Here is a 213,792-nt window from a genome sequence, read left to right as displayed (position 1 = left end):
GTCTGATCATTCATAAGACCTTCTATTTTACTCCCTTTTGCGGATCGATCTCCAGATCTTGTTCGCAGGATCTTCACAATCATTGCAGATCATGTGACTAGTTTTGTGGATAATGACGGGATAACATGGGGTTATGTTCACTATTTATCCACAACATTACTCACCGATGATCGACTGATCTCATCAAATAACACATGCCGCCACTGCCGGACCGCCAGTACCAGTGTCGTACCGTGTTTTTCATCCATCGGCAGGCTGCGATCCCCCCGTGTCAGCTCACTGAACTCCCGCGCCCAGCGGGTCATTAGCTGTTGTAACTCGCGGTTACTGCTGCTGCATAACAGCCCGTTCAGCACCAGCAGTTTCTCGGTCTCTTTATCAAAGCGGGACTGGAAAAAGTCCTGTTGTACCCGATGCAGAAAAAAACGCTGGATCGGACCATCCGGTAGCCAGCTGAAATGGGTCGCCAGCAGTAACCGGATCCGGTTACCCGGCAACAGGTCAATGATCTTCAATCGATCCAGTGCCGCCAGCTTGCGCACACACTCCGTTTCGGTCAGGGCATAGTGCGATAACAGATCCTGAAAGGTAAAACCATTGATGACACTGACCGCCACCAGCAATAACAACTGATCAGCCGCAATTTCCTGTTCCTGTTGTAACGTCAGCTGGGTCAGTTGCGGTTGTTGCTGTGCCTGCTGCATCAGTTCGGCAAATTCTATCTGTAGCCAGTCACAAAGTTGTTCCAGCCGTTGCAGACTGAAACTCTGGCTGGCAAACAGGCGTTTTACTGATGCTTCACTCAAGCCGAGCAACTGCGCGACATCCGCGTACGTTTTTCCCTGTCCCCGCAGCTGCTTTTTTAATACCTGTAACAGGTTACTGGTCTGACTCATTAAGCACCCTCACTGATAAAAGTATCGCCAAACAATACCATGAGGTGTAACAGACGCAACAAGGTGAATTCCATTTGTAAAAAACGATACTATTACTCACGATATGACTATCTGTTGTATGCAAATCAGGATCTTCCTTATGTTCAAACTATTGGGTCAGCGGGGCGCCCTCGCCTTTCTGCTGGCCGGCTTTATGAATGCCTTCGTCGATCTCGGGCATAAAATCATTATTCAGAATACGGTTTTCAAGATTTATGACGGTTCACAACAGGTGATCCTGACTGCCATCGTCAATGCCCTGATCCTGCTGCCATTTATCATGTTTTTTGCGCCAGCCGGTTTCAGCTCGGATAAATACCCGAAAGATAAGGTCATGCGTATCTCTGCCTGGATTGCAGTGGGGTTAACCCTGGCGATCACGCTTTGTTATTACATGGGCTGGTTCTGGCCCGCGTTTGCCATGACATTCCTGCTGGCGATACAGGCCACCTTCTATTCCCCGGCCAAATATGGCTACATTCAGGCACTGTTTGGCAAGAACCATCTGGCGGAAGCCAACGGCGCGGTACAGGCCGTTTCGATCATTGCCATTCTGGCGGGCACGATTGCTTTCACCGTGGTATTTGAGCTGTGGTTCCCGACTGGCGTAAAAGACAGTGGTCCGATCCTCGAGTCGCTGGCACCCGCCGGCTGGATGCTGGTGGGATGCACGGTCTTTGAACTGATACTGTTATACCGTTTACCCACACTGGAACATTCGCAGCCGATGCCAGCCTTTGACTGGCGTAACAGCTTGCGGGCAGAACAATTTCAGCAGGAGCTGGCCCCCGTCCTGGAGCGTGATGTGATCCGCTTGTCCGTACTGGGCTTGTCGTTGTTCTGGGCCGTGGGTCAGGTGTTACTGGCCGCCTTTCCGGCGTTTGCCAAAGAGGCCGCCGGAATCGAAAACACGCTGGTTCTGCAGGGCGTACTGGCCTGTACCGGTCTTGGTATTGCGCTGGGTTCTGCACTGGCCGCGCGCTTATCACGTAACTATATTGCCACCAGCCTGATCCCGGTCGGTATCGTCGGTGTCGCGGCGGGTCTGGTGATGCTGCCGCAATTCAATGACATTACGTTCTATGCGCTTGATTTTCTGCTGATCGGGACCGCCGGCGGCATGTTTATCGTTCCGCTGAATGCCCTGATCCAATTCCACAGCCGGGAAGATGAGCTGGGAAAAGTGATTGCCGGGAATAACCTGTTCCAGAATATCGCCATGCTCTCGTTTCTGGTGCTGACGGTCGTTGTGGCACATTTAGGTTACGACGGTAAACATCTGCTCTATCTGATGGCCGGTGTTACTGTGCTGGGCTGTATCTATACCATCCGCAAGATGCCGCAAACCTTGCTGTTGTTTATTGCGCAGAGTTTGCTGAAACAACGCTATAAAGTAGATATTCAGGGTATTCAGAATATTCCGGCTACTGGTGGTGTTCTGCTGCTGGGCAACCATATCAGCTGGATAGACTGGGCGATTGTGCAAATTGCCTGTCCGCGGCCGGTGCGCTTCGTGATCATTAAAAGCATCTACGAGCATAAATACCTGAAATGGCTGTTCCGCTTGTATGGCTGTATCCCGATAGCGAATGCCGCCAGCCGCCGCTCGCTGGAAACCATCAGTGAACTGCTGACGCAGGGTGAGGTGGTTTGCCTGTTTCCGGAAGGCGGCATCAGCCGTAACGGCCACCTCGGCGAGTTCCGTCGTGGTTTTGAACTGGCCTGCAGACATGTCAGCGATGATGTGGTGATTGTGCCTTTTTATCTGCGTGGTCTGTGGGGCAGCCAGTTTTCCCGTTCATCCAATAAACTGAAAACACTGCGCCGCAGCGGTTATTACCGTGAAATCATCGTTGCCTTTGGCCAGCCGCAGCCTAAAAACAGTAATGCGGTAGCCATCAAACAACGCGTATTTGATCTCTCGGTACAATCCTGGCAGCGGCATGTGGATAATCTGCCAACGCTGACCAATGCCTGGATCAGCAGTGTGAAAAAAGCGGAACGCCGCAAGTTATCCCTGGCGGATGGCATCTCGAAACCACTGACCGCCGATAAAGCGCTGGCTGCCGCCTGGGCATTGTCGCACCGTATCCGTCAGATAAGCCCGGAACAGAATATCGGCTTACTGCTGCCCACCAGCACCGGTGGCGTGCTGTGCAACATGGCGACGCTGCTGGCAGGAAAAACGATTGTTAACCTGAACTACACCGCCAGTGAGCAGGCACTGAAAACGGCGATTGAACAAGCCCGGATCCAGACTATCTACACCTCCCGGCGCTTCATTGAACGGCTGGTAAAACGGAATCCGGACGCCGTTTCCGTACTGGAAGGCCGGTATATTATTTATCTGGAAGATTTACGCAGTCAGATCCATTTCAATGAGACATTCTGGCGCTGGTTCGCGATACAGATACTCCCTGCCCGCCTGCTGAAGCGGATCTGTAATCATACCCATGACAGTCAGCAGACAGCGGCCATCCTGTTTTCCAGCGGCAGCGAAGGTCAGCCGAAAGGCGTCATGCTCAGTCATCAGAACATTATGGCCAACCTGAAGCAGATCTCCGATGTGGTCAACACCCAGGAACAGGATGTACTGATGTCCTGCCTGCCACTGTTCCACGCTTTCGGTCTGACCGTGAATCAGTTTATGCCGCTGATTGAAGGCATTCCGGTGGTCTGTCATGCCGACCCGACCGATGCGGTCGGTGTGGCGAAAAGCGTCGCGCAATACCGGGCAACAATTCTGTGCGGTACGTCTACCTTCTTCCGCCTGTATGCCAAACACCCGAAAGTACACCCGCTGATGATGGAAAGCCTGCGCATTGTGGTGGCCGGAGCCGAAAAACTGAATCCGGCGGTACGCGAAGCCTTTCTGACCCGCTTCAATAAGCACATTCTGGAAGGTTATGGAGCGACCGAAACCACACCGGTGGCCAGTGTCAATCTGCCGGACAGTCTCGATACCCAGTACTGGGATCTGCAGATTGGCAGTAAGCATGGCAGTGTCGGTATGCCGTTACCCGGCTCCAGTGTACGGATTGTTGATCCGGTAACGTTTGCTGAACTACCGACCGGCAGTGACGGCATGATCCTGATTGGCGGCCCGCAGGTGATGCAGGGCTATCTGAATAATCCGGAAAAAACCGCCAGCGTCATCAAGGAAATCGACGGCAGCCGCTGGTATGTCACCGGTGATAAAGGGCATCTGGATGAAGATGGTTTCCTGTTTATCGTCGATCGTTACTCCCGCTTTGCCAAAATCGGTGGTGAAATGGTCAGCCTGAGTGCTGTCGAACTGGCAGTACAACAGGTATTGGCAGAAGAAACGGAAGTGATTGCCATGAATCTGCCGGATGAAAAAAAAGGTGAACAGATCATTTTGCTGACGACAGCAGCACTGGAAAAAGATGCGTTGCGAAAAGCCATGCTGGCGCAAGGCTGTAATCCATTGTTACTGCCAGCGCAGATCCTGCAGCTGGATCATTTACCCAAACTGGGCTCAGGCAAGACTGATTTTGGCCTGGCCCGGCAGGTCGCATTACAGGCCCGGATACAAGATCCTGAAGAGTGATCTTGCTACATGGGCATAAACCGATATAATCGCCCGCCGCGATCTTTAATTGATCGTGGTGGTTTTCACGAGGATCCGGGTAAAACGACAACCTTACATGTCTGCTTCTGCTGGTTATTGATGAGCTGGCCGATTGACGTGTAGCTGTTATCTGTTTAAAATCCCGCCTCTTTGAATTGATGTTTTCGCCATTACATCGGCGCGTCGATAGGCGACAGCATCAAATCTGTACAGTTAATTCACGGATTATAGCTATGAAACGTACTTTCCAACCTTCAGTACTGAAACGTGCTCGTAACCACGGTTTCCGTTCTCGTATGGCAACAGTCGGTGGCCGCAAAGTTCTGGCTGCTCGCCGCGCTAAAGGTCGCGCTCGTCTGACCACTGTTTAATGGTCAAGCAAGTAACCTTTCCTCGGGAGTTACGTCTGTTAACTCCCGACACTTTTCAAAAAGTTTTCGCGCAACCAGTGCGAGCTTCCTCCCCGCATCTCACTCTGCTGGCAATTCGTAACGACCTGACACATCCCCGTCTGGGTTTAGCTATACCCAAAAAAGCACTGAAACGTGCGGTATGGCGTAACCGGGTAAAACGTCAGATCAGAGAAAGTTTTCGTTTGCATCAACATGAACTGCCGCCGATTGATATTGTGGTGATCGCCAAAGCCCCTGTGCGTGGATTAGAAAACCCCGATTTATCACAACTGCTGGATAAGCTATGGCGCACCCTCGCACGCCGCAGCAACGACTAGCAGTTGCACTCATAAGAGTCTACCAGTGGGTCATTAGTCCTCTTCTTGGCCCACGTTGCCGCTTTACACCGACCTGTTCTCAATACATGATTAATGCAATTTGCCTACACGGTCTCATAAAAGGCATTTGGTTAGGTGGCAAACGTCTATTAAAATGTCACCCTTTACATTCAGGCGGCCATGATCCGGTTCCGCAACCTCAGCAATCGAAGCGAAGAAAATAACTATGCAACCTCAACGTAATCTCCTCTTGATCGGCTTATTGCTGGTCTCCTTCATGCTCTGGCAGAGCTGGATGGTTGATAAGGCTCCAAAAACCGCAACCCCGGCGACCGCGGAAAGTTCTGTTCCCGCTTCATCAGGTGGTGATGTTCCGAATCAAAACGACGCCAGCAATGCGAAACATGCCCTGCTGACCCTGCGTTCTGATGTGCTGGAACTAACTGTTGATACCCTGGGGGGTGACATTGTTGAAGCTAAACTGCTGAAACAAACAGAAGCTCAGGGTTCTGACAAACCATTTGTATTGCTGGAAAAAAAACCTCAGCGTCAATACATCGCTCAGAGTGGTCTGATCGGTCGTGATGGCGTGGACAACCAGGCTGAACGCCCGGTCTATACTGCAAACGGTACCGAATTTGCGCTGGTTGAAGGCAAAGATGAACTGGTTGTGCCGATGACCTTCACCGATGCCAAAGGTAACGTATTCACGAAACGTTTCGTTCTGAAGCGTGAAAGTTATGCGGTTGGCGTTGATTATCAGGTTAAAAACGTTTCTGCCCAGCCACTGGAGATTCAGTTCTACGGTCAGCTGAAACAGACCATCGCTGCACCTGAAGGCAGCAGCACCCCGGGAATGATGGCCAGTGCCTTCCACGGTGCCGCTTATTCATCAGCTGAACAGCGTTATGAAAAAGTAAACTTTTCCGATATCGGTGAAACGAAACTGGATGTTGCTACCCAGGCTGGCTGGGCCGGCATGCTGCAGCACTACTTCGTGACGGCCTGGACCGGTAAAGCCGATGCACAGAACCACATTTACGGCAAAGCGGTGAGTGTGAATGCCGATGTGAAAGACAGCGGTGAAGCGATTATCGGCATCAAACTGCCACTGACCACCATTGCGGCAAACAGTGAAGCGGTTGTTGGTACCAGTCTGTGGATTGGTCCGAAACTGCAGGATCAGATGGCCGCTGTTGCACAGCATCTGGACCTGACTGTTGACTACGGTTACCTGTGGTTCATCGCTCAGCCACTGTTCCAGCTGCTGCAGTTCCTGCATGGTCTGGTGGGTAACTGGGGTGTGGCAATCATCCTGATCACCATGATTGTCCGTGGCGTGATGTACCCGCTGTCAAAAGCACAGTACACCTCGATGGCGAAAATGCGTCTGCTGCAGCCAAAACTGACTGCACTGCGTGAGCGTTTAGGTGATGACCGCCAGAAAATGTCTCAGGCGATGATGGAGCTGTACAAAGAAGAGAAAGTTAACCCGCTGGGTGGCTGCTTCCCGCTGCTGATCCAGATGCCTATCTTCATCGCACTGTACTGGACACTGATGGAGTCTGTGGAACTGCGTCATGCGCCATTTGCTTTGTGGCTGACTGACCTGTCGGTTAAAGACCCTTATTACGTGTTGCCGCTGCTGATGGGTGCCACCATGTGGTACATCCAGAAGATGAGCCCGACCACGGTCACTGACCCGATGCAGCAGAAAGTGATGCAGTTCATGCCGATCGTGTTCACTTTCATGTTCCTGTGGTTCCCGTCTGGTCTGACACTGTACTGGGTGGTAAGTAACATCGTAACTATCATTCAGCAGACACTGATCTTCCGTCAGCTGGAGAAAAAAGGTCTGCACAGCCGTAAGAAGTAAGTTTCTTCCGGCAGACTTCAGAGCCCCGCTACCTGCGGGGCTTTTTATATTCGGCATTCACCGTAATATTCATTACAATTTCAAAAAGCATCCTATTCCGAGAATCTTCATGCACATTGACACTATCGTCGCACTCGCCACCCCGCCCGGTCGTGGTGGTATCGGTATTCTGCGTATTTCCGGTCCGCTGTGTAAGCTCGTAGCAGAACAGGTATTGGGCAAGATCCCGAAAGTACGCCATGCAGAGCTGCTGCCGTTTTGTGACGTTGATGGTAAAGCGCTGGATCAGGGTATTGCATTGCTGTTTAAAGCGCCTTACAGCTTCACAGGGGAAGATGTGCTGGAACTGCAGGGGCATGGCGGCCCGGTAGTGCTGGATATGCTGTTACGTCGTATATTGACGATTAACGGCGTACGTCTTGCCCGCCCCGGTGAATTTTCTGAACGTGCCTTTATGAACGACAAACTGGATCTGGCGCAGGCAGAAGCGATTGCCGATCTGATTGAAGCCACCAGCGAACAGGCCGCCCGCTCGGCGATGCAGTCACTGCAGGGTGAATTCTCCACACGTATTCATCAGCTGGTCGATTCCCTGACCAATCTGCGCATCTATGTGGAAGCCGCAATTGATTTTCCGGAAGAAGAGATCGACTTTCTTTCTGATGGCAGAATCGCGAATGCCTTGTACGGTGTGATGGATGATCTGGCCCAGGTTAAACGCGAAGCACAGCAAGGTGCCCTGTTACGTGATGGTATGAAAGTGGTGATTGCCGGACGCCCGAATGCCGGTAAATCCAGCCTGCTGAACGCACTGGCCGGCCGGGAATCAGCGATTGTGACTGAAATTGCCGGTACCACCCGCGATGTGTTGCGTGAACATATTCATCTGGATGGCATGCCACTGCATATCATTGATACCGCCGGTCTGCGTGATACTGACGATACCGTGGAAAAAATCGGTATTGAACGCGCCTGGGCGGAAATTGAACAAGCCGATCGGGTGTTATTTATGGTCGATGGCACCACCACCGATGCGCGTAATCCGCATGATCTCTGGCCGGATTTTGTGGATCGGTTACCGGAAAACCTCGGTATCACCGTGGTACGCAATAAAGCCGATCTGACCGGTGAAGCGCTGACCGTCAGCGAAGAAAATGGCTATGCGGTGTATCCGATCTCCGCCAAGACCGGCCTCGGACTGGATGCGTTGCGCGAACACCTGAAAGCCTGCATGGGTTTCCAGAGCACGCTGGAAGGTGGTTTTATTGCCCGCCGACGCCATCTGGATGCTATTGAACGGGCCTCAGAGCGACTGGATGAAGCGAAAGTACAGCTTGAAATCTATCTTGCCGGTGAGCTGGTGGCCGAAGAGCTGCGTCTCGCTCAGGAGGCGTTAAGTGAAATTACCGGTGCGTTCAGTGCCGATGATCTGCTGGGACGGATTTTCTCGTCATTCTGTATCGGTAAATAAATCCGCATCATAAAAAAGGAGCCGCTGTGGCTCCTTTTTGCTTTTGCTCCGGAGTGAGACAAATGATGTTTAGGCTGGCTGCTCTTCTTTACTGCGGATCAGCGCCAGCAAATCATTTTCTGCCTTTTTACGGGCTGCGGTCTCAATTTCCAGTTTGGACGCCAGCGCCTTGGCGCTGTGCTCGGCATTCAGCTTTGCCACCCGTTCCTGTTCCAGGGTCTTATACATCTGATCCAGATCAGCCTCCAGACGAGAAACAGACTCCAGCTTCAGCTGTACTTTGACTAATTCCATTCTGGACTGCGTCGCAGATTCCTTTTCGATCTCAATCTCTGTCTGGGCACGTTTCAGTTCCGCATTCAGCTGGTCAAAACGGCCAGTGACTTCATCTTTGATTGCCCGTGCGGAATTCAGCTCGGCAGTTTGCTGTGTTGACTGCTGAGTCCGTTGATCAATTTCAGCCATCAGCTCGTCATTGGTCTGACGTAACGTTTCAATCTCGCTTTCAAGTGTCTTTTTTACATTATCAATCTGCCGGGTTATCAGCTCTTCCAGCGCTTGCTGTAGTTCTGAAGGCACAGAGACGACTGACTCCGCAGATGCCTGTTGCGCAGATTGCCATACCTGAAAGAAGCGCCAGATCTCTGACATAGAACCCGCTTGCAGACGCTTACGAACATCCAGTACCGTCGGTTTATTTCCTTCGGCACAGATGGCGTCTGCTGCTGCATTCACCAGCTCTTGCGTTATAATCATATTATTCATTGTGTTACCCGATTATTGATTTAATTTAGTTATAAATCCGCCGCAGAGCTGACGGAGTATCAAATGGCTTCAAGTATAGCCATATCATCTGCCAAAACGCATGGTTAATCCGATAACAATGTCAGAATCATTGCGTACATCACATCACCATCTTGCCCCGTAAATGCAAAAAATTTATGAACATAAAAAAACCGGGGCAGTTGAAATCTGCAACCCGGTTTTTCTGCATTAAAAAGTCAGATCTGACTGGCTAAGTCATAAGCATCACGAACCGCCTGGATAACATTGTTGATCTGTCTGGCATCACCCAGCAAATAGATGTCACTCCGTTCGGATTTCAAATTCTCATACAGCGAATTATTGGATTGATATCCTATTGCCGTCACCACCGAATCCGCTGGCTGGACGATGATCTGCTCAGCGGATTGCATCACCACTCCCGCCGCCGAAGCATGTGAAATGACGGTGTTGGTTTTCACCGTAATGCCCTTTTCCGGCAGTAACTGCTTCAGTGTTTCCGTGCTGCTGTAGCTGAGGGTGTGACTGACAGGCAATATTTCATTTTCTTTTTCTATCAGCATGACCTGCTTACCCTGATTCCGCAGCCATAACGCGGTTTCACAACCGACCAGTCCGCCACCAGCGACGATCACCGACTTTCCGGGATTTTTAGCCCCGGTCAGGACACTTTCAGCACTGAATATTTTATTAAACCCGGAAATCGCCTGTTTTACCGGCGTTGAACCGGTCGCAATCAGCACGATATCCGCATCACTTTGCCGGATAGCCTCTTCATCAATCCAGGAGTGCAGGTGTATGGGTACATTCAGCTCATGCAGTTCACTGCCATACCAATGGATCAGGGCATGACACTCTCTTTTAAAATCCGGCACCCCGGCCGCGACCAGATTACCGCCCAGATGATCTTTCTGCTCATACAGCTCGACCTTATGTCCTCGCCGGGCGGCAACGCGAGCCGCTTCCATCCCGGCGATACCGCCACCAATGATCATGATTTGTCTGGGTACTGCACTGTTTTTTTTCAGCATGGTTCAACCTGCCTGTGACTGATGACACAAAAATAAGTGATAACGAAAAACATCACTTACTGAATCAATTCAGCGGATGGAGCCAGCATAGAAAGTGGACAATAAACGGTCAATGCGGAAGGGGAAATACACCGAAGAATAATTGCGGGAATTTGAATCGGATCAACAAACAAAAATCTGCCAGAGACAGACAGACGAAAAAACTAAAAATTCAGCGCTGAATAATGAATTTAACTTAAAGAGAAAGGTATCCGCAGATACCTTTCTGTCAGGGAACACTATGTCTGCTGATGCAGATTAAGCACCGTGCGGGCATTAGATGCACTGGTAGCAATGATGTCTATGACCCCTGAACGCAAAGCCCCCAGTATCGCCATGGCTTTAGTGTTTTCAGAGGCAATCGCAATAACGCAAGGGATGTGTCTCAATTCTTCAAGATTTAATCCGATAACACGATCATTCATCACCGTATCTACCGGCTGGCCGTGTATATCGAAGAAGCTATATCCCGCAATATCACCAACCACACCCTGATTAAGACGGGCACTAATGATTTCCTGAGATGTAAACCATCCCAACTGAACCATATAGCTATTTTCATTCATATCACCCAGACCAATAAGAGCAATATCCGCTTTACTCGCACGCTCCAAGGTATCTTTAATCAATCTGTTCTGAATAAACGCCTTCTTTAATTCACTATTTTCAATATAGGCTGGCGCATAAAGTGTTTCACTGACAGCGTTAAACTTGCGCGCAAAATGACGGCTTATATGGTCGGCATCAATCAGTTCTCCTGCCCGCTGAGTGCCGCCGATACCACAGATAAACTTACATTGTCTTTCAGGAAAAACACCCACGTGGCTGGCAACAGCGGCAACATTCCGGCCCTGTCCAACAGCGACAGACATGCCATTTTTTAATACGCTGGACAAGTAGTTAGAGACCAGAGCGGCAACTTGCTGACGCTGTTCATCCTGATCCCGGTGATCAACCGCAATTAACGCTCTTTTAACACCAAAGTGTTCTATGAACTGCTGTTCGATGTTGGAGCTGAATACAGGATGGTATTTTACAGTGATCTCAACAATGCCTTCTGTCCGGGCTTTCTTCAGCAGGCGGCCAACTTTGATGCGAGAAATACCAAACCTCTGAGATATCTCCTCTTGAGTCTGCTCGTTTTCATAGTAGGCCACAGCAATCTCTGTTAATAACTCGTTATCAGAGTCATTTTCTAACATGCCGCTATACCTCCACCTTCAAAATTAAAAACAGAAATAACCGGGTGCATTCTAATCACGGATGATTCTGGATATTGTTGACAGGATTTCACAATAGCCTTCAGGGCTCCAGGCTGAGCGCCCAATAAACAAACCATCAATGTTTGGTTGAGTTATTAATTCTACCGAATTCTGAAGGTTAACACTTCCGCCATAGAGAATTGATATTTTATTTGCAACTTGTTCGCCGTAACAAGTTATCAGGGCTTGTCGTAATGCAGCATGAATCACTTCTGCTTCTTCGGTTGTTGCTGGTATTCCGTGTTCGCCAATTGCCCATACAGGCTCATAAGCAATAATAACGTTCTCAACCTGAGCAGCGCTGAGACCCGCGATAGCTGCTTTCATTTGTTTGACAACAGTTTCGACAGAAACACCCCATTCTTTTTCCTGTGCTTCGTCACCAACACAAACCAGGGGCTTGAGTCCATGGTTAATTGCCGCATGAACTTTTTTATTCACCATCAGATCGGTTTCGGCGAAATAGTGCCTTCTTTCCGAATGACCGAGTTCAACCAACACAGCACCGGTGTCCTTGACCATTAACGGAGATATCTCTCCGGTGTACGCGCCCTGATCAGCGAAATGCATATTTTGTACACCAGTCAGACAATTGATCTGGTTTTCATTGATGAATAAGGATACATCTCTGACCGTAGTGAATGGTGGTATCACAAATGGTTGAATACTTTCACATATTTCTTTTGACAAGCCTGACTTCAATACATGACAAAACGCCAGAGCTTCTGACAGTGTTTTATTCATTTTCCAGCTAGTGCCAACTAATTTCTTCTTCATTTCTGCCTCCGGAACAAAACCTTACGCTCACCTTAATCAGCTTTTACCTTAAGTAGTGTGATGTATGTCACCCATAGCGCATATGTTCAGCACACAAACTTATTAACACATAAAAAATATGGGTTTGTTCACATTTCGATGACAGTAGTCAGTCACTTGCGGAATATTTGTGAGTTATCTCTAATTTTTTTTCACAAGACACGTACAAACTCACCATAACAAAAGTTCACAACATGAACATTTAATCAAACCGATAGATGAGTCAGTTACCGCCAGAAGGGGAAACGTATGTCAGAACCGAAAATTCCAGTTGTTGCCATCACAATTGGAGATCCAGCCGGGGTCGGGCCAGAAATATCTGTAGCGACGGTGCAGGAAAAAGAAGTTTACGATGAGTGCAAGCCTTTTTTAATCGGCTCCATACCAATCATTGAACGGGCAATGAAGATAAGAAATTGCGACTTCAATATTAATAAAATCACAAAACCATCAGAAGCTAAATATGAATTTGGCACTATTGATGTTTTAGAACCAGCAAATTATGACTGCGATAGCATTGAGTGGGGAAAGGTTCAGAAACTTGCTGGACAAATGTCCTATGACTATGTCATCAAATCGATTGAACTCGGCATGAATAACGAGGTTGATGTGGTGTCAACCGCACCCATCCACAAAGAAGCCATCAAACTGGTCGGCTGCAAACATGCTGGTCACACCGAAATATTTCAGCACGAAACCAAATCTGACTATGGGTTAACCATGTTCCATGTGCGCAATCTGCGTGTCTTCTTTGTAAGTCGTCACATGGCACTGAAAGACGCCTGTGATTATGCCAATAAAGAGCGGGTTTTGGATTGTGTTCAGCAAATTCATAATGAATTCACCGCCCTGAATATCGACAAACCAAAAATTGCTGTCGCCGCATTAAATCCACATGGTTCGGATAATGGCTTGTTTGGTCACGAAGAAGAAATCAGTCTGATTCCGGCAGTAAAAGCAGCTCAAAAATTAGGTATTAATGCTGTTGGCCCGATCCCCGCCGATTCCGTTTTCCATCTTGGCCTGAAAGGTAATTACGACGCCATTTTGTCTCTTTATCACGACCAGGGACATATCGCCTGTAAAACACTCGATTTTGAACGTTCGATCACCATCACTTTTGGTCTGCCTTTCATGCGCAGTTCAGTCGATCACGGCACTGCTTTTGACATCGCGGGCACCGGAAAAGTCGGCACGATCAGTATGTTCGAGTCCACTATCCGAGCTGCGCAGTACTGGAAAATGAAAAATAACTAATCGCTTAACCAGACCAATTACTCCACAGGGAGATAAGCATGGAAAAGTATTTAATTATTAATAAAGGCAATGATGGCTGGGGCGGCCCGTTAAAAATCCGCATCGAAAAAAATAAAAAGATTGCCTATATCACTGGCGGATTTCGTTCTTCCGTCGTCGACCGGCTGGTTAATTTAACTGGCTGGGAAGCGGTGGATGTTTTCAAAAATGGTGAACCGGCAACTGAAGATATCGGGATTGCCGTGATCGATTGTGGTGGCACTCTGCGTTGCGGGTTATATCCGAAACGCGGTATCCCAACGATCAACCTGCATTCAACCGGCAAATCGGGTCTGCTGGCCGATTACATCACCGAAGACATCTACGTTTCTGCAGTAAAACCGGATGATATTGAATTAGTTAATGCCTGTGGTGTCAGCGATAAAATCGGAATTGTCTCTGACGACCTGACTGGTGCTACTACTGTCGGTGTATTGCTGGCGCGCTCCGGTGTTGAAACAGCGGCTTTCTTTGATGCTGATTCATTGAAAGACGTCGATAAAAACTATCAGGCCATGGTGTTAAGCAGTGATAGCCGCCCTCTTTCCAAAGAACAGGCGCAATCACGCGTCAAAGCAGCGACACAAATACTGAAAGACAAAGGGGCAATCTATTTTTCAAAACGTATCGATACCACCATGCGCGGCGGTATTGGTTATGAAATCGATGCCATGCTGCGTGAATTGTCTAAGGACACCATGGCGGTAGTAGTTCCTTCGATGCCTCAGTCACGACGCATACTGGTTGGTGGATATTCCGTCATTGATTGTGTTGCATTATCTAATACCGATGTCGCCAAAGATGTCAGAACACCGGTTACTGAAACATATGTGCCGCAATTAATTTCCAATCAGACAGAGCATAAAGTCGAACATGTATCGTTATCCCAGGTATTAGGCGGAGTAAACAGCGTTTCAAAAGCACTGGCCGAGAAAAAAGCAAACGGTGCCAGAGTAATTGTCGTTGATGCCATTACCATGGAAGACGTTGAAGTTATTGCACAGGCAGTGACTAAACTGGATTGGGATGTACTTTGTGTTGATCCGGGCCCATTTACCGAGCGATTAGCCTATGTCAGAGAAATAGCAAAAGCGGATGGCCGCAAAGTAAAACCCGACATCAGCAGAGACAATCAATGCGGTTCCATTGTCATTGTTGCCGGTAGTGCCACACCGGTTACGAAAAAACAATTAGCCCGTCTGATTGATACAGATAAACGTGTTTGCCATATTCCGGTAGATGCTGAGCTTTTAATTGATAAATCAAATTCAGCTGATATTGAAATTAATCGAATTGTCGATCAGGCAAAATCATGTATTGCCAGCCGGAAAGATACAATATTCCTTTTTGAGTCAGCATTAACAGGCAAATTACTTAACCTCAAGGAAGAGGAAGAAAAATTCTTCTTACCATCCGGTCAGGCTGCCAACAATATTAATGCCGGCTTAGGTAAAATTGTTAAAAAAATTCTTGAGCATGATCGCGGTGATGTTAAAGGCATATACATGACTGGTGGCGACACCATGGTAAATGTATTGAGACATCTCGGAGCAAAAGGCATTGAGATGATTGACTACGTTATTCCTCAAACCGATCTGGTCCGGGTTATCGGCGGAGATTATGAGGGAATGGTTTGTATCGGGAAAGGAGGATTAACCGGACACGAGGACATTATTGAGTCTATTGTAAATAACATTTACAAAGAATCAGCTTGAATAAGTTTAAAAATAAACAAGGTTAGCCGTTTTACCTTTTTATAATTGAATAATTTTACACTCACACAATACAACACCACACAACAAACATGATTGGTTTGTAGATATAAAACCTATAAACCATCTATGTGAGGAAATTATGGCTAATATGAATATTTTTGAAAAAATGAACAAGGTCCCTGGTGGGTTAATCATTATACCTTTGCTTGCGGCAATTTTAATCAACACCTTCGCCCCCAGCATATTAACTATTGGCGGCCCAACAACAGCATTATTTAAAACTGGTTCCAGCGCAATGATGGGAATATTTCTTCTCATTTGCGGATCATCAATAAATATAAAACAGGCTGGTCTTCCTCTTTATAAGGGAGGTGTTTTATTGCTGATGAAGGTAGTGGCCGGAGCCATCGTGGTTTATGGTGTGGGTTCGCTGTTAGGCCCGGCTGGTTTTATCGGTATCTCTATGCTGGCATTAGTTGCCTGTATCACCAGCTCAAACAGTTCTCTCTATATCGCACTTTGCAGTAACTATGGCGACTCCAGCGATGCCGGGGCAATTTCTGTCTTTTGTATAAAAGATGGTCCTTTTGTCACCATGGTTGTGCTTGGCGTAAGCGGACTGGCTAACATTCCTTTTGCAGCGCTGTTATCAATGATTATTCCTCTTCTGATTGGCATCATTTGGGGGAATGTGGATGAAAAATTCAAGCAGTTGTGCGCCTCTGCGCAGCCGCTGGTCATCATCATCATGTCATTTGCAATTGGCGCCAACTCAAGTATCAATACCGTCTTTACTGCAGGATTATCCGGCATCGTGCTCGGCCTTATCTCTGCATCAACCGGACTGGTCTTCTACTTTATCTACAATTTCTTCCTCAAACAAAAAACAGCGTTGGGCGCCGCTTTAGGGACAACAGCAGCCAGTTCTGCATTAACACCCGCAATGGTGGCACAAGCAGACCCGTCTCTGGCGATGTATGTTCAGTCAGCAACCGCACAATTAGCGACAGCCAGTATTATCACCATGCTCACAGCACCAATACTGGTCGCCTATTTTGATAAGAAGATTAAAAGTAGAAACGAGAAACTTGCGTTAAGCACTAACTAAAGATCTCATCGTCACTTTTAACAACCAATTTTAAAAGTGACGATGAATAAAACAAAATATAGATAAGGATATACTCATGAATACAATTGCTATTGGTGCAGATGATGCTGCCTTCGACTTCAGAAATAAAATCATTGAATATTTAAAAGAAAAAAACATTCCATTTATTGATTACAGCAGTGATAAAGCACCAGAAAACAAATTATACCCTGATGTTGCCCATAATGTTGCTTCTGCTATAAAAGACGGAAAACATGAACGTGGGATCTTGATTTGCGGAACAGGTATTGGCATGAGCATTGTTGCTAATAAGGTACCAGGCATCAGAGCGGCACAGTGTCATGATCCCTTTTCTGCAGAAAGAGCCAGAAAAAGCAATAACGCACAAATCATTTCATTTGGCGCCCGGGTTATTGGCACTGAGCTCGCAAAAAATATATTAAAAACCTGGTTTGAATCTGAATATGAAGGTGGAAATTCAGCACCTAAAGTAGATCGCATCAATTACTACCAAGAGTTCTATTCTCATAAATAATTTTTATAAGAATCAGTTTCAACAAGGAGATTATATGAGCCAACTTAATGAGTTAAAAAAACATACTGTTGTGGTTGCCGATACCGGTGATATTGATTCAATTCGACAGTTTTCGCCTGAAGATGCAACCACAAATCCATCATTAGTGCTAAAAGCAGCTCAGTTACCACACTATAAGAAATTAATCGACGATGCTGTTAAATCAGCAAAAGAAACCAGTACGTCAAAGGAAGAACAACTGGTTAATGCCTGTGATCTGGTTGCCGTTAACATTGGTGCGGAAGTGTTAAAACATGTGCCAGGCAGAATTTCTACCGAAGTGGATGCCCGCTTATCTTTTAACCGGGATGAATGTATTAAAAAAGCAAGAAAACTGATCAGCCTCTATCAGAAAAAAGGTATTGATAAATCACGTATTCTTATCAAACTCGCCGCAACCTGGGAAGGCATCCGGGCAGCGGAAGAACTTGAGAAAGAAGGTATTAATTGCAACCTGACCTTACTTTTTTCCTTCGCTCAGGCCCGTGCCTGTGCTGAAGCGGATGTTTTTCTTATTTCGCCGTTTGTTGGCCGGATTTACGACTGGTATCAGAAAAACCAGCCTACTTCAGCCTACAGTGCCGACACCGATCCGGGCGTAAAATCGGTTAAAAACATTTTCGATTACTACAAACAATACAGCTATAACACCGTGGTGATGGGTGCAAGTTTCCGGAAAAAAGAACAAGTGATCGCACTGTCAGGCTGTGATCGTCTGACCATTTCACCCGCTATTCTAGATGAACTCTCCGGCAGCAATACTCCGGTGGAAAGAAAACTGACCGTCCCAGTAAAAACAGCTCTCCGTCGCCCGGCGCCAATGACAGAAGATGAATTCCGCTGGCAGCATAATTCGGATGCCATGGCAGTAGAAAAATTAGCGGAAGGGATTCGGGCATTTGCTGTGGATCAGAAAAAGCTCGAAGACATGGTCGCCGCACTTATTTAATCAGGTATTAGCTGGAGTTTTCAATGAATGCAACGTCACTAACGCACCGTAAACTCGCTGATGCGGTACGTGTATTAAGTATGGATAGCGTGCAAAAAGCCAAATCCGGGCATCCGGGTGCACCGATGGGTATGGCTGATATGGCCGAAGTATTATGGCGTGGTTTTTTAAAACATAATCCGGCCAACCCGAACTGGTTTGATCGTGACAGATTTATCCTGTCCAACGGTCACGGGTCGATGCTGATTTACAGTCTCTTACACCTGACCGGTTACGATGTTTCGATTGATGATCTGAAACAATTCCGTCAGTTGCATTCCCGGACTCCGGGGCATCCGGAATATGGTTACACACCGGGTGTTGAAACGACTACTGGGCCACTGGGTCAAGGGATCACAAATGCAGTCGGTATGGCGCTGGCTGAAAAAACATTGGCGGCGCAATTTAATCGTCCTCAACATCCGATTGTCGATCATTACACTTATGTCTTCTTGGGTGATGGCTGCATGATGGAAGGCGTGTCTCATGAAGCATGTTCGCTTGCCGGTACCCTTAAATTAGGCAAACTAATCGCACTCTATGATGACAATGGCATTTCTATTGATGGTCATATTGATGGCTGGTTTACCGATGACACTGCCAAGCGATTTGAGTCTTACGGCTGGCATGTGATCCGTAATATTGATGGCCATAATGCCGAAGCAATTCAGTCTGCTCTGGAAATAGCACGTACGGTAACAGACAAGCCTTCATTACTGATGTGTAAAACCGTTATTGGTTTTGGTTCCCCGAATAAATCAGGCTCACACGACTGTCATGGCGCGCCATTAGGAGAAAAGGAAGTCGATGAAACACGCCAGAAATTAGACTGGTCACAGGCACCATTTGTCATTCCACAAGATATTTATGACGCCTGGAATGCGAAAGCATCAGGGATGGCTCGTGAGAACGAATGGAATGCGTGTTTCGCCTCTTATCAAAAAGTATACCCTGAATTAGCCGGAGAATTTATTCGCCGGACAACCGGAAAACTACCTGAGGACTGGAACAGCAAAATGGATGATTATATCCATCAGCTGCAAGCCAACCCGGCGAATATTGCCAGCCGGAAAGCCTCACAAAATGCCATAGAACAGGTCGCGTCCTTGTTACCGGAGATGCTGGGTGGATCCGCTGATTTAAGCCCGAGTAATTTAACAACCTGGTCCGGTTCGGTTGACTTAGATAAAGATCCTGCCGGTAACTATGTTCACTACGGCGTCCGCGAATTTGGCATGTCCGCCATTATGAACGGTATTACATTGCATGGCGGGTTTATCCCGTATGGCGCTACCTTCTTGATGTTTATGGAATATGCCCGTAATGCCGTCCGCATGGCAGCGCTGATGAAAATCCGCAATATCTTTGTCTACACACATGATTCCATCGGGCTGGGCGAAGACGGTCCGACCCACCAGCCTGTAGAGCAGATGGCCAGCTTGCGTGTGACCCCGAATATGAGCACATGGCGCCCCTGTGATCAGGTTGAAACAGCCGTAGCCTGGCGTTATGCGGTGGAACACAAAACCGGACCTTCGGCTCTGGTCTTTTCCCGGCAAAACCTGCCTCAGCAAAGCCGTGATGCGAAACAACTCGCGAACATAGTCCGGGGTGGTTACATCCTGAAAGACTGTGCCAAACAACCGGATCTCATTGTGATCGCGACCGGCTCAGAAATGGATTTAGCGATGAAAGCAACTGAAGAGCTGGCTGCTCAAGGTTATCAAATCCGCGTTGTTTCTATGCCGAGTACAGAAGTTTTCGATCGTCAGAGTGATGAATACCGGGAGTCTGTGTTGCCTAAAGCCGTTAGTACCCGACTGGCAATCGAAGCTGGTATCACCGATATCTGGTACAAATACGTTGGCTTAAATGGTGATGTGGTCGGAATGAAAACCTTTGGTGAATCAGCACCGGCTGAAGAATTATTCCGTCAGTTCGGATTCACCACTGAAAACGTAGTAGCAAAAGCACTGGCTTTGTTAAAGCGCTAAACAGTAACTAACCCGTTGGAATAGAAAGAGAAAGACAGCATATTGTCTTTCTCTTTTTTATTTCACTTACAGAAAAGGATAATCGGTATAGCCTTCCGCACCGGCGGCGTACATTTTGTCGGTACGCAGTTCATTGAATGGCGCCTTCAGCTTCAGACGGTTCACCAAATCCGGATTGGCGATAAATTGCTTTCCGAAAGCGATAGCATCGGCATGACCATCATTCAAAACCTGATGTGCAGAATCAGCTGTAAACTGCTCATTGGCAATAAAAGTACCGCCAAAGGCCTGTTTCAGCATCGGCGTCAGTGTCGGCTCATTAAAATGCTCACGGGTAAAAATAAACGCAATCTGACGTTTACCCAGTTCTTTGGCGACATAACCAAAAGTTGCCGCCGGATCGCTGTCACCCATGGTATGTGAATCGCCGCGCGGAGCCAGATGCATGCCAACCCGGCCGGCACCCCAGACAGAAATCACGGCATCGGTCACTTCCAGCATCAGGCGCGCACGGTTTTCAATACTGCCACCATAGATATCATGACGCAGGTTAGTTGAACTCTGCAGAAACTGATCGAGCAGATAACCGTTGGCGCCGTGCACTTCCACACCATCAAAGCCGGCTTTTTTCGCGTTTTCTGCACCCTTGCGGTACGCTTCAACGATTACCGGAATTTCATCCAACTCCAGTGCCCGCGGTACTTCATAACCTTTCATCGGGCGCACCAGACTGACATGACCTTCTGCCGCAATCGCACTCGGTGCCACCGGTAATTCACCATTCAGATACACCGGATCAGAGATACGGCCGACATGCCATAACTGCAGCACAATCCGGCCACCGGCTTTATGTACTGCATCGGTGACCAGTTTCCAGCCTTCGACCTGTTCATCCGACCAGATACCCGGCGTATCAGGATACCCAACGCCCATCGGTGTTACCGACGTCGCTTCGCTGATAATCAGACCGGCACTGGCACGCTGCACATAATATTCAGCCATCAGCGCATTCGGCACGCGACCTTCACTGGCTCGGCAACGGGTCAGCGGTGCCATGATAATGCGGTTCGGCAGCGACAGTTCGCCCATCTGGATCGGATCAAATAAGGTCGTCATGTAAGACTCCTGAATAAAATTACAAAGCCTGTTTGATATGGGCTGTAAATTCATCAATCACCGCTTCATTGCGCTGGTAATACACCCACTGCCCCAGTCGTTTCGAGGTCAGTAATCCGGCACGTTGTAACGTGGCCAGATGCGCAGAAACAGTCGATTGCGATAAACCAGCCCGGAGATAGATCTGTCCAACACAGACACCATCAGCATACGAACTTGTCTGCTCCGGAAATTCCACTTCCGGATTTTTCAGCCAGGATAAAATATCCCGCCGGGCCGGATTAGCCAGTGCCTTGATGATGGTATCGACTTCCTGATTGTTCATAACATTTACCTGAACAGATTATCATTACTGTATATCGAAATATTTCGATATACAAATATAAAATAGATGTCCGGGCTGTTTTCTGCTGGTAATGAACAAAGAACAGTTCAGACACTGATAACGGGGATCTTATCAGGGATTACCGGATTCACTAACATGATGTCAGCGTTATAAGAAAGATTACCGCGGATTTTTCAGCGGCTTGATCAGGCTATCCAGCCCTTCAATTTTCAGTTCCAGACACAATGCCATCAGCTCACCGAGCGGGCCTTGCGGGAATCCTTTTTTGGCAAACCAGAGCAGATATTCCTCCGGCAGATCGATCAGCATCCGCCCCTGATATTTACCAAAAGGCATCGCTGTTCTTGCCAGCTGAAGCAGGTGTTGTTGTGTGAACATTTGGCAGATCCGGCAATGATGTCAGAGTGAAAGCATAACATCATCCCAGCGGCCGGCAACAAGACCCGCCGCTGGCACCCGGATTAATGAGCAGTCGGAGTGATGAACTGAATTGAGGCCTGATAAGGCGAAGTGGTGGTGAAAGTCGCATCCACGGTCTGGCCGGCAGAAATGCCAGTCAGGGTATTGTCACCATCCACCTTGTAAGTCATGGTGCGGACTGGCCAGCCCAGTTCAGTCACCGCATCCTGAGCCAGGGTAACTTTGCCATTAGCAGCATCCACTTGTTGCACAGTACCGTGTACCCGGTAAGTTTCAACTCCTGCTTGTGCTGCAGAAACAGCAAACAGAGAGAACAGCGCAACGGCAGCAATACGGGATAATGAATGTTTCATTTTAGGAACTCCAGAAAATCAATATTGGTTATTCATTGTGATATCCATCACTACATGATTTTCTTTATCATGTGACCATCTTCCGTTGGTATGTATTCACTCTATTGATTTACCAGGCGTAGATAAATAGCTTTTATGAAGATTAACTGTTTCAGAAATCGGAACAATCAATGGATCGCCTGCGTAATCTGACCGCCCTGATCGCCGTAGTGGAAAGCGGCAGTTTTGTTGCCGCCGCTCAGCGTCTGCACAGCTCAAAAGCCGCCGTTTCACGCTATATTCAGGAACTGGAAACTTATCTGGGTGTCCGCCTGTTACAGCGTTCCACCCGCCGCATCGCCCTGACTGAAGCAGGACGGGACTATTATCAGCGCACCAAACAAATTCTGGCCGATCTGGATGATGCCGACAGTGCCGCCGGCGCAAATAACAGCCGTCTGATTGGTAATATCCGCGTCAATGCTCCGCTTTCCTTCGGTACCCGCTATCTGGCGCCGTTATGGGCTGAATTTATGGAACGCAATCCGGCGGTGACGCTGGATATAGAACTAACCGACCGGCGGATTGATTTGTTGGACGAAGGCTTTGATCTGGCAATCCGCATCGGCAATCTGGCCGATTCAACCCTGGTTTCGCGCCGCCTCGCCGATAGCCACGCCGTGTTATGTGCGGCGCCGGCCTATGTGGAAAAACATGGTTTACCAGCCACCCCGGAAGCACTGACTCAGCATCAGGTGATCTCCTTTTCATACCTGCCCAGCGGCGATGTCTGGCATTTCCAGTCGGCCAGCGGTGAAGAGCGGGCCATCAGTCTGAAACCGCGAATGCACACCAATAACGGCGATACCATCCGGGCCGTTGTGTTAGCGGGTCAGGGCATCGCGCTGCAACCCATCTTCGAAATCAGCCCCGAGCTGCAGGAAGGTAAACTGCAGACCATCCTGCCCGGCTGGTTCGGGCCAACGTTTGGTATCCATGCAGTCTATCCTTCGCGTAAAAACCTGTCTCTGAAAGTGAAAACATTAATCGATTATCTGGCGGAAAAACTGGCCGGCACCGACTGGCATACCCCGGTAAAATAATCGCTACCGTGTTTGATCCGCCGCTTCGTCCGCATTCACCCAGTTTTTCAGCAAGGCATAAACCAGAGCCAGCAAAATCGGCCCTAAAAATACCCCCAGTAAGCCAAAACTAATGGCGCCACCGGCCACACCGAACAGGATCAGCACAATTGGTAACGGGCTGCTGCGGCCAATGACCAGTGACTTCACCACATTATCAATCGAACCCACGGCAAACAGGATCCAGACCGCAACAAAAATAGCCCAGCCTACCGAGCCCTGCTGATACAGCCAGCCTATCGCCGGGATCGACAGCAGCATCGGCCCGCCGGGGATCACCGAAATCAGGCTGGTGGCCAATCCCAGACTCAACGCATGCGGGATCCCGGCCAGTGCATAACCAAACCAGGCAAAGGCGCCCTGCGCAATCGCAGCACCAATGAAGCCGTTAACCACACCACGAATCGTCGTGTGGGCGACATGTAACAGGCGGATCCCTTCTTTCGGAGCGACTTTGTGGCTAAAGGCCAGCACCCAGCGATGAATGGTTTCGCCATGGGCATACAACACCCCGGCAATCAGCAGACTAATCAGCAACATCAGCATCCCGGCACCAAAAGAACCGGCCATACTCAGCATGATTTTTGCCAGCGGCGTCACCAGTCCTTTCAGCTGGTTCAGCACCTGCATATCCAGTTGCTGTAATCCCAGCCATTCGGCTTGTAACCACTCACCCGCATACGGCACATCCAGCAGCCATTGCGGTAGTGCCGGCCAGACACCGGACTCTATCTGGTGCTGCAGATCCCGCGCCAGCACTGTCAACTGCTGTGCAAATTCAACAGAAGCAAACACCAGCGGCACCATGATAAACAGCATCAGGATAGTCACCACCAGCATGGCAGCGACCCCATCCCGCCCCCCGAAACGGGCAGACAACCAGGCAAACTGATCCCAGGTCGCCGACACCAGAATGATGGCCCACAGGGTCGCCACCAGAAACGGTGCAATGACAATAAACGCCGCCCCGACAATCGAAACCAGCAGCAATAACGCAATTAATGTCTGGGTATATTCATTCAGACGGGAAGACATGGTTCCGGCTCCTTTTATTTTATGCCTGTCAGTTTGTGACTCTGTTCAGTCTGGGTAACGGGATCTGCGATAACAGCATGCCCGTCATCATCAATGCACAACCAATCCAGCCGCGCATGGGCAAGGATTCATTCAAAAACATGACACCACCCATCGCCGCAAACACCGCCTCCATACTCATGATGATAGCAGCGTGGGTCGGTTTGGCTTTTTTCTGCGCGATGACCTGCAGCGTGTAAGCAACACCGACACTGATAAAACTGGCAAACAACACCGACTCCCAGGCCAGAAAAACAGATGATAATGACGGTGTTTCCAGCCGGAATGCAACCAGCATACTTAAGACGCCACAGGATAAAAACTGTACGGCCGAGAGTTGCAGGGCATTAACCCGGCGACCGATAAAATCGATCCACAGAATATGACAGGCCCAGAATATCGCGCCGATAAACATCAGAAAATCACCCTTCGACATGGTGAAATCGGCATTGATGCTGAGCAGATACAGACCAATCAATGCGATCCCCGCCCCCAGCCAGGCATTCAGCCCGGTCACATGCCGTAAAAACAAACCCAGAAACGGCACCAGAATCATATACAAACCGGTAATGAAACCGGCTTTGGCCGCCGTGGTATAAAGCAACCCGACCTGTTGCAATGCCGCGGCAATAAACAGAATCGTTCCGGCCACCCCACCGGCTAACCAGACGGATGTTTTCGCCGCAGTCGTCGTGGCAACCGCTTTTTTGCGCGAAAAAAACCAGATCAGCGGTAACAATGACGCCGCACCCAGCAGAAAACGCACCCCGTTAAAGGAAAAAGGTCCCATGTGATCCATCGCCACCCGCTGGGCAACAAAAGCAAAACCCCAAATGGCCGCAGTGACCAGCAACATCAGATTAGCGTGCATATTTCTCTCTTCATTAATGCGAAATGCGTCCGTCCGGCTATTCTGCCTGATTTTCTGCTACGATCCCGCCACTATCTTGCCGGATGATAAACCTTATGCCTCAGACTGCCGCTTCTTACTGGGATATTTTCTGTACCGTGGTCGATAACTACGGTGACATCGGTGTGACCTGGCGTCTGGCTCGTCAGTTAGCGAACGAGTATCAGCAACCGGTCCGCCTCTGGGTGGACGATCTGCACAGTTTTCAGCGCTTGTGCCCGGCTCTCGATCCCGCCTTGTCTGAACAACAAATTGATAATGTGCTGATCGGTCACTGGAATGATCCTTTTCCGGCCAACTGGCAACTGGGAAAAGTGGTAATCGAAGCCTTTGCCTGCGAATTACCACGTAGCGTGCAGCAAACGATGCAACAGATGGAAAAACCGCCGGTCTGGCTGAATCTGGAATACCTGACCGCAGAAAGCTGGATCGATGACTGCCATGGCCTGCCTTCCCGGCAGCATCATCTGACCAAATATTTTTTCTTCCCCGGTTTCAGTGCCCGAAGTGGCGGTTTACTGTGCGAAAACAACCTGTTTGCCGAGCGGGATCGCTGGCAGCAGCAAAACAATCTCCGGCAGCAATTCTGCTGTGAGCGGGATCTGCTGCCACCGCAGGAAAATGAACTGTTTGTCAGCCTGTTCAGCTATGAAAACAGCACTCTGCCCGCCCTGCTTGACTGCTGGCAACAGAGCCCGACGCCGGTACGTTGTCTGATCCCGGCTGGCCGCAGCCTGAACAGTTTGCGCACACTGCTGCCGGCCGATGTCTGTCAGGCCGGAGGACGCTGGCAGCAAGGCGCACTGACGCTGGAAGTATTACCGATGACCGATCAGGCCGGGTATGACCGACTGCTGTGGAGCTGTGATTTTAACATTGTACGCGGCGAAGATTCCTTCCTGCGGGCACAATGGGCCGCCCGTCCGTTCCTCTGGCATATCTACCCTCAGGAAGCAGACGCACATCTGGAAAAGCTGCAGGCATTTCTTCAGCGCTATACACAAAATATGCACGCCGGACTGGCTGCCGCGGTACAACGGTTGTTCATCCACTTTAATCAGGAACAATCACCAGAACTTAAGCAGACCTGGTCAGAGCTGCAAATATTCTGGCCAGAATGGCAAAAACAGGCCCGGCACTGGCCGCAGACTGCATTTGCTGGTGGAAATTTAGCCAGTCAACTCGTGCAATTTGTGGAAAAACAGCTAGAATGTTGCGCGTAAATATATAGCTAAGCTCAATTCAGGAATTGAACACATGAAAATCGCTCAGGAAATCCGTGTCGGTAACGTAATCATGATCGGTAAAGACCCTATGGTCGTACTGAAAACCGAATTCAACAAATCCGGCCGTAACTCTGCCGTCGTTAAAATGAAAATGAAAAACCTGCTGTCTGGCGCAGGTGCTGAAACTGTGTTCAAAGCAGATGATAAACTGGACACCGTACAGCTGGAACGTAAAGAATGTACTTATTCTTACTTCGCTGATCCAATGTATGTGTTCATGGATACTGAATACAACCAGTACGACATTGAAAAAGAAAACCTGGGCGACGTACTGAACTACCTGATCGACGGTATGGAAGACATCTGTGAAGTTACCTTCTACGATGGCAAAGCGATCTCCATGGAACTGCCAATCACTATCGTACGTGAAGTGGAATACACTGAACCATCAGTACGTGGCGATACTTCCGGTAAAGTAATGAAACCAGCTAAGCTGAAAGGTACTGATGCGACTATCTCTGTTGCAGATTTCGTTAAAATCGGCGACAAGATCGAAATCGACACCCGTACCGGTGAATTCAAACGCCGCGTGTAGTCTTATCTGCACAAATGCGTATCTAAAGGAGCCTCAGGGCTCCTTTTTTTTAAGGAGCAAATATGGCGCATATCGATATCATTATTGGTTCCACCCTCGGTGCCGCTGAATATGTGGCGGAACACCTGGCTGAACAGCTGCAGGCACAGCAGCACAGCACAGAGCTGCATTATCAGCCTGATCTGAATAACCTGCTGGCCAGCAAAGGGTCGGATACCCTCTGGCTGATTGTGACCTCCACGCACGGTGCCGGACAAGTTCCTGATAACCTGCAACCGTTTACGCAGGATCTGGCACAACGGCAGCCTCAACTGGCGGATCTCCGCTACGCCGTCGTCGCGCTGGGCGACAGTAATTACGATACATTCTGTGCAGGTGGCCGTCTGCTGGATCAGTTAATGGAACAGACCGGTGCTCAGAAAGTCGGCGAACGACTGGAAATTGATGTCACCCAACATGACATTCCGGAAGATGCCGCCGACATCTGGTTCTCCGAATGGAACATGCTGCTGAACTGATCATCCTCCGCTTCAGGGGATCACCACCATCACGTGACCAGATCCCTTTTTCCGCTTATGATCTTATCCACTTCCGTAAACGATCGTGCCGCAGAAAGCCTTGCACAGATTTATCCACAGTTCACTGACAACTCGATCATCATAAAAAACCAGATACCCACAGATTAGGATCATGAAAAAAAGTTTTGTGCATAACCACCCTTAAACCCTCTGAATAAGCTCTTTTTATCCTATTAACAACTAGATACCTCAGATAGGTCTGTGTATAACATGCCTGGTTATGCTCATGTTCAACCGCTCTGGATCCCGGAAAAACCACAGGATTGGATCCACCCCAACACCTTGATCAATCTGATCATTTTTAAGTTATTCACAGATACCCTCGATCTATATAATAAAGATCAATAAGAAGATCATTAAAAGATCCTAGATCTAATTAGCAAACGCATTCTCCCCTAAGATCGTTCTTTGATTTTATTGATCCGGTAAACCCGCTAGAATATGCGCCCCACTGAACAACGATCCTTGATGGCAGAAATTGGAGTTTGCATATGCAGTATCATGATCAATTCGATGTGATTGTGGTTGGCGGAGGTCACGCTGGCACAGAAGCCGCAACCGCAGCAGCACGTATGGGCATGAAAACCCTGTTGCTGACTCACAACATTGAGACATTAGGACATATGTCTTGTAATCCGGCCATCGGAGGGATCGGTAAGGGCCATCTGGTCAAAGAAGTGGATGCCATGGGCGGCATCATGGCACAAGCCATTGATCACGCCGGGATCCAGTTCCGCATTCTGAATTCATCCAAAGGCCCGGCCGTACGGGCAACCCGGGCACAAGCGGATCGCCTGCTGTACAAACAAACCATCCGCCATACCCTGGAAAACTACCCGAATCTGCAGCTGTTTCAGCAAGCCTGCGATGATCTGATCCTGGAAGGCGATCGTGTCTGTGGTGTCGTGACACAGGCGGGGATCCGTATTCTGTCCAAAACCGTGGTACTGACCGCGGGCACCTTCTTAAACGGCCTGATCCACATCGGTATGGAACATTACCGCGGTGGTCGCTCCGGTGATCCGGCCTCGGTAACGCTGGCAGAGCGCATGCGTGAAATGCCACTGCGTGTTGGCCGGTTAAAAACCGGTACCCCGCCCCGCATTGATGCGCGTTCGGTGGATTTTTCACAGTTGCAGATGCAACTGGGTGACGATCCGGTGCCGGTATTCTCCTATCTGGGTAAACCGGAACAGCATCCGCGCCAGGTACCCTGTTTCATCACCCATACCAATGTGCAGACACATGATGTGATCCGCGCCAATCTGGATCGCAGTCCGATGTATGCCGGGGTGATCGAAGGGATCGGCCCGCGTTACTGCCCGTCGATCGAAGACAAGATCATGCGTTTTGCCGACAAGGACGCGCATCAGATCTTTATCGAACCGGAAGGTTTGACCACGCATGAACTCTATCCGAACGGCATCTCCACCAGCCTGCCGTTTGATGTGCAGGTACAGATCGTGCGTTCGATGAAAGGCTTTGCCAATGCGCATATTGCCCGCCCCGGTTATGCGATCGAATATGATTTCTTCGATCCGCGGGATCTGAAACCGAACATGGAAAACAAATGCCTGCAAAACCTGTTTTTTGCCGGCCAGATCAACGGCACCACCGGTTACGAAGAAGCGGCTGCACAAGGCATGTTGGCCGGGATCAACGCGGCACTGCGGGCTCAGGATAAGGATCCGTGGGCACCGCGTCGGGATCAGGCCTATATCGGGGTGCTGATGGACGATCTCTCCACACTGGGTACCAAAGAACCGTACCGCATGTTTACCAGCCGGGCGGAATACCGTCTGCTGCTGCGTGAAGACAATGCTGATTTGCGTCTGACACCGGTTGGCCGTGAGCTGGGTCTGGTCAATGACGAACGCTGGGCGTTCTTCAACCACAAACTGGAGATGATGGCACAGGAACAGCAGCGTCTGCAGGACACCTGGATCCAGCCGCAACATCCGGCCACCGAAGGTTTGAACAAGATCCTGAAAACACCGCTGAGCCGTCCGGCCAGTCTGGAGGATCTGCTGCGCCGTCCGGAAGTCAATTATCAGGATCTGATGGCGATCGAAGGCGTTGGTCCGGGGATCGAACATCCGCAAGCATCGGAACAGATTGAAATTCAGGTCAAATATGCCGGTTACATCGATCGCCAGCAGGATGAGATCGACAAACAGCTACGCCATGAAGAGACGCTGTTGCCACTGGATCTGGATTACAGCGAAGTACCGGGATTGTCGAAAGAGGTGTGTATCAAACTGAACGATACCAAACCGCAGACCATTGGTCAGGCGTCCCGTATCTCCGGTGTCACCCCGGCGGCAATTTCCATTTTGTTAGTTCATCTGAAAAAACGCGGCCTGCTGCGTAAATCGGCCTGATAATATGCAAACATTACTTCCGCAGCTGGAATCACTGCTGCAACAAGCCAATATATCGCTGTCCGATCAGCAGAAACAGCAACTGCTGGCGCTGGTCGGGTTGCTGCACAAGTGGAACAAGGCATACAATCTGACTTCGGTTCGTGAACCGGAAGCCATGCTGGTCCGCCATATCCTCGACAGCATCGTGGTGGCACCGTATCTGAACGGCAGCCGCTTTATCGATGTCGGCACCGGACCGGGCTTGCCCGGTCTGCCGCTGGCGATTGTGCAGCCGGACAAGCAGTTTGTGTTACTGGACAGTCTGGGTAAGCGGATCCGGTTTATCCGCCAGGTTATTCTGGAACTGGGTCTGAAAAATGTCGTTGCCGTGCAGTCGCGGGTGGAAGAATTCCATGATGAAACCGGCTTCGATGGTGTACTGAGCCGGGCTTTCGCCTCACTGAATGATATGCTGAGCTGGTGTCGGCACCTGCCGGCCCCCCAGGGCGTTTTTCTGGCGCTGAAAGGTCTTTATCCGCAGGATGAACTGGAAAGCCTGCTGAGTGGTTTTGAGCTGGTTTCCGCGCATCGTCTGGATGTGCCGCAGCTTGATGCCGAACGTCATCTGATTATTGTGAAAAAACAACTTTAGGATCCGCAACTGTGGGAAAAGTCATTGCCATAGCAAACCAGAAAGGTGGGGTTGGTAAAACTACCACCAGCGTGAATTTGGCTGCTTCAATGGCGGCGACGCGTCGCAAGGTGCTGCTGATCGATCTCGATCCGCAGGGCAATGCCACTATGGCCAGCGGCGTTAATAAATACGAAACCGACCGGACGATCTACGAATTACTGGTGGAAGAAATGCCGGTCCGCGATGTGATCATCACCGAAACCACAGGCGGTTATGATCTGATTGCGGCCAACGGAGATGCGACTGCCGCCGAAATCCGGCTGATGGAAGTGTTTGCCCGGGAAATCCGTCTGCGCAACGCGCTGGCTCCGATCCGCGATGACTACGATTATATTTTTATCGACTGTCCGCCGGCGCTGAACCTGCTGACCGTCAACGCCATGTCGGCGGCCGACTCGGTGCTGGTGCCGATGCAGTGCGAATATTTTGCGCTGGAAGGACTGACCGCTCTGGTGGATACCATCAGTAAACTGGCTGCCGTGGTGAATCCGAATCTGAAAATTGAAGGTGTACTGCGAACGATGTTCGATCACCGTAACCGGCTCTCGAACGAAGTATCGGAACAGCTGAAGCAATATTTCGGCGACAAGGTATACCGGACCATTATTCCGCGTAATGTCCGTCTGGCCGAAGCACCCAGCCACGGCACCCCGGTGATGTATTACGACAAGAGTTCCCTTGGCTCCAAAGCCTATCTGGGACTGGCCGGCGAATTGCTGCGCCGGGAAGAGCAGCAACAAAAGGCCGAAGCCTCAGCGTGAGATAATCTGTTATGACATCCAAAAAACGCGGTTTAGGCAAAGGCCTGGAAGCATTACTGGGTACCAGTCAGGTCGCCCGGCAGAAACAAATTTTAAGTGATATTCAGGCTGATGCCGCGCAAGACAAAGTGGATAACCAGAAAGGTGAACTGCAGATCCTGCCGGTAAGCTGGCTGCGTCCCGGCAAATATCAGCCGCGCCGCGATATGTCGCAGGATGCGCTGGAAGATCTGGCGAATTCAATCCGTGCCCAAGGCGTTATTCAGCCGATCGTGGTGCGTCAGCTGGCGGAACAGCAGTACGAGATCATTGCCGGTGAACGGCGCTGGCGTGCCTGCCAGTTAGTCCGGCTGGAAACAGTACCCTGCCTGATCAAAAACGTCGAAGACAATGCGGCGGTGGCGATAGCGCTGATTGAAAACATTCAGCGGGAAGATCTGAATGCCATCGAAGAAGCGGTTGCCTTACAGCGGTTGATGACCGAATTTGAACTGTCCCACCAGCAGGTGGCGGAAGCGGTGGGCAAATCCCGTTCTGCGGTCAGTAACCTGTTGCGTTTGAATAATCTTAATGAAGATGTCAAACAACTGGTGGAGCACGGTGATCTGGACATGGGGCATGCCCGTGCCTTGCTCAGTCTGGAAGGTGAACAGCAGAGTGAAGTTGCCCGTACTGTAGCGCAGAAAAGTCTGACTGTTCGTGATACCGAGCGGATGGTGCAGAAGCTGTTGAATCCGGCGGCAGCCAAGCCGGAACCGGAAGTGGATCAGCAAAGTGTTGTCTGGTCTGAATCCTTGTCCGGTCAATTGGGGCTTTCCGTACAATTTGTCCGTTCCGGTGATAATAACGGCAAGATTATTCTGAGTTATCAGAATGCTGCGGAATTTGAGAAAATCCGCCACCTTTTCAATTTGAGCTAGTTCACAAAAACGGCTGGTTTTTTCAGTTTTATTGGGCTAATGTTTTGCTTTAATCAGTAAAAAAAATCCTTTCGCACCAGATAGTTACATTTAAGATATATGTTAAATGCTCGTTGCGGTGCTTTTTAACAAAAGGATGCTTTTTTGTTGGTTTTATGTTAATTAATTGCGCCGTAATAAGGCGTTACAAGATCGGAGAAGCTGAATGCTGCAGGGACCGTCGATGAGTGTCAAAACTATGGCGTGGTCTGTGCTTTGGGTTCAGCTTGCACTGATAGTGGTAGCTGCGTTGATTACCTGGCTGGTAAAAGATGCCGCTACTGCGGGTTCTGTCTTATGCGGAGGCGGAACTTACTGGGTACCACAGTTACTGTTCAGCGTTATCAGTACTTCACGACCAGAGCGTGAGCTGGATGTTGGACTGGTACTGTGGGATGTCTATCTGGCTGCCGGCTCAAAATTGATCTCCACACTGGTTTGTTTTGTCGTGGTGTTCAAATGGCTGGATGTGAATCATGCCGTTGTGCTGATCACGTTTAGTTTGTTGCTTGCCAGTCAGTGGATAATATCGTTAACCCTCAACAATCGTTACTAGGAACTAGCATGGCTTCCACAGGAGAAACGCTTACTTCTCAGGAATATATTGCTCACCATTTGCATCATTTGCAGGTTGGCAGTGGTTTCTGGACGGTAAATATCGACTCCATGGTTTTTTCCGTGGTCTTGGGGACGCTGTTTATCTGGTTATTCCGCAGAGTAGCTGTCAAAGCGACCAGTGGTGTACCGGGTAAACTGCAGTGTTTTGTTGAGATAGTGTTCGGATTTGTGGACGATACTGTGAAAGGTATTTTCCATGGCAAAAATAAACTGATCGCACCTTTGGCGCTGACCATTTTTGTCTGGATTTTCCTGATGAACGCGATGGACTTACTGCCCATCGATTATCTGCCGCATCTGGCACAAATCAGCAATATTCCCTACCTGCGCGTGGTTCCATCTGCAGATGTTAATATCACATTGTCCATGGCTCTGGGTGTTTTTTTCCTGATCCTGTTCTACAGCATCAAGATAAAAGGTATTGGCGGCTTTGTTAAAGAGCTGACTATGACCCCCTTCAACCATTGGGCATTCGTGCCAATTAACCTGCTGCTGGAAACCGTTACCTTGATTTCCAAACCTATCTCTCTGGGTTTGCGACTGTTCGGCAACATGTATGCGGGCGAGATGATTTTCATCCTGATCGCTGCGATGCTGCCTTGGTGGTCTCAGTGGTTCCTGAATGTGCCGTGGGCTATCTTCCACATTCTGATTATCACGTTGCAGGCGTTTATTTTCATGGTGTTGACAATCGTTTATTTGTCAATGGCTTGTGAAGAACATTAATTTTTTGATCAACGTTTTGTTCATATTTTTGACGGAGAAAAATCATGGAGATGTTATTCATCGCTGCGGGTCTGATGATGGGTCTGGCTGCTATCGGTGCTGCTATCGGTATCGGCGTATTGGGTGGTAAATTCCTGGAAGGTGCTGCACGTCAGCCTGACCTGCTGCCTCTGCTGCGTACCCAATTCTTTATCGTAATGGGTCTGGTAGATGCTATCCCGATGATCGCAGTTGGTCTGGGTATGTATGTTATGTTCGCGGTTGCGAAGTAAGAGTAAACCAGGCATTTCATTTTTTAAGGGAGATGGGCAGTGAATATCAATGCAACCATCCTCGGCCAGACGATTGCTTTCATTATTTTTGTCTGGTTCTGCATGAAGTTCGTGTGGCCGCCTTTGATGGCTGCCATCGAAAAACGTCAGAAAGAAATTGCTGACGGTATGGCTTCAGCAGACCGTGCGAAAAAAGACCTGGACCTGGCACAAAACAAAGCCATGGAACAGATCAAGGAAGCAAAACAGCAAGCCGCTGAGATTATCGAGCAGGCGAACAAACGCCGTGCCCAAGTTATTGATGAAGCCAATCAGGACGCGATGGCGGAACGGGAAAAAATCCTGAACCAGGCCAGAGCGGAAATTGAGGCTGAACGCAACCGTGCGAAAGAAGAACTCCGTAAACATGTTGCTGCTCTGGCAGTGGCGGGTGCGGAAAAAATTCTGGAGCGTCAGCTGGACAGTGCCGCGAACAGCGCCATTGTTGACAAGCTGGTTGCTGAACTCTAAGGGGAGCCGGGGCTATGTCTGAAGTGACAACCATTGCGCGCCCCTACGCCAAAGCCGCGTTCGATTTTGCCGTTGAACAGAAAGCGGTGGATAGCTGGTTATCGATGTTGCTCTTTGCGGCCGAAGTGTCGAAAGACGATACCGTACAACAGGTGATCCACAGCTCTATGGCGCCAGAACAACTGGCGCAGTTGTTTAACCAGATTTGTGGTGAACAACTGAACGAGCAAGGCCAGAACCTGATCCGGGTCATGGCTGAAAACGGACGTTTGAGTGTACTGCCTGCGGTCGTTGCTGAGTTTTCGGCACTGAAAGCAGAACTGGACAAAGAACTGGAAGCGCAGATCACCTCTGCGGCAGCGTTATCTGAAGCGGAAAAAGTGAAAATCCAGAAATCTCTGGAAGCACGTTATCAGCGCACAGTACGTCTGAATTGTCAGCTGGATCCATCGTTGATGGCCGGTCTGGTGATCAAGATCGGTGATGACATCATCGATGCCAGCGTTCGCAGTAAACTCAACCGCTTGGCGGAAGCATTGCAATCTTGATTGGGGATTAAAGCATGCAACTCAACTCCACTGAAATTGCCGAGCTGATTAAAAAGCGTATCGCGCAATTCAACGTCGTGACCGAGGCCCGCAATGAAGGGACTATCGTATCGGTCAGCGACGGTATTATTCGTATTCATGGCCTTGCTGATGTCATGCAAGGTGAAATGATCGAACTGCCTGGCAACAGCTATGGTCTGGCTCTGAACCTGGAGCGTGACTCTGTTGGTGCTATCGTCATGGGCCCGTACACTGATCTGGCTGAAGGCCAGAAAGTAACGGGTACCGGTCGTATTCTGGAAGTGCCGGTTGGTCGTGGTCTGCTGGGCCGTGTGGTTAACACACTGGGTCAGCCTATTGATGGTAAAGGCCCTATCGAAAACGATGGCTTTGCTCCGGTAGAAGTGATTGCACCAGGCGTAATCGAACGTCAATCTGTTTCTCAGCCAGTACAAACTGGTTATAAAGCAGTTGATGCAATGATCCCAATCGGCCGTGGCCAGCGTGAGCTGATCATCGGTGACCGTCAGACCGGTAAAACCGCGCTGGCGATCGACGCGATCATCAACCAGAAAGATTCCGGCATCAAATGTGTGTACGTGGCTATCGGCCAGAAAGCGTCAACCATCGCTAACGTGGTGCGCAAACTGGAAGAGCACGGTGCACTGGCTAACACCATCGTGGTGGTGGCATCTGCTTCTGAATCAGCTTCTCTGCAATATCTGGCGCCTTACTCTGGTTGTACCATGGGTGAGTATTTCCGTGACCGCGGTGAAGATGCACTGATTATTTATGACGATCTGTCCAAGCACGCTGTGGCTTACCGTCAGATCTCTCTGCTGCTGCGTCGTCCGCCAGGACGTGAAGCTTACCCAGGCGACGTGTTCTATTTACACTCCCGTCTGCTGGAACGTGCTTCCCGCGTTAACACAGATTATGTGGAAGCGTTCACCAAAGGCGCGGTAAAAGGCCAGACTGGTTCTCTGACGGCACTGCCAATCATTGAAACTCAGGCCGGTGACGTGTCTGCATTCGTTCCGACCAACGTAATTTCGATTACTGACGGTCAGATCTTCCTGACCACTCAACTGTTCAACGCCGGTATTCGTCCTGCGGTTGACCCGGGTATTTCGGTATCCCGTGTGGGTGGTGCTGCTCAGACCAAGATCATCAAGAAACTGTCCGGTGGTATCCGTACCGCACTGGCACAGTATCGTGAACTGGCGGCGTTCGCACAGTTCTCTTCTGATCTGGACGATGCAACCCGTAAACAGCTGAACCATGGTCAGAAAGTGACTGAGCTGATGAAGCAGAAACAGTACGCACCGATGAGTGTGGCCCAGCAAGCGCTGGTACTGTTCGCTGCTGAGCGTGGCTATCTGGAAGATGTCGAACTGAACAAGATCGGCGACTTTGAAGCAGCGCTGCTCTCTTATGCCAACAATGAGCATGCTGATCTGATGGCTGAAATTAATGCAAAAGCAGATTACAACGATGACATCGTTGCGCGTCTGTCTGCATTGATCGATAGCTTCAAAGCGACTCATACCTGGTAATAACGCGGCTGCCGTAAGGCAGCCTCTGATGTGGAGAGTCAGCAATGGCCGGCGCAAAAGAGATACGCAATAAAATCGCCAGTGTGAAGAACACGCAAAAGATCACCGGTGCCATGGAGATGGTGGCAGCCAGCAAAATGCGCAAAGCGCAGGAACGCATGGCCTATAGCCGTCCCTATGCCGTGACCATGCGCAAGGTGATCGGTCATATCGCGTTGGGTAACCTGGAGTATAAACACTCCTACCTGATTGAACGTGAAGTGAAGCGGGTGGGTTACATCATCGTATCGACTGATCGTGGTCTGTGTGGTGGTCTGAACATTAACCTGTTCAAATCAGCGCTGGTATCGATGAAAGAATGGAAGGAGCAGGGCGTAGAAGTTTCTACTGCGCTGATTGGCTCAAAAGCGGCCAACTTCTTCGAACGCTTTGGTGGCAAAGCACTGGCACAGGTTTCCGGGATGGGTGATGCGCCAAGCATCGGCGATCTGATCGGTTCTGTAAAAGTGATGCTGCAAGCTTACGACAACGGCGAGATCGATCGTCTGTATCTGGTGTACAACAAGTTTGTAAACACCATGGTGCAGACACCTACAGTCGATCAGATGCTGCCTTTGCCGAAGGCTGATGACCAGGCGCTGGCAAAACGCCACTGGGATTATCTGTATGAACCGGATCCCAAACATCTGTTGAATGAACTGCTGATCCGTTATGTCGAATCACAGGTTTATCAGGGTGTGGTGGAGAATTTAGCCAGTGAGCAGGCAGCCCGTATGGTGGCAATGAAAGCGGCTACCGATAACGCCGGCGATCTGATTGGTGATTTGCAACTGGTGTATAACAAGGCGCGTCAGGCGTCGATTACCCAGGAACTCACCGAGATCGTTAGCGGTGCATCGGCAGTTTAAGGCAAAGGTTTCCAGGCTTTAGAGGATTTGACATGAGTAACGGTATCATTGTTCAAGTCATCGGTGCGGTTGTAGACGTACAGTTTCCGCAAGATGCGGTTCCAAAGGTTTATGACGCGCTGAAGATTGTGAGCGAAGGCCAGTCCAAAGGGCTGGTTATGGAAGTGCAACAACAAATCGGTGGTGGTGTTGTTCGTTGTATCGCGATGGGGACTTCTGATGGTCTGCGTCGTGGTGCCGAAGTATCTAACACCGGTGAAGCGATCAAAGTACCGGTTGGTATGAAGACGCTGGGTCGTATCATGAACGTTCTGGGCGAGCCTGTGGACGAACAAGGCCCAATCGGTGCAGAAGACAACTGGGTTATTCATCGTGAAGCGCCAAGCTACGAAGATCAGTCCAGTGCCACTGAACTGCTGGAAACAGGCATCAAGGTTATCGACCTGATCTGCCCGTTTGCCAAAGGCGGTAAAGTCGGTCTGTTCGGTGGTGCCGGTGTAGGCAAAACCGTAAACATGATGGAATTGATCAACAACATCGCGAAAGCGCACTCCGGTCTGTCTGTATTCGCCGGTGTGGGTGAACGTACCCGTGAGGGTAATGACTTCTATTATGAAATGAAGGAGTCTAACGTTCTCGACAAAGTAGCGATGGTGTATGGCCAGATGAACGAGCCACCAGGAAACCGTCTGCGTGTAGCTCTGACTGGTCTGACCATGGCGGAAAAATTCCGTGATGAAGGCCGTGACGTTCTGTTGTTCATCGACAACATCTATCGTTACACCCTGGCCGGTACTGAAGTATCAGCTCTGCTGGGTCGTATGCCATCTGCGGTAGGTTATCAGCCAACACTGGCGGAAGAGATGGGTGTTCTGCAAGAACGTATCACCTCTACCAAGACGGGTTCTATCACGTCAATCCAGGCGGTATACGTACCTGCGGATGACTTGACTGACCCGTCACCAGCGACCACGTTTGCGCATCTGGACTCAACCGTAACATTGAGCCGTCAGATCGCAGCGTTGGGTATTTACCCGGCGGTTGACCCACTGGATTCTACTTCTCGTCAGCTGGATCCGCTGGTGGTTGGTCAGGAACACTACGAAACCGCGCGTGGCGTACAGACAGTTCTGCAGCGTTATAAAGAACTGAAAGACATCATCGCCATCCTGGGTATGGATGAATTGTCAGAAGATGACAAGCTGGTGGTAGCGCGTGCACGTAAGATCGAACGTTTCCTGTCACAGCCATTTAACGTTGCGGAAGTATTCACCGGTTCACCAGGTAAATACGTGACTCTGAAAGAGACGATCCGTGGCTTTAAAGGCATTCTGGACGGCGAATACGACGATCTGCCAGAACAGGCGTTCTACATGGTTGGCTCCATCGACGAAGTGGTCGAGAAAGCTAAGAAACTGTAATTCAGGCAGGAGGCTCTATGGCTGAGATTACCTTCCACCTGGATGTGGTCAGTGCTGAAGGCATGTTGTTTTCCGGTCGTGTGGAATCCGTTCAGGTTTCCGGCGCGGAAGGGGAACTGGGGATCCGTCACGGTCATGCACCGTTACTGACTTCCATCAAGCCTGGTCTGGTGCGTCTGGTTAAACTGCATGGTGCCGAAGAGGTGATGTACATCTCCGGCGGTATGCTGGAAGTGCAACCAGAAGCTGCGACCGTGCTGGCGGACACCGTGATCCGTGCGACTGATTTGGATGAAGCGAAGGCACAGGCTGCCAAACGGGCTGCCGAGGAGAAAATCCACGGCAATCCGGGCGATGTGGACTATGCGACTGCAATCACCGAACTGGCGAAAGCAGTGGCGCAATTACGCGTCATCGAGATCACCCGCAAACGCTTCTGATTTGGCTTTACTGCCTTAATGAAAAAACGGCCTGTCTATACCAGACAGGCCGTTTTTTTATGTCCGATCAGCTGTTATCGCACGGATAAAAAAAAGCCGTAATCGTCAGGATCACGGCTTTTTAATCAGAGGAAATTTAAGACTTCAGATCGTCCATGACTGCGCTGATTTTATGGATTGCGAGGTCAGCCCCTTCATGTTCATCTTCCTGTGACAGGCGCAGGCCTACGAATTTCTTCATGGTGCCATAAACCAGCAGGGCACCGGCTACCGCAATCACAATGCCCAGCAGTGTACCGAGTAGCTGTGAAAGGATGGATACACCGCCGATACCGCCCAGTGCGGTACTGCCAAAGATACCGGCAGCGATGCCGCCCCAGGCACCACACAGACCGTGCAGCGGCCAGACCCCGAGTACGTCATCAATCTGCGGACGACGTTGCAGCATCGTGAACACAATAATGAAGATGGCACCGGCAACGCCACCGACCACTAATGCACCAATCGGGTGCATTACATCGGAACCGGCACAGACAGCAACCAGACCTGCCAGCGGGCCGTTATGGATAAAGCCGGGGTCATTTTTGCCCAGAAACATGGCGACCAGCGTACCGCCCACCATGGCCATCAATGAGTTCACGGCGACTAATCCGCTGATGCCGCTCAGTTTTTGTGCCGACATCACGTTAAAACCAAACCAGCCGACAATCAGGATCCAGGCACCCAGAGCCAGCATCGGAATATTGGATGGGGCAAAGCTGAAAATTTGTTTGCCGCGGATACGGCCGCGACGCATGCCCAGCAACGTCAGCGCGACCAGACCAATCCAGCCACCGACGGCGTGCACCACCACCGAACCGGCAAAGTCATGAAAGGGGGCACCGAACTGCGAGGTGAACCATTCCTGCACACCAAAACGGCCGTTCCAGGCAATCCCTTCAAACAGCGGATAAACCAGACCCACAATCAGGAAGGAACAGCACAGCATCGGGTAGAAGCGGGCGCGTTCAGCGATACCGCCACTCACGATCGCCGGAATTGCGGCTGCAAAAGTCAGCAGAAAGAAGAACTTAGTTAATTCCAGCCCATTCTGGCTCATCAGCGTGCCGGCACTGCTGAGGAAACTCTTGTCGTAAGCCAGAAAATAACCGATGAAAAAATAGGCCAGCGTTGAGACGCCGAAATCGGTAATGATTTTAACCAGTGCGTTGACCTGGTTTTTGTTACGTACAGTACCAAGCTCCAGAAAGGCGAAGCCGGCATGCATGGCCAGTACCATGACAGCACCCAGTAATAAAAACAGGGTATCAGCACCACTGGTCAGGGTTGCAATTGCATTTGTGGTTTCCACCAACATCTCCTCTGTAGATTCAAATACCGCCCCATTTCTGTGCTTTGGTGGTGGTAATGTACTGAATTGAGTCTGTTTTTGACTCAAATTTGTGCTATTCCCCGTATTGGGGCGCTAAGAAGATTCACGAATTATGCCAATATGATTAATCATAATAATTCGTGTTATAAAACAATAACTTCTGTGTGGATACTACGAATATAGTAGGTATATGGCTGAAAGAGTTAACCATTTTGGTGCTATTGCGCACAAAAATAAGGCAATTAAAGAATAAAACAGCATGAAAGAAAGGATTCATAGAGTACCCTGCTGTATGACAGCAGGGTATGACTATCAGGATAAACTCAGACGGTAATATTCTGCGGCTTTTTCAAACAGACGCTGGTGTTCCATGATAGAAGCCAGTGCCCGCTGATCTCTGGTCGTTGGCTGCAGCGCCACACTGCGTTCCAGGTAACCCTGAGCAGGTACATACTGTTCCTGATGGTAATAGATATGGCCCAGAGCCGACAGCAACGCCGGTGACTGCGGATGCTGTTTCAGCTGACGCAGCAGCAGTTGCAGCAACTGGGAGTAATCACTGAGTTTCAGTTCGGCGCAACGTTGCCATAAAGCCTCATCTGCCTGTTTGCGCAGCAAGGGTGCCAGTTGCTCAAATGCAGCCTGATAGTGCTGTTGCTGAATAAGGGTATCAATCAGGGCCAGTTTTAATTGCGGTGTATGGCGTACGACGCGGGGTTGCTGCTGCCAGAAGGCCAGCAGTACATCTTCGTTCTGCTCCTGCAGAATTTTGCTGAACCAGGCCTGATAACATTGTTGCTGTGCGGCCGCGAAATCATCGTCGCTCAGCAACTGTTGTTTCCGCAGTAATGGCAGTAGTTCCAGTTCTTCCTGCCATGCCTGCTGAGCCTGATAGATGCTGCGTAAGCGTTGCAGGATCTGCGGATGCTGAGGCCAGCGCTGACGCAGCTGTTCCAGTAATTCACGGCTTTGCTGCCATTCGCCCTGATCCTGCAGCAGACGAACCTGGGTCAGCTGGATGGCCAGCTGGGCCTGCGGATCCAGTTCACCGGCTTTCAGCAGATATTCATCGCGTTTCTGATAAGCGCCCTGTGCATGCGCCGCTTCGGCAGCAGAGAGATAATTCAGCAACGGCAGATCACTTTGTCCGGCACTGCGCAGCATCAGATGTTCTGCGCGCTGATATTCACCTTCCGCCAGTGCGGTCATGCCTTTCTGGGTCTGGCGCTGTGCTTTCAGATAGCGGCGGTTTTGCCACCAGCCACGAATACCACGACGAACACTGAACAGGCGGCTCAGTAATCCTTCGGTCAGCAGTAACAGAAAGTAAAAGACAAACGCAATAATCGCGGCGGTGATAACACTCATTTCAATGGTGTAGTCAGCAACCGCAATCATCACATAACCCTGATGATCAGCCAGCTGCGGGCCCACTAACAGGGCGGCAGCCAGAATCACCAGTAAGACTATCAGACGGATCATCCTGTTTCTCCTCAGCGGGCTGCCGGTGCGGTTTGCCAGCGCTCAGCGAGCGTTTTTTCCAGCAGTGGCTGCACAGCAAAGGTTTTCGGATAGTGGCCGGTGATATCGGCTTCCTGCAGCGTGGTCAGCTCTTTTTGCATGAACTGGGTGGCGCTGTCATCCGCTTCGTAGTAATCACTGAGCCAGCTTTGTGCTTTCTGCAGATGATTACGGAAATTAGCCTGTTCCTGGCGCAATAAACTCAGTTGTGCCAGTTGCAGCTGTAAGCGCAGATTTTCCTGCAGATAGGCAGACTGCTCCGGTGACAGCAATGCTTCCACCTGACTGCTCCGGCGGCGGATAGTCACAAAGTGTTCGGCAAACTGTTTGGCACTCTTTTCCAGATTGGTTTGCCAGTCGCTTAACTGATCGCTGACTTCATCGCTGATCGGGTCTTGTTCCAGTTTTGGCTCTAATCCTTTGATTTTCAGTTGATCGATATTATCCAGCAGGGTGCCTACCCGCAGAGACAGGCCTTCACGATCGACTTCCGGTGCGGATTTTACGGCGGCAATATCTTCGGCCAGCGCTTTACGCAGCGGGATCAGTGACGGGTCTGCGATAGCCTGTATGCGGCTATCGGCATCGGTCAGTAAAATACCGGCAGTAACGAGATCCTGCTCCAGCCAGAGTTTGCGTCCGGCCATGCGCACCAGATAACCGGCTTCGGCCAGCATCCAGTCGTTCGGTCGCTGATGTTCTTTTTCCAGCCATTTCTGTTCCAGTTCCCGCTGACGGCCATCCAGTTTCAGCTGTTGTTCACCTAAGCTGGCCAGTGATTCTTTCACCACTGGTTGTGTTTCCAGCAAATCCTGCAGGGCGGATTGTTCGCTGCGGGACTGTTGCAGTTCATCGTGCAGCGTTGCCAGTTCCTGTGCCGTTTGTCGTTGTTGCTGATAAACATAGATGCTGAAGCCGCCGATACCGGCCATCAGGATCAGCAACAAACCGATTGCTGTTTTTGAGGAGCTGTTACGCTTTACGGTGTGTGGTTTCGGCTCTTGTCCGGCTGGCGGCAGAGCGGATTCCTGGGCTTCACTCATCTGTTTCATCCTCTGAATTATTCTGATAATGCAGCCGCCACAGCCTGATGCTGTGCGCCGGACATAATCGTTATTTGTTTAAATCCTGAATGCCTGATCTCTTCCGCGATGCGTTCGCTGGCAACAAACCAGCGTAGTGCTGATAACCAATTTCCGGCGGTATCGGGTAACAGGATCAGTAATTGCCGAAATAATTCACTACTAGTGATGATAACACTGTCCACCGCGGCTGCCTGCCATTCCTGTAATAAACGGGCGCCGTCTGTTTGCAGATAGTGACGACGGTAACATTCAACACAGGAAACCTGCGCACCGCGGTGGCGTAAGGTTTCCGTCAGCAGTTCGCGGCCACCGTTACCGCGCAGGATCACGATTTTCTTTCCGTTAACCGATTGCAGTGCGGGCTGCGCCAGCAAACCTTCGCTGCGGGCATCGGCAGGCGAGATGACGCGGAGCCCTTGTTGCTGCCATTCGGCTGCCGTCGCCGGGCCGACCGCCAGATAAGTCAGCGCTGGTGGCCACAGAATTTTTTGTTGCTGTAAGTGGCGGCTGGCAAATTGTACGGCAGCGGCACTCACCGCGAGGGTGATCTCCGCCTGCTTCAGCAGGGCTGGTAATAAGGCTAACTCATCGCCTGGCTGGTAAGTCAGTAACGGGCAGACTACCGGTGTGTGGCCGTCACGCCGCAAATATGCCGCCAGTTCACCGGCGGCAGGCTGCGGACGCAGGATTAACGGTGTCATGCGCCATAAACCGCACGCAGAATATCATCAGCACCCTGAACCAGCAGTTGTTCTGCCAGTAGCTTACCCAGTTCTTCGGCCTGTTCTTTCGGACCGGAAATATCGCCATGAATGATCTGTTTGCCATCCACAGATCCAACCAGACCACGCAGCCACAAATGATCGTTGTCCTGCATTTCCGCAAATGCGCCGATAGGGACCTGACAACCACCCTGCAGCGTGCGGTTCATGGCCCGTTCCGCCATCACACAGTAACGGGTGGTGGCATGTTCCAGTGATGCCAGTAATGCTAACGTTTGGGTATCACCGAGACGACATTCAATGCCGACCGCACCCTGGCCATTCGCAGGCAGGCTGAGCTCCGGGGGTAACCGTGAGCGGATCCGTTCTGCCTTGTCCAGACGACGTAAACCGGCGGCAGCGAGGATGATGGCATCATAGTCACCGGCATCCAGTTTGGCTAAACGGGTATTCACATTGCCGCGCAGATCGCGGATCACCAGATCCGGACGCTGCGCCCGCAGCTGACACTGCCGGCGCAGGCTGGAGGTACCGACCACCGCACCTTCCGGTAGTTCATATACGCTGGCAAAGCGGGAACTGACAAACGCATCGTACGGATCATCACGCTCACAGATCACCGCCAGACCGAGCCCGTCAGGAAAATCAACCGGTACATCTTTCATGGAATGCACGGCAATATCTGCCCGGTTTTCCAGCATGGCTTGTTCTAACTCTTTGACAAACAAACCTTTACCACCAATCTTGGCCAGCGGGGTATCGAGAATTTTGTCACCCTGCGTGCTCATCGGCACCAGCGTGACTTGTAATCCGGGATGATGAAGCTCAAGCTGTTGCTTAACGAAGTTGGCCTGCCACAGGGCCAGCGGGCTTTTTCGGGTAGCGATACGCAGTTCGGTCATAAGTGTCTGTACCAGCGGTTTTTACCGGATACTAACATGGTAGCAGATGGCGGTTGAACCCTGAGCGTTACATTGCACTATTCCGGGGAGGTTTACCGCGCTGTCAGCTGTGCTAACATGGGGAAATTACACCAGCCATTGCTGGCGAAGTGTCCGAATTTGATCAACTAAGGCCAAACGGTTGTTTAAACAGTTTGAGTTGCTGGTTGCCCGCTGTGATGCCATCAATCAGATCAAGATGGAACGGGCGCTGGAGGCAATGAACGAGGCGGGGCGGCGTATGCTCTCCATGCTGCCGGTTCTGCTGCATTATCATCATCCACACCTTCCGGGCTATGTCTCCGGTGAGGTGCCCTGTGGTATTGCCAATTTTCAGCCGGATGCGGCGCAACGCAAGTTTCTGTTTACCCAATGCGGTCATACGGCCGAGCCTGAAGTGAAAGAGTGCTGCCTGTCTGCGGTGTATACCATGGGCAGCACCTCGTCTATTGGCCAGAGTACGGTCTCCGATCTGGATATCTGGATTTGTCATGATCCGGCATTGTCTGCTGAGCGGCGGGCACTGCTGGAGCAAAAGTGTCAGTTCCTCTCCCGGCTGGCAGAACAGCACAGTGTGGAAATGAACTTTTTCCTGATCCCGGAAAATAAATTCCGCGTCGGTAACCAGGCTCAGGTTGGCCTGGATAACTGCGGCAGTGCGCAGCATCTGCTGTTGCTGGAAGAGTTTTACCGCAGTGCTACGCGGGTTGCCGGTAAGCGTCTGCTGTGGCCGTTGATCCCGGTCGAGCGGGAAGATGAATATGATGCACTGGCCGCAGCGCTGTTCAGCACCGGGATGATTTCCGAAGATGACTGGCTCGATCTGGGCGGCGTTGGTCATATTCCGGCGGAAGAGTATTTTGGTTCGGCACTGTGGCTGCTGTACAAAGGGCTGGATTCGCCTTACAAGGCGGTATTGAAAATTCTGGTCATGGAAGCCTATTCCGCAGAGTTCCCGCACACCGATCTGTTAGCCGTACAGGCGAAACGCTGGTTCCAGCAGCATGATGAATTCGGTTTATCGCTGGATGCCTATTATCTGATGCTGGATAAGGTCACGGATTATCTGACCAAGCTGGGGGATACCAAACGGCTGGATCTGGCGCGGCGTTGTTTCTATTTAAAAATCTGTGACCCGTTAAGCCGCAATGTGCCACCGCAACATGGTCGCTGGCGACGTGATTTGCTGGTTAAACTGGTGCGGGACTGGGGTTGGGATCATGCAACGCTGCAGCATCTCGACAGCCATGATCAGTGGAAAGTCGAGCAGGTTAAAACGGCCTATGAAGAGCTGCTGAGCTCGCTGATGCAAAGTTACAGCAAGCTGATCCAGTTTGCGCGCCGCAACAACATCAGTGAATCCATCAACCCGGAAGATATCGGGATTCTGTCGCGTAAACTCTATACCGCGTTTGAGGCGCTGCCGGGTAAGGTGCAGCGTATTAACCTGAAGATTGCGCCTGATTTGCATGAGTCGGATTTAAGCCTGATCCAGGTGCCGCCGGGACATCTGAACCGTCAGGGCTGGTATCTGTATAAATACTCGCTCAAACCGCACGATATTATCGGGCGGGCACCGCTGGAATATAACGGCTATCTTTCCAAGCTGGTGGCCTGGGCCTATTTTAATGGTCTGATGGTCGCGAATACGCGGATCGATATCCGGCAGGCGGGCTCCGATATCACCCGAACCTGTCTGCATCAGTTCTGTCAGGATCTGGCCGATACCTTCCCGGTGGAATTGCCGCCGGCAAGTAATCTGGCGCTGAGCCGGCCGTGTGAAATCCGTCATCTGGGGATTTTCCTCAATCTGGAGCGTGATCCGACGGCCGACTGGCCGGAAGAGATGCCGCCGGTGCTGGAACATGGCGAGGATATGCTCTGTTTCGGCGCGCGTCAGGAGTGCCTGATTGGTACGGTGGATCTGGTGTACCGGAATTCATGGAATGAAGTGCGTACGCTGCACTTTAACGGTCTGGATGCGGTTGTTGAGGCCCTGAGTACCATTTTAAGCAAGATGCATCAGGACGCTGCGGCACCGGATGCGATCGATGTGTTCTGCTACAGTCAGTATTACCGCGACGAGATCCGCCACCAGTTTACGGAACTGGTGAACTCCTGTATTTCGCTGCGTCTGGCGCTGGATAAACAGCGCATGGTGAAATTACTGTCCGTGGGTGAGCACCGGTATGCGCTGTTTCTGGAACGCCGCGGAGTCTCCGTGCGTCAGCTCAGCAGTGCGATCGATTTTTACCGTCAGGTGTCGGATAACAAACTGGAACGTCAGACCGCGGAGCCGGATAACGGGCTGCATGTGCCGCCGATCGTCGATGCGTATGCCAGTGAAGGCCTGATCCAGTATTTCTTTGAAGATAACGACAACGGTTTTAACGTCTATATTCTGGACGAAAATAACAAAGTCGAAATTTATCACGAATATGCCGGCAGCAAAGAAGATCTGGTGCAGAATGTCAATCGCTATTACACCATGACGCATCAGCGTTTCGACTTCACCGAACAGGTGATCAATTTCAATTTACCGCAGTTTTATGAGCTGGTGCCCGGTTCAGATTCACTGCAGGTCACGCCATACCGCTCCGCGATGCGGGAGATGCCGCAACAGGCATCCGGCTAACATTACCGCTGTTTTTTGTCCTTTGTTCAAAAGTGTAAAGAATCGCAAATCAGGATGAGAAGTATACCTGAAGGACTATTATCGCCTCCGCATTACGTCACATGACTTACGAGGTTGTAAATGAGTATGGGTATCAAAAAAGTTCTGCTGAGCTTGGGTCTGAGTGCTGTTGTTTCTGCTTTCGGTGTATCAATGGCGAATGCCAGTCCGGCCCCGGCGGATGATGAAGCCAGACAGGAATGCCCTGAAGGCCAGAAATGTGATCGTCCGGCTCCGGATACTAAAAAAGCCCGGAAACAGGGTGAAGAACGGACTAACAACGCAGCACCGGAAGGCAGAGAGCATTCTGAAGCCATGAACAGAGCTGAAGGCGACGAAAGCGCGCCTGCGCCACGTGATGAGCAGAAACAGTCAAAAGATCCGAAGGAAAAACCACCAAAAGACGGCAAACCACCGAAAGATGCGCCAGCCGAAGAGTGATCTGCATATAGCAAAACGGCTCCCTGAGGGAGCCGTTTTTGTTGGTAGATTAATATGTTTTCTTGTCGACATGTCCGAGATCGCGTTCCGGCGCGATCTGATCGCGTACCCGCTGCTTCAGTGCTTTGACATCCGGGAAGCCGCCATCCGCTTTACGTTCCCAGATACAGACGCCATTCACCAGAATTTCAAAACGGCCGCCGGTATCCGGATGTAAATTGACGCTGCCCAGTTCTTCACTGAAGGTATGTAACAGCTCTTGTGCCATCCACCCGGCGCGCAGCATCCAGTTGCACTGGCGGCAGTAGTAGATATCAACAACCGGTTTATCCATGATGTTTAACCTAACGTCACTTTTTCGCCGGACTGTTTACTGCAGGCGTCACTGAGTAATTCGATCAGCTCACGGCCACCGCGATTATCAATCCATTTGCCATCTTTCCAGTCGAAGTGATAGCCGTTTTCACGGGTCGCTACCCAGATCTGATGTAGCGGCTCCTGCTTGTTGATAATGATCTTGCTGCCGTTGACAAAAGTCAGCGTGACCACGCCGCTGTTGAGTTCACAATCAATATCGGTATCGCAATTATCTATGGCTTGTTCGATAAACTGGTAGCGCCCTTCCACCAGCGCGTGAAATTCACTGTCTTTCATTCCGGCTTGTCCTATTTGCATTTACTGCGATGAGTGAGATTATAGTGGTCCAAATTACTGAATCGCACAAGATCATGAAAATGCGCACATACAGTGTGGGTTTAGCACTGTTACTGACCGGTTTGCTGAGTGGTTGTGGCTTGAAAGGGCCACTGTATATGCCACAGCAGCCACCGGCACAACAGCAGCCTGCCCAGCCGCAAGACCAGACTGACAACCACCAGACCCAATCATAAGGAAACGATGGAGCCATGGATTTTTTTAATTATCGCGAAGATGGCGAACTGCTGGCCGAACAATGTGCAGTCAGTGAGTTAGTCGCCCAATACGGCACCCCTTTGTATATCTATTCCCGTGCGACCATCGAACGTCACTGGAAAGCGTTTGATGCCGCTGCCGGTGATGTGCCGCACCTGATCTGTTACGCGGTAAAGGCCAATGGCAACCTCGCGATCCTGAACCTGCTGGCGCGTCTGGGTTCCGGTTTTGACATCGTTTCCGGCGGTGAGCTGGCGCGTGTTATTGCCGCCGGCGGGGATGCGAAGAAAGTCGTGTTCTCCGGTGTCGGTAAAACCGAAGAAGAAATGCGTTATGCATTGGGGCAGGACATTCTCTGCTTTAACGTGGAATCAGAGCCGGAACTGGAACGCCTGAATCAGGTGGCGGGTTCTATGGGGAAAGTGGCGCGGATTTCTATCCGTATCAACCCGGATATCGATGCCGGTACCCACCCGTATATCTCTACCGGTCTGAAACAGAACAAATTCGGTATTCCGATTGAACGCGCACCGGAAGTGTACCGCTACGCGGCCAGCCTGCCGAACCTGCAGATCACCGGTGTGGATTGCCATATCGGTTCGCAGCTGACTGAAATCTCTCCGTTCCTTGAAGCAGTCGATAAACTGCTGGCCCTGATCGATGAATTATCGGCTGCCGGCATCAAAATTCATCATCTGGATGTGGGTGGTGGTCTGGGTGTGAATTACAACGACGAAACACCACCGCACCCGAGCGAATATGCACTGGCACTTAAACAGAAACTGCAGGATCGCGATCTGACGCTGATGTTTGAACCGGGCCGTGCGATTATGGCCAATGCCGGTATTCTGGCGACCAAAGTGGAATATCTGAAAGCGGGTGAAGATCGTCATTTTGCGATTGTCGATGCCGCGATGAACGACCTGATCCGTCCGTCACTGTACAGTGCCTGGATGAATATCATTCCGGTGAACCGTTCGCTGCCGCGTGATGCGCATCACTACGATGTCGTGGGTCCGATTTGTGAAACCGGCGATTTCCTGGGTAAAGATCGCGAACTGGCGATTGCACCGGGTGATTATCTGGTAGTCCGTTCCGCCGGCGCGTATGGTTTCTCGATGGCGTCTAACTATAACGCCCGTTCCCGTGCCGCAGAAGTGCTGGTGGACGGTGAACAGCCGCATCTGGTGCGTGAGCGTGAACCGCTGGCATCGCTGTGGCAATTTGAACATCTGTTGCCGTAACAGGAGTCAGGCTGCATGTTGATCCAGTTTTCCAAAATGCACGGTCTGGGAAATGACTTTGTGGTGGTTGATGGCGTCACGCAGAAGGTGTTTTTTAATGCGGAAACGCTGAAACGCCTCGGTGATCGTCATTTTGGTATCGGTTTTGACCAGCTGCTGCTGGTCGAACCGCCGTATGATCCTGATCTCGACTTCCACTATCGTATTTTTAATGCCGATGGTTCGGAAGTGCAGCAGTGTGGTAACGGTGCGCGCTGTTTTGCCCGTTTTGTGCGTCTGAAAGGGCTGACCAACAAAGACCGTATTGCGGTCAGTACGGTCAGTGGCCGCATTGTGCTGCAACTGGAAGATAACGATCAGGTTACGGTCAACATGGGCGTACCGGAGTTTGAACCGGCCAAGATCCCGTTCCGGGCCCTGAAAGCCGAGAAGCTTTATCTGCTGCGCGTTGCCGAACAAACGGTGATGTGTGGAGTCGTGTCGATGGGGAACCCTCATTGCGTGATCGAGGTGCCGAGTGTGAAAGATGCTCCGGTTGAAACACTGGGACCGAAACTGGAGTCGTTTGACCGGTTCCCTGAGCGGATCAATGTCGGTTTCATGGAAGTGGTTTCTGCCAGTGAAATCAATCTGCGGGTGTATGAGCGTGGTGCTGGTGAAACACTGGCCTGCGGCACCGGCGCCTGTGCCGCCGTCGTGGTTGGTATTCAGCAGGAGAAACTTAAAGGCCGTGTGAAGGTGAATCTGCCCGGCGGTTCGCTGTATATCTCCTGGAATGGCCCTGGCAGCCCGGTTTACATGACCGGTCCGGCAGAGCATGTCTTCGACGGACAAATCGAATTATGAGTATCAACATGGGTGCACTGGAGTCGATGCTGGAAGAGAACCGCATAGCCGATTATCTGAAGCAACATCCGGATTTTTTCCTGCGGCATAAAGAGTTGCTGGAAGAGATAGCGGTGCCCCATGAACAGCGCGGTACGGTGTCGCTGTTTGATGTGAAACTGGAGCGGCAGCGCGAGCGTCTGCAGCAGCTGGAAGATGAACGGCAGGAGCTGCTGGCGAATGCCACCCGCAACGAGTTTATCTTCCGCGTCTATACCGATGTCTATCCGGCGCTGTTCGCCTGCACGTCAATGCGGCAGTTATGGAAGTGTCTGCATTCCACGTTTCGTGAACGGTTGCGGATCCCGGCCTGTGCGCTGTGGGTGAATCAGGCGCGGGTGAAAGCCAAGCGCTTTGATAAGCCCTATGAGATGGAATATCCGCTGTTTCAGCGCTTGTGCCTCTATCCGATGGCCGATCAGCTGGTCTATTTCGGCCGCGTCAATGATTGCGACCGGGAGCTGATTTTCGGGCAGGGCTCGCTGGTGCACTCGATGGCCCTGCTGCGGCTCGGGGAGTATGGCGAATGGGGCTTTCTGGCCTTTGGCCATGCTAATCCGCAGCATTATCAGCCGGGGATGGACAGCCTGCTGCTGGAGCAGTTAGGCCGGTTCGTGACCTTGTTGCTGCCGACACTGGCCCGTTCCTGTGAGTGAGTCACTGTCCTCTGTCTTACATACCTATCTGGAATACCTGCGCGTCGAGCGCCAGCTCAGTGCGCATACCCTCAGTAATTATCAGCGGCATCTGCAGGCGTTAATTGAATGGCTGCAGGAGAAGCAGATCCAGGACTGGGGTGAGCTGAATAACCCGCTGGTGCGGCAATGGGCGCACACGCTGCGTAAACACAAAGATACTTCGCCGCGCACCATCAGCACCAAGATGTCGGCCCTGCGCAGCTTTGCTGACTGGCTGGTGATCCGCGGTATTCTGGCGGCGAATCCGGCGCGTGGGGTGGCACTGCCGAAACTGGGACGGCCACTGCCGAAAAATCTCGATGTCGATCAGGTACATCAGCTGCTGAATATCACTGATGAATCGGATCCGCTGGTGGTGCGTGACCGCGCCATCATGGAGCTGTTCTATTCCACCGGTATGCGTCTTTCTGAGCTGGTGGCGCTGGATCTGAATGATCTGGATATGACCAGTCGTCAGGTCAGAGTGATCGGCAAGGGTAACAAAGAGCGCATTCTGCCGGTTGGCCGGCTGGCACTGGAATGGCTGGAGAAGTGGCTCAGAACCAGAACCGCTTTTCTGCTCGAAGGGGAAACCGCCCTGTTTCTCAGCAGCCGCAAGCGGCGCATTACGGCGCGGATGGTGGAGATCCGCATTGAGCAGTGGGGACAGAAACAGACACTGAACAGTCATGTACATCCGCATAAACTGCGTCACAGCTTTGCCACACATATGCTGGAATCTTCCGGCGATCTGCGCGCGGTACAGGAGTTGCTGGGGCATGCCAATCTGGCGACCACGCAGATCTATACCCACCTCGATTTTCAGCATCTGGCTGCAGTGTATGACCAGACGCATCCCCGTTCCAAACGTAAAAAGCTCAAGCCGGAAGAGGAAGAGTGATTTCAGGCTGCTATCGTCAGTTTGACACCCAATGCTTTTAATACTTTAACCACGGTTTCGTATCGGGGATGAGCGCCCGGTGCGAACGTTTTATACAGACTTTCCCGACCGAGACCGGTTTGTACCGCGATCTGGCTCATGCCTCTGGCTTTGGCTACATCGCCTAAAGCCGTCAGAAATAGTGCCGGATCATCTTCCTCCAGAATGGCATTCAGATATTCGGCAATAGCCTCTTCGCTATCAAGATAATCTGCCGCATCGAAAGAAGACAGCGTGACTTTTTTCATGAAGATTTCTCCAGTTCAACCCAGATCAGCTTTGCTTGTCTGATGTCTTTACTCTGCGTTGATTTATCACCACCAGTGGTCAAAAATTTCTGTTTTAAGAAAGACGTTCATAATAAGTGTATCCTTAAAGATACATACTGCAAGTGTAAATAATCCCTTAATCGGCTTATGATGGCAGATATCTTCGGACCGCAAGACCTGTCAGGATCTCCTCAAGTTGCTGAAAAAATTCTCTCTCATGGTGCAGGGCACCACGTCCGATGCCGGTAAAAGCACGCTGGTGGCGGGGCTGTGCCGTCTGCTGAAACGACAGGGCTGGTCGGTGGCGCCGTTTAAATCGCAGAACATGGCGCTGAACAGTGCGGTGACAGCAGACGGTGGTGAGATTGGCCGCGCGCAGGCGGTACAGGCGCAGGCCTGTGAGATTGAGCCGACCGTGCACATGAACCCGGTGCTGCTGAAGCCAAATACCGATATCGGGGCGCAGGTGATCGTGCAGGGCAAGGCACTGGCGGATATGGACGCCTGCGCGTATCACGAATACAAACCCCGGGTGATGGGCGCAGTGATGGAGTCGTACCACCACCTGCAGGCGCACTATCAGGCAGTGATCATTGAGGGCGCGGGGAGTCCGGCGGAGATCAATCTGCGCGATCGTGACATTGCCAATATGGGCTTTGCCGAAGAGGCAGATTGTCCGGTCATCATTATTGCCGACATCGATAAAGGCGGCGTGTTCGCGCATCTCTATGGCACGCTGGCGCTGCTTTCCGAGAGTGAACAGAACCGGGTGATCGGCTTTGTTATCAACCGCTTCCGTGGCGATATTACCCTGCTGCAAGGTGGCCTCGACTGGCTGGAACAGACCACCGGCAAGCCGGTGCTGGGCGTGCTGCCTTATCTGCATGGCCTGTATCTGGAACAGGAAGATGCCATTGCGGTGCAGCAAGGTGAGCGCGGTAAATTCCGCGTGGTGGTGCCCTGTTTCCCGCGCATCAGTAATCACACCGATTTTGATGTATTGCGGCTGCATCCGGATGTGGATCTCATCATGGTGCCGCCGAATCAGCCATTACCACCGGCGGATCTTATTATTCTGCCCGGCTCGAAGAGCGTGCAGGGTGATTTGCGCTTCCTTCGCGAACAGGGCTGGGATAACGCGATCAACCGTCACCTGCGCTTCGGCGGCAAGCTGATTGGTATCTGTGGCGGTTATCAGATGCTGGGCGACATGCTGCATGATCCGCTGGGCCTGGAAGGTGAGGCCGGTTCCATGCCAGGGCTCGGTTTATTGCCGATCAGTACCACGCTGGCGCCGGAAAAACAGCTGCGCCGGGTGACCGGTACCCTGACACTGGAGGGTGAAACAGTTCCTGTGATCGGGTATGAAATTCATGCCGGGGTGACAGAGATTCCCTCCGGGTATACGCAGCCTCTGCAGCTGAATGATGGTCAGCAGACGGCAGAGGATGGTTTTTGCTCCGCGGATAACCTGATTCTGGGCAGTTATCTGCACGGACTGTTCGATGAACCGGCCGCTTGTAATGCGTTGCTGCGCTGGGCCGGGCTCAGCATCGATACCGCGCCGGATATGCAACAACTGCGGGAAGACGGCATCAACCGGCTGGCAGATTGTCTGGCCGATCATCTGAATATGGACAAGCTTTTTAGCCTTCTGGAGCAGTGGAAACAACAACATGCAAACTAAATCCTGTCCGGCGCTGCTGGTCAGTGCGCCTTCCAGCCATAGCGGCAAAACCACGGTTACTGCCGCGCTGGCGCGTTACTGGACGCAACAGGGCAAGACGGTGCGGGTGTTTAAGACCGGACCGGACTTTTTAGATCCGATGCTGCTGGAGCAGGCCAGTAGCGCACCGGTACATCAGCTGGATCTGTGGATGATGGGCGAGGATAACTGCCGGCGGCGTCTGGCGGAAGCCGCACAGGAGGCCGACCTCATCCTGATTGAAGGCGTGATGGGGCTGTATGACGGCCATACCAGTTCAGCCGATATCGCCCGCCTGTTTGCTATTCCGCTGTTGCTGGTCGTCGATGGCTCGGCGATGGCGCAGACCTTTGGCGCGCTGGTGTACGGACTGGCTAACTATCAGCCGGAGCTGAAAGTCTTCGGCGTGGTGGCGAACCGTGTTAACAGTGCCGGACATGCGCGTTATCTGCAGCAAAGTCTGCCGGACGGCATCCATTTCTGCGGTTATATGCCATCAAATGACGCGATCACGCTGCCGGAGCGACATCTCGGATTAGTGCAGGCGGCGGAGTTGCCCGATCTGGATAAGCGTCTTGATCTGGCGGCAGAACAACTCGCCAGCCATGGCGCGCTGATATTGCCGCCGGCGAGTGAATTCAGCTACCCGATCAGCAATAAGACGTGGAATGACGGATTAAACGGCGTCACGATTGCCGTGGCACACGATGCGGCGTTCAGTTTCATCTATCGCGATAATCTGCAGTTATTGCAGCAGATGGGCGCACAATTACGCTTTTTCTCCCCAATTTCCGATCAAACGCTGCCGGAGGCCGATGCGCTGTATCTGCCGGGTGGTTATCCGGAGCTGTATCTCGATCAGCTGGCGGATAACCAGAGCATGCTGCACGCCATCCGTGCGCATGTGCAGGCGGATAAACCGACGGTGGCTGAATGCGGCGGTATGCTGTATCTGCTGAATGGTCTGACGGATAAAGACGGGCATCGCCGTGATCTGCTGGGCGTGCTGCCCGGCGAAGCCTTGTTGGAAACGCGTCTGGCCGGGCTGGGCGTGCTGTCGGCACAGTTTCCGTTTGGTGAAGTGCGTGGCCACACCTTCCATTTTTCCAGCAGCCAGATCCGGGTTGCAGCGGAACGGGAAGCGCAGCATCCGGTGCATGGCAGTGCCGAACCGGTTTATCAGCAAGGCCGCTTGCTGGCCTCGTATGTGCACTGGTATTTGGGTGATCAGCCGGAAGCGTGCATGGCGTGGTTTAAGCCGTAAAACATCTTTTCATCGGACAGCCAGGTTAAGACATCATGCTGATGTCACCCCGGCAATTTATTTGTCTGGCGGCGAATACCATCAAAAATAGGATCGCTGATATGGGCTGGGAAATTTGCAGGAAGGCTGCCTGATACCTTTGTGAGTACAGCGTCAGCTCCGGCCTTAAAATCAGCCATTAGTTCTGCTGCTTTATCTTGAGAGTAACCAGCTTTCTGAGCGGTACTTTCAAAGTGCCTCGGCTGGATTGTTGCCCAGTGGAAATGCCGGTTTTTGCCTGTAACCGCCATTGCCATCCGAGCTCGTTTGGCGGGAATACTTCCGGCAGCCATTAATGGGTAAGCTGAAATAATGTCGTAGAGCGGAGTCATACGATAGGCGCTGCCGGTTTCAATAAACAGGCTGAAATTTTTAGCATGACCATCGATAGCAGCCAGCAACCAGAACAGAATCTGACTCCTGAAGAAGGTTTCTCTATCTTGATTGGCTTGTTGGGAACCAAGTAGTAATTTCATTCCATCGGCTATGCCGGGTCCGCCATCTGATTCATATTTCAGTGCCGGTGCGATACCTAACGCCTGACAAAAATCTTCCTGTGGCAGACGCATCAGCCAACTACCATCTTTAGACCAGCGGCGGTCAAACCGTTCAACAACTAAGGTGTTCTGTTCACCAAAGCGTGCCAGTTCCGCATTCGCAACGGGAAACCCGAATGCTTTAGCTATTTGCAGACATAGCCATTCATTCTCACTACTTTCGCTAAGATCGATATTGTTTTGTGCTAAATGGCCAATTGGTAACTTGATGATATGGCTGGTCGGAGTACTGCCCTGTGGTCTGTGCCATTGTTCACGATACCAAAGCAGGGCTGTTTTCTCCTGGGCTCCGGCCAGCGAAATGCGGAAATCATCTGTTTCTACTGCCATTCCCTGCGGCGCGAGTTTGTACCCCATAAGTAAACTGGCTATTTCAGCCTCTTCCAGTGGTTCGGCTGTTATTTGATTTATTGGCAGAATCACTGAGTTCTCGGGATATAGCTGAATAGCGCCGATACAGTCACGTCCGATACTGGCAAGTAAATCAAAAGGTTGCTTTGATGCTAACCTGAATCGGGCTTGTATCCGGGCTCGGATTGCTTCGTTATCTGGTAATAAGTTATCGAAAAAATTATAGACTTGCACTCCCCGATAAATTTTTTCTGACAGCGGAAGCGACAACGAAATAGCACGGGCTCCCTGACGAGTCAGCCAGTCCGGATTGTAGTGAAACTCCATAGCTCCGGAGCCGTGGCGGGTAAGCGTGCCAACCTCAATACCATTGAAAGCAACCGTTAGTTTATCCATAGACTACCATTCCTGATCCCACCCCTGAGACTTATCCGGTTCGCTGTCGCGTTTAGCCAGATGCAGTTCCAGATCCAATGCCGAAAGTAGTTTGAACAATGTTTCTATTCTGGTTCCATCAGGGTGGTTTTCAAATGCAGAAACAGTCGTTTGCTTCATTCCTGTCTGTCTGGCCGTTGCCTGTTGACTCAGTTTTCGTTGTATACGGGCATCGCGTAGAGCTTGAGAAAGCATTTGAGGTGAGGTAATCCGCATATTTTATCCTCCATATAGGATAACTACAGTATTATCCCTCATAGAGGATAAAAGCAAGTTTATCCCTTTTAGGGGATAAATATTGTCAACAAATGTCATGTCTTTCCTGCAGAACCCGCTATGAATCTAATCAATAGCTAATTTAGCTGCCTGTTTCCACATAAATGACGGCATAGGTTGTTTGAGACGCCAGGTAATATTCATGGGTTGACTGCCTGTATGGGCGACATATTCAACCTCGCCAAAATTCACAAAGCCCATCGTTCTCTCGTTCTCATCTTTTGATTGCTCACGCACAAACAAAAAGATGCGTTTGCCATTTTCACGATGCTGAATATAGCTGAGCCCTTTGCCCCGATCTGCTCGCGCACTGTTTTGAGATTGCCAATGAAAGAGGCGTTCACTGATTGCATAGTCGTGGTACATGGTGCTGGGAGAAAACTGTTTTTCACTTTTATTAAGTGTCACGAAAAGCAATTCTACGTTCTGGTCTTTAAGCTCCAGCACGCCTTCTCTTGCTGGTGCACGCTGTTCAAATGTGGTGGCGCCAAATCCGACTAGAATTTGCTCTCTGGCATAACGCGCATGCAACTGGAGTGGATTAGCATTCATCAGCGGCATTGCAGACTGCTCATGATGGATCCGATTAATTAACAGCGTAATTAAGTCAGATAGCTCATCCCGAAACACCGGTAAATCCAGCGCTTTCAAGCTTGCAGCAAGCGATGAGAAACCGGCTGCCGACCCCGTATTTTGCCAAAAATCATAGTGACACATCAGCGCCATTCGCGGATCGGTATCAGCCGGAAGTTCAAAATGCTGCTGGCACAAACGCATGAGAAAGCGTAAGTAATTGGCGGCGTCACAGCCAAGAAGTCGGGTATTAATGGCACGTTCAAAAGCACTGGTGAATTGTTTGTGCTGTTCACTTGTTTCCCGGTGAGTAGCCTTATCTACCAAATCAGTCCAGCAACCGCGTTTATAGATATCTTCCAAACCAATATGAGGATGAATTTTTAGGAAATTCGCTAAAGTTAATGGCAAATGCGTATGCTGCGGGAATTGCCGGATCAGCCCCAAAAGCCGATTTAGATTTAGCGTGGCTTGACGAATGTTTTGTAACACCATCTCCTGATTGCGCTTGGATAATTCAATACGACAACCAAGGGGCGCATGGGGAAAACCTTGTTTGATTTCGTCACTGATAGCCCGATTTGTCTTTCCGACTAAGGACCTGAACTTCTGAGAAAAATCGTACTCTGGCCGCGAATTGCCAACAAAATCCAGCACCGTGCAACACTCTTTATCATCGGCCAGACGTAAACCGCGTCCTAACTGTTGCAGGAAAATGGTCAGGCTTTCTGTCGGCCGCAAAAACAACAGCGTATCCACTTCTGGGATATCGACCCCTTCATTAAAAATATCGACGACAAAAAGAACATTGATCTCACCGGCTCTGATCATCTGCTGTTTGGCATAACGCTCATTGCTATTGTCACTGGTTAATATGTCGCTACGGATGCCCTTTAATAAGAACTGTTTACACATATATTCAGCATGTTCACGACTGACACAGAACGCTAACGCTCTAATACCGCTTATATTGGTAACAATGTCCTGTAGACTCTGAACAATTTTATTCACACGCTGCTGATTGTGCGTGTAGAGATTGGTTAATTGCGCAATATCATAACGCCCTTGATGCCAGCTGATATTACGAAGGTCCGTATCATCATCAATGCCAAAATACTGAAAAGGGCATAAATGACGTCTGTTAATCGCTTCCGGTAAACGGATTTCAGCTGCAATAACGCCACAAAAGTCATCAAGAATATCCGAACCATCGTGGCGTTCTGGTGTGGCCGTCAGCCCTAAAAGAATAGTGGGTGAAAAATTATCTAACACACGGCGATAGCTTTGCGCCGCAATATGATGCACCTCATCAATCACAATATAGTCGTAATAATCGGCCGTTAATTGCAGCTGTGGCAGCTGATTATTCAGGGTTTGGATGGTGACAAATAATTGACGGTAGTGATCGGGCGTTGTGTTACCTGCCCAGAACTCACCAAACGAACTATTGCGCAGTACACCGCGATAAGCCGATTGTGCCTGTTTAAGGATTTCTTCCCGATGGGCAATAAACAAGAATGTCGCATCCGGCTTTTGTTTTAAGAAACGCGCAAAATCAAACGCTGAAATTAAGGTTTTCCCTGTTCCTGTGGCTGCAACCACCAAGTTCCGATAACGCTGATGCAGGGTGCGCTCAACCGTCAGCTGTTCCAGTATTTCTTGCTGATGAGGAAACGGTTTTAAATCGAAATAATGTTCGATCTGGTTGTCTGTACCACCCCGTGCCTGCTGCAAGGCATCTTTGAGCTTTTGCTTACTCTCAATATTGCCATCGAAGGGTTCAAAATCGTTCGATTGCCAATAGGTTTCGAATGTACTTAACGACTTTTCAATAATGTGCGGGATTTCTTGCGAAGTAATTTTTAAATTCCACTCCAGACCACTGGTCAGTGCAGAATGGGAAAGATTGGAGGAACCGATATATCCCGTATTAAAGCCGGTATTACGTAAAAAAAGATAACTCTTGGCGTGCAGCCGTTCCCGTTGCGTGTTGTAACTTAACTTAATTTCCGTATTCGGCAGGCTGGCAATAAATTCGACCGCTTTGGCATCTGTTGCGCCCATATATGAGGTTGTAATCACTCGCAGCTGACGCCCGCTGTGAGTAAATTCTTCTAGTTCCTTGCGGAAAATACGAATACCAGCCCATTTAATAAAAGAGACCAACCAATATATTTTGTCCGCAGACAGAATTTCTCTTTTTAGCTCAGTATCTAATGAAATACCTGCATTACTACCGCAAAAAAGCTCACTCTGACTCAGGCCGGTGAGTGGGAATATATCGCTGACATATTGCTTAAGATTTGCGGCAACTGGATTTTCAAGCTGGTAAAGCGCAGTCAGAATTTTGCCTTGGCTATGGATAAGATTTTCTTCAATGAAGTCATCATCCTGAATGCGATCTTTTAGCCACATTAATAACTGGTTCGCCAGTTCGATTTGATTTTGTAGTTGATCGTTGCCTGCTGGTACAGCACCCAAAGCATATTCGAATATCCGACCCAGAAAGCGAGACAGCCATATCGCCGCTTCCGCCTGCTCAAGTGCCCGCTCACCCACATAGAAAGTATTTCTGTCTAAGCGAGAAGATACCAACTGAGTGATTAACTGCTCGTATATACCAACTTGCAGCACTATTCATACTCCTCAGAAATAAGGCGGTAAACCAATTTTATCTAGGTTCAAAAGAATCCTATTGGTTATTTTTTAGGGGTGATCGCGAATAACATATCCGCCGGAACGGGATGACCGAAGAGATATCCCTGATAAGTGTAACAACCGAGCGCCTCAAGACGCTGACGCTGTGCTTCGGTTTCCACCCCTTCGGCGATGACGTTCAGCCCCAGACTTTGCGCCAGTGTAATGATACTGCTGGCAATCGCCGCATCATTCGGGTCGGTCAGCAGATCGTGGACAAAGGATTTATCGATTTTCAGCTGATCCAGCGGCAGTCGTTTCAGATAGGCCAGTGAGGAATAACCGGTACCGAAATCGTCCAGTGAGAAGCCAACACCGCAGGCTTTCAGTGCCGTCATTTTGAGGATGATCTCTTCGGTGTCTTCCAGCAACAGGCTTTCGGTCAGTTCCAGTTTCAGGTGATATGGCTGAACGCCGGCGGTATGGATCGCGGCTAATACCTGATCGACAAAATCCGGCTGATGGATCTGGCGGGCACTGATATTCACCGCCATTGTGAGATGTGCCATGGCGGGTTGTGCCGCCCAGCGGCGTAACTGACGGCAAGCTTCATTAAGCACCCAATCCCCAAGCGACAGAATTAAGCCGCTCTCTTCGGCTAACGGAATAAAATGGGCCGGTGACACCATCCCCCGGCTGGGATGTTGCCAGCGCACCAGTGCTTCCGCGCCGATGATCCGTCCATGCACGTCGACCTGAGGCTGATAATGCAGCAGCAGTTGTTGCTGGCGTAACCCTTCCCGCAGATCATTTTCCAGTTCGGCCCGTGAGGTGACGATGGCCTGCATTTTATTGTCAAAGAAACGCAGTGTATTGCGTCCGGCAGATTTGGCCTGATACATGGCGATATCGGCGCGTTTCATCAATTCATCGCTGCTTTCCTGATGTGCCAGAAACAAGGTGATGCCGATGCTGGCGCTGCTGTTATGTTCATAACCGGCGATCAGATAGGGCTGACACAGCTTGACCAGAATTTTTTCGCCCACCATTTTGCTCTGTGCCGCGGCCAGTTCTTCCGAATGGTTTAACTCTTCCAGCATCACGACAAACTCATCTCCGCCGAGCCGGGCCACGGTATCGCATTCCCGTACACATTCGAAAAGCCGGGTTGCAACCTGTTGCAGCAACAGATCACCTTTGTCATGACCGAGGGTATCATTCAGCGTCTTGAAGTTATCCAGATCAATGAACAGTAACGCGGCACGCTGTCCGCTACGCTTGCTGCCCGCCATGGCCTGATGCAGCCGATCCTGCAGCAGGCGCCGGTTTGGCAAGCCGGTCAGCGGATCATAAAATGCCAGCCAGGCGATTTCGTCTTCTTTTATTTTGCGATCCGTAATGTCTCTGGCCAGAAAAATGACCACCTGCTTATTGTTGACGGTATAGCCCAGTGGCTGTGCCCGTCCTTCTACCAGTCTCTGGCCCATCTTAAAGTCACGTTCATATTCGATGGTTTGTGTCTGTTGCAAGCGGAGGCTGTCACGGACCGTGGCGAGTATGCGATCTGCGGTTTCCGGCGGTAGTTCCGAGTGCAGGTTGCTGCCGATCAGGGCTAAGGCTCGTGGATAAAACTGATTGTTGGTGGTGGGTAGCGCGTCAAGGTAATGGCCGTCTTCATCAATGATGACCATTAAATCCGGGATCGCCTGCACGATGGCCCGCAGACGGGATTCACTGTCCTGTAATGCCTGCTCGGTTTTGGTCCGGTTAATGATGTCCTGCAGCATCAGACCCAGAAGCATGGTCGCCAGTGCAAAGGAGACGGTATAGGGCAGCGCAATCTGTTGCATGAAGGAATGGAGAATAGGGAATGGAAACAGGGAAAAAAGCAGCAGTATGGCTGTGTGCAGCAGAACACCAAACAGCAAAAGCTGGATGGGGCCTTTACTCATCCAGCCCCGCTGATGAGCAGCACGGTATGCCAGCCCCAGTATCACCGAAATCACAATGGTGAGGATCCCGACTCCATAGGTGGCTCCGCCCAGCCACAGACGATAAACCCCGGCAATTACGCCGGCAATCGTTGCGACCAGAGCCCCACCGAACAGGCCGGCCATGCTGAGAATGGCAGAGCGTGCATCGAAAATAACCCCGGGCTCAAGCTGCACCGGTGTCATCATGCCAACGACACAGATACAGCCAAACAGGCATCCGGTCAGCAATTGCTGTAAGCGTTTATTTTCCCGGCACAGGCGGAGGCTAAATCCCTGCAGCAGGCACAGTGATAATAACAACGCGACGTTCTTGATGAATTCCAGCAGCATAGGACTATTCCGGAGCCAAATACGCTGTAAGCATGACTGAATCTGAGTAGAAGGTAAATCCTGACGCAAAACCGCCGTCATACAGGTCGCGACGAAGCAACTGTACGCCGGTGGAACAGGGCGCTTCGGCGCGGGGGAAAAAGGGAGGGGTTACTGCAGTTGTGTGGTGAGCAGAGGTAAAATCAGGCGACTTTTTTCGGCGAGGGTTCGGCGATCTGCATTAAGGCGCTTTCAAGCACGCGACGTACCTGCGGCAGACACTGACCACAGGTGTTACCCACCTTGAGTTCACGATTCAGCCCGCGAATAGTATCCACACCGTTTGCCACGGCTTCTCTGATTTGCCGGTCATTCACCGCATGACAATGACAAATGATCATAACTGCCTCCTGTTCTCTTTCTACTTGATAATAGTTCTCGTTACACCGTTTAGCAACGGATTTGTTGGTTTTTTGTGCGAAAAAAGAGGCGATAAAACGTAAAAAAGAAGTGTTACAGATGTTAATTATGTTGCTAAATCCGCTGCAGGGTTTAGGCTAAATTGTATAGCTTTTCACCACATGAGGATCCGCCATGCAAGGAGATAAAGCAGTCATTGCCATGCTCAACAAGGTTCTGACGTGGGAGCTGACCTCAATCAATCAGTATTTCCTTCACGCCCGTCTGTTCCGTCACTTTGGTTTTAATGCCTTAAATGATAATGCGTTCAAAAAATCGATTAAAGATATGAAACAGGCTGATGCGCTGATTGAGCGGATCCTGTTTCTGGATGGATTACCCAACCTGCAGAATCTGGAATATCTGCGTATCGGTGAATTCGCGGAAGAGATGCTGCAATGCGATCTGTCACTGCAGCAGGATCAGCTGGTGTTATTGCGGGAAGCAATTCAGATCGCAGAAAAAGCTGCGGATTTTGTCAGCCGGGATCTGCTGGAGGAAATTCTTGAGTATGAAGAAGATTATCTGGACTGGCTTGAAACACAGCAGAATCTGATTGCGACCGCCGGAATTCAGAACTATCTGCAAAGTCAGATGTAAGGGGGAGTTATGCAAGGAAAACCCATTGTCATTGCGGAGCTGAATAAGCTGCTGGCCGGGGAACTGACCGCTATCGATCAGTATTTTATTCATTCCCGCATGTATCAGGACTGGGGTTACACCAAGTTATATGAGCGCAATGAGCATGAGTCGCTGGAAGAGAAGCAGCATGCCGCCTGGATCATCGAGCGTATTCTGTTTCTGGAAGGCACGCCGGAGATGACTTTGCGGGAGGCACTGCATATCGGCAAAACGGTGCCGGAGATGCTGCAAAGCGATCTGGCGCTGGAATACAGCGTGGTTAAGAATCTGAAAGCGGCGATCAAGCTGTGCGAGGATGAACAAGACTATCAGACCCGCGAAATGCTGGAGAAACAGCTGGAAGATACCGAGATTGATCATGCCTACTGGCTGGAAAAACAGCTGCGCCTGATTGATCAGATCGGCCTGCAAAATTACCTGCAGTCACAAATGTAATCTTTTCTTCTGCTGTCTGAATTGCGAATATGAAGCACTCAGACAGCGCCCTTCTTTTGTATGCCGGATCGGTGCGGGCCGCTGCTGTCTCTTTAATTTATCCGGAATCAGACTATGCGCGCTTACGTGTTACAACACGCCCCATTTGAAGAACCAGGAAATATTCTGCACTGGCTGCAGCAGCAACAGGCCGAAACGCATTACTGCCGCTTGTATGCCGGCGATCCGCTGCCGCTGGTGGATGCGATTGATCTGCTGATTGTGCTGGGCGGGCCGATGAGTGTGAATGATGAGGCGGATTATCCGTGGCTGAAGGCGGAAAAGGTCTTTCTGGCACAGGTGATCGCCGCGGAAAAACCGGTGGTGGGGATCTGCCTCGGTGCGCAGCTGATAGCCGCCTGTCAGGGGGCACGGATTTATGCCAATCACAGTAAAGAGATCGGCTGGTTTGATATTACCGCGGTGTCTGCCACGGGCGATTTACTGGCATTACCGTCAAAAATCAAGGTGTTCCACTGGCATGGTGAGACCTTTGATCTGCCGCCGGGCGCAGTACTGCTGGCCCGCAGCGAAGCCTGCACCAACCAGATCTTTCAGTTGGGGCAACGGGTGATTGGGCTGCAATGTCATCCCGAAACCATCGAAGAAAATGCCCGCAGCATGGTGCTGCATTGTGCCGATGAGCTGGTGGATGGCAGTTTTATTCAGACGGCGGATGAGATTTTATCGGCAACGGATGCGCAGTATCAGCAGCTCAGCCAGTTAATGGCACAGATTCTGGACTATGTGGTGCGGAAATAACGGCCTTGTGACAGGCCGTTTCCGCGCTTATTTAAACAGATTTTCTATCAGGTCCAGGCGGGCTTTCCAGGGATCTGCGACGGCAGCCGTTTCCGGTGCGCCGTTGGCAGAAAACAGCAGGATCTGATCGCTTTTGGCATCGTAAACCGGCCAGTCCGGTAAGCCTGCCGCATTCGGGTTGCCGGTTCTGGCAAAGTTCACCCAGTATTGCTGCACCTGTGCGGCCATCGCTTTATCGTTGGCCGTCAGGGCATCGGCGTAACGTGCCTGTACCGTGTTAAAGACATACGGAATTTCGGTGGCATGTTGCGCGCCTCGCCACTCCGTCTTCATCGAATCAGCGACATAAGCGAAGCGATAGGCATAAACCGGCTGTCCCTGAGAGGTGGCCATTCTGGCGGCAAAACGGCCCGGTTCGACCATCATCTGATCGCTGGCAACCATCTGGGCGACGTCTTGCGCACTGTAGGTTCCGTCCGGATTATAGGCTTGTACGGCTTTCTGATATTGCGTTTTACCTAAGGGTGCCAGCGCTTCCTGCATGTTTTTTACCAGCGGCGGGAAGCCGATATCCATGTCGGTCGCCCCGACCAGCAGCGGCACGTTCATGCCCTCACCGGTACGGTAGATATCCTGCGGTTCGGCGGTGACCAGCTTGCCGTCAATGAACGGGCCGGAATAGGTCGGATCGTTCATCGTCATCATGTTCAGGCCATCGGTGACCGTCTCTGCCGGCAGCGCGCGCAGCGCGGCCAGGGCTTTTTCATCCGTGCCGCTGATCTGGTTTTTCGCCGCGAATGCCATGCCGACATCTTCCGCGGAAGGTAAACCACTGCTGCTCGGGCTCTGCAGATAACGTCCGCCGCCGATACTGGTTCTGCCGCCGCCGGACTGGATGATGGCTTTGTGGAACAAGCCTTTCGCCAGCGGGGAGGTCAGCATGGAGTGTACCGAGAAACCGCCGGCCGACTCACCGAACAGGGTGACATTATCCGGATCACCATCAAACGCGCTGATATTCCGTTGTACCCATTGCAGCGCGGCGATTTGATCCATAAAGCCGTAATTACCCAGCACACCATCCGGATTTTCTTTGGTCAGCGCCGGATGGGCGAAGAAACCGAAACGGCCAACCCGGTAATTGAAACTGACTAAAATCACATCCTGCTTAGCAAACTGACTGCCGTCATAAACCGCCGGTGACGAGCCGCCATTGACAAAACCACCCCCGTAAATCCAGACCATCACTGGTAATTTTTTGGTGGCGCTGTGCGCCGGTTTCCAGACATTCAGCACCAGACAATCTTCAGCAGGTTGAGAACCTAACGGTGCGGCATCACTGGGGAACGGCTCCTGCATACAGTCATGGCCATACTGATCGGCCTGCCGGACACCTTTCCAGGCTGGTGCCGGTTGCGGTGCTTTCCAGCGGAGCTGACCAACCGGCGCTGCGGCATAGGGGATCCCTTTAAATGCGGCGACGCCATCGTTAACCACACCTTGTAACGCGCCGCTGTCAATGACGAGCGTGGGGGATTCCTGCGCCATCGTGCTGGCGTAGGGAAATAATGTACCTGCTATGCAAATTGCCATGATACCTATCTTCTTGCCTTGGATTAACTGCATGCTTAACTCTCCAGTTTAGTAAACGTTAATGTTAATGCTCGTTTGTATCCCTCAACAGAAACCGGTTACATTGTTGGCTGAATTAGCGGTTGTTGCCTGATTATCTTTGCGATTGTCATCACAAAACTGATCACTTCAGGTAGTTGTGCAACCGGTTGCATTTTATTGTGTCAGCAAGACAGAGAATATGAACAATCTGTCATAACCAATAAAAACACACTGGTACATGAACAGTAGAGGTTTCCACATGAGTTATTCAGGTTTGGCAAAAACAATTCTGCAGCTGGTTGGCGGCGCAGAAAACGTGGATGCACTGGTGCATTGCGCGACCCGTCTGCGCTTTACGCTGCACGACAACGGCAACGCGAAAAAAACAGAATTACAGAATTTAGACGGTGTGCTGAGCGTTGTGGAAAGCGGCGGCCAGTTTCAGGTGATCGTGGGTAGCCATGTGTCGCATGTTTATAAAGAATTAACGACCTTACTGAGTGGCGGCACTGTTTCCGCCAGTACCGAACGCCGCGAAAGCAAACCGAAAGGGGCTATCGGCGCACGTATTTTTGAAGTGGTGTCCGGCAGCTTTTCACCGCTGATCGGTGCCATGGCCGGTGCCGGCATGATCAAAGCGTTGCTGGCAGTGCTGGTGATGCTGAAATGGATCGATCCCGCCAGCAGTACCTATCTGATATTAGCGGCGGCGGCGAACTCGGTGTTCCACTTCCTGCCGGTGCTGCTGGGTATCTCGGCGGCGATCAAAATGGGCGCGAACGGTTATGTCGGCGGTGCCATTGGTGCGGCACTGATGGAGCCTAACTTTACCGGCCTGATCGGCTCACAGACCGCGACCTTCTTCGGTATTCCGGTGGTGGCAATCAACTATGCTTCTACCGTGTTCCCGGTGTTTATCGCCGTGGCGATTCTGGCCATTCTGGAAAAATTCCTGAAGCGCGTCTGCCCGCACAATATCCAGATGTTTATGGTGCCGATGCTGTGTCTGCTGGCGATTGTGCCAATGACAGTGCTGGCCTTCGGTCCGTTCGGTGTTTATCTGGGTGACCTGATTGCGGCGGGCATCAACTGGCTGAGTGCGCACAGCGGTATTCTGACCGGTGCGGTCATTGGTGGCTCGATGATGTTCCTGGTGGTGCTGGGTCTGCACTGGGGCATCGTGCCTATCATCATTGCTAACCTGGGTATGGGTGGTGATCCGATTGCCGCCATGTGGGCTCCGGCGACCTTTGCCCAGATGGGTGTGGCGCTGGCTATTTTCCTGCGTACCAAAGATGCCAACGTCAAAGCACTGGCGGGTCCGGCAACGGTTACTGGTCTGCTGGCAGGTGTGACTGAACCGATTATTTACGGTCTGATCATGCGTTTCCGCCGTACGATTCCGGTGGTGGTAATTGCCGGTGCGGTGGGTGGTGCCCTGAACGGTGCGTTCCAGGCGAAACTGACTGCATTTGCTTTCCATAGCGTGCTGTCGATCCCTGTTTTCACCCCGGTACTGCAATATGCTATCGGGATTGGAACCGGTTTCGGTCTGGCGCTGCTGCTGACATTGATGATTGGTTTTGACAAAAAACCAGTTAAGACCGAAAACAAGAAAAGACCAATGGCGACAACGGCATCACTGGCAACTAGCTGATTTTATTAAGGCTTCATCTGGCAGGGTGAAGCCAAATCCATTTCGAGGTACGGAGAAACAACATGCTGCATAAGAAACTGAAAGATTTTCCAAAGAACTTTTTCTGGGGTGCTTCTACTTCGGCGTATCAGGTAGAAGGTGCCTGGGATAAAGACGGTAAAGGCCCATCCGTGATTGATATGGCCCCCGTGGTGCCGGGTACCACTGATTTCAAAGTGACCAGTGATCACTATCATCATTACAAACAGGATGTCGCGCTGTTTGCGGAACTGGGTCTGAAAGCCTACCGTTTCTCGATTGCCTGGACCCGTATTTTCCCGCACGGCACCGGTGAGATTAACCCGCTGGGTGTGGCGTTTTACAACAATCTGATCAATGAACTGAAAGCCCATAACATTGAGCCTATTGTGACCATTTATCATTTCGATCTGCCGTATGCACTGCAGCAGAAAGGCGGCTGGTCGAATCGTGACACCGTGGATGCGTTTGCATTCTATTGTGAAACCCTGTTCGAACTGTATGGCGACCGCGTGAAATACTGGCTGACCATCAACGAGCAGAACATGATGATCCTGCACGGTGATGCCATCGGTACGAAGAGTACTGTGGCGGTGGAAAATCCGGAAAAAGATCTGTATCAGCAAAACCACCACATGCTGCTGGCACAAGCCAAAGCCATGAAGTCTTGCCACGAAATTCTGCCACACGCGAAGATCGGCCCGGCACCAAATATCTCTGCCATTTATCCTGCTTCTTCCAAGCCGGAAGATGTGCTGGCGGCCAGCAACTGCTCGGCGATCCGTAACTGGTTATATCTGGATATGGCGGTGTATGGTCGTTATAACAATATCGCCTGGAGCTTCCTGGAAGAGCGTAACGCCACGCCGGATATCGCAGAAGGGGATATGGAAATCATGGCCAGCGCGAAGCCTGATTTCATTGCGTTTAACTACTACTCAACGATGACTGTTGCGGCAAGTGCCGGGGATGCCAGCGATCGCGGTTCAACGGGTGACCAGCAGATCGTAGTGGGTGAAGTCGGTGTGTTTAAAGGCGCCTCTAACCCGAATTTGAGTAAAAATGCCTTTGGCTGGGAAATTGACCCGGTGGGTTTCCGTAACACACTGCGTGACATCTACGAGCGTTATGCGCTGCCACTGATCATCACCGAAAATGGTCTGGGTGCGTTCGATAAAGTGGAAGAAGATGGTTCAATCAATGACGACTACCGTATCGACTTCCTGCAGAAACATATCGATCAAATCCAGCTGGCGATCACCGACGGGGTTGACGTGTTCGGCTTCTGCCCATGGTCAGCGATCGATCTGGTGAGTACCCATCAGGGTTGCAGCAAACGTTACGGTTTCATCCACGTCAACCGTGATGAATTTGACCTGAAAGATCTGAAACGTTCCAAGAAGAAGAGCTTCTTCTGGTATAACGCGCTGATCGCCAAGAACGGCGCGAAATAGCATTGATTTGCTTTGAAAGGGCTCCTTTGGGAGCCTTTTTTCTTCACGTAAAACGACTTTTCAGCATTTGTCCGCGTATTTTTTGAACACAGATCACAAAAAATCCTGCCCGTTACACTCCTCTGATGTTTTGCGAAATACCTCACAGAAACCGGTTTCAGTCTATGGGATTATGCAACCGGTTGCAGCGATGCTTGGGGGCACCTGCCACTTAATTTGCACACACAATGGATGCATTGGGGAAACCCAGGAGTTAATTATTATGAAGAAGATTTTCTTATGCTGCGCGGCTGGTATGTCTACCAGCATGGTCGTAAACAAGATGAAACAGGCGGCTGCACAGAAAGGCATTGAAGCCGAAATCATTGCGGTTGCCATGGAAGAGTTCGATAACACCCTGCCGAAATATGACTGCTGCCTGTTGGGCCCGCAGATCAAATACAAATTCGAAGAATTCAAGAAAAAGGCAGAAGCAGCAGGGAAACCTATCGCCGTTATCAACAGTATGGATTACGGCATGATGCGTGGCGACAAGATCCTCGCCGATGCACTGTCCATGATGCAATAACAGACACTAGTCAGGGAAATTCTTATGTCTAACGCTTTTTTTGATTTTATCGAAAATAAAATCAGCCCGATCGCTGCACGAGCGGGCACACAACGCCACATTATGGCCGTGCGTGACGGTTTCATCGGCGCGATGCCATTCATGATTGTAGGTTCATTCCTGCTCGTGTTTGCATTCCCACCATTTTCACCGGATACCACGTTTTTCCTCGGTCAATGGTGGAATGCCATGTCCAAGGCTTACTTCAACGAGATCATGACCCCGTTCAATATGTCGATGGGTATCATGGCCTGCTACATCAGTGCCGGTATTGCCTATAACCTGGCGCAAAGCTACAAGATTGACGCATTCCCATGCGCCATGCTGTCGCTGATGACTTTCCTGCTGATTGCTGCGCCAATGAAAGATGGTGCGCTGTCTGCTGGTTTCCTGGGTGGTACCGGTATTTTCACCACCATCATCGTGGGTATCTACGTTACCGAGCTGATGCGCTTCCTGAAAGTACGCAATATCGGTATCAAACTGCCTGAACAGGTACCGGAAAAAATCCGTCAGTCATTCAACCTGCTGATCCCGGCGTTGATTGTGATCCTGACCATTTATCCGCTGAACCTGTTCCTGCAGCATCAGTTCGGTATGTTGCTGCCTGAACTGATCATGGCGGTATTCAAACCTCTGATTTCTGCCGCAGATTCTCTGCCAGCTATCCTGTTTGCCGTGTTCCTGTGCCATACCCTGTGGTTTGCCGGTATCCATGGTGCCGCGATCGTCGGTGGTATTCTGGCGCCGTTCTACCTGGTTAACCTGGGTCTGAACCAGGACGCTCTGGCCGCCGGTCAGGCTCTGCCACACACCTTCGTTGAAGCTTTCTGGAGTTTCTTCATTGTGCTGGGTGGTTCAGGTGCAACGCTGGCGCTGGTGTTCCTCTATACCCGCAGTAAATCAGCTCACCTGCGTGCCATCGGCAAGCTGGGTATTGTTCCTGCCGTATTCAACATCAACGAACCGGTGATCTTCGGTAGCCCGATTGTGATGAACCCGGTGCTGTTCTTCCCATTTGTGGTGGCACCAATGGTGAATGCCACGATTGCATGGTTTGCGACCAGCTCAGGCCTGATTGGTAAAGTGATCTCACTGGTACCGTGGACTGCGCCTGCACCAATCGGTGCGGCATGGGGTGCCGGCTGGCAGATGGGTAACGGTCTGCTGGTGATTGGCCTGCTGGTGATTGACTTCCTGATCTACCTGCCATTCTTCAAAGTGTATGAAAAACAACTGCTTGCTCAGGAAGCTGAGATGGAAGCAGACATGAATGCGCAGACTGCCTGATTAATTAATTTGAATTTGATACCGGAGATATAAAGATGGATATGGAATCAACTGTAATGGAGCTGATCATCAACGCTGGTGAAGCCCGTAGTTATGCGATGCAGGCCCTGCGTGCGGCCAAACAAGGTAACTGGACTGAGGTTGATCAGCAGTTAGCGGAATCCAGTGCAGCGTCCAAGCGTGCACATGATGTACAGACCATGCTGATTGGTATGGATGAAGGCTGCGGCAAAATCCCGGTTAACCTGATCATGGTACATGCTCAGGACCATATCATGACCTCCATGCTGGCCCGTGAGATGGTTGAAGAGCTGATCGACGTCTACCGTCAGCGTCAGGATGTGCAGGCTGCACAAGCTGCGTAATTAGTTAAGCACTCAGAGGGTATGCCGCATTCAGGGGTGAACATTTGGCATACTCTCTGAGACTTACAATAAAAATATATAAAACAACAAATTGAAGGATTTCTGGATTATGACTGGTAAGTTTCCGAAAAATTTCCTCTGGGGTGGTGCGATTGCTGCCAACCAGGTTGAAGGTGCTTATAACGTTGATGGTAAAGGGTTATCGGTTGCGGACGTCATGCCGCGCGGCATTCTGAATTCTGAGCCGGTATTAGACGGCAAACTCGGTGATTTCCCTTACCACACCGCGATCGATTTCTATCACACCTACAAAGATGATAATGCACTGTTTGCCGAGATGGGCTTTAACTGCCTGCGTCTCTCTATCGGCTGGTCACGTATTTTCCCGAATGGCGATGACGCCGAACCGAATGAAGCCGGTCTGCAATATTATGATGACGTTTTCGATGATCTGCTGAGCAAAGGCATGCAGCCGGTTATTACGCTGAACCACTATGACTTACCGCTGGGTTTAGTGACCAAATACGGCGGCTGGCGCAGTCGTGAGCTGATTACACAGTACGAACGTTACTGCAAAACCGTATTTGCGCGTTACAAAGAGAAAGTCAAAATCTGGATGACGTTCAATGAAATCAACTGTGTACTGCATGCACCGTTTACTGCCGCCGGTTTGCTGATTGAAGAAGGCGAAAACAAACTGCAGTTACAATTTCAGGCGGCGCATCATCAGCTGGTTGCCAGTGCACTGGCCGTCAAAGCCTGTCATGAAATTATTCCGGATGCCAAAATCGGCTGCATGATTGCGGCATGGCCAACTTACCCGGATACCTGTAACCCGGACGATACGCTGAAAGCGATGGCGAAAGATCGCCAGATGCTGCTCTTCGGTGACGTACAAGCACGCGGTTATTATCCGTCGTATGCGAAACGTCTGTTCCGTGAGAACGGCTTTGAAATTGACATGGCGACCGGTGATGAAGCGATCCTGAAGCAGTACGCTGTGGATTATGTCGCGTTCAGTTATTACATGAGTCAGGTAGAAAGTGCCGATCCGGATCGCCGCGAGAAAACCGGCGGTAACCTGATGGGTGGCCTGATGAACCCGTATCTGAAAGCCTCCGAATGGGGCTGGCAGATCGACCCGAAAGGCATGCGTATCATCCTGAACCAGCTGTATGACCGTTATCAGAAACCGCTGTTTATCGTGGAAAATGGTCTGGGTGCGATTGATACCGTTAATGCTGATGATTCCATTAACGATGATTACCGTATCGATTATCTGCGTGACCACCTGCAACAGGTTGCAGAAGGGATAGCAGATGGTGTAGAACTAATGGGATATACCACCTGGGGGCCCATTGATCTGGTGAGTGCTTCGACCGGTGAAATGAAAAAACGTTATGGTTTTATTTATGTGGATAAAGATAATGAAGGTCAGGGTACCGGCCGTCGTCTGCGTAAAAAGAGCTTCTACTGGTACAAAGACGTCATTGCTACGAATGGAAATGAACTCTGAGAGAGTAAGGCATTAACTGGCATGGTGAGCTCCTAATATCTTACCTGTGTGTCTTTAAAGCCTGTTTGCCGGATTGAGCCACCCCGTGTTCAATCCGGCGTTTTTATTTGTGTCATAAAAATCCCGCGACTTGTAGTTTTTTACATCTGTAATGGATAATGTACGTTTGCCGTTTTCCTATGCAGTTGTTCAGAGAGGAGTTTTTCAGTTTATGGCCACGATGCTGGATGTTTCACGTAGAGCTGGCGTTTCCAAATCGACAGTTTCCCGTGTGCTGAACGGAACAGCAAAAATCTCTGAGGCCACCCGCGAAGCGGTATTTAAGGCAATTGAAGAGCTGAATTACCGGCCGAACGTGCTGGCGCAATCGCTCTCTAAACAAGAAACCAACACTATTGGTCTGGTCATTCCCCGCGGCTCGAATACGTCGCAATATCTGGGCTTATTAATAGAGATCTGTCAGGAACTGGCCGATAAAGCCGGTAAATTTCTGATGATCACCCAGGTCAATGATCAGCCGGATGGCGGCATCCGTGCGATTCGTTCGCTGGTTGATCGGCGCTGTGATGCGGTGTTGTATTACAACAACTCCTTCTTTGATCGTTATAACATTCAGGGCGATGAGCTCAGCGACCTGATTGATGAGCTGCCGGTGCCACTGGTGGTGATGAACTGCTTTTTACCGCGCCATCCGGATCATTGTGTATGGTTTGATCATGCTTATGGTGCCCGTCTTCCTGTAGATTATCTGATTTCTCAGGGACACACGCGTATTGCGTACATCGCTGGTCCGTTAAATCAGCGTACGGCGCAGTTGCGGTTGCAAGGTTATGAGAATGCCCTCAGGGGTGCAGGTATAACGATAGATCCGTTACTGATTGTTGAAGGCGACCGGTTTTATAGTGGCGGTTATAGTGCCTGCAATCAGTTGATACAGCAACAAAGTGAATTTACCGCGATCTGTTGCTTTAATGATCTCACTGCAATCGGTGCGTTAAGAGCATTACAAGAAAATCATATTTCTGTGCCGGATCAGGTTTCATTATTTGGGTTTGATAATGAGTCCATTCTTGATTATCTGACGCCTACAGTCAGTTCTGTCCAGTTATCAGCACATGCATTTGTTACTCACGCCATGAATTTGTTACTGGCGAAACTGAATGCAGAAGACATTTCTATCCCTGAAGCCAGTTCGTTCACTGGTGATCTGGTTCTGCGTCAGTCAGTTAGAGCGCTTTAGTAGTTCGCCGGATTAAACAATCCGGCGTTGCCACAGGCTGAAGAACAGGAAAAACAGACCGGTAAAACCGACCACCTGAAACATATCCAGACAGGACATGACCATGACCTGCTGGTTAATGAGGGATACGATTTGACTCAGTGAGAACGGACTTTCACTGATTTGCGTGGTGGCGACATTTTCGGTGAGGCGGGTGTAATGCAACGCTTCCCGGTTCTGTAAAAATACATTGGTGACGGTAATGCCGGTCGAGTTCATCAGCTCGCGCAGCATGTTTTTCGTCTGATAGGCTTGCGAGAAGATCCGGTTATCGGTTTCGCGGAAGGTATGGGCGGCAGCTGTACCTTGTCCGATGGCGGTAAAAGCGGATAAAAACAGCAATGGCAGGGCGATCCCCCATAACGGTATCTGGGGTGTGAACTGGCTGCAGAGAAAACCAAAGATGCTCAGGCAGGCGAAAGCAAACAACAGATAATGCTTCTGGTACGGATAACGGGCAGCAGTGTTCAGTTGTATCCAGGCAAAAAGCAACGCCGTGAGCCCGGTAATGGTGAGTATGGCACCACAATTCAGCACGGGTATGGCTAACCCTTGCTGCAGAAAAATCGGGATCAGATAGTTGACCGACGACAGAATCAAATAACAGACCGCGTAATAAAACAAACCAATCAGATAGCGGCTGCTGAACAAATGCCGGAAGGGCAGCAATGAGCGGTGCCGTTGATGTTCCAGATAGACGAAAAACACTAACCCACTGATCGCAAATGGTAATAACAGCAGTAATTGCCTCAGATCGCTGAGGTCATACGGCATGCTTTCCACCACATATTGCAGCAGTAATACCCCGGCGACGAGCGATAACATGCTTCCCGGATGCAGCCGTCCGACCCGGCGTTGTTTGCGGACGTTACTGACCGTTTTCCCGCTTAACCACCAGACCAGCAGGACCTGCGGTAACTGGATCAGGAACAAGGCCCGCCAGCTGAAATGCTCCAGCAACGTTGCGGCTAACAGCGGTGCGGCAGCACTACCAGCGACCAGACTGTACGCCATATACCGGATCGCCAGACCGCGACCGCTTGGCGTGGCCGGGAAAAAGTTCACATGCACCCGCGCCGCCGTGAAAAAAGCCGAGCCACCGATGGCCTGGATAAAGCGCCCTAATATATAGGCCTCGGGTGTCTGGGCATAGGCGCACATCAGCGAGCCAATACTGAACGCGGCCAGCGCATAACGAATAAAACGACGATAACCAAGGTGCGACACCAGCCAGTGATGCTGGGCAATCATGATGATCGCCGTAGCGGCATACACGGCGGTCGACAGACTGAACGTGTGACGGGTCATACCTAAGCCGCCGCACAGATAAGACGATGCAAACGAAAGCATGACATTCTGAATAAATTCGATACACACCATCAGGCTGATATTGATGCGCAACAACTGGCGAATGACAGGGGGATTAAACGGTTCTGCGTACAACATGATGACACCTCGCATGAGGCGCTCATTGTTGAAAAGTAGTTATAATGAATCAAATGGGTAAATATCATACTTTATATGCACAATATGAATAATGGTCAATCAGATGCTTTTTTTCAGCAGTTCCGGCACTGGGATCTGAATCTTCTGGTGGTGTTAGAGGCGTTATTCTGTGAACAGGGGAACGTCAGCCGGGCCGCGCTGCGGGTGGGCCTGAGTCAGTCAGCGATGAGCCATGCACTGAACCGGCTGCGGGAGATGCTGGATGATCCGTTGTTTGTAAAGCAAGGGCATCGCATGCACCCGACTTCCCGCGCTATTGCCCTGGCGCCGGTGATTGCAGGCTGGCTGGAGAACATCCGCGGCCAGCTTAAGCCACCGGTATTTGATCCGGCCACCGTTCAGCAGGAAATTAACGTCGCCATTCCGGAACATCTGGAGCGGCTGGTGTTGCCGGCCTTGCTGGGCTTCTTGCGGCAGCAGGCGCCGGGGCTGCATCTGCATTCCCGTCCGGTGCCGATGTCGCAACTGAATGAAGCCTTCGCCCAGGGGCGGATCGACATGGCGATTATCGGTAATGATTGGGAACCCAAAGCGTCATATCAGCATTGCCTGCTGACGGAAAGCCGGTTTGTGTATGTGTATGATGCCAGACAGCTGCACTTTGCCGAGTCGGTGTCACTGGCCGAGCTGGCGGCGGTTCCGCAGTTAGCGTCGAATTATTCCCATAAGACGGCCACCATCATTGATAACCACTTTACTGTGCATGGGTTAACCCGGCGCATCATGGCGACATCAGGCGGTATTACCGCCATTCCGGCTATTTTGGCGGAATGCCCGATGCTGTCGATTTTGCCGGAAATCATGATTGCCGATCATCCGTTATTCGATTCACTGGTCAAACGCCCTTTTGAACCCGACAGCGTGCGGGCCACACTGCATCTGGTCTGGCATAAACTGCATGAACACGATCTGGTGCAGCATTTTGTCCGCGACTGGATCATCCGCCATTTTGCCGGGCCACCGGATTAGCGGCATGCGCTGTGGCGCGCAGAGAAAAGGCCCGGAACACAAACCAGAGTAAGCAGGCTAAAAACCCGCAACTGCCGATAGCAATCGTCATCGGATAGGGGGTGGCGTTCTGGCTGGCGGCAATCAGGCTGCTGACGATAAAACCGCAGCCAAACTGCATTAAACCCAGTAAGCCGGAACATCCGCCCAATGCCTGAAGCAGGCGCAGCGCAATAAAGCTCTGAATATCCGTTACCATCAGACAGCCTGCCGTCGCCAGAATAAACAGACTGATCCCGGCCAGTAACGGCCTGCGGCGGCCAAAGCGGTCAATCAGCGGGCCGTAGATACCTGGTTGTCATCTCTGCTTCCTGTTAGAACGATTATTCTAGTCGCCTATTATGCGGATAAAGATGAGCGTTATGGCCATTTCTGAATGTAAAAATTTGTTAGGAATGAGCCCCGGGGGAATAAATGATGACTATGAAGTCAGAGTTTCATCAGCGGTGGATAACGTTTCCTGCAGGATGCCGGATAGCGCAGGTGCGTTGTCTGGCATTCTAATGCTATCAATCGGCAGAGTGATCCGCCTGTATATCGATTGCGCTGCATAACGTGGCGATGGCATTTTGCCAGCGTGCCCAGCCATGGTCTGTTTGTAAACTGATGCCGCCATAGTGCTGGGTATTGCGACTCCGGATCAGCAGATACTGCACGCCGGCGACCAAAAAGTTAGCGATGGCACCGATATCGCGTTGTTCATGCCCGAGATCGCTGGTGGCCTGTTGCAGCACCTCAACCCCCCATTGCTCCCTGATTTCAGCTAATGCCGTGGTGAGCGCGTTTTGCTGTGATAACTCCCAGGCCATGATGGCCAGTGTCTGCGGACGCGCCAGCAAGCCGGCGACCAGACGCTCCAGCACTAACTGTAAACGCCGGCCGGCACTCAGTTGCCGCAACGCAGTCAGATCGCCCAGCACCTCATCGGTGGATGGCCAGAAGTTGCTGCTTTTGCCATAACATTCCAGCAGTCTGGGCAGACCGTCAAAATAGCGGTAGATCAGCACCTTATCAACACCCGCTGTCCGGGCGATGGCGTTAACGCCAATCGATTGAAAGCCTTGTTCCGCCAGGAGCTGTCCGACCGCTGCAATCAGGCGCTGCTCGGTTTGTGCCCGGTCACGGTTATTATCAGTGACTGCCATCGTTTTTCTCCAGCAGGGTTCGGGTGCGTTGTGCGATACGGTCAATGGTCGTTTCGCTGTGTGCCCATTCGGCAAAATGACCGCTTAGATCGTATAAGCCGGCATTATCGGCCAGACTGACATCCAGATACAATCGGTTGGTTGCAGTATCGGTGGCGGTGAGCCGGATGGCGGAACCTCCGCTTTGTACGGGTACAAGAATCAGTGCCGCAGTCGTGGCATTCAGCAGCGTGGATACCGGTTTTACATCAGTAATTGCGGTTTGTATCCGCAGCACCGGGCCATGCGGATCGTTGCCTTTCAGTTCACGAGTCAGGGCATTCTCTAAGTGAAAACGCAGTAACGTTTGACGTTCTGCGGTGATGTGATGACACGGCGTGGTGGCCTGCCAGCTGACCGGTTCAATAATAACTTTTGACCAGCGCAACGGCTGTACCGGCTGGCGGTAAATGAGCGTCGTTTCTTGCTGGTTGGCATTAATGGCCATTTTTCCGTTCTGTGCGGCAGGATGAACGCAGCTACAGCCAGTTAAAACACAAACCATACTCAACAAAATACCGTGGAAATGATGTTTCATGATTCAGCCCTTCATTTGTCACTTGATGGTGACAATGCTAGTGTCACTCGCCGGTGACATGCAAGGCGTATTTAATGATTTTTTGCTGTTTTTTTCATCACGTTGATTAATAAATAATTTATTTTCCCGGCTTCGGGTTTTTTCGTTGCAAAGAAAACATCCCCCGCACTGCGGGGGAATGGGGGTTAACGTGGGGCGAGGAACATCTTGTAGGTGACGTCATCGCTGACATCGCGGGAAGGGTAGCCCAGTTCCTGCAGATGGTGGTTGAAGGCCGGCATATCATCATCACTGAGTTCAAATGCACACAGCACATAACCGTAATCGGCACCATGGTTCCGGTAGTGGAACAGGGTGATATTCCACAACGTACCGAGTGTTTCCAGGAAACGTAGCAGCGCGCCCGGTTGTTCCGGGAACTCGAAGCTGAACAGACGCTCCTGCACCGGTTTGCACGGACGACCGCCGACCATGTAGCGCACATGATTTTTCGCCAGACTGTTGTCGGTGATATTCATCACGCCATAACCCGATTTTTGTAAATCAGCGATTACCTGCAGCAGCTCTTCGGTGCCGTTGCTCAGACGCACAGAAACGAAAATGGTCGCTTCCTTGTCTTCCGAATAACGGTAGTTGAACTCGGTCACCATGCGCTTGCCGAGGATATGGCAGAACTCCAGAAACGCGCCTTTGCGTTCCGGAATGGTAACGGCCAGCACGCCTTCGCGTTTCTCGCCCAGCTCGCAACGCTCTGACACATAGCGCAGGCTGTGGAAGTTGACGTTGGCCCCCGACAGAATGGCGGCCATACGGGCGCCACGGGTGTGGGTGGTTTCCACATACTTCTTCAGACCGGCCAGTGACAGCGCACCGGAAGGTTCGGCCACGGCACGGGTATCGTCGAAAATATCTTTCAGCGCGGCACAGATCTCATCGTTGGTGACGGTGATGATATCGTCCAGATATTCACGGCAGAGACGGAAGGTTTCGTCACCGGCGCGTTTTACTGCGACGCCATCGGCGAACATGGAAACGCGCGGCAGATTCACCGGCTCACCGGCTGCCAGTGCCGCCTTCATCGAGGCAGAGCCTTCAGCTTCCACGCCGATGACTTTGATATTTGGCAGCAACTGCTTGATATACACCGCGACACCGGCCGCCAGACCACCACCACCGACCTGTACGAAGACATGGGTCAGGCGGGTGTCCTGTTCCAGCAATTCACGGCCGATAGTGCCCTGACCGGCGATGACATCGACGTCATCATACGGCGGGATCAGCGTATAGCCATGTTCTGCCGCCAGACGACGGCTTTCGGCATAGGCTTCATCGAAGCTGTTACCGAACAGCACCACGTTGCCACCCATCCGGCGCACGGCATCAATTTTGATGTCCGGCGTAGTGGTGGGCATCACGATGATAGCCGGGATCTTCAGCTTGGCGCCTGACAGTGCCACGCCCTGCGCATGGTTACCGGCCGACGCTGCGATGATGCCTTTGGCGCGTTGTTCTTCGCTCAAACCGGCAATCTTGTTATAGGCACCGCGCAGCTTGAACGAATGCACCGGTTGCAGGTCTTCACGCTTCAGAGCTACATGATTACCGAGCCGATCGGAGATCTTTTTCAGCGTCTGTAACGGGGTGACTTTCGCCACCTCGTATACCGGCGACAGCAGGATTTTGCGAAGATAATCGCTGGCCTGCGGTTGTGTGTCGCTCATGCTTATTCTCCCAGTTTGCTGCGATCGCGCACGGCACCTTTGTCCGCACTGGTCGCCAGATTGGCGTAAGCGCGCAGGGCAAAAGAGACGAAACGTTCACGGTTAACTGGTTTCCAGGCCGCTTTGCCTTTGGCTTCCATCGCGGCACGACGGGTCGCCAGTTCGGCATCGCTGATCTTGATGTCGATGGTGCGTGACGGGATGTTGATGCTGATCAGATCACCATCGGCAATCAGACCGATGTTACCGCCGGCCGCCGCTTCCGGAGAAACGTGACCGATCGACAGACCTGAAGAACCACCGGAGAAACGACCGTCGGTGATCAAGGCGCAAACCTTACCTAAACCCATAGATTTCAGGTAAGAGGTCGGATACAGCATTTCCTGCATACCCGGGCCGCCTTTCGGACCTTCGTAACGCACGATCACCACATCACCGGCCTTCACTTTGCCGCCGAGGATGCCAGCGACCGCATCGTCCTGGCTTTCAAATACCACGGCCGGACCTTCAAACTTCAGAATCGACTCATCCACACCGGCGGTTTTCACGATACAACCGTCAATCGCCAGATTACCGGCCAGAACTGCCAGACCGCCGTCCTGACTGTAGGCATTCTCTTTGGTGCGGATACAGCCTTCTTTACGATCCACATCCAGTGATGGCCAGCGGCAATCCTGACTGAACGCTTTGGTGGTTGGAATGCCACCCGGGCCAGCGCTGTAGAATTTCTTTACTTCTTCGGAAGGGTTCAGTGCGACATCATATTTCTCGATCAGTTCGGCCAGACTCAGGCCCAGCACGTTACGCACATCAGTGTGCAGCAGACCGGCACGGCTCAGTTCACCCAGAATAGCCACGATACCACCGGCACGGTGTACGTCTTCCATGTGATATTTCTGGGTAGACGGTGCGACTTTACACAGTTGTGGTACACGGCGGGACATACGGTCGATGTCAGCCATGGTGAAATCCACATCACCTTCTTGTGCAATGGCTAACAGGTGCAATACGGTGTTGGTGGAACCGCCCATGGCGATATCCAGCGCAATCGCATTTTCAAATGCATCACGGGTGGCGATAGAGCGCGGCAGTGCGGTCACATCGTCTTGTTCGTAGTAGCGTTTCGCCAGTTCAACGATACGGTGACCGGCACTTTTGAACAGCTGTTCACGATCAGCGTGGGTCGCCAGCAGCGAACCGTTACCCGGCTGGGACAGACCCAGCGCTTCGGTCAGACAGTTCATGGAGTTCGCGGTAAACATACCGGAGCAGGAGCCGCAAGTCGGGCAGGCGCTGCGCTCAACGGCGGCGGTGTCTTCGTCGCTGACAGTCGGATCCGCTGCCATGATCATGGCATCAACCAGATCCAGCTTGATGATTTGATCGGACAGCTTGGTTTTACCCGCTTCCATCGGACCGCCGGAAACGAAAATCACCGGAATGTTCAGGCGCATCGCGGCCATCAGCATACCCGGGGTGATTTTGTCACAGTTGGAGATACAGACCATGGCATCGGCACAGTGGGCGTTGATCATGTATTCCACGGAGTCAGCAATCAGTTCACGGGAAGGCAGCGAATACAGCATACCGCCGTGACCCATCGCGATACCGTCATCCACCGCAATGGTGTTGAACTCTTTCGCCACACCACCGGCCGCTTCAATTTCACGCGCGACCAGCTGGCCCAGATCTTTCAGATGCACATGGCCGGGCACGAACTGGGTAAACGAGTTAACCACGGCGATGATTGGCTTATCGAAATCACCGTCTTTCATACCGGTAGCACGCCACAGTGCACGGGCACCGGCCATATTGCGACCCTGAGTGGTCGTTGCGGAACGTAACTTAGGCATTTCTGTCTCCTCAATGGAAGCCGCCGGGCGTCTTCATCGGCCTTACGGGCAGCTTCGCTATTATGTATTCGAATGTATTCGACTATTCTGTAAAACAATAAGGTCTGCAAAACAAGAAGGCGCCAAGTTATGCGCCTTCTTATTACATCAATTATTTGCTGACCGGAGTCAACCAGCCCCATTTGTCTTCGGTCTCACCATTGAACAGACCAAAGAATGATTTCTGGATCGCTTCAGTGATCGGGCCACGGCGACCTTCACCGATCTGCATACGATCCACAGAACTGACCGGGGTGATTTCAGCGGCAGTACCACACATGAAGATTTCATCGGCCAGATACAGCGCTTCACGTTGCAGCGACTCTTCACGGATGGTGTAACCCAGTTCACGTGCCAGTGTCATGATGGTGTCACGGGTGATACCAGGCAGGATGCCGGAGGTGGCCGGGGAGGTGTACAGCACGCCGTTTTTGATGATGAACAGGTTTTCGCCTGAACCTTCGGAGATATAGCCGTTGGTATCCAGCGCGATGCCTTCCACATAACCGTTACGGCGGGCTTCACGGGCGATCAGCTGAGATGACAGGTAGTTACCACCGGCTTTGGCACCAGTCGGGATAGTGTTCGGAGCAAGACGGCTCCATGAAGACACCATTACGTCCACACCGTTCGCCAGTGCGTCGTCACCCAGATAAGCGCCCCATGGCAGCGCACCGATCATCACTTCTACCTTGTCGCTCTTTGGCAGCACACCCAGACCGACGTTACCGATGAATGCCAGCGGACGCAGGTATGCGCTCTTCATGCCGTTTTTAGTCACGATGTCACAGCAGGCTTGTTCAATCGCGGCTTTGTCGAATGGCATCTCCATCCAGTAAATTTTGGCGGAATCAAACAGACGCTGAATGTGTTCTTTCAGACGGAAAACTGCAGTGCCGTTTGGTGTGTCATAAGCACGGATACCTTCAAACACCGAAGAACCGTAGTGCAGCGCGTGCGTCATCACGTGTACCTGCGCGCGATCCCACTCAACCATTTCGCCATTGAACCAAATGTATTTTGTAGTCTGTGACATGCTTGTATTTCCTTATGCGCTGATCTTTAAGGCAGATTGTTCGGATTGATCCAGTGCTTCCACGTGAAACACGTCGATCAGTTTGTTCAGTTGGCTCTGCAACAGCTGGATCGGGCGTTCGCTTTCCACGGTCACGGCAATACGCAGGGAACTGCTATCGGGTACGGTTTCCATGTTTAACTGACGCAGAGCAAAACCACGGTGACGCACCACGCGCAGCACGCGCTCCAGCACTTCAGGGCGGGAACCGGTGATCAGATTCAGCTGATATTGCTTCATGGTTTGCTCTCCATCATATCCTGATTGGCGGCACCTGGCGGAACCAGAGGCCAGACATTTTCTTCTGCTGAAATGGAAACGTGCAGCAGGTAGGCGCCTTCACTTTGCAGCATGCGCGCAATGGCGGCAGGCACTTCTTCTTTGCGGGTGATGGTTTCGCCGGCGATATCAAAGGCGGAAGCCAGACGCACAAAATCAGGGTTGTCGGACAGGATGGTTTCACTGAAACGGGCGTCGAAAAACAGCTCCTGCCACTGACGCACCATGCCCAGACGCTGGTTATCCAGTAATACCATTTTTACCGGCAGTTTGGCACGGCGCAGTGTGCCCAGTTCCTGTACGTTCATCATAAAGGAACCGTCACCGCTGACCAAGACCACTTCGTCATCCGGACGCGCCATTTTAGCACCAACCGCCGCCGGCAAGCCAAAACCCATGGTACCTAAACCGGAGCTGGAAATGTGGTTACGCGGGCTGTTGAACTGCATGTGCTGCGCCACCCACATCTGATGCTGACCGACGTCACAGCACACTACGCTGTTTTCCGGCAGCGTATCGCTCAGTTGTTTCAGCAGCAGCGGGGCGTAGATGTGTTCACCCGGATGATCATAGCGCCACGGGAAATCATTTTTCATCGCCGCGCAGTGTTCACGCCAGCTGGCGATGTTCATTGTCATTGCCAGTTGTGGCAGCAGGCTACACATATCGCCGTGCAGACCCACGTGTGCGCTGCGCAGTTTACCGACTTCGGCGGCATCCACGTCCAGATGAATAATTTTGGCGTGCGGCGCAAACGCGGCCAGCTTGCCGGTCACCCGATCATCGAAACGCGCACCGGCCACCACCAGCAGATCCGCTTCCTGTACCACCAGATTTGCCGCTTTGGTGCCGTGCATACCGAGCATACCGAGGAAGTGCGGGCAGTTCGGATCGAGGGTGCCGATCCCTTTCAGCGTTGTGACAGAAGGCATCTGCGTGGTTGTCGCGAATTGACGCAGTTCAGCCACGGCATCGGCCGCGACCACGCCACCACCGACATACAGCACCGGCTTTTTCGCCGCGGCCAGCAGAGCGCGCGCATCGTTGATGGCCTGCAGTTCATCATCTGCAAACTGTTCTGCTGCCAGTTCAATCAGGGTATCCAGATCGGCTGCTGCCAGCTGGATGTCTTTCGGGATATCAACCAGTACCGGGCCGGGACGACCAGAACGGGCAATGCGGAAGGCCTCGGCGACGATCTGACCCAGTTCATCCACGGATTGCACCATGAAGGAATGCTTGGTGCAGGCCAGTGACAGGCCCAGCACATCCACTTCCTGGAAGGCGTCGGTGCCGATCAATGGGGAGGCGACCTGACCGGTCAGTGCCACCACCGGCACGGAGTCCAGCAGTGCATCCGCCAGACCGGTGATCAGGTTGGTGGCCCCCGGGCCGGAAGTGGCGATGCAGACGCCAACCTTGCCGGTTGAGCGTGCATAACCGATAGCGGCCATCGCCGCGCCTTGTTCGTGACGACATAACAGGTGGGGAATGCCCCCATCGTACAGTGCGTCGTACACCGGCATGATTGCGCCACCCGGATAACCAAAAACCTGGGTAACACCCTGCTGGTGTAATGCTTTGACTAAGTACTGGGCCCCGTTCATTTCCATGTCCCTTTCTTTAACTGCGAAAAAAATGACTAAAAAAAAACCCCCGAGTGGTGTGCTCGGGGGTTTGTGAGTCTCTCTTTCCTGATTAGCGAGTAACTAATCGCGCCCCGAGCGGTGGAATAATCACCACCACGACCAGGATCACAATAATGCTAATCAGAGAATGAATCTTGCTCATAAAATTCAAAAAATCCGGTTTAAACCGCAAAATCATGCGGGAGTGACACAGAATTAGCATATTTCTTTGCCCGATAACAAGCCTTTTTTTCCAGACCGGTGCTCGTTTATTGAGCAAATTAGCGTTAAGGCCGGTTAAACAGACGAATAAACCGCTAAAGACTTAGTGTTTTTAACTATCAACTTGCCTTTTTTTATCTGTATATCATGAAATATTTTCTCTCTCTGGCGAAATATTCTGATCGGCGAATTTGACTGCGTTGTTATGAGCGACATGATATTTTTGCTGTCTAATAACTGAGGTGGTGTTGGCTGCCGTAAACGTGCAACACGTAGTCATATCAGAGGCACAAATGCGTAATAAAATGAAATGGGCGTTGATAGCGATGATCCTGAGCAGTGTAGTAAATGCCGCTGAGCGCGATTTTGTTCCCTCAGCACCGGCCCCGTCCCGGGTCTTTGGCTGGGTAGAAAAGGCCGTGATATTACCGGGCTATCTGGTGATGAATGCCAAGATGGATACCGGTGCTCTGACTTCCTCTCTGGATGCCAAAAAGCTGGAATCCTTTACGCGCAATGGCAAGGATTGGGTGCGTTTTGATGTCGAAGCACAGGATGACAATGACAAAGTAACCCGTCAGTCATTTGAACGGGAGATTGTGCGCGAAGTGACGCTGCGCGGTGCCGGTGGTAAAGATGATCGCCCGGTGGTGATGATGAAAATCTGTATCGGTGATCAGGTTTACGAAGAGCAGTTCACATTACGTGACCGCGGGGATATGAAATATCCGCTGCTGATCGGTCGCCGTACCATTCAGCATCTGGGGCTGATCGACGTCACCCGCCAGTTCACGGTGGAGCCGAAGTGTCCGGAGGCTTAATTAGCCAGCTGATCTGAAAAAAAGCCACATCAGAACAGGGATTATGATGTGGCTATTAAAGATGACGCTTACTTACGTGCTACACCAATAGTTTTCTCGCCTTTTCCAGCACATTCTCATCACTGAAGCCGAACAGCTTGAACAGCTGTTCCGCCGGTGCCGATTCGCCAAACCCGGTCATGCCAATCACTTCGCCGTCGAGGCCAGTGTAGCGTTGCCAGTAGTCGGCAATGCTGGCTTCAATCGCCAGTCGCGCACGAACGGCTTTCGGTAACACCAGCTCTTTGTATTCCGCCGATTGCTTGTCAAAGCGCTCGGTGCACGGTAGCGAAACTACGCGGACTTTTTTGCCTTCGGCCTGCAATGTTTTCGCGGCATTAACCGCCAAGCCCACTTCCGAACCGGTCGCCATGATGATGAGCTCTGGCGTGCCGTCACAATCCAGCAGGGTGTAGCCACCGCGTTCGATATCCTGAACTTGCTGGGTGGTTCTTGGCTGTTGCGTCAGGTTTTGTCTTGAGAATATCAGCGCACTCGGGCCATTCTGACGTTCAATCGCCGCTCTCCAGCTCACCGCAGATTCCACTTGGTCACATGGGCGCCAGGTTTCCATGTTCGGGGTCAGTCGCAGCGAGGCGAGCTGTTCCACTGGCTGGTGGGTCGGGCCGTCTTCACCTAAGCCGATGGAGTCATGGGTATACACAAAAATGGAGCGTTGCTTCATCAGCGCCGCCATGCGCACCGCATTACGCGCGTATTCCATAAACATCAGGAAGGTACCGCCGTAAGGAATAAACCCACCGTGCAGGGTGACGCCGTTCATGATGGCGGACATGCCAAACTCACGCACGCCATAGTGCATATAGTTACCCTGCGGTGTTGCTGCAGAGACATCCAGGGCGGAGGTGTGGCGGGTCAGATTGGACGGCGCCAAATCCGCGGAACCGCCGAGCAGTTCAGGTAAAATTTTCGCGTATTCATTCAGGGCTTTCTGGCTGGCCTGACGGGACGCGATATTGGCCGGATTAGCTTGCAGGTCAGCGATATAGGCATTGGCTTTGTCTGTCCAATCGGCCGTTAATGTGCCAGCACTACGACGCAGGAGTTCAGCCGCTTCCTGCGGGAACACTTCCTGATAGGCAGCGAACTGCTGTTTCCATTTTTTCTGAACCTGTTCGCCTTGTGCTTTTGCATCCCACGCCTGATAGATATCTTGTGGAATTTCAAACGGCGCATGCGGCCAGTGCAGAAACTCACGCACCTTGGTGATTTCGTCGTTCCCCAGCGGGGCACCGTGACAATCATGACTGCCGGATTTATTTGGTGAACCGTAACCAATGATGGTTTTACAGCAAATCAGCGTCGGCCGTTGCTGGTCTTTCTTCGCTTCTTTAATCGCCCGGTCAATCGCCTGCGGGTCATGACCGTCCACTGCGTCGATAACCTGCCAGCCGTAAGCGCGAAAGCGGGCGGGGGTGTCATCTGTAAACCAGCCATCCACATGCCCATCAATCGAGATACCGTTGTCATCCCAGAACGCAATCAGCTTACCCAGCTCCAAGGTTCCCGCCAGTGAACACACTTCATGCGAAATCCCTTCCATCAGACAGCCGTCGCCCATAAAGGCATAGGTGTAGTGGTCAACGATGTCATGGCCGGGTTTATTAAACTGTGCCGCCAGTGTTTTCTCCGCTAAAGCCATACCCACCGCATTGGCAATGCCCTGACCGAGCGGGCCGGTGGTGGTTTCGATACCCGGCGCATAACCGTATTCCGGATGGCCCGGCGTCTTACTGTGCAGCTGACGGAATTGTTTTAACTCGGCCAGTGGCAGGTCATAACCGGTGAGATGCAACAGCGAATACAGCAGCATCGAGCCATGACCGTTAGAGAGCACAAAGCGGTCGCGGTTGATCCAGGTTGGGTCAGTCGGGTTATGTTTTAAATGATGACGCCACAATACTTCAGCGATATCGGCCATGCCCATCGGCGCACCGGGGTGGCCGGAATTGGCCTGCTGTACGGCATCAACGCTGAGCATACGCACGGCGTTGGCAAGGGTTTTGGGGTCTAAACTCATCAGAAAGCTCCAGAAATCAGCAAAATAATTAAAAATCAGTGAAAGACTGCTTTGGAATAGAGTAAGCGGAAGAACTCACACAAAATTTCAGCGAGGAGTGGCATCCCTGTCGGATGACCCTCCGCGCCACGGAAGGCGCGGCGGAGCGTCCAGGGATGGATTCACAGCGTGTCAGGAGACAGGGATGCCACTCCGACAACACTCCGCTTTATTCTTCCGCTTACTAGCAAACTCAAGCCAGACGTGTTGCCAACAGCTGTTCTAACTTCACCTGATCGATAGCAAAGTTGCGAATGCCTTCGGCCAGCTTCTCGGTGGCCATCGCATCTTCATTGTGCTGCCAGCGGAACTCGGCTTCACTCAGCGGCGTTGGGCGTGGCAGACGCAGACCGTCATCAGCCAGCTGACGCACCAGCTCACCGGACTGCGCCTCCAGATCCTGCAACAGATTCGGGCTGATGGTCAGACGATCACAACCCGCCAGAGCCAGCACCTCTTCCGCACTGCGGAAGCTCGCGCCCATCACCACAGTCGGGTAGCCGTGCTGTTTGTAATACTGATAAATCGCTTTCACCGACTTCACGCCCGGGTCATTTTCGGCGGTGTAGCTTTGACCGGTTTTGGCCTTGTACCAATCCAGAATTCGACCGACAAACGGCGAAATCAGATAAGCACCGGCTTCGGCACAGGCACGGGCCTGCGCGAACGAAAACAGCAGCGTCAGGTTGCAGTTAATTCCTTCTTTTCCCAGCTGTTCGGCGGCACGAATACCTTCCCAAGTGGAAGCAATCTTAATCAGCACACGTGAGCGTGGAATGCCCTGATACTCATACAAACCAATCAGCTTGCGGGCCTTCTCGATGGTAGCGGCGGTATCAAAAGACAGGCGGGCATCGACTTCAGTGGAGATACGGCCGGGCACATGTTTCAGCACCTCACAGCCAATCGCCACAATCAGACGGTCGGCAGCTTCTTCAGTCTGCGTCGCCACATCGGAAGAAAGGGCACGCGCAGAGGTCACAATGCTGTCCAGCAACGACGCATACTCAGGCAAGGTCACGGCTTTGAGGATTAACGATGGATTGGTGGTGGCATCTTCCGGTTTAAACGCTTTGATGGCGGGTAACTCGCCGGTGTCGGCCACTACGGTGGTCACGATTCGCAACTGTTGTAATAAACTGCTCACAACGACTCCTTGTAAATGTAAGAGAAATCAGCAGGCGCTATGCAGTGACATAGCGCCGTTACAACTTAAACCGGGTCTAACGCGTCACCGTATCGTTCCGCATCTTTACGTTCGGATACGGACAGGCGTGCCGGTTGGTCAACCTTGATGATGAGGGTCAGGACACCGGCAAACAGGTATAAACCGGTGTAAATCCATACCACCCCGACGATATCGACAAAGGGCAGGGCAACAGAGGCGATAGCCGGAGCGACAAAGTTACTCAGGCCCGCAGACAGGTTATAAATGGAGATCGCCGCCCCTTTATGATGTGGTTCCAGTGCCGGAAACACAGCCGTCATAGGGACAAATGCGGCGACGGTAATACCAAACATAACGGCCGGGATCACGGCGATCCAGAAGTTATGGCCAAAGGTGACAGGCAGGTAATAGAAGGCCAGACTGGAGATGGCGCAACCCACACAACCGAACCAGCGCACCTGACGCATCCAGCCGATGTATTCGCCCAATACCCCCCACATCACGTTAGTGAAGATGGTGACAAAGAAGAATACGGCCCAGATCTGCAACCATTCAGACATGGTGAAATCCAGCCGGCCAACGAACAGCATTGGCATGATGACGGCGAAGCCGAACAGCGAAATGGTGTTGATGATGCGGATCAGGCAGGCCAGGAAAATATTCTTATTGGTATAAAGAATAGTGACGGCCCGGGTCAGCTCAGTGATCTTCTCTTTAGTGGTTAACTTGGCTTTTTCACTTTCCGCACCGACATTACGCAGGCAGAACATGGCAATCAGGCCGCCGACAATGACCCAGGCAATCGCAAACCATAAGGTGCCGCGTTCGCCCATATACGGAATGGAAAAGCTGGGCAGATAGCTGCCGATACAGCCGATACCGATGGAATACATCGCCCAGAACCAGCCCATGGCGGAAGAGACCTGATGTTTTGGTACGGTCTGTACAATCAGCATGACGAAGGAGTAGATGAACAGCGGATAGGCCAGCCCGCGGATGCCATAAAACAACAGCATCATCGGGAAATTTTTCAGGCCCAGCCCTAACTCCATAAACAAGACATGCATCACGACCCAGACACAGAACCCGATTTTCATGGCTTTCTGCGGGGTGATAATTTCCGCTACGACACCGGAACTCCAGGCGGCGATTGCGGCAGCCAGACCGTAAACGGTAAAGACCAGTGCGGATTGGGCCGGGGTAAAACCAAGGTCGGTAATATGTTTTGATAAAAACGCCATTTCAAAACCATCACCACTCATAAAAACTGCGACTGCGATATAGCCCCAGAACAGCATTTTGGGCAGACCAAACCAATTATTACTTTGTGATTGCATAGCAAAGCTCCTCTCACGCCCTGGCGTCAGATTTCGTTAGTTGGATAAACTGCGGTATAAACCCGCCCGTCCCGGGCGGGGATGACTGTTTAATTAAGCGTTTTTCTGGCCAGAACCTGCTGTTGATAGAGCAGGCGGAATTGGCTTAAGCGAGGCATCAGTTGCTGATGCCGGCCCGCATCCGGAATGTAGCGATGCTGGATGTCCGGTTTTTTGCAGACCTCCGCTTCAGCACCTCCGGTCGCTAACCAGCCGAGGCGTGCCGCGCCGAGTGCGCCACCGGCTTCTCCGCCAAGATGCGTGACAATTGGTAAATTAAGCGTGTCAGCGATGAGCTGGGCCCACCATGGGCTGCGGGAACCGCCGCCGATCAGTGAACACTCGTTGAGATGCGTACCCGCTTCCTCAAGCACTTTCAGCCCATCCGCGATACCAAAAGTCACCCCTTCCAGAACGGCATAGCCAAGCATGGCGCGATTAGTGGCATGGGTCAGACCGTGAAACGCACCAGTGGCCTGCGGGTCATTATGTGGCGTTCTTTCTCCTGACAGATAAGGCAGGAAGATCGGTGATTGTTGCTGTTCAGATAAACTGAGCGTCGCCACTTCCGACAACAAGGTTGTCTCATTGGTATTCAGCAGCTGACATAACCAGCGCAGCGCACTGGCCGCCGTCAGCATGACACTCATCTGATGCCAGCGGTGTGGCAGGGCATGACAAAACGCATGTACCGCAGACTGAGGGTTCGGACGATACTGGTCGTTGACCGCGAACAACACCCCCGATGTGCCCAGTGACACGAACGCATCGCCCGGTCTCACGGCACCGATCCCAACCGCACTGGCGGCATTATCACCACCACCACCGGCGATAATGACGTTATCTTTTAAGCCCCATTCACGGGCAATTTCGGCTTTAAGTGTTCCGGCTGGTTCACTGCCTTCGGCGAGACGTGGCATGTTATCCCGGGTCAGGCCACAGGCGGCCAGCAGGGAATCAGACCAGTCACGACGCGCCACATCGAGCCATAATGTGCCGGCAGCATCCGACATATCGCTGATCTTCTCGCCGCACATCATCCAGCGCAGATAATCTTTGGGCAGCAGAACGGTGTCGATTTGCTCAAAGATTTCCGGTTCATTCCGCGCGACCCACAGCAGTTTCGGCGCAGTAAAACCGGGCATGGCCAGGTTTCCGGCAATGTCGTGCAGCTCCTGCGCCTGCTCTGTTAACAGCCGGCACTCTTCGGCACTCCGCGTGTCGTTCCACAGGATCGCCGGGCGCAACACCTTGCCATCGCGGTTTAACAGGACCGCACCGTGCATCTGCCCGGATAAGCCGATGGATTTAATCAGTGACCAGCGATCCCCGATTTTATTCCGCAAACGGGATATCACCTGCTGTGTGGCTTGCCACCATTGCGCCGGATCCTGTTCCGACCAGTGAGGATGTGGGCGCTGCACGGTCAGTGGTTCGCCTGCGCTTGCGAGCAGGCTCCCATTCTCGTCAATCACCACCCCTTTAATTTCCGATGTTCCTGCATCAAGGCCCAAATACATGGCGGTCTTCCTTACTGGCTGACAACTAAATCGGTCGTTTGTTCTTTGATCCAGCTTCTGAGACTCTGCACGGTGTCACGCAGTAATCTTTCGAAGCTGGCTTTGGATGCCAGCGGGCCGAACAGCGCTTCATCACGGGCAAAGGCGGCCAGCGGATCGGCGGAGTTGAAACGGGCATGCATTTCTGCCGCATCCAGAATGCCGTCCTGATAGGTGTATGGCAGTTCGTTCTGATGCCAGCGTTCCATAAACAGGAAGAACAAAGCCGGTAACACGGTGGTGGCGCGTGGAATTTGATCCCGGTCGTAACACTCGAGCAGTGTCGGAGTGATGAAGCCCGGAATTTTGGACAGGCCATCCGCGGCAACGCGCTGGTTGGTGTCCTGGATATACGGATTACGGAAACGATCCAGAACCACATCACGGTATGCGTTCAGATCTAGTGGGCTTGGTGATAATGACGGAATGACATCCTGAGTGACATATTCCCAGGCCATTTCACAGATGGATTGTGTCTGGGTGCTTTCATGAATATAGCTCTGTCCGATCAGGGTACCGGCCCAGGCGATGCAGCTGTGGCTGGCATTCAGAATGCGGATTTTCGCTTCTTCCCATGGCAGAACGGATTGCACCATTTCCACGCCGACATTTTCCAGCGCCGGACGGCCGGCAATGAAATCATCTTCGATGACCCACTGAATAAACGCTTCACCCATCAGCGGCGCCAGATCTTTGAAACCTGTTTTTTCTGCCACCCGGGGTGCAATGTCAGCAGTCGGACGCGGTGTAATACGGTCAACCATGGTATTCGGCGAGGTGGTGTAATTTTTCACCCAGTCCAGTAACGGCATATCGCCTTTCAGTGCCAGGAAGGCCAGAAAACCATTACGGAAACGTTCGCCGTTGTGGCGCAGGTTATCGCAGTTCAGCAGTGTGACCGGACCGGCTTTGCGTTTAATGCGCTGGCGGAGGATGCGTTCCAGGGTGCCGTAAATGGTGCGGGCTTCACCTTGCAGGTCAGCCTGAATATCCGGATTTTTCGGATCGAGTCTGTGCTCGGTATCCAGATAGTAACCACCTTCGGTCACGGTAAAGCTGATGACGCCGGTTTCTGCATCGGCGCCCTGATTCACCAGCGCTGTCAGCTGTTCATCCCATGGCAGCACTTTTTTCACCGAAGTAATGCGTTCGTATTTACGTTCACCGGCCGGTGTCACGGTTTCCAGTATGTATTCACCGTGTTGTTTTTCCAGTGCCGAAAGCAGCGCATTCGCATCGCCACGGATATTGCCGAGCGCGATGGACCAGCGTGTATCACCCTGCATCAGTAAGCGGTGCAGATACCATGCCTGATGCGCCCGATGGAAAGAACCGGCACCGATATGCATCCATACATGTTTCTTTTGATTATCCATGTTTAACTCCTTCATCTTGTGTTTGATTGTTTGCCCTTTTCTTGGGCTTTTGCTCTCGTTGAATGTAGATTATTTGAATATTTGCCCATTAACTGGTCTTTTGATCACACTTTTTGAAATAAACTGAATTCCCTGCACTCTTCGGGGTAAAATTCATGAAAATAAGCGGGGCGGTCGCAGGGGATAAGATGAGCAGACATGACAAAAAGTTGGATCAGGCGGCCCGGGCGGCCTGGCTGTATTACGTGGCAGGAAAAACACAGAATGAGATCGCTGATATCATTGGTGTTTCGCGTCAGGCTGCGCAACGGCTGGTGGCGCTGGCATCGGAACAGCAAATCGTCACGGTCAGTATTTCTCATCCGATTGCGGACTGTATGGACCTCGCCTCCCGCCTGCAGAAACGGTTCGGATTAGCCGAATGTCATGTTGTGCCATCGGGAGGGCTGGATGAGGACTCGGTGAGCCGGATGATCGCTGTTTCCAGCGCCGAGGTCATGGCGCAATATTTACGGCAGGAAGAACCGCAGATTGTTGCGGTGGGTTCTGGTCGTATGCTGCGATCTTCGATTGATGCACTGCCCGAATTAGACCGTCCTCAGCATGTTTGTGTTTCCCTGATCGGGGCGATTGCTTCCGATGGTTCATGTACCCGGTATGACGTTCCTCTGCGCATGGCGGAAAAGACACAGGGGAAGTATTTTATCCTGCCGGCACCGATGTTTGCGGACAGCAAAGAAGATGGCGAGTTATGGCGCAGTCACCGTCTTTACCGGGCGGTCATTGATAAATCCGAGCAGGCGGATGTGGCATTTATTGGTATCGGACAAGTAAATGAAAACTGCCCGTTATGCGAAGACGGATTCATTTCCGCTGAACAGTTGGCCATGCTGCAACAGGCCAATGTGGTGGCTGAAGTTCTGGGGCATTTTCTGGCCGACGATGGCAGCCGGGTTGACTGTGAACTGAACCCGCGTTTAACCAGCGGGTTGTTACAACCGCAGACCCATAAAAACATCATTGCGTTTGCGGGTGGTAAAGAAAAACACCGGGCCATCCGCGCGGTCTTAAACGGCAGCTGGATTTCTGGTCTGGTGACGGATGAGGATACGGCGAATTACCTGCTGAGTGCCGGCTGATCGCCATACCGGATTGCGGGAATAGCATGTCCCGCACTGACCGGCTACGCCGTCTGCACTACCGCCAGTTTGGCGCGGATAAACTCGGGGTGATCCAGATAAATCAGATCGGCCACCTGACGGATCACCGCTTCTTCCTGCGGGTCCAGATGTCCGTCGGCGTAGGCAACCTGCCACATTGCTTTGATCAGCTCGAATCGTTCTGCCTGCTCTAATGCCCTTAATTTATTGGTAAAATCAAACAAAGAGATGGCATTTTCACTTTTATGCCGGGCTTGTGCCAACAGCGCTCTGGCCGCAGCATCATCGATTTCCAGCAGGTGGTTAAGCAGATGAATTTTGGCTTTTTCTTCTCTGGCATCGTAATGATTATCTGCCCGTGATACCTCGCACAGCAACGAAGCCGTCGCCAGCTGAACCGCTGCGGTTTCGGCGGCACCGCTGCCATTATTGCCGGACATAACTTCCCGGAACAGCGAACGTAATAGAGCAAGCATAACTGACCTCACAACTGATTCATCCCTCTCATCATCTGAGCTGTGATCGCAGAAATCAAGTGAACAGTGGTGTTAGCAGTATTTCTGCCGAGTGGCAGTTCATGACGCCCGCTGATTTTTTTATCTTACAGTTCTTACCAGTCGTACCAGACCTTTGTTGAGCTTGTTACTCCAACTGTCATAACCATAGTCCGACGCTATGCCCCAGGCATAGGCACCGTCAGAAATCACCGGAGAGATCGACCAATACCAGTAAGATGGTGTATTGGGAAATGCATGGATATTCACTGCCGGATAATTACATTGCCGGTTAGACAGTGTCCGTAACTCTTTTATTGTCGGTAACCGCCAGTCGTTGTATCCGGCCAGTTTTTTCCCTCGTTGCTCTTCTGCGTATAACAATGCCTGTTGCCAGTTCATTCCGGTTGCCTTTCCCTGTAAACAATCCTTACCAGACAAGCCTGCCGGGCAGTTCTGCCACACTAGATTGGTCCGGAAATCAGTAACGGTTCCATCTCTGTTGATCTGATAACGGCTATCAGGGGTATCAGCTGGCGTATGTTCATAATCGCAGGTTTGTGCATAGACAGTCAGCGTATGACCAGCCAGCGTGCTGAGTAATAACCAGAATAAACGCTTCATGCTATTTTCTTTCCCTGACTAAACGGACATGTAGTAAATTTTGTTTATTATCCCAGTCGCTCCCACCGCCTTTGAAATAAACATCCCATGCATTGGCAGGCAGTGTCGCAACAGGCACTGACGTCCAGTACGCAGCGGCCACTGTTTCCGGAAAATACCGGGTATCGATAGCCGGTGCTGATTCATTCAGGTTTGTAATACTGCTCAGTTCATCCACATTTGGCATCCGCCAGTCATGGTAGTCACAAAGACCTTGTTGATTAAGGGCTGAAACATAACCGGAGGTATCACAGTCACTACCTTCGCAGTGACCACCATTTTTTATGCCGACAAAACCGGCATTGATTTTCTGATTTTCCTGATACCAGGTATATGTGGAGTCTTTATTCTGAAGACCTGACGTTGTTTTTATTTCCCAGATAAGCCCTGTGACATTGTCCCGCACACATGACCACTCTTTGGCGTCTGAGGATAAGTCATGCCCATCTTTATCCAATTTGGTGAAACTAAAGCCTGCATGTCCGTCATTGTCATTCGCATCCGTCATATCACGTCCGCTTTCATGCTGCCCTGGGAAACCGGTCACCGGGCACTGTAACCGGGTGTGCTGATTATCAGCGCAGGAGGTGATCCCTGTGTCGTTTCTTTCGATTTGGGGTTTCGCAGCATTATCGCCGCACCCGGATAAACTAATGCAGCTAAGCCCTGCCAGCAGCAAACCATACCGTGTCATTGTCATATTATTTTTATCGTAAAAGTGAATACCTGAAATGAATGGGCCCTCTGTAAGGGCATCCTCAATAGGGTATCGAATAAAGGGTTCATATGAAACTAAAAATATAAGGAGGTAAAAAAGCAAGAGATTTGACTCTATTGAATCCTTATTGTAAACTCCGCAGTTGTCTCAAATGACAACGTTATTTTTAAAACAAAACAATAAGGATAGAGCATGCGGATCAAACATCACTGGCTGCTGGCCGCGATACTGGCCAGCGGACTTCCGACAGGTGCGCTCGCACAAAATTCAACAGGATATTCTGAGCCCTCCTTTTATAACCTGTTTCCTGAGCAACTGCTGGCAAATGGTTCTGTTATTTCTTCTGAACTGACAGATCTGTCAGCTGCATTGCAGCAATATAAAACGGCACATGACCCACTGCAGACAAAAGCAATTGAGGGTTTTCTGAACTCTCATCCTCATTCTGCCTGGGCCAATTCCCTCTGGCTGAACCTGGGCTTGATCTATCAGCAAGCAGGTCGTTATTCCGATGCTTTGCAGGCATATGACAAAGCATCAACCGGTATTTCGGTATTAGAAAATCATGATATGGCTGTGCTTAGCGATCGTATTTACGCGGCTCGTCTGTCATTGCATACCCAGCTAGGTCATCAGAAACAAGTTGAAGCTTTATTAAAACAAACGGTCTCTCATCAGTCTGGTATTGCAGATGCTGTCATTGCACAGGCTAAAAGCGGTCTGTGGGAAATGCAGAATAATCCTCAGGAGTCATTCCGTTGTGGTTCTGTGGCCCTGACTGAACTTCTGCGGCAGAGTGGATTATCCGGCAGTCAGCAGCCTCTACTCCTGCCCGCGCCGAAAGACGGTTTTTCTCTGGCTGAGCTGCAAAGCATCGCCCATAAACATGGTTTGCAGGCCAGCGTCATTAATACAAACGATCAGATCCCGGTTCCGTCTGTGGTGCATTGGAAGTCAGGCCATTTTGCAGCGATACTGGCTAAAAATGGCGACCATTACACCATTGCTGACCCGATATCAGGCCAGAATAATGAAATGACGGCCGCCAGCATTCTGCGTGAATCCAGCGGTAATTATCTGGTTGATAAAAAACTATCCGGTACTGGTAAGTTAGTTGATCCGACTGCTGCAAAAACGATCCGTGGTGCAGGATATACGGGAAGCAGTGATAGCACCGCGACCTCGGCGTCAGACACTAAAGACTGTAATGATTCATGTGATGGTTCCGGCAGCTCTAAAGGTATGCCTCATTATGCTGTCACCTCCATGCTGGTTAGTCTGAACATTACCGACACACCAGTTGGCTACAAAGCGAGTGTTGGCCCTGATGTAAATTTCACGTTGACTTACAACCAACTGGAAGCAACGCAACCTGCCACTTTCACCTTTTCCAACCTGGGCCAGAAGTGGAGCCACAACTGGCTGGGTTGGGTGCAGGATAACCCTAACAGCATCGGCAATAGCGTAAAAGTCATGCTGACCGGCGGCGGTTCCCGCACAGAACGGAGTTATAACCGCAGTAGCGGTGAATTCACGGCTGAATCTACGGATGGAATGCAGGTGTTAATATATATCCATCCGTGATGCCAGGTTCTTTTCAGCAAGAGTTAATAAATAGCGGATCTGTCGAGTCATTTAATTGGTATGGACAAAAAAATGAAGAAATTAATAATATTCTTTTTCTTTATTGTACTTATCTGTGTTTTTTCAATAACGGGATATGATATTGAAATTACAAAAAAAACAAATATGTATCAATCAGCTGAAAACGAGCCATTTGATAAAATGGTGAAAATTGCCGCCTTAGACAAAGGTGTTGTAGTCAATGTATTTGGTTGTTTTGACGACAAAACAGATATGTATTTTTATGTAAGAAATCAGAAAAACTACGGATATATATATGACTTTAACTTTTATTCCATAAAAAATTGGACAATCACATTAGATAAAGCCAAGTACTTTTTTAAAGAGCCATTAGCAAATATTCAGTGTTTAATTATGGTTTCTAGATTTTCAAATTAATTCATAGGGTGATCTCCAAGCCTTCCCAAGACAAGAAGGTCACCCTGTTAAATAAGACTCTCCCTCTTCATCAAAACTGCACACCCCACGCAAGATTATCATCTTGCAGAAAAAACCAATAAAAACAGTAACCTAACAGCGACGAATTTGTGACAGCATGTTGTAAATAAATGAACGTGCCTAATGCCGTGTCGGATTTAGTGCTTTCTCGTCTGGGTCTTAGTGCTGCATTTAGCACTATTACTGGCATGAGCCTGTTTAACAGTTATATCAATGGCCGAAACACCTATTACTGGGATAAAACGGCCATGAAAGAAGGCGCCGGTGATTATACCAAGGCGCTGATTCATCACTGGCTGCACGATACACACAACACCAGTGTGACCGCGGCGGTTCATGAAAGTATCAAATATCCGCTGGAAAACCGGATTTGGTTTAACTATCCCAATCAGGGCTGGGGTGGTGCAACCGGTGCTTTAGATAAACCATCAATTATTGGCCGAGTGCTGGATGATGGACGTACACAACTGACCAAAATCAGTTACAACAGCATTGGTAAAGTGACGCGATACACCGATCCTGTCGGGCGTGTTACTACCATGACCTATGCCGATAACCAGCAGGATTTAACAGCTGTTTCTCAGGGTGGTAAACAGATCGCGGCTTACACCTGAAATGAACAGCATCTCCCGCTGACCTATACCAATGCGGCAGGTCAGACGACTACCATGACCTATAACGATAACGGCCAGCTCACCAGTGTGACTAATCCGTTAAGTGAAACTACCCGTTATACCTATGATGAAAGTGGTCACCCGATCAACGTCATCAACCCGAAAGGTAAAGTGGCCACGCAATACACTTACGATGATGTTGGTCGTGTGGCAACCACCACAGATGCACTGGGGTATACCGTCAGTTATGAATATGACAAGCTGGATCGTCTGGCAAAGACCACCTACCCTGATGGTACTGCCCGTACTTACACCTGGGATAAACTCAATGTCAGCAGTGCGCAGGATCGTTTAGGCCGTACAACCCAATATGACTATGACGAACTGGGCCGTCTGGTATCAGAAACTGATCCGATGGGACGTGCCGTTCAGTATGGTTATTATGAAAACGGCCGTCTGAAAACCCTGACGGATGCCATGGGTCGCGCCACCTCGTGGACCCGCGATATTGAAGGCCGCGTAACCCGTAAATCCCTGCCGGATGGATCTGCCACCAGTTTTGATTACGACAACAGCAGTCGTCTGATCAGTCAGACCGACCCGCTCGGTCAGGTCAAAAACCTGAACTATACCGCCGATGACAAAATTGCGGCCATCAGCTACAGCAATGCTCAAAATGCCACATTGGCGGTATCATTCAGCTATGACAGCTCCTTCCCGTTGTTAACCAGCATGACCGATGGCACCGGCAAAACCACCTATGCCTACGGCGATATTGGCGCAGCCGGTGCTTTGCATCTGGTAAAAGAGACACCGGCAGGTAAACAGCAGCCCGTCACTTATAGCTACGATGCGGCAGGACGCGTGCTTAACCGTACCACCGGTGATAATACCGATGCCTGGCAATACGATAGCTTAGGCCGTGTCGCGCAGCTGACCAACGCGCTGGGTGTCTTTGACTATGCCTATCTGGGTGATACCGCTCAGGTGCGCAGTGAAGCCTTGCAGCACTCACCATGGCGCACTGACTATGTGTATGGCGGCAATCAGCTCGACCGTCAGCTGCTGGCCATCACTCACCCGCGGAAACTCATCGGTGCAAAATCCATCTTCACCTTCCACGATGAAGAGGGCCGTCTGCTGCGGCGTCACGACTGGCCACAGGGTCAGCACGACCATTATGAGTATGACAATGCCGACCGTTTAACATCGGTGAAGCAGGGTAAATGGCTGGGAGACCGGGGGCATAATGACCATGGCTTCTGGAGTAAACCACCGTTCGGTAAAACCACCTTTGACTATGATGATGCCGATAATATTCTCAGCATCACCAAAGGGCGTAGACAGACCACCTTTACGGCAAATGATGCCAATCAGGTGGTGACCGAAAACAACCAGAGCTACAGTTATGATGCCAACGGCAACCTGCTGGATGATGGTCGTTTCACCTACACCTGGGATGCGGAAAACCGTCTGCTGAGTGCGACCAACAAAACCAGCGGTGCAGTCAGTTCGTTTACCTATGACGGATTGTCCCATCGTATCAGTAACACCGAAACCATCAAAGACCGTGCCGGTAACAGTCAATCAACCACTATTTATTACCAGTGGTGTGGCGATAAACTTTGCATGGCGATGGACAGCACCGGCGCAGTCATCGAACGCTATTATGTGCAGGGTGAGCAAATCAACGGGCAAAATCGCTATTACGCCACTGATAAACTCGGCAGTGTGATGCAGGTCGTGAATGCGAATGGTTCCTTACTGGGCGAGTCGCGCTATGATGCCTATGGCAAACGTGAGCTGGCGACAGGTATTCAGCCACGCTTTGGTTATGCCGGTATGTTCCGTCATGAACCAACCGGTCTGAACCTGATGCTGTATCGGGCCTATAATCCACAAACCAGCCGCTGGTTAAGCCGTGACCCGATTGGGGAAAACGGCGGACTGAATATTTATGGGTATGTGGGGGGTGATCCGATTGGTTATAGTGACGAGACGGGATTAAATCGGGAGATCATTGTTTGGAGCCCAATGCTACATGATCCTGGTTCATGGTTTGGTCATGTATCTTCTGTTAGCGGTGATGGAACAAATAACTCTTTTGGACCAAATGGTTGGGATACAACCTTTCCAACCAAGGATAAGTATATAAATAGACAAACCATTAAGAATGGTCGTACTGGTTGGGGACTAGAGATTGGACTTACTCCTACTCAAGATAAGCAGTTTGATCAATGTATGTATCAAGAAAAACAAAGCCACCAAGAATACGATAAACTGTTCAACAATTGCACTACAAGAGCCCAAGCCTGTCTTTGGAGGGTAGGCGTTAATTTCCAACTTTCCGTTACACCTAATGGTGTTATGCAGAGCCTTTTGGATGCGAATGTAGTAGATCGTGTTAAACTTTATTCGGGCAAAAAAGAATGAGGAAAAAAACGACCGTTTTTATCGGATTGATAATTATCCTAGTCTTATTCCTTGAATATATATTGGGGAGCAACTGGCATTTCACAACATCAGAGAGATTGATTGTCTATCAGAGAAATGATTTGCCGTTAGATAAATCGCCAATAGTAGCCAAGATGAAAAAAGCGGATTCCCTAGTCGTGGAAAAATGTTTTTTCGACAAAGATGACGCCTATATGCTCGTCAAAACAAATGATGGCATCACTGGTTATGCATTTGAAACAAGACAGTTTTATATCAACGACTGGATGTTTCCTTCTTTCATTTTCTCAAAGGATAAATTTATACGAAATTTGACTTGCTGGAGGCTCATCGGTCAATTTGGCTTAAAATAACAGGGCGTTTGACCCGCTCGAACCAGTATGAGGTACCCAGAAGGGTCGCTAATGCGGCCCTTCGTTCAGATAAAACCGGATCTGCGGGTGCGGCTATGAACAGTGATTGCACATGTCAGTAATGAAAGCTTTCACACCTTTACCACCAAAGGATGCCAATCCGGTTGTCACTGAAAACAACCAGAGCTACATCTAACGGCAACCTGCTGGATGATGGTCGTTTCACCTACACCTGGGATGCGGAAAACCGTCTGCTGAGCGCGACGAACAAAACCATCGGGGCTGTCAGTGCGTTTACCTATGACGGGTTATCCCGCCGTATCAGTGACATAGAAACCGTCAAAGACAGTGCCGGTAACAGTCAATCAACCACTATTTATTACCAGTGGTGTGGCGATAAACTTTGCATGGCACTCAACAGCAGCGGCGCCGTCACGGAACGTTATTATCCGCAGGGCGAACAAATTAACGGCAAGAACCGCTACTACGCCACTGATAAACTTGGCAGTGTGATGCAGGTCGTGAATGTGAATGGTTCCTTACTGGGCGAGTCGCGCTATGATGCCTATGGTAAACGCGAACTGGCGACAGGTATTCAGCCACGCTTTGGTTATGCCGGTATGTTCCGCCATGAACCGACGGGTCTGAATCTGACGCTGTATCGCGCCTATAACCCACAAACCGGCCGCTGGTTAAGCCGAGACCCGATTGGAGAAAACGGCGGGCTGAATGTTTATGGGTATGTGGGGAATGCTTCTGTTAATTTTATCGATCCTTTGGGTTTACGCACAGAGGTCACAATTTGGCATCCTGTTGGCTGGAGTGGATCATCGTTTGGTCATGTTTCCACAGATATAAATGGCACGGTTTATTCGTTTGGACGCGATGGAATGTGGACTGGTAAAGCTTCTGATTATTATGCTAAAAACAATTTTAGAGATGGTCTGGGAGTCCTGATTCCATTAACTTCAGATCAGGAGAAAAAGGTTGAAGCATGCATGAAAAAAGATCGCGGTAGTTACGATCCAATATCGAATAACTGTGGCTCACCAATACAAGATTGCCTAAAAGAGTCAGGAATTGATTCAGGTGATCAAATGTTTCCTGCAAATGTTGGAATGAGCCTGTTAGATCAGGGAGCTTATTCTGATAGTAGTACAGTTCATTTAGCTACTTCACCTTCTAATGGATCAAGTGCACCATGGGCTCGTTAAAAAAAACTACTTTTTTGATATTAACTGTACTCGGTTTATTGGTATTCATTTATATTTTTTGCAGATTGTATTTTGCTTTCAGTAAAAATTATTCATGGAAGAATATGGATTGGAACCAAAATGGAGAAACATCATTCTTTGAGTTAATTGAATCAAGTGATATCGGAAAAAGAACCGTGAAAATTAATGATAAAAATTGTATAGAATTTTATGCATTTAAAGATGGGATAGGTATAAAAACTGTATGTCCTAAATATTAATTCGGATAATTATTATCAGAGTTAATCCGGTAGGGCTGGTGAAAAGCTGACACTGTCTTTGATACTGAAACCGTCAAAGACAGTGCTGGAAATAGCCAATCCACCACGACCTATTATCAGTGGTGCGGTGAAACTGCAGCGACTAAATAACTGTTCCGAAATGTAGATCACTTGGTGGGAGTAACTCGGTTTTAGTTATGCGATCATATCGTCGCCAAACTAAACAATCGCCCAAAACCGAGTTACCGCTATGTTACCAGTTTTATCTCGCGCCGAACGCAGACGCATCGAAAAAATCATTTATAAAACCAACGATAAAGAACATGCCCGGCGTCTGACTGCTATTCTCATGCTGCATCAGGGGCAGACTGTTTCGATGGTTCATCAACTGACTGCCGCTGCTCGTTCTTCTATTCAACGCTGGCTCAGCTGGTATCAGGAATGTGGTATTTCCGGTCTCGAAAGTAAACAACGCGGACGATTTTGTTCTTTGCCATACCAACAAATTCGACTCATTTTAGAGCTGCTTATTCAGTTCTCGCCAGAAGATTTTGGTTATCAACGTTCACGTTGGAGTTCAGAGCTTTTTGCATCGCTTATTCATCGCCTGTGTCCAGAACTCAACATTGCTGCCTCTACCATCCGCCGTTGGTTACCTAAAATGGGCATTGTTTGGCGTAGAGCTGCGCCGACACTCCATATTCGTGACCCACATCGTGATGAGAAAATGGCATTAATAAACAATGCATTACAAAGTCACTCTATTAATGAACCGGTTTTTTATGTCGATGAAGCAGATATCGACCTGAATCCTAAAATTGGTGCGGATTGGATGCGTCGTCATCAACAAAAACGAATACCCACACCAGGGAAAAACGAAAAACACTATGTTGCCGGTGCACTTAATAGTCAGACGGGCAAGGTAATTTACACCACAGGGCTGAGTAAGGATTCAGACCTATTTATTCAACTACTGGAAAAGCTGAAACGGCATTACCGTCGGGCGAAGAAAATTATCCTGGTCCTTGATAATTACGTGATCCACAAAAGCCAAAAGACGCAGGTATGGCTCAAGAACAATCCAAAATTTGAGTTACTGTTTCAACCTGTTTACTCACCGTGGGTCAATCGGATTGAACTACTCTGGCGCTCAATGCACGAGATGGTCACCAGAAACCACCGATGTCGGGCGATGTGGGAATTATTGCAAAAGGTGAAGTATTTTTTAGATCATGTCAGCCCGTTTGCAATAGCAGCACAGAATAAATAGGTGGAGCACAATTAGGATCAGTTATTTAGGTCAGGATGCGTTATTGCAACCATTGCAGGCTGCTGCCAACGCCATCTCAAAAGAGTTGGGCGGTCATATTTAGTAAGATCATGTTGTATGCAAAGCGCCTTTGCAGATGAAAGGCGCTTTGTGATCAAACGTTAAGCCAGCAATCTCCGCGCTTTCTCCAGCACATTCTCATCACTGAAGCCAAACAGCTTGAACAACTGCTCCGCCGGGGCGGACTCCCCGAAGCTGGTCATGCCAATCACTTCGCCGTCGAGGCCGGTGTAGCGTTGCCAGTAATCGGCAATGCTCGCTTCAATCGCCAGACGGGCGCGGACTGCTTTCGGTAACACCTGTTCTCTGTACGCCGCCGGTTGCTTGTCAAAGCGCTCGGTGCAGGGCAGGGAGACGACGCGTACTTTCTTGCCTTCCGCACTCAGGGTGTTGGCTGCATTAACCGCTAATCCCACTTCCGAGCCGGTCGCCATGATGATGAGCTCCGGGGTGCCGTCACAATCCAGCAGGGTGTAGCCACCGCGTTCGATATCCTGAACTTGCTGGGTGGTCCTTGGCTGTTGGGTCAGGGCTTGTCTTGAGAAGATAAGGGCACTCGGGCCATTAGCTCGCTCAATCGCTGCTTTCCAGCTCACCGCACTTTCCACCTGGTCACATGGCCGCCAGGTTTCCATGTTCGGCGTCAGGCGCAGGCTGGCGAGCTGTTCCACCGGTTGGTGGGTCGGACCGTCTTCGCCGAGACCAATCGAGTCGTGGGTATATACAAAGATGGAGCGTTGCTTCATCAGCGCGGCCATACGCACCGCATTACGGGCATATTCCATAAACATCAGGAAAGTGCCGCCATAAGGAATGAAACCGCCGTGCAAGGTAATGCCATTCATGATGGCCGACATACCGAACTCACGTACCCCGTAGTGCAGGTAGTTGCCTTGAGGTACTTCAGCGCTGACATCCAGGGCGGAGGTGTGACGGGTCAGGTTGGACGGCGCCAAATCCGCGGAACCGCCGAGCAGCTCTGGCAGAATCTTCGCATATTCGTTCAATGCTTTTTGACTGGCCTGACGGGACGCAATGTTGGCTGGATTAGCCTGCAGGTCAGCGATATAGGCGTTAGCCTGTTCCGCCCAGTTTTGTGGCAGTTTGCCGGTGCTACGGCGCAGCAATTCTGCGGCGAGTTCCGGGTATTCCGCGCGGTAGGCACTGAAATGCTGCTGCCAGCTGGCCTGATGGTGCTGGCCCTGTTCTTTGGCATTCCATGCCTGATAGATATCTTGTGGAATTTCAAACGGTGCATGCGGCCAGTGCAGGAACTCACGCACCTTGGTGACTTCGTCTTTCCCCAGTGGTGCCCCATGACAGTCGTGACTGCCGGATTTATTCGGTGAACCGTAGCCGATAATGGTTTTGCAGCAAATCAGCGTTGGACGTTGGGTGTCAGTTTTCGCTTCACGAATGGCGGCATCTAATGCGCGCGGGTCGTGACCATCGACTGAATCCAGTACCTGCCAGCCGTACGCCCGGAAACGCGCCGGGGTATCATCGGTAAACCAACCATCGACATGACCATCAATCGAGATACCGTTGTCATCCCAGAACGCAATCAGCTTACCCAGCTCTAACGTACCCGCCAGTGAACACACTTCATGCGAAATCCCTTCCATCAAACAACCATCACCCATAAAGGCGTAGGTGTAATGGTCGACGATGTTATGGCCCGGTTTATTAAACTGCGCCGCTAAGGTTTTCTCTGCCAGTGCCATACCCACTGCATTGGCAATACCCTGACCTAACGGGCCGGTGGTGGTTTCGACGCCCGGTGCATAGCCGTATTCCGGGTGGCCCGGCGTCTTACTGTGCAGCTGACGGAATTGTTTTAACTCGGCCAGTGGCAGGTCATAACCGGTGAGATGCAACAGCGAATACAGCAGCATCGAGCCATGACCGTTAGAGAGCACAAAGCGGTCGCGGTTGATCCACTTCGGGTCAGTCGGGTTGTGTTTTAAATGGTGACGCCATAGTGTTTCAGCGATATCGGCCATACCCATCGGCGCACCGGGGTGGCCGGAGTTGGCTTGTTGCACGGCATCGACACTGAGCATACGCACGGCGTTAGCGAGGGTTTTTGCATCTAAACTCATTTAGAAAACTCCAGTTAGCAATCTAAGAAATTAGTTCAATCAAAAAATAGGAAGACAGGTTGGACTAGGGGCATGGGAACGGAAATAACACGAATTGCCAACGAGGAATGATATCCCTGTCGGATGACCCTCCGCGCCAGGGATGGCGCGGCGGAGTCCCCATGGATGGGTTCACGACGAGTCAGGAGACAGGGATATTGTTCCGAGCCACCTGGCACGCCGTTACAACCAATCACCCTATCCGAAATCAACTACGCCAACCGCGTCGCCAGTAACTGTTCTAACTTCACTTGGTCAACCGCAAAGTTACGAATACCTTCCGCCAGCTTCTCGGTCGCCATGGCATCCTCATTGTGCTGCCAGCGGAACTCGGCTTCACTCAGCGGAGTTGGACGTGGCAGACGCAAACCGTCATCGGCCAGCTGACGCACCAGCTCACCGGACTGCGCCTCCAGATCCTGCAGCAGATTCGGGCTGATGGTCAGGCGGTCACAACCCGCCAGCGCCAGCACCTCTTCCGCACTGCGGAAGCTCGCACCCATCACCACGGTGTTGTAGCCGTGCTGTTTGTAATACTGATAAATCGCTTTCACCGACTTCACGCCCGGGTCATTTTCGGCGGTGTAGCTTTGACCGGTTTTGGCCTTGTACCAATCCAGAATACGACCGACAAATGGCGAAATCAGATACGCACCGGCTTCGGCACAGGCGAGGGCCTGAGCGAATGAGAACAGCAGCGTCAGGTTGCAGTTAATGCCTTCTTTTTCCAGCTGTTCCGCGGCACGGATACCTTCCCAGGTCGAGGCGATTTTAATCAGCACACGCGAACGGGGAATACCCTGATACTCATACAAGCCAATCAGCTTGCGGGCTTTTTCGATGGTGGAGGCGGTATTAAAAGAGAGACGGGCATCGACTTCGGTGGAAATACGGCCGGGCACATGCTTTAACACTTCACAACCAATCGCCACAATCAGACGGTCGGCGGCTTCTTCGACCTGCACAGCCAAATCTGCAGAAAGGGCGCGCGCAGAGGTTACGATGCTATCCAGCAGCGACGCATACTCAGGCAAGGTTACGGCTTTGAGAATTAATGATGGGTTGGTGGTGGCATCTTCCGGTTTAAATGCTTTGATGGCGGGTAACTCGCCGGTGTCGGCAACCACAGTGGTAACGGCACGAAGTTGTTCTAATAGACTGCTCACATTAACTCCTTACACGATAGAAAATGGGCAGCCGTTCCGACTGCCGCAATCAGTGGCTTACCAGTATTTGTTGATTTCAGCTTTCAGTGCTTCAGCGGTCGCTCTGCCTGAGGCAGAGGCCAGTGCACGACCAGCGATAAATGTCTTGGCGCGGATGCCCTGGAACAGATGGATATCTTCCGGCACGATGCCACCGGTGATCGACATTTCCAGCCCTAACTCTGACAGTGCGCGCATACGGCTCAGGTCGTCCGGCGTCCAGTTCACGCCAGCCAATTCCGCATCGCGGGAGCGGTGGTAGATCGCTTGTTTGATGCCGAGATCCACCCATTTTTGCGCATCGGCCAGTGTCCAGTTGCCATACAGTTCAATCTGAATTTCACCGCCAAATTCATCCGCCACTTTTTTACACGCTTCAATCGTCGCGATGTGTGCCGCTGCTGAAACAGTGATCCAGTTTGAACCCGCTTCGAACGCCATTCGCGCCAGAATCGCGCCGCCATCGGTGGTTTTCATATCACAAACCAGAATATGGTTCGGATGACGTTTACGCAGGGTGCTGACTGCCGACATGCCTTCGGCAAATGCCAGAATGGTGCCGACTTCAATGACATCGACGAAGCTTTCTACGCTGTTAGCGATAGTCACTGCGCTGGCCAGATCGGTTGAATCCAAAGCGATTTGTAATAATGGTTTAGTCATGATTTTTAATTCCTTTAGTCATTGAATGTGGCGTGATCTGGCTTTTTCGGGTGTAGGCAACCAAACCACGGACATCCGTAGTAATTTCAATGAAAGTGTTTATTAATCAGTGATCGGTTTTAGCCGAGACAGGCTCAGGTTCGCTGTCCGTAATAGGCATTCGCCCCGTGCTTGCGGAAGTAATGCTTATCCGACAGCGCCTGCTGAATATGGATCTGGCTGTTGAGTGAGCGGGTTGAAAGCGCCATGGCGGCCACTTCTTCCAGCACGATGGCGTTATGTACTGCATCGACGCCGTTTTTACCCCAGCAGAAAGGGGCATGGCCGGTGATCAGGGCACCGGGAACGGCAGCCGGATCGAGATCGCGCTGCTGGAATAGCTCGACAATGACATTGCCGGTGTTTACTTCATATTCCGTGCTGATTTCGGCTTCCGTCAGCGGGCGGGTGCAGGGAATATCGCCGTAGAAATAATCGGCATGCGTGGTGCCTAACGCCGGAATATCCATCCCAGCTTGTGCCCAGATAGTGCCATTGCGGGAATGGGTGTGCACGATGCCACCGATGCCGGGGAATGCGCGGTAGAGCACCAGATGGGTGGCGGTATCGCTGGATGGATTCAGGCGGCCTTCGATGACGCGGCCATCCTCCAGACTGACTACGACGATGTCGTCCGCCGTCATGTGTTCATAGCTGACACCCGAAGGTTTGATGGCTATCACGCCGCGTTGACGATCAACCTGCGAGACATTGCCCCAGGTCAGGGTGACCAGACCATGGACTGGTAATTCTAAATTGGCTTCCAGAACCGCTTGTTTTAATTCTTGAAACATCACGAATCTCCTATTGCCGTTGTTTAACGGTCACCCTTTCAGGCGGCAGTCGCACACAATGCGGCGTCAATAACCTGAAACACATCTTCTTTGCTACGGCACTGACGTAATTTGTCCAGGTTAATGCCGGTATCACTGGTCGGATCATCCAGCACCTGCGTCACTTCCATCAAACCCTGCATATGTTGATCAGAAGAGCTGCCAGCCAGCGTCACCAGCACATCCACCGGCTCGCTTTCGCCTTCAAAGTAAACCGGGGTGGTCAGCGTCACCAGCGCAAATGCGGTGTGATTGACGCCATCTTCCGGACGGGCATGTGGCATCGCGAAATTGGGGGCAATCACGATATAAGGGCCATGTGCTTCGATACTGCTGATGATGGCCTTGTGATAGCTGGGTTCAACCGCACCGGATGCAATCAGCATATCGGTACCCAGTTTGATCGCTTCGCGCCAGTCAGTGGCGCTGGTTTGCAAGAGAATGGAATTGTTATCGATCAAAGATTGCTTGAAATTCATTTTGCCTCCTCAGCGGCCAGCCCGGCGGACTGGCCTCAATATTGATAATTACTGTGCAAAGTTGTTTTTAATCAGTCCCAGCAGCTCGTCGCCAAAAGAGTTCGGGTTCAGCATGTTCTGTACGCCGAGGACAAACTTGCCTTCGCCCGGATCCATTTCTCCGGATAAATGCTTGGAAGAAACGATGATATCGGTCGACTGAAGTTTTGATTTGTAATCCGACACTGCACAGGAATCCATGACATGCGGAATACCTTTTTGTTCCAGATATTTGCCAATCTTCATTTTCATCATCATGGATGAACCCTGACCGTTACCACAGACCGCGAGAATCCGGATGGCACGGCTGGTTACAGCAGATACAGCGTCATCAGAAACCGGTGTAGCCATTGGTACTGCCGCAATTGTTGGTGCGACCGCCGCAGCGGCTGCTTCAGCATCTTCTTCTGCACGCAATGTGCGTGATGCAAAGAACATGTAGACCCCGGCAGCAGCCAGCAACACGAAGAAGAAGTAAGAAGAGAATGACAAACCCTGCATGATAGGTGGGAAGATCAGTGCCCAGTCAGCCATCCCCATCCAGCCGTTGAAAGCAGTTCCCTGCTCAGCAAACAGATGGATCGCCCAGGCAGAACCGATGACTTCGATAATACCCATCACGAAACAGACCTTCATGACCGCTTTCCAGCCACCGAAATGGTTGGCAAACACACCAATGGTCGCGTTCGAGAAGAACATCGGGATAAAGCCAGGGATGATCATGATCGGTGCCTGCGCCAGTAACAGGGCGATCACCGCCAGGAACTGACCAATCGCACCCCACATGAAGCCAAACACCATGGCATTCGGTGAGTAAGCGTAGATGGCGGCACAGTCGATGGCTAACACGGCATTTGGAATCACGCGTTCAGAGATACCTTTGAAGGCTTCGGAGAGTTCAGCCACGAACATGCGCACCCCGGCCACAATCACCTGGATCGCCACGGCAAACTTGAGCCCGGTTTCCAGAATGTAGATCGACCAGTGGGTCGGGCCGGCCATTTTTTGCAGGTTTTCCAGACCGAAGGACAACAGAATGATGCCGAAGAACACGGTCATCACAATCGCGGTGGCGGTAATGCTGTCATGGAAGATATGCAGCCATTTCGGCAGTTTCAGGTTATCCACGCTGTCTTCTTTATTGCCCAGTTTCGGTGCAACTTTGGTGGCGATCCAGGCAGCAACCTGTTGCTGGTGACCAATCGAGAAGCCGGCTCCGCCCGTTACAGCCTGGGTCGGTTTGAACATGATGTTAGACGAGATACCCCAGTACAGCGCCATGATAATGGCGGAGTAGATGATGGTTTCCCACATGGAAGTACCCAGCACCAGATAGAACACGGCGACTAAACCGGCCTGCTGGAACATGATATGCCCGGTCAGCATGATGGTGCGGATCCCGGTATAGCGTCGGAACACAACCAGCAGAATATTCAGTCCCAGCGCCAGTAAAACGGCATAACCGACCCAGGAATATTTATCCCCCATGGTTTCCATGGTTGCCATCATGGTGGTGTACGGGTCGATAACGGAACCCACCAGATGGTGATACTCAGCGATTTTTTCAACGACGGGTTTAAAGCCTGCAACCAGTGTGGTGGAACCAACCTGAACCAGCATAAAGCCAACAATCGTTTTCGTTGTCCCTTTCAGAACGGTGGTGGTGTCGCGGCGTAGCAGCAGATAGCCAATGCAGGTAACGATACCGAGTAGCAGCGGCGCTTTGGTCATTACCTGGCTGTAAAAAATATAAAAAATGTTATACAGGGTTTCCATGATGATGCTCCGTTATATGGATTCACATGCTGATAGGACTGGTAACTCTTTCTGGTTCTGGTCGCACATCATGACCGACACAGCCTCATCACCACACGCCTGTTTCTGTTCGCCAAGTAACCTTAGCAATCATAGGGAATCATCAAAAGATTCTTTGTGATTTTATGTGAGCGATCTCTCGTTCATTTTGTTTATAAATTATTGCGTGATGATTATTTGAATCAAGGGCTCAGTACAGGTCTGTAGCTGTGGACCCTTATTCGGCAATAAAATAAAGCCTTATTATTCATTGTGTTGTCTTTTAGTTAATTAATGTGAGCAATAAATCTGCAAGCTGAATCACACAAAGGCACAAATAATCATTGATAATCACGAAAGCATTGATATAGTCATTTCATGTTCACAAGTAATCACGCGATGAGTACTTTCACGAAAAAGAAAGCGCATCATGATTGATTGTTTGTTCAGTCACCAGATGCAGACTCATTCATACATTGTTTTCGTATCAACAGGAGTTACCCAATGAGCAAGATTGATGAAATCACCCGCGAATCCTGGATCTTAAGTACCTTCCCAGAGTGGGGTACCTGGTTAAATGAAGAGATCGCACAGGAAAAAGTAGCACCCAATACTTTTGCTATGTGGTGGCTCGGTTGTACCGGTATCTGGTTGAAATCGGCGGGTAACACCAATATCTCGATCGATTTCTGGTGTGGCACCGGCAAACGCAGCCACGGTAATCCGCTGATGAATAAACAGCATCAGATGATGCGCATGGGTGGCGTGCGCAATCTGCAGCCGAACCTGCGTACTTCGCCGTTTGTGCTCGATCCTTTTGGAATCAAAGACATCGATGCGGTACTGGCGACGCATGATCATGCCGATCACATCGATATCAATGTTGCCGCGTCTGTGCTGCAGAATTGCGGCAAGCATGTGAAATTTATCGGCCCGCAGGCGTGTGTGGATCTGTGGACCAAATGGGGTGTGCCGGCAGAACGCTGCATCGTGGCGAAAGTGGGCGATGAAATTCCGGTGGGTGATATCACCATCAAAGTGCTGGATGCCTTCGACCGTACGGCACTGGTGACCTTGCCGCAAGGCACTTCTTCCCTGGATAAAGACATTCTGGATGGCATGGATCAGCGCGCCGTCAACTACCTGGTGCAAACCTCCGGTGGCAATCTTTACCACTCCGGCGACTCGCACTACTCCAACTACTACGCCAAACACGGCAACGACAATCAGATCGACGTGGCGCTGCTGTCGTATGGCGAAAACCCGCGTGGCGTGACTGACAAGATGACCTCGTCAGACATTCTGCGTGCCGGCGAATCACTGAAAACCAATGTGGTGATCCCGTTCCATCACGACATCTGGGCAAACTTCCAGAGCGATCCACGCGAAATCGAAGTGCTGTGGAACATGAAGAAAGAGCGGCTGAACTATGGCTTCCGCCCATTCTTCTGGCAGGTGGGCGGTAAATATACCTATCCGACCGATCAGGCCAAGCTGCATTACCAGCATCCGCGCGGATTTGATGACATCTTCATCGACGATCCGGAATTGCCGTACAAGTCTTTCCTGTAAGGAGAGGAATTGACGTTACACGGCGATACGTTGTGCCTGTTTCTGGTTCGCACCCAAAGAGGTTGGCCGCCTGTCGCCGTGTCGTCTTTTCTGCCGTAACAAACAATAAGGAGTGCCATCTTGTCATATCGTGTACTAGCGCTGGATTTGGATGGCACTACGCTGACCAGCGATTATCAGATTTTACCTGCGGTGCGCGACGCCATCCGTCGCTTGCCATCGCAAGTGATGGTGCTGCTGGTCACCGGTCGTCACCATACCGCCGCCCGCCCTTATCATCACGAATTAGGGCTGACCACGCCGGTAATCAGCTGTAACGGCACTTATATCTATGATTATCAAACTAATTCTGTCCTGACTGAAAATGCTATTCCGCACGACACCGCCCGGCAATTCCTGCAACTGGCACAACAGCATGAGCTAAATCTGGTGATGTATGTGACGGATCGCATGGCGCTGTCGGCCTCAAATCCGATTGCCTATATGTCAGTTCTGGAACGCTGGTCGGAGACCTTTCCGGCGACTATTCGTCCGGCGATTGCGCGCGTCTCTTCCTTCGAAGAGGAACTGGCGAACAGCGAGTATGTCTGGAAGTTTGTCGCGGAAGGCGACATCGAACGGATCACCGCCTTTGCTCAGCTGGACTGGGTGCAGGCGAATTTCACCGGTGAACAATCGTGGGTCAACCGTATCGATTTTTCCCGCCGTGGCAATACCAAAGGTGCCCGCCTGAGTGAGTTTCTCGCACAGCATCAAATTGACCCGGCACAGGTGATCGCGATCGGTGACAACCATAACGACATTTCCATGCTCAGGATGGCCGGTCTCGGCGTTGCCATGGCGAATGCCGAGGATGAAGTCAAAGCCGTCGCTGACCGCATCACCCAAGAAAGCAACAACGGACAGGGCATTCTGGATGTGTTGCAGGAATATTTTGGCGTCTAACTGATGGAGTCCCGCCATGCACAATTTTGATAAACCATTCCGTCTGGGCCTGTACGAAAAAGCATTGCCGAACAGCCTGGACTGGGAAGAAAAAATCCTGATGGCAAAGGAGCTTGGCTTTGATTTTATTGAAATTTCAGTCGACGAATCCGATGAGCGTTTGCAACGTTTAGACTGGAGTGATGACGAAATCTATCGCCTGCGCCATCTGTGCGAAAAATACGGTCTGCCGTTGCAATCCATGTGTCTGAGCGCACACCGCCGCTTTCCTTTTGGCTCAGAAGATCCGGCTATTCGTCAGCAGGCGCATGACATCATGGAAAAGGCCATTAATCTGGCATACAAGCTCGGTATCCGCTGCATTCAGCTCGCCGGTTACGATGTGTATTACGAGCCGCAAAGCCCGGCCACGCATCTGCGTTTTATCGAAGGGATGAAAACGGCCACCAAGATGGCGGAACGGGCCGGCGTCATGCTCGGTGTGGAAATTATGGATACCCCGTATCTGAATTCCCTGAGCAAATTCGAGGTGCTGAAAAAAGCGATCCCATCGCCTTATTTCATGGCCTATCCGGATGTCGGCAACATCACCGGCTGGAATTACGACACCTGTACTGAACTCAAACTCAGCAGCGAACACATCGTGCAAATTCACCTGAAAGATACCCGTAAAGTATCGTCTGACTGTAAAGGGCAGTTCCGGGATCTGGTTATCGGGGAAGGTCAGGTCGATTTCCCTGCCATTTTCCGCACCTTAGCTGAAATGCAATATAACGGTCCGATGGTGCTGGAAATGTGGGCACAGGATGAACACTGGGTGAACAATCTTCGCCTGGCAAAATCCCGTTTAGAAAGCATGAGTCAGGAAGCTGGCATGGCATTGGCGTGATCTGTGTCGCGCCTTTAGATGATGATATTTATTATCAACATGAGTATGATGTAATCATAATACTCATTAGTAATCATAAGTGAGCAGGCTATGACAGAAGCACAACGACATAATGCAATTATTGAGCTTCTTCAACAGAAGCGGCATATGACGGTCGCAGGACTGATCCAGGCCTTTGATATTTCTCCGGCAACGGCACGGCGCGATATCAATAAGCTCAATGAGTCCGGTCAATTGCGCAAGGTACGCAACGGGGCTGAGGCAGTCTCGGTGGCTAAAAATCACTGGTCGCCGATGGACAGCGAACAGAGTGTTAATCACGATGAGAAAACCCGGATTGCCATCGCCGCCGCAAAACTGTGCCAGCCCGGTCAGAGCATTGTCATTAACTGTGGTTCGACCGCATTTCTGCTTGGTCAGCATCTCTGCGGTATGGATGTGCAGGTGATTACCAACTATTTCCCGCTGGCCAGTTACCTGATTGAGCATCAGCATGAGAAGGTGCTGATTATTGGCGGTCAGTATCACCGCGATCAATCCATCATGCTGGGTCCGCAGGATGAGCTTTCCGGTATCTATACCGGCGACTGGATGTTTACCAGTGGTAAAGGCCTGACCGAAGATGGCCTGTATAAAATTGATATGCTGACGGCAATGGCGGAACAGAAGATGCTCGCTAATGTCGGTAAGCTGGTGGCATTAGTGGACAGCAGCAAGATTGGTCAGCGCGGCGGCGTGCTGTTCAGTAAAGCCGAACAGATGGATTACATCATCACCGGAAAGAATGCCGATCCGAAAGTGCTGGATGCCCTGCGCGCCAAAGGCTGCGAGATTATTCTGGTTTAATGCGCCGCGTCTCTTCATCTTCCCGCCAAATCTGACGGCTGTTTTTCATGGCAGCCGTTGGTTACATCAAGCTGTACCGGGCCCCGCATCGCAGTGTTTCTGCCGTACAGGCTTTATCGCTTTACGAAATTTTTTGAGAAAAGGTACGTCGATATTCGGATGGCGGCATTCCAAGCTGATGATTAAACTGCTGACGAAATGATAAGGGCGTACCAAATCCCGCATCATAGGCTATCTGCTCAATCGACAGATCGGTCGTTTCAAGTAACGCTTGAGCCCTCACAACACGCGCTGAATTGAGCCATTGAGTTACTGTTGTTCCTGTCGTTTCCTTGAAACGTCTGGTGAACGTTCTTCGACTCATATTTGCCACTTCCGCTAACAAGTCGAGTGATAAATTTTCAGATAAATTCTGACGAGCCCATTCCAAGACGTTGACGAGACGATCTCCGGTAGGTAACTGTGGAATAGGGCGTTCGATGTACTGTACTTGTCCGCCACTCCGGTGTGGCGGTGTCACCAGCAATCTGGCGATGCGGTTCGACACTTCTGCACCGTGTCGTTGTCTGACCAAATGTAAACAGCAATCGATCGCCGCAACAGTCCCGGCAGAAGTGATGATGTTCCCATCATCAACATAAAGTACATCAGGGCGAAAATGTGATAGTGGAAATCGCTGTGCAAAAATATCACGCGCCATCCAATGCGTTGTCGCCTCCCGGCCATCAAGCAGCCCGGCATCGCCGAGTACAAAGGCGCCAAGGCATAGCCCAACAATTAAGATCCCTTTTGCATGCGCTTTTTTTAATGCATCGATAATCTCAATGGGTGCTGGAGTATTCGGGTCGGGCCAGGCGGGAATAATAATGACATCCGCATCATCCATGGCATCAAGGCCATGGTTAACCTCAATGACAATGCCCTGATCACTACAGAGCCGCCCCGGATTTTGTGCACAGTATCGAACATCATAGGCCGGAAAGTCTGACGGTTTATAGACAACACCAAAGGCCATCGCAGGAATGGAAAGCTGAAAGAGGCTGACTCCTTCAAAGGCCAAAATGACGACACGAATTGCTGGCATTCAATTTATCCAATCACAGTTAGCGATTTCGCTACAGGCAAAATTTATCACAGCAAAAAGCCACCGCGAAGGTGGCTCATTGATTAGAATTTCAGAATTTCACCATCTTGAGGGATCGCGACATGGCTGTCGATCCGATTTGCATCCACAAATTGCTTCAACTCTTTACGCGACAGACTCATGTGATTGATGGCATCCATATGTACTGCAACCACCTTCGATTTTGGCATCAGCTTTGACGTTTTCAGAACATCGTTTTTACCCATGATAATTGAATTATCAAATCCGGAAATTCGGGCATATCCGGCATTCAGCACAATGATTTCTGGCTTGAATTGCTCCAGTGCCTGATCCACTTCAGGACGCCAAATGGTATCACCCGCTAAATATAAAGTTTTATGCTGAGGTGATTGGAATACCACGCCCATTGCTTCGCCAAGCAATTGAGCAATCATCGGCGTTGCATACATTTTATCAGTGCCATGCTGCCCACCGATCTTACTGAGCGTGACACCACCAAATACGGTATGACTATCGAGAATGCGAACATTCTTGAACCCTTGTTTGCGAATAATGTCTGCATCAGACTGATTCTGAGCAAATAGCGGCATGTTTTTAGGAATGAGTTTCTGTGCTGCATCATCCCAATGATCTAAGTGGGTATGCGTCACAATTACCGCATCCACACCGTTAAGAACATCATCTTCTGACATGGGGAGTTCAACTAACGGATTTCTCAATTCACTGCGATAGGTGTTTTCAAATCCTGGATACGTTCCTTTCTTTGACAGCATCGGGTCAATTAAAAACGTGGTATCGGCATAAGTGATTTTCACCGTCGCATTACGGATTTCTTGTAATTGCACCGCCGAATAATTTGTGCCGGTCATCGTTTTAACTGATTCAGCCGCAAATGAGTTTGCAGCAGTTAGATGGGTTGCGAATGCCATGAATACATAGGCCATTTTTCTGAGTTGCATCTTTGTCTCCGGTTTATTTCATATCGATGATGTTGGTTATTATGGAGACAATGCCTCGGGCCAGATATTGGCCTAATAGCCATTATTCGATGGTATTGGGTCATCTTTGATTGGTTGTAGTTCCGAACTCCCGCCAAATCTGACGGCTGTTTTTCATGGCAGCCGTTGGTTAGTGTCAGAGCAAAATCGCATCCGGAGTTTTGCATGTCACTTGCCGTTGTCTATAGCCGTGCCAGTCTGGGCATTGATGCCCCTTTAGTTTCTGTCGAAGTTCATCTCAGTAATGGTTTACCGGCGTTTAATATGGTCGGATTGCCGGAAGCGTCGGTGAAGGAATCGCGTGATCGGGTGCGCAGCGCGCTGATCAACGGCAATTTCGAGTTTCCCGCCAAACGCATCACCGTCAACCTGGCGCCGGCCGATTTACCAAAGGAGGGCGGTCGGTTCGATCTGGCGATTGCGCTGGGCATTCTGGCGGCTTCCGGGCAGATCCCGGATCAGTTACTGGCGGAGTATGAGTTTTTAGGTGAACTGGCATTAACCGGCGATGTGCGTTCGGTGTTAGGTGTGTTGCCGGCGGTATTGGCTGCCGGACGGGCCGGGCGCACACTGGTGGTACCGCGCATGAATGGCGCGGAAGCCAGCCTGATCCAGCAATACCGGGCATATCTGAGTGATTCCTTGCTGCAGGTTTGTGGCTGGCTGGCCGGAGAACAGGCGTTGCCGGTAGCCGAAAGTGTGGCCGGTGAAGCGGACTTAACGCCGGTGGCAGATCTGCAGGATGTGATTGGTCAGCAGACCGGAAAACGGGCGCTGGAGATTGCGGCCAGCGGGCAACATCATCTGCTGTTTATGGGGCCGCCGGGTACCGGGAAAAGTATGCTGGCGAGCCGTCTGCCCGGTATTTTGCCGGAAATGAGCGATGAAGAGGCGCAGCAAACCGCGGCCCTGCATTCGATTGGCGGTCTTAACCCCGGCAAGGTGAACTGGAAACTCCGGCCGTTCCGCTCACCGCATCACAGTGCTTCTTCCGTGGCGCTGGTGGGTGGCGGCAGTAAACCCCGTCCCGGCGAGATTTCGCTGGCACATAACGGGGTGTTGTTTATGGATGAACTCACGGAGTTTGAACGCAGAACACTGGATTCCCTGCGTGAGCCACTGGAGACCGGACATATCACCATCTCCCGCGCCGCCCGGCAGATGGAGTTTCCGTCGCGTTTTCAGCTGATTGCCGCGATGAATCCGAGCCCGTGCGGGCATCTGGATGACCAGCAGCGGGCCAGCCCCGAACAGGTGCTGCGTTATCTGGGCAAACTCTCCGGCCCGTTTCTCGATCGCTTTGATTTGACGGTGGAAATCCCGCTGTTGCCGAAAGGCAGTCTGAGCCAGAAAGCGGAACGCGGCGAAAGCAGCGCGGACATCCGGGCGCGGGTGATGGCAACCCGCGAGCGGCAGTTCGCCCGCAGCGGGAAACTGAATGCGATGCTGGAGAGCCGCGAGATTGAGCGGGATTGTGCTCTGCTCACCGAAGACGCGCAGTTTTTGGAAAATGCCATTCACAAGTTAGGTTTGTCGTTGCGGGCGTGGCACAAGCTGCTGAAGGTCTCACGCACCATTGCCGATATTGCCGGCGAGCCGCAGATCCAGCGCCAGCATCTGATCGAGGCATTGGGCTACCGGGCGATGGACCGGTTGTTTCAGCGGCTGAAAACACAGCGTTTCTGAGTCTCCCGGCTCAGATGCCGAGCCGGGAACACGGGGATCAGTCGAGGAAATCGCTGACTTCTTTTTTCTCATATTTGGCCAGGGTCAGCCAGGGGCGTGGCGTTGCGGCCTGCTTTGCGGGTTCAATCTGCATCTGGTAATGATGGAAACCATTTTTGGCTTTCTTCTCCAGCGACAGCGGGATCTGCAACGTGTCTGACCACAATAGCGTCAGTTCGGTTTCTTTGTTTTCCTGCTTATACCAGGTCGCACCGGCGGGAGCGGGTTTATCCAGCCGGGTCATTTTCTGCAGCGCGGCCGGTTTAAAGATGTGCGCATGCAGTGTCCAGTCCGGCACAAAATTGGCCTGTCCGTATTCACCCGGCGGGTAATACACAATCGCTTTATGGACCGGATCGACATAGTTCAGGGTCAGAGAGCCATCGGCATTATGGGTCAGCCATTGTGCCGATGTCTGATAATTGAAATGATCATGCGGCGCCTGCATTTCATTATGCTCATTGTGTTCTGCCTCGGTGCGGATGCCTGCCGGGATCAGCCGCTCACTCCAGATGGTCTGGCCATCCCGGATCCAGCGGTCCTGATAGCGCAGCGTCTTAACGACGCCTTCTTCCGTGGTTTCGGTGGTGGTGTAGTGAATAATGGCATCTACCGGTGGTAATTCACTGGCACTGCTTAGCATGGGGGCGCTCAGCAACCCCAGAAGAATAAAGATATGACGCATAATTTTTCCTTGCTCAGGGCGCGGGGGACAACACCGTTTCCGGTATTGTCCCCGCGTTATTCTGTTGTTGCGGATTAATAACCGGCGGCTGATTTAACTAATGAGAAGACCGCGGTATTTTCCATCGTGCCTTTGAAGCTGTTGGCACCGGCACCATTGGCAAACAGCATCACGTCGCCGCCGCCATGGGTTTCAGAGGATAAACGGATGCCGGCTTCCTGCAGATAATCATCCGCCTGTACCTGCTCGCTGGTCAGATCAGGGCGGGTTGCCTGACGGTTGCTGCCGTTACCGAATACCAGCGTGGTATAAGGACGACCATCGACATCGGTCGCCTGATTGCCATCTTTATCCGCCACCAGACCCAGGATCGGGTTTCCTTTCGCAGAGTAACCATTCATGGTCATGGTGTGGTCATGGTCAGCGGTAACCACAATCAGCGTATCGGTAAGATCGACTTTCGCCAGCGCGGTTTTGACCGCCTCATCCAGCGCCACGGTATCTTCCAGCGCACGTTTGGCATTGGTGCCGTGCAGTGCGTGGTCGATACGGCCACCTTCCACCATCAGGAAATAACCCTTGTCATTTTTCGACAGGATATCGATCGCTTTCGCGGTCATTTCGGCCAGCGAAGGTTGTGTATTGGTGCTGTCGGCGACACGATCCAGCTCATACGCCAGATGTGAGGTTTTACTGAACAAACCCAGTACCTTGCTGGTCTGGCTGCTGTCTATGGTCTGCAGGGCGGTTTTATCCGTGACATAGCTATAACCGTGAGTCTGCAGTTCAGCCGTCAGATCACGGCCATCGGCACGGCCTTTGGTATTGGTGGCAGAATACGGCGTCCAGTGATTGGCACCGCCACCCATCAGCACATCAACGCCATCACCGAGTGCACTGTTAAAGCCTGCACCGCCGGGAACGGCCTGCGTGGCGATCTCATATTGTGTATCACGGTGGCAGATGTGGGCGAATGTCGCCGCCGGTGTGGCATGCGTCAGTTCGGTGGTGGTTACCGAGCCGGTGCCTTTGCCCTGCGCCTTGGCCAGCTCCAGCAGGGTAGTGGCTGCCGTTCCGTTCTCGGTCGTGCAGTTATTCAGGGTTTTATTGCCGTTACTGTCTTTGCCCGGTGCCACTGCCGTGGTGTCCGCGCTCATCGAGATGACTTCATTGTTCATCTTGACGCCGGTCATATACGCCGCCATGGACGGCGCGGAGTCGGTGGTCTGGGCATCATTGGAATACGTTTTCAGACGGGCGGTATAGGGCAGATTTTGCATCTGCAGATTACCCTCTTCGCCATATTTGTAGATGCGGGCGGCCGTCAGTGTGGTCGGGCCCATACCATCACCAAGAAAGAAAATAACGTTTTTGGCCGGAGCGGCATACGTCAGAGAGCTGGTTAACGCCGCAGCGATCGCACAGCTTAGTAATAATGGTTTCAGCATGATTTTCTCCTGGATATCTGATTACAAGCCGGCGATGGTTTTGACTTTGCTGAACACCGCGGTGTTTTCGATCACACCATGGAAATCATCAGCACCCATGCCCATGGCGCCGAGGAAGACATCGGTGCCGCCATGGGTTTCGCTGCCCGGTTCCCCGACCTCAACCACGACTTCCTGACGGTAATCATCGGCAGAAACGGTCTCATCGGTCAGCTCCGGCACCGTGTTACGGGCACCGTCTGCACGATTGGAACCATTACCGAACCCAATGATGGAGTAAGGTGCGCCATCGGCATCACGGCTTGCTTCGCCGGCGGTGGTACCAGAATAGTTTTTCACCAGGCCCAGTACACCCGGCTGACTGTCGGTGGTTTTGCCGGTACGTTGCGCATAACCGTTCAGAACCAGCGTGTGATCATGATCGGCGGTCACCACAATCAGCGTGTTTTTCAGTTCCGGATCGATGGTTTTCATCTTGGTGATGGCGGCGGCAATGGCATTATCAAACGCCACGGTATCCTGCAGTGCCCGTTTGGCATTGGTGTCATGCAGGGCGTGGTCGATGCGGCCACCTTCCACCATCAGGAAGAAACCATTTTTGTTGTTACTGAGCACATCAATGGCTTTTTCGGTCATCTCGGTCAGTGACGGCTCGGTTGAGCTGCTGTCTTGCTGACGATCCAGATCATAGGAAAGATGGCTGTTGTTGAATAAACCAATCAGCTTTTTGCTGTTATCGGCCGCGGCCATGTCGGTTTTGGTGCCGGCGTAGGTGTAGCCCTTGGCCTGCAGTTCGGTGATCAGGTCGCGTCCGTCACTGCGTCCGCCACTCAGATTGGTGGCAGAGAAGAATTGTCTGCGGCCACCGCCGAGAATGACATCGAGGCCGTCTGCCAGTTTGCTGTTGAAGCCGGCACCGCCAGGTACCAGTTGTGTCGCGATGTCGTTTTCCAGATCGCGGTTACAGATATGCGCGAAGGTTGCCGCCGGAGTGGCATGCGTGACGCGGGTGCTGGTGACGACGCCGGTGCCCCAGCTTTTGGCTTTGGCCAGTTCCAGCAGGGTGGTGGCAGCGCTGCCTTTGCTGGTGCTGCAATCGTCTTCCTGCGTCGCTTCGGCATTCATGGAAATAACGCCATTATTGCTTTTGACGCCGGTCATATAGGCCGACATGGAGGGCGCAGAATCGGTGACTTGCGAATCGTTGGAGTAGGTTTTGATAAAGGCGCTTTCCGGCAGCGTGTCGATCGTGGTGGTGCCATCTTCGCCCACCGAATAAATGCGGGACGCCGTTAACGTGGTAATTCCCATGCCATCGCCGAGAAAGAACAGGACATGCTTGGGTGTGGTTACTTCGGTGGTCGTGTCATTGGAGCTGCTATCGCTGTTGCAACCGGTAATAAAACAACCGGCAGTCAGAAATGCAGCCAGATAAGTCATTCTATTCATCGTTATAAGCCCGTTATGAAGATGTATCGGGAAAGTAACTACTTCTGATGACGGTTTGGTTTCAGATTTATGAGGTTTTAGCGAAGGCGTATATTTTTTAATCGGTCGGGATGTCTGAAACTGCGGGTTTATTTGCTTTGTATCACTTCCATTTTCCGGCTGATGGCGTTATAACCGCGGCGTTATAACTACCGGAGTGTGACGTGAATCCCGTTTTAACCAGTATGCTGTTACTGATGTGCAGTAACGTATTTATGACCTTCGCCTGGTATGGTCATCTGAAAGACATGAGCAGCAAGCCGTGGATCATCGCGGCCATCGTGAGCTGGGGCATTGCGCTGTTTGAATATATGCTGCAGGTGCCGGCGAACCGCATCGGCCATACCGCACTGAGTGTCGGTCAGCTGAAAATCATGCAGGAAGTGATCGCACTGGGTATTTTCGTACCATTTTCCGTGTTTTATCTGAAAGAAGAGATCAAGCTCGACTATCTCTGGGCTGCACTCTGCATGCTGGGCGCCGTGTTCTTTATCTTCCGTGAAAAGATCATGGCGGCGATCTGATTATCTCAGCTGTCGGCTTAGCTCCCTGATTTTACGGCGCGCGCTATGCACGGCCGCGCCGGCGTAACGGGCCGCCAGATAGGTTTCCGTGATTTGTCGCATGATGTCACCGGCCGGATGTCCGGCTTGTTGCAGACGCTGCAATAACGCCGATGGCGTTTCTCCCGACTCCCGGCTGATGCCCTGTTTTTCCAGCCGACGACAGGCCTGCAGGTAGGCCTGCAGCAGCGGATCGGTTTTTGCCCGGTTTCTCGCCAGCCAGTTGATCCCCAGCGCCAGCCCGATCACCATAATCATGCCACCGATCATGGCGAAGACCCGTCCCCACAGGCGGCTGCCAAACAGTGCCTGCAGCAGTTTTTCCTGCGACTGGTTGTTGTAGTTCAGTACCCAGGAAGTCCAGCGATAATCGATATCGGCCAGGAAGGCATGCAGTTCAGCAATCAGCAGCAGGTGCCGGTAACTGGCGAGGCTGAACGGATCGCGCAGCCGGGTTTCTCCGGCCGGCAGGATCTCATCAATACTGCGACTGGCCCGCTCGGGTGCCACCATCAGCGTCGGATCAAAACGCTGCCAGCGGTTATCCAGCCAGACTTCCGTCCAGGCATGTGCATCAAACTGATACAGGCTCAGATAGTTGCCTTGTGCGTGATATTCCCCGCCCAGATAACCGGTCACCATGCGGGCCGGAATACCCGCCGCCCGCAGCAGGAAGGTAAAGCTGCTGGCAAAATGGGCACAGAAGCCGCGGCGGCTGCCGAACAGGAAGTCATCGATCTGGTCATTGCCCTGCAGCAGGGGCGGTTCCAGCGTGTAACTGAAGCCATGGCCGGCAAAATAGTGCATCGCGGCTTGGGCAAAATCACGGTCGTCACGATGTTGCAGGCGCAGCTCGGTCGCGAGCAGATGTGTCTGCGGGTTGAGACTGGCGGGTAACTGCAGGTTAATTTGTCGCTGGTGGTTCGTTAAGGCGGTTTGCGCTGCGGTCTGCGGGAAATAGGTCAGCGGAAACAGCTGTTTTTGCTGTAAGGGCTTTGCGGCATACAGCGTCATGGCTGGCGTCAGCAAGACTTCCTCAGATTCAGGCCGCGAGAAATCCAGACTATACAGCCAGTGCTGTTGCGTAGGTTCGGCGATAATACGGTAGGTCGTGGCCGGACCCGTCCAGTTGATCCGGTTTTTCAGCGGGCTGGACGCGGTAAACGGGTTGGCCTGCCGTTGCTGCCACTGCTGCTGTACGGGATGAACCCGCCAGGTTTTGCCATCAAATTCTTCATGCACCAGTGCCCGCCAGTAACGTTCGGTCGGCGCCGGCAGTGTGCCGTCAAAGCTGGCGCGGAATGCCAGCGCACTGGAGCGGGAGAGCCGGGCGATATCGCCGGGAGTCACTTCGTCATTCAGGCCGGTAGTGGCACTTTTGATGTCCGGCAGCCGCCACAACGGCCCGGCATGCGGGATCAGCAGGAATAACAGCGCCATCAGAGGCAGACTCTGCAGCAGCAGACGCAACCCCAGCTGCCACTGTGCGCGGTAACTGTTGGTCTGATAAATCGACACCAGCGCAATACCGTTAATGGCGGCAACCAGCAGCAGATAGAGCGTGAATGCCAGCCCCTGATGATAGATAAATGCCAGCGCGGTCAGAAAATAGAGCGATAGCACATGCAGGCTCAGATGCCGGCGGCTGCTAAATTCGAGAAACTTCAGCGTACAGCCCAGCACCAGCAGATTAAACATCGCCGGCAGAAAACCCTCACCGCGCCAGAGGTAGGCAATAAATCCCATACCGAGCAGTGCCAGCCCGTTTTTCAGCAGGGCAGCTGGTGGCTTCAGGCGGTTGCGGGCAATGGCGTAACGCCAGCCGATGGTGAGCAACGCGCAGCCATAAATTGCCGGATGCAGTTCACTGTACAGCGGCAGTACCATCAGCAGATAGCTCAGACTGAGCCAGTTCAGGGTTTGTGGCCCGAGGGTGACCGACAGGTTTTCAGTTGTTTTCATAGAGTGCCAGCGCCGTCAGACAAGCCGTTTGATGCATACTGCCTTCGCCCGGCGGAATACTCTGCTGACCGAGCAGTAAACCGTAGCGGACGCCCTGCTGTTCCAGCGTCTGTACCTGGTAGCAGAGCCGGGAAAGCCGTTCTTCCAGCGTCGTGCCGGAGGTTTTATGCAGTTCCAGCCAGCACTGGGCGGGGAGCGGAGTCATAAATTCCTTGCTGACCATGCCACGTCCCTGCGCGACCTGTTTCCAGGCTATCTGACTGAGCGATTCGCCCGGACGATAGGGGCGGACGCCCTGCATTTCATCCATCCCGGCGGTCTGATGCGGTGATGCCGTAGCATCCGAATCAGCCGACAGCTGTTCATCCGACTGTAGCTGAACATCACACAGCAGGGGTTGCGGATAGACCAGACCGGTTTGCCGCAGATCGAGCTGGCTCCAGCATTCCAGCAGACCGAGCGGCCAGTGGCTGGAGATGCGCAGCCGTCCCGGCCGCAACCAGCCACGCTGCGAGGTGACAAAGGTAACCCCCGCCTGTTCGCGGTTTTGCAGCTCCGGCAGATGTTCACCCAGACCGCCCGCGGCACTGAGTTGCAGATCGTAGCGGGGGCGGTCGGTCTGCAGTTGTACGGCAAAACGCAGCGATTGTCCGGCATACCCGGTGGGTGAGGTCACCGCTTCGGCGATCAGGCCGTTTAAATTCTGATGACAGTGAAAAATGGAGATCACAAACAGACTGAACAGCAGATAAGCCAGAGCCAGCACCAGATTATTTTCATAGTTGGAGCCGAGCAGAAAAATGGCCGCGGTCAGGCAGAGATAGATCCAGCCGGTGCGGCTGGGAAAGATAAACAGATTATGCCGATCGAGACGTACCTGACTGGCCGGTGGTATCCGTCTATCCAGCCAGTCGGCTATCCGCTGCTGCCACCGCTGCCGCAGTTTCTGCAGAGGATTCATCGTACCGGATCCACCCGTTCCAGCAGTGCGCGGCTGAAGCTATTACGGTTGCCCATCGCACTGCTGTAGCCGTTGCGCAGCCGGTGTTCCGCGACCGGGGCAAAAATCGCCTGAATGTCATCCGGCAACAGATAATCCCGTCCGGCCATATAAGCCCAGACCCTGGCGGCACTGAGCAGTGCCTGACTGGCGCGCGGCGACAGGGCGTGCGGCGTGATAGCACCATAGCGACTTTCATGCACCAGACTGAGCAGATAATCCAGTGCGGCATCGGCGACCTTGACCTGCGTGGCCTGCCGCTGCATCAGCTGCAAATGCTGGCTGTCCAGCAGGGGGGCAACCGTCACGGTACCGGTTTGCAGCAACATGCGCTTTTCGGTGGCTTTATCCGGATAACCCAGTTCGATGCGCATCAGGAAACGATCGAGCTGCGATTCCGGTAACGGATAAGTACCGGCTTGATCCTGCGGGTTTTGCGTGGCAATCACGAAGAACGGTTCCGGCAGTGCCCGGGTTTCGCCGTCGATACTGACCTGCCGCTCGGCCATCGCTTCCAGCAGGGCACTCTGCGTGCGCGGGCTGCCGCGGTTGATCTCGTCGGCCAGCAGCACCTGGGTAAACACCGGGCCGGGGTGGAAGACGAACTCTTTCTGTTGTTCAAACACCGAGACCCCGAGCAGATCGGCCGGCAGCATGTCCGAGGTAAACTGTACCCGCTGATAGTCCAGCCCCATTACGGTCGCCAGTGCGTGCGCCAGCGTGGTTTTCCCCATGCCGGGCAAATCTTCAATCAGCAGATGCCCTTTGGCCAGCAGGCAGCAGACGGCCAGCCGGATCTCCTCTTCCTTGCCCAGAATCACCCGGTTCAGTTCAGTTAAAATCGCTTGAATACGCTGTTGCACAAAATACTCCATTAACGGGCAATGACCGGCTGCTTGTAAGTATAGGGGCCGGTTCAGTAAGCATATAGAGGGATTGGTTTTGGCTCAAATGAAGATAATTTTTTGCGCGGCAGGTGATGACAACCGGCTGACGCTGAAGTTATTGCATTTAAAGCGGACAAAAAGCGGTTTTACCCTTCTCCTGTGCCGATCTTGCAGCGATAATCCACGCCTTAGGACTGATGCTGTCGGGTCAGTGGTGTTAAACCTCATTATTCAGAAACAATTATGCTGTCATTCCTTCCTGGTTTTATCTTGTTGCCGCTCAGTATCGCGCTGGTGATCCTGAATACGGCGCTGGTCTCATTTTTGATTGGCATACAAGCATTGCTGAAACTGCTGATCCCGGTTGCGGTGATTAATCATTATCTGACCCGTGGCTGCAACTTCATCATGTACGGCTGGTTGTGCGGCAACGCGCTGATGTTACGGCTGGTCAATAAAGTTGAATGGGAAGTGCATGACTCGACCAACCTGAACCGTCAGGGCTGGCATATGGTGATCTGCAATCATCAGAGCTGGGCGGATATCGTGCTGGTCGGTGATATTTTCCGGAAGCGTTTACCGGTACCGAAATTTTTCCTGAAACACGATTTGCTGTATGTGCCGTTTGTCGGTCTGGCTTGCTGGGGGCTGGATATGCCGTTTATGCGCCGTTATACCCGCCAGCAGTTGCTGAAAAACCCGGAGTTACGGGGCAAGGATGTCGCCACCGCCCGTGAGGCCTGTGCCAAGTTCCGCACGATCCCGACCACGGTGATCAACTTTGTTGAAGGCAGCCGTTTTACCCCGGCAAAGCGCGAAGAGACCAAATCGCCGTATCAGCATTTGCTGACCCCGAAACCTGCCGGTCTGGCGATGGCCATCAATGCGCTGGGCGAACAGTTTGAGAAGATCGTCAACGTGACACTGGCCTATCCGGATAATCAGGAACGACCATTTTATGACATGCTGACCGGCCGTCTGACCCGGGTTCAGGTATGGATTGAAGAGATCCCGGTGACCGCAGTGCAGCGTGGTGATTACCTGAAGGACAAGCCGTTCAAACGCGGTTTCCAGCAGTGGCTGACCGGTGTCTGGCAGCGCAAAGATCAGCAGTTAAATGAGCGCTGAGCGCTCATTCCCGGCTTATTCCGCCAGTAGTTTTTCCATCCAGCGCTGAGCGATCAGCGCCTGTTCACCGGTTACCAGCGGCGTGGTCTGATTGGCGACGCAGTCCAGATAATGTTCCACCATCGGCACAAAACCACGCAGTTCCAGAATGGTTTGCCAGCTGCCGGCGGTGGTGACGCAAATCTTGCCATCCCTTTCTTCTTCCATCCGGTTCAGATCGCGCACGCGCATCACCGCACCGTGGGTGATCACTTCCAGCGTTTCCGCCTGTGTCCCGGCGTCACGGTGCATCGCGGTGGTGATCAGTTTATTGTCGTGGCGGAAAACATGCCCGGCGAAGATCAGTTCATCCAGCGTGGTTTTGTTGATTTGTGCGGTCTGCAGCGACAGCTCGCCATCACACAGCCACAGCACGGTATCGAGCAGATGCAGATAATCATCATACATGGTGAAACGCAGCGGGTTACTGATGCCGTGAATGCGGTGTTTTTCAAAACGGACGGCCGCCGCACAAGGCATCTGTGCTTTGACGGTCTGGTAAAACGGGGCAAAACGGCGGTTAAAACCAACCATCAGCGTGCGTTGCTGTTTTTCCGCCAGTGCCACCAGCGCTTCGGCCTGATCCAGCGTCTCGGCTAACGGTTTGTCGATATAAACGTGCAGGCCTTTGCGCAGCAGATGTTCGGCAATCTCATAGTGGGCAGCGGTGGTGCTGTGCACGAAGGCGACATCGCAGTTCGCGGCCAGTTCATCCAGCGAAAAGAAGGAAACAATGCGGTATTGCTGACACAGCAGGCAGTTTTTTTCCTGATTGGGGGTGTAAGCACCCATCAGTTCCCAGTGTTTTGCCTGGGACAAAATCGGCAGATAGACTTTTTGCGCGATGCCGCCCAAGCCGACAATACCTACCCGTAGTTTACGCATGCTGTCTCCCTGTTCTGCTGAGAAAACAACATGGTAGTGTTACAGGTAACAGAGAAGCAAGACCGGATATTGGGTACAACCAGATCGGTTTGCTTTTCTGTTACCGGTAAGACATTTTTTCTTAACGCGCCAGCCAGCCGCCATCGACGGCAATGGTGTAGCCGTTGATGTAATCGGAAGCTTGGGAAGCCAGGAACACGATCGGCCCCATCAGATCTTCCGGCGTGCCCCAGCGGTTGGCTGGAATACGACCGAGGATCTCATTGCTGCGGCCTTCATCGGCACGCAGTGCCGCGGTGTTGTTGGTCGCCATGTAGCCCGGGGCGATCGCATTCACGTTGATGCCTTCTTTCGCCCATTCGTTAGCCATCAGACGGGTAATCCCCATCACGCCGCTCTTGGAGGCGGTGTAAGACGGCACACGGATACCGCCCTGATAAGAGAGCATCGAGGCGATGTTGATGATCTTGCCGCCGTTACCCTGCGCGATGAACTGTTTGGCGACGGTCTGTGACATGAAGAACACGCTCTTCACGTTAATGTTCATCACATCATCCCAGTCTTTTTCGCTGAATTTGAGCGCGTCTTCACGGCGGATGATGCCGGCGTTATTCACCAGAATATCCACGTGCCCAAAGGTCGTTACCGCCTGATCAATCAGCTGCGGCAGTTCGTCAATTTTGCTGACATCCGCTTTCAGGCTGAGGAATTTACGTCCCAGCGCTTCCACTTTGGCGATGGTATCCGCCGGTTCCACGATGTTGATACCGACGATATCGCAGCCTGCCTGGGCCAGACCAACTGCCATACCCTGACCTAAGCCCGTGTCACAACCGGTAACGATGGCCACTTTGCCGTTCAGATCGAATGAATTCAGGATCATGATATTTCTCCACTTAACAGTCCGTACTGCCCGTTATCGTTGGCGTCGGCTAAGGCGTTGGCCGGCAATACGGATAAAACAGTTTTGGTGGCCACAGCGTCAGTCCGGGCGACCGGGAATTGGGTTAGCGAATATCGCGGATCGCGATATGGTCCATGTCATCAAACACCTGGTTTTCACCGACCATACCCCAGATGAAGGTATAGCGGCGGGTGCCGACGCCACAGTGGATCGACCAGCTTGGTGACAAGACAGCCTGCTCGTTATGCACCAGCAGATGACGGGTTTCCTGCGGTTCACCCATGAAATGGAACACGGTGTCGTTTTCGGTCATATCGAAGTAGAAGTAGACTTCCATGCGGCGCTCATGGGTATGGCAGGGCATGGAGTTCCACATATTGCCTTCTTCCAGACGGGTCAGGCCCATCACCAGCTGACAGGTCGGCAGTACGTCCGGCACCAGATATTTATTGATGGTGCGGCGGTTACCGGTAGCGTTATCGCCCAGCGTAACGGGTCTGGCTTCGGCCTGTGTCACTTTGCGGGTCGGATAAGTGGTATGTGCCGGGGCACAGTTCAGATAAAACTTGGCCGGATGCGCGGCATCGGTGCTGGCAAAACTGACTTCCTGATTGCCCATGCCGATATACAGCGCTTCCTGATTGCCGATCTCATAGGCCTGGCCGGAAACGGTCACCACACCGGCGCCACCGACGTTGATCAGGCCCAGTTCACGCCGTTCCAGCAGATAAGCCACACCGACCTGCTTGCCCAGCTCCGGGCTTAACACCACGGTCTGCTCCACCGGCATTACGCCACCGACAATGATGCGGTCGATATGGCTGTAGGTCAGGGTGATATCGTTGGCGATGAACAGATTTTCAATCAGGAACTCTTTGCGCAACCCGGCTGTATCAAATTGTTTGGCGTGGTCGGGGTGAATGTTATGACGCACTTGCATAATGAGACCTCTTCAATAGGTATAGGCAAACCCGAATGAAGAGACTATCTATCAGGCCGAAGTAACGAGACCTGCCTGATGAGATAGCCTCTCAGGGCGCCGTTATTCACGGCATGAAGAGATAATAGACAGATCAAAACAATCAATCAATAAAAATAAAACAGTGTTTCATTAATATTGTGAAGTGACGCAGGCTGTGTAAAAACTGTCACCGTATTACGGCAGGAAATACAAAAATAAACGGCCACGCCTGCCGGAGCAGGGTGGCCGTGATATTGACATAATTGAGGGGCTGATTATGCCAGAGCTGCCATCGCTTCTTTCGCCAGCTGACCGATCTTGTCCCACTGTTTGTTATCAATCAGATCAGCCGGCACCATCCAGGTGCCACCGCAGGCAACCACGGTTTTCAGGCCCAGATAGGTTTTAATGTTTTCCGGCGTCACGCCGCCGGTGGGCATAAATTTCACCGGATAGACCGCAGACATGGCTTTCAGCATGTTCACGCCGCCTGACGGTTCTGCCGGGAAGAACTTCAGCATGCTGAGACCCATTTCCATGGCCTGTTCCACCAGACTCGGGTTATTCACGCCTGGCACAATCGCGACACCGCGTTGCTGGCAGTAACGGACGGTGGTCGGATTAAAGCCAGGACTGACGATGAAATCCACACCCGCTTCGATCGCTTCATCAACCTGCGCGGTAGTCAGCACGGTGCCGGCACCGATCAGCATATCCGGGAAGGCAGCACGCATACGGCGGATGGCTTCGGCAGCAGCCGGCGTACGGAAAGTAATTTCGGCACTTGGCATGCCGTTTTCAACTAATACACGACCCAGATCAACCGCATCGTCCGCATTTTTAATCGCAATAACCGGAATGATTTTCAGCGCCTGCAGACGTTCAACTAAAGTAGACATAATTTCTCCTGAGAATAATTTAATTAAAGGGATGATGACGGCATAACGTCAGCAGGGATAATCGCGCCACGATACTGGATCACGGTACCGGCTAAGCGGTGGCCCTGCATGGCTGATTCGGTGACACTGCCCTGTTGCAGGCGACGCGCCAGATAACCGGCGCCGAAAGAATCACCTGCTGCCGTGGTATCCACCACATTGCTGATTTTCTGCGCGGCCACTTCTTCCTGCACACCGTTCTTGCTGACAATCACGCAAGGCTGGGAACCGCGTTTGATGACGATTTCACCGACACCCAGGGCTAACGTGCGTTCGATAACCTCTGCCAGCGGACGTTCACCCCAGAGGTCATCTTCATCATCCAGTGTCAGGAAGGCGATATCGGTCAGTGCCAGCATCTGCTGATAGCAGGCCTGCGTTTCTTCCCGGCTTTGCCACAGACGTGGACGGTAGTTGTTATCAAACACCACACGACCACCCTGCGCACGGAAGGTGGCCAGAAAATCAAACAGACGCTGACGGCTGGCCGGACTCAAAATCGCCAAACTGATGCCGCTCAGGTAAATCACATCCATCTTCATGAGCTGTGCCAGGACAGCATCAGTTTGCTCGGTTTCAAGCCAGTATTTCGCGGCCGCGTCGCTGCGCCAGTAAGAGAAACTGCGCTCGCCGTGACTGTCGGTGTCAATGAAATACAGACCCGGCATTTTGTTCGCCAGACGTTGTACCAGAGAGGTATCAACCCCTTCCTGTTGCCAGGTATCGATCATGCTCTGACTGAAATTGTCGGTGCCCAGTGCACTGACGTAATGCACTTTGCCGCAATCAGCAGGTAACTGCCGGGCCAGATAGACCGCAGTATTGAGTGTGTCGCCGCCAAAGCCCTGACGAATGTCATTGTTCTGACGTTGTAGTTCCACCATGCATTCACCAATGATGGCAATGTTCAGAGTATCCATGGATGTCTCTCATGTTGTGTTTAAAAAACAAGCATAGCTTATCTAATCAAACTGGCGTGTCAAACAGAATAAAACAATGTTTTAATTTTATGGGTTGCGGTTCAAAAAATTAGTAACATGCTGTTGTAATAATTGTGAACAATGGTTAAATATTGCCCTCAGTGCGGGAGTTACTGATTTGCACCGGCATCCGGCTTTGCATAAGATGTCGCCGCAACAGTTTCTAATAATCATGACAGAGGTAGCAGTGAACGATTTTTCCAAACAGCAGGATTCTGTTTCATCGGTTCTCAAAGTGTTCGGCATTCTGCAGGCACTGGGTGATGAACATGAGATCGGTGTCACTGAGTTATCTCAGCGCGTGATGATGTCGAAGAGTACGGTTTACCGTTTTTTGCAGACCATGAAATCACTCGGCTATGTCCGGCAGGAAGGGGAGAACGATAAATATTCCCTGACGCTGAAGCTGTTTGATCTCGGTGCCAAGGCATTGCAGCATGTGGACTTGATCCGTATCGCTGACCAGCAGATGCGTATCCTGTCCAAAGAGACCCGCGAGACCATCCATCTGGGCACGATGGAAGAGGAAAGCATCGTCTATCTGCACAAGATTGATTCGCTGTATAACCTGCGCATGTATTCCCGTGTCGGCCGCCGTAACCCGCTGTACAGCACCGCGATTGGTAAAGTGCTGCTGGCCTGGCTGGATGAACGCGAAGTGCGTGAAATTCTGGCACCGGTAACGTTTGACCGTAAAACCGTGCATACACTGGCTGATGTGGATGCCTTGTTACGTGAACTGGCGGATGTGCGCGAGCACGGCTTCAGTGAAGATCGTGAAGAACAGGAAGAGGGGCTGCGCTGCGTGGGTGTGCCGGTGTATGACCGTTTCGGCCATGTCATTGCTGGCCTGAGTATCTCGTTCCCGACTATCCGTTTTGATGACAATCAGCTGACCCATTACGTGGCGATCCTGCATCAGGCGGCGGCCAATATTTCGCAGCAGCTCGGTCTGGCGCGTTATCCTTTCCCGTCGGTTTAAACAGCTTTCTCTGCGCCTGTCACTCCCCGGCAGGCGTATCTTTTCCTCTCCGTAATACTCCTTTTGCTGATTGAATCCCGTCTGTCTGCAGATGCGTTGTCATTCGTATATCAGTAATTCAATTCCGCCTTCAATAAAATTAAAACAATGTTTCATTTTGTGAGTTACGTCATTTCATAAATCTTTTGACATCGGTAAAGTGCACACATTCACTGAACGCAGGAGTGTAAAAAATGATTTTTGGTAATACGGAATCTCTGTCACAGGCATTACTGCCTGCCGCATTGCAACATCTGTTAAGCCGTCCGGAACTGAGCCTGGAAGCATTGCGTGCCCAAGCCGATGGGTTGTATGAACTGGAAGGCAAGCAACTGTTTTACATGCTGTCGACCAATGACACCAAACCGGCAGCAGAAATGCGTAGCGAGTTCCATCAGCAGTATCTGGATATTCAGCTGGTGCTGGACGGCGTTGAAGGCATGGCTGTTGGCCCGCGCTTAGTCAATCCGGAACAGTATGCAGCGACCAAACCTGATCTCTATTTCACGAACGATCTGACAGCAGAAAATCAAATGAACCTGAAAGCAGGTGATTTTGTGGTGTTTTATCCGGGTGAAGTCCATCGTCCACTGTGCTGCGTCGGCGCTCCGGCCCCGGTCCGCAAGGCGGTATTTAAAGTGGATAAAACCTGGCTGGCACAATCAACCTGGCTGTAAAAGTTTTGGGTTAATACGTGGCCGAACTGGACCTGTTGTCCATGCCGGCAAAGCTGGTGGTTTTCGCGAATGACCTGCCGTTGATCGTGAAAATTTCCGCAGTACAGGCACAGACGTGCTTGTACTGACTGCAATGTGATGTCTGCCGCTGGCAGCATCCGACGGAGAATTTCAGTTATGAAGATCAAAGCAACGATAGACCGCATTCCTGGCGGATTGATGTTAGTTCCATTGCTGTTAGGCGCCATTCTGCACACGGCCGCACCGGGTACGGCAGAATATTTCGGGTCATTCACGAAAGGCATTATCACCGGCACGTTACCGATTTTATCGGTATGGTTTTTCTGTATCGGCGCTTCCATTGATTTGCGGGCAACCGGTACGGTATTGCGTAAATCCGGCACGCTGGTGCTGACTAAAATCGCGGTAGCCTGGGTGGTGGCGCTGATCGCGGCGCAATTGCTGCCGGAATACGGTATTGAAGTCGGCATGCTGGCGGGCCTGTCCACGCTGGCACTGGTTTCGGCGATGGATATGACCAATGGCGGTCTGTATGCCAGCCTGATGAATCAGTATGGTTCAAAAGAAGAGTCCGGTGCCTTCGTGCTGATGTCGGTCGAATCCGGCCCGCTGATGACCATGGTGATCCTGGGTTCCGCCGGTCTGGCTTCCTTCCAGCCACATCATTTTGTAGGTGCGGTGCTGCCATTCCTGATTGGTTTTGCGCTGGGTAACCTGGATCATGACCTGCGTGAGTTCTTCAGCCGTGCCACTCAAACCCTGATCCCGTTCTTCGGTTTCGCACTGGGTAACACCATTAATCTGGGTGTGATTCTGGATACCGGTCTGCTCGGTATTGCGATGGGTCTGCTGGTGATTGTGGTTACCGGTATTCCGCTGATTATTGCTGACCGTTTGATCGGTGGCGGTAACGGTACCGCGGGTCTGGCGGCGTCCTCTACGGCAGGTGCGGCGGTCGCGAACCCGGTTATTATCGCGCAGATGAACCCGGCGTTTGCCAAGATTGCACCGGCGGCCACGGCACTGGTTGCTACCTGCGTCATCGTGACTTCTATTCTGGTACCGATCCTGACGGCGATGTATGCCAAACGTATGGGAAATCCGATGCCAGCTCAGCACGGTGCGTCAGCAGGAAAAGAAAAAATGGCGCCGGAAATGCACTGATTCCAGTTCACCCCCCAAGATGTGTGCGTCATATTTAGCCGGTCATTAGACCGGCTTTTTTACGATTACAGGTTTTGCGCTCAGATACTATTCATCATCAGAAGAGTCAGGCAATGGTGGCGGTGGTGTGGTCGGGATAGTCGGTTCCTGACAGCGTTCCGGTGCCATCGCACAAGGGTCGATAGGCTGGCAATCCGAAGATGGATCGCAGTCCAGCGGAACCGGATCAGCCGCCAGCGCCATCGATGGCCAGTAAACGGATGCGAGGGCAATTAGCAGCAAACGGGGTAAGTGGCGTTTCATTTGTCTCTCCTGACTTGGGCACTGAAATCCTGCTCAGCACGTGCAGTAAGGCAAGCCTAACGTCTGTCCTGCACCAACGCAAGGCAGACGTCAGTCAGCTCAGGAGGATGTGACTGGTGGCACATTGATGCTCACATGCTAGAGTTTCGGGTAGCGTGTGAGAGGTACCGGGCCCTGTTCGCTTACCCAGATCGTATCTTCCACCCGCACCCCGAAGGTTTCGCGATAGATGCCGCAGTTACCGATACCGAGGACCATACCTGCCATAACCTGTTCGACCTTCTGCTCACCGTGGATTACGGCATGACCACCGGGAATTGGCGCCTCTTCGTGTTCGATACCGACACCGTGGAACACCGGCCGCAGAAACTTGCCGGCATATCCGTCATGTTCCAGCGACGTGGCCATCGCACCGTCAATGCCCAGCAGCACCGCACCGGAGATTGCGGCCGCAATTCCCCGTTCCTGCGCTTCCACGTAGGCTCGCAGTGCACTCGCCGCATCTGCCGCTACGGGTTCGATGAGAAAAGTCCGGCACATATCCGCAGAGTAACCCTGCACCATAGGCGCAAGATGAACCTGAACCACATCACCGGCGGCGATAATCTTCGGGGTGGCAGGCCCATGCGCCATGGCGGAACGCCATCCTGATGCAACATAGGTCACCGACGCCCAGCCCTCGGCACCAGCCTTGCGCATCGCCAGTTCGGCTTCGCCGGCAATCTCGCTCTCGCTTACGCCGGGCCGCAGTGCACGCGCAGCAGCGGCCATTCCGGCGTCCGCAACCAGCGCTGCCGCCTTCAGACACTTGATTTCCTCCGGATCCTTGATCATGCGCAGCTGCGAGATAATGGGTGTTGCCGGTACGACACGGGCCTGAGGCAGAATATGTGCAACAAAGACTTCGTAGAGTGCGGCGTCGAAGAAGTTCTTCTCAATCGCTATTGTTGCCTGCGTGAGACCAAGTTCCTGCAACACATCGCGAAAACCGTGGAACATCTCTGCTTCGTTTTGAAATGCGCGAATGTCGGTAGCCGCAGAGGAACGGCGAACACTCGTTATATCGCACGCCGGCACGGCAACGACGCAACGCTGCGTACGCGTGAGCAGGGCAAGGGCACAAGGCCGGCCATCACCGGTAAAATAGGCGAGGTTGGCTGGTTTCATCAGGAACAGCGCATCGACGCCGTCCCGCTCCATTAAGGCTGCCGCGCGATTCCAGCGGGCTTTGTAATCGAAAGTTGAATTGCTCATAACGTATGCCTTCTCACTAGCCTGACGTATGCACTAATCATAGATGACAAGCCGGTGGTCACGGCGGGAATGTTCACTGAAGCAGCACTGGTCTGTCGTCATTCTGAAATTCTCTTCTGCAATAAAACAGCCGGTGTATGATGGGAAAATAACGAATCTGTGCCTATTCATCCAAACTTTGTCCGGATACCCGAGTGAACGACAAAAACATTCAGTTTTACACGGACAATGCGCATTCGCTGATTGCCCAATATGATCAGGTTCATTTCGAATCAGTTCATAAAGACTGGTTAAGCCATATTCCGGCGCAGGGGATGGTGCTGGATGTTGGTGCCGGTTCCGGCCGGGATGCCAGATACTTGTCTGACAAAGGATTAAGTGTTGTTGCGGTGGAACCCGCCGAGAAATTACTGGACGCAGCGAAAGCAAATTCGGCAAACCACAATATTCATTGGCTGCATGACGCGCTGCCTGAACTGAACCGGGTCTTTGCACTGCAGGTGAAATTTGATCTGATCTTGCTCAGTGCCGTCTGGATGCATATCGCGCCATCCAGCCGGGAACGCACCTTTCGCAAATTAAGCTCCCTGTTGAAACCAAACGGGAAAATGGTCATTTCATTACGGCATGGCGAGTGTCGTGATGAACGAACCATGCATCCGGTATCCGCCGCCGAGCTGGCGCAGTACGCCAGTCAGTTTGGTTTGACCTGCCAGTTACTGACACAACACCGACAGCCTGATCAGCTTGGCCGAAGCGAAGTCAGCTGGGAAACGGTCTTGCTGACACTACCGGATGATGGCACCGGTGCCTTCCCGCTCATCCGCAATATCGTGGTGAATGACAGCAAAGCCTCCACCTATAAGCTCGCGCTATTAAGAACGTTATTGCGAATTGCAGACGGGCATCCCGGCGCGGTCATTGAACAAACAGAGCAGCATGTCTGCCTGCCGCTGGGTCTGGTCGCCCTGTACTGGCTGAAATTGTATAAGCCGTTGGTTGATCAGTACGACATGCAGCAGAACAGCAGCAATACCAAAGGGCTTGGCTTCATTAAACCCGCGGGCTGGTTACAACTGACCTCGTTCGCTAATAATGATTTCTATATCGGCGCCAATTACCAGCAGGCATCGATCGCGTCCGCCGTCCGTCAGACACTGAAAGATATCGCCCGTACCATCAGGGATATGCCAGCGAAATACACCACATTACCGGGAACGTATGATGCCGTTTTTCATGTGGATATCCCCCGTACCATCAAGGAGATGCCGGCGAGATACACCACATCGCCGGGCATGTCTGATGCGGTTTTTAACGTGGATATCGCGCAACGCCAGTCAGTAACGGACGGATTGATACTGGATTTCGATTTTCTGCAATCGCTCGGCAACTTCTATGTGCCGAAACATATCTGGGATGCGTTGACCCGGTACAGTGTCTGGATCGAACCGGCGCTGATCAATGAATGGGCATCACTGATGGCGGGTTATGGTAAAAACAGGGAACGGCAATTTTCAAAACTCGATTACCTGAATGCATTAACGTGGGACGACCCGCAAAGAACGACAGCACGAGTCAGAACCAGAGTGAATAGCCTGCTTGCCCAGGAAGCGGTTAGTTGTTGCTGGAGCGGCAAACCGCTGCGAACGATGGATTACGCCATCGACCACGCATTTCCGTTCGCCCGTTGGCCAAACAATGACTTATGGAACCTGCTGCCGGCCAGAACCACCATCAATTCGCAGAAATCCGACAGACTGCCAAGCCGTATACGGCTCTCAAAATCGAAGGAGTTGATTCTGCACTGGTGGCAACAGGCATGGGATGACAATAAAACCGAGTTTTTCACACAAGCTGCATTCGCACTGCCCAGCATTCAGCCGCATAGTGAAAACTATGACGATGTCTTTGAGGCCATGTCACTGCAGCGCGATCGGATCAAGGATTTCCAGCAGTTGGAAGATTGGGGGTGATTTTCTTTCATGTGATACGAAAACAGCCACGGATGATAGACTGAAGAAAACGGCTAAAGGGATTTAAGCGGGTATTCTATGTTTGATAGTTTTTATGCGATGTTTATAGCGCTAGCGCTTTCATTTTTCCCTGTGGCTGTAGCTATCTGGATTATTACTTTTATTAAAAAACAACAGCGCAGAAATCGGGTTAGCCCTCTCACTGCCAATTTGTTACGTCCGTATGGGTACACGCTTCAGGAAAGTATCCATGACTTGCGACTTGAGTTATTCGGCAAAATTACAGAGATATTAATGACAGGGTTAATGTTGCCCTTGCTCTTATTAATACAGGCTTATTTCTTTAATATCAAATTATCTCTAACTACATGGATAATAACAGGAATCATCGGTCTCGTTGCATTCGGATTTCAGATCAGGAAGATACTGAAGATAGTAAAAACAATGCAGCAGAATAAATTAGGCTATTCGTGCGAGATGGCTGTAGGGCAAGAATTAGAAGCGTTGGTTCGTCCTGCCAATCATCCATACCGGCTGTATCATGATATTCCGTTCGAAAACTACAATATTGACCATCTGGTTGTTGGTCCTAACGGTGTTTTTGTTGTTGAAACAAAAGGCCGCTCAAAACATATCATTGAAGGTTCAAAACACTTCAAAGTAATTGTTGAGAATGACTCACTTATATTTCCGACTCACACGGAAAAAGAACCCATTGAGCAGGTTCGACGCAACGTTCTGTCAGTCAAAAAATGGCTGCAAAGCGCAACGGGTATGGATATTCCGGTTGCCGGAATACTTGTGCTGCCTGGATGGTTTGTAGATCTGAAGCAGAGAGCTGTTGACCCTTATATTCTGAGTGGGTCTGCATTGCCGAAAGTATTTCCTAAGCTTTTTGCCGGGGCTCTGGAGCTAGGGCAAATCAACGCTATTGCCTATCAGGTTGAGCAAAGGGTTAGAGACATTAAGAAAGATTAGTTAGTCAGATGCCGCCATTATCATGGCTTCATTAGAATCACCACAACGATTACAAAAACAATAATTGTCTGTAGTAGTGATTCAAATCCAACCGCTATTTGAATCACTATGTGAGCAGAATAAGTTGATTATTCTACTCACTACGAGATGCAGTTCTGTAGATCTGGGAGCAGGCGGGATGGCTCTTGAAGATCTCCATTCGGATGTACTGTCGCAAACCCGGTTGCCAGTGCCTCAAACCAGAGTCCGGACACCGACCATCAATAACACAAATGCCAGTGATGTCTGTAATAAACGGCTGGAAAGTTTGGTGGCCAGCAGGCTGCCAATGACGACAGCAGGCAAGGAGCCGATCAGCAGATTTAATAGCATGTGCACGTCGACCATACCGGTGAAGGCATAACCGATACCGGCCACTAATGCGAGTGGAATAGCGTGCACGATATCAGAGGCGACCAGCGTGTGCGGTTGCATCCGGCGCGGGTAGAGGTACATCAGCAACACACTGCCTAATGCCCCGGCACCCACCGAGGTCAGCGCAACGCACAGTCCCAACAGACCGCCGGCAAATACCGTGGTTTTTGGTTTGATCGCTTCCGGTTGTACTTCTGTATTGCCAGCTTGTGGACGGATCCGTTTCAGCAGCAGAGGAGAGAAAATCAGTCCAACGGCAGTCAGTACAATCAGAAACCCGATGGCTTCGGTTAACCAGCTCACTTTCTGAAATTTCATGCCGAAATGGATCAGCGCCACCGTAATGATGGCAACCGGTAAGCTGCCAGACCACAAATGTTTCACGATTTGCCAGTCAATTTTGCCCGATTTATGGTGGGCTTTTGCCGCCACTAATTTGGTGATGGAAGCAAACCATAAGTCGGTGGCAACTGCGGTCACAGGGGATACATTAAAGAACAGCAATAAAATCGGTGTCATCATGGCACCACCGCCAACACCGGTCAGACCAACGACGAAGCCAGTTAACGCGCCTGCCAAGATATATGATACGTCGATCATGACCCATCCTTAAGACATCTGCCGGGAAACGTATTTCCAGTAGCGGTGAAGTGAATGGGTGCATCCTAAATGAAAAGTCGCCGATATTTATTTGCTGATTTGTGTTAAGTATTTCCACTTTTGATATATGCAAAATACCTAATTAAGTTGCGGGTAAAATGGCACCTGAATGCAGGCCGCTGATCCCGCGAAAATCTCGCCGTTACTCCGTTGGTTTCAGATCTCTGTGCTCCGGTGCAGTGTTCGTATGAACACCGTGTCGCCATAGCTTTACGCCGGTCACCCAGAACGGGTGCCACACCAGATTGTGCAGTTTCATATAGCGTTCGTTATCTTTCGGGGAGACGCCAAATTCCAGCGCTTCCGGCTTTGCCCCGGTGAGGTAAAGCGTACCGAACAGCCAGTCCCAGAGTGAGAGATTGGTGCCGAAATTCCGGTTGAAATGAGCCGGGTTGCGGCTGTGGTGGATCTGATGTTGTGCCGGACTGTTAATCACCCGCTCGATGACCGGGCCAAATGACAGCCAGATATGGGTGTGGCGCAAATTGGCGGCCAGCGCATTGAAAATAAAGGCCAGATAGCCGACGCCAAACAGTGTGTAATTGCTGACTTTATCGCCGCAAAACCAGAAGATCACACCGCCATACAGCGCAAAGCAAAACCCTTTCAGCAGGTTCTCGCAGAGCTTTTCAAAAAAATGGATCCGGCTGGCGGTCGGGGGCACCATCACGGTCGCACTGTGGTGGACTTTGTGGAATTCCCAGAGCCAGCGGCTGTGAAAGGCACGGTGTAACCAGTAATGCGCAAAATCGCTCACCAGAAACGCACCCAAGCCATACAACAACATGATGCCCATGTTATCCCCGATGCGGGGACGGGCCGCCCATACCTGGTTCAGAAATGCAGTCACATCGCCCTGTTTCAGCAGCACCGGATCCAGCCAGCTCATCACCGGCACAATAAAGGCAAGATGCAGTAACGCCCGGACAAAGTAATAAGCGTAATCAACCAGGGCGGAACGATGCAGCCACACTTTCCTGCCACCGAGAAACACCCCAAAGTTGTTCGCCTGACTGTAACCAAGATGACGCTGACGGCGGTACAACAGGAATGCAATCAATAACGATATACACAGGAAGGGAAGACCTAAACGCCCGTTAAAGTCAAAAAGACCGAAAAAGGTATTAATCAGGGGAGACAGGAGATAGACAGAAATAAAGTCCGGAACAGTTTCGGGCATTCTTAAGAGCACACATTTAAGACGGGAATCGCATCATATATTAATCAATCTTAACACTTCAATCACAATTGATAATGAGACTTGATTCTACTGAAGCCAATTTCATTGTGCTTCATAGTGGAACCTCACATCCATTACCGTACTATTTAGTACTGTAATTTCCAGTACGTTAGCCAGGAGTGATATGCTGATTTATTAGGCTATTTTCCTTATCTCACGAATCGTAGTTGTAGCATTCAAACCAGCCTTTCTGATCTAGTTTCCCGCACAAATGAATGGACAAATTGGAGGTCTTTTTCGCTTCCTTTATGCTTTTTTCCAGATTATCGACCTGAGTTTCTTCTGTCTCTCCGTTTTCAGAAAAGACAAAAGAACGTGAGCCTGAAATGGGGCTGGTGGAGACAATCAAATCCAGATGTTTCGTTTCCTGATTGGAATAAAGCAATCGGTAAACGCCTGCTTCTTCCATCTGTTGCTGGACTTCGTGACAGAATTTCTGATTTTCCGGCATCAACTCAATGCATGAACCATCAACGATGACATCAATTGTTATCTTGTCATTCACGCTATTCAGATAGTGAAGTATTGCTATGTATTCAGCTCTGAACTGAGCTGGTTTGTTAGCTATCCAAAGGTAAGCCACACATAAAACAGCAATCACAAGAGCAAGTTTTCGTTTCATTATTTTTTACTCAAAAAGAGAGTTGTTGTCGACTAAATGAGCTCTTTGGTTTACATTTTATATATAAAGTTAAAATTTATAAACTAATGGCGGGAGGTCGGTATGATTGGTGAACGTCTGTTACGTGCTCGCGCTGCTGCTGGCCTGTCAATGAAGGCCTTGGGTGATCTAGTTGGTGTTAGTGCCAACATGATAAAAAAATATGAACACAATCAGAATATGCCCAGCTCAGGGGTGATGATTAAACTGGCAAAAGTATTGTCTGTTCGCAGCGAGTATTTTTTCCGTCCTGTAAAGGTTGAATTAGCAGGCGTTGAATTTCGCAAACGAGCTAACACCCCGGCATCGGTCTTGAAAAAGTTGGAAGCAGATGTGCTTGATCAGGCTGAGCGTTGGCAGGAACTAGCTAATTTGTGGCCAACATTTCCTGTGCCTAAATTTTCTGTTCCACAAAATTTACCGGGGAAAATAACCTCGTTAGATGAAATAGAAACGTTTGCTAACCAAGTTCGTTCTGCTTGGGATTTAGGCGGAAAACCGGTTCTTGATCTTATTGACGTGCTCGAATCGCAAGGCATATTGGTTATCATTACTCAGGTTGATGAAAGTGCAAAATTTGATGGTTTACAGGCTACAGTTGCTGATCAGCCAGTTATAGTTTTATCTGCCAATTGGCCTGGTGACCGTCAGCGATTCACACTTGCACATGAATTAGGGCACCTGCTGTTGCACGGGCGTTTATCTGCTGAACTGAATGAGGAGAAAGCGTGCAATCGTTTTGCTGGTAGTTTTCTATTACCTGCCAACGCAATTCGCCAACAGTTGGGGATCACGCGTCATACTATTGAGTTTCGTGAATTATTTTTTCTTAAGCATGAGTTTGGTTTGAGTATGCGGGCATGTTTGTATCGTGCTTGTGATCTTGGAATTATTACGGAATCTATACACAAATTACTTTCAATGCAGTTTTCATATCGAGGATGGCGAAAATGTGAGCCAGGTCGTGTTTATCCTCAAGAGGAAACACGGTTGTTTCAACAGCTTATATATCGTGGATTAGGCGAGAACATACTGAGCGAGTCAAAAGCTGCCGAGTTGTTAGGGATATCCTTAATGACCTTCCATCGTCAACGGAAGTTGGAGTTAGTGGATGCAGCTATTAATCAGTGATGCCAATATTTTAATTGATTTGGAAGAGGGCGAATTACTGAATGTTTTTTTCCGACTTCCTTATCAGTTCAAGGTGCCTGATATTTTATTCGTAGAAGAACTGGAAGAACAACATTCCCACTTGATTGAAATGGGACTCCAACTGGGTGAACTCTCTGAAAAAACGATGATGTATGCTTTTCAATTAAATCAACGGGTGAACGGGCCCAGTATGAACGATTGTTTTGCATTAGCATTGGCCAGACAAGAGGCGTGTCCAATATTAACAGGGGATGAAGCTCTTAGAGTGCTTGCAAAAAGAGAAGCTGTTGTTGTTATGGGTACGATCTGGGTCGTGGAACAACTGATATTACACAATATCATCACGGTTGCTATAGCAAGAGAAGCATATGAGAAAATGCGGTCTAATGGACGGCGTTTACCTTGGCACCTGGCATTTAGTCGACTTGAACATCAAGATTGAACGATTTTTTCTTTAATACGTTTCCTTTTGGGCTTTTGTGCTGATCTCTTCCGGCTGAAGTTAATTCATCATCTTGGCCGGCTTATCCTGTAATCACCTGTAATATCTGCGGTTAATGCATAGGTCCAATGGAAGCTAGAATGAGTTGATTCATTCATTGAGGACAACCTATGCCATTAGTAGCCAGAGCCAGCGATTCTCATGCTTGCCCACAGAAAGGACACTCCGTAAATACCATATCATCCGGTTCTGATGATGTATTCATTAATGGATTGCCCGTGGCAAGAGAGGGTGATTCAACAAGTTGCGGTGCAACAATAGTAACGGGAAGTTCTACTGTATTTATAAACGGAAAGCCTGCTGCTTTATTTGGTGCTGCTACGTCACATGGCGGAGTAATTATCAGCGGTTCAGGTAATGTGCTGATTGGTGATTCGTATTCACCTGACTTCAGCAGTGTTGAATCATTCAACTCATACAATCAACATTTTCAATTTGTCGATGCGAATGGTAAACCGGTCTCAGTTTTTACTTACCTGATAGAAACTCCGGAGGGAATGGTATCGGGGGATGTTTGTGAATTCGGTAAGACGCAGCTTGTACATACCAGCACAGAATCAGATATCTCTTTAAAAAGAGTGGTTCAACATACTGTGGGGATTAGAGAATGACGCTTTACACAGTAAAAACAACTCATAAGAGTGATACAACCCCAGTCAAAGTAGTAGTTGATCCCGTACATGTCGATGATATACCTGCTGCGATGGACAAAATGAAGTGGAATACAGCAGCCAAATTGATGAGGCATTGGTTTTCGATAAAGCCTGCGTTTGTTATAACTGACGATATTCGGTCTGGAAATATTGATCCGTTAAAGCTTAAATCTAACCAATATAATGATGACATAGTTAAGATTGATTGGCTGCTTTCTCATAGAACGTGGCAAGCTGCAGATGTCTTAGTTCATCATACATGGCGTTCTGAAAAGGGCATAAGTAGATTAAGAGATCTGCTTGCTAAGGCGGGATGGCATAAAGGTAAATCAACTCCAACTTATCTCGGTTCCCCTGCATTTACAGCTAGAGAATGCGATGCGTACTGTCAGGTAAATCTGAGAACGGCAGGAACAAAATTCGATCTGATTGATGGGCTGTTTGGTGCTATAGGTAATGGCACGCTCAAAATTGCAGTTATAGGCAAGGCTTTTAACGATAAAGGTAGAGATCTTTTTCATGTTGAAAAGACGGGGATTTATTTAAGAGATACTTATGACTTTACAGGAGACGATGAGATTCTTGGGGTTTGGAGTAAAGATAAAGTCTTGGGTAAGTTAGAAACAGTTGCATATATGACCGACCCTATAGAGTCTGATTTTGAAGGATATGTTACCGTTTATAATCGCGACTTTAGGCGATGGCAAAAAGTACATAATTCCGGTGGTGACTTCGTTGTGTACTCAGATATCAAATGGCGGTCCCAAAAGGACTTATATGTCGAGTTATAAGAAACCAGTTCAATCCATCATGATGGTCTGCGCTGTGGTCGTTGCGGTTTATGTAGCTTGGCTCATATATATAAACCCAGAACGTTACACCCACAGTTATTCATTTAACAGTACGAGCCCTGACGGACGGTTTGAAGTAAGGTTTTATAACGTTAATGATGTGCCATTGGGTTGGCTTATTATGCCTGATGCCCAATTTATAAGGGTGTATGAGAAGAGCGGAAAGTTGATTTATCAAAGCTCAGTTCGATCAGCAACAGAAAATGGAATGCCCATTGTCTGGCCTGACGAGCACATCGGTAATGTTAAAATATTTGTTGATGATGATGTGATTTCTCTACCGGACAACAGGTAATTTCTTTGCAGAGATAGGAAACTTGTAGGGGCTGAAGTATGGGCTGATACAAAAACAAAAAAGCCCGCTTATTCAGCGGGCTTCTTCATGGTATTTGGCGGAGAGATAGGGATTCGAACCCTAGAAGGGCTACAAACCCTTGCCGGTTTTCAAGACCGGTGCATTTAACCACTCTGCCATCTCTCCGTGGTTGCGCACATCATACGGGGTTATTTATTTTCCGTAAAGCATCAATGAATTGATTGCTTATTCCTTGAGCAAAATAGGGGATTTAGCGGCATAAATCATGATGTTATTCATATTTTTTGCGCAAAAGTATCGCCATGTTGTCACAAATGCACTTTAGCCTGAGAGGGTGACGGTTAACAAATAACCGGTATTCAGGAGGATGTCATGGCTCATTCATCAGAAACAGTCGCTGAGTTGCCGGCAATAACGGCTGATCCTGCCAGTCAGCTGGTCTCGTCGTCCGGCAGTCTGTTCCGCAAGAAGCGTTTTTATAATCACCACACGCCTCAGGCCATGACGGTGCCCGGGCTATTCCGTCTGCTGGGGCGTTATCTGTTTGCGCGTCCGGCGGTGCCTGCGCCGATCGGGCCGGTGCCGGTACCGGTACATGCGCTGACGGCCTCGCAGCTGCTGGTGCCATCGGTGGATACGCTTTACCGGCTGGGCCACTCCACTTTATTGTTAAAACTGAACGGTGAGTTCTGGCTGACAGATCCGGTGTTTGCCAAGCGTGCGTCGCCATTGCAGTGGATTGGGCCGAAGCGCTTTCATGAGCCGCCGTTAATGCCGGAACAGTTACCCGCCCTGAAAGGCATCATCATCTCGCATAACCATTATGATCATCTGGATGAAATGAGCATCAAGGCTCTGGCCTCGCGCTGTGAACAGTTTTATGTACCGCAGGGTGTCGGCCGGAAACTGCAGCAGTGGGGTGTGGCTGCGGAAAATATTACGGAATTTGACTGGTGGCAGTCGGTACAGGTTGGTGGCACGCAACTGGTGGCAACGCCGGCACGGCATTTTTCCGGACGTGGTTTGTTTGATACCGATCGCTCGCTGTGGTGTTCATGGGTGATCCGTTCACCGGCCTTAAGCGTGTTTTTCAGTGGCGATACCGGCTATTTCGATGGTTTTAAGCAGATCGGTGAGGCGTATGGTCCGTTTGATATCACCTGCATCGAAACCGGCGCGTATGATCGCGACTGGCCGGATGTGCATATGCTGCCGGAACAATCGCTGCAGGCACATCTGGATTTAAACGGCTGTTATATGCTGCCCATTCACAACGGTACCTTTGATCTGGCCTTGCATGACTGGTTCGAGCCGTTTGAACGCATTACGGCGCTGGCCGCGGCACAGCAGGTGCCATTACTGATGCCGCAGATCGGCGAACCGGTGCAGTTGTCCGTACCGCAGTACTGGTACCCGTGGTGGCGTCAGCACGAATCTGAGCTGGTCGGTATCATAGAAGCGATGGGTACCGATTAAGAGAGACGAATCCCCTCCGGAAAGAGGGGAATGCAAAAGTATTTAATCCAGCGAGGCAAACAGCTCGTCAATTTGCTGTTCGGAAAAAATCCGGATGCCGTGCGCTCTTAGCAGGTGACTGGTCATGCCTTCGCCGGCGATTTTTTTACCGCGGAAATGGCCGTCATAAATGTTGGTGCTGCCACAGGACGGGCTGCTTTCTTTCAGCAGGGCATATTTGATTTTCTGCTGCTGACACAGTGCCAGCGCCTGTTCGGCACCTTTCAGGAAGGGGGCGGTGACGTCTTTGCCTTCGCCGGTCATGACGCGGCCATCCTGCTGCAGTTCAGCGGCCGGTCGCGGCGTGGGCAAACCGCCGGCCTGTTCCGGACAAAACGGCACCAGCCAGCCATTGGCATGCCAGCGTTGCAGTACAGGATGATTGACAGGTTTACTCTGCGCGTCATAACGCACCGGACAGCCCAGCAGGCAGGCACTGACTAATATCTTTGGCGTAGTAATGATCTTATCCCCCGTCCCGGTTTTGCAAACCAAACGACTCTCAATAGTCTGCCGATTATTATCAATAATTGCTTCCTGTTCTGCGAAGCCGATCTAAATCGGCATCAGCAGACACGTTAAACAACCGGATCAGAATGAGACAAGGTAACGGCTTAACTTTCGTCCGGGAGTTGAGCAGTACGTTGTTGCCATAAACGGAAAATGGTGTGGCTGTTCACAAACAAAAAACTGCCTTCAATCAACGCACCACCTATCGAACCAATCACGAAGTTATGCGTGACCCAGCAAACAGTACCGGAGAGCAGCATTAACCGCATGCGTAACCCTTGCTCACGATACAGCGCCCAGGTGCCTAATGTGGTACCGATAAGAGTGAGCCATTGGATCGGTTGGGTGATATTCGGAACACCTAATACCCAGACAACCAGCAGGAAAAAACACATGACGCCAACGTGTCGGGTGCGGCTGGAAACAAAGCTGCGTAAACCACTCAGCCAGGCGGCATAAGCGGCCGTGGGTGCACCCAGCAGGAAAAAATGACAGCCAATCACCACACAATACAGAGTCAGAAAAGTACGTAGCCGATGGTCGTTTTTTTGCACAAAGGCAGAAATGCCAATGCCAAATGCAATTAAACCCACTGACTGTGCCAGTGGGTTTGCTGCAAAGAGTTCCGCTATGTTGTGCAGAAAAGTCATTAAAGGGTTACACCGCTTTTGAATATCGCCAGTTCCCGGAAATCGTTCTTCTCATTACAGGTGGCTTTGCCATTCGCGACGTCAACAATCAGGTCAATAAACTGATTGAGCAGTTGTATCATGGTGTGGTCTTCCAGCAATCGGCCAGCATTAAAGTCGATCCAGTGTGGTTTGCGCTTCGCCAAATCACTGTTGGTCGCCAGTTTTACTGTCGGAACGAATCCGCCGTAGGGCGTCCCGCGCCCTGTACTGAACAATACCATATGGCATCCGGCCGCGGCCAGTGCGCTGGTGGCAACGGCATCATTACCCGGTGCACTCAGCAGATTGAGCCCCGGCCGGGTTAACCGATCACCATATTTCAGCACATCCATCACCTGACTTTGACCGGCTTTCTGGGTGCAGCCCAGCGATTTCTCTTCCAGCGTGGAGATGCCGCCCGCTTTGTTACCCGGGGACGGATTTTCATAAATCGGCTGATTATGGTCGATGAAATACTGTTTGAAATCATTCACCATGTCCACGGTTTTACCGAAGGTGCTTTCATCCTGGCAACGCGACATCAGGATGCGTTCTGCGCCGAACATTTCCGGCACTTCGGTCAGTACACTGGTGCCGCCATGCTGAATTACATAGTCAGAAAACTGACCCAGCAGCGGGTTGGCGGTGATACCGGAAAAGCCATCCGAGCCGCCGCATTCCAGCCCGAATTTCAGTTCACTCAGTTTGCCGGTGGTGCGTTTATCGTCCGCCATCACCGCCAGCAGATCTTTCAGATGTTCGACGCCGGTGCCAACTTCATCGTCATGTTGCTGACAAACCATAAAGCGTACGCGTTCGGCATCGAATTCGCCGAGCGTTTCTTGAAACGCCGCGATCTGGTTGTTTTCACAACCTAAGCCAACCACCAGAACCCCGCCGGCATTGGGGTGACGTACCATATTCTGCAAGATGGTGCGGGTATTCTGGTGGTCCTGGCCTAGCTGGGAACAGCCATACTGGTGGCTGAACAGATGAATGCCATCAATCGCGGATAAATCACAGTCGTGTTCGATCTGTTTCTGCATCTGTTTGGCCATCGCATTGACGCAGCCCACAGTAGGTAAAATCCATAATTCATTACGGATACCGATCTGACCATTTTTGCGACGATAGATCTCGATTTCCCGATCGCCAGGCTGCTCAGAAACGGCCATAAAATCAGGCTGATACTGGTAATTGTCCAGATCGCTTAAGTTGGTGGCGATATTGTGGTGATGTACGTGCATACCCTGGGCGATATCTTCTTTCGCATGGCCAATCGGCAGACCATATTTGATGATCTGACTGCCGGCAGGCAGATCACGCAGCGCCAGTTTGTGTCCACGGGCAACCGGGCCACGCAAAGTGATGACTGCGCCATCAATTTCAATCAGCTGACCTTCGGTAAGGTCAGCCAGTGCCACGGCAACATTGTCTGTGGCATGAATTTTAATTACTTCCTGCATATTCATACCTCAGCAGCCAATCGACAGGGCTGCACGCATGCCTTGCGAACGGATGCGGGTCAGGTGAGCACACACCGCTTCGACCAACCCTTTAACGCGGGTCAGATCTTCACCCCAGTGACTTTCCAGACTGAGTGTTTGTTTCACCAGATCGGCCAGGGTGATCGTGCCGGCATCAACCGCAGACCACAGGGCGGCGAAGTGTTCCAGCCAGTGGGCATCGTCCTGCAGCGGGTAGGTTTCATCGCCGCGTTTACCCTGATAGAACGCCAGTAGCGCCGCCAGCGCGAAGGTCAGGCGAACCGGCAGACAGCCTTTGCGATCCTGATAGGTCAGCAATTGTGGCAGAATGCGGGTTTTGTATTTGGTCATGCCGTTCAGGGCAATCGATAACAGCTGATGCTTGATAAACGGATTGCGGAAGCGGGCCAGCACATCACGGGAGAACGATTCCAGCTCATCACGCGGCAGATCCAGTGTCGGTACGATCTCTTCAAAAATCGTTTTTTCCACAAACTGACTCAGCGCGGCGTCGTTCAGCGTTTCACCGACAGTGTCGAGACCCGCCAGAAATGCCACCGGTACCATCGCGGTATGCGCCCCGTTCAGGATCGCGACTTTGCGTTCTTTATACGGTTTGATGTCTTCGACAATGCGGATGTTCATCTGTTTGTCGGCTGGTAACTGATCCAGACACAGCGTTTCCCGTAACCATTGTGGCCCCTGAATCACGAACAGATAAAAATATTCAGCGGTATCCACGAACTGATCCTGATAGCCGAACTCTTCCTGCAGCGCCGCGTGTTCATCGCGCGGGAAGCCGGTCACGATACGATCGACCAGCGTCGAGCAGAACGTATTGCTCTGGCCCAGCCAGTTACTGAATGCCAGCGGCAGTTTCCATTCCACGGCATAACGTTGTACCAGTTCACGCAGGGCATCGCCGTTATAGTCAATCAGTTCACAAGGCAGAATGATCCAGCCTTTATCTGCTGCGCCGTTGAAATGCTGGAAGCGTTCGAACAGCAGACGGGTCAGTTTCGCCGGGAAGCTGGCTGGCGGGGCATCGGTCAGTTTGTCATCCGCGACATAAGTGATACCGGCTTCGGTGGTGTTGGAGAACACAAAGCGGATATCCGGATTGCGTGCCAGTGCCAGCACCTCGTCAAACTGCTGATAACAGTTGAGTTCACGGTTCACGGAACGGATCAGACGGGTATGACGTACCGCTTCCCCCTGTTCATTCAGACCGCGGATCACAGTGGTGTAGAGGCCATCCTGCGTGCTCAGGCTGGGCGGGAAGGCGGTATCAATCGGGCGGATGATCGTGATACCGGCATTGAGATCGGTATATTCGTTTAGCAGGTCGATCTGCCAGTCGACAAAGGCGCGCAAGAAATTTCCTTCGCCGAACTGAATGATTTTTTCCGGATATTGAGCGCCGGGAAATTGCTGACGGTTTAAAGCGTGCATTTGTGTCTCCTCAATGCGGAAGCAACAGCTCCCGCGTTGTTATCTGTCGGGTTCAGTTATTTCAGTTCGATACCGAAGTAGTTTTTCGCGTTGTGGAAACAGATGTTTTCCACCATTTCACCCAGCAGTTTGATATCCGCCGGTGCTTCACCATCTGCTACCCAGCGGCCGAGCATGCGGCACAGCACGCGACGGAAATATTCGTGACGGGTGTAAGAGAGGAAGCTGCGGCTGTCAGTCAGCATGCCGACGAAGCGACTCAGCAGACCGAGCTGGGCCAGCTGTGTCATCTGCCGTTCCATGCCGTCCTTCTGATCGTTGAACCACCAGCCGGAACCGAACTGCATCTTGCCGGGAATGCCATCACCCTGGAAATTACCCAGCATGGTCGCCAGCACTTCGTTATCGCGCGGATTCAGGCAGTACAGAATGGTTTTCGGCAGCTGGTTATTGCGATCCTGGGCATCCAGCAGACGCGACAGTGGCGCGGCGACCAGACCATCGTTGATGGAATCAAAACCGGTGTCCGGCCCCAGTTCCAGCAGCCTGCGGCTGTTGTTATTGCGCAGTGCACCGATGTGGTATTGCTGCACCCAGCCACGCTGTTTGTACTCTTTCGCCAGGAACAGCAGGACGGCAGTTTTGAAGGCGGCAACCTGTTCCGGCGCGAGGATCTGGCCCTGACGACGCGCCTGCAGCATGGCAGTCAGTTCCGCGTCAGAGGCTTCGCCAAACAGCACTACATCCAGTGCATGATCAGAAATCTTGCAGCCATGTTTTTCGAAGTGATCCAGACGTACAGTTAGTGCCTTGGTCAGGTCGTCAAAGGTGGAAATCGAGACATCCGCGGCCTGTTCCAGTGCGGTCATGTAATCGGCAAACCAGGGCGCATCGATGTTGACGGCTTTATCCGGACGCCAGCCCGGAGTCACCACGACATTGAAGTCTTTATCGGCAGCGATTGCGGCGTGATGACTCAGGTCATCAATCGGATCATCGGTGGTGGCGACCAGTTTGACATTCATCTGCTGCATAATGCCGCGCGCAGAAAATTCAGGTTGTGCCAGCTTGTCGTTACAGAAATCCCAGACCTGTTTTTCGGTGGCCGGGGAGAGCACGACATTGCTCAGACCGAACGGACGGCGCAGTTCAAGATGGGTCCAGTGATACAGCGGGTTGCCGATAGTGTGCGGTACGGTGGCGGCATAAGCCTGATATTTGGCGTAGTCATCGGCATCACCGGTGCAGAAGCGCTCGTCCGCACCGTTAGAACGCATCGCGCGCCATTTGTAATGATCACCTTTCAGCCAGATGTCATACAGGTTCTTGAACTGATAATTTTCCGCGATCAATTGTGGCGGCAGATGGCAGTGAAAATCAAAAATCGGCTGTTCAGCCGCGAAATCATGGTACAGCTGGCGGGAAAAATCGGTATCCAGCAAGAAGTCTTCAGTTAAAAAGGCAGTCATTACCCACTCCTGTGTATAGATTGCTGCGGTACAACTCATGTATGACCTGACAGGAAATGTACACGGCAGGTCATGATGCTTGGTTAATGTGTTATACCAATTATTATAATCAGGGTGAAAGTTGTCTACATCAAATAGCTATTTTTTGCAGTACATGTCACACAAATTCGGATGAATATGCTGGTTTTACGATCTTTTGTGATGGTTGTCGCATATTTTGTGGGGTGATTGATTGAAAGTTAGATCGCGCTCACCGATCTTAGTTATCATACCAATTATCATTATTCTGTCATAACAGTGTGACGTTTTTGAATGGAATGATGATAACTATTGGGTTTCTATCATTCACTTCATAACTTGAAGACGAATAAACAGAGGACAAGAATATGAATCTATCGACCGGAATGGTTGGTGATTTGCCTGTAGCAAATACCGGACTGTGGTTGAACAAGGAGTTGCAACATGGCTAAGAGAAAAATCGTCGGCCTGCGCTGGTGGATCATCGGTGTAGTAATGCTGGGGACGGTACTGAACTATTTAACCCGTTCATCTTTGTCAGCCGCAGCACCAACGCTGAAAGAACAATTAAATATCAGTGTCGAACAATATTCCTATGTAGTCGCTGCGTTTCAGGCCTGCTATACCATCATGCAGCCGATTGCCGGTTTTATTCTCGATAATATCGGTATCAAAATTGGTCTGGCCATTTTCTGTGTCGGTTGGTCAATCGCCAACATGTTGCACGGTTTTGCCGGAAGCTGGCAGTCACTGGCATTTTTCCGTGGTCTGATGGGTATGGCGGAAGCTGCGGTAATTCCCGCCGCCTTAAAAGCGGTTACGGAATGGTTTCCGGCAAAAGAGCGTTCGATTGCAACTGGCTGGTTTAATATTGGCTCGTCTATCGGCGGTATGCTGGCACCTCCGTTAGTCATTGCCTGTATCACGTATTACAACTGGGAAACGGCCTTCGTCGTTACCGGCGCGCTTGGATTTTTCTGGGTTGCATTGTGGCTGATGTTCTTCCGTACCCCAGATGAACACCCTCAGATCACTGAAGAAGAAAGACAATACATTCTGGAAGGCCAGGAAGAGTCGCATAAAAATGACACTTCTAAGCCATCGGTAAAACAGATCATGTCTCGTAAAGAATTCTGGGGTATTGCGATTCCCAAATTCCTGGCTGAACCCGCCTGGCAGACCTTTAACTTCTGGATCCCGCTGTATTTAAGTACTGTTCGTCACATGGATCTGAAAGAGATTGCCATGTTTGCCTGGATCCCGTTCCTGGCGGCAGACATGGGCTGTATCGTCGGTGGTTATTTATCACCTATGCTGATGAAATATTTCAACGTGTCTCTGTTGAACAGTCGTAAACTGGTGGTTGTGACCGGCTCCATTTGTATGCTGGCACCGGCAGCGATTGGTACAGTTGCAAGCCCTTATACTGCCATTGCATTGTTCTGTGTTGGCTGTTTTGCGCACCAGACCATTTCCGGCGCATTGATCACTATGTCTTCGGATGTGTTCCCGAGAAACTCTGTCGGTACCGCAAATGGTCTGACTGGTATGGCAGGTTATCTGGGCGCGACTATCTTCTCGTTCATCGTGGGTATTGTCGCGAGCAAAATTGGCTATGATCCGTTGTTTATTTGTCTGTCACTGTTTGATGTGGTTGGTGCCATCATTGTATGTACGCTGATTGGTTCATCAGTACCTACCGGTGCGGAGCAGAAAGCGGAAGTGGCAACTGCATAATGAAACAAAACGGATGAATGGTATGAGGCGATCTTGCGCCTGTACCCCGTTGTAAAGTGACAAAACCTGTTATTGGTATAACAGGTTTTGTCATTTCCGTTATACTGGCAGCAGAGCCCTGAATAGGATGTTGTGATGGAATCTTTTGAAGCGAGTCGGTTGTATCAGAGAGTAGCCAGCGAGTTAAAACATCAGATCAAGAGTGGTCAGTATGTGATTGGTGATCGCCTGCCGGCTGAACGTCTGATTGCTGAAGCCATGGCGGTCAGCCGCACGGTTGTTCGCGAAGCAATCATCATGCTGGAAGTCGAAGGGTTGGTAGATGTCCGTAAAGGTTCAGGTATTCATGTAATCGGGATTGAACCGCGTTATCAGCCATCGATCAGTGAACAGGATGATGAATTTCTCACTGCGGGTCCGTTCGAATTGCTGCAGGCGCGGCAATTACTGGAAAGTAATGTCGCGGAATTTGCGGCCACGCAGGTCACCAAACAAGATATTCTGGCGTTGCAGGCCATTCAGGAAACTGCCCGTAAAGAAGATCGCGCCCGCGATTCCCAATGGGACAAGGAATTCCATATTCAGGTCGCCAAGGCGACCCAGAACTCGGTGTTGGTGACGCTGGTGGAAAAACTCTGGCAACACCGGGAAAAGAACCCGTACTGGCGCAAATTACACGAGCATATTGATGATCGGGCGATGGAGAGCTGGTGCGAAGACCACGAGCAGATCCTGAAAGCGCTGATGCGTAAAGATCCGAAAGCGGCCAAACTGGCGATGTGGCAGCATCTGGAAAACACCAAACAAATGCTGTTTCAGGCAACGACGATTGATGACGATCTGGTGGATGACCGCTATCTGTTTTCTGAAAATCCGGTGGTTCATCTGGCCCGGGCGTAACGCATTACTGATTCCGTCCGGCAGTACTGAACTTCTGCCGCTAAAAAATAAGCCTCCGCAAGCGGAGGCTTATTGGTATCCGGTGAAGAGCGATTAATCTTTCTTCGCCAGCAGGAACTTAACCAGCGCGATAAACTCTTCAGTGCTCTTGATACCTTCGGTTTTTACCAGGTATTTACCGTTCACGACAGTAGACGGTACGGCACGGATATTCATGCTGCCGGTATTGCGATCATACTGCGCGACCATGCCGGTGACCGCGAAGCTGTCGATGGCACCATCAAAATCCTTGCCATCTACCCCGGCCTGTTCAAACAGTGCGCGCACATCCGCCCGGTTTTGTGGCGGATTACGTTCGGTCTGAATACGCTGAAAGAGTACCGGCGTGACTTTATCTTCGGCTTTCAGCAGGTCAGCGACAGCATAAGCGCGCTGCAGTTCAGGACCCATCTCTTTACCCAGAAATGCAACCGGCGTACGTTTGAAGGCGACATCCGCAGGCAACTGCTTTTTCAGTTCAGCCATGATAGGTTCAAACTGATAGCAGTGCGGGCAATAGTAAGAGAAGAACTCCATCACTTCCGGTTTCGGTGTGTTCGTCTGGCGAATCACCTCATAGTTTACGTTTTCTTTAAATTCCGGTGCTGCCTGTAAAAAAGGCGCAATCAACAGACCAGCTAACAACACAAACATTTTTTTCATATTGGGTTCCGTATCAGGGTGGAGTGATAAAATCATGGTGTTGTGCGCCAAGACTATTCACTCCTTTTCCGTTCGTCAATTCCGATCGAATGATTGTCTTGCTGATTCCGTGCAGGTCTTGCCAGCGACGATCGCTGAGAAAGTAGTGCAGAGGAAAAAACGGACTCAATAGTGTCATTTTTTGTGACCCGCGTCACCAAATTCGGAAGTTGATTTGCAAATTGCAAAAAAATCCCTATATTGGCCTCATCTGAAGCATGTTGTGGTGTTGCAGATAAAATAAAAACCGATACCTCGGTTCATAAGCTGTAGAAAGCAGCGGGATAGATAGTGTGTAATCAGATTGAGCTTGCCTTGGCAAGCTCAAGTCATTTCTGGCAGCCGGAAAAAGTTGTCTTTCTCCATTCCCGCCTTAGTTTACCGCCGGCACCGACTTCGCAAAGGTCAGTAATGAATCCTGCACTTCATCAGCCAGTGCCTGTGCTTCTTCGGTCACGGCTTTACCGGTACGAACCAGGATCTTATGGCTGACACCTGCCGCTTTAGCTGCCTGTAAATCCGCCGCTTTATCTCCCACCATGTAAGAGTTTGCCAAATCAATCGCCAGATCTTTCGCGGCATCCAGCAACATACCGGGTGCCGGCTTACGACAGTCACACGCCTGACGATAAGGTTCTTCACCCTCGGTCGGGTGGTGCGGACAATAATAGATACCATCGAGATCGACATCGTGGTCGGCCAGCGACCAGTCCATCCATTCGGTCAGGTGCATAAATTGCTTTTCACTGAAATAACCCCGGGCGATACCCGACTGATTGGTTACCAGCACCAGGCAATAGCCCTTTTGCTTCAGGATCTGCAATGCCTCAATAGCACCATCAATAAAATGGAAGTCATCCACACAGGATACATAACCTGTGTCCTGATTAATCACGCCGTCCCGATCCAGAAAAACTGCAATTTTTGCCACAATCTGTCCTCATTCATTATGCTGTTGCTTATTGTAGGGGATTTCCGTCCGTTTCGCTTCTGTGTCATCCATCCGGGCCGGATACAATCTGCAAAACCGGCTACAATCGCCCAAAAGAGATCAGGAAAGCCCTATGTCCCACTTGTTTGCTGAACATTATGCGCGTCTGCTGCATCGCGGTGAGCGCCGGCTGTTGTTGCTGACGGGGGAAGAACTTGCCTGTCAGCAACATGCAGAACAACTGTGGCTAAGTGGCGGACTGTGGCTGGGCAACGGCCCGGACAGCGTGATGTCGCAACCGATGCAGCATACGATGTCGTGGCTGGGGCAGGAGTATCCGCTGGTCATTCTGAACGCGTTCTGCGGGCTGTCGCCGGATATGCTGGGTGCGGTGGGTGGCACCGTGCGTGCCGGTGGTCTGCTGGTGTTACTTATGCCGCCACTGGCGGACTGGCCGCAGTTTGCCGATCCGGACTACCGGCGTTATGTGTCTCAGCCGGAAGAGGTGACGCGCTGTTATCCGCATTTTCTGCAACGGCTGCAGCGCTTGCTGACGCAGGATGGTTCAGTCTGGCACTGGGATCTCAGCAGTGGCACGTTACACCATCCGCTGCCGGAACTACCGGCGGCAGAGTGGCAGATTATTCCTGATCGCACCGGTTGTCTCAGTACCGAACAGCATCATGCCCGTGAGGCGGTACTGGCTTGTGCAATGGCCGCCAGACCGTATCCACTGGTGGTGATGGCGGATCGCGGCCGCGGCAAGTCAGCGGCCCTTGGCTTGGCGGCGCAGCAACTGCTGGCGCAGGGTAAACGCATCATCGTCACCGCGCCCTCGCAGCAATCGGCGCGCACCTTACTGCAGCATTCCGGTCAGCATCCGGCGCTGTTTTTTTACAGTCCCGAGGCTTTGCTGGAGCAGGATATCCCGGCCGATCTGCTGCTGATTGACGAAGCCGCTGCCATTCCGGCCGCATTATTGCGCCAACTGCAGCAGCGGTATCAGCGCGTGGTTTATGCAACCACCATTCATGGCTATGAAGGCTCAGGGCATGGTTTTGAATTACGGATGTGCCGCTGGCTGGCCAGCCAGTGGCCGCAATGGCAGCAAGTCACATTAACAGCACCGCTGCGCTGGGCTGCCAGTGATCCGCTGGAACCACTGCTGGCCCGCATTCTGTTACTGGATGCGGATGCCTGCGAACCGCCGGCGCCCACGTCAGCGCTGAAAGCGGAACAGATCACCTCCGCGCAATTATTGCAGGATGAAGACCTGCTGCGGCAGTTATTCGGGCTGCTGATCCTGGCGCATTACCAGACTTCACCGACCGATCTGCGCTTGCTGCTGGATTGTCCGGATATTGAGATCTGGCTGTGGCGCGATGAGGTGGCCATCTATGGGGTCGCCCTGTTAATGCGCGAAGGGCCGATTGATGCCGCACTGGCGGAACAGATCCGGGCCGGACGTCGTCGTCCCCGCGGACAGCTGTTACCGCAAACGCTGCTGGCGCACTGCGGATATCTTGCTGCCGCCGGCTATCGTTATCTGCGCGTGATGCGGATTGCCATCCATCCTGCCTGTCAGCAACAGGGACAGGGCGGGCGCTTCATTGCAGCACTGACGGCGCATTACCTTTTGCATGCCGATTTTCTGGGCTGCTCGTTTGCCGCCACACCGGAATTACTGCATTTCTGGCGTAAACAGGGCTGGCAGGCGGTCAGACTGGGGTTAAGCAAGGACGTTGCTACCGGTTGTCATGCGGCGGTCTTGCTGACGGCGCTGCGGCCGGAATTACAGCCGCAACTCAGCGCATGGCAACAGCAGTTTCAGCAGCACCTGCCGGTCTGGCTGGCGCATATTCTGAATGATTTAGCCGCTGATATTGTTTTGCCGTTATTACAGCCGGCAACGAGTGAGCCGTTAACGGCACAGGAACAACAGGATTTACTGGCGTTTACCGATCATCACCGTTCACCGGATCACAGTTGGCCGGCTGTCACGCGGGCGATGCAGGTGTCTGCCGGGGAATTGGCGCAATTGCCGGCGGCTATGGCGGCACTATTGATACAACGATTCTGGCAGGGAAAGTCGTGGGCGTGGCTGGCAGAGCAGCATCAGTTAGCGGGGCAGAAGGCAGTTGTACAGCAGTTAAGACGAGTGGTAAAAAGACTGCTCTCTCCACCGGGGTGCAGTGGGGAAGAGCAGTAAAAAGAGGCGCAAAATATATGGACTTACTAATTACTTCTGTTTATCAAGGAACGCTTTGGTAGATTCGATCTGGGCTTCTTCGTAAGCCAGACGGGCTTTCAACATTTCCACAAATTTGGCTTTTACTTTTGGATCTTTGATCTCATCCAGCTGAGTCTGCAGCTGTTCAGTATTGTGCATCCGTTTCATGCCGTGGTGACCGCCATCACGGCCCATCATCATTTTACCCTGACGCATCATGCCAGGACCGTTACCATCCGGACCACCGAACGGACATGGTTGTACTACCGGAGTTGTCGGAGCCGCAGCGCTGGCTGCTTCAGTGGCCGCCCAGCCAGCAACTGGCAGACTGGTCATCAGCGCTAAGGTCAGCAGAGCTTGTTTGCGTGTTAACATGATATTTCTCCTATCTCTCATTAATTCGTTTCTGCACTATCATTACAGACCATAAATGTTGCAACGCTGTGCCAGAAACAGGCTATTTTGTAACAGTCTGTGCCAGATTAGCCCGTTGACATAATTTGCCATACATTCCTTACGCAACTTTATATACTGACGTCACGCGCTTTCAAGGAGCCTGCATGAACCAGCCGACCCTGCCCCATATTCTGGTGGTTGATGACCACGCCGATATACGTGATTTGTTGAAACGTTTTCTGGAGCAACATGGCTTCAAGGTCACCTGTGCCCGTGACGGCAAGGAGATGAAGCGTTTGCTGGAAAATGGCCATTTTACCCTGCTGGTGCTCGACCTGATGTTGCCGGGCGAGGATGGTCTGACGTTGTGCCGCGATCTGCGTGCCCGCTCTTCACTGCCGGTGGTGATGCTGACTGCGATGGGTGAGGAGATGGATCGGATTATCGGTCTGGAGATGGGGGCGGATGATTATCTGGCGAAACCGTTTAATCCGCGGGAACTGCTGGCCCGTATTCGCGCTGTGTTGCGGCGAGCCAATCTGATGCCGGATTCGCAGGAAGAACTGCCGGAGCGGTTGCATTTTGATCACTGGCAGCTGGATCTGGCCCGGCGTGAGCTGGTCGACGAGCACGGCGTGGCGATCAGCCTTTCCACGGCGGAATTTGATCTGCTGAAAGTCTTTCTGGAACGGCCGAAGCGGGTACTGAGCCGGGATCAGTTACTGGATATGGCCCGGGGACGTGAAGCGCAGGCATTCGATCGGGCGATTGACACCCTGGTCAGCCGCCTGCGGCGCAAACTGGAAGTGGATCCGAAAAAACCGGAACTGATTAAAACCGTCTGGGGCGGTGGCTATATGTTCAGTGCCGAGGTCCGGCATGACAGTTGAACTGCCATCCTTCTGGCGCCGCTGGTTGCCACAAAGCATTACCGCACAGATTTTATTGCTGGCACTGGCCGGGCTGATCCTGGCACAGGTGCTGGGGCTGCAGATCTATCGTTCCGAACGGGATGAAGCGCTGGGGCTGGTCAACAGCCGCAATGCCATGATCCGTCTCTCCTCGGTGGTGCGTCTGCTCAGCAGCTCGCCGGCCCAGCTGCATGAAGAAATTTTGCGCGCCAGCCGCAGTGAAACGCTGATGATGCGGATTCAGGACGTACCGTTATCCCCCAGCGAACACAATGATCAATATGAAACCATTTTCCGCCATCTGCTGGATTATCCCGGCAATCTCAGTATTCAGATCAGTGCTGAGCGGGTCAGCAATATGCCGCCGCCCACCATGTTCCAGCAAATGCATCAGCAAGTGCGTGATAAGCAGGGGCGGGATGGCAATAACCGGCCGCCACCGTTATGGCAGCGGGATGTACGGATGTATGGCGCGATTGAGCTGGTGGATGGCCGCTGGCTGAATTTCAGTTCACTGGCCGATCGGGAGCCGCCGACCTGGTCACTGCGTTCCCTCCTGAGTTTGTTGCTGGTGGCATTGCTGATCGGTGCCGTATTGTTCGTGTTACTGCGCCGTACCACCCGGCCGCTGAAATTGCTGGCACAACAGGCCGAACAGTTTGGCCGTGGTGATGCCATTCCGCCGTTAAATGAAACCGGCCCGCTGGAAGTGACAGAAACTCTGGCCGCATTTAACCGTATGCAGTTACGCCTCAATCGTTTTGTGCAGGATCGCACCCAGATGCTGGCCGCGATTTCACATGATTTACGTACCCCGCTGACCAGTCTGCGGCTGCGTTGTGAGTTCCTGCCGGAAGGCGATGATCGGGATCGCATGCTGCAGACACTGGCACAGATGGAAAATATGCTGCACGCCACCTTAAGCTTTGCCCGCGATGAACATCATGGCGAAGCCAGCCGGCCGGTGGATCTGGTCAGCTTGCTGCACAGCCTGTGTGATGATTATGAAGACAATGGTCAGCCGGTGATTTGCAATGCCGAAGGCAAACGGGTTTATCAGTGCCGGCCGGAAGTGCTGCGCCGGGTGTTACAGAATTTAATCAACAATGCCCTGAAGTATGCCGGGGATGCCGAAGTCTCGCTGGAAGAGACGCCGGACGCGCTGCTGATCCGGGTCCGTGACCACGGGGAGGGCATTCCGGAAGAACAGCTGGAGAGCGTATTTAAGCCCTTTTACCGGCTGGATACCGCCCGTAACACGGAAGATGGCAGTGTCGGACTGGGACTGGCGATTGCCCGCACACTGATCCATCAGCATGGCGGTGAATTGCGTCTGACGAATGCGCCGGAGGGTGGCCTGCTGGCAGAAATTCAGTTACCGGTCTGAGCCAGCGGGGAAACCTGCTTGGTTTCCCCTGGTTAAATCCGTATAGTCGTCAGGTTTTCCTGACAGGATTAGAAGAGCATGTTTCAAGATAACCCGTTACTGGCGCAGCTCAAGCAGCAGCTTCGCGACAATCTGCCGAAAAAAGAAGGGGTCGTTCGCGCCTCTGACCGTGGCTTCGGCTTTCTGGAAACCGATCACCGGGGTGAAAGCTACTTCATTGCACCACAGCAGATGAAGCGAGTAATGCACGGTGACCGGATTATCGCCGTCATCCGCGCTGAAAATGGTAAAGAACAGGCTGAGCCGGAATCACTGGTCACCCCGTTCCTGACCCGCTTCGTGGCCCGCATTAAAGTGATCAAAGATCGCCTGTTCGTGGTGCCGGACCATCCGGTCATGAAAGACGCGATCAAAGCACGCCCGATGAAAGGACTGGATGAAAAGCAGTTCAAAGAAGGCGATTGGGTCATTGCCAATCTGAAACGTCACGGCATGAGTGATGCCAGTGGCCATTTCGCTGAAATTACCGAATATGTGACGCATAACAACGATCCGGAAGCGCCGTGGTGGGTGGTGTTACGTCGCCATGATCTGCCGCGTTGTGCCCCGGACATTGAGCAGGAATGGCAACTGCGTGAGGAAGGTCTGACCCGTGAAGATCTGACTGCGCTGCCGTTTGTCACTATCGACGGTGAATCGACCCGCGATATGGACGATGCCTTATATGTAGAAAAAACCGCTGACGGCTGGAAAATGCTGGTGGCGATTGCCGATCCGACCGCGTATATCGAGCCGGGTAGTGCGCTGGATCTGGAAGCCGCAAAACGCGCGTTTACCGTCTATCTGCCGGGCCGCAACATTCCGATGATCCCGCGTCACTTGAGTGACGAGCTGTGTTCACTGCATGAAGGTGAAGAGCGTCCGGCACTGTGCTGTGAAATGCTGATCACGGCAGCCGGTGAGCTGTTACCGGAGCCGCGTTTCTTTGCCGCGAATATCCGCTCACAAGGTCGTCTGATTTATGATCAGCTGTCCGACTGGCTGGAAAACGGCAGTGCAGAAGGGTTCGATCCGGCACCAGTCATCGTCGAACAGATCGAACTGTTGCACGCGGCAACCACCGCGCGTCAGACCTGGCGCAAAGAGCACGCCATTCTGTTTAAAGACCGTCCGGACTACGATTTCGAACTGAACGAAGCCGGTGAAGTGGTGGCGATCCACGCCTCATTCCGCCGCAGTGCGAACAAGATCGTGGAAGAATCGATGATTGCCGCCAACCAGTGCGCCGGTGATTTCCTTGCCGCTCAGCCGGGTTATGGCATTTTCAACGTGCATGCCGGTCTGGATGTTGAGAAATTCAAAGGCGTGCAGGAATTACTGCAGCTGCACGAAGCGCCGCTGACTGACGAAACGCTGCTGACGCTGCCGGGCTTCTGCCAGTTGCGTCACTGGCTGGATGCGCAACCAACCAGCTATCTGGACAACCGTATCCGTCGTTTCCAGACCTACTCGCTGATGTCGGCGGAACCGGGCCCGCATTTCGGCTTAGGTTTGAGCCATTACGCGACCTGGACGTCCCCGATCCGTAAATACGGCGACATGATCAACCACCGCATCCTGAAGGCGATTATCAGCCAGCAGGAAGTGCCAGTGCGTGCCGATGCCGCGCTGACCGATGCGTTGAGTCTGTCACGTCGTAGCAACCGCATGGCGGAGCGCGATATCGGCGACTGGTTATATGCCCGCTTCCTGTTACCGGCCGTGGCTTCACAGCAGGTATTTGATGCGGAAATCATGGATGTGATGCGCAGTGGTCTGAAAGTGCGTCTGCTGGAAAATGGTGCCGTGTGCTTCATTCCGGGCAGCCTGATCCTGAAAGACCGCAAGCGTTTCGTCTGCAACCATGACGAAGGCCGGGCTTATCTTGATGGTGAAATTCACTACGAGTTAGGTCAGACCATTCAGGTGAAATTGCAGGATGCGATCGAAGCAACCCGCACGCTGGTGGCGATCCCAACCGAGTTGCCGTCTGCGGCAGCACCGGTCACGAAGGAAGTGCTGGCAGAATCCGAGCATGAACTGATGGACGAACTGCTGACGGAACCGGAAGAAACGGCACCGGAAGAAGATGAAGCGTAAGGCTGGCACAGCGTAACGTGGAAATCAGCAAAGGAGGCTCAGGCCTCCTTTCTTTTGGCCTCGATTTCGGCTTTTTTCTTCTGCGCGGCTTCATAGATGGCACCACGCAGCTCAATCATGCGAAAGAACCCAAACAGCAGGAGCTCGATATAATCACGGGCTGTCAGCTTGATCATATCTTTGGCGACCAGCGTCATGATGGCAGCCTGAATGGCATGTACCATCAGCACCAGCACGGCAAACACCGGGATCAGCGTATGAATTTTGCCTTCCAGCGGATGAATAAAGGTGAAATAAACACTACCCAGCCAGAACCCCATCACGATCAGTTTGGCTAACAACAAAAATAACCATTTCATGCAGACGGACTCTCCCGCAAATACAGCTGGTAACAAACCTGACCAGCCTGTTTGTCTTTTAATAATTGCCAGTTCGGCGGTATGACCGGTGGCTCACCGTCATTTTCCCGTTCCAGATAAATCACCGCTCTTGCTGCCAGCCAACCCTGCTGTTCCAGTAACGGGATCACCTGCGGCAGCAGATTCTTACGGAACGGCGGGTCCAGAAACACCAGTTCAAACGGTTCGCTACAGCCAGCCTGCAATACCTGCAGTGCATCACGGCAGATCACCTGCGCCTGAGAACACTGTAACGTCTGCAGATTCAGCTGCAACTGACGGGCGGCCTTCGGTTCCTTCTCGATCATCATGACATAACTGGCATAACGGGATAGTGCTTCAAATCCCAAACTGCCACTTCCGGCGAAGACATCCAGACAACGGCTGGCACGAACTTCCGCTGCTAACCAGTTGAACAGTGTCTCTTTTACCCGATCGGTGGTCGGCCGCAGCCCGTCAACATCATGGACCGGTAATTTACGTCCGCGCCACTGACCGCTGATCAGCCGGATCATACCGGCCCGGCCGGCGGAAGGAGTAGAACGGGGAGAGGAAGTTTTGCTGCGTGCCATGGGGTTTCTTCATCAAAAGCAGGAAAAGGTGGTAGTATGACGCCCAGTTTATGTACCGTCATCACTATCGAAGGCGGCATTCTAGCAGTCTATGCAGCAAGTGAGTAATCGTTAATGGCAAAAGGACTTTTCTCCTGGTTCAGCCGGGGATCAAAAGACAAAGCAGTTCCGGAAGACACCGCGAAAACAACACCGGAAGCCGACGTATCCGCACAGCAGCCAGCGGAAGCATCCTCGTCTGCCGTCACTGAACAGCCAGCGCAGGCACCTGCAACTGAGGTCGTAGAGCCGGTTGCTGAAGTGTCACCGTCAACTGAGCCGGAAACAGTCATCACCGCACCGGTCGTCACAGAGGTTGAACCGTCTGTTGCCGAAGCTGAAATGGTGATCGCGGAAGAGCCTGAACCTGAAGTGGTATCTGTGGCAGAAGAAATACCTGCTGCAGAGCCTGAACTGATCGCTGAACATCAGGAAGAAACACAGGAAAAGCCAAAACGGACCAGCCTGTTTGGCCGTCTGGTGAAAGGCCTGATGCGGACCCGTGAATCGATCGGTGCCGGCTTCATGGCGCTGTTTCGCGGCAAAAAACTCGATGATGACCTGTTCGATGAGCTGGAAACCCAGCTGCTGACCGCCGATCTGGGGGTGGAAACCACCCAGCGCATTATGCAGGGTCTGATCAAGCAGGCGAAATTCCATCAGTTAAAAGATGCCGAAGCATTATATGACCTGCTGAAGCAGGAAATGGCCGCCATTCTGCAGCCGGTCAGCCAGCCGCTGCAGATCGACAGCAGCAAAACCCCGTATGTCATTCTGATGATCGGTGTGAATGGTGTGGGTAAAACCACCACCATCGGTAAGCTGGCCAAACATTTCCAGGCGCAGGGCAAATCGGTGATGCTGGCGGCGGGTGATACCTTCCGTGCCGCCGCCGTCGAACAGCTGCAGGTCTGGGGTCAGCGCAACCATATTCCGGTGATTGCCCAGCATACCGGTGCCGACTCCGCATCAGTCATTTTCGATGCCATTCAGGCCGCCAAATCGCGCAACATCGATATCCTGATTGCGGATACGGCGGGTCGTCTGCAGAACAAAGGTCATCTGATGGAAGAGCTGAAGAAGATCGTCCGGGTGATGAAAAAGCTGGATGACAGCGCGCCGCATGAAGTGATGCTGACGCTGGATGCCAGTACCGGTCAGAACGCGATCAGTCAGGCGAAACTGTTCGGTGAAGCGGTCGGTGTGAACGGGATTACCCTGACCAAACTGGACGGCACTGCCAAAGGCGGGGTGATTTTCGCCATCGCGAACCAGTTCGGTATTCCAATCCGTTATATCGGTGTCGGTGAAGCGATAGAAGATCTGCGCCCGTTCGAAGCCAATGATTTTATCGAAGCGCTGTTCAGCGGAGAACAACACTAAACCATGATCCAGTTTGACCATGTCAGTAAGGTGTACAGTGGTGGTCACATGGCGCTGCAGAAGGTCAGTTTTCAGCTGCGTTCCGGCGAAATGGCCTTTCTGACCGGACATTCCGGGGCCGGGAAAAGTACCTTACTGAAACTCATCAGTGTCCAGGAGCGGCCTTCCGATGGCCGCATTCTGTTCAACCGCCGCGACCTGTCTGAAATCACCAAGGCCGAAGTGCCGTTTATCCGTCGTCAGATCGGCATGATTTTTCAGGATCACCGTCTGCTGCTCGATCGTTCCGTATTCGATAATGTCGCGCTGCCGTTGCAGATTGCCGGTGCCTCGCCACTGGAGATCCAGAAGCGGGTCATGGCGGCGCTGGACAAGGTCCGTCTGCACAACAAAGCGCAGCATCTGCCGATGATGCTCTCCGGCGGGGAACAGCAACGGGTCGGTATTGCCCGCGCGATCGTGAATATGCCGCCCTTACTGCTGGCGGATGAACCGACCGGCAATCTCGATGCGGCACTGGCGCATGAAATCATGCAGCTGTTCCGTGAACTGAATGCGCTGGGCGTGGCGGTACTGATCGCCAGTCATGACCAGAAGCTGATTGAGGATAGTGGTCAGCGCAAGCTGGTGTTGCAGCAGGGGCGGTTAGTCGAAGATACCTTGAGGGTAGACCATGGCGCGTAAATCAACTTCACATGTGCAGCCAGCGCCGGGACAGGGCAGTCGTTTCTTTCTCTGGCTGTTTCTCCATCTGCAGCAATTTCGGCAGACGATGCACGAAATCTGGCATACCCCGCTGACCTCCTTGATGACGATTGGTGTTATTGGCGTCAGTCTGGCGCTACCGGCGGCACTGATGGTCATTCTGAAAAATGCCGAAAGTGTCACTGCTCAATGGCAGAACGGCACCCAGATCACGCTCTATCTGCAGAAAGGCATCAGCGAGCCGGAGATTCAGGCATTGCAGGATCGCATCCGGCAGAATGGCCAGGTGGAATCGGTACGCTATATCTCGCCGGAACAGGGGATGAGCGAGTTCAAGGCACTGTCCGGTTTCTCCGAAGCACAGGCCTATCTTTCGGATAACCCGCTGCCGCCGGTGCTGGAGGTGACACCCCGTCAGGCCTTTCACACCCCGCAGGAAAGTGAGCAGTTACTGCAAAGCCTGAAGCAGGAAAGTGCCGTTCAGCAGGCCAAGCTGGATATCCAGTGGGTCACCCGGCTGAACGGGATTATTGCGCTGGCGCGTCAGCTGGTGCATGTGTTTGGCGGTTTTCTGGTGATCGGTTTGTTACTCACCGTGGCGAACACGCTGCGGTTGTATATCTTCAGCCGTCGCAGCGAAATCGAAGTGATGAAACTGGTAGGGGCGACGGATGGCTTTATTCAGCGTCCGTTCCTTTATCTGGGGTTCTGGTATGGCGCCGTGGGCGGACTGGTCGCCTGGTGGTTATCAGAGGTCTTGCTGTTACTGAGCGAACAGGCAGTGACCTATCTGGCTGAACTCTATGACAGCAGTTTCCGCCTGGTTGGCTTAGGCTCCGCAGATGGCGGTTTGCTGATCCTGCTCGGGGTTTCCCTCAGCATGGGGGCGGCCTGGTTTTCGGTGCATAAGCACCTGAGCGAAATCGAACCGCACTAATTTTAAAATTTATCGAAAATTATGCGAACTTTTGCACAACCCTGCTGTCTGATTATTTGAGGGTTAATTCTGTTGGGAAAGTCATCTTTCTCTTTTGGCTTGGTGATGATGTATTTTTGATACTTGGTATATCGGAAACATGCTCAGATTTCGGGGAGTCTTTAGGTCTCCCCTTTTTTATGCCTGAAATTTGTTAACAAGCGTGACAAGATATGCAAAACTTGATATTGAACAAGTTTAAATGTCCCGGACGCTTGCGGGATGTGTTATTACACAATCTTTGAATGAAGCATTCGACGTTAAGGTAAAAGAGGTATTCGATGGGTACTGATCTTCAGCGCAATTTAGTTCTGGTTCCCCAGGGTAGTCTGGAGGGCTATATTCAGGCAGTGAACAGCATCCCGATGCTGACTGCTGAAAAAGAACGGGCACTGGCTGAGCAGTTGCAGAACGACGGTGATCTGGAAGCTGCGCGTCAGCTGGTTATGTCGCACCTGCGTTTTGTGGTCCACATCGCGCGCACTTATTCTGGCTACGGATTGCCACAGGCGGATCTGATCCAGGAAGGTAACATCGGCCTGATGAAAGCGGTTAAACGCTTTGATCCAACGGTCGGTGTGCGTCTGGTCTCCTTTGCAGTGCATTGGATCAAGGCCGAAATACACGAATATGTGCTGCGTAACTGGCGTATGGTTAAAGTCGCCACCACAAAAGCGCAACGTAAGCTATTCTTCAATCTGCGTAAGACTAAAAAACGCCTCGGCTGGTTTAACCAGGATGAAGTGCGTGCAGTTGCGGAAGAATTAGGCGTATCGCCGGAAGATGTCACCGAAATGGAATCCCGGATGAGTGGTCTGGATCACTCCTTCGACGGTTATGACGATGACGACAGCGAAAGCAATTTCGCACCGGCACAGTATCTGGAAGATAAATCGTCCGATCTGGCGACAGTATATGAAAACAACAACTGGGACACGCATGCCGAGCATCGTCTGGCTTATGCGTTGCAGGGGTTGGATGAACGGAGTCAGCAAATCGTCCGTGCACGCTGGCTGGATGAGGATAACAAGCAGACGTTGCAGGAGCTGGCCGATCGGTATGGCGTCTCTGCGGAGCGTGTGCGCCAGCTCGAAAAGAATGCGCTGAAGAAGCTCAAGGATGTGCTCGAGGCATAAGGCCTGACTGAACCCCGAAAGGTCTCTTTAGCGAGACCTTTTTTTTGGCTGTAAAAGAGGGAGAAAGAAGCGTGAAACTGCTGAAGCAATTATTTACTCAGAATCGCCTATGGGCGGAGCAGATCAAAGCAGAAGATCCCAAGTTTTTTGAAAAACTGGCATCACAACAGGCTCCGGAGTATTTATGGATTGGTTGCTCCGATAGCCGGGTGCCGGCGAATGAACTGCTGGGGTTGCTACCGGGTGATGTATTTGTGCATCGCAATGTGGCGAATCTGGTGGTGCATACCGACTTTAACTGTCTCTCCGTGATCCAGTACGCGGTGGAAGTGCTGAAAGTGAAGCACATCATTGTCTGTGGCCATTATCACTGTGGTGGGGTGATTGCGGCGATGGGGAATAAGGAATATGGCCTGATCGATAACTGGCTGCGGAATATCAAGGATATTCATTACAAGTATCAGGCGCAGATGGAAGAAATCGAAGACGAGCATGAGCGGCAGGATTATCTGTGCGAGCTGAATGTGCTCGAGCAGGTGGCGAACGTCTGCTATACCTCGATTGTGCAGAATGCCTGGCGGCGAGGGCAGCCACTGGCGGTGCATGGCTGGATCTATGATGTCAAAGATGGTTTGTTACGTGATCTGGATATTACGGTCAATGCACTGGAGCAGATCCCGGAAGTGTATCGTTCTTCCTGCCAAAAAGTATCAGCCTTGCATCACTCCAAATAAATTCAGAGATACAGCCCCAACCGCGTTGGGGCAGCCGCGCATCAGCAATTTCATTCCTATCTACATACGCTAAGATTACAGTTTCTGTTGCACGTCGGTTGCGGCATCTTTAACTTTTTCACCGCCACGCTGAATATCCTGCCCCACACCATGGATAGTGTTACAAGCACTCAGGAAGAATATGGCAATTAAGAGTCCAGTAATCGTTTTCATCATTTATCCTCGTTAATGTAATACGATAAATATAATTCAGAACACGGACTTTGCCGATAAGGAATCTATTATAACGTGATGATTGTTAACATAGCAGTCCACCGGACCGGCAGGGGTATGGATATAGTATGAAGAATAAAAACCACTATCTGACGGAACAATTTATCACTGAATGGCTGACGCCGGATGTGGGGTTTGTGTTCCGTGCCGGTGAGGTACTGGATGATTTTTCCAGCCCGTATCAGCATATCGAAGTCATGGAGACGGCCGCCTTTGGCCGCGTATTCCGTCTGGATGGTTATCTGATGACCTCGGAAGCCGATGAGTGGTTCTACCATGAAAATCTGAATCATATTCCGGCGATCACGCATCCTGATCCGCGAACCGCACTGATTATCGGCGGCGGGGATGGTGGTTCGGCACGGCAGTTGCTGAAATATCCCGGTATCGAAAAAGTCGTGGTGTGTGAGCTGGATGCCGGTGTGGTGGCGATTGCCGAGGAGTATTTCGGTAAAGTGCATCAGGGCGCATTCCATGATCCGCGCCTGGAACTGGTGATTGCCGATGGGCTGAAATATGTCGCGGCATGTCAGCAGGCTTTTGATTTGATTGTGCTCGATCTGACGGATCCGCAAGGCTATGCCGAACCGCTCTATAGCCGTGAATTTTTCACCGATTGTGCCCGCCTGATTGGTGAGCACGGGTTGTTATCTCTGCACGTCGGTTCACCGCAGTTTCATCGTGAACGGTTTCGCCATTTATTCGCTGAATTAAGCGCTGTATTCCGGGTGGTACGACCGGTACTGATCCCGATCACCCTGTACGGCGGATTCTGGGGTATGGCCTGTGCCAGCCAGTTACGCGATCCGAAACAGCTGGATGCCGGTACGGTTGAACTGCGTCTGCAACAGCGCGGGATCAGCGGTCTGAACTATTACAATGGCGATACCCATCAGGCGGCACTTGCGGTACCAAATTTTGTGCGTCAGTTGCTGCAGCCGGTGTAACGTGCATCAGCCACAGAGCCCGCGAGCTCTGTGGCTGATACTCAGTAGACGGCTTTACCCGGATAACGCGGTTTCTTCAGATTATCTACCGAGAAGATCTCATCCAGCTGGGTTTCGCTGAGCAGACCCCGTTCCAGTACCGCTTCCCGCACTGATTTGCCGGTTGCCACGCACTCTTTACCGATTTCGTCACAGGCATGGTGTCCGATATACGGCGTCAGGAATGTCACCAGACCAATGGAACTGAACACATATTCTTCACAACGCTCCTTATTCGCGGTGATCCCTTCCACGCATTTTTCGCGCAGACAGGTGCAGGCATTGGCGAGCAGGCCGAGCGATTCAAACATACACTGTGCGATGACCGGTTCCATGACATTCAGCTGTAACTGACCCGCTTCGGCGGCCATGGTCACGGTGACATCATTCCCGATCACTTTAAAGCAGACCTGATTCACCACTTCCGGAATCACCGGATTGACCTTGGCCGGCATAATGGAAGAACCAGCCTGCCGCTGCGGCAGGTTAATTTCATGCAGACCGGCCCGGGGACCGGAACTCAGCAGACGCAGATCATTACAGATTTTCGAGAGTTTCATTGCCAGCCGCTTGTAGGCGCTGTGCAGTATCAGATAGGCACCACAGTCTGAAGTTGCCTCAATCAGATCTTCTGCCGGAACATAGTTATGCCCGGTTATTTCCGCCAGATAGCGGATGGCCAGTGCGGAGTAATCCGGCGGAGTGTTCATTCCGGTACCGATAGCCGTCGCCCCCAGATTCACTTCCAGCAACAATTCCTGACAGCGGCCAATACTTTTGATCTCTTCGCGCAACGTGACCGCAAAGGCATGGAACTCCTGACCGAGTGTCATCGGCACGGCATCCTGCAACTGAGTACGGCCCATTTTCAGCACATCATTAAAACGGATCGCTTTATCATCAAAGGCCTTAATCAGTTGTTTCAGATTTGTCAGCAGGCCAAAGGTACTTTCATACAGCGCGACGCGGAAGGCCGTCGGATAAACATCATTGGTCGACTGGCAACGATTCACGTGATCGTTCGGGTTCAGAATGTGATAGGCCCCTTTCGGGTGGCCCTGCAGCTCCAGCGCCAGATTGGCAATGACTTCGTTGGCATTCATGTTGACCGACGTACCGGCGCCGCCCTGAAACAGGTCAATCGGGAACTGATCAAAACAGCGACCGGTAGACAGCATCAGATCGCAGGTGGCGATAATCATTCCTGCCCGTTCCGCATCGATGGTGCCCAGCGCCCGGTTAGCTAATGCCGCCGCTTTTTTGGTATGCAGCAAGCCGTTGATAAATTCCGGTACATCACTGATGCGTTGCTGGCTTATCCTGAAATTATCGATAGCCCGCAGGGTATGAATGCCATAGTAATGTTGGTTATCTACCTGCATGCGGCCCAGCAGATCTTCCTCTTCTCTGAATTGACTCGTCATGATGCGTTCTGCACTTCTTCGGGGGGATAAGCAGAGTATGGCACAGCCATTTTCGTTGAATAATCAGCACGTATGGATGTTTACGTTAGGCTGGATAAAACTGATGGGCAGACCGGTTTTCATTATTTTTAATAAAGGGGAAAATAAAGGTATCTGGTGGCGAACATGGTGCGATTGTGCAGATATCATCGCACTTGATAGGGGAATACGTTATTATTCGGCTCTTTTCCAACATACGGTTGCTGTGCGTTCCGTATTCTGTTTAATCCATAGGAGAGGAAGCCTGTGAACTTGACTAACCCGACGACGATTACGTTCGTCATCTATATTCTGGCGATGATCGGTATCGGCTTTGCCGCATGGCGCTATACCCGCGATCTGTCCGATTACATTCTCGGCGGCCGCAGTCTCGGTAGTTTTGTGACCGCCATGAGCGCCGGCGCTTCCGATATGAGCGGCTGGTTATTGCTGGGTTTGCCGGGCGCCGTGTATGCGTCAGGTATTTCCGAAAGCTGGATTGCCATCGGGCTGATTATCGGTGCGGGGTTTAACTGGATGCTGGTTGCAGGCCGGTTACGTGTTTACACCGAAATTACCCGCAATGCGTTAACTCTGCCGGATTATTTTACTCACCGTTTTGAAGATCGCAGCAAACTGCTGCGGGTGCTGGCGGCGGTGATTATTCTGGTGTTTTTCACGATCTACTGTGCTTCCGGTATGGTGGCTGGTGCCCGTTTATTCGAACAGACGTTTGGCCTGAGCTATGACGTGGCGCTCTGGGCGGGTGCCGCAGCGACGATTCTGTACGTGTTTCTCGGTGGATTTCTGGCGGTAAGCTGGACCGATACCGTACAGGCCACGCTGATGATTTTTGCGCTGTTGCTGACGCCGGTTATTGTGATGTTGCATGCCGGTGGTTTTGACCAGGCGGTACAGGCAATCAATACGCTGGATGTGAAATACAGTGACATGTTCCATGGTACTACCACCATTGGTATTATTTCGCTGATGGCCTGGGGTCTGGGCTATATGGGCCAACCACATATTCTGGCGCGCTTCATGGCGGCCAGTTCAGTGAAAACCATCCCGAATGCACGCCGTATCGGCATGACCTGGATGATTGTGACTCTGGCGGGTGCGGTTGCGGTCGGCTACTTTGGGATCGCTTATTTCTCCGCGCATCCTGAGCAGGCCGGTTCCGTACAGGCAAACCACGAAACCGTGTTTATCTCCTTATCACAACTGCTGTTTAACCCGTGGATTGCCGGTATTTTGCTGTCTGCAATTCTGGCGGCAGTCATGAGTACGCTGTCCTGCCAGTTGCTGGTTTCTTCCTCGGCACTGACCGAAGATTTCTATAAAGTCTTTTTCCGTCCGGATGCCTCGCAGAAAGAGCTGGTTTGGGTTGGCCGTATGATGGTGCTGCTGGTGGCCGTGATTGCGATTGTGATTGCCGCTGATCCAACCAGTAAGGTGCTGGGACTGGTGGGCTATGCCTGGGCCGGTTTTGGTTCTGCGTTTGGTCCGGTGGTGTTGTTATCCCTGACCTGGTCACGCATGACCCGCAATGGCGCGCTGGCGGGTATGCTGATTGGTGCACTGACCGTGATCGTCTGGCGTAACGGTGGCTGGTTCGGGCTGTATGAAATGGTGCCGGGCTTCCTGCTGTCGACGATGGCGATTGTCCTGTTCAGCTTAATGGACAAGGCACCATCCATGCGTATGCAACAGGATTTCGCACTGATGAAGGCCGAAATGGCCGGCTCAAATGATGTGGCTTGTGATCCGGTAACCGAGTAACAACAAAAACCCGTCCTGGAGAGAAAACAGGACGGGCTTCTTCTGAATCAGAGAAACCGGATTAACCGAGCTGAATCTGATGATCCGCACCGACTTCCTGTTCTTTGATAAACGTGGATACGGATTTCCCTTCCGTCACCTGATAAGGCAACGCAGAGGCTTTTTTCATTAATGCGTTGATAATCTGCTCGTTTTTGCGTTGACGACCTTCTTTTTCTGCAATCATCCCGGCAACAGACTGCTCGCTTTTTTCTTCATTGCCTGCCGGTGTGGCCGTGGTGTGTATCTGTAACAGCTGCACGGACTGACCTTGCTCGGTGCAGAGTTCAACCAGCGACAGCAGCGCTTTATTGTCCGACAGCAGCGTAATGGATTTATCCGGCGATGATGCAGCCAGTTTACCCAGTAGCCATGCCCAGGCGATGTCCGGATCCGCGGATGAATTCGTCATGAGTTGGATATTGCACTTATGTTGTAACTGGAGTGCCAGTAATTCTTTGGCTGCCGGTATTGAGACCGATCCGTCTTGCGAAGAGATATTCACGAATATCTGTGGATACATCTGCAGATTTAATGTTGCCAGATGAGACAGATTTTCTTCTGCCAGCAGGAGAATATTTTTTTCCACGTTTATGCTGTGCCTTCTTATTTTAAATTCTGAGCACAGATATTACCTGAAACCAGATGTAAAACAGAGCGGTCTGGAGTTCATATAATTGTCATAATTGATTATTTATCAGTCTGTTGCATCTGAAGAAGGCGAAGTTCAGGCTCAAAAGGCCGGTGCTGTGTTCAGCTCAGCACCGGTATCTGTGGTCAGGACGGTTACAGGATTTGCTTCAGCAGGATATGTGCTTTGAAACGCTGGATCCGGGTCAGCAGACGTTTCACCGCATCCGGATAGTCCGGCAGTTGCTCCAGCTCGCTGAAATGCGTCAGCCGGCGGGTATGCTGCAGAATATTTTCTTTCTCGGCAAAAAAGCGGTCACACAGCAGACGATGCGGATCCCGCAATAACATGCCATTTTCCAGATCCAGCGACCAGGCACGCGGATTCAGGTTGCTGCCGGTGATCAGGCTCAGCTGCTCATCGACAAAAATGCCCTTCAGATGATAAGAGTGCTGTTCATGCTGCCACAGCATGATATTCAGCTGCCCGTTATCAATGAATTGCTGGTAGCGGCTGGCGAAGCGGCGCAGATTGATCTCATACAGATAAGGTAATCCGCCCACGGTCTTGAATGGATCACAGGGTGGAATATAGAAATCATTGGCCGTTTTATCCCCGACAACGATGGTGACTTTGACTTTGCGGTGCAGCAGACCATCGATATCGCGCGCCAGCGAACGCGGCGGATTGAAATACGGCGTGCAGATGAAGATTTCCCGCTCCGCACTGCGCACCAGATCGCGGATAGTACGGTTCAGGCGGTTGCCGCGTTTACCTAAACCGACCAGTGGGGTGACACCAAACTGGCGCGGACCGATCACGCTCTCTTCGAACTCATAACGTCCGGCCTGCAAACGACGACGGAAACGGCGCTGCTCCGCTTTGATCTGTTTGATGCCGGGGATGGTTGGTTTATCCAGCCGCGGAACCGCAGTGTCATTGACGAAGTGACGCAGAATAAAACGGGCAAAACTTTCCGCCAGATCCGCATTCTGGAACTGATGGTAACGGTCAAAACGGTAACGTTCCTGCTGCTGCAGGTACACATTGTTCAGGCTGGCGCCGGAATAGAGTAATGTGTTGTCAAACAGAAAGCCTTTCAGATGCAGCACGCCCAGCCATTCGCGGCGTTTGACCGGGACACCGTAAAACGGAATATCACAGCTCGGATAACGGGTGGCAAATTCCTGATACATCAGATGGTTGCCGGATTGTGCACCTTTACCGATCAGGCCGCGCTGTGCCCGGTGGAAGTCGACAAACACCTTGATATCCAGCTGAGGGCGGGCTTGTTTGGCGGTATACAGAGCCTGCATGATTTCGCGACCGGCTTCATCGTCCTGTAAATACAGTGCCACCAGATAAATCCGGCGTTCCGCACGGGCGATCAGCTCAAGAATACGCTGTTTGAACTGACTGGCCTGATGCAGGATCTGCATGGCGTCACTGTCGACTGGTAACAGCGGCAATTTTTCCAGTTGGCGGCGAAAATAGGCTGAATACAGCATGGCGTTCCTTGTGGCTAGCTTGCTAAATAGTGCAGTAAATAAATCAGATTGTAACAACCGCAGGCGCCAACTGCCAGTTTGCCGGTGGGCCTGTACCGCGTGATCAGAAGTCATCGGCGTCAGATTGCTGCTGTGGCTTGTTCCAGCCACAGCAGTTCTTTCCCTTGCAGGGATGGCGCCATCGTCAGGAACACTTCGCTGTGATAATCATTCCACCACTGCTTTTCCTCATCACTCAGCAAGTCGGTCAGCAACAGGCGCTTATCGAACGGCACCAGCGTCAGATTCCGGAAGGCATACCGTTCAATTTCACCGGATTGTTCAACCGGTTCAACCACCACCAGATTCTCGCAGCGCATCCCAAATGAACCTTCGCGGTAATAACCCGGTTCATTCGAGATCACCATGCCGGGTTCCAGCGCGGTCATGCTGCCTTTCGGGGATATCCGCTGCGGACCTTCATGCACACTCAGCACGTGGCCTACGCCGTGTCCGGTCCCGTGGTCGTAGTTAAAACCGGCCTGCCATAAGGGTAAACGTGCCAGCACATCCAGCTGCATACCACAGGTGCCTTTCGGGAATTGCGTCCGGCTCAGCGCGATATGACCCTTCATGACCAGCGTAAACAGCCGGCGGATCTCATCACTGACCGTACCCACCTGAATGGTCCGGGTAATATCGGTAGTACCTTCATCGTACTGACCACCGGAATCGACCAGATAGATCGCATCCTGTCCGAAAAGGCGGGGGGTGGTATTCCGGAAATTATAGTGCGGTAACGCCGCATTCGGACCCAGGGCGGAAATGGTCGCGAAGCTTGGCTCCAGATAACCGGGTTGCTGCAACCGGTAACTTTCCAGTTTTTCGGCCAGCAGCGCTTCGTTGCTTTGTAATCCGTCCGTTACTGCCTGATCCAGCCAGGCCAGAAAGTGGCACATGGCAATGGCATCTTTACGGTGAGCTTCCTGCATACCGGCGATTTCGGTGGCATTCTTGCGGGCTTTCGCCAGCAGACAGGGATCAGGCTGCTCCAGCAGCTGCGCTCCATACTGCTGCAGTTGCAGTGCACTGGCGGCATTGGTACTGGCGCTGTCGAGCCAGACTCTGAGCGCATCTTCTCCCAGGCGTTGCAAGACATCGTTCAGTTTGTCTGCCGGATAGACGGAAACGTCATTGCCGACATGAGTGCTGAACTGGCAGTCCAGCCGGCTTGGTTCGATAAACAGATCCAGCGCGGCATTGCTGTATAAAATGGCAAACGCATTGACTACCGGCAGTGCCGGAATATCGCTGCCGCGAATGTTCAGCAGCCAGTTAATGGATTCATTTTGTGTTAACAGCAACGCATCGGCTGAGCTGGCCCGCAACTGTGTCGCAATGCGCTGACGTTTTGACGGACTGCTTTCACCGGCAATCGTTTCGGCAAACAAGCGAGCCGGTGCCGAAGAGGGTGCCGGACGTTCCTGCCAGTGCAGGTCGATCGGGTTTTCTGCCAGCGAAAGCAGGCTGATCTGCGCGGCAGCCAGCGTCTGCTCGGTCTTCCGGTACCATTCCAGGCTGTGCAGACGGGCGTCAACGCCAACCCGGCTGCCGGCGGGTAACTGTTGGGTTAACCAGTCAGTGACCGGATCCTGGTTCAGGTGCAGAAAAACAAACTGCTCTTCCGCGACCTGTTGCCGGGCCTGTACGGTATAGCGTCCGTCAACAAACAAGGCTGCTTTATCATTCAGGATCACCGCGACACCGGCAGAGCCGGTAAAGCCGGTTAACCACGCCAGTCGTTCATCGGCCGGTGACGTGTATTCTCCGAGGTGTTCATCCTCATGAGGAACAATAAATGCCTGTATATCAAATTTTTGCATTGAACGGCGGAGGGTATCCAGGCGTTCTGCAACTGAAGGTTGAGTAGACATGCGAGCATCCGCGTGAAGCTAAAAATGGCCGAAGAATATCATAAATCAGACAGAGGTGACGGAAGTTTGTCAGTTGCAATATTAAAGAGATGCTGAACAACAAAGCTTGATAAATTGATTTTCTGCCCGCATGTTAATAAGAATCAATATTCTGTTTTTGTGCCGCATTCTGAGGTAAGTTCCGATGAGCAACCCGCTGTTATCTATGGATGGCTTGCCGCCGTTCAGCAAAATCAAACCAGAGCATGTACAGCCTGCTGTACAGCAGGCTATTGGTGAAGCCAAACAGCGTATCGCTGACGTATTGCGCTCATCTGACAATCTTACCTGGGATAGCCTGATTGCTCCGCTGGAAGAGAGCGATGATCGCCTGTCGCGGATCTGGTCGCCGGTCAGTCACATGAATTCCGTCGTGAATAATGATGAATTGCGCGCGGCATATGAAACGTGTCTGCCGCTGTTGTCTGAATATCAGACTTTTGTTGGTCAGAATGCAGGGCTGTATTCTGCTTATCAGCAGCTGGCGGAGAGCAATGACTTCCGCCGTCTGAGTCAGGCACAGCAGCAGCAGGTTAATAACACCCTGCGGGATTTCCGTTTGTCCGGTATCGCGCTCCCTGCGGAACAGCAGCAACGTTACGGCCAGATTGTCAGCCGTTTATCGGAACTGGCTTCGCAATTTAACAACCAGGTGATGGATGCCACACAAGCCTGGATCAAGCAGATCACCGATGAAGCCGAGTTGGCGGGTTTACCTGACTCGGCGAAAGCCGCCGCCAGACAGCAGGCGCAAAGCCGTGAGCTGGAAGGCTGGGTGTTTACACTGGATATTCCGTCTTACCTGCCGCTGATGATGTATGCCGATAGCCGGGCCTTGCGTGAAGAAGCCTATACCGCGTTCACGACCCGCGCGTCGGATCAGGGGCCGGATGCCGGCAAGTGGGATAACTCGCCACTGATTGAAGAAATTCTGGCCTTACGCCACGAACTGGCACAGTTGCTGGGTTTTGCGAATTATGCCGAACGTTCTCTGGCCACCAAGATGGCGCACTCCACCGAACAAGTGATTGATTTTCTGTCCGATCTGGCTGCGCGCTCCCGTCCGCATGCGCAGCGCGAATTGCAGGAGCTGCAGGCTTTCGCCCAGAAAGAACATGGTATTGAAACGCTGGCGGCCTGGGATATCGCGTATTACAGCGAAAAACTGAAACAGCATCTGTATGCCATTTCCAATGAAATGCTGCGTCCTTATTTCCCGGAACATAAAGTGATTCAGGGATTATTCGAGGTGGTGAAGCGCCTGTTCGGTATGCGTATTAAGCCGCATCTGGCCGTTGAAACCTGGCATCCGGACGTGCGTTTCTATGACATTGTCGACGCGGATGGCGAACTGCGCGGCAGCTTCTATCTCGATCTGTATGCCCGCGCCAAGAAACGCGGTGGTGCCTGGATGGACGACTGCATGGGACGCCGTTATCGCCGGGACGGACAGCTGCAACATCCGGTTGCCTATCTGACCTGTAATTTTAACGGTCCGGTGGAGGGCAAACCGGCCCTGTTTACCCATGATGAAGTGGTGACCTTATTCCATGAATTCGGTCATGGCTTGCATCATATGCTGACACAAATCGATGTGGCCGGGGTTGCCGGTATCAACGGGGTGCCGTGGGATGCGGTCGAGCTGCCAAGCCAGTTCCTGGAAAACTGGTGCTGGGAACCGGAAGCGCTGGCGGTGATCTCCGGTCACTATGAAACCGGCGAACCCTTACCGAAAAGCGAGCTGGATAAACTGCTGGCAGCGAAGAATTTCCAGTCTGCCATGCAGATGGTGCGTCAGCTGGAGTTTGCGCTGTTTGATTTCCGTCTGCACCGTGAATACGACCCGCAGCAGGGCGGCCGCGTACAGCAGATCCTGGATGAGGTCCGTCAGCAGGTTGCAGTGATGATGCCACCGGCGTTTAACCGCTTCCAGCACAGCTTCTCGCATATCTTTGGCGGCGGTTATGCGGCAGGCTATTACAGCTATAAATGGGCTGAAGTGTTATCGGCGGATGCGTTCTCCCGGTTTGAAGAAGAAGGGATCTTTAACCCGCAGACCGGGCGTGACTTCCTGCAATATATTCTGGAAAAAGGCGGCTCAGAAGAGCCAATGACGTTATTCAAGGCCTTCCGGGGCAGAGAGCCGAAGATTGATGCTCTGCTGCGTCATTGCGGTATTCAATAAGCACTTTTCCCTGCATATCAGAACGGCACTTAGGTGCCGTTTTTTTTCAAACCGGCTTTTGTTATACAATGCCGTCCAATATCGCGATGAATCCACAGCCACAGGAGCGGGCATGTATCCCATTCAGGTTATTGCAGAAGATCCCGAACGCACTGCGCAGGCCGCTGAGCTGGCAACCCGTTTGCAGCAACAGATGGCGGAGTCACCGTTTGCACTGGTCTGGGGTGAGCAGCATCTTGAGCTGCGTAAGCTGGATGAACCGAAACTGGGCCCGGTGTTTGTCGATTTTGTGGAAGGGGCGGTGGCGCACCGGCGCAAATTCGGTGGCGGGCGCGGACAATCCATCGCCAAAGCGGTGGGTCTGAAGGCGGGCGCCAATCCGACGGTCGTCGATGCTACGGCAGGTCTGGGGCGGGATGCGTTTGTGCTGGCCTCGCTGGGGTGTCAGGTCACGATGCTGGAGCGTCATCCGGTGGTGGCGGCGTTGCTGGCGGATGGATTACAACGTGCGCAGCAGGACAGTGAAATTGGTGGCTGGATGCGTGAACGCATGTCACTGCGTTCCGGTCCGGCATTAGAAAACCTGCAGCAACTGGGGTTTACCCCGGATGTTGTCTATCTCGATCCGATGTTTCCGCACCGGCAGAAATCAGCATTAGTCAAAAAAGAGATGCGGGTGTTTCAGTCGCTGGTGGGGGCAGATCTGGATGCCGATGCACTGTTACCGGCGGCGTTAGCGGTGGCGGGGAAACGGGTGGTGGTCAAGCGTCCGGATTATGCCGGTTATCTCAACGAGATGAAGCCCGGCATGAGTATTGAGACGAAAAGTAACCGCTTTGATGTGTATGTCATCAGCCGCTGATGGGTGTCAGTCGTCGCGCTTTTCGCCCGGCTCGGCGATCGTTGCGATTAAGCGGGCTTTCCGTGCTTCACACGGTTCCGGGCAATCGCACTCTTTTTCGATACCGATCGCATCCAGCCCACCGCATGAACCGTGGATCCGTTTCCGCTGGATAATGTAACCAACGGCCATAATCAGAAACACCACCAGAAACAGTGAGAAGGTGGCAAAGAAGATCATCATAGACAGATCCTTGTTAAGAGCCAGCCTGAGGCTGGCTTTTCGTTATGCGATGTTCGTGACTATCAACCGCCGAAATCATCCAGCAGAATATTGTCATCTTCGACGCCCAGATCTTTCAGCATCTTGATCACTGCCGCATTCATCACCGGTGGGCCGCACATGTAGAATTCACAATCTTCCGGTGCCGGATGGTCGCGCAGGTAGCTTTCATACAGCACGTTATGAATAAAACCGGTATGGCCGGTCCAGTTATCTTCCGGTTGTGGATCACTCAATGCGACATTCCAGGTGAAGTTAGGATGCGTAGCGGCCAGCTGATTGAAATCATCAACATAGAACATCTCGCGCACCGAACGTGCACCATACCAGAAACTGATCTTGCGATCGGAATCCAGACGTTTCAGCTGGTCGAAAATGTGCGAACGCATTGGCGCCATACCGGCACCACCGCCGATAAACACCATTTCAGCTTTGGTTTTCTTCGCGAAGAACTCACCGAATGGTCCGGAGATCGTCACCTTATCACCGGGTTTCAGCGACCAGATGTAAGACGACATCTGACCGGGTGGTGCGGTCATCTGATTGAACGGCGGCGTGGCAATACGCACGTTCAGCAGAATGATGCCTTTCTCTTCCGGGTAGTTCGCCATGGAGTATGCCCGGATGATCGGTTCATCGACTTTCGATTCCAGATCGAACAGCTTGAAACGGTCCCAGTCAGCGCGGTACATCGCCGGGACATCAAAGTCACGGAAATGGACATGATGCGGTTCCGCTTCAATCTGAATATAGCCACCGGCACGGAACGGGACATGTTCCCCTTCCGGAATGGCCAGCTTCAGTTCCTTGATAAAAGTGGCAACGTTGTCGTTAGACACGACCGTACATTCCCATTTCTTGACGCCGAAAATCTCTTCCGGTAATTCGATGGCCATATCCTGACGCACCGTAACCTGACAGGCCAGTCGCTCACCTTCGCGGGCTTCGCGTTTACTCAGGTGGTTCATCTCAGTCGGGAGCACATCGCCACCGCCGGAGAGCACTTTACAGCGGCACTGACCGCAGGTGCCGCCGCCGCCACAGGCGGAAGAAATGAAAATGCCATTGGCTGCCAGCGCGCCGAGCAGTTTGCCGCCGGCTTCGGTGGTGATCCCTTTTTCCGGCTCGTCGTTGATACTTATTTTGACATCGCCGGCACTGACCAGTTTGGATTTGGCCGCCAGGATCAGCACTACCAGTGCCAGTACAATCAGCGTGAACATCACCACGCCCAGAATTACTTCTTGCATTACTGGCTCCTTACAGCGAAATACCGGAAAAAGACATAAAGCCCAGGGCCATCAGTCCGGCGGTGATAAAGGTAATGCCCAGTCCACGCAAGCCGGGTGGCACATCAGAGTATTTCATCTTCTCGCGGATGGCGGCCATCAGCACGATCGCCAGCGCCCAGCTGATGCCGGAGCCCACACCGTAGACCACCGATTCGGGGAAATTATATTCCCGTTGCACCATGAAAGAGACGCCACCAAAGATGGCGCAGTTCACCGTGATCAGTGGCAGAAAGATCCCGAGCGCGCTGTAAAGTGACGGCACATAGCGATCAAGAAACATTTCCAGAATTTGTACTAATGCCGCGATAACGCCGATATAGGTGATGAATCCCAGAAAGGTGAGATCCATGCCCTGCACCAGCGCATTTTCTTTCAGTACATAGGTAAACACCAGATTGTTGGCCGGTACGGCGATAGCCTGCACCACAACCACGGCAATACCGAGACCCATCGCGGTCTTTACCTTTTTGGATACTGCCAGAAAGGTACACATCCCCAGAAAGAATGAGAGCGCCAGGTTTTCAATGAAAATCGATTTAACAAACAGACTCAGATAGTGTTCCATGGCTTACTCCTTGTGGCCATGTTCAGTCGGTTCCTGTTGTTCCGGACGTAACGTCCGCAGAACCCAGATAAACAAACCAATGAGGAAGAAGGCGCTTGGCGGCATCAGTAACATACCGTTCGGAATGTACCATCCGCCATTGTTGACGGTTTCAAACAGCGTGATACCGAACCAGCTGCCGGAACCGATGACTTCACGGATGGTACCCACGAGCAGCAGAATAAAACCATAACCCAGACCGTTGCCGATGCCATCCAGGAATGACAGCCACGGCGGACTTTTCATCGCATAAGCTTCCGCCCGCCCCATGACGATACAGTTGGTGATGATCAGACCCACAAACACAGACAGCTGTTTGGATAACTCATAGGAGAACGCTTTCAGCAGCTGGTCAACCACGATCACCAGTGAGGCGATGATGGTCATTTGCACGATGATGCGCACACTGTTGGGAATAATATGGCGGATCAGCGAGATAAACAGGTTCGAAAACCCGGTGACGACGGTGACTGCCAGCGCCATGACAAACGCCGTTTCCATTTTGCTGGTAACGGCCAGGGCAGAACAAATCCCCAGAACCTGCAGCATGATCGGGTTATTGCTGATAAACGGGCTGAGCAGCACCTTTTTTGCTTCGTTATGATCAGTCATGTTGTAATTCTCCGCTACGCAGTTTGCTCAGGAAAGTGCCATACCCATGCTGTCCCATCCAGTATGCAAACAGGTGTTCAACACCGTTACTGGTCAGCGTGGAGCCGGAGAGACCATCTACCTTATGCCGTTCCGACAGGTCCGCGTGGCCCTTGATGATCTTCAGCTCAAATTGTCCGTTAGCGTTATAAAACTGCTTGCCCGGCCACAGTGCCTGCCAGCGTGGATTCTGGATTTCACTGCCCAGACCGGGGGTTTCGCCATGATCATAAAAGGTGATGCCTTTAACCGTATTGCCGTCAGGTTGCAGGGCGATAAAACCGTACATGGTTGACCATAAGCCCTGTCCGTAAACCGGTAATATCAGGGTTTCAGTTTGTCCCTGTTCATTTTTGACAAAGTACACCGGTGCCAGTTTTGCACGGCGACGGATCCCGGCGACATCGCTGTCTGCCGGAATGGCAATACTGCGGGCCGGATCTTTTGCGGCGCGGACCATGTCATAGGTATCTGCATTGCCGGCCACAAATTCACCGGTGGTTAAATCGATCAGCTCAGCCTTAATGCGTTGCTGATAGGTCTGGCGAATATTTTCCTGTGGCAGCTGCGCCACGCTCAGAATATTGGCCTGACGGTCACGGGCTTTGGCTGCCTCCTGCCAGGGACGCAGACCTACGGCGGAGCCGGCTACCAGAATGGAGCAGATCAGACAGAGTCCGCCGACCACCGCAAAAGTTCTGCCAATGGAGTCGTGTTGATTAGCCACGGGCGATCCTCCGCTTGATATTGGCTTGGGCGACAAAATAATCGAATAATGGCGCAAACAGGTTGGCGAACAGGATCGCCAGCATCATGCCTTCCGGGAAGGCCGGATTGACGACCCGGATCAAAATCACCATGACGCCGATCAGTGCGCCATACCACCATTTCCCGGGATCGGTAAACGAGGCGGATACCGGATCGGTTGCCATGAAGGCCATCCCGAACGCAAAACCGCCCAGTACCAGATGCCAGTGCCAGGGCATGGAGAACATGTGGTTGGTCTCGGAACCGATGACATTAAACAGGGTTGCGGTTGCCACCATCCCGAGCATCACGCCGGCAATAATGCGCCAGGAAGCAATGCCCATGTAAACGATGACGGCCATACCGAGCAGGATCATCAGGGTGGATACTTCACCGATGGAGCCGGGAAGATTGCCAAGGAACGCATCTATCCAGTGAATCGGTTGTCCGGTACTGTTGTTAATCAGTGCGTGCTGACCCCCGGTCATCCACTGACTGAGTGAGGTAGCGCCGGAATAACCGTCAACCGGTACCCATACTTTGTCTCCGGAAATCTGTGCCGGATAGGCAAAAAACAGGAAGGCCCGGCCGGCCAGTGCCGGGTTCATGAAGTTTTTACCGGTGCCACCGAACAGCTCTTTTGCTACCACCACCCCGAATGAGATGCCCAGCGCTGCCTGCCAGAGAGGCAGTGTCGGCGGTACAATCAGCGCGAACAGGATGGAGGTGACAAAGAAGCCTTCATTGATTTCGTGTCTGCGCACGATACAGAACAGCACTTCCCAGAACCCGCCGATGGCAAACACGGTGAGGTAAATCGGCAGAAAATAACTGGCACCCAGCAGTATTTTGCTGCAGATACCGGCATCGGCCTGCAGGGAACCGCCCAGCAGTGATGTCAGCCAATAGTGCCAGTTACCGTCGATCAGCTGGGCCAGTGAGGCGGCACTTTGCTCACCCAGCGCCAGGATGGTCTGATTCCCAATGTTATACATGCCCCAGAACATAGCCGGAAATACCGCAAACCAGACCATGATCATGATGCGTTTCAGATCAACGTTGTCACGAATATGTGATGATTTGCCGGTGACCGTGCCGGGGGTATAGAAAATAGTCGCGGCCGCTTCATAAAGCGGAAACCAGCGCTCAAAACGCCCGCCGGGCAAAAATTGTGGCTCGAATTTTTCGAGCAGATGCTTAAGGCTCATCAATCAGCCCTCCAGTTCAATTTTGGTCAGACATTTACGTAGCAGAGGACCGTATTCTGTTTTGCCCGGGCAAACGAAGGTGCATAACGCCAGATCTTCCTCATCCAGCTCCAGACAGCCGAGTTGCTGTGCGCTGTCGGTATCACCGGCGGCCAAATCCCGCAGCAACAGCGTCGGCAAGATGTCGAGCGGCATGATTTTTTCGTAATTGCCGATAGGCACCATCGCACGCTCACTGCCGTTTTTGGCGGTGGTAAATACCAGACGTTTGACGTTCGACAGATGTCCCATGAAACTGCGGGTCACGGAAAATTTATCCTGTCCCGGCATGATCCAGCCGAGAAACACTTTCTCTCTGCCTTCCGGCAACACGGATACCTGCAGATGGAAGCGCCCCAGATAGTCATGGACTTCCGCGGCCTTGTTTCCGGACAGTACGGAGCCGGAAATGATCCGCTGTTCACCCGCCAGTAGCTGATTGCGGGTCAGCTCACTGAGACAGGCGCCCAGCTGAGTGCGCACCAGACGGGGAGCGCTGACACCGGGACCGGCCAGACTGACAATCCGCTCGTTATAAAGTTCACCGCTCGCAAACAGATGACCGATGGCAATGACATCCTGATAATTGATATGCCAGAGCGTCTTTTTCGCGGATGCCGGTTCGGTGAAATGGATATGTGTTCCCGCTAAGCCTGCCGGATGCGGACCGGTAAAGACCCTTTCCTCCACGTTGGCGACATGTGAATGCGGCAGCGAATTTTCCCCTTTGCACACATACACTTTGCCATCTGTCAGACGGGATAAGAGGGTCAGGCCATTGACGAAGGCGACAGGCTGCTGTTCGATGATCAGCTCAGCACTGGCGGCCAGAGGATTGGTATCCATGGCGGTGACAAAAATGGCTTTGGGTACGGAACCGGGTACCGGCGATTTACTGTAGGGCCGGGTTCGCAGTGCCGTCCACATCCCTGAATTCAGCAGTTGCTGTTGTACCTGCTCACGGGAAAGCTGAGGTAACTCCTCATCCTGATAACGCTGAAAACTGACTGCGCCGATGGTTGGATCCTGAGCAATCACTAACGCCTGGAAAACGCGCTGATGTCCCCGGTGGATTTCTGTCACCAGGCCAGACGCGGGGGCGGTGAATATCACGCCCGGATTTTTCTTGTTTTCAAAAAGAGGTTGCCCCTTTTTGACGTGGTCTCCCACTTTCACCAGCATAGTTGGTTTGAGTCCCGGGAACTCCTCACCGAGCAGCGCGACGTGATGGACCGCTGGCGCCTCATAGATGACTTGTTCCGGCGCACCACTGATAGGGATATCTAATCCTTTTTTTATCGTGATCATTGTCTTTCCCAGTTGATGAACAGAGAAAACCAGAACGACCTACACATCCATTTCCGGGGTGAAGCGGAGTGAAAAGGTGGTAAGTAATAGATCCGTTGACATGACGTAATGAGCATCCTGGCTTTTGTACAGAGGATACCAATATAATTTTTACAATAGTAGTGTGCGCTTTATGCCGACGTCTGATTTTGGGTCTTCTGTTCAGGCATTCGGGGGATCCGCAGCAAAATGCAGAGAAATCATGCTGTTTGCGACCCGCGGGTTTACGGCAGGAGAAAAAAGAGGGCTTGCGCCCTCAGGCATCGATGAATGATCAAAACGGGTAAGATGTGATGATGGAATTTATTCCATCAGGGTCAGTGCATCAGCAAGGATTTTGTCGCCACGCATCATGCCGTAATCCATGCTGTTAATAATGGCGATCGGTTTGTTCAGCTCGCTGGCCTTTTTCTTGAATTCGTCAAATTTATAACGGATCTGGGGGCCTAACAGACAGCAGTCATAATTCGGCAGCGTCGCTTCAAATTCCTCCATACCGACCGCATTGATTTCGACCTCGATCCCTTTCTGGGTGGCAGCCTGACGCATTTTGTTGACGACCATGCTGGTGGACATGCCGGCAGCACAGCAGAGAAAAATCTTTTTCATGGCAAGAAGGCTCCTGTATCTGGTCTCAAACGAAATTATCGGTAATTGTTTTTACACTGTGGCATGGGGCGGCATCATGGTCTGTGAACTGATTCTCAAAATGGGATATGGTGTCACGGTGAATAACCAGCCTGTGGGCTTCGGTGCGTGATCCGGCGTGCGATGTTCTACGTAACTATGTGAGACTGCTGCGATGGCAGGCGGATTTACAACAGAATAAACAAGGCAGAAACGGTTAATGAAATACATTGGAGCTCATGTCAGCGCTGCTGGCGGAATTGAACTGGCGGTAGAACGGGCGGTAGCGATCGGCGCCAATGCATTCGCTTTGTTTACCAAAAATCAGCGGCAATGGCATGCGCCGGATCTGACGGCAAAAACGATTTTGGCATTTCGCACTGCCTGTGAAACAGCGGGTTTTCTGCCGGAACAGATCCTGCCGCATGATTCTTATCTGATTAATCTGGGGCATCCGGAACCGGAAGCGCTGGAGAAATCCCGGGTAGCGTTTATTGATGAGATGCAACGTTGTGAACAGCTCGGGCTGTGTTATCTGAACTTTCATCCCGGCAGTCATCTGAAGGCGATCAGTGAAGAAGAGAGTCTGCGGCGCGTTGCAGAGTCGATCAATATCGCGCTGGATCAGACGCAGGGGGTTACCGCCGTCATTGAAAACACCGCTGGGCAGGGTACCAATCTGGGTTGGCAGTTTGAACATCTGGCGGCGATTATCGACCAGGTCGAGGATAAATCCCGGGTCGGGGTTTGCTATGACACCTGTCATGCCTTTGCTGCCGGTTATGATATGCGCACGGAAGCGGATTGCATTGCCACCTTTGCCGAATTTGAACGGGTAGTCGGATTTAACTATCTGAAAGGCATGCATATTAACGGTGCGAAATGTACGTTCGGCAGCCGCGTGGATCGTCACCACAGCCTGCAGGAAGGTAATCTGGGTACGGCGGTATTTGAATTCATCATGCGTGACAGCCGTTTTGACCGTATTCCATTGATTCTGGAGACGGTAAATCCGGATATCTGGCCGGACGAGATCCGCTGGTTGCGCCAGCTAGGATAAATTTTTACAACCTTGTCATAGTGGTAATCTTGAGCTGGATGGCAAGGTTGTTTATGCTCACAGGTGAATGCCTGCTTTTCTTGTTGGAAGAACATAGTGCTGCGACGTTTCGGGTTACTGCTAATGCTGGTGCTGACAGGCTGGATCCCATTCCAGTCGGTCGCGGCGTGGCAGGCCATGACCCGGTCTGAATTCACTGTGACTCAGCCAGCTGTTCCGCAGGTCGTCGCGTCGTCTGCGGGCGAAATGGTTATGGCAGACAGCTGTCATGGTGACATGACCAGCCCGATGCCTGATCTGACTCAGCACCATAAAGAAGCGCCGCGCGTACATGATATGCAGCAGCATGGCTCACACTGTGCCAGTTGCCTGCCGTTGTGTACCGGCATTCCCCCCGCTATTGCTCCGGTGCGGGAGCTGGCGGCACAAACCCAGCTACATTTCCCGGCGGTAGATTCGCTCTATCGTGACTTCATTCCCGGCGTTCTTTCGCCGCCTCCGCTCACTCTTATCATCTGAATCTTTCAGGGCTTACCGCTCTGTGCACTGACTTTACCGTCAGCGTTTGCTTATAGCTTTATTCCAGCATTTTGGCTGGTTATGCATTGATTTCCGGAGATAAGAGAATGACTTCCACTAATATTAAATTTGCCCGTATTGCTTTGTTCACCCTGAGCGCACTGTTTGCTGTTGGTTCACAGGCAGAAGAGACCATGTCACATGATATGAGCCAGATGCCAGGAATGAACATGGGACAGCAGCAACAGCAGCAGATGTATCCGCTTAATGGCCGGGTTGTTACCGTTGATACCGCCAATCAGCAGGTTACGCTGGAACATGACGCCGTGACTGAGCTGAACTGGCCGGCGATGACCATGCCGTTCAAAATGGCGGATGCCAAACTGCTCGACGGGCTGCAGCCGGGTCAAACCATCATGGCGATGTTCACCACCAAAGAGGGTGAAGCACCGACGATCGTATCGCTGCACACCATGTAATGCGATGAGCCAGTGGCAGTTATCTGTCACCGGCTATGGTTTAAATAACGCCCGGTGAAAAACCGGGTGTGGAGTCGGGCATGAAAATAACATCAGTTTTACTGCTGCTGGCGGGGGGGCTGGCCGGCGGTGCGGCCAGTTATGGCTGGTTCGCGCATCAGGCGGCAAGTACCACGAGCGAAAGCTCGCCGGCAGAGCGCAAAATTCTCTATTACCGGAACCCGATGGGGCAGCCGGACACCTCGCCTGTGCCGAAAAAAGACAGTATGGGCATGGATTACATTCCGGTGTATGCCGATGAAGTGAATGCACAGCCGAAAGATCGCAAAGTCCTCTATTACCGCAATCCGATGGGGCAGCCGGACACCTCGCCTGTGCCGAAAAAAGACAGCATGGGCATGGATTATATTCCGGTGTATGCCGATGACGCGCCGGCCGAAAAAGGGATGGTCAGTATTGATGCCAGCCGCCGGCAGAATCTCGGCGTGGTCTCGGTGGCGGTGACATCGGCGCAACTATCACGGCAAATCAGGGCGGTCGGTATGTTTGCGGTGGATGAGCGCCGGCAATATACTATCACCAGCAAGCTGGATGGCTGGGTGGATAAACTCTACGTGAATGCCACCGGTCAGATGATCAAAGCCGGACAGCCGCTGTTTGAGTTATACAGTCCGGAACTGATTGTGGCACAACAGGAATACCGCATTGCCCGGCAAACACAGCCGAATGCTGCTGCGGATAAGCTGTCACCGGCCGGACTGGGTGGTGCGGCCCTGACCCGTCTGCGCTACTGGGATATTCCGGAAGGTGCTATCCGGCGTTTAGCCAATGGTGGCGATGTGAAACGCACGCTGCCATTAACGGCGCCCACCAATGGCATTGTGCTGACCAAGAATATTACCCAGGGTATGAAATTCAGTGCCGGTGACGCGCTGTATCAGATCGCGGATCTCTCGCAACTCTGGCTGCTGGTAGAGGTATTTGAACAGGATCTGGCTGCGGTCAAAGTGGGGCAGGAAGTACAGGTCAAAGTGAATGCTTATCCGGCAGAGAGCTTTACCGGCAAACTCGCGTTTATTTACCCGACCATGAATGCCGAGACCCGTACCGTACAGGTGCGGATTGAACTGGATAACCAGCAGGGCAGGCTGAAACCGGGGATGTATGCCGAAGCGCAACTGCAGGTTCCCGTTAGTACAACCAGTCAGCTGGTGGTCCCGGAATCGGCCCTGATCGACAGTGGTCACCGTCAGGTGGTGCTGATCGACAAGGGCAATGGTAAATATGTGCCGCGTACCGTTCAGGTGCTGGCGCGTGGCGCAGTCGAACGTGGTGAACGGCAGATTGCGGTTTCCGGTGTCAGCGCGGGTGAGAAAGTCGTGACCCAGGCGAACTTCCTGATTGATTCGGAAAGTAACCTGCAGGCCGCCTTCTCCAGTATGGGAGGAGAGTAGCCATGTTACAGGGCCTGATCCGCTGGTCGCTGCATAACCTGTTTCTGGTGCTGCTGCTGACCTTGCTTACTGTTGCCGGTGGGATCTACGCGGTGATGAAAACCCCGCTGGATGCTATTCCGGATCTCTCTGATGTGCAGGTGATCGTGTATACCGACTATCCCGGCCAGGCGCCGCAGGTAGTGGAGGATCAGGTCACCTATCCGCTGACCTCGGCACTGCTGTCGGTGCCGAAAGCCAAAGTGGTGCGGGGTTACTCCTTCTTCGGCTCTTCCTTCGTATATGTCATTTTCGATGATAATACTGACCTCTACTGGGCTCGTTCGCGGGTACTGGAATACCTGAACGGTGTGTCCGGTAAGTTACCGACTGGTATCACACCGACACTGGGGCCGGATGCTACCGGGGTCGGCTGGGTATACCAGTATGCGCTGGTGGCGAAAAATCAGTCGCTGGCGGCATTGCGTTCGCTGCAGGACTGGACGCTGCGCTATCCGCTCTCTGCAACGCCCGGGGTAGCGGAAGTGGCCAGTGTCGGTGGTTTCGTGAAGCAGTATCAGGTGGTACTCGATCCGCGCAAACTGCAGGCCTACAACATTTCTCCGCTGGAGGTCATGGAAGCGGTCCGCAATAACAATCAGGATGTCGGTGGCCGCGTCATTGAGATGGCGGAAACCGAGTTTATGGTGCGGGCGCAGGGTTATCTGCGCAGTCTGGATGATATCCGTCAGCTGGTGGTGAAATCCGTGAATGGGACGCCGGTCCGGGTGCAGGATCTGGCGCAGGTCGAACTGACACCGAATGAGCGGCGTGGTCTGGCCGAGCTGAACGGCGAAGGGGAAGTGGCGGCCGGCATTGTGGTGGCGCGCAGCGGTGAAAATGCGCTGAATGTCATTGAACAGGTCAAAGCGAAACTGCAGAGTCTGAAAGCCAGCTTGCCAGCGGGAACGGAAGTGGTGCCGGTGTATGATCGCTCGGAACTGATTTACCGTGCGATTGATACCCTGAAAAAGACCTTGCTGGAGGAAAGCGTCATCGTGGCGCTGGTCTGCATCGTATTCCTGTTGCATGTGCGCAGTGCGCTGGTGGCGATCCTGATGTTGCCGGTCGGCATTCTGGCGGCTTTCATTGGGATGCATCTGCTGGGGCTGAACTCCAACATCATGAGTCTCGGCGGCATTGCCATCGCCATTGGTGCGATGATCGATGCGGCGATTGTGATGGTAGAAAACGCGCATAAACATCTGGAGCGGGCAGCCCCCGGCACACTAAGGCGTGACATCATCTATGAGGCCTGCAAAGAGGTCGGTCCGGCACTGTTTTTCTCGCTGCTGATCATCACCGTTTCTTTTCTGCCGGTGTTTACGCTGGAATCGCAGGAAGGCCGGATGTTCAGCCCGCTGGCGTTCACCAAAACCTTCTCCATGGCCGCCGCCGCATTACTTTCGGTGACACTGGTGCCGGTGCTGATGCTGCTGTTTATTCGTGGTCACATCATTGCCGAGCAGAAAAACCCGATCAACCGGGTGCTGATTGCCGGCTATAAACCGTTCATCGGCTGGGTACTGCGCTTTAAGAAAACCACGATTGTGCTGTCGCTGGTGATGCTGGCAGTCACCTGGTTTCCGCTGAAACAGATCGGCAGTGAATTTATGCCGACACTGCATGAAGGAACCTTACTGTTTATGCCGGCGGCGTTGCCGGGCATGAGCGTGACCAAGGCGGCGGAACTGATGCAGCAGCAGGATCGCATCATCAAATCGTTCCCGGAAGTGGAATCGGTGTTTGGCAAAGCAGGACGGGCCAATACCGCGACCGATCCGGCACCGCTGGAGATGTTCGAAACGGTGGTGAATCTGAAACCGGAATCGGAATGGCGTCCCGGCATGACGGCCGAAAAGCTGGTGGACGAGATGGATAAAGCGGTAAAAATGCCGGGGGTCGCGAACTCCTGGACTATGCCGATCCGCGCACGTATCGACATGCTTTCCACGGGGATCCGAACCCCGATTGGGGTCAAGGTTTTTGGTCCGGATCTGGCCGGTATCGAGCGCATTGCCCGTCAGGTAGAACAGGCGGTGAAGCAGGTGCCGGGCACCCGCAGTGCCTATGCCGAGCGCATCACCGGCGGTTATTACCTGACGCTGATCCCGGATCGCGAAGCGCTGGCACGTTATGGCTTATCGATCAACACCGTGCAGCAGGTGATTGCCACGGCACTGGGCGGGGAAACCATCACCAATACGGTGGAAGGACGGGAACGTTACAGCGTGATCCTGCGTTATCCGCGCGAACTGCGCGATACGCCGCAAGCAATTGCCAGTGAAGTACTGGTGCCGACCAGCAGTGGTCTGATTCCGCTCGGCCAGCTGGCCAGTTTGCGGCTGGAGCAGGGGCCACCGAGTATCCGTACCGAAAACGCGGAACTCTCCGCCTATGTGTATGTTGATCTCGGCGATCGGGATATTGGTTCCTATGTGGCGGATGCCAAGGCCGCAGTGGATCAACAGGTCAAACTGGAACCGGGTTATCACTTGAGCTGGAGTGGTCAGTTTGAGTATATGGAACGCGCTAAAGCCCGGCTGACCATCGTGGTGCCGTTTACCCTGCTGATCATCTTCCTGCTGCTGTATCTCAACTTCCGCAATCTGACTGACAGTTTGATCGTACTGCTCTCGGTGCCGTTTGCGCTGGTGGGCGGGATCTGGCTGATGTGGTGGCTGAACTACGCCTGGTCAGTCGCCGTGGTGGTCGGATTCATTGCGCTGGCGGGCGTCGCGGCAGAAACCGGGGTGATCATGCTGATTTATCTCGAGCATGCCTGGAAAGAGAAATTGTCGCAGCTGACCGGAAAGCAGACCCTGGCTATCGCCGATCTGTATTCCGCGATTGTGGTGGGGGCGGCGGAGCGGGTGCGGCCGAAGATGATGACGGTGGTAACCATTATGTGTGGTTTGCTGCCGATCATGTGGGGCACCGGCACCGGCTCAGAGGTGATGCGACGAATTGCGGCACCGATGGTGGGCGGTATGGTCTCTTCGACTGTGCTGACGTTACTGGTGATCCCGGCGATTTATGCGCTGGTCAAACAATGGCAGCATAAACTGCGCTGAAAGCAGACTATGAGAAGAGCCTCTTAAGAGGCTCTTAAATTTTCTTCTTTAAACGGTATCGCCGATTCACGCAGCATTAATTCGCCATGAAAGGTTGGGATGGCAAATGCATCTTCACCGTTGACCAGCCGGATGACCTGATCGATTGCGGTTTTGGTCATCTCAATAACCGGGATTTTCACCGTCGATAATGATGGTGTCATGAACGCGGCCATCATGTCGTTATCAAAACCGAATATCGAGACATCATCCGGAATTTTCAGCCCGGCTTCATTCAATGCACGGTAAGCGCCTTCGGCCATGTTATCGGTACAGCAGAACAATGCGCTGAAGGAACCGCCATTATCCAGCAGTTCCCGGCAAGCCGTGTAACCACTGGGGATCAGGTTCTGACCATGCGCCACCAGATTCGGATTATATTGAATACCATAATCAGCCAGCGCATCCCGGTAACCTTGCAGACGCGCCTGAGCCGTCGGTGTCTGCATACGGGCGGTAATACAGGCAATCTCACGATGACCCAGTTCCAGCAGATGTGTGACTGCAGCATGGGCAGCTTCACGCTGGGCAAACACCACGCAGCGATCGGGTGCTTTCGGCAACTGACGGTTCATGACCACTAACGGGATCGGTAATTCATCAATGATCTCCATCAGTTTTTCTTCCGGAATAAACCGGCTGTACAGCACGATGGCATCGCAACAACGATCAACCAGCATGTTGATGGCAGCAATTTCACGTTCCGGATTATCGTGTCCATCGGTGACGATCAGGTGTTTCCCTGCCAGCTCCGCGCTTTTAGTCGCTTGCTGCATCAGGTCACCAAAGAAGTTGCCGTTGAAGTCAGACAGGATCAGACCAATGGTATTGGAACGCTGAGTTGCCAGCGCCTGCGCCAGACCATTTGGCCGGTAGTTCAGTTCTTGTATGGCTTTATGCACTTGCGCACGCGTACTTTCTTTTACCTGACCGGTATTATTCAGCACACGGGATACCGTCGCTTTTGATACGCCAGCCAGGCGGCAGACATCAGTTATTGTCGCCATATTATCAATCCCCTAAAACTACATCGGGTGAGCAAGATATTGCTCAAAGCCCGAATTATCAGTGTTGATGCTGGCTATCGCAAGGAATGCTGCCGTTTGTCGCAATAACAATTACAAAGAGGACTAACGATAGCGAATTTTCATAACGAGAATGATCAGCACCAGCGCTAATGTCACGCCATTAGCCGCGATAATTGAAATTTGTCCGTTAATGATGCCGTACAACAGCCACAACATCAGACCAACAGCCAGTGCAATATACATTAACAGTGAAATACCGGAGACATCGCGGGTTCGCATAATCTTGATAGCTTGTGGAATAAACGAACCCGTTGTCAGACAACCAGCAGTCATACCCAGCAATTCAACCAGTGAAGTGTCCATGAGTAACATAATCCCGGAAACAAATAATATCCCCTCTCAGCGAGAGGGGATGGTTTATTACAGCTCTTCGCCGTTACTGCTGATTACTTTCTGATACCAGCCAAAACTCAGTTTCTTCTTACGTGCCAGATTATTTTCCTGATCGATGTAAACGAAGCCGTATTGTTTCTGGTAACCATTCAGCCATGACAGCAGGTCGATGAATGACCATGGATAATAACCGCGAACATCGGCACCAAGCTTGATTGCTTCGCCAGTTGCTTGAATGTGCTCACGTAAATAATCAATACGTGGCTGATCCAGCACTTCACCGTTTACGATTGGGTCTTTCGCGCCCAGGCCGTTTTCGGTGATGTAGATAGGGACATTGCCGTAGCGTTTGTTGATACGCATGATAGCGTCAGTCAAACCTTCCGGATAAATTTCCCAATCCCAGTCGGTGTAACGGCCGTTCGGGTTACGCACCAGCTTGAATAACCCTTTCCAGCCCAGTTCTTTACCGGAACCTTTCTGGCCAGAGGTATTCATCTCGAAACCATCGACATCGTAATTGGCGGCGATCATTTCGCGTTTGTAGTAGTTCACCCCGATGAAATCACAGATGTTGTTTTTCATCAGCTCGGCATCGCCCGGTGCAAACACCGGCACGCCCAGCGCAGTTTGTGCCATCGCCAGCAGTTCCGCCGGATACTCACCTTTCAGTACCGGATCATAGAACCAGTGGGTGAAACAGGCTTCGGCCAGTTCACAGGCTTTCACATCTTCCGCACTGTTGGTGATCGGGTCGTTTGGTTGCAGCACGTTCACAAACCCAATCTGACCCTGCACGCCCATTTTGCGGAAGGTTTCCACGGCACGGGCATGGGCGATGAACACATGGTGACAAGCCTGAATGGCGCGTTTCGGATCTTTCACTCCCGGCGGATGCATGCCGGTCAGATAACCCAAACCGGTGAAGACGATAGTTTCGTTGAAGGTTGCCCACAGTTTTACGCGGTCGCCATAACGTTCATACAGCAGACGCGCATAGCCTTCAAATGCATCAATAATTTCACGGGATTCCCAGCCGCCGATTTCATCTTGCAGCGCTTGTGGCAGATCCCAGTGGTACATGGTCAGCATCGGTTCGATGCCGTATTTCAATAATTCGTCGATCAGATCGCTGTAGAATTTCACGCCGGCTTCATTGACTTCACCACGGCCTTTCGGGAACAGACGTGGCCATGAAACGGAGAAGCGGTAGCTCTTCATGCCCAGCTCGGCCATCAGCGCCACGTCTTCTTTAAAGCGGTGGTAATGATCGGCGGCGACGTCACCGTTCGTGCCCATGTAAGTGGTGCCGGGTAAGTGGGAATACACATCCCAGTTAGACAACCCTTTCCCATCGGCATCATGAGCGCCTTCTACCTGATAGGATGCGGTCGCCGCACCCCACAGGAAATCTTTTGGAAATACACTCATGTTATTTTTCATCCTTGCTTAACAGTTTGTGTACTTCGATCAGCTCTTCAATCATCTCGCGAGCCAGCATCGAGGTCATGATGTGGTCTTGTGCATGCACCATGATCAGGTTAACCGGGATTTTTCCAGTGCCTTCATCGAGCCCAATCAGCATGGTTTGTACATCATGGGCACGTTTGGAGGCTTGAGACGCTTGCGTCAGTAACACATCAACCTGAGACCAGTTGTGCTGTTTGGCAGCACGCAGGGCCTGCATGGCGAAGCTGCGCGCTTCGCCTGCATTGATGATCAGTTCCATGACGGTGGATTCCAGATTGAATTCAGCTTCTTCATTCATTGCCAAATTTCCTATTCTTATTCGTTAATTAAGCGGTCTGCGCGTTCATTTCTGCTTCGTTCTCAGCTTCCTGAGCCAGCAGTTGTTTTTCATACACTTTGAAGAATGGCAGGTAGATCAGCAGGTCAAGCACAATCAGACCGATAACCAGCAAACCATTACCCATCTGCCAGCCGGCGCCCCATGCAGCACCGATTGGTGCAGGCGCAGTCCACGGTACCAGCGAGATCACTTTGCCGATCAGGTCAGTAGTAGCTGCGGTGTAAGCAATGGTCGCGTTAACCATTGGTGCCACGATGAACGGGAAGAACAGCACAGGGTTCATCACGATTGGGCTACCGAAAATCACCGGCTCGTTGATGTTAAAGCAGGCAGGAACGATACCCAGTTTACCGATTGAACGCAGGTGCGCTGATTTACTGCGCATGTAGAGCAGTACCAGACCTAAAGTCGCACCAGAACCACCCAATACGATGAAGAAGCTCCAGAAAGGCTCAACAAAGGTGTGAGGCAGTGGTTGGCCAGCCGCCAGTGCCGCCTGGTTCAGACCCAGGTTTACCAGGAAGAAAGGTTGCAGAATACCACCGACGATCGCGGCACCGTGGATACCGGCAAACCACAGGATGTGTGCCAGGAACACCGCCAGCAGGATGGCAGGCAGAGAGTCAGCTGCAGAAATCAATGGTTTGAAGATAGCCATGATTGCGTCAGGCAGGATCATGCCAAACTGATGCTGGATAAACAGGTTCAGCGGGTAAATGGTCAGGATCACAATCAGTGCCGGGATCAGCAGGTTGAACGACTGACGGATTTTTTCCGGTACCTGTTCCGGCAGTTTGATGCCGATGTTGCGGATCTTCAGGAAACGCATCAGCTCAGTAACATAGATGCCGACAATGATGGTCGTGAAAATACCGGTACCACCCAGGAAATTCGCCGGCAGCGTACCGTCTTTCATCGGTGCCGCAATCAGCAGGAACGTCATCAGTGACAACATGGCACATGGGAAGGCATCGATTTTGTAGCTTTGTGCCAGGTTATACGCAATCCCCGCACTGATATAACAGGCCATGATCCCCATCGACATATTGAATGGTGTCATGATTTCATTGAAATAGTTCTTCGACATCGCCAGCCACCATTGACCCAGGGTAAAGGTGGTATCAGGCGAGAAAGGTGGGAAGGCAAACACCAGCAGGAACGAGCCTACAATCATGAAAGGCATCGCACCGATAAAACCGTCACGAACCGCCATGATGTGACGTTGGGTACCAGCCCGGGCTGCTATAGGGCTGATTTTGTTTTCGATAAAATCAAAAAATGCATTAGACATAACTTGTCTCCCAGAGACAGTGAGTTGTTAGAAAGGGGCTACAACTTATTACGCCGTCTTATTTTTAAGCCATCATGGCCAGTGCATCAGCGAGGATCTTGTCGCCACGCATCATGCCGTAATCCATGCTGTTAATCACAGCGATCGGTTTGCCTGCGGCTTCCGCTTTTTTCTTGAATTCTTCGAACTTGTATTTGATTTGCGGCCCTAACAGACAGCAGTCATATTTTGGCAGCGTGGTATCGAATTCTTCCATTGCAACAGCGATGATTTCCGCTTCTACACCTTTCTGAGTAGCAGCCTGCTTCATTTTGTTTACAACCATGCTGGTAGACATACCGGCAGCACAGCAGAGAAATATTTTCTTCATGGTTAAACTCTCCAAAGTTCCCTTATGGTGTGTGTCGGAAGAGATTATAGGAAGATGTGTAACCGGTTACAGCAACCGGTTACAGAATGTATGATGGGCTTCGCAAAATCTGATTACTTACTGATCAGGATCGTGATCAGGGCTTAGTTTTGGCGGTTAAAGCGCAGCGCTTCCCAGCTGAAAATCACCAGTGCCGACCAGATCAATGCAAAGGTCAGCCACTTTTGCCAGACGATCGGTTCGTGATAGAGCGTGATGGCAAAGATAAACATCAGGCTGGGGCCGAGATACTGAAAGAAGCCAATGGTGGAAAGACGCAGACGTTTTGCGCCCGCAGTAAAGCAGAGCAGGGGGACGGTGGTAATGATCCCGGCCGCAATCAGCCAGAGGTTCAGAGACAAAGCGTTCTGCGTCAGCTGACTAGTGGCGCTATCTGCATGCCAGAACAGATACCAGACCGCCACAGGTGTTAACATCACGGTTTCGACCAGCAAACCAGTGAGTGAATCCACCGCGATTTTTTTCCTGATCAATCCGTAAACCGCAAAACTGCTGGCCAGAGATAATGCGATCCATGGGAATACCCCCAGAGTCACGATTTGTAATAAAACACCCGAGACAGCCAGAGCGACCGCGAGCCACTGCCAGAAGCGCAGGCGTTCACCTAAAAACAGCATCCCCAGCAGAATATTCAGCAGCGGATTAATGAAATAACCGAGGCTGGATTCCAGCATATGATCATGATTGATCGCCCAGATAAACAACAGCCAGTTGCCGGCAATCAGCAGTGCTGTGGCGGTAAGCAGAGCCAGATAGCGGGGATGCCGGAATACCGTCACTACCTGCCGGCCGGTTTTAGTCCACCACACCAGCAGGATCAGAAACAGACAGGACCAGATAATACGGTGTGTGACAATTTCCTCGGCCGGGACAAAGCCGATATGTTTGAAATAAAGCGGTGCGATACCCCAGATCAGAAATGCAGTAAGGGCATACAGCATCCCTTTGGTCGATGATTTCATAGCAAATGACGGAAAAAGAAGATGAGAGTCAAGCATATACCACAGGCAGGTATATCATGGAACTGGCCACTGCAATTCAGCAGTTAAGTAATTATTTGTTGTCAGATTTCAGGTGAAGAAAAATCAAACCGACCAGTGGCGATGTTGTATCGAACGCAGGGTCCGGTTTGGATTTTCCATCTCACGATGCATCGATGGAACATACTGTTTCAGTAAGCTGCTGATACCCAGCAACAGATGCTCCCGTACCGAGTCAATCGGCTCTTTCCAGGCATATAAACAAACATGTTCCGGGATCAGATGCTTACTGTATTCCAGTAACAGCGTATCCGGCCAGCGTTCCAGCGTGGAAGTATGGCAATCCAGATAGCTGGCGAGCGGTCCACGAACCAGTAAAAAGCGTACCTGCTCCATATCTCGCTGACACAGGCATTTCTCATTGATCTGACAGGTATGCTGATGTGCAGTGCCATGCTGCATGAATAAACCACGTTGGCGGCATTCCATGATGCGATACCACGGCAGTTCATCATTTACGTCATAACCTTCCAGCTCCCGTTGCAACCAGAGCAAAAGGCTTGGATCTTGCGCGGTATGCCGCAAGTGTTCTAACTGACGCAGCAACTCATCACTGCGGATTTGTGCTTTCTGGCCCATAGCTCACTCCTCCCTGCTCATAGTATGGAACGCAATAGCTATCAATGCCGGAGCAGAAATTGACGCATATCAATTCTATTCGAAATAAAACTGTTACGTATAGTTACAAATAAGTATAAGAAGTGAGCGATTTTTGTTCGGAAATTATATGCAAGATAACGGCTTGATTTTAGGTTCCGGCTCACCTGCCTGTATCACTGAGCGCCGTTGTTAATTAGAATGTCAGTATGATTTCTGATTCCGCCATGCAGGATACTTTCTCCGTGCAGTCACATCCGTATCCTCAGCCGTTAGACGTGCTGCGGGAGGTTTTCGGCTATCAGGCATTTCGTCCGGGACAAGATGCGGTAATTGCGCAATTAGTTTCCGGACACGATGTGCTGGCGATCATGCCCACCGGTGGCGGAAAATCGTTGTGCTATCAAATTCCGGCCCTGGTGCGCCCCGGTCTGGCGATTGTGGTTTCGCCACTGATTGCGTTGATCAAAGATCAGGTCGATGCGCTGCGGGCAAATGGTGTCGCCGCGGCTGGTTTACATTCCGGGCTGGCACGTGACGAGTTGCTGGAAGTTTACAGTCAGCTCTGGCGTGGCGATCTGAAACTGCTGTATGTGGCGCCGGAGCGTATCTTGCTGCCGGATTTTCTGGCGCGATTGCAGGATATCCCGCTGGCGCTGATTGCCATTGATGAAGCGCACTGTATCTCGCAGTGGGGGCATGATTTCCGCCCGGAATATGCTGAATTGGGAAGACTGAAACAACTCTTCCCGCAGGTACCCATCGCCGCGCTGACGGCGACGGCGGATGATGCGACCCGCCTGGATATTCTCAACCGCTTAGGTTTGCATGAACCATTGGTACATCTGGCCAGTTTCGACCGGCCTAATATCCGTTACACACTGGTCGAAAAGTTTAAACCCTCCGAGCAGTTACTGCATTACGTACAAAAACAGGCCGGGCAGTGCGGTATCGTCTATTGCACCAGCCGTAAACGTACCGAGGAAGTGGCTGATATACTGAAGGTCCGCAATTACCGCGCCGCCTGTTATCACGCCGGATTACCGGCAGATGAACGGGCCCGGGTGCAGGATGCGTTTATCCGCGATGATCTGGATATTGTGGTCGCCACCGTGGCCTTTGGGATGGGGATCGACAAACCCAACGTGCGGTTTGTGGTGCATTACGATATCCCGAAAAATATCGAATCCTACTATCAGGAAACCGGTCGGGCCGGTCGTGATGGTCTGCCGGCAGAAGCATTATTACTGTTTGATCCGGCAGATATTGAACGTGTCAGAGGATTGCTGGAAAAAAACGAGAATGCCGAACAGCGGCAGGTCGAAATCTTCAAGCTGAATCTGATGTCTGCGTTTGCCGAGGCACAAACCTGCCGGCGTCAGGTATTGCTGAACTACTTTGGCGAATACCATGCCGAACCTTGTGGCAACTGCGATATCTGTCTTGATCCACCGAAAACTTATGACGGCACCGAAGATGCGCAGAAAGCACTGTCCTGTGTTTACCGGGTCGGACAGCGGTACGGCATGGGGCATGTGATCGAAATACTGCGTGGTGCACAGAGTCAGCGGATCCGCGAACTGGGACACGACAAACTCTCTACGTATGGGATCGGGAAAGAACAATCCCATGAATACTGGGTATCCGTGCTGCGTCAGCTGATCCATAAAGGGTTGCTGGTACAGAACATCACCCGGCATCTGGTGCTGCAACTCACGGAAGCGGCGCGCCCCATCTTGCGTGGTGAACAGGCTTTAGAGCTTGCGGTTCCCCGTACCGAGTTGTTATCGGCGAAGAAGCTACGCCGCCGCGAACTGGAACTGGCACAAGGGGAAGATGCGGCGCTGTTCCGTGAATTACGCAAACTGCGGAAACAGCTGGCCGAGGAAGAGGGCATTCCACCGTATGTGGTATTTAACGATGCGACTTTGCTGGAGTTGGCTCAATTCAGACCGACCACTGAATCCGAGATGCTGACCATCAATGGCGTGGGTTACCGTAAGTTAGAACGCTTCGGTGAGGTATTTCTGGAATGCATCCGTGAACATGCTGAACTGTAGCTGGTAAGTTACTGCGTCCTGCGGCAAAATCGCCCTGTGCAGAGGAGAACAGCATGATCAATCCGAACAAAATTGAAGAGATGGCGCGCACTATTCAGGCCGCATTGCCGCCGGGGCTGAAAAGCGTGGGCGAAGAAGTGGACAAAAAAGTCAAACAGGTGATTCAGGCACAGTTAATGAAACTGGATCTGGTGAGCCGCGAAGAGTTTGATGTGCAGACCAAAGTACTGCTGCGCACCCGTGAAAAATTGCAGGCACTGGAAGATAAACTGCAGCAGCTGGAAAAACAGCTGTCAGAACGCGGTTAATCGCAGCAGCAGGACAGAATCAGCGGGCGGAACTCAGCACTGAGCTCCGCCTGTCATTTTAAATGAAGTTAAACGCATCCCCGAACAACTGCTCTTCCTGCACGTCGCGATGACGCAAAGCGTCCCGCACTACCGCAGCCATTTCAAAGCGGCCAGCGACATAGATATCAAACTGGCTGAAAGAGTGGAAGTCGCTCAATACCGCTTCATGCACTAATCCTGCACGGCCCAGCCAGTCATCATCCGGGAACTGGACAACCGGCACAAAAGTCAGATTCTTAAATTCGCTCGCCCAGTTTAAAACTTCTTCCCCTTCATACAGCTGATCGGCTTTCCGCACACCCCAATAAAGATAAGTACGGCGGGGCATCTGATGATCGACCAGATACTGCAGAATTGAACGGGCATAACTGTAACCTGTGCCGCCGGCAATCAGCAGGATCGGGCGGTCACTGTGTTCGCGCAGATACGCATTACCCAATGGCATTTCAATATCGATTTTGCCATTCGTGCGTAATGCTTCCAGCACCTGCCCCGGATACGGGTTCCCCGGTGTGGCGCCAATCTGCAGTTCCAGCACATTGCCCCGGGTAGGCGAGCTGGCAATTGAAAATGAACGTTTATCTTTCTCGCCCATGATCACCTGCAGATATTGCCCTGGTTTATAGGCAATCTGCTGTTCCGGGATCAGACGGACATGCCAGATATGTTCCGCGCATTCATGCAGGGTTTCCAGATGACAGACAGTGCGTAGCATAACATTCCTCGTCATAACGGTTCTTTCGGATACGCAGGTATTTAGTCGAAAATACCCAGCGAATCCCAGAGTTCATCAACACGGCGTTTGACCGCCTCATCCATATGAATGGGAGTACCCCATTCGCGCTGCGTTTCTCCCGGCCACTTATTGGTTGCATCCAGTCCCATCTTCGAACCTAAACCTGCAACCGGTGAAGCAAAGTCCAGATAATCAATCGGTGTATGCTCTATAAGCGTAGTATCTCTGGCCGGATCCATGCGTGTAGTGATAGCCCATATTACGTCATTCCAATCCCGCGCGTTAACATCTTCATCACAAACAATCACAAACTTGGTATACATAAACTGGCGCAGGAAACTCCATACGCCCATCATGACCCGCTTGGCATGGCCGGGATAACGCTTTTTAATCGTGACCACCGCCATGCGGTAAGAGCAGCCTTCCGGTGGCAGATAAAAATCGACAATTTCCGGGAATTGTTTGCGTACCAGTGGCACAAAGACCTCATTCAGTGCCACACCCAGCATGGCTGGCTCATCCGGCGGACGTCCGGTATAGGTGCTGTGATAAATCGCATCTTTCCGCATCGTCATGTGGGTGATGGTAAACACCGAAAAATCATCCACTTCATTGTAATAACCTGTGTGATCACCATATGGCCCTTCCGGCGCGGTTTCCCCCGGCATCAGATAACCTTCCAGTACGATCTCGGCACTGGCCGGTACATCGAGATCACAACTCAGGGCTTTGACGACTTCGGTCCGGCTCTGACGTAATAATCCGGCAAATGCATATTCCGATAATGTATCCGGCACCGGTGTCACCGCACCTAAAATGGTTGCCGGATCTGCACCAATAGCCACGACGACCGGAAATGGCTCACCGGGATGTGCTTCCTGCCACTCACGAAAATCGATAGCGCCGCCACGATGATCCAGCCAGCGCATGATTAGCTTGTTTTTTGCCAGCAGTTGCTGCCGGTAGATGCCGAGATTCTGCCGCTTTTTATACGGTCCTTTCGTGATGGTCAGACCCCAGGTGACTAAGGGCGCCACATCGCCCGGCCAGCAGTGCTGGACCGGCAGCTGATTCAGATCCACGTCGTCACCCGTCAGAATAATGTCCTGACACGGTGCTTTGCTCAGCCGCTTCACCGGCATATTCAGGATCTGCTTGAACAGCGGCAGTTTATCAAACAGATCGCGCAATCCTTTCGGCGGTTCCGGTTCTTTCAGCATCGCCATCCATTCGCCGACATCACGCAGGGCGCTGACATCCTCCTGTCCCATGCCCCAGGCTACCCGTTGTGGCGTGCCGAACAGGTTTGCCAGCACGGGATAGCGGGAACCCTTCGGATTCTCAAACAACAGCGCCGGACCCTGTGCCCGCAAAGTGCGGTCGGCAATTTCCGTCATTTCCAGATAAGGATCGATTTCCTGTTTGATGCGCTTCAGCTGGCCACGCTGCTCCAGCAATTGAATAAAATCACGTAAGTCACGGTATTTCATAAGGGTTACCGGTCAATAAAACTGTTTTGATTATACGAACAGTTAGCCGGTTTGGCTTGCTGCGGACAACCCGGATCGATGATAAACTTCAGCTTGCCGGCAAAACTCATGAATTGATCTGATGACTGAACCTCTGCAAGCCGAATTACTGGCTAAAGTTTCACGTACCTTTGCACTGACTATTCCACAGTTGCCGGCCCCGCTGGCGGACTGGGTCGGGAACGCCTACCTGTTATGCCGCATCGCGGATACCATCGAGGACGAACCGGCACTTTCCTGTGAAGAAAAAGCCAGTTTTATTCAGCTGTTTCTGGATGTGCTGTCCGGAACACAACCTGCTAATCAGTTGCATGAACAGCTGTCGCCACGTCTTTCTTCCGGCACATCGCTTGCTGAGCAGGAACTGATTACCCAGACAGTCAGTGTCATTGCGCATTACCAGCAATTTCCGGATGACGTGCAGCAGATATTACTGCGTGGTGTCCAGATCATGAGCCGGGGCATGGCCCGTTATCAGTATCTGGCCTCTCCGCAGGGGCTGGAAGATCAAACCGCGCTGGATCACTATTGTTATGCCGTGGCTGGTGTAGTCGGTGAAATGCTGACGGCGCTGTTTATTGCTTACCGTCCTGCTTTGTCGGCCAACAAAGAAGAATTGCGTGCGTTATCTGTATCCTTCGGGCTTGGTTTACAACTGACCAATATATTGAAAGATGTCTGGGATGATGCCCGGCGCGGTGTCTGCTGGTGGCCGCAGACATTAATCAGACAAGGAATTGTCTGGCCGCCGACAGACAAGCAAACGCTGACTGCCAGCAGAAAAGAATTAGTCGCCATTGCCAATGGCCATCTGCGTGATGCATTGGATTACACACTGGCATTGCCGGCAGAAGAGCAGGGCCTGCGCCAGTTCTGTCTGTGGGCACTGGGAATGGCCGTGCTGACGTTGCAGAAAATTCAGCGTTCTGACGACTATATTAATGGCAGTAATGTCAAAATTACCCGTAAAGATGTGCGTCGGGTCATTCTCGGTTGCCGCTTAACCGGTCGTTATGACCACGGCCTGCGGTTATTATTTGCCTGGTGGGCGCGGGGGCTTGGTTGCCAGCGGCGTTGTTACCGGCAGCTATACCGGACCGTGAGTTGTTGGTAAGCTAGAAACATAGCTCATGAATACTACTTTTCTGCATCAGGAGAATGACCATGCAATGTCACCGCATTGAAGAACTGCTGGAATTACTACAGGACGAATGGCTGAAAGAGCAGGATCTGAATCTGCTGCAATTTCTGCAGAAAATTGCCACCGAAGCCGGTTATGCCGAACCCCTGCAATCTATCAGTGATGACACGCTGATCTATCAGTTGAAAATGCGCAGCCGCGGCGAAAGCGAAATGATCCCGGGTCTGGCTAAAGACGTGGTGCCTGATTTTAAAGAAGCACTCCTGCGTGCCCGCGGCATTATCAAATAAGGTTTACATGCAATCATCCTTTCAGTTCCAGTCGTTAACCCCAGAGTTGATCCTGTCAGCTCTGGCGGCACAAGGTTTATACCCCGAATCCGGATTAACACCCCTTAACAGTTACGAAAACCGCGTCTATCTGTTTCAGGCCGAAGATCGTGAGCGGTATGTGGTGAAATTTTACCGTCCGGAACGCTGGAACCAGCAACAGCTGCAGGAAGAGCATCATCTGACGCAGCATCTTGTTGCCAATGATGTACCGCTCATCGCGCCATTATCGTTTCAGAGCGATTCACTGCACTATATTGATGGCTTCTATTATGCAATCTGGCCTTACCGTGCCGGACGGGCCGTAGAGCTGGATAATTTGATGCAATTAGAAGCCGTCGGTCAGGCATTAGGGCGCTGGCATGCCAGCGTCACCGGTTATGTTCTGCAACATCGTCCGGCATTTGACGTAGTTAATCGTCTGACTACGTCGGTGAGCTACCTGCTGCAATATAAGCCGTGGGGAAAAACAAAATTACCATGGGAAGAACTGCTTGCCCGGCTGCAACTGCAATTACAGGAACATGAGCTGTTTTCAGTCCCGCAACTGGCTCTGCATGGTGATTGTCATGCCGGTAATATTCTCTGGCGCGATGCACCCGTGCTGCTGGATCTGGATGACTGTGTCATGGGACCCGCCATACAGGATATCTGGATGTTACTTTCCGGCGATGCCCGTGAACAACGTCAGCAGATTTATACCATTCTGGATGGCTACGAAGAATTCTGTGAATTTGATGAGCGTCAGCTGAGTTTTATCGAACCGCTGCGTACCCTGCGGATGCTGAATTATCTGGTCTGGTTGCACCGGCGTTGGCAAGACCCGGCATTCCCACAGGCATTTCCGTGGTTTAACCACAGTGATTACTGGCATAACCAATTCCGCGCACTGACTGAACAAGCGAAATTACTGGATCGGCCAGTCCCGGTTACCAGCTATAACTGTTAGCCGTTATTGCCCCGATGACGTTCGCGGTGGAAGGGAGTATGATCCTGCCCGTCGTTATCAGGGTGAGAATCAACGTGAACATACTGCTTTTTGATTCAGGTATGGGTGGACTGTCCATTTACCAGGAAGTCCGCCGTCGTTTGCCCGGACACCGTTATGATTATGTCTTTGATAACGCCTTCTTTCCCTACGGTGAACAACCGGAACATATAATTACCGCCCGCTGTTGTCTGCTGATTGAACATCTGGTTTCAGAACGACAAATCGACTTGGTCGTCATTGCCTGTAATACGGCCAGCACTATTGTTTTACCTGCATTGCGTGAACGGCTCGCGATTCCTGTCGTAGGTGTTGTTCCGGCGATCAAGCCTGCCGCAGCGCTGACCCGGAATGGCAGTATCGGCTTATTAGCGACTCCGGCGACAGTTCAGCGTCCTTATACATCGCAGCTCATCGCGCAATTTGCCACCCACTGCCAGGTGCTGAAATTAGGTGTTACCGAGTTAGTCGTACAGGCGGAAAGAAAAATGGCTGGTTATGATGTGGATGAACAGGCAATTCATCTGGCGCTGCAGCCGCTGCTGACTCACGCAATGCCGCCGGATACGCTGGTTCTGGGATGTACACATTTCCCTCTGTTAAAAGAAGAGATCTGCCGCATCATGCCGGGTATTCAACTGGTGGATTCCGGTGCCGCTATCGCGAAACGTGTCGCGGCTTTATTACAAGGTAAAATCGCATCAGACGTGACCGATACCGCTGGTCAGGCGTTCTGCACGTTGCTGGATCCGGACGCGCATAAAAAAAGCCGCATTCTTGTCGAATACGGCTTCCACTCTTTACAGCTATTAGAGTTCTGCTGAGTCCGAACTATCGTCTTCTGATTTCAGCAATTCTTTCTTTTCATTCGCTTCACGTACTTTCAAAGTACGTTGCAGGTATTCCGTTTCATTCAGTGCAGCTATAGCGGCATCTGCAGCATCAGCTGGCATCTCGACAAAACCATACCCGCGACGTTTTCCTGTATCCCGATCCTTGACCAACCGCACTGACAGCACCAGGCCATATTCCGCGAATAACTTACGGATTGCT

At 51.6% G+C, this 213,792-nt stretch carries 202 protein-coding genes, 1 tRNA gene and 1 pseudogene (1 of these 204 running past the window's edge); 103 read left to right on the top strand and 101 right to left on the bottom strand.

The genetic code is table 11. The features are described 5' to 3' along the window. Positions 1-140 precede the first annotated feature (140 nt). Positions 141-896 (bottom strand): helix-turn-helix domain-containing protein, encoded by a 756-nt coding sequence (locus TOLA_RS16260; protein WP_015880209.1) that lies wholly within the window; start codon positions 894-896, stop codon positions 141-143. A gap of 139 nt (positions 897-1,035) precedes the next feature. Between TOLA_RS16260 and TOLA_RS16255 the strand changes: the two genes are divergently transcribed. The 6 genes from TOLA_RS16255 (at position 1,036) to mnmE (ending at position 8,604) form a co-directional block, all read left to right on the top strand. Continuing rightward, positions 1,036-4,506 carry an acyl-[ACP]--phospholipid O-acyltransferase gene (locus tag TOLA_RS16255; RefSeq protein WP_015880208.1) on the top strand — a complete coding sequence of 1,157 codons (3,471 nt, stop codon included), beginning with the start codon at positions 1,036-1,038 and terminating at the stop codon, positions 4,504-4,506. A 254-nt stretch (positions 4,507-4,760) separates the two neighbouring features. Next, a complete protein-coding gene (rpmH, locus tag TOLA_RS16250) occupies positions 4,761-4,898 on the top strand; it encodes a 50S ribosomal protein L34 (protein WP_015880207.1) in 138 nt (45 codons plus the stop codon). Further along, positions 4,898-5,257 (top strand): ribonuclease P protein component, encoded by a 360-nt coding sequence (gene rnpA, locus TOLA_RS16245; RefSeq protein WP_015880206.1) that lies wholly within the window; start codon positions 4,898-4,900, stop codon positions 5,255-5,257. The genes rpmH and rnpA overlap by 1 nt, the downstream gene beginning before the upstream one ends. After that, complete coding sequence (gene yidD / locus TOLA_RS16595) at positions 5,224-5,481, top strand: membrane protein insertion efficiency factor YidD (protein WP_015880205.1); 258 nt, start codon at positions 5,224-5,226, stop codon at positions 5,479-5,481. The genes rnpA and yidD overlap by 34 nt, the downstream gene beginning before the upstream one ends. 2 nt (positions 5,482-5,483) lie before the next feature. Continuing rightward, positions 5,484-7,133, top strand: coding sequence for a membrane protein insertase YidC (gene yidC, locus TOLA_RS16240; RefSeq protein WP_015880204.1), 1,650 nt, complete (start codon positions 5,484-5,486; stop codon positions 7,131-7,133). A gap of 109 nt (positions 7,134-7,242) precedes the next feature. Further along, positions 7,243-8,604, top strand: a complete 1,362-nt coding sequence (gene mnmE / locus TOLA_RS16235; protein ID WP_015880203.1) for a tRNA uridine-5-carboxymethylaminomethyl(34) synthesis GTPase MnmE — start codon at positions 7,243-7,245, stop codon at positions 8,602-8,604. Between the two features lie 69 nt (positions 8,605-8,673). Here the strand turns inward: mnmE and TOLA_RS16230 are convergent, their stop codons facing one another. From TOLA_RS16230 to TOLA_RS16215, 4 genes are all read right to left on the bottom strand, one after another. Then, entirely contained in the window at positions 8,674-9,369 is a 696-nt protein-coding gene (locus TOLA_RS16230; RefSeq protein ID WP_015880202.1) for a DNA-binding protein, read from the bottom strand. Positions 9,370-9,605: 236 nt separating this feature from the next. Next, the gene (locus TOLA_RS16225) at positions 9,606-10,418 is read right to left on the bottom strand and encodes an FAD-dependent oxidoreductase (RefSeq protein WP_015880201.1); all 813 of its coding nucleotides are present in this window, start codon (positions 10,416-10,418) and stop codon (positions 9,606-9,608) included. 278 nt (positions 10,419-10,696) lie between these two features. Next, positions 10,697-11,659 (bottom strand): sugar-binding transcriptional regulator, encoded by a 963-nt coding sequence (locus TOLA_RS16220; protein WP_015880200.1) that lies wholly within the window; start codon positions 11,657-11,659, stop codon positions 10,697-10,699. Between the two features lie 51 nt (positions 11,660-11,710). Continuing rightward, a complete protein-coding gene (locus tag TOLA_RS16215) occupies positions 11,711-12,496 on the bottom strand; it encodes a triose-phosphate isomerase (protein WP_015880199.1) in 786 nt (261 codons plus the stop codon). A gap of 288 nt (positions 12,497-12,784) precedes the next feature. Here TOLA_RS16215 and pdxA point away from each other — a divergent pair, with 288 nt between their 5' ends. The 6 genes from pdxA (at position 12,785) to tkt (TOLA_RS16185) (ending at position 20,210) form a co-directional block, all read left to right on the top strand. Continuing rightward, on the top strand, positions 12,785-13,792 hold the full coding sequence (gene pdxA / locus TOLA_RS16210) for a 4-hydroxythreonine-4-phosphate dehydrogenase PdxA (protein WP_015880198.1): 1,008 nt from the start codon (positions 12,785-12,787) through the stop codon (positions 13,790-13,792). Between the two features lie 38 nt (positions 13,793-13,830). Then, positions 13,831-15,546, top strand: coding sequence for a four-carbon acid sugar kinase family protein (locus TOLA_RS16205; protein ID WP_015880197.1), 1,716 nt, complete (start codon positions 13,831-13,833; stop codon positions 15,544-15,546). Positions 15,547-15,685: 139 nt separating this feature from the next. Beyond that, complete coding sequence (locus tag TOLA_RS16200) at positions 15,686-16,654, top strand: 2-keto-3-deoxygluconate permease (RefSeq protein WP_015880196.1); 969 nt, start codon at positions 15,686-15,688, stop codon at positions 16,652-16,654. 76 nt (positions 16,655-16,730) lie between these two features. Then, entirely contained in the window at positions 16,731-17,189 is a 459-nt protein-coding gene (gene rpiB / locus TOLA_RS16195) for a ribose 5-phosphate isomerase B (RefSeq protein WP_015880195.1), read from the top strand. A 34-nt stretch (positions 17,190-17,223) separates the two neighbouring features. After that, positions 17,224-18,177, top strand: coding sequence for a transaldolase (tal, locus tag TOLA_RS16190; protein WP_015880194.1), 954 nt, complete (start codon positions 17,224-17,226; stop codon positions 18,175-18,177). Between the two features lie 23 nt (positions 18,178-18,200). Continuing rightward, positions 18,201-20,210: a transketolase gene (gene tkt, locus TOLA_RS16185; RefSeq protein ID WP_015880193.1), complete on the top strand. Its 2,010-nt coding sequence runs from the start codon at positions 18,201-18,203 to the stop codon at positions 20,208-20,210. Positions 20,211-20,276: 66 nt separating this feature from the next. Here tkt (TOLA_RS16185) and TOLA_RS16180 read toward each other — a convergent pair whose 3' ends face one another. The 4 genes from TOLA_RS16180 to TOLA_RS16165 form a co-directional block, all read right to left on the bottom strand. Continuing rightward, complete coding sequence (locus TOLA_RS16180) at positions 20,277-21,326, bottom strand: alkene reductase (RefSeq protein ID WP_015880192.1); 1,050 nt, start codon at positions 21,324-21,326, stop codon at positions 20,277-20,279. 19 nt (positions 21,327-21,345) lie between these two features. Then, the gene (locus tag TOLA_RS16175) at positions 21,346-21,651 is read right to left on the bottom strand and encodes an ArsR/SmtB family transcription factor (RefSeq protein WP_015880191.1); all 306 of its coding nucleotides are present in this window, start codon (positions 21,649-21,651) and stop codon (positions 21,346-21,348) included. 180 nt (positions 21,652-21,831) lie between these two features. Further along, positions 21,832-22,050, bottom strand: coding sequence for a DUF3820 family protein (locus tag TOLA_RS16170; protein ID WP_015880190.1), 219 nt, complete (start codon positions 22,048-22,050; stop codon positions 21,832-21,834). An 83-nt stretch (positions 22,051-22,133) separates the two neighbouring features. Further along, positions 22,134-22,445: a copper-binding protein gene (locus tag TOLA_RS16165; RefSeq protein ID WP_015880189.1), complete on the bottom strand. Its 312-nt coding sequence runs from the start codon at positions 22,443-22,445 to the stop codon at positions 22,134-22,136. Positions 22,446-22,615: 170 nt separating this feature from the next. Between TOLA_RS16165 and TOLA_RS16160 the strand changes: the two genes are divergently transcribed. After that, positions 22,616-23,527, top strand: coding sequence for a LysR family transcriptional regulator (locus TOLA_RS16160; protein ID WP_015880188.1), 912 nt, complete (start codon positions 22,616-22,618; stop codon positions 23,525-23,527). 3 nt (positions 23,528-23,530) lie between these two features. Here TOLA_RS16160 and TOLA_RS16155 read toward each other — a convergent pair whose 3' ends face one another. Both TOLA_RS16155 and TOLA_RS16150 read right to left on the bottom strand, forming a co-directional pair. After that, positions 23,531-24,601, bottom strand: coding sequence for an AI-2E family transporter (locus TOLA_RS16155; RefSeq protein ID WP_015880187.1), 1,071 nt, complete (start codon positions 24,599-24,601; stop codon positions 23,531-23,533). Between the two features lie 28 nt (positions 24,602-24,629). Next, on the bottom strand, positions 24,630-25,511 hold the full coding sequence (locus TOLA_RS16150) for a DMT family transporter (protein ID WP_015880186.1): 882 nt from the start codon (positions 25,509-25,511) through the stop codon (positions 24,630-24,632). 95 nt (positions 25,512-25,606) lie between these two features. Between TOLA_RS16150 and earP the strand changes: the two genes are divergently transcribed. The 16 genes from earP (at position 25,607) to TOLA_RS16070 (ending at position 39,725) form a co-directional block, all read left to right on the top strand. Then, the gene (earP, locus tag TOLA_RS16145) at positions 25,607-26,773 is read left to right on the top strand and encodes an elongation factor P maturation arginine rhamnosyltransferase EarP (protein WP_015880185.1); all 1,167 of its coding nucleotides are present in this window, start codon (positions 25,607-25,609) and stop codon (positions 26,771-26,773) included. A 34-nt stretch (positions 26,774-26,807) separates the two neighbouring features. Beyond that, on the top strand, positions 26,808-27,371 hold the full coding sequence (gene efp, locus TOLA_RS16140) for an elongation factor P (protein ID WP_015880184.1): 564 nt from the start codon (positions 26,808-26,810) through the stop codon (positions 27,369-27,371). 62 nt (positions 27,372-27,433) lie between these two features. After that, on the top strand, positions 27,434-27,889 hold the full coding sequence (gene mioC, locus TOLA_RS16135; protein ID WP_015880183.1) for an FMN-binding protein MioC: 456 nt from the start codon (positions 27,434-27,436) through the stop codon (positions 27,887-27,889). Between the two features lie 551 nt (positions 27,890-28,440). Beyond that, positions 28,441-30,330 (top strand): tRNA uridine-5-carboxymethylaminomethyl(34) synthesis enzyme MnmG, encoded by a 1,890-nt coding sequence (gene mnmG, locus TOLA_RS16130; protein ID WP_015880181.1) that lies wholly within the window; start codon positions 28,441-28,443, stop codon positions 30,328-30,330. A gap of 4 nt (positions 30,331-30,334) precedes the next feature. After that, complete coding sequence (rsmG, locus tag TOLA_RS16125) at positions 30,335-30,964, top strand: 16S rRNA (guanine(527)-N(7))-methyltransferase RsmG (RefSeq protein ID WP_015880180.1); 630 nt, start codon at positions 30,335-30,337, stop codon at positions 30,962-30,964. Positions 30,965-30,975: 11 nt separating this feature from the next. Beyond that, the gene (locus TOLA_RS16120) at positions 30,976-31,767 is read left to right on the top strand and encodes a ParA family protein (RefSeq protein WP_015880179.1); all 792 of its coding nucleotides are present in this window, start codon (positions 30,976-30,978) and stop codon (positions 31,765-31,767) included. Positions 31,768-31,778: 11 nt separating this feature from the next. Continuing rightward, positions 31,779-32,687: a ParB/RepB/Spo0J family partition protein gene (locus TOLA_RS16115; RefSeq protein ID WP_015880178.1), complete on the top strand. Its 909-nt coding sequence runs from the start codon at positions 31,779-31,781 to the stop codon at positions 32,685-32,687. Positions 32,688-32,910: 223 nt separating this feature from the next. After that, positions 32,911-33,282: an ATP synthase subunit I gene (locus TOLA_RS16110; protein ID WP_171804923.1), complete on the top strand. Its 372-nt coding sequence runs from the start codon at positions 32,911-32,913 to the stop codon at positions 33,280-33,282. 8 nt (positions 33,283-33,290) lie between these two features. Further along, positions 33,291-34,070, top strand: coding sequence for a F0F1 ATP synthase subunit A (atpB, locus tag TOLA_RS16105; RefSeq protein WP_015880176.1), 780 nt, complete (start codon positions 33,291-33,293; stop codon positions 34,068-34,070). 44 nt (positions 34,071-34,114) lie between these two features. Further along, entirely contained in the window at positions 34,115-34,342 is a 228-nt protein-coding gene (atpE, locus tag TOLA_RS16100; protein ID WP_015880175.1) for a F0F1 ATP synthase subunit C, read from the top strand. 39 nt (positions 34,343-34,381) lie between these two features. Then, positions 34,382-34,852 carry a F0F1 ATP synthase subunit B gene (gene atpF / locus TOLA_RS16095; RefSeq protein ID WP_015880174.1) on the top strand — a complete coding sequence of 157 codons (471 nt, stop codon included), beginning with the start codon at positions 34,382-34,384 and terminating at the stop codon, positions 34,850-34,852. Between the two features lie 14 nt (positions 34,853-34,866). Then, positions 34,867-35,400, top strand: a complete 534-nt coding sequence (atpH, locus tag TOLA_RS16090) for a F0F1 ATP synthase subunit delta (protein WP_015880173.1) — start codon at positions 34,867-34,869, stop codon at positions 35,398-35,400. Positions 35,401-35,414: 14 nt separating this feature from the next. Then, on the top strand, positions 35,415-36,956 hold the full coding sequence (atpA, locus tag TOLA_RS16085; protein WP_015880172.1) for a F0F1 ATP synthase subunit alpha: 1,542 nt from the start codon (positions 35,415-35,417) through the stop codon (positions 36,954-36,956). A gap of 44 nt (positions 36,957-37,000) precedes the next feature. Then, positions 37,001-37,864 carry a F0F1 ATP synthase subunit gamma gene (gene atpG / locus TOLA_RS16080; RefSeq protein ID WP_015880171.1) on the top strand — a complete coding sequence of 288 codons (864 nt, stop codon included), beginning with the start codon at positions 37,001-37,003 and terminating at the stop codon, positions 37,862-37,864. Positions 37,865-37,896: 32 nt separating this feature from the next. After that, on the top strand, positions 37,897-39,285 hold the full coding sequence (atpD, locus tag TOLA_RS16075; RefSeq protein ID WP_015880170.1) for a F0F1 ATP synthase subunit beta: 1,389 nt from the start codon (positions 37,897-37,899) through the stop codon (positions 39,283-39,285). Between the two features lie 17 nt (positions 39,286-39,302). After that, a complete protein-coding gene (locus TOLA_RS16070) occupies positions 39,303-39,725 on the top strand; it encodes a F0F1 ATP synthase subunit epsilon (RefSeq protein ID WP_015880169.1) in 423 nt (140 codons plus the stop codon). A gap of 136 nt (positions 39,726-39,861) precedes the next feature. On the opposite strand, the gene TOLA_RS16065 is transcribed toward TOLA_RS16070, so the two are convergent. From TOLA_RS16065 to hemC, 5 genes are all read right to left on the bottom strand, one after another. Further along, on the bottom strand, positions 39,862-41,082 hold the full coding sequence (locus tag TOLA_RS16065; protein WP_041609569.1) for an ammonium transporter: 1,221 nt from the start codon (positions 41,080-41,082) through the stop codon (positions 39,862-39,864). Positions 41,083-41,409: 327 nt separating this feature from the next. Then, a complete protein-coding gene (locus tag TOLA_RS16060; protein WP_015880167.1) occupies positions 41,410-42,579 on the bottom strand; it encodes a heme biosynthesis HemY N-terminal domain-containing protein in 1,170 nt (389 codons plus the stop codon). A gap of 11 nt (positions 42,580-42,590) precedes the next feature. Continuing rightward, positions 42,591-43,661 (bottom strand): uroporphyrinogen-III C-methyltransferase, encoded by a 1,071-nt coding sequence (locus tag TOLA_RS16055; RefSeq protein ID WP_015880166.1) that lies wholly within the window; start codon positions 43,659-43,661, stop codon positions 42,591-42,593. Positions 43,662-43,678: 17 nt separating this feature from the next. After that, on the bottom strand, positions 43,679-44,404 hold the full coding sequence (locus TOLA_RS16050) for a uroporphyrinogen-III synthase (protein ID WP_015880165.1): 726 nt from the start codon (positions 44,402-44,404) through the stop codon (positions 43,679-43,681). Further along, positions 44,401-45,327, bottom strand: coding sequence for a hydroxymethylbilane synthase (gene hemC / locus TOLA_RS16045; RefSeq protein ID WP_015880164.1), 927 nt, complete (start codon positions 45,325-45,327; stop codon positions 44,401-44,403). Before hemC ends, TOLA_RS16050 begins: the two co-directional genes overlap by 4 nt. A gap of 181 nt (positions 45,328-45,508) precedes the next feature. Between hemC and TOLA_RS16040 the strand changes: the two genes are divergently transcribed. Together TOLA_RS16040 and TOLA_RS16035 are read left to right on the top strand one after the other, a co-directional pair. Beyond that, positions 45,509-48,001: a class I adenylate cyclase gene (locus TOLA_RS16040; RefSeq protein WP_015880163.1), complete on the top strand. Its 2,493-nt coding sequence runs from the start codon at positions 45,509-45,511 to the stop codon at positions 47,999-48,001. A 120-nt stretch (positions 48,002-48,121) separates the two neighbouring features. Next, the gene (locus TOLA_RS16035) at positions 48,122-48,481 is read left to right on the top strand and encodes a hypothetical protein (protein ID WP_015880162.1); all 360 of its coding nucleotides are present in this window, start codon (positions 48,122-48,124) and stop codon (positions 48,479-48,481) included. 49 nt (positions 48,482-48,530) lie between these two features. Here TOLA_RS16035 and TOLA_RS16030 read toward each other — a convergent pair whose 3' ends face one another. Then, positions 48,531-48,815 carry an Rdx family protein gene (locus tag TOLA_RS16030; protein ID WP_015880161.1) on the bottom strand — a complete coding sequence of 95 codons (285 nt, stop codon included), beginning with the start codon at positions 48,813-48,815 and terminating at the stop codon, positions 48,531-48,533. A 5-nt stretch (positions 48,816-48,820) separates the two neighbouring features. Beyond that, positions 48,821-49,135: an iron donor protein CyaY gene (gene cyaY, locus TOLA_RS16025; RefSeq protein ID WP_015880160.1), complete on the bottom strand. Its 315-nt coding sequence runs from the start codon at positions 49,133-49,135 to the stop codon at positions 48,821-48,823. A gap of 80 nt (positions 49,136-49,215) precedes the next feature. On the opposite strand from cyaY, the gene lptM reads away from it, so the two are divergent. From lptM to xerC, 5 genes are read left to right on the top strand one after another with little or no spacing between them, the layout of a single operon-like run. Continuing rightward, complete coding sequence (gene lptM, locus TOLA_RS16590; protein WP_148210461.1) at positions 49,216-49,371, top strand: LPS translocon maturation chaperone LptM; 156 nt, start codon at positions 49,216-49,218, stop codon at positions 49,369-49,371. A 15-nt stretch (positions 49,372-49,386) separates the two neighbouring features. Then, positions 49,387-50,637: a diaminopimelate decarboxylase gene (gene lysA / locus TOLA_RS16020; RefSeq protein WP_015880159.1), complete on the top strand. Its 1,251-nt coding sequence runs from the start codon at positions 49,387-49,389 to the stop codon at positions 50,635-50,637. A 15-nt stretch (positions 50,638-50,652) separates the two neighbouring features. Beyond that, entirely contained in the window at positions 50,653-51,483 is an 831-nt protein-coding gene (gene dapF, locus TOLA_RS16015; RefSeq protein WP_015880158.1) for a diaminopimelate epimerase, read from the top strand. Further along, complete coding sequence (locus tag TOLA_RS16010; protein WP_049759198.1) at positions 51,480-52,178, top strand: DUF484 family protein; 699 nt, start codon at positions 51,480-51,482, stop codon at positions 52,176-52,178. The genes dapF and TOLA_RS16010 overlap by 4 nt, the downstream gene beginning before the upstream one ends. Continuing rightward, positions 52,171-53,100 carry a tyrosine recombinase XerC gene (xerC, locus tag TOLA_RS16005; protein ID WP_015880156.1) on the top strand — a complete coding sequence of 310 codons (930 nt, stop codon included), beginning with the start codon at positions 52,171-52,173 and terminating at the stop codon, positions 53,098-53,100. The genes TOLA_RS16010 and xerC overlap by 8 nt, the downstream gene beginning before the upstream one ends. A 2-nt stretch (positions 53,101-53,102) precedes the next feature. Here xerC and TOLA_RS16000 read toward each other — a convergent pair whose 3' ends face one another. Then, complete coding sequence (locus tag TOLA_RS16000; RefSeq protein WP_015880155.1) at positions 53,103-53,387, bottom strand: addiction module antidote protein; 285 nt, start codon at positions 53,385-53,387, stop codon at positions 53,103-53,105. Between the two features lie 217 nt (positions 53,388-53,604). On the opposite strand from TOLA_RS16000, the gene TOLA_RS15995 reads away from it, so the two are divergent. Together TOLA_RS15995 and TOLA_RS15990 are read left to right on the top strand one after the other, a co-directional pair. Beyond that, positions 53,605-55,095: a cobyric acid synthase gene (locus TOLA_RS15995; RefSeq protein WP_015880154.1), complete on the top strand. Its 1,491-nt coding sequence runs from the start codon at positions 53,605-53,607 to the stop codon at positions 55,093-55,095. Then, the gene (locus tag TOLA_RS15990; protein ID WP_015880153.1) at positions 55,085-56,377 is read left to right on the top strand and encodes a cobyrinic acid a,c-diamide synthase CobB; all 1,293 of its coding nucleotides are present in this window, start codon (positions 55,085-55,087) and stop codon (positions 56,375-56,377) included. The genes TOLA_RS15995 and TOLA_RS15990 overlap by 11 nt, the downstream gene beginning before the upstream one ends. A 44-nt stretch (positions 56,378-56,421) precedes the next feature. Here TOLA_RS15990 and TOLA_RS15985 read toward each other — a convergent pair whose 3' ends face one another. The 5 genes from TOLA_RS15985 to TOLA_RS15965 all read right to left on the bottom strand — a co-directional run bounded on the left by TOLA_RS15985 (position 56,422) and on the right by TOLA_RS15965 (position 63,949). Beyond that, a complete protein-coding gene (locus tag TOLA_RS15985; RefSeq protein WP_015880152.1) occupies positions 56,422-57,720 on the bottom strand; it encodes a type II toxin-antitoxin system HipA family toxin in 1,299 nt (432 codons plus the stop codon). 3 nt (positions 57,721-57,723) lie between these two features. Further along, a complete protein-coding gene (locus tag TOLA_RS15980) occupies positions 57,724-57,975 on the bottom strand; it encodes a helix-turn-helix domain-containing protein (RefSeq protein ID WP_015880151.1) in 252 nt (83 codons plus the stop codon). A 126-nt stretch (positions 57,976-58,101) separates the two neighbouring features. After that, complete coding sequence (locus TOLA_RS15975) at positions 58,102-61,242, bottom strand: DEAD/DEAH box helicase (protein ID WP_015880150.1); 3,141 nt, start codon at positions 61,240-61,242, stop codon at positions 58,102-58,104. Between the two features lie 65 nt (positions 61,243-61,307). Next, positions 61,308-63,569, bottom strand: coding sequence for a putative bifunctional diguanylate cyclase/phosphodiesterase (locus TOLA_RS15970; RefSeq protein WP_015880149.1), 2,262 nt, complete (start codon positions 63,567-63,569; stop codon positions 61,308-61,310). A gap of 182 nt (positions 63,570-63,751) precedes the next feature. After that, positions 63,752-63,949: a (2Fe-2S)-binding protein gene (locus TOLA_RS15965; RefSeq protein WP_015880148.1), complete on the bottom strand. Its 198-nt coding sequence runs from the start codon at positions 63,947-63,949 to the stop codon at positions 63,752-63,754. Between the two features lie 193 nt (positions 63,950-64,142). Between TOLA_RS15965 and bfr (TOLA_RS15960) the strand changes: the two genes are divergently transcribed. From bfr (TOLA_RS15960) to TOLA_RS15950, 3 genes are all read left to right on the top strand, one after another. Further along, entirely contained in the window at positions 64,143-64,607 is a 465-nt protein-coding gene (bfr, locus tag TOLA_RS15960) for a bacterioferritin (protein WP_015880147.1), read from the top strand. Between the two features lie 9 nt (positions 64,608-64,616). Continuing rightward, complete coding sequence (gene bfr, locus TOLA_RS15955) at positions 64,617-65,084, top strand: bacterioferritin (RefSeq protein ID WP_015880146.1); 468 nt, start codon at positions 64,617-64,619, stop codon at positions 65,082-65,084. Positions 65,085-65,198: 114 nt separating this feature from the next. Then, positions 65,199-65,885, top strand: coding sequence for a type 1 glutamine amidotransferase (locus TOLA_RS15950; protein WP_015880145.1), 687 nt, complete (start codon positions 65,199-65,201; stop codon positions 65,883-65,885). 27 nt (positions 65,886-65,912) lie between these two features. On the opposite strand, the gene TOLA_RS15945 is transcribed toward TOLA_RS15950, so the two are convergent. Continuing rightward, positions 65,913-67,511, bottom strand: a complete 1,599-nt coding sequence (locus tag TOLA_RS15945) for a carboxylesterase/lipase family protein (RefSeq protein WP_015880144.1) — start codon at positions 67,509-67,511, stop codon at positions 65,913-65,915. 247 nt (positions 67,512-67,758) lie between these two features. Between TOLA_RS15945 and TOLA_RS15940 the strand changes: the two genes are divergently transcribed. The 7 genes from TOLA_RS15940 (at position 67,759) to TOLA_RS15910 (ending at position 75,646) form a co-directional block, all read left to right on the top strand. Then, complete coding sequence (locus tag TOLA_RS15940; protein WP_015880143.1) at positions 67,759-69,156, top strand: PTS transporter subunit EIIC; 1,398 nt, start codon at positions 67,759-67,761, stop codon at positions 69,154-69,156. Positions 69,157-69,218: 62 nt separating this feature from the next. Continuing rightward, entirely contained in the window at positions 69,219-70,628 is a 1,410-nt protein-coding gene (locus tag TOLA_RS15935) for a glycoside hydrolase family 1 protein (protein WP_015880142.1), read from the top strand. A gap of 262 nt (positions 70,629-70,890) precedes the next feature. Continuing rightward, on the top strand, positions 70,891-71,196 hold the full coding sequence (locus tag TOLA_RS15930; RefSeq protein WP_015880141.1) for a PTS sugar transporter subunit IIB: 306 nt from the start codon (positions 70,891-70,893) through the stop codon (positions 71,194-71,196). 24 nt (positions 71,197-71,220) lie between these two features. Beyond that, positions 71,221-72,525 carry a PTS cellobiose transporter subunit IIC gene (locus TOLA_RS15925; RefSeq protein WP_015880140.1) on the top strand — a complete coding sequence of 435 codons (1,305 nt, stop codon included), beginning with the start codon at positions 71,221-71,223 and terminating at the stop codon, positions 72,523-72,525. A 35-nt stretch (positions 72,526-72,560) separates the two neighbouring features. After that, positions 72,561-72,890, top strand: coding sequence for a PTS lactose/cellobiose transporter subunit IIA (locus TOLA_RS15920; protein WP_015880139.1), 330 nt, complete (start codon positions 72,561-72,563; stop codon positions 72,888-72,890). Between the two features lie 109 nt (positions 72,891-72,999). Continuing rightward, positions 73,000-74,406: a glycoside hydrolase family 1 protein gene (locus TOLA_RS15915; RefSeq protein ID WP_015880138.1), complete on the top strand. Its 1,407-nt coding sequence runs from the start codon at positions 73,000-73,002 to the stop codon at positions 74,404-74,406. 211 nt (positions 74,407-74,617) lie between these two features. After that, positions 74,618-75,646, top strand: a complete 1,029-nt coding sequence (locus TOLA_RS15910; protein ID WP_015880137.1) for a LacI family DNA-binding transcriptional regulator — start codon at positions 74,618-74,620, stop codon at positions 75,644-75,646. Positions 75,647-75,658: 12 nt separating this feature from the next. Here TOLA_RS15910 and TOLA_RS15905 read toward each other — a convergent pair whose 3' ends face one another. Beyond that, entirely contained in the window at positions 75,659-77,131 is a 1,473-nt protein-coding gene (locus TOLA_RS15905) for an MFS transporter (protein WP_015880136.1), read from the bottom strand. A gap of 84 nt (positions 77,132-77,215) precedes the next feature. Here TOLA_RS15905 and TOLA_RS15900 point away from each other — a divergent pair, with 84 nt between their 5' ends. Then, entirely contained in the window at positions 77,216-78,160 is a 945-nt protein-coding gene (locus TOLA_RS15900; RefSeq protein WP_171804922.1) for a LysR family transcriptional regulator, read from the top strand. Here the strand turns inward: TOLA_RS15900 and TOLA_RS15895 are convergent. From TOLA_RS15895 to ilvG, 8 genes are all read right to left on the bottom strand, one after another. Then, positions 78,129-78,476 (bottom strand): hypothetical protein, encoded by a 348-nt coding sequence (locus TOLA_RS15895; RefSeq protein WP_281054831.1) that lies wholly within the window; start codon positions 78,474-78,476, stop codon positions 78,129-78,131. The genes TOLA_RS15900 and TOLA_RS15895 overlap by 32 nt on opposite strands. A 232-nt stretch (positions 78,477-78,708) precedes the next feature. Beyond that, positions 78,709-79,344 carry a TetR/AcrR family transcriptional regulator gene (locus TOLA_RS15890; protein ID WP_015880134.1) on the bottom strand — a complete coding sequence of 212 codons (636 nt, stop codon included), beginning with the start codon at positions 79,342-79,344 and terminating at the stop codon, positions 78,709-78,711. Next, the gene (locus TOLA_RS15885; RefSeq protein WP_015880133.1) at positions 79,331-79,921 is read right to left on the bottom strand and encodes a DUF3313 family protein; all 591 of its coding nucleotides are present in this window, start codon (positions 79,919-79,921) and stop codon (positions 79,331-79,333) included. The genes TOLA_RS15890 and TOLA_RS15885 overlap by 14 nt, the downstream gene beginning before the upstream one ends. 185 nt (positions 79,922-80,106) lie before the next feature. Then, the gene (gene ilvA, locus TOLA_RS15880) at positions 80,107-81,642 is read right to left on the bottom strand and encodes a threonine ammonia-lyase, biosynthetic (RefSeq protein ID WP_015880132.1); all 1,536 of its coding nucleotides are present in this window, start codon (positions 81,640-81,642) and stop codon (positions 80,107-80,109) included. A 2-nt stretch (positions 81,643-81,644) separates the two neighbouring features. Continuing rightward, a complete protein-coding gene (gene ilvD, locus TOLA_RS15875) occupies positions 81,645-83,495 on the bottom strand; it encodes a dihydroxy-acid dehydratase (RefSeq protein WP_015880131.1) in 1,851 nt (616 codons plus the stop codon). 151 nt (positions 83,496-83,646) lie between these two features. After that, positions 83,647-84,570 (bottom strand): branched-chain amino acid transaminase, encoded by a 924-nt coding sequence (locus TOLA_RS15870; protein ID WP_015880130.1) that lies wholly within the window; start codon positions 84,568-84,570, stop codon positions 83,647-83,649. Positions 84,571-84,582: 12 nt separating this feature from the next. Beyond that, positions 84,583-84,849, bottom strand: a complete 267-nt coding sequence (gene ilvM, locus TOLA_RS15865; protein ID WP_015880129.1) for an acetolactate synthase 2 small subunit — start codon at positions 84,847-84,849, stop codon at positions 84,583-84,585. After that, positions 84,846-86,495, bottom strand: a complete 1,650-nt coding sequence (gene ilvG / locus TOLA_RS15860; protein WP_015880128.1) for an acetolactate synthase 2 catalytic subunit — start codon at positions 86,493-86,495, stop codon at positions 84,846-84,848. The genes ilvM and ilvG overlap by 4 nt, the downstream gene beginning before the upstream one ends. A gap of 536 nt (positions 86,496-87,031) precedes the next feature. Here ilvG and rloA3 point away from each other — a divergent pair. Beyond that, a complete protein-coding gene (gene rloA3 / locus TOLA_RS15855) occupies positions 87,032-87,559 on the top strand; it encodes a retropepsin-like aspartic peptidase RloA3 (RefSeq protein ID WP_015880127.1) in 528 nt (175 codons plus the stop codon). A gap of 79 nt (positions 87,560-87,638) precedes the next feature. On the opposite strand, the gene tkt (TOLA_RS15850) is transcribed toward rloA3, so the two are convergent. From tkt (TOLA_RS15850) to dalD, 5 genes are all read right to left on the bottom strand, one after another. Continuing rightward, on the bottom strand, positions 87,639-89,639 hold the full coding sequence (tkt, locus tag TOLA_RS15850; RefSeq protein WP_015880126.1) for a transketolase: 2,001 nt from the start codon (positions 89,637-89,639) through the stop codon (positions 87,639-87,641). A gap of 232 nt (positions 89,640-89,871) precedes the next feature. Then, positions 89,872-90,825: a transaldolase gene (tal, locus tag TOLA_RS15845; RefSeq protein WP_015880125.1), complete on the bottom strand. Its 954-nt coding sequence runs from the start codon at positions 90,823-90,825 to the stop codon at positions 89,872-89,874. Between the two features lie 65 nt (positions 90,826-90,890). After that, positions 90,891-92,183 (bottom strand): MFS transporter, encoded by a 1,293-nt coding sequence (locus tag TOLA_RS15840; protein WP_015880124.1) that lies wholly within the window; start codon positions 92,181-92,183, stop codon positions 90,891-90,893. Between the two features lie 89 nt (positions 92,184-92,272). Further along, positions 92,273-93,742: a xylulokinase gene (xylB, locus tag TOLA_RS15835; RefSeq protein ID WP_015880123.1), complete on the bottom strand. Its 1,470-nt coding sequence runs from the start codon at positions 93,740-93,742 to the stop codon at positions 92,273-92,275. A gap of 11 nt (positions 93,743-93,753) precedes the next feature. Beyond that, positions 93,754-95,157: a D-arabinitol 4-dehydrogenase gene (dalD, locus tag TOLA_RS15830; protein WP_015880122.1), complete on the bottom strand. Its 1,404-nt coding sequence runs from the start codon at positions 95,155-95,157 to the stop codon at positions 93,754-93,756. A gap of 188 nt (positions 95,158-95,345) precedes the next feature. Between dalD and TOLA_RS15825 the strand changes: the two genes are divergently transcribed. Then, entirely contained in the window at positions 95,346-96,296 is a 951-nt protein-coding gene (locus TOLA_RS15825) for a sugar-binding transcriptional regulator (RefSeq protein ID WP_015880121.1), read from the top strand. A gap of 44 nt (positions 96,297-96,340) precedes the next feature. Here the strand turns inward: TOLA_RS15825 and TOLA_RS15820 are convergent, their stop codons facing one another. The 3 genes from TOLA_RS15820 to TOLA_RS15810 form a co-directional block, all read right to left on the bottom strand. Further along, complete coding sequence (locus TOLA_RS15820; RefSeq protein WP_015880120.1) at positions 96,341-96,793, bottom strand: tellurite resistance TerB family protein; 453 nt, start codon at positions 96,791-96,793, stop codon at positions 96,341-96,343. A 120-nt stretch (positions 96,794-96,913) separates the two neighbouring features. Further along, positions 96,914-97,435: an Lcl C-terminal domain-containing protein gene (locus tag TOLA_RS15815; protein WP_015880119.1), complete on the bottom strand. Its 522-nt coding sequence runs from the start codon at positions 97,433-97,435 to the stop codon at positions 96,914-96,916. Position 97,436: 1 nt separating this feature from the next. Next, positions 97,437-98,174 (bottom strand): Lcl C-terminal domain-containing protein, encoded by a 738-nt coding sequence (locus tag TOLA_RS15810; RefSeq protein WP_083757783.1) that lies wholly within the window; start codon positions 98,172-98,174, stop codon positions 97,437-97,439. Between the two features lie 210 nt (positions 98,175-98,384). On the opposite strand from TOLA_RS15810, the gene TOLA_RS15805 reads away from it, so the two are divergent. The 7 genes from TOLA_RS15805 (at position 98,385) to TOLA_RS15770 (ending at position 106,439) form a co-directional block, all read left to right on the top strand. Next, positions 98,385-99,776, top strand: coding sequence for a tetratricopeptide repeat protein (locus TOLA_RS15805; RefSeq protein WP_015880117.1), 1,392 nt, complete (start codon positions 98,385-98,387; stop codon positions 99,774-99,776). A gap of 72 nt (positions 99,777-99,848) precedes the next feature. Next, positions 99,849-100,214, top strand: a complete 366-nt coding sequence (locus TOLA_RS15800) for a hypothetical protein (protein WP_015880116.1) — start codon at positions 99,849-99,851, stop codon at positions 100,212-100,214. Between the two features lie 170 nt (positions 100,215-100,384). After that, a complete protein-coding gene (locus TOLA_RS15795) occupies positions 100,385-100,888 on the top strand; it encodes a hypothetical protein (RefSeq protein ID WP_015880115.1) in 504 nt (167 codons plus the stop codon). 54 nt (positions 100,889-100,942) lie between these two features. Continuing rightward, positions 100,943-103,321, top strand: coding sequence for an RHS repeat-associated core domain-containing protein (locus TOLA_RS15790; RefSeq protein WP_015880114.1), 2,379 nt, complete (start codon positions 100,943-100,945; stop codon positions 103,319-103,321). A gap of 538 nt (positions 103,322-103,859) precedes the next feature. Continuing rightward, positions 103,860-104,909, top strand: coding sequence for an RHS repeat-associated core domain-containing protein (locus TOLA_RS15780; RefSeq protein WP_041609564.1), 1,050 nt, complete (start codon positions 103,860-103,862; stop codon positions 104,907-104,909). Positions 104,910-105,013: 104 nt separating this feature from the next. Continuing rightward, complete coding sequence (locus tag TOLA_RS16815) at positions 105,014-105,169, top strand: hypothetical protein (protein WP_015880111.1); 156 nt, start codon at positions 105,014-105,016, stop codon at positions 105,167-105,169. A gap of 250 nt (positions 105,170-105,419) precedes the next feature. Continuing rightward, positions 105,420-106,439, top strand: a complete 1,020-nt coding sequence (locus TOLA_RS15770; RefSeq protein WP_015880110.1) for an IS630 family transposase — start codon at positions 105,420-105,422, stop codon at positions 106,437-106,439. A 161-nt stretch (positions 106,440-106,600) separates the two neighbouring features. Here TOLA_RS15770 and tkt (TOLA_RS15765) read toward each other — a convergent pair whose 3' ends face one another. The 6 genes from tkt (TOLA_RS15765) to TOLA_RS15740 form a co-directional block, all read right to left on the bottom strand. Next, positions 106,601-108,601 (bottom strand): transketolase, encoded by a 2,001-nt coding sequence (tkt, locus tag TOLA_RS15765; protein ID WP_015880109.1) that lies wholly within the window; start codon positions 108,599-108,601, stop codon positions 106,601-106,603. A gap of 251 nt (positions 108,602-108,852) precedes the next feature. Beyond that, positions 108,853-109,806 (bottom strand): transaldolase, encoded by a 954-nt coding sequence (gene tal / locus TOLA_RS15760; RefSeq protein ID WP_015880108.1) that lies wholly within the window; start codon positions 109,804-109,806, stop codon positions 108,853-108,855. Positions 109,807-109,863: 57 nt separating this feature from the next. Then, the gene (locus TOLA_RS15755; RefSeq protein ID WP_015880107.1) at positions 109,864-110,508 is read right to left on the bottom strand and encodes a 3-keto-L-gulonate-6-phosphate decarboxylase UlaD; all 645 of its coding nucleotides are present in this window, start codon (positions 110,506-110,508) and stop codon (positions 109,864-109,866) included. 134 nt (positions 110,509-110,642) lie between these two features. Then, complete coding sequence (locus TOLA_RS15750; protein ID WP_015880106.1) at positions 110,643-111,341, bottom strand: L-ribulose-5-phosphate 4-epimerase; 699 nt, start codon at positions 111,339-111,341, stop codon at positions 110,643-110,645. Positions 111,342-111,379: 38 nt separating this feature from the next. Next, complete coding sequence (locus tag TOLA_RS15745) at positions 111,380-111,859, bottom strand: PTS sugar transporter subunit IIA (RefSeq protein ID WP_015880105.1); 480 nt, start codon at positions 111,857-111,859, stop codon at positions 111,380-111,382. Between the two features lie 48 nt (positions 111,860-111,907). Continuing rightward, the gene (locus tag TOLA_RS15740; protein WP_015880104.1) at positions 111,908-113,674 is read right to left on the bottom strand and encodes a PTS ascorbate-specific subunit IIBC; all 1,767 of its coding nucleotides are present in this window, start codon (positions 113,672-113,674) and stop codon (positions 111,908-111,910) included. Between the two features lie 522 nt (positions 113,675-114,196). Here TOLA_RS15740 and ulaG point away from each other — a divergent pair. From ulaG to ulaR, 4 genes are all read left to right on the top strand, one after another. Then, positions 114,197-115,264: an L-ascorbate 6-phosphate lactonase gene (gene ulaG, locus TOLA_RS15735; protein ID WP_015880103.1), complete on the top strand. Its 1,068-nt coding sequence runs from the start codon at positions 114,197-114,199 to the stop codon at positions 115,262-115,264. 120 nt (positions 115,265-115,384) lie between these two features. Further along, the gene (locus tag TOLA_RS15730) at positions 115,385-116,209 is read left to right on the top strand and encodes a Cof-type HAD-IIB family hydrolase (RefSeq protein ID WP_015880102.1); all 825 of its coding nucleotides are present in this window, start codon (positions 115,385-115,387) and stop codon (positions 116,207-116,209) included. A 16-nt stretch (positions 116,210-116,225) separates the two neighbouring features. After that, complete coding sequence (locus TOLA_RS15725) at positions 116,226-117,098, top strand: L-ribulose-5-phosphate 3-epimerase (RefSeq protein WP_015880101.1); 873 nt, start codon at positions 116,226-116,228, stop codon at positions 117,096-117,098. A gap of 90 nt (positions 117,099-117,188) precedes the next feature. Then, positions 117,189-117,944 carry an HTH-type transcriptional regulator UlaR gene (gene ulaR / locus TOLA_RS15720; RefSeq protein ID WP_015880100.1) on the top strand — a complete coding sequence of 252 codons (756 nt, stop codon included), beginning with the start codon at positions 117,189-117,191 and terminating at the stop codon, positions 117,942-117,944. 121 nt (positions 117,945-118,065) lie between these two features. Here the strand turns inward: ulaR and TOLA_RS15715 are convergent, their stop codons facing one another. After that, a complete protein-coding gene (locus tag TOLA_RS15715) occupies positions 118,066-119,028 on the bottom strand; it encodes a GlxA family transcriptional regulator (RefSeq protein WP_015880099.1) in 963 nt (320 codons plus the stop codon). A gap of 83 nt (positions 119,029-119,111) precedes the next feature. Next, positions 119,112-120,008: an MBL fold metallo-hydrolase gene (locus tag TOLA_RS15710; protein ID WP_015880098.1), complete on the bottom strand. Its 897-nt coding sequence runs from the start codon at positions 120,006-120,008 to the stop codon at positions 119,112-119,114. 204 nt (positions 120,009-120,212) lie between these two features. Between TOLA_RS15710 and TOLA_RS15705 the strand changes: the two genes are divergently transcribed. Beyond that, on the top strand, positions 120,213-121,733 hold the full coding sequence (locus TOLA_RS15705; RefSeq protein ID WP_015880097.1) for a YifB family Mg chelatase-like AAA ATPase: 1,521 nt from the start codon (positions 120,213-120,215) through the stop codon (positions 121,731-121,733). A gap of 37 nt (positions 121,734-121,770) precedes the next feature. On the opposite strand, the gene TOLA_RS15700 is transcribed toward TOLA_RS15705, so the two are convergent. The 3 genes from TOLA_RS15700 to TOLA_RS15690 all read right to left on the bottom strand — a co-directional run bounded on the left by TOLA_RS15700 (position 121,771) and on the right by TOLA_RS15690 (position 125,354). After that, entirely contained in the window at positions 121,771-122,457 is a 687-nt protein-coding gene (locus TOLA_RS15700; RefSeq protein WP_015880096.1) for a hypothetical protein, read from the bottom strand. 74 nt (positions 122,458-122,531) lie between these two features. After that, the gene (locus TOLA_RS15695; protein WP_015880095.1) at positions 122,532-123,905 is read right to left on the bottom strand and encodes an alkaline phosphatase; all 1,374 of its coding nucleotides are present in this window, start codon (positions 123,903-123,905) and stop codon (positions 122,532-122,534) included. 21 nt (positions 123,906-123,926) lie between these two features. Further along, a complete protein-coding gene (locus tag TOLA_RS15690) occupies positions 123,927-125,354 on the bottom strand; it encodes an alkaline phosphatase (protein ID WP_041609562.1) in 1,428 nt (475 codons plus the stop codon). Positions 125,355-125,557: 203 nt separating this feature from the next. Here TOLA_RS15690 and TOLA_RS15685 point away from each other — a divergent pair, with 203 nt between their 5' ends. Next, a complete protein-coding gene (locus TOLA_RS15685) occupies positions 125,558-125,917 on the top strand; it encodes a DMT family protein (protein ID WP_015880093.1) in 360 nt (119 codons plus the stop codon). Here TOLA_RS15685 and TOLA_RS15680 read toward each other — a convergent pair whose 3' ends face one another. From TOLA_RS15680 to TOLA_RS15670, 3 genes are read right to left on the bottom strand one after another with little or no spacing between them, the layout of a single operon-like run. After that, positions 125,918-127,918 (bottom strand): transglutaminase TgpA family protein, encoded by a 2,001-nt coding sequence (locus TOLA_RS15680; protein ID WP_015880092.1) that lies wholly within the window; start codon positions 127,916-127,918, stop codon positions 125,918-125,920. Continuing rightward, positions 127,905-128,879 carry a DUF58 domain-containing protein gene (locus TOLA_RS15675; protein WP_015880091.1) on the bottom strand — a complete coding sequence of 325 codons (975 nt, stop codon included), beginning with the start codon at positions 128,877-128,879 and terminating at the stop codon, positions 127,905-127,907. Before TOLA_RS15675 ends, TOLA_RS15680 begins: the two co-directional genes overlap by 14 nt. Then, positions 128,876-129,793, bottom strand: a complete 918-nt coding sequence (locus tag TOLA_RS15670; protein WP_041609561.1) for an AAA family ATPase — start codon at positions 129,791-129,793, stop codon at positions 128,876-128,878. Before TOLA_RS15670 ends, TOLA_RS15675 begins: the two co-directional genes overlap by 4 nt. Before the next feature lie 255 nt (positions 129,794-130,048). Here TOLA_RS15670 and TOLA_RS15665 point away from each other — a divergent pair, with 255 nt between their 5' ends. Further along, positions 130,049-130,933, top strand: a complete 885-nt coding sequence (locus tag TOLA_RS15665; RefSeq protein WP_015880089.1) for an acyltransferase — start codon at positions 130,049-130,051, stop codon at positions 130,931-130,933. 15 nt (positions 130,934-130,948) lie between these two features. Here TOLA_RS15665 and TOLA_RS15660 read toward each other — a convergent pair whose 3' ends face one another. The 5 genes from TOLA_RS15660 to kdgK form a co-directional block, all read right to left on the bottom strand. Further along, on the bottom strand, positions 130,949-131,857 hold the full coding sequence (locus tag TOLA_RS15660) for a Gfo/Idh/MocA family protein (RefSeq protein ID WP_015880088.1): 909 nt from the start codon (positions 131,855-131,857) through the stop codon (positions 130,949-130,951). A gap of 121 nt (positions 131,858-131,978) precedes the next feature. Beyond that, complete coding sequence (gene kduD, locus TOLA_RS15655) at positions 131,979-132,740, bottom strand: 2-dehydro-3-deoxy-D-gluconate 5-dehydrogenase KduD (RefSeq protein WP_015880087.1); 762 nt, start codon at positions 132,738-132,740, stop codon at positions 131,979-131,981. A gap of 124 nt (positions 132,741-132,864) precedes the next feature. Continuing rightward, positions 132,865-133,701 carry a 5-dehydro-4-deoxy-D-glucuronate isomerase gene (gene kduI, locus TOLA_RS15650; RefSeq protein ID WP_015880086.1) on the bottom strand — a complete coding sequence of 279 codons (837 nt, stop codon included), beginning with the start codon at positions 133,699-133,701 and terminating at the stop codon, positions 132,865-132,867. 296 nt (positions 133,702-133,997) lie between these two features. Further along, positions 133,998-134,621, bottom strand: coding sequence for a bifunctional 4-hydroxy-2-oxoglutarate aldolase/2-dehydro-3-deoxy-phosphogluconate aldolase (locus tag TOLA_RS15645; protein ID WP_015880085.1), 624 nt, complete (start codon positions 134,619-134,621; stop codon positions 133,998-134,000). A gap of 23 nt (positions 134,622-134,644) precedes the next feature. Further along, a complete protein-coding gene (gene kdgK, locus TOLA_RS15640) occupies positions 134,645-135,580 on the bottom strand; it encodes a 2-dehydro-3-deoxygluconokinase (RefSeq protein WP_015880084.1) in 936 nt (311 codons plus the stop codon). 232 nt (positions 135,581-135,812) lie between these two features. Between kdgK and kdgR the strand changes: the two genes are divergently transcribed. The 3 genes from kdgR (at position 135,813) to kdgT (ending at position 138,523) form a co-directional block, all read left to right on the top strand. Beyond that, on the top strand, positions 135,813-136,622 hold the full coding sequence (gene kdgR, locus TOLA_RS15635) for a DNA-binding transcriptional regulator KdgR (protein WP_041609965.1): 810 nt from the start codon (positions 135,813-135,815) through the stop codon (positions 136,620-136,622). A 233-nt stretch (positions 136,623-136,855) separates the two neighbouring features. Then, positions 136,856-137,338 (top strand): NanQ anomerase/TabA/YiaL family protein, encoded by a 483-nt coding sequence (locus tag TOLA_RS15630; RefSeq protein WP_015880082.1) that lies wholly within the window; start codon positions 136,856-136,858, stop codon positions 137,336-137,338. A 177-nt stretch (positions 137,339-137,515) separates the two neighbouring features. Further along, positions 137,516-138,523: a 2-keto-3-deoxygluconate transporter gene (gene kdgT, locus TOLA_RS15625; RefSeq protein ID WP_015880081.1), complete on the top strand. Its 1,008-nt coding sequence runs from the start codon at positions 137,516-137,518 to the stop codon at positions 138,521-138,523. A gap of 87 nt (positions 138,524-138,610) precedes the next feature. On the opposite strand, the gene TOLA_RS15620 is transcribed toward kdgT, so the two are convergent. Continuing rightward, positions 138,611-138,826, bottom strand: a complete 216-nt coding sequence (locus TOLA_RS15620) for a hypothetical protein (protein ID WP_015880080.1) — start codon at positions 138,824-138,826, stop codon at positions 138,611-138,613. Between the two features lie 138 nt (positions 138,827-138,964). After that, a complete protein-coding gene (locus TOLA_RS15615) occupies positions 138,965-140,080 on the bottom strand; it encodes a M24 family metallopeptidase (protein WP_015880079.1) in 1,116 nt (371 codons plus the stop codon). A gap of 194 nt (positions 140,081-140,274) precedes the next feature. Here TOLA_RS15615 and TOLA_RS15610 point away from each other — a divergent pair, with 194 nt between their 5' ends. Together TOLA_RS15610 and TOLA_RS15605 are read left to right on the top strand one after the other, a co-directional pair. Then, entirely contained in the window at positions 140,275-142,053 is a 1,779-nt protein-coding gene (locus TOLA_RS15610; RefSeq protein ID WP_015880078.1) for a class I SAM-dependent methyltransferase, read from the top strand. 78 nt (positions 142,054-142,131) lie between these two features. Then, positions 142,132-143,031: a nuclease-related domain-containing protein gene (locus tag TOLA_RS15605; protein WP_015880077.1), complete on the top strand. Its 900-nt coding sequence runs from the start codon at positions 142,132-142,134 to the stop codon at positions 143,029-143,031. 234 nt (positions 143,032-143,265) lie between these two features. Here the strand turns inward: TOLA_RS15605 and TOLA_RS15600 are convergent, their stop codons facing one another. From TOLA_RS15600 to TOLA_RS16735, 3 genes are all read right to left on the bottom strand, one after another. Continuing rightward, entirely contained in the window at positions 143,266-144,045 is a 780-nt protein-coding gene (locus TOLA_RS15600) for a sulfite exporter TauE/SafE family protein (RefSeq protein WP_015880076.1), read from the bottom strand. Between the two features lie 202 nt (positions 144,046-144,247). After that, a complete protein-coding gene (locus TOLA_RS15595; RefSeq protein ID WP_015880075.1) occupies positions 144,248-145,285 on the bottom strand; it encodes a sterol desaturase family protein in 1,038 nt (345 codons plus the stop codon). Positions 145,286-145,499: 214 nt separating this feature from the next. Next, on the bottom strand, positions 145,500-145,967 hold the full coding sequence (locus tag TOLA_RS16735; RefSeq protein ID WP_015880074.1) for a hypothetical protein: 468 nt from the start codon (positions 145,965-145,967) through the stop codon (positions 145,500-145,502). A gap of 102 nt (positions 145,968-146,069) precedes the next feature. On the opposite strand from TOLA_RS16735, the gene TOLA_RS15585 reads away from it, so the two are divergent. From TOLA_RS15585 to TOLA_RS15565, 5 genes are all read left to right on the top strand, one after another. Beyond that, the gene (locus TOLA_RS15585) at positions 146,070-147,137 is read left to right on the top strand and encodes a helix-turn-helix domain-containing protein (protein WP_015880073.1); all 1,068 of its coding nucleotides are present in this window, start codon (positions 146,070-146,072) and stop codon (positions 147,135-147,137) included. Beyond that, positions 147,118-147,600, top strand: coding sequence for a PIN domain-containing protein (locus tag TOLA_RS15580; RefSeq protein ID WP_015880072.1), 483 nt, complete (start codon positions 147,118-147,120; stop codon positions 147,598-147,600). Before TOLA_RS15585 ends, TOLA_RS15580 begins: the two co-directional genes overlap by 20 nt. A 170-nt stretch (positions 147,601-147,770) precedes the next feature. Further along, positions 147,771-148,271 carry a PAAR domain-containing protein gene (locus tag TOLA_RS16585; protein ID WP_015880071.1) on the top strand — a complete coding sequence of 167 codons (501 nt, stop codon included), beginning with the start codon at positions 147,771-147,773 and terminating at the stop codon, positions 148,269-148,271. Next, positions 148,268-149,104, top strand: coding sequence for a DUF6402 family protein (locus tag TOLA_RS15570; RefSeq protein ID WP_015880070.1), 837 nt, complete (start codon positions 148,268-148,270; stop codon positions 149,102-149,104). The genes TOLA_RS16585 and TOLA_RS15570 overlap by 4 nt, the downstream gene beginning before the upstream one ends. Next, entirely contained in the window at positions 149,091-149,459 is a 369-nt protein-coding gene (locus tag TOLA_RS15565; protein WP_015880069.1) for a hypothetical protein, read from the top strand. Before TOLA_RS15570 ends, TOLA_RS15565 begins: the two co-directional genes overlap by 14 nt. Positions 149,460-149,554: 95 nt before the next feature. Here TOLA_RS15565 and TOLA_RS15560 read toward each other — a convergent pair. Next, positions 149,555-149,645 (bottom strand) — tRNA-Ser (locus TOLA_RS15560). A 207-nt stretch (positions 149,646-149,852) separates the two neighbouring features. Between TOLA_RS15560 and TOLA_RS15555 the strand changes: the two genes are divergently transcribed. Further along, positions 149,853-150,956, top strand: coding sequence for an MBL fold metallo-hydrolase (locus TOLA_RS15555; protein ID WP_015880068.1), 1,104 nt, complete (start codon positions 149,853-149,855; stop codon positions 150,954-150,956). Positions 150,957-150,998: 42 nt separating this feature from the next. On the opposite strand, the gene TOLA_RS15550 is transcribed toward TOLA_RS15555, so the two are convergent. The 5 genes from TOLA_RS15550 to uxaC all read right to left on the bottom strand — a co-directional run bounded on the left by TOLA_RS15550 (position 150,999) and on the right by uxaC (position 156,584). Next, complete coding sequence (locus TOLA_RS15550; protein ID WP_015880067.1) at positions 150,999-151,490, bottom strand: 2-thiouracil desulfurase family protein; 492 nt, start codon at positions 151,488-151,490, stop codon at positions 150,999-151,001. 119 nt (positions 151,491-151,609) lie between these two features. Continuing rightward, positions 151,610-152,155 (bottom strand): YgjV family protein, encoded by a 546-nt coding sequence (locus tag TOLA_RS15545; RefSeq protein WP_015880066.1) that lies wholly within the window; start codon positions 152,153-152,155, stop codon positions 151,610-151,612. After that, positions 152,155-153,642 (bottom strand): UxaA family hydrolase, encoded by a 1,488-nt coding sequence (locus TOLA_RS15540; protein WP_015880065.1) that lies wholly within the window; start codon positions 153,640-153,642, stop codon positions 152,155-152,157. Before TOLA_RS15540 ends, TOLA_RS15545 begins: the two co-directional genes overlap by 1 nt. Before the next feature lie 9 nt (positions 153,643-153,651). Next, complete coding sequence (locus TOLA_RS15535; RefSeq protein WP_015880064.1) at positions 153,652-155,115, bottom strand: tagaturonate reductase; 1,464 nt, start codon at positions 155,113-155,115, stop codon at positions 153,652-153,654. Between the two features lie 56 nt (positions 155,116-155,171). Then, positions 155,172-156,584, bottom strand: coding sequence for a glucuronate isomerase (gene uxaC, locus TOLA_RS15530; protein WP_015880063.1), 1,413 nt, complete (start codon positions 156,582-156,584; stop codon positions 155,172-155,174). Positions 156,585-157,046: 462 nt separating this feature from the next. On the opposite strand from uxaC, the gene TOLA_RS15525 reads away from it, so the two are divergent. Next, on the top strand, positions 157,047-158,339 hold the full coding sequence (locus tag TOLA_RS15525; protein ID WP_015880062.1) for an MFS transporter: 1,293 nt from the start codon (positions 157,047-157,049) through the stop codon (positions 158,337-158,339). A 135-nt stretch (positions 158,340-158,474) separates the two neighbouring features. Then, positions 158,475-159,239 (top strand): transcriptional regulator ExuR, encoded by a 765-nt coding sequence (exuR, locus tag TOLA_RS15520; protein ID WP_015880061.1) that lies wholly within the window; start codon positions 158,475-158,477, stop codon positions 159,237-159,239. Positions 159,240-159,332: 93 nt separating this feature from the next. Here exuR and TOLA_RS15515 read toward each other — a convergent pair whose 3' ends face one another. Further along, positions 159,333-159,941, bottom strand: a complete 609-nt coding sequence (locus TOLA_RS15515) for a thiol:disulfide interchange protein DsbA/DsbL (RefSeq protein ID WP_015880060.1) — start codon at positions 159,939-159,941, stop codon at positions 159,333-159,335. Positions 159,942-160,353: 412 nt separating this feature from the next. Then, positions 160,354-160,911, bottom strand: a complete 558-nt coding sequence (gene gmhB, locus TOLA_RS15510; protein ID WP_015880059.1) for a D-glycero-beta-D-manno-heptose 1,7-bisphosphate 7-phosphatase — start codon at positions 160,909-160,911, stop codon at positions 160,354-160,356. 133 nt (positions 160,912-161,044) lie between these two features. Here gmhB and TOLA_RS15505 point away from each other — a divergent pair, with 133 nt between their 5' ends. Continuing rightward, entirely contained in the window at positions 161,045-163,120 is a 2,076-nt protein-coding gene (locus tag TOLA_RS15505; protein ID WP_015880058.1) for a tRNA(Met) cytidine acetyltransferase TmcA, read from the top strand. Positions 163,121-163,150: 30 nt separating this feature from the next. Here the strand turns inward: TOLA_RS15505 and TOLA_RS15500 are convergent, their stop codons facing one another. Beyond that, positions 163,151-163,516: a hypothetical protein gene (locus TOLA_RS15500; protein WP_015880057.1), complete on the bottom strand. Its 366-nt coding sequence runs from the start codon at positions 163,514-163,516 to the stop codon at positions 163,151-163,153. A gap of 185 nt (positions 163,517-163,701) precedes the next feature. On the opposite strand from TOLA_RS15500, the gene TOLA_RS15495 reads away from it, so the two are divergent. From TOLA_RS15495 to TOLA_RS15485, 3 genes are all read left to right on the top strand, one after another. Next, positions 163,702-164,427, top strand: coding sequence for a response regulator (locus TOLA_RS15495; RefSeq protein WP_015880056.1), 726 nt, complete (start codon positions 163,702-163,704; stop codon positions 164,425-164,427). Next, entirely contained in the window at positions 164,417-165,835 is a 1,419-nt protein-coding gene (locus TOLA_RS15490) for an ATP-binding protein (RefSeq protein ID WP_015880055.1), read from the top strand. The genes TOLA_RS15495 and TOLA_RS15490 overlap by 11 nt, the downstream gene beginning before the upstream one ends. A gap of 78 nt (positions 165,836-165,913) precedes the next feature. Beyond that, positions 165,914-167,974 carry an exoribonuclease II gene (locus TOLA_RS15485; RefSeq protein WP_015880054.1) on the top strand — a complete coding sequence of 687 codons (2,061 nt, stop codon included), beginning with the start codon at positions 165,914-165,916 and terminating at the stop codon, positions 167,972-167,974. A 38-nt stretch (positions 167,975-168,012) separates the two neighbouring features. Here the strand turns inward: TOLA_RS15485 and TOLA_RS15480 are convergent, their stop codons facing one another. Both TOLA_RS15480 and rsmD read right to left on the bottom strand, forming a co-directional pair. Further along, positions 168,013-168,333, bottom strand: a complete 321-nt coding sequence (locus TOLA_RS15480; protein WP_015880053.1) for a DUF1145 domain-containing protein — start codon at positions 168,331-168,333, stop codon at positions 168,013-168,015. Continuing rightward, positions 168,330-168,944, bottom strand: a complete 615-nt coding sequence (rsmD, locus tag TOLA_RS15475; protein ID WP_015880052.1) for a 16S rRNA (guanine(966)-N(2))-methyltransferase RsmD — start codon at positions 168,942-168,944, stop codon at positions 168,330-168,332. Before rsmD ends, TOLA_RS15480 begins: the two co-directional genes overlap by 4 nt. Before the next feature lie 477 nt (positions 168,945-169,421). Between rsmD and ftsY the strand changes: the two are divergent. The 5 genes and pseudogenes from ftsY to can all read left to right on the top strand — a co-directional run. Further along, positions 169,422-170,366: pseudogene (gene ftsY, locus TOLA_RS15470) on the top strand (signal recognition particle-docking protein FtsY); the annotation flags it as partial. A gap of 3 nt (positions 170,367-170,369) precedes the next feature. Next, positions 170,370-171,050, top strand: a complete 681-nt coding sequence (ftsE, locus tag TOLA_RS15465) for a cell division ATP-binding protein FtsE (RefSeq protein WP_015880050.1) — start codon at positions 170,370-170,372, stop codon at positions 171,048-171,050. Then, positions 171,040-172,008 carry a permease-like cell division protein FtsX gene (ftsX, locus tag TOLA_RS15460; RefSeq protein ID WP_015880049.1) on the top strand — a complete coding sequence of 323 codons (969 nt, stop codon included), beginning with the start codon at positions 171,040-171,042 and terminating at the stop codon, positions 172,006-172,008. The genes ftsE and ftsX overlap by 11 nt, the downstream gene beginning before the upstream one ends. Positions 172,009-172,328: 320 nt before the next feature. Further along, the gene (gene rpoH / locus TOLA_RS15455) at positions 172,329-173,183 is read left to right on the top strand and encodes an RNA polymerase sigma factor RpoH (RefSeq protein WP_015880048.1); all 855 of its coding nucleotides are present in this window, start codon (positions 172,329-172,331) and stop codon (positions 173,181-173,183) included. Positions 173,184-173,254: 71 nt separating this feature from the next. Continuing rightward, positions 173,255-173,917 (top strand): carbonate dehydratase, encoded by a 663-nt coding sequence (gene can / locus TOLA_RS15450; RefSeq protein ID WP_015880047.1) that lies wholly within the window; start codon positions 173,255-173,257, stop codon positions 173,915-173,917. A 75-nt stretch (positions 173,918-173,992) separates the two neighbouring features. On the opposite strand, the gene TOLA_RS15445 is transcribed toward can, so the two are convergent. After that, on the bottom strand, positions 173,993-174,130 hold the full coding sequence (locus TOLA_RS15445) for an entericidin A/B family lipoprotein (protein WP_015880046.1): 138 nt from the start codon (positions 174,128-174,130) through the stop codon (positions 173,993-173,995). A gap of 128 nt (positions 174,131-174,258) precedes the next feature. On the opposite strand from TOLA_RS15445, the gene speE reads away from it, so the two are divergent. After that, on the top strand, positions 174,259-175,137 hold the full coding sequence (speE, locus tag TOLA_RS15440; RefSeq protein ID WP_015880045.1) for a polyamine aminopropyltransferase: 879 nt from the start codon (positions 174,259-174,261) through the stop codon (positions 175,135-175,137). 41 nt (positions 175,138-175,178) lie between these two features. Here speE and aspA read toward each other — a convergent pair whose 3' ends face one another. Next, positions 175,179-176,600, bottom strand: coding sequence for an aspartate ammonia-lyase (aspA, locus tag TOLA_RS15435; protein WP_015880044.1), 1,422 nt, complete (start codon positions 176,598-176,600; stop codon positions 175,179-175,181). A gap of 285 nt (positions 176,601-176,885) precedes the next feature. Here aspA and putP point away from each other — a divergent pair, with 285 nt between their 5' ends. Further along, complete coding sequence (putP, locus tag TOLA_RS15425) at positions 176,886-178,400, top strand: sodium/proline symporter PutP (RefSeq protein WP_015880043.1); 1,515 nt, start codon at positions 176,886-176,888, stop codon at positions 178,398-178,400. A gap of 61 nt (positions 178,401-178,461) precedes the next feature. On the opposite strand, the gene TOLA_RS15420 is transcribed toward putP, so the two are convergent. The 3 genes from TOLA_RS15420 to TOLA_RS15410 form a co-directional block, all read right to left on the bottom strand. Continuing rightward, positions 178,462-179,028, bottom strand: a complete 567-nt coding sequence (locus TOLA_RS15420) for a hypothetical protein (RefSeq protein WP_015880042.1) — start codon at positions 179,026-179,028, stop codon at positions 178,462-178,464. Between the two features lie 197 nt (positions 179,029-179,225). Next, positions 179,226-180,578: a CDP-diacylglycerol--serine O-phosphatidyltransferase gene (gene pssA, locus TOLA_RS15415; RefSeq protein WP_015880041.1), complete on the bottom strand. Its 1,353-nt coding sequence runs from the start codon at positions 180,576-180,578 to the stop codon at positions 179,226-179,228. 119 nt (positions 180,579-180,697) lie between these two features. Beyond that, positions 180,698-182,491 carry an aminopeptidase P family protein gene (locus tag TOLA_RS15410; RefSeq protein ID WP_015880040.1) on the bottom strand — a complete coding sequence of 598 codons (1,794 nt, stop codon included), beginning with the start codon at positions 182,489-182,491 and terminating at the stop codon, positions 180,698-180,700. Between the two features lie 184 nt (positions 182,492-182,675). Between TOLA_RS15410 and prlC the strand changes: the two genes are divergently transcribed. Next, positions 182,676-184,715 (top strand): oligopeptidase A, encoded by a 2,040-nt coding sequence (prlC, locus tag TOLA_RS15405; RefSeq protein ID WP_015880039.1) that lies wholly within the window; start codon positions 182,676-182,678, stop codon positions 184,713-184,715. A 112-nt stretch (positions 184,716-184,827) separates the two neighbouring features. After that, positions 184,828-185,577, top strand: a complete 750-nt coding sequence (locus tag TOLA_RS15400) for a class I SAM-dependent methyltransferase (RefSeq protein WP_015880038.1) — start codon at positions 184,828-184,830, stop codon at positions 185,575-185,577. Between the two features lie 6 nt (positions 185,578-185,583). Here TOLA_RS15400 and nqrM read toward each other — a convergent pair whose 3' ends face one another. The 8 genes from nqrM to TOLA_RS15360 all read right to left on the bottom strand — a co-directional run bounded on the left by nqrM (position 185,584) and on the right by TOLA_RS15360 (position 192,335). Next, a complete protein-coding gene (nqrM, locus tag TOLA_RS15395; protein ID WP_015880037.1) occupies positions 185,584-185,799 on the bottom strand; it encodes a (Na+)-NQR maturation NqrM in 216 nt (71 codons plus the stop codon). A gap of 62 nt (positions 185,800-185,861) precedes the next feature. Then, positions 185,862-187,088, bottom strand: coding sequence for an NADH:ubiquinone reductase (Na(+)-transporting) subunit F (gene nqrF, locus TOLA_RS15390; protein ID WP_015880036.1), 1,227 nt, complete (start codon positions 187,086-187,088; stop codon positions 185,862-185,864). A gap of 10 nt (positions 187,089-187,098) precedes the next feature. Next, complete coding sequence (nqrE, locus tag TOLA_RS15385) at positions 187,099-187,695, bottom strand: NADH:ubiquinone reductase (Na(+)-transporting) subunit E (RefSeq protein WP_015880035.1); 597 nt, start codon at positions 187,693-187,695, stop codon at positions 187,099-187,101. A 3-nt stretch (positions 187,696-187,698) separates the two neighbouring features. Continuing rightward, positions 187,699-188,346, bottom strand: coding sequence for an NADH:ubiquinone reductase (Na(+)-transporting) subunit D (locus tag TOLA_RS15380; RefSeq protein WP_015880034.1), 648 nt, complete (start codon positions 188,344-188,346; stop codon positions 187,699-187,701). Beyond that, a complete protein-coding gene (locus tag TOLA_RS15375) occupies positions 188,339-189,112 on the bottom strand; it encodes a Na(+)-translocating NADH-quinone reductase subunit C (protein WP_015880033.1) in 774 nt (257 codons plus the stop codon). The genes TOLA_RS15380 and TOLA_RS15375 overlap by 8 nt, the downstream gene beginning before the upstream one ends. Then, entirely contained in the window at positions 189,105-190,340 is a 1,236-nt protein-coding gene (locus TOLA_RS15370) for an NADH:ubiquinone reductase (Na(+)-transporting) subunit B (protein ID WP_015880032.1), read from the bottom strand. The genes TOLA_RS15375 and TOLA_RS15370 overlap by 8 nt, the downstream gene beginning before the upstream one ends. Before the next feature lie 3 nt (positions 190,341-190,343). Beyond that, positions 190,344-191,687, bottom strand: coding sequence for a Na(+)-translocating NADH-quinone reductase subunit A (locus tag TOLA_RS15365; protein ID WP_015880031.1), 1,344 nt, complete (start codon positions 191,685-191,687; stop codon positions 190,344-190,346). A gap of 342 nt (positions 191,688-192,029) precedes the next feature. Beyond that, a complete protein-coding gene (locus TOLA_RS15360) occupies positions 192,030-192,335 on the bottom strand; it encodes a PTS sugar transporter subunit IIB (protein WP_015880030.1) in 306 nt (101 codons plus the stop codon). Here TOLA_RS15360 and TOLA_RS16810 point away from each other — a divergent pair. The 6 genes from TOLA_RS16810 (at position 192,334) to TOLA_RS15335 (ending at position 198,978) form a co-directional block, all read left to right on the top strand. Next, entirely contained in the window at positions 192,334-192,486 is a 153-nt protein-coding gene (locus TOLA_RS16810) for a hypothetical protein (protein WP_171804921.1), read from the top strand. The genes TOLA_RS15360 and TOLA_RS16810 overlap by 2 nt on opposite strands. An 87-nt stretch (positions 192,487-192,573) precedes the next feature. Then, positions 192,574-193,413: a deoxyribonuclease IV gene (gene nfo, locus TOLA_RS15355; RefSeq protein ID WP_015880029.1), complete on the top strand. Its 840-nt coding sequence runs from the start codon at positions 192,574-192,576 to the stop codon at positions 193,411-193,413. Positions 193,414-193,509: 96 nt separating this feature from the next. Next, positions 193,510-193,932: a hypothetical protein gene (locus tag TOLA_RS15350; RefSeq protein WP_015880028.1), complete on the top strand. Its 423-nt coding sequence runs from the start codon at positions 193,510-193,512 to the stop codon at positions 193,930-193,932. Positions 193,933-194,039: 107 nt separating this feature from the next. Continuing rightward, positions 194,040-194,411, top strand: coding sequence for a copper-binding protein (locus tag TOLA_RS15345; protein ID WP_015880027.1), 372 nt, complete (start codon positions 194,040-194,042; stop codon positions 194,409-194,411). Between the two features lie 80 nt (positions 194,412-194,491). After that, a complete protein-coding gene (locus TOLA_RS15340) occupies positions 194,492-195,865 on the top strand; it encodes an efflux RND transporter periplasmic adaptor subunit (RefSeq protein ID WP_015880026.1) in 1,374 nt (457 codons plus the stop codon). 2 nt (positions 195,866-195,867) lie between these two features. Continuing rightward, positions 195,868-198,978 (top strand): efflux RND transporter permease subunit, encoded by a 3,111-nt coding sequence (locus tag TOLA_RS15335; protein WP_015880025.1) that lies wholly within the window; start codon positions 195,868-195,870, stop codon positions 198,976-198,978. 23 nt (positions 198,979-199,001) lie between these two features. Here TOLA_RS15335 and TOLA_RS15330 read toward each other — a convergent pair whose 3' ends face one another. The 8 genes from TOLA_RS15330 to TOLA_RS15295 all read right to left on the bottom strand — a co-directional run bounded on the left by TOLA_RS15330 (position 199,002) and on the right by TOLA_RS15295 (position 205,588). Beyond that, positions 199,002-200,024, bottom strand: a complete 1,023-nt coding sequence (locus TOLA_RS15330; RefSeq protein WP_015880024.1) for a LacI family DNA-binding transcriptional regulator — start codon at positions 200,022-200,024, stop codon at positions 199,002-199,004. 123 nt (positions 200,025-200,147) lie between these two features. After that, complete coding sequence (locus TOLA_RS15325) at positions 200,148-200,408, bottom strand: SemiSWEET family sugar transporter (RefSeq protein WP_015880023.1); 261 nt, start codon at positions 200,406-200,408, stop codon at positions 200,148-200,150. 57 nt (positions 200,409-200,465) lie between these two features. Further along, a complete protein-coding gene (locus tag TOLA_RS15320) occupies positions 200,466-201,869 on the bottom strand; it encodes a GH1 family beta-glucosidase (RefSeq protein WP_015880022.1) in 1,404 nt (467 codons plus the stop codon). A gap of 1 nt (position 201,870) precedes the next feature. Beyond that, positions 201,871-202,206, bottom strand: a complete 336-nt coding sequence (locus tag TOLA_RS15315; protein ID WP_015880021.1) for a PTS lactose/cellobiose transporter subunit IIA — start codon at positions 202,204-202,206, stop codon at positions 201,871-201,873. 28 nt (positions 202,207-202,234) lie between these two features. Then, the gene (locus TOLA_RS15310; protein WP_015880020.1) at positions 202,235-203,539 is read right to left on the bottom strand and encodes a PTS cellobiose transporter subunit IIC; all 1,305 of its coding nucleotides are present in this window, start codon (positions 203,537-203,539) and stop codon (positions 202,235-202,237) included. Positions 203,540-203,603: 64 nt separating this feature from the next. Next, positions 203,604-203,909, bottom strand: coding sequence for a PTS sugar transporter subunit IIB (locus tag TOLA_RS15305; protein WP_015880019.1), 306 nt, complete (start codon positions 203,907-203,909; stop codon positions 203,604-203,606). A 143-nt stretch (positions 203,910-204,052) separates the two neighbouring features. Then, positions 204,053-204,931 (bottom strand): EamA family transporter RarD, encoded by an 879-nt coding sequence (gene rarD, locus TOLA_RS15300; RefSeq protein ID WP_015880018.1) that lies wholly within the window; start codon positions 204,929-204,931, stop codon positions 204,053-204,055. 123 nt (positions 204,932-205,054) lie between these two features. Further along, complete coding sequence (locus TOLA_RS15295) at positions 205,055-205,588, bottom strand: AbiTii domain-containing protein (RefSeq protein ID WP_015880017.1); 534 nt, start codon at positions 205,586-205,588, stop codon at positions 205,055-205,057. Between the two features lie 245 nt (positions 205,589-205,833). On the opposite strand from TOLA_RS15295, the gene recQ reads away from it, so the two are divergent. Next, a complete protein-coding gene (recQ, locus tag TOLA_RS15290; RefSeq protein WP_041609955.1) occupies positions 205,834-207,666 on the top strand; it encodes a DNA helicase RecQ in 1,833 nt (610 codons plus the stop codon). Between the two features lie 53 nt (positions 207,667-207,719). After that, positions 207,720-207,974 carry a ubiquinone biosynthesis accessory factor UbiK gene (ubiK, locus tag TOLA_RS15285; RefSeq protein ID WP_015880015.1) on the top strand — a complete coding sequence of 85 codons (255 nt, stop codon included), beginning with the start codon at positions 207,720-207,722 and terminating at the stop codon, positions 207,972-207,974. Between the two features lie 58 nt (positions 207,975-208,032). Here the strand turns inward: ubiK and fre are convergent, their stop codons facing one another. Beyond that, positions 208,033-208,731 (bottom strand): NAD(P)H-flavin reductase, encoded by a 699-nt coding sequence (gene fre, locus TOLA_RS15280; protein WP_015880014.1) that lies wholly within the window; start codon positions 208,729-208,731, stop codon positions 208,033-208,035. A gap of 41 nt (positions 208,732-208,772) precedes the next feature. After that, positions 208,773-210,242 carry a 4-hydroxy-3-polyprenylbenzoate decarboxylase gene (ubiD, locus tag TOLA_RS15275; RefSeq protein WP_015880013.1) on the bottom strand — a complete coding sequence of 490 codons (1,470 nt, stop codon included), beginning with the start codon at positions 210,240-210,242 and terminating at the stop codon, positions 208,773-208,775. Between the two features lie 121 nt (positions 210,243-210,363). Here ubiD and TOLA_RS15270 point away from each other — a divergent pair, with 121 nt between their 5' ends. From TOLA_RS15270 to murI, 4 genes are read left to right on the top strand one after another with little or no spacing between them, the layout of a single operon-like run. After that, positions 210,364-211,395 (top strand): phytoene/squalene synthase family protein, encoded by a 1,032-nt coding sequence (locus TOLA_RS15270; protein ID WP_015880012.1) that lies wholly within the window; start codon positions 210,364-210,366, stop codon positions 211,393-211,395. A gap of 50 nt (positions 211,396-211,445) precedes the next feature. Continuing rightward, positions 211,446-211,712, top strand: a complete 267-nt coding sequence (locus TOLA_RS15265; RefSeq protein WP_015880011.1) for a YihD family protein — start codon at positions 211,446-211,448, stop codon at positions 211,710-211,712. Between the two features lie 7 nt (positions 211,713-211,719). Further along, a complete protein-coding gene (locus tag TOLA_RS15260) occupies positions 211,720-212,700 on the top strand; it encodes a serine/threonine protein kinase (RefSeq protein WP_015880010.1) in 981 nt (326 codons plus the stop codon). Positions 212,701-212,738: 38 nt separating this feature from the next. Then, positions 212,739-213,563 (top strand): glutamate racemase, encoded by an 825-nt coding sequence (murI, locus tag TOLA_RS15255; RefSeq protein WP_015880009.1) that lies wholly within the window; start codon positions 212,739-212,741, stop codon positions 213,561-213,563. Here the strand turns inward: murI and TOLA_RS16925 are convergent. After that, positions 213,549-213,792, bottom strand: the final stretch of a protein-coding gene (locus tag TOLA_RS16925) for an RNA recognition motif domain-containing protein (RefSeq protein WP_015880008.1). Its footprint extends 314 nt past the window's final position; only the last 244 of its 558 coding nucleotides appear in the window; the start codon falls outside the window, past its right edge; the stop codon is at positions 213,549-213,551. The two genes, murI and TOLA_RS16925, sit on opposite strands and share 15 nt — an antisense overlap.

Origin of the sequence: Tolumonas auensis DSM 9187 (genome assembly GCF_000023065.1) — a bacterium.
GTDB classification, from domain to species: Bacteria; Pseudomonadota; Gammaproteobacteria; order Enterobacterales; family Aeromonadaceae; genus Tolumonas; species Tolumonas auensis.
The sequence above is the reverse complement of the archived record's forward strand: the minus strand, read 5'-3'. Positions and strand labels throughout refer to the sequence as shown.

Coding starts and splice junctions, on each gene's coding strand:
- TOLA_RS15265 (WP_015880011.1), top strand. CDS start 211,446: ATGCAATGTCACCGCATTGAAGAACTGCTGGAATTACTACAGGACGAA.
- TOLA_RS15805 (WP_015880117.1), top strand. CDS start 98,385: ATGCGGATCAAACATCACTGGCTGCTGGCCGCGATACTGGCCAGCGGA.
- TOLA_RS16230 (WP_015880202.1), bottom strand. CDS start 9,369: ATGAATAATATGATTATAACGCAAGAGCTGGTGAATGCAGCAGCAGAC.
- TOLA_RS15515 (WP_015880060.1), bottom strand. CDS start 159,941: ATGAAAAAAATGTTTGTGTTGTTAGCTGGTCTGTTGATTGCGCCTTTT.
- TOLA_RS15890 (WP_015880134.1), bottom strand. CDS start 79,344: ATGGCAGTCACTGATAATAACCGTGACCGGGCACAAACCGAGCAGCGC.
- TOLA_RS16175 (WP_015880191.1), bottom strand. CDS start 21,651: ATGAACAATCAGGAAGTCGATACCATCATCAAGGCACTGGCTAATCCG.
- TOLA_RS15920 (WP_015880139.1), top strand. CDS start 72,561: ATGGATATGGAATCAACTGTAATGGAGCTGATCATCAACGCTGGTGAA.
- TOLA_RS16060 (WP_015880167.1), bottom strand. CDS start 42,579: ATGATCCGTCTGATAGTCTTACTGGTGATTCTGGCTGCCGCCCTGTTA.
- TOLA_RS16735 (WP_015880074.1), bottom strand. CDS start 145,967: ATGAAACGAAAACTTGCTCTTGTGATTGCTGTTTTATGTGTGGCTTAC.
- TOLA_RS16010 (WP_049759198.1), top strand. CDS start 51,480: ATGAGTATCAACATGGGTGCACTGGAGTCGATGCTGGAAGAGAACCGC.
- TOLA_RS15700 (WP_015880096.1), bottom strand. CDS start 122,457: ATGCGTCATATCTTTATTCTTCTGGGGTTGCTGAGCGCCCCCATGCTA.
- atpD (WP_015880170.1), top strand. CDS start 37,897: ATGAGTAACGGTATCATTGTTCAAGTCATCGGTGCGGTTGTAGACGTA.
- TOLA_RS15930 (WP_015880141.1), top strand. CDS start 70,891: ATGAAGAAGATTTTCTTATGCTGCGCGGCTGGTATGTCTACCAGCATG.
- TOLA_RS15485 (WP_015880054.1), top strand. CDS start 165,914: ATGTTTCAAGATAACCCGTTACTGGCGCAGCTCAAGCAGCAGCTTCGC.
- TOLA_RS15670 (WP_041609561.1), bottom strand. CDS start 129,793: ATGGAGTATTTTGTGCAACAGCGTATTCAAGCGATTTTAACTGAACTG.
- bfr (WP_015880147.1), top strand. CDS start 64,143: ATGCAAGGAGATAAAGCAGTCATTGCCATGCTCAACAAGGTTCTGACG.
- TOLA_RS15585 (WP_015880073.1), top strand. CDS start 146,070: ATGATTGGTGAACGTCTGTTACGTGCTCGCGCTGCTGCTGGCCTGTCA.
- TOLA_RS15695 (WP_015880095.1), bottom strand. CDS start 123,905: ATGCTGAAACCATTATTACTAAGCTGTGCGATCGCTGCGGCGTTAACC.
- pssA (WP_015880041.1), bottom strand. CDS start 180,578: ATGCTGTATTCAGCCTATTTTCGCCGCCAACTGGAAAAATTGCCGCTG.
- TOLA_RS15345 (WP_015880027.1), top strand. CDS start 194,040: ATGACTTCCACTAATATTAAATTTGCCCGTATTGCTTTGTTCACCCTG.
- TOLA_RS15705 (WP_015880097.1), top strand. CDS start 120,213: ATGTCACTTGCCGTTGTCTATAGCCGTGCCAGTCTGGGCATTGATGCC.
- TOLA_RS15305 (WP_015880019.1), bottom strand. CDS start 203,909: ATGAAGAAAATATTTCTCTGCTGTGCTGCCGGTATGTCTACCAGCATG.
- TOLA_RS15965 (WP_015880148.1), bottom strand. CDS start 63,949: ATGATCATTTGTCATTGTCATGCGGTGAATGACCGGCAAATCAGAGAA.
- TOLA_RS15740 (WP_015880104.1), bottom strand. CDS start 113,674: ATGGAAACCCTGTATAACATTTTTTATATTTTTTACAGCCAGGTAATG.
- TOLA_RS16220 (WP_015880200.1), bottom strand. CDS start 11,659: ATGTTAGAAAATGACTCTGATAACGAGTTATTAACAGAGATTGCTGTG.
- atpE (WP_015880175.1), top strand. CDS start 34,115: ATGGAGATGTTATTCATCGCTGCGGGTCTGATGATGGGTCTGGCTGCT.
- TOLA_RS15445 (WP_015880046.1), bottom strand. CDS start 174,130: ATGAAAACGATTACTGGACTCTTAATTGCCATATTCTTCCTGAGTGCT.
- atpH (WP_015880173.1), top strand. CDS start 34,867: ATGTCTGAAGTGACAACCATTGCGCGCCCCTACGCCAAAGCCGCGTTC.
- exuR (WP_015880061.1), top strand. CDS start 158,475: ATGGAATCTTTTGAAGCGAGTCGGTTGTATCAGAGAGTAGCCAGCGAG.
- yidC (WP_015880204.1), top strand. CDS start 5,484: ATGCAACCTCAACGTAATCTCCTCTTGATCGGCTTATTGCTGGTCTCC.
- TOLA_RS15480 (WP_015880053.1), bottom strand. CDS start 168,333: ATGAAATGGTTATTTTTGTTGTTAGCCAAACTGATCGTGATGGGGTTC.
- aspA (WP_015880044.1), bottom strand. CDS start 176,600: ATGACGAGTCAATTCAGAGAAGAGGAAGATCTGCTGGGCCGCATGCAG.
- TOLA_RS15270 (WP_015880012.1), top strand. CDS start 210,364: ATGACTGAACCTCTGCAAGCCGAATTACTGGCTAAAGTTTCACGTACC.
- TOLA_RS16155 (WP_015880187.1), bottom strand. CDS start 24,601: ATGTCTTCCCGTCTGAATGAATATACCCAGACATTAATTGCGTTATTG.
- yidD (WP_015880205.1), top strand. CDS start 5,224: ATGGCGCACCCTCGCACGCCGCAGCAACGACTAGCAGTTGCACTCATA.
- atpB (WP_015880176.1), top strand. CDS start 33,291: ATGGCTTCCACAGGAGAAACGCTTACTTCTCAGGAATATATTGCTCAC.
- uxaC (WP_015880063.1), bottom strand. CDS start 156,584: ATGACTGCCTTTTTAACTGAAGACTTCTTGCTGGATACCGATTTTTCC.
- TOLA_RS15690 (WP_041609562.1), bottom strand. CDS start 125,354: ATGAATAGAATGACTTATCTGGCTGCATTTCTGACTGCCGGTTGTTTT.
- TOLA_RS15295 (WP_015880017.1), bottom strand. CDS start 205,588: ATGGGCCAGAAAGCACAAATCCGCAGTGATGAGTTGCTGCGTCAGTTA.
- TOLA_RS15570 (WP_015880070.1), top strand. CDS start 148,268: ATGACGCTTTACACAGTAAAAACAACTCATAAGAGTGATACAACCCCA.
- speE (WP_015880045.1), top strand. CDS start 174,259: ATGAAGAATAAAAACCACTATCTGACGGAACAATTTATCACTGAATGG.
- TOLA_RS16815 (WP_015880111.1), top strand. CDS start 105,014: ATGGATTGGAACCAAAATGGAGAAACATCATTCTTTGAGTTAATTGAA.
- TOLA_RS15940 (WP_015880143.1), top strand. CDS start 67,759: ATGAGTTATTCAGGTTTGGCAAAAACAATTCTGCAGCTGGTTGGCGGC.
- TOLA_RS15745 (WP_015880105.1), bottom strand. CDS start 111,859: ATGAATTTCAAGCAATCTTTGATCGATAACAATTCCATTCTCTTGCAA.
- TOLA_RS15630 (WP_015880082.1), top strand. CDS start 136,856: ATGATTTTTGGTAATACGGAATCTCTGTCACAGGCATTACTGCCTGCC.
- TOLA_RS15980 (WP_015880151.1), bottom strand. CDS start 57,975: ATGCGGATTACCTCACCTCAAATGCTTTCTCAAGCTCTACGCGATGCC.
- TOLA_RS15680 (WP_015880092.1), bottom strand. CDS start 127,918: ATGAAAACAACTGAAAACCTGTCGGTCACCCTCGGGCCACAAACCCTG.
- TOLA_RS16030 (WP_015880161.1), bottom strand. CDS start 48,815: ATGGATAAACCGGTTGTTGATATCTACTACTGCCGCCAGTGCAACTGG.
- TOLA_RS15320 (WP_015880022.1), bottom strand. CDS start 201,869: ATGAGTGTATTTCCAAAAGATTTCCTGTGGGGTGCGGCGACCGCATCC.
- efp (WP_015880184.1), top strand. CDS start 26,808: ATGAAAATCGCTCAGGAAATCCGTGTCGGTAACGTAATCATGATCGGT.
- TOLA_RS16070 (WP_015880169.1), top strand. CDS start 39,303: ATGGCTGAGATTACCTTCCACCTGGATGTGGTCAGTGCTGAAGGCATG.
- dalD (WP_015880122.1), bottom strand. CDS start 95,157: ATGGATAATCAAAAGAAACATGTATGGATGCATATCGGTGCCGGTTCT.
- kdgR (WP_041609965.1), top strand. CDS start 135,813: ATGACAGAGGTAGCAGTGAACGATTTTTCCAAACAGCAGGATTCTGTT.
- TOLA_RS15315 (WP_015880021.1), bottom strand. CDS start 202,206: ATGAATGAAGAAGCTGAATTCAATCTGGAATCCACCGTCATGGAACTG.
- hemC (WP_015880164.1), bottom strand. CDS start 45,327: ATGACCGAACTGCGTATCGCTACCCGAAAAAGCCCGCTGGCCCTGTGG.
- kduD (WP_015880087.1), bottom strand. CDS start 132,740: ATGATCCTGAATTCATTCGATCTGAACGGCAAAGTGGCCATCGTTACC.
- ilvD (WP_015880131.1), bottom strand. CDS start 83,495: ATGCCTAAGTTACGTTCCGCAACGACCACTCAGGGTCGCAATATGGCC.
- TOLA_RS15365 (WP_015880031.1), bottom strand. CDS start 191,687: ATGATCACGATAAAAAAAGGATTAGATATCCCTATCAGTGGTGCGCCG.
- TOLA_RS15310 (WP_015880020.1), bottom strand. CDS start 203,539: ATGTCTAATGCATTTTTTGATTTTATCGAAAACAAAATCAGCCCTATA.
- TOLA_RS15410 (WP_015880040.1), bottom strand. CDS start 182,491: ATGTCTACTCAACCTTCAGTTGCAGAACGCCTGGATACCCTCCGCCGT.
- ubiD (WP_015880013.1), bottom strand. CDS start 210,242: ATGAAATACCGTGACTTACGTGATTTTATTCAATTGCTGGAGCAGCGT.
- TOLA_RS16165 (WP_015880189.1), bottom strand. CDS start 22,445: ATGAAACATTCATTATCCCGTATTGCTGCCGTTGCGCTGTTCTCTCTG.
- TOLA_RS15710 (WP_015880098.1), bottom strand. CDS start 120,008: ATGCAACTCAGAAAAATGGCCTATGTATTCATGGCATTCGCAACCCAT.
- TOLA_RS16255 (WP_015880208.1), top strand. CDS start 1,036: ATGTTCAAACTATTGGGTCAGCGGGGCGCCCTCGCCTTTCTGCTGGCC.
- rpmH (WP_015880207.1), top strand. CDS start 4,761: ATGAAACGTACTTTCCAACCTTCAGTACTGAAACGTGCTCGTAACCAC.
- TOLA_RS15400 (WP_015880038.1), top strand. CDS start 184,828: ATGTATCCCATTCAGGTTATTGCAGAAGATCCCGAACGCACTGCGCAG.
- ilvA (WP_015880132.1), bottom strand. CDS start 81,642: ATGAGCGACACACAACCGCAGGCCAGCGATTATCTTCGCAAAATCCTG.
- TOLA_RS16205 (WP_015880197.1), top strand. CDS start 13,831: ATGGAAAAGTATTTAATTATTAATAAAGGCAATGATGGCTGGGGCGGC.
- TOLA_RS15885 (WP_015880133.1), bottom strand. CDS start 79,921: ATGAAACATCATTTCCACGGTATTTTGTTGAGTATGGTTTGTGTTTTA.
- mioC (WP_015880183.1), top strand. CDS start 27,434: ATGGCGCATATCGATATCATTATTGGTTCCACCCTCGGTGCCGCTGAA.
- TOLA_RS15555 (WP_015880068.1), top strand. CDS start 149,853: ATGGCTCATTCATCAGAAACAGTCGCTGAGTTGCCGGCAATAACGGCT.
- ilvG (WP_015880128.1), bottom strand. CDS start 86,495: ATGAACGGGGCCCAGTACTTAGTCAAAGCATTACACCAGCAGGGTGTT.
- TOLA_RS16200 (WP_015880196.1), top strand. CDS start 15,686: ATGGCTAATATGAATATTTTTGAAAAAATGAACAAGGTCCCTGGTGGG.
- xylB (WP_015880123.1), bottom strand. CDS start 93,742: ATGTATTTGGGCCTTGATGCAGGAACATCGGAAATTAAAGGGGTGGTG.
- dapF (WP_015880158.1), top strand. CDS start 50,653: ATGTTGATCCAGTTTTCCAAAATGCACGGTCTGGGAAATGACTTTGTG.
- TOLA_RS15545 (WP_015880066.1), bottom strand. CDS start 152,155: ATGACTTTTCTGCACAACATAGCGGAACTCTTTGCAGCAAACCCACTG.
- tkt (WP_015880109.1), bottom strand. CDS start 108,601: ATGAGTTTAGATGCAAAAACCCTCGCTAACGCCGTGCGTATGCTCAGT.
- nqrM (WP_015880037.1), bottom strand. CDS start 185,799: ATGATGATCTTCTTTGCCACCTTCTCACTGTTTCTGGTGGTGTTTCTG.
- TOLA_RS15950 (WP_015880145.1), top strand. CDS start 65,199: ATGCGCGCTTACGTGTTACAACACGCCCCATTTGAAGAACCAGGAAAT.
- TOLA_RS15815 (WP_015880119.1), bottom strand. CDS start 97,435: ATGAAGCGTTTATTCTGGTTATTACTCAGCACGCTGGCTGGTCATACG.
- ubiK (WP_015880015.1), top strand. CDS start 207,720: ATGATCAATCCGAACAAAATTGAAGAGATGGCGCGCACTATTCAGGCC.
- TOLA_RS15935 (WP_015880142.1), top strand. CDS start 69,219: ATGCTGCATAAGAAACTGAAAGATTTTCCAAAGAACTTTTTCTGGGGT.
- TOLA_RS16215 (WP_015880199.1), bottom strand. CDS start 12,496: ATGAAGAAGAAATTAGTTGGCACTAGCTGGAAAATGAATAAAACACTG.
- TOLA_RS16160 (WP_015880188.1), top strand. CDS start 22,616: ATGGATCGCCTGCGTAATCTGACCGCCCTGATCGCCGTAGTGGAAAGC.
- nfo (WP_015880029.1), top strand. CDS start 192,574: ATGAAATACATTGGAGCTCATGTCAGCGCTGCTGGCGGAATTGAACTG.
- TOLA_RS15770 (WP_015880110.1), top strand. CDS start 105,420: ATGTTACCAGTTTTATCTCGCGCCGAACGCAGACGCATCGAAAAAATC.
- fre (WP_015880014.1), bottom strand. CDS start 208,731: ATGCTACGCACTGTCTGTCATCTGGAAACCCTGCATGAATGCGCGGAA.
- TOLA_RS16180 (WP_015880192.1), bottom strand. CDS start 21,326: ATGACGACCTTATTTGATCCGATCCAGATGGGCGAACTGTCGCTGCCG.
- TOLA_RS16260 (WP_015880209.1), bottom strand. CDS start 896: ATGAGTCAGACCAGTAACCTGTTACAGGTATTAAAAAAGCAGCTGCGG.
- TOLA_RS15870 (WP_015880130.1), bottom strand. CDS start 84,570: ATGTCACAGACTACAAAATACATTTGGTTCAATGGCGAAATGGTTGAG.
- TOLA_RS15505 (WP_015880058.1), top strand. CDS start 161,045: ATGTCCCACTTGTTTGCTGAACATTATGCGCGTCTGCTGCATCGCGGT.
- TOLA_RS15820 (WP_015880120.1), bottom strand. CDS start 96,793: ATGCTTGCTCTATTACGTTCGCTGTTCCGGGAAGTTATGTCCGGCAAT.
- TOLA_RS15795 (WP_015880115.1), top strand. CDS start 100,385: ATGAACGTGCCTAATGCCGTGTCGGATTTAGTGCTTTCTCGTCTGGGT.
- TOLA_RS15340 (WP_015880026.1), top strand. CDS start 194,492: ATGAAAATAACATCAGTTTTACTGCTGCTGGCGGGGGGGCTGGCCGGC.
- TOLA_RS15715 (WP_015880099.1), bottom strand. CDS start 119,028: ATGCCAGCAATTCGTGTCGTCATTTTGGCCTTTGAAGGAGTCAGCCTC.
- TOLA_RS15900 (WP_171804922.1), top strand. CDS start 77,216: ATGAATAATGGTCAATCAGATGCTTTTTTTCAGCAGTTCCGGCACTGG.
- TOLA_RS15380 (WP_015880034.1), bottom strand. CDS start 188,346: ATGACTGATCATAACGAAGCAAAAAAGGTGCTGCTCAGCCCGTTTATC.
- TOLA_RS15750 (WP_015880106.1), bottom strand. CDS start 111,341: ATGTTTCAAGAATTAAAACAAGCGGTTCTGGAAGCCAATTTAGAATTA.
- TOLA_RS16035 (WP_015880162.1), top strand. CDS start 48,122: ATGAGTATGGGTATCAAAAAAGTTCTGCTGAGCTTGGGTCTGAGTGCT.
- rpoH (WP_015880048.1), top strand. CDS start 172,329: ATGGGTACTGATCTTCAGCGCAATTTAGTTCTGGTTCCCCAGGGTAGT.
- recQ (WP_041609955.1), top strand. CDS start 205,834: ATGCAGGATACTTTCTCCGTGCAGTCACATCCGTATCCTCAGCCGTTA.
- TOLA_RS15665 (WP_015880089.1), top strand. CDS start 130,049: ATGCTGTCATTCCTTCCTGGTTTTATCTTGTTGCCGCTCAGTATCGCG.
- TOLA_RS16150 (WP_015880186.1), bottom strand. CDS start 25,511: ATGCACGCTAATCTGATGTTGCTGGTCACTGCGGCCATTTGGGGTTTT.
- kduI (WP_015880086.1), bottom strand. CDS start 133,701: ATGCAAGTGCGTCATAACATTCACCCCGACCACGCCAAACAATTTGAT.
- lysA (WP_015880159.1), top strand. CDS start 49,387: ATGGATTTTTTTAATTATCGCGAAGATGGCGAACTGCTGGCCGAACAA.
- mnmG (WP_015880181.1), top strand. CDS start 28,441: ATGCAGTATCATGATCAATTCGATGTGATTGTGGTTGGCGGAGGTCAC.
- ulaR (WP_015880100.1), top strand. CDS start 117,189: ATGACAGAAGCACAACGACATAATGCAATTATTGAGCTTCTTCAACAG.
- TOLA_RS16585 (WP_015880071.1), top strand. CDS start 147,771: ATGCCATTAGTAGCCAGAGCCAGCGATTCTCATGCTTGCCCACAGAAA.
- TOLA_RS15620 (WP_015880080.1), bottom strand. CDS start 138,826: ATGAAACGCCACTTACCCCGTTTGCTGCTAATTGCCCTCGCATCCGTT.
- ulaG (WP_015880103.1), top strand. CDS start 114,197: ATGAGCAAGATTGATGAAATCACCCGCGAATCCTGGATCTTAAGTACC.
- rarD (WP_015880018.1), bottom strand. CDS start 204,931: ATGAAATCATCGACCAAAGGGATGCTGTATGCCCTTACTGCATTTCTG.
- TOLA_RS16055 (WP_015880166.1), bottom strand. CDS start 43,661: ATGAGTGAAGCCCAGGAATCCGCTCTGCCGCCAGCCGGACAAGAGCCG.
- atpA (WP_015880172.1), top strand. CDS start 35,415: ATGCAACTCAACTCCACTGAAATTGCCGAGCTGATTAAAAAGCGTATC.
- TOLA_RS16810 (WP_171804921.1), top strand. CDS start 192,334: ATGGCAAGAAGGCTCCTGTATCTGGTCTCAAACGAAATTATCGGTAAT.
- rloA3 (WP_015880127.1), top strand. CDS start 87,032: ATGCGTAATAAAATGAAATGGGCGTTGATAGCGATGATCCTGAGCAGT.
- ftsE (WP_015880050.1), top strand. CDS start 170,370: ATGATCCAGTTTGACCATGTCAGTAAGGTGTACAGTGGTGGTCACATG.
- TOLA_RS15325 (WP_015880023.1), bottom strand. CDS start 200,408: ATGGACACTTCACTGGTTGAATTGCTGGGTATGACTGCTGGTTGTCTG.
- TOLA_RS15370 (WP_015880032.1), bottom strand. CDS start 190,340: ATGAGCCTTAAGCATCTGCTCGAAAAATTCGAGCCACAATTTTTGCCC.
- prlC (WP_015880039.1), top strand. CDS start 182,676: ATGAGCAACCCGCTGTTATCTATGGATGGCTTGCCGCCGTTCAGCAAA.
- TOLA_RS15595 (WP_015880075.1), bottom strand. CDS start 145,285: ATGCCCGAAACTGTTCCGGACTTTATTTCTGTCTATCTCCTGTCTCCC.
- pdxA (WP_015880198.1), top strand. CDS start 12,785: ATGTCAGAACCGAAAATTCCAGTTGTTGCCATCACAATTGGAGATCCA.
- TOLA_RS15525 (WP_015880062.1), top strand. CDS start 157,047: ATGGCTAAGAGAAAAATCGTCGGCCTGCGCTGGTGGATCATCGGTGTA.
- TOLA_RS15905 (WP_015880136.1), bottom strand. CDS start 77,131: ATGTTGTACGCAGAACCGTTTAATCCCCCTGTCATTCGCCAGTTGTTG.
- bfr (WP_015880146.1), top strand. CDS start 64,617: ATGCAAGGAAAACCCATTGTCATTGCGGAGCTGAATAAGCTGCTGGCC.
- TOLA_RS15565 (WP_015880069.1), top strand. CDS start 149,091: ATGTCGAGTTATAAGAAACCAGTTCAATCCATCATGATGGTCTGCGCT.
- TOLA_RS16000 (WP_015880155.1), bottom strand. CDS start 53,387: ATGAAAAAAGTCACGCTGTCTTCTTTCGATGCGGCAGATTATCTTGAT.
- tkt (WP_015880126.1), bottom strand. CDS start 89,639: ATGAGTTTAGACCCCAAAACCCTTGCCAACGCCGTGCGTATGCTCAGC.
- mnmE (WP_015880203.1), top strand. CDS start 7,243: ATGCACATTGACACTATCGTCGCACTCGCCACCCCGCCCGGTCGTGGT.
- TOLA_RS15580 (WP_015880072.1), top strand. CDS start 147,118: ATGCAGCTATTAATCAGTGATGCCAATATTTTAATTGATTTGGAAGAG.
- TOLA_RS15755 (WP_015880107.1), bottom strand. CDS start 110,508: ATGACTAAACCATTATTACAAATCGCTTTGGATTCAACCGATCTGGCC.
- kdgT (WP_015880081.1), top strand. CDS start 137,516: ATGAAGATCAAAGCAACGATAGACCGCATTCCTGGCGGATTGATGTTA.
- TOLA_RS15910 (WP_015880137.1), top strand. CDS start 74,618: ATGGCCACGATGCTGGATGTTTCACGTAGAGCTGGCGTTTCCAAATCG.
- tkt (WP_015880193.1), top strand. CDS start 18,201: ATGAATGCAACGTCACTAACGCACCGTAAACTCGCTGATGCGGTACGT.
- tal (WP_015880194.1), top strand. CDS start 17,224: ATGAGCCAACTTAATGAGTTAAAAAAACATACTGTTGTGGTTGCCGAT.
- TOLA_RS15335 (WP_015880025.1), top strand. CDS start 195,868: ATGTTACAGGGCCTGATCCGCTGGTCGCTGCATAACCTGTTTCTGGTG.
- TOLA_RS16225 (WP_015880201.1), bottom strand. CDS start 10,418: ATGCTGAAAAAAAACAGTGCAGTACCCAGACAAATCATGATCATTGGT.
- TOLA_RS15490 (WP_015880055.1), top strand. CDS start 164,417: ATGACAGTTGAACTGCCATCCTTCTGGCGCCGCTGGTTGCCACAAAGC.
- TOLA_RS15925 (WP_015880140.1), top strand. CDS start 71,221: ATGTCTAACGCTTTTTTTGATTTTATCGAAAATAAAATCAGCCCGATC.
- nqrF (WP_015880036.1), bottom strand. CDS start 187,088: ATGCAAGAAGTAATTCTGGGCGTGGTGATGTTCACGCTGATTGTACTG.
- ilvM (WP_015880129.1), bottom strand. CDS start 84,849: ATGAAGCAATATCAGCTGAATCTGATCACCGGTTCCCGCCCTGAAGTG.
- TOLA_RS15660 (WP_015880088.1), bottom strand. CDS start 131,857: ATGCGTAAACTACGGGTAGGTATTGTCGGCTTGGGCGGCATCGCGCAA.
- TOLA_RS15985 (WP_015880152.1), bottom strand. CDS start 57,720: ATGGATAAACTAACGGTTGCTTTCAATGGTATTGAGGTTGGCACGCTT.
- TOLA_RS15915 (WP_015880138.1), top strand. CDS start 73,000: ATGACTGGTAAGTTTCCGAAAAATTTCCTCTGGGGTGGTGCGATTGCT.
- TOLA_RS15615 (WP_015880079.1), bottom strand. CDS start 140,080: ATGAGCAATTCAACTTTCGATTACAAAGCCCGCTGGAATCGCGCGGCA.
- TOLA_RS15330 (WP_015880024.1), bottom strand. CDS start 200,024: ATGGCGACAATAACTGATGTCTGCCGCCTGGCTGGCGTATCAAAAGCG.
- rnpA (WP_015880206.1), top strand. CDS start 4,898: ATGGTCAAGCAAGTAACCTTTCCTCGGGAGTTACGTCTGTTAACTCCC.
- ftsX (WP_015880049.1), top strand. CDS start 171,040: ATGGCGCGTAAATCAACTTCACATGTGCAGCCAGCGCCGGGACAGGGC.
- TOLA_RS15605 (WP_015880077.1), top strand. CDS start 142,132: ATGTTTGATAGTTTTTATGCGATGTTTATAGCGCTAGCGCTTTCATTT.
- TOLA_RS15540 (WP_015880065.1), bottom strand. CDS start 153,642: ATGCAGGAAGTAATTAAAATTCATGCCACAGACAATGTTGCCGTGGCA.
- rsmD (WP_015880052.1), bottom strand. CDS start 168,944: ATGGCACGCAGCAAAACTTCCTCTCCCCGTTCTACTCCTTCCGCCGGC.
- nqrE (WP_015880035.1), bottom strand. CDS start 187,695: ATGGAACACTATCTGAGTCTGTTTGTTAAATCGATTTTCATTGAAAAC.
- TOLA_RS15535 (WP_015880064.1), bottom strand. CDS start 155,115: ATGCACGCTTTAAACCGTCAGCAATTTCCCGGCGCTCAATATCCGGAA.
- TOLA_RS15645 (WP_015880085.1), bottom strand. CDS start 134,621: ATGTCTACTTTAGTTGAACGTCTGCAGGCGCTGAAAATCATTCCGGTT.
- TOLA_RS15725 (WP_015880101.1), top strand. CDS start 116,226: ATGCACAATTTTGATAAACCATTCCGTCTGGGCCTGTACGAAAAAGCA.
- TOLA_RS15600 (WP_015880076.1), bottom strand. CDS start 144,045: ATGATCGACGTATCATATATCTTGGCAGGCGCGTTAACTGGCTTCGTC.
- cyaY (WP_015880160.1), bottom strand. CDS start 49,135: ATGAAAGACAGTGAATTTCACGCGCTGGTGGAAGGGCGCTACCAGTTT.
- TOLA_RS15495 (WP_015880056.1), top strand. CDS start 163,702: ATGAACCAGCCGACCCTGCCCCATATTCTGGTGGTTGATGACCACGCC.
- murI (WP_015880009.1), top strand. CDS start 212,739: ATGATCCTGCCCGTCGTTATCAGGGTGAGAATCAACGTGAACATACTG.
- TOLA_RS16110 (WP_171804923.1), top strand. CDS start 32,911: ATGAGTGTCAAAACTATGGCGTGGTCTGTGCTTTGGGTTCAGCTTGCA.
- TOLA_RS16170 (WP_015880190.1), bottom strand. CDS start 22,050: ATGTTCACACAACAACACCTGCTTCAGCTGGCAAGAACAGCGATGCCT.
- TOLA_RS15810 (WP_083757783.1), bottom strand. CDS start 98,174: ATGACAATGACACGGTATGGTTTGCTGCTGGCAGGGCTTAGCTGCATT.
- TOLA_RS16065 (WP_041609569.1), bottom strand. CDS start 41,082: ATGTTGGTGGAAACCACAAATGCAATTGCAACCCTGACCAGTGGTGCT.
- atpG (WP_015880171.1), top strand. CDS start 37,001: ATGGCCGGCGCAAAAGAGATACGCAATAAAATCGCCAGTGTGAAGAAC.
- earP (WP_015880185.1), top strand. CDS start 25,607: ATGCCTCAGACTGCCGCTTCTTACTGGGATATTTTCTGTACCGTGGTC.
- kdgK (WP_015880084.1), bottom strand. CDS start 135,580: ATGGATACTCTGAACATTGCCATCATTGGTGAATGCATGGTGGAACTA.
- TOLA_RS15970 (WP_015880149.1), bottom strand. CDS start 63,569: ATGCTGCTGGAATTCATCAAGAACGTCGCGTTGTTATTATCACTGTGC.
- lptM (WP_148210461.1), top strand. CDS start 49,216: ATGCGCACATACAGTGTGGGTTTAGCACTGTTACTGACCGGTTTGCTG.
- TOLA_RS15790 (WP_015880114.1), top strand. CDS start 100,943: ATGACCTATAACGATAACGGCCAGCTCACCAGTGTGACTAATCCGTTA.
- rsmG (WP_015880180.1), top strand. CDS start 30,335: ATGCAAACATTACTTCCGCAGCTGGAATCACTGCTGCAACAAGCCAAT.
- TOLA_RS15260 (WP_015880010.1), top strand. CDS start 211,720: ATGCAATCATCCTTTCAGTTCCAGTCGTTAACCCCAGAGTTGATCCTG.
- TOLA_RS15500 (WP_015880057.1), bottom strand. CDS start 163,516: ATGTTAACACGCAAACAAGCTCTGCTGACCTTAGCGCTGATGACCAGT.
- TOLA_RS15945 (WP_015880144.1), bottom strand. CDS start 67,511: ATGCAGTTAATCCAAGGCAAGAAGATAGGTATCATGGCAATTTGCATA.
- TOLA_RS15990 (WP_015880153.1), top strand. CDS start 55,085: ATGCAAACTAAATCCTGTCCGGCGCTGCTGGTCAGTGCGCCTTCCAGC.
- TOLA_RS15675 (WP_015880091.1), bottom strand. CDS start 128,879: ATGAATCCTCTGCAGAAACTGCGGCAGCGGTGGCAGCAGCGGATAGCC.
- TOLA_RS15360 (WP_015880030.1), bottom strand. CDS start 192,335: ATGAAAAAGATTTTTCTCTGCTGTGCTGCCGGCATGTCCACCAGCATG.
- TOLA_RS16050 (WP_015880165.1), bottom strand. CDS start 44,404: ATGACACCGTTAATCCTGCGTCCGCAGCCTGCCGCCGGTGAACTGGCG.
- TOLA_RS16115 (WP_015880178.1), top strand. CDS start 31,779: ATGACATCCAAAAAACGCGGTTTAGGCAAAGGCCTGGAAGCATTACTG.
- TOLA_RS15840 (WP_015880124.1), bottom strand. CDS start 92,183: ATGCAATCACAAAGTAATAATTGGTTTGGTCTGCCCAAAATGCTGTTC.
- TOLA_RS15825 (WP_015880121.1), top strand. CDS start 95,346: ATGAGCAGACATGACAAAAAGTTGGATCAGGCGGCCCGGGCGGCCTGG.
- rpiB (WP_015880195.1), top strand. CDS start 16,731: ATGAATACAATTGCTATTGGTGCAGATGATGCTGCCTTCGACTTCAGA.
- TOLA_RS15800 (WP_015880116.1), top strand. CDS start 99,849: ATGAAGAAATTAATAATATTCTTTTTCTTTATTGTACTTATCTGTGTT.